The organism is Hyphomonas sp. ske169 (genome assembly GCF_056850855.1).
The window spans coordinates 395,750-626,435 of sequence record NZ_CP096146.1 but is presented as its reverse complement, the minus strand read 5'-3'; the positions used below and the strand labels follow the sequence as shown (position 1 = coordinate 626,435).

Sequence of the window (230,686 nt, the reverse complement as noted above, 5' to 3'; positions counted from 1 at the left end):
TGTACGGTTGGACGGATATGATCTTTACGCACATTTCCCACCGTGTGCCGGGCCCCGATCATCACTTTCTGATCAATCCTTATGGGATGTTCTTTGAAGAGATCACCGCCTCGTCTCTGGTGAAAGTCGATCTCGAGGGCAATGTCGTTCAAGAGTCGCCTTATTTCATCAATCCAGCAGGCTTTACCATTCACTCAGCGATCCACGCGGCCCGTGATGATGCCCATGTTGTGATGCATTTGCACACTGATGATGGCGTTGCGGTGTCGTGCAATAAGGAAGGCCTGCTGCCACTGTCTCAAACCGCCATGCTGGCTCGCCACGACCTGGCTTATCACGATTATGAAGGTGTTGCGCTGGACCATGGTGAGCGCGAGCGCCTGGTCGCCGATATGGGCACCAAGAACAATATGATGCTCTACAATCACGGCACACTGACGGTTGGTGGTACAGCTGCGGAGTGTTTCCTACGTATGTTCTTCCTAGAGCGGGCTTGCTCAATGCAGGTGCGCGCATTGACGGCTGGCCGTGAGAATATGGTTATTCCGTCGCAAGACGTGCAGGACGTGGTGAAGGGCCAGTCAAATCCTGAGGGCACTAAAACCCTCGCCAACATGCTCGCTTGGCCTGGCTTGTTGCGTAAGCTCGATCGTGAATCCCCTGGCTATGATGCCTAGAGATTTTTCTTATAGGGGTTCTTCCCTATAGGGTTTCGCAGTAGTGCGTCCTTTAATCCCGTTTATTCTGTAAGGGATCATCCCTACATGGGGTCAACGAAAAAAGAGCCACATCGCCATGAAGCACCTACAAGCTTTTGAAAATGCCCTCGAGACGATCCATGATGAGGGTCGCTATCGTGTTTTTGTCGATTTGCATCGGCACAAAGGCGAGTTTCCGAAAGCGACGGCGCGCTTTGAGCATGGCGAACGTGAAATCATCGTCTGGTGCTCGAATGACTATCTCGGCATGGGCCAGGATGATGACGTTACGAATGCGATGCACGAAGCGATTGATAGCTTTGGCGCGGGCTCTGGCGGCACTCGGAACATTTCTGGCACCACGCGCTATCATGTAGAGCTTGAAAAAGAGCTGGCCGACTTGCATGGCAAATCCGGCGCCCTTCTGTTCACCTCGGGCTATGTCTCAAACGACGCGACCTTGTCCACGCTTGGCAAGATCCTGCCCAATCTGATCATCTATTCTGATGCGCTAAACCACGCTTCGATGATTGAGGGCATCCGCCGTTCGAAAGCAGACTATCGTGTGTTCCGGCATAATGATGTCGAGCATTTGCGGGCGCTGCTTGAAAACGACGATCCTGACCGTCCTAAAGTCATCGCGTTCGAAAGCGTTTACTCAATGGACGGCGATATTGGTCCGATCGAAGCGATTTGTGATCTCGCCGATGAATTCAATGCGCTGACCTATCTCGACGAAGTGCACGCGGTTGGCATGTATGGCGACGAGGGGGCTGGCGTGGCGCAACGCGATGGCGTCATGGACCGGCTCGATATTGTCGAAGGCACGCTCGGTAAGGCCTATGGCGTCATGGGCGGCTATATTGCCGCGCACGAGACGATTATTGACGCGATCCGCTCAACAGCGTCTGGGTTCATCTTCACGACTTCAACGTGTCCTGTCATGGCCGCTGGCGCCTTGGCGAGCATTCGCAAATTGCGCTCGGATGAGGGGCGCAAGCTTCGGCTCGCGCATCAATCACACGCGGCGCTGCTCAAGCAGAAATTCCGTGATGCCGGCCTGCCTTTGATGGAAAGCAAGACGCACATTGTGCCGCTTTTGGTTGGCGACCCTGAGAAGTGCAAAGCTTTGTCAGATACGCTTTTGTTTGATTTTGGCGTCTATGTTCAGCCGATCAATTATCCAACTGTGCCCAAGGGAACAGAGCGTTTGCGCTTCACGCCGGGCCCAGTTCACACTGAAGAGATGATGGATGACCTGGTTGCTGCAATCTTGGCGGTTTGGAAACAGCTCGGCCTCGACGAGAAAGCGGCATAGCTTTTAGGCGCTGAAACGCCGATAGATGAGAAGATCGAGCGCGCAGAAATGGCGCGCTCTTTTTTTGAACAGGCGAGATTAATCGCCTCGTTTCTTACCCAATCCGATTTCCTTCGCGAAGGCGGAGCGCTTTTTCGCATAGTTCGGCGCGACCATTGGGTAGTCAGCTGGCAAGCCCCACCGCGAGCGATACTCTTGCGGAGTAAGGTCATATCGCGACCGTAAATACCGTTTCAGCATTTTCAGTTTGCGACCATCTTCCAGGCAGATGATGTGGTCGGGCGTGATCGATTTTGAAATCGGCACGGCTGGGTCTGGGCGGGGTGGCTCTTTTGGAGCATCCGAAGCAAGGTCTAGCACAGTCTCGTGCACGGCTTTCATCAGATCAGGCAATCCGCCGGCGGGGACCGGGTTGTTCGCGACAAACGACGAAACAATGTCCGTCGTCATTTCCAACAACTCGGTCGTCGAGTGTTTGGTCATATGTTTAGCTCTTATATATTATCTTATCGCCCATTCTGAAGACGGGCTTATCGCAAGCTAATGCATAGAATCGGGTAAGAATACAAGCTGAACCATAAATAATCGCAGCGCCTACTTGCGGTAGAATCTATGAATTCGCATGACGCAAATGACGCCTTGCAGCAGGCGAGTTGAGAAAGTACATGATCGGGCAGTTTCAGGAATCACGCCATGCCCGACACCAATCACCCATCCCGTTTCGACACTGCTACTTTCTTTTCCGAGGCGCTTGAAGCCAGAGATCGTGAAGTCTTTGCAGCGATTGAAAAAGAGCAGACCCGACAACAGCATCAGATCGAACTGATCGCTTCAGAGAACATCGCTTCGCAGGCCGTACTCGAGGCGCAAGGCACGGTGCTGACCAATAAGTATGCGGAAGGCTATCCTGGCCGGCGTTATTATGGCGGCTGCGAATATGTCGATGTGGTTGAGGATCTTGCCCGCGACCGCGCCAAAGCGCTGTTTGATTGCGGTTTTGCCAATGTCCAGCCAAACTCTGGTTCACAAGCCAATCAAGCCGTGTTCCAGGCGCTGCTGCAGCCGGGTGATACCATTCTCGGTATGAGCCTCGATGCGGGCGGACACCTCACACATGGCGCGCGCCCCAACCAGTCGGGTAAATGGTTCAACGCGATCCAGTATGGCGTTCGCGAAGACGACCACCTGATTGACTTTGATCAAGTCGCAGCGCTCGCCAAAGAGCATCAGCCGAAACTGATCATTGCTGGCGGTTCTGCATATCCGCGGCAAATCGATTTCGCGAAATTCCGCGCGATTGCCGATGAAGTCGGCGCCTTCTTCTTGGTCGACATGGCGCACTTTGCTGGTCTTGTGGCGGGTAAAGCGCACCCGAACCCGCTCGACCATTGCCATGTGGCGACGACGACTACCCACAAGACCTTGCGTGGCCCCCGCGGCGGCATGGTCCTGACCAATGACGCAGACATTTCGAAGAAAGTGAATTCTGCTGTCTTCCCCGGCATTCAAGGTGGACCATTGATGCATGTCATTGCCGGTAAAGCCGTCGCTTTCGGCGAAGCGCTGACTCCTGAGTTTAAGCAGTACGCGGCCGACGTCGTCGAGAATGCCAAAGCCATGGCCGGCGCCGCAAAAGATAGTGGCCTCGATTTGGTTTCTGGCGGCACAGATACGCATGTGGCGCTGATTGACCTACGTCCGAAAGGCGTCACAGGTCGTGACGCCGAGCAGGCGCTCGAGCGGGCTTACATCACCTGTAATAAGAATGGCGTGCCGTTCGATCCTGAGAAGCCTATGGTCACGAGCGGCATCCGAGTGGGCTCGCCTGCAGGGACCACACGCGGCTTTGGCGTCGCTGAGTTCACGCAAGTTGGAAAATGGATCGGCGAAGTCGTCGATGCGGTCGCTAGTGGCGACAGTGCAGCGACTGAAGCGAAAGTTCGCGCAGAAGTTGAGGGAATGACCGCCAAGTTTCCGATTTATAACGGGTTAGGAGCCTAAGCGATTGCGCTGTCCCTTCTGCGGATCTGAAAATACGGCGGTAAAAGACAGCCGTCCCGCAGAGGATAATACGGCTGTGCGTCGTCGGCGTGGTTGTGACAATTGCGGCGCCCGCTTCACCACTTTCGAGCGCGTTCAGCTGCGCGAAATCACAGTCGTGAAGCGAGATGGGAAGCGCGTCCCGTTCATGCGTGAGAAGCTGGCGCGTGTGATTGCCATCGCCTTGCGCAAACGACCCGTCTCAGACGAGCAGATTGAACAAATCGTCTCTGGCATCGCCCGCAAGCTTGAAAGCAGTGGCGAGACTGAAGTTGCCTCTCAAGACATTGGTGAACTGGCCATGGAAAGCCTGCGCGGGGTCGATCCGGTAGGCTATGTCCGCTATGCGAGCGTCTATCGCGACTTTGATGCGCCATCGGATTTTGCGGCCTTTATTGAGCAATCCGAATTGGACGAGGATTAGCTTGTGACGCGCCCCTCTGTGACGCTCAAAATTGCAACCAGCATGGATGGCCGGATCGCCTTAGAAAATGGCGTGAGCCAGTGGATTACAGGCAGTGACAGTCGCGCACGCGTGCACCAAATGCGAGCCGCGCATGACGCGGTTCTGGTCGGGGTCGGCACCGTACTGGCCGACGATCCTCTGCTGACTGCACGGACGGTGCCGCCACCGGCCAAACAACCCGTACGTATCGTTGCCGACAGCAAGTTGCGCACGTCTTCGCAATCGCGATTGCTCGCCTCGCAAGGGCTTGGAAAAGTCGTGCTGGCGAGCGCGCGTTCCGCGTCAGGATACAACTCGGATAGCGTTTCCGACACGCCTGAAATCTGGGTCGTGCCGGGGCCAGATGGTCGAGTCTCGCCGAAAGCCTTGCTCGATCGTTGCGCGGTAGAGGGGCTGAACAAGATCTTCCTCGAAGGGGGCGGCAAACTCGCTGCGAGCTTCATCTCTGCTGGCCTTGTCGACACAATCGAATGGTTCCGCGCGCCGATTTTGATTGGCGGAGACGGTCTACCTGCCGTCGCGGCTTTGGGGCTTTCCGAGATGAAAGATGCGCCGCGTTGGCGCACTGCCGCCACGGCACGGATTGGGGATGACACTTTGGAGACTTATGTTAGGGCGTAAGCTCGACAGGAGGGCTCCATGTTTACAGGTCTCGTGACTGATATTGGCACCATTCGCAAAGCCGAGGACCGCAATGGTCTGCGCCGGTTTGAGGTGGAATGCGGCTATCCGGTCGAGAATATCGAAATGGGCGCCTCGATCATGCATGCAGGCGTCTGCCTCACCGTCGTTGATTTCGGCGAGACGGGCGACGGCAGCTGGTTTGCGGTAGAGGCTGTTCCTGAAACGCTCTCTCTGACCGTGCTTGGTGATTGGGAAGAGGGGAGCGAAGTCAATCTCGAGCAGAGCTTGAAGCTTGGCCAAGAGCTTGGCGGCCATTTTGTCTTCGGTCATATTGATGGCGTCGGTGAAGTCATTTCGGTGGAACCTGAAGGCCAGAGCTATCGCATCACGATCCGGCCGCCCGCCGATATTGCCAAATATTTCGCCAAGAAAGGCTCCGCCGCGATCAATGGCGTTTCGTTGACTGTAGCCGAAGCGCTGCCAAACGGCGATTTCCAAGTCGCGATCATTCCGCACACTTGGGAAGTCACGACATTGCGAGAATTGCAGCCCGGCGCCCGCGTCAACCTTGAGATCGATATGCTCGCGCGCTACGTGGCGCGGATGATCGGTGTCGACGCACCAACACCGCACGACCCGGAAGGACACAAAAATGGCTGAAGACTTTTCCGGGGCGATCTCGAGCATCGATGAGATCATCGAAGATGCCCGTAATGGGAAAATGTACATTCTGGTCGATGCTGAGGATCGCGAGAACGAAGGCGATCTGATCATTCCGGCCAATTTCTCGACCCCTGAGGCGATCAATTTTATGGCCAAATTTGGTCGCGGTCTGATTTGCTTGGCGATGACGAGTGAGCGCGGCCGAGCGCTCAATCTCGACATGATGGCCCGCGAAAACCGCGAAAGCATGGGCACCGCCTTCACCGTCTCTATCGAAGCGAAAGAAGGGGTCACGACCGGCATCTCTGCGCATGATCGTAGCCATACCGTGCAGGTCGCGATCGATCCGATGTGCGATGCGGACGATATCGTCTCTCCTGGTCACGTGTTTCCGCTGATCGCCCGTGATGGCGGGACTTTGGTTCGTGCGGGCCATACGGAAGCAGCTGTCGATATTTCACGCATGGCCGGGCTCTATCCTGCCGGTGTCATCTGCGAGATCATGAATGATGATGGCACGATGGCGCGCTTGCCAGAGCTGGTTTCATTCGCGCAATTGCATGGCCTCAAGATCGGCACCATCGCTGACTTGATTGAATATCGCCGCAAGCATGACCGCTATTTGGAGCGCCGTGTTGAGGCGCCGCTTGAAAGCCAATATGGCGACGGCTTTAAAACGGTCATTTTCCGCAACGCAATCGATAATAGTGAGCACATCGCCATCGTTCACGGCGTGATTGAGCCGGACAGTACGACGATTGTGCGCGTGCACCGCACCGACGTTCTCTCAGATATTCTCGGTGAAAAGGGCCCCCGCGAGGGTCTGGTCGAGCGGGCGATGAAGATAATCGCGAAAGCTGATGAGCCGGGCGTGGTGGTCTTTGTCAACACAATGCGCCCAAATGCGCTGGCGGAGCGGCTGGGCATGAAAACCTCAGAACCGGCAGATGCGCATGCCCCGCTGCGCGAATATGGCGTCGGCGCACAGATTCTGCGGGAGCTGGGCGTCCGCAAAATGACTTATCTTTCTGACACAGAACCAACACGTGTCGCAGGCTTGGATGGCTATGGCCTGACAATCGATGGCTGGCGACCACTTTCTAACAAGGATACTAATTGATGGCCCGGCACCGCATCTTGATCGTGAACTCTCCTTATTACGCGCACATCTCGGAAGAGCTTGAAAAGGGCGCGCGAGAAGCTCTGGAAGCTGCGGATGACGACTGCGATGTCGAGACGATTATGGTTCCTGGCGCGTTTGAAGTACCGGGCGCAATTGCCATGGCGGCCGATAGCGCTCGATTCGACGGTTATATCGCACTTGGCTGCGTGATCCGCGGCGAGACTTCACACTATGATTATGTGTGTGGTGAGAGCGCCCGCGGCTTGATGTATTTGTCGACAGATCGCCGCCTCGCGATTGGTTATGGCATCCTGACCGTTGAGAACGAAGCGCAAGCGCTGGCGCGGGCTGAACGTGACCGCGGCAATAAAGGCAAAGACGCAGCGATCGCGTGTCTGGAAATGCTGAAACTGCGCAAGAAGTTCGTGCGTTAGAGAAACGCAGTCCGAACACGCAAAAGGCGATAGCCTTTTTTGCGCGCAAGTGGCATGGACGCGCGATGAGCGAACAGAAACTCCCATTTGAGGTCATTCGAGCGCGGCGTGCTGGCGCGCGTTTGGCGGCTGTGCAAGCCCTATATCAAATGGAACAGACCGGTCAGAGCGGCAAAGCGGCGATCCGCGATCTAATGGATGACCGGCTCGGCGTCGGCCCGGACGAAGATCCGGTTGAAGAGGCCGATCCGGATCTATTCAAATCAATCGTCAATGCCACGATTGAGCATCAGAAAGCCGTCGACACCGCCATCCTGGCGCGTTTGTCAAAGGGTTGGAAGCTATCGCGGCTTGATTCAACGACCCGGTCGATCTTGCGCGCGGCGGTGGCAGAACTGGTGGCGCATCAAGAATTATCGCGCCGGATTTTGCTCGATGAGTATGTCTCGCTGGCGCATGATTTTTTCGACAAGACTGAAGCGAATTTCGTCAATGCGGTGCTCGACAATGTCTCAAAGGACTTGCGGCCCGAAGAAGCTTAAGTCTACCTCCCATAAGGAGGCGGCATGAACGAGTCCGGCTGGATCCAAACTTATATTGCGCCGCTCGTGCATGCACCGGGCGCCCTAAGCTTGCGCGATGATGTGGCGCTTTTAACGGCCGATGGTCCGACGCTAGTCACGATGGATACATTGGTTGAGGCCATCCACTTTCTGCCTGTAGATCCGCTCGACACAGTCGGGCAAAAACTCGTTCGCGTGAATGTCTCCGATGTGATCGCAAAAGGGGCAGCTCCGGTTGAAGCGCTCTTATCAATCGCCTGGCCAAGACAGCGCCCCGAGCCAGAGTTTCAGGCTTTAATGGCAGGGATTGAGCGCGATCTGGCGGCGTTTGAAATCGCGCTAATTGGCGGCGACTTGGTCGGCACCGACGGGCCGCTCACGCTCACACTGACGTTGACAGGCAGGTGTCTGGCTGGAGCGCCCATTCGGCGGACCACAGCAGAGCCAGGTCATACCCTTTGGATCAGCGGCGAGATTGGCTGGGGCGGGCTCGGGCTGAACGCGGCCAAAGCTGGCGGCGATGATGGAGCGGCGCAGAGATATCGGGTTCCCGAGATTGGCGGCTTGGCAGAGGCCCGGACGGTTGCGACACATGCGAGCGCAAGCATGGATGTCTCGGACGGCCTCCTGCTTGACCTCAAGCGACTGGCCGATGCGTCTGAATGCGGTGCTGTAATTGATCTGGGCGCGATTCCTCTCGCCGTGCCGACAAAACAGCCACATCACATCATCGCCCAATGCACCTCTGGCGATGATTACCAAATCCTCTTGTCTGCGGATCCGGGCGATCTTGTACCTGGTTTCACCAAAATTGGCGCGCTTACCGAATCATTGGGCTTGAGCCTGACCTATCAAGGGCAGGCCGTTAACGCTCCATCAATACTTGGGTTTGAGCATTAGGCCCAATTGTAGAGTTCAGACTCGCGCCTAGCGCGATAATCCTTGCGAATGCGCTATGGCTGTTGCAGTCATAGTCCCACTAACAAAAATACGGGGCGGAGAGTGCCTCGAACTGATTCAGGGAGGATAGGGCAACAATGACCCTTTGGTTTTGGATAGCCTTAGTCGCGGCGGTGCTCGCGATTGGCTTTGGTTGGCTGCAGAGCCAATCGATTATGAAAGCAGATGCGGGCAATGACCGCATGAAAGAGATCGCAGCGGCGATTCAAGAAGGCGCAAATGCATATTTGAGCCGCCAATATCGAACGATTGCCATGGTTGGCGTCGTTGTGGCGGTGATTCTGTTCCCGCTGCTTGGTTGGCAAGCTGCGCTCGGATTCGTCATCGGCGCTGTATTGTCTGGCGCGGCTGGTTTTATCGGCATGAAAGTGTCGGTTCAGGCCAACGTTCGGACCACTCAAGCGGCCAGCGTTTCTTTGCAAGACGGTCTGTCTATGGCGTTTAAATCAGGCGCTGTGACCGGCCTGCTTGTGGTCGGTCTCGCTTTGCTTGGTGTCGTGGCTTATTACGGCCTGCTCGTTGGAGCGCTGGGCTATGATGAAGGCAGCCGGAAAGTCGTTGATGGGCTTGTGGCCCTCGGCTTTGGGGCGTCTCTGATCTCAATCTTTGCCCGTCTCGGTGGCGGTATCTTCACCAAAGGTGCGGATGTTGGCGGCGACATGGTGGGTAAAGTCGAAGCTGGGATCCCTGAAGATGATCCGCGGAACGCGGCCACGATTGCCGACAATGTTGGCGATAATGTTGGCGATTGTGCAGGCATGGCGGCTGACTTGTTCGAAACCTATGCGGTGACAATTGTTGCGACCATGGTTCTGTCGGCGATCTATTTTGCAGGCACTGACTATCTTGGCAGCATCTTGCTCTTCCCACTGGCAATCTGTGCTGTGTGTATTGTGGCCTCTGTGATCGGGACCTTCTTTGTGAAGCTCGGCAAAGGCTCCACCAATATCATGGGCGCGCTCTATAAGGGCCTGATCGTGACCGGTATCCTGACCGTTGGCGGTCTCGCCATTGCGGTTCACTACGCTCTGCCAAACGGCTTTGGCGAGCTGACAGGGGCCGGTGCGGCACTTGGCTTGCTCAATGCTGATGGCACTGGCGCAGCTGTTGTGACCGGTATGGACTTGTTCCTCTGCGGTGTCGCAGGCTTGGTTGTGACCGCACTGATCGTGGTTGTCACAGAATACTATACTGGCGTCGATTATCGTCCGGTGAAGTCTGTGGCCGAAGCCTCAGCCTCTGGTCACGGTACAAACGTGATCCAAGGTCTTGCGGTGTCGCTAGAGTCGACGGCGCTACCAGCGATTACGATTATGGCCGGGATCATCCTGACCTTTAACCTTGCTGGTCTCTTCGGGATCGCGATTGCGACAACCACCATGCTGGCGCTTGCTGGTATGATTGTGGCGCTCGACGCATTTGGTCCTGTGACGGATAATGCCGGCGGTATTGCTGAGATGGCGGAACTGCCAAGCTCTGTTCGCGATACAACAGACGCGCTCGACGCGGTTGGCAACACGACCAAGGCTGTGACCAAAGGCTATGCGATTGGCTCTGCCGGTCTCGGTGCTTTGGTGCTGTTCGCGGCTTATAATGAGGACCTCAAATATTTCGCAGCGAATGCCGCGGAAGGCAGCTTCTTTGACGGGATCGGTGTGGTGAACTTCTCCATCGCCAACCCTTATGTTGTGGTTGGTCTGCTATTCGGTGGTCTTTTGCCATTCCTGTTCGGCGGTATGTCGATGATGGCGGTTGGCCGCGCGGCGCAAGCTGTTGTGGAAGAAGTCCGGAGCCAGTTCAAAAACGATCCGGGCATCATGGAAGGCACCTCGAAGCCGAATTATGGTAAGGCGGTCGACATTCTGACCTCCGCCGCGATCAAAGAGATGATCGTGCCATCGCTTCTTCCGGTTCTGTCTCCGATTGTTCTGTTCTTGCTGATCTGGTGGATCGCTGGTCCATCTGCAGCTCTAGCAGCCGTAGGCGCGATGCTTCTCGGTGTGATTGTGACTGGCCTGTTTGTGGCCATCTCAATGACCTCAGGCGGCGGCGCTTGGGACAATGCCAAGAAATATATCGAAGACGGCAATCATGGCGGCAAGGGCTCTGAAGCCCACAAAGCTGCGGTGACCGGCGATACTGTTGGGGATCCTTATAAGGATACAGCTGGACCAGCTGTGAACCCGATGATCAAAATCACCAATATCGTGGCGCTTTTGATGCTCGCAGTACTGGCTGGCGGGCACTAGCCCGACGCAAATTCACTCAAAACGAGAAACCCGTGCCAATCGGCGCGGGTTTTTTGTATGCTGCGTTTCCAGGGGACGGAGAAATTAAGTGAGCAGGCAAAGGGTTCGTTATGATGCAGAATTTCGCAGGTCTCGCAGCGATCAGCCTATTAGGTCTGAGCGGCTGCACGCAAACGGATAAGCTCTCGCTCGATCCGAACAGTTGTGAGCTGATCCCGGTCTTCTTGGAAGAGTTTGATAAACTCAGCGTATCGCCCAACCGGATCGGCCCAGCGCGTTGGACAGCGCATACGCCTTGGTGGGGCGACTTTGGTGATGCCAAATTTACCAGCCCTCGGGAAGAGGGGCCGTTTTCTGTAGAGGATGGCATTCTGACGATCAAAGCCTGGATCGATGGGGAAGAACGATGGCGGTCTGGGCTTTTGGCCGCTGCAGATCGGTCCGGTGAAGGCTTCGGCACTCAGTATGGCTATTTTGAAACGCGGATGAAATTTCCGCCCGGCAAAGGTACGTGGCCAGCTTTTTGGCTCATGCCACTGACGCCTGCGCGCGCGGTCGATGGCCGCGTGGAAATCGATGTTGTCGAATATTACGGTCACCGGACCGACCGGTTCTCATCAGTGGTCCATGTCCATTTTGATGATAGCTCGCAGAAGCGGTCAAAAGGCGAGAGAACGCCCGTTCCAGACCACTCTTTGGTTGATCAATTCAATACATTTGGGGTCGACATTTCACCGTCAAACATCGTCATGTTTCTGAATGGCGAAGAGTATTGGCGGCAGCCGACGCCGCCGGAATTGCGCTATTCCATGTACCCAATCATCAACCTAGCACTCGGAAGCGGCTGGCCGATTGATGAAACGCCAGATCCGTCATTGATGGAAGTCGACTATGTCCGCGTCTATGCGCGCAGCGCACGTGACGACTGTCGTCCCGGTCTCGTTTCAGAGCCCTAAAGTAACCGCCTCGGCTGGTGTGACGGCGCTAGTTCCGACGCCCGGTTGGATTGTTCGGTGTGATTTCGTCGGTATTCGGCAGGGTTACCGCGCCAACTGTGCCGAAGATTTGCTCTAACAGACCGAGTTCGCGGCCCCGGGTCGGGGTTTCGCGTGAGGCATAGCGGATCACTTGGCCATCGGTCTCGTCATAAGTCAGCAATTCCTCAACCACGTCATCTTCGCCAAAGCGAATCGCAGTGATCGAGCGTTGCTTGGTGCGCGGGGTAAAAAACGCGATCCGTTCGCGGCGGGTGGTGATGTAGAACCACGTGTTCTCGTCAAACACGCTTTCTGTTGAAGCAGAACCGAGCTGCGCTAGCACGCTGGCGCGGGTATCTTCGCCGACTTCGATATTCTCAGGCAGGACTTCATCTGCAGTATAGCCATGATAATCTTCGATCGGGCTGATGCAGGCGGTCGTGAGAGCCGCGAGCGCAATAGAGGCTAGAATGACACGTCGCGCCATGAAGATACTCCTGATACTTGTGCTGGAGATAAAGCGGAAAGGCGTTAATTGGCAACCTTTAGGACACACCATTTAGATGTTAAAAATAGGGCATTCATGTTTGGTTGGTTGAAAAAAAGCACAGTCGACAAGGACGCGGTTCGGCGCTGGCGCGATGCGGTTACAGCGCAGGCACGGCTTCCCGAACCTTATCTAAAAGGCTGGGTGCCTGACACGATTTATGGGCGCTTCAATATGGTTGCTCTGATGGCAACGCTCGCCTTGCGCAGGTTGCGAACGTGCGGCGGCGAAGGGCGCGCCCTGTCAAAAGCCTTAGGCGAAATGCTGTTTTCTGATTTCGATCACGCCTTGCGCGAGAATGGCGTTGGTGATGCGTCGATCGCGCGGCGGATCCGCAAAATGGGCGAAGAGTTCTACGGTCTCGCAAAAGCGATAGACGAGGCACTGGACGCAGGCGCGCCGCAAAAGGGGATCGCCACCGTCCTGCAGCGCAATGTCCAGCCTGATCGCGAACTGGCAATGGCGCTCGCTGACTATATCTTGCCTTTAAGCGAGCGCGTGGATGCTTTGTCGGATTCTGACGCCTTGGCTGGACCGGACGCGATTTGATCTGCAGCGACGCAGAACTGCCTTGCAATCAAAGACATGCGTTGCCTTTCCAGACAGTCCCGCATAGGTTGCGCCGACTTGAGGCGCGGTGCGGAGTTTCAGCCCAATGGCCAGCTTAATCCTATCAATTGATGCCATGGGGGGCGATGCCGCTCCAACGGTTGTCCTTGATGGTCTGAAACTGTTTGCGGCACGCCGCAGCAATGTTCTGTTCGAGGTTCATGGCCGCGCAGAAGATATCACCGCTGGGCTTGAAAGCCGCGGCCTGATGGATCGCTGCACGATCATGCACCATGAAGATGTCGTGGCGATGAGCGAGAAACCCTCCACAGCGCTGCGACGCGCCAAGACCACTAGCATGTGGGGCGCGGTTCAGGCGGTAAAAGCTGGGCGCGCTGGCGCAGCGGTCTCTGCCGGCAATACCGGTGCGCTGATGGCCTTTTCGATGATGTCTCTGCGCAAAATGGAAGGCGTCCACAGACCCGCCATGACGGCGATTTGGCCGACCATTGAAGGGCGGTCCGTGGTTCTTGATGTCGGCGCCAATCTCGATGCAGACTCTGACCAACTCGTAACTTTCGCGATTATGGGCGAGGCTTATGCTCGGGCGGTGACTGGAAAAGCCAAACCGACCATCGGGCTCCTGAATATTGGATCCGAAGAGGATAAGGGCCGCGATACGTTAAAGCTCGCCGCCGAACGCTTGCGCGCGCCGGAACTCGGATTGAATTTCCGTGGTTATGTTGAAGGCAATGACATCGCGATGGGCGCGGTGGATGTCGTCGTCACAGATGGCTTCACTGGAAATGTCGCGCTGAAAACAGCTGAAGGTACGGCCCGCCTCGTCGCGTCTTATGTTCGCGAGGCGCTGACCTCAGGTGTCATCTCCAAAATGGGGGCGGCGCTTGCCAGTTCTGGCCTCAAACGGTTGCGCGAAAAAATGGACCCATCGAACGTAAATGGCGGCGTCCTACTTGGATTGAATGGGGTTGTTGTGAAAAGCCATGGCGGCACCGATGCGGAAGGCTATGCCACTGCGGTTGACCTAGCCGCAGATCTCGCCGCCAGCCAATATATGCAAGAGGTCGCATCGGGCCTACGCCGTGACCATGTCGAAGTCAGCTTAAGTGAGGCCTCAGAATGACCGGAATTCGCAGCGTCATCCGTGGCACAGGCGGCTATTTGCCGGAACGCATCATGAGCAATGAGGAGATGTCTCAAATCGTTGAGACGTCCGACCAATGGATTCAGGAGCGCACTGGCATTAGACAACGCCACATCGCCGCTGACAATGAAACCACATCAGATCTCGCCACCCATGCCGCTCGTCGCATTCTGAAATCGGCAGGGATCAGCGCGGATCAGGTCGATCTGATCGTATTGGCGACCACCACACCCGATAAGACCTTCCCAGCCACCGCAACCGCGGTTCAAGCAAAGCTCGAAATGGGGGCAGGGGCGGCATTTGACGTTCAGGCGGTTTGTTCTGGCTTTCTGTTCGCGCTGGCGACCGCTGATTCCATGCTCAAGACCGGACTGTTCAAAACGGCGCTGGTGATAGGCGCAGAGACCTTCACACGGATCCTAGATTGGTCTGACCGCGGCACATGCGTTCTGTTCGGCGATGGCGCTGGCGGCGTTGTCTTGACCGCGGAGCCTGAAGCTGAGGTTGGGGATCGCGGAATCCTGACCCACCACATTCGCACTGATGGCACCAAGTCTGATTTGCTGCACGTTGATGGCGGGGTGTCGTCGACGGGCACGATCGGGCACGTTCGCATGTTGGGCAATCAAGTGTTCAAACATGCTGTGACGAATATTTCGAGCGCGATTAATGCGGTCTATGAAGAAACCGGGATTACCTCCGATGAGGTCGATTGGTTCGTCCCGCACCAGGCCAATCAGCGCATTCTCAACGGCGTCGCCAAGAAGATGAAACTCGACGAAAGTAAAGTGATTTCAACGGTCGCAGACCACGGAAACACGTCTGCGGCGTCGATTCCACTTGCTTTACACACCGCGGTCAGCGATGGTCGCATTGAGCCTGGGCATTTGGTTCTCAGCGAAGCTATGGGTGGTGGATTTTCTTGGGGCGCGAGCCTCTTCCGCCTCTAATTTTTCGTATTTCGTTAAGAACTGCCCCCTTATTGTTAACCATGAGGAGCTGATACAGTGACAACAACAACGCTCACCCGTGTAGAACTAACCGACGCGATCGTTCGCGAAGTCGGGCTGACACGGCAGGAATCCTCTTACTTGCTCGACCGTATGCTGGAGATGATCAGCGAGAGCTTGGAAGGCGAAGGGGCAGTCAAACTGTCTCGGTTCGGTAATTTCAATGTCCGCCGGAAAGCGGCCCGCGAGGGGCGTAATCCGAAGACAGGGATCCAAGCAACAATATCGGCGCGCAAGGTTGTGACCTTCAAACCTTCTCCGATGCTCAAAGATCGCGTCGGAGGCTAAACGCGAGACCCATATTCATGCCTAGCTCTGCTGCCCGTAAGATTGAAAAATCCGCTGACGCCTATCGATCTATCGGGGAAGCTGCTGAAGAGCTTGGTTTGCAGCCACATGTGCTGCGCTATTGGGAAACCAAATTCACCAAATATGTGAAGCCGCTCAAGCGCCGCGATGGCCGGCGCATGTTCCGACCAGAAGACATGTCGGCGCTGCGTGCGATCCAGACTTTGGTCCATGATCAAGGCATGACCCTAAAGGGCGCCAGCAAATTATTGAGCGAACAAGGCGTTGAATGCGTACTTGGTGGTCAGGCAAGGATTGTCGCGCCGGCAGACTCAGGGGATGTAACACCAACATCAAGCCCCGCGAGAGATATGCAAGAAACCGTCCGCAAAGCCTTCGAAGCCGCTCCAGCCACCTCCGAAGCCACCGGAACAACCGAACGGCTTGAGACCATTCTGTCCGATTTGACCGACATCAAAGCGCGGCTCGATTCAGTTCGCCTGAACAAAGCCGCTTAGACCGGTTCAAACCGCGATTCCCCATTGCCAAAATTGAAGAGGCGCCTATACCTCCGGCCCTGGTTCGGAGCGTAGCGCAGCCAGGTAGCGCACTTGACTGGGGGTCAAGGGGTCGCAGGTTCGAATCCTGCCGTTCCGACCAGCTCTTCGGCCTGTAAGCGAGAATGCGTGCACCGCAACCACTCTAATAAATTCTAGAAAATCGCCCACGCCAATACTGCGCCTAAGCAAAGCGCGACCGGACCATAGCAGGCCAGTGAAACCATGAGGGCACTGTATCGTTTTTGCTGCATTGGATGGGGCATGTCGAAAACCATGCATAGCAGATGCCAGTGCAGATTTGGTGGCGATCTTTGGGTAACTTGCGGTTTCGCCGTTAAAACCTGGTTGGCAGATCGTGCGAGCCCGGTTAGTCAGAGCGCGCGTGCCCTTGTGGTGAAATTGGTAAACACAGCGGACTTAAAATCCGCCGCCCGTTATTGGGCTTGCCGGTTCAAGTCCGGCCGAGGGCACCACTCTTCCTTTTTTCAGCGACTCTCCGCACTATTCTCGTATGGATCGTGCTTCCATCACTGTTGAATTGGCCGATTACCGCACCGTCTGTTTCGGCGATTTCAAGCATTTCAAAGCCCTTATCCATTTCAATGATGTCGGGATTGAAGACCGGATCGCGCGTACGCGGCTGATCAATTACAATGTCTTTGCCGGCGCACTCTATGGGATTGTCCCTATTCTCCGGATCTCAACTGCTTATGCCGCAGGCGCAGGCATGTGTTTGTCCCAGGTTCTTGCGGGGACGGGGGCCGCGCCAATGATCGGGAAAACAGCGATTATTTCTCCGATCGATGCGACGCTTTTGGAGAATGAAAAGCAGATTGCCGCCTCGGCGTTCAAGCTGGCGCGCGTCACGCTCGAAAAATAAGCGGATTGGCTGGTCCATGGTGATTGACGCTGAGACCGCATCTCCGCTATACGCGCCGTTCACCCACTTGCCCAAGTGGCGGAATTGGTAGACGCGCTACGTTCAGGTCGTAGTGATCTTATGGTCGTGGAGGTTCGAGTCCTCTCTTGGGCACCAGGTTTCCCCTGACGCTAGAAAAAGGCGGCACCTGTCGAAATCGACAGTCTTTGTTGGGGATTTCGCCTTATTTTGGACCAGGCCTTGCAGGTGAATGCGGGTAGAAACCAAGAGCGCCTGTGGTGAGAAAAAAACTGGTTCTAATCGTTAGTCTTTGCTTGAGTCTGCAGATGTGGTCTGCGGGCGCTGAGACCGTGCAGGTTTCCAGCGAAACGGCGACGCCTAACTTGCTCGATCAAATCCAGGATGAGCTCGAGGATCAGGCAGCGCCTGAGACCGAATTCGAAGCGCGGCGACAAGCCCGGCGCGCGGCTGAGCGAATAGAATCCTATTTGAACTCACGCGCCTATTTTGCGCCGGAAATTTCTTACGCGATTGAGCCCGGCGAACGCCCCGTGCCCCGCGTCCGGGTCGAACCTGGGCCAAGATTTGTGATCGGCACGCTCAATACGGATCTGCGCGGCGCAGCGGTCAGCGATGAGGCGGCTGAGGCGCTGGTGAAGGTACAAGACTTGAAACCAGGCGATCTGGCCGAACCTAAGGCGGTTATCGCGCAAGAAGCCGGATTGATCGCGGCGTTGCGCAATGCCGGATATGCCGAATCGCGGGCGCTGGAGCGACGAACCCTCGGTGATCGCGAGGCTGGAACGCTGGAGATTACCTATCGGATCAATCCTGGGCCACGGATCGTCCTGGGAGATGTCGTCTATCCGAGCGGCACGCGCACCCGCCGGGATTATCTCGACCGGGTTATTCCGTTTGAAGCTGGCACGGTCTATCGCCCGAGCGTGCTGAGCGCATTTTCGCGGCGGTTGAATGCAACACGCCTCTACCGATTGGCCAGTGTTCAAATTGATGAGACTGCCCAAGAAACGCTCCCGAACGGGGATGAGGTTCGCGATGTCTTGGTTCAGCTGCAAGAGCGGGAGCGGTACACCGTCGCTTCCGGGACAAGCTTTTCGACCAGTGAAGGACCAGGCTTTACCGGCAGTCTTACGCGCCGCAATGCGACCCGCCGCGGCGATACGATCACCGCGACAGCAACCGTCGCGACGTTGGAACGGTCGCTAAATATTGATTGGCGTGTGCCGAACTTTCTCGCTTTTGACCGAACGCTGTTTCTAACCGCCGAAGCGGGACGGGAGGAAACCGACGCGTTTGATCGGGAATCTCTAACGCTTTCTGGCGGCTACGAAATTCGGGCCTCTCGCCAACGAACTTTTACCCTCGGTGCGGCAAGCGAATTTACGCGCGAAGAAGACGCGTTCGAACAGCGCGATCAGCAGATTTTGAGCGCGTCACTCGGCGTCAGGTTCGACTATGCCGACGATCCTTTAGACGCGACAACAGGCTGGCGCGTCGATACGCGGGCCGAGCCCGGCGTAGTCATTGGCGATCGGGAGGCGCAATATTTCTCATTGAACTCACAGCTCAGCGCCTACAGAACACTTGATGATCAAGCGCGGTTTGTGCTCGCTTCTCGGTTGCGCTCCGGCTTTGTTTTTGGCGCCGCACTGGATGAGCTTCCAGTGAGCCGTCGTTTCTTTGCTGGTGGTGGCGGCAGTGCCCGCGGGTTTGGGTATCAGTCAGTGGGGCCACAATCTGCAGATGGCACGCCTACGGGCGGCAAAGGGCTGCTGGAAGTGTCTGGTGAATTGCGCTGGCGCCGCGAAGGGCCGCTCGGCTTTGCCGCCTTTTTGGATGGGGCCAGCGTCACGGCGGATGAGTCCGCGAGTTTCAATGATGTGCGCTATTCGGCAGGGCTCGGGGTTCGATACGATACGCTGGTTGGGCCAATCCGGTTTGATCTTGCGACGCCTCTCGATCCGCGCGATGGCGACGATCCGGTTCAGGTCTATGTCAGCATCGGGCAGGCCTTCTGATGGTTTGGGCGTCTCTTTTCGACCGGCCTTGGAAACGGATCGCGATTGGGGTCGCGGCTGCCGTGGTTTTCATTCTGATTTTCTTGCGCATCTTTCTAATGACGCCAATGGCGCATGCGATTGTCGAGAGTCGCTTAGAGGCGCTCACCGTTCGCGGGCAAAGCGTCGAGGTCGAACACCTGCGTGGCGATCTCTTCTCTGGCGCTAAAGCCGAACATATTCGAGTTCGGGATGAAACGGGCATGTGGATGGAATTAGACCAGGTCGAGGTTTCCTGGTCGCTCATACCCTTGGCTTTTGGCGAGCTCGATCTCCGCAACGTGGGAGCCGAAAGTGTGCGCGTCGAGCGGCGTCCGGTTTTGGCGCCCGCCACAGGCTCATCTGCCAACTCTCCATTCGATCGATATCGTATTGGACAGTTAGAGCTTTTGACCTTGTCGCTCGCGGACGGCGTCGCGGGGCCAGCGCAGGCCTATCATCTCAGCGGTGAACTGGATGCACAAAAATGGACTGGAGCCCTCAAGCTCAACCTGACGCCGATTATGGTGAGCGGGGATAAGATTGAGGCCGATATTGCCTGGGGCGGCGACACGATGCTCGAGGGCGATTTTGACCTGCTTGCCGCGCCAGATGGACTGATCTCGAAACTCCTGGGGGCGCCCGAAGGAGAGCCTCTGTCGGCGACGCTTACCGCCTCAGGTGGATTGCTCGGCGGTGATTTGGAGGCAGATGCGAGGCTCGGAGGCGAAACGGTACTGAGTCTGACGGCAAATGCTCGTCGGCAATCCTACACCGTGTCGGGGCGCGCCGACTTATCCAGGTTTTCCCGGTTTAGCGCGATGGCCAATCGGCTCGGAGGCGCGGCTGAGTTTAGCGCCGAACTCGATCCCGAGCGTCGTCTATCTGCCCGCATGTCTGCACCCAATGGCGCGATTGAGATAGAAGGTGATGTCCAGGATGCGGAATCCGGCCGCATGCTGGAGAACCTGGTCCTGAGGGCGCGTGGTTTGGATATGCCGGGCCTGAGCGGGCTATCACGTTTAGAGATGGTGGACTTCGATGCGTCTGGCCGAGTAAGTCAGGTCGATGGCAAGATCACGTTTGACGGGCGGATCGAAGCGCCGAGCCTTAAATATGGCGACTATCATATGCAGACCGTTTCGAGCGATGGTCAGATCAGTTTTGGCAGCGGGGTTCTTTCCGTCGATAGCCTGCTCACCGGCACGCCTTTGAAGGGCGTTCCGAGCCGCATTCGGTCTGCGCCGGTGCGGGCTGATTTTGTTGGCCATTATGCTTTGGATCGGGGGTTGCTTTCAGTCGAGCAGATGAACGTTCGAGGGGCAGGCATCTCTGCCGGGGCTATCGGAACTTTTCGGCCCGGTGGCGCCGTGGATTTTTCGGGCACATTCGGCGTCGAGAGTGTCTCGATCTTGGAGCAGGTCACAGGCGTGTTCGAACTGAGCGGAGACGATCTTTCGACGGTCGAGTTTTCTCTTGAGGGCCGGGCGCAGGCGAAACCTTCCGCCCCTCAGATCGTCCAGGCTTTGGCACCACAACTCGAGTATTCTGTCAGCGCCAAACGTGTCGAAGACGGCTTGTCCATCGCCCGGGCTGAAATCACAGCGGACACGATCTCCGCGACTTTGAGGGGGGATCTAGATCCAGATCGGGTTGCACTTATGGGGGAAGTTGAGGCGTTACTTGATGATGCCGTCACTGGCTTCGACGGCCCGGTGCGGTCGCAAATCTCGCTCTCGGGAACGCCGACGCGCCCCGCCATCATCCTAAACTTGGATGGCACGTTTCAAGGAGATCCAGTTGTGGCGGGTATGACGGCGCAATTCGATAATGGGCGGCTCTTGGTCTCCGGAGTCGATGCAGAATGGCGGCAGTTAATCGCCCGCGGCCAGGGGCAGTTCGATTTTTCGGCGATTGAAGAGTCCGTTTTCGAAACGGAGATTGAAGGCGCTATTCCGAACGTGTCTGATCTTCAGGTTGATGTTGACTATGGCGGGCGGGAACTGATCGCTCAGATCGCGATGCGGGATGTGCAAACCGATCAGGTGACCCTTGGTGCGATCGATCTGGACCTATCAGGCAATTGGCCGGAATTCAGTGGAACTGCGACCTATGACGGTGAAGTCGGCGTCCTCGACGCGCCAATGTCGATCTCAGGTGCGCATCCATTGGTGCTCAATGCGGAGAATCGCGAGCTTAGCCTAGCGGGAGATGCGAAGATTGGTGACCAGACGCTGGCGATCAGTGCACCTCTTAGTTTTGCATTTACGCCAAACCTGATGGTGCGCGGAGCGCTCTCTGGCTTTGGCGGTGAAATCGCTCTCGACTTTGATAATTCCGGCGCGCGTCCCTCCACACTCGCGGTCAGCGAAATTGCGCTCGAAGATATAGGCGTGTTTCTACAGCGCCCGGGCTTGCTCGGAACAGCGTCAGGTCGCGCAGAACTGCAGATTGGCGATCTCGGGCTTGATGGTGCGGCGTCGCTCTCGATTACTGGTCTCTCACGGGCCGGTGCAGAGTATGAGCGGGCGGCCTTAACGATGGAATCTCGGGTTTTAGATGGCCGGATCGATGTAAGTTTTGACGTCGACTCCGCCAAATCTGACATGACGCTCACAGGTGCGATTAAGACGGATCTGATCCACTCGGGGAGCTTGCTTTCCATACGAGCAGCGCCGAACGCGCCGATGCCGATTTCTTTGGTGGGCGAGGGGGAACTCGCACCGCTTTGGGCGCTGGCAGCGCCACTCGATTTACGGTTTGGCGGCAAATTCGCACTCGCCGTTTCCAATGGCGACGGTCAGTCCTTCCGGTTTTCAGGACCGGCTTCGGTGACAAATGGCGTCTTCGAAGATGGGATCACGGGGATCTTTCTTGAAGACCTGAACGCGGAGCTTCAGCTCGATCCGAGCGCGATTAAAGTTGAACAAGCATCCGCGCGCGGTGCAAAAGGCGGATCGATTACGGCTAGCGGAACCTACAATTTCAATGGCGATAGCAATCTCGAGATCTCGTTGAACCGGCTCCGCGCGTTGCGCCGAAATGATGTCTCGACTACGCTGACGGGCCAGGCGAAGGTCGATCGCCGCAATCGCCGGACACATGTGCAAGGGGATGTGCGGATCGATGAGATGCGCGTCGATCTCACCAAGCTGCCGCAAGCGGGTTACACGGTTCTGGATGTTCAGTTTGATAACAACCAAGACCTTGACGCTGAAACTGAGACTGAGACTGAGACTGGGCCGGGCCGTGAAGCGATTTCGCTTGATCTGAAGGTTGAGGCGGATCGGCGAGTCTTCATCAATGGCCTCAGTTTCGAAAGCGAATGGGGCGTGGATGCGAGGGTGCGTGGATCCCCCGGAGATCCACGTCTATCCGGCTCGGCGTCTTTGGTGCGTGGTGAGACGAACCTGCTTGGCCAGCGTTTCGCCCTCTCGGAGGGAATTGTCCGGTTTGTCGGCCCATTGCAAGACAGCGAGTTGGCACTTCAGGCGGATCGAACACGCGATGGCATCACCACCATTATTGCTTTAACCGGCCCGCTTTCTGATCCTGATATAGAGCTGAGTTCTGATCCGAACCTACCGGAAGATGAGGTCTTAGCGCGGGTCCTGTTCGGTCGCTCGCCGTCCAATCTCAGTCCGCTACAAGCCGCGCAACTCGCAGGCGCAGCGGCTCAGCTTGCGGGCGGTGACGCGTTCAGCCTAACCGGAGAATTGCAAGATGCCACCGGCCTTGATCGGCTGGATTTCGGATTCGATGATGAGGGCCAAGCGACGCTTTCCACAGGCAAATACCTTGCTGATGATGTGTATCTTGAGATCGAGTCAGGCGCGACCGGGGCGCCAGCGGTTGCGCTGGAATGGACGCCGCTGAGCAATGTTGAAGTTGATGCCGAAGTCGATCCTGAGCTCGGGCCGAAAGTCGCGATCCAATGGAAGCGCGACTTTGACCGTCTGCCGGGGGAGCCGCGCCAAGAATAGCGTCCGAAATTCAGCTCTAGGTAGTGTTTTGTTCACCCAAAACGTCGATATTTCAGGCTCTGAATTACCTCGTTGTAGTGGAAACGATCATGCGTTTAGGACTTTGTATTGCGGTCGCGGCCAGCTTGGTTGGACAGGCTGCTGCGAACAGCGAAGTGTTCCAAATCAATCGCGATTATCTCTGCGCGACGCAGGAAGCGTATTATGCCGCCCCGCAGCTCGCCTCTCATGGTGTTTGGACCGAACCTCCCGCCCGATTTCAAGTGCGTATCCAGGCCTGTGAAGTCTATTGCTTGCCGCAGAAAAGTAAGCAGCGCCCGCTCAGTCTGCACATTTTGGATCCTGGACAAGATCAGGCGCAGAAGTTTGAGGGCTATCGCGGGCAGGCGAGTTTTCATTCGCTATCTGGCGGTTCGGTAACGGTTAGCGCGACGGGGCTTTCAATGACGCGGATGATGGTCGGTTCGATGCCAGGCGCTGAAAATCAGGTTTCCTTGGTTTTGGCGGCGACTTGCCACCCCATCGAAACAGGGCCGGCTTATCTCACGCCTCAATAGCCGCGCAGGCGAACTGCAGAGGACACATCAGGTAAGATTAGCTTTTCTCCTGGCTGTTGGTATATAGCAGGCCAACGCTGCCGCAGGCCCTATGTTTGCGCGAGACCGGAGACAATCATTATGCACCTCATCAACCGCGTTTTGGTGACCGGTGGCGCGGGCTTTATTGGTAGCCATCTTTGCGAAAAACTCCTCGAAAAGGAGTATGAAGTTCTGTGCGTCGACAATTTTTTCACTGGCGCACGCTCAAACATCTCGCATTTATTGGATGATAAGCGGTTTGAGCTGCTGCGCCATGACGTAACTTTCCCGCTCTTTGTTGAGGTGGATCAAATCTATAATTTGGCCTGTCCGGCGAGCCCGATCCATTATCAATTTGATCCCGTGCAGACGACCAAGACGTCGGTACATGGCGCGATCAATATGCTCGGTCTAGCCAAACGCACACAGGCGCGCATTCTCCAGGCCTCCACGTCTGAAGTCTATGGTGACCCGAATGTGCATCCGCAGGAAGAGAGCTATTGGGGCAATGTGAACCCGATCGGACCGCGCTCTTGTTACGATGAAGGCAAGCGCTGCGCAGAAACCCTATTCTTCGACTATCACCGCCAGCACGCGCTCGATATCAAAGTCGCGCGGATCTTCAATACTTATGGGCCTCGCATGCATCCTAATGATGGCCGCGTCGTCTCCAATTTTATTGTTCAGGCGCTGAAAGGCGATGACATTACGCTTTATGGCGACGGTCAGCAGACGCGCAGTTTCTGCTATGTCGATGATCTCGTCGATGGCTTGATCCAATTGATGGAGAGCGGCGACGGGGTGACCGGGCCGATCAATCTCGGCAATCCTGGCGAGTTCACCATTCGGGAACTTGCCGAACATGTGGTGGAGCTGACGGGATCGCGTTCAAAGCTCGTCAACAAACCGCTGCCTCAAGACGATCCGCGGCAACGCCAGCCGGATATTACGCGCGCCAAGTCTCAACTGAATTGGGCGCCGAGCGTCGAATTGCGGGACGGGCTGAAGAAGACGATCGCTTACTTTGATGACTTGCTCCAACGCACGAGCTAGACCATTGATTGCGGCAATAGATGATGAGTTGAAATCACGATGAAGCGCGCATTGATTACTGGAACAACGGGGCAAGATGGATCCTATCTTGCGGAGCTCTTGCTGGAAAAGGGCTACGAAGTTCACGGATTGAAGCGGCGTGCGTCTTCTTTCAATACTCAGCGTATCGATCATATCTATGAAGACCCGCACACTGATAATCAGCGCTTTGTGCTCCATTATGGAGACCTGACAGACACATCAAACCTGACGCGCTTGATGCAAGAAGTGCAGCCCGATGAAGTCTATAATCTTGGCGCGCAAAGCCATGTCGCGGTGAGCTTTGAGGCACCTGAGTACACGGCCGATGTGGACGCGATTGGGACATTGCGATTGCTCGAGGCCATCCGGTTCTTAGGACTCGAAGACAAAACCCGGTTCTATCAAGCCTCGACGTCCGAACTCTATGGCCTCGTGAAAGAGACCCCGCAAAGCGAAACAACGCCATTCCATCCGCGCTCGCCTTATGGGGTGGCGAAGCTTTATGCGTATTGGATCACCGTGAATTATCGCGAGGCTTATGGGCTGTATGCGTGCAATGGCATCTTGTTCAATCACGAATCCCCGCGGCGCGGCGAGACCTTTGTGACCCGCAAGATTACCCGTGGTCTGTCGCATATCGCTCAAGGGTTAGAGCGCTGTTTGTATCTAGGGAATTTGGATGCTTTGCGCGATTGGGGGCATGCGAAAGACTATGTCCGCATGCAGTGGATGATGCTCCAGCAGGATGAGGCCGAGGATTTCGTGATCGCCACGGGCCGACAAATTTCCGTCCGCGATTTCGTGAAAATGAGCGCTCAAGAGCTCGGGATCACACTCCGCTTTGAAGGAGAGGGCGTTAAAGAATACGCCATCGTCGAAGAGGTAACATCCGACAAAGCACCATCGGTTTCTGTCGGTGACCGGATTGTTGAAGTCGACTCGCGTTATTTCCGCCCCGCTGAAGTCGAAACGCTGCTCGGGGATCCATCGAAAGCCAAGTCTAAACTCGGCTGGGAGCCCGAAATTTCCGTCGAAGAAATGTGCGCCGAAATGGTCGCGGCTGATTTGAAAGACGCCCAGCGCCACGCCTTTTTGAAGGCGCACGGCTATGACGTGCCAGTAGCGACGGAAACATAGCGAGATGCCTGCTGGTCCCAGAATTTATGTTGCAGGCCATCGCGGCATGGTTGGCTCAGCCTTGGTCCGCAAACTCGAAGCAGATGGCGCCGGCGAGATCATCGTGCGGTCGCGCCAAGACCTGGATTTGACCGACCAGACCGCGGTTCGCGCCTTCTTCGCGTCGGAGAAAATTGATCAAGTCTATCTGGCTGCGGCGAAGGTGGGCGGCATTCACGCCAACAACACTTACCCCGCTGAATTTCTTTATGAAAATCTAATGATAGAGACGAACATCATCCATGCCGCACATGTGTCTGATGTTCAGAATCTTCTCTTCTTGGGGTCATCTTGCATCTACCCGAAACACGCTGAACAACCGATGCGAGAAGACGCGCTTTTGACCGGCAAGCTCGAGCCGACGAATGAACCCTATGCCATTGCAAAGATCACTGGGATCAAATTGTGTGAGAGTTATGCGCGGCAATATGGGCGCGATTATCGATCGGTGATGCCGACCAATCTTTATGGGCCAGGCGATAATTTTCATCCTGAGAACAGTCATGTCGTTCCTGCGCTCATGCGCCGCTTTCACGAAGCTGCAGAGGCGAAAGACCCAGCCGTCACAGTCTGGGGCAGCGGCACGCCGATGCGAGAATTCTTACATGTGGATGATATGGCAGCAGCCAGCATGCATGTAATGGATTTAGATCCGGCGACCTATGCGGAACATTCCGATCCGATGCTGTCGCACATAAATGTTGGCTCCGGCGTGGACTGTACGATCCGTGAACTCGCCGAAACGATGATGGCGGTTACGGGCTATTCAGGTGAACTCGTATTCGACAGCTCCAAGCCCGATGGCACCCCGCGAAAACTGATGGATGTGTCAAAGCTTCAAAAGCTGGGATGGAGCGCGTCCATTCCGCTGAAGCAAGGCCTTGAGCAGACTTATCAATGGTTTCTCGAGCAAAGCGGCAACGTGAAAAGCGTCTAGTTTCGACCCGAGCCTAGAGCGTCATGCCGCCATCGACAAAAATGGTCTGTCCGCAGACATAAGACGCCAGGGGCGAGGCCAAAAATAGCACGCCACCGGCAATCTCTTCCGGCTGTCCAACCCGGCGAAGCGGGATAGTTCGCAAGGCGCCTTTCAACCGATCAGGGTTATCGGTCGTGACTTTTGTGAGCTTTGTATCCACGAGGCCCGGCGCCACGCCATTGACCCGAATTCCGTCCCGCGCATAGGCCTGACCGAGCGATTTTGTCAGGCTGATAGCGCCAGCTTTCGAGGCGGCATAGGCCGGGTTTCCGATATTTGCGCGGACACCAGAGACCGAGCTGATAATGATGATTGAGCCTTGGCGTTCGCTGAGGTCAGGCCGGAACTTTTCGCTGCAATGGATGAGACTATCGAGATTGACGGCCATGACTTTATCCCAGCCTTCGCGCTCAAACTCCGCGCGTTTGTAAGCAACGATGCCCTGCGACAGGACCAAGACATCGAGCGTCCCGATTTGCAAGGTCGCCGCCGTGATCGCATTGGGGGACCCCACATCGACTTGCTGATAGGTCAGGCCTGTCAGATCAGACCCATCTGCGGCACTATAGTCTTCTGCGCGAGCGCGTGTGCCCCAAACTTCGACGGTGGCGCCGCGGTCTCGAAAAGCATGAGCGATGCCGTTGCCGATGCCGCTGGTGCCGCCCACAACCAGGACGTTCTTGCCGTTAAAATCAGTATCGCTCATGAGCCCGCTCCTCAATTTTCTGGAAATTAGGTGTCACGCCCTCCGCATGGTCAAGCAATTCTATTCTTTGAGCAGCAGTGGGATGATTGAAACGGTTTAGGATCCGATCTTGGGACACTGAGCCAGAGCGAAGAGTGCATCTACATCCAAAGCGCTCTCAACCCCGTCTGCGAGTTCGTCCAAAGCGATATCGACCGCGGCTTCGTAATTGAGCTTGCTCGACATATGGGCGTCCAATCGTGACAGCCAGGCTTGGCGGAACGTGTCGTCTGAAAACGCGCCATGGAGATAGGTGCCTTGAATTCTGCCATTTGCGGATGTCGCGCCTTCGGGGCGGTCGCCGATGTGAGAAAACGGACGCGCCGCATCTGGACCGGCGGTGCGCCCCGAATGGATCTCATACCCAGAGATTGGTTCGCCGGTTTGCGCCGATGCCGCGAGCACTTGCGCCACATGTTTAGCGCCCGTCATTTCGGTTTCCACATCGAGCAGGCCCAAGCCCTTGGCAATTCCAGGCGCGCCATCATAACCGTTCGGATCCTTGATCAAGCCGCCAAGCATTTGATACCCGCCGCAAATGCCGAGCACATGCCCACCGGAACGCGCGTGAGCAATAATGTCGTGATGCCATTTCTGGGCTTTAAGGAAAGCGAGATCCCCGATCGTGGATTTGGTGCCGAACAAGATGACCAGGTCTGCGTCCAGCGGAATAGGGTGGCCTGGTGGGATCCATTCAAAGTCGACATTTGGCTCTAGTCGCAGAGGGTCCGCATCATCGAAATTTGCGAGCCTCGAGAACATCGGCGCCACAATCTTGATCCGGCCAGAATGTGCGGTGGTTTGCTTCTCCAATACGACCGCATCTTCTGCGGGAAGCTGCGCTGTTGCGCGCAACCATGGAACGACGCCGAAGCAGGGCCAATCTGTTCGGGCTTGAATGAAATCGACCCCATCATCGAAAAGCCTCGCATCGCCGCGGAACTTGTTGATGATAAAGCCTTTAATCATCGCGGCATCTTCCGGCGACAAGACGTTTTGCGTACCAACTAGGCTCGCAATCACACCGCCTTTATCAATGTCGCCGATCATGCAGACCGGAACATTAGCGCGCCGCGCAAAGCCCATATTCGCAATGTCGCGAGCCCGTAAATTGACCTCAGCCGGGCTGCCGGCGCCTTCAACCAGGACCAAGTCATGCGTGTCGCACAGGCGTGAGAAGCTCTGTATCACAGCGCCCATCAGCGAGGCGCGTTCGGCCATATATTCCATGGCTTCCATCGTCGTCAGCGCTTTGCCTTGAAGCACGACTTGCGCCGCACGATCGGTTTGCGGCTTTAGCAGAACGGGGTTCATGTCTGTGTTTGGTTCGACGCCCGCCGCGCGGGCTTGCAAAGCTTGCGCGCGCCCAATCTCGCCGCCGGTCGCGCAGGCCATGGCATTGTTGGACATGTTTTGCGGCTTGAACGGCGCCACACTTAGCCCGCGTCTCTTCGCCAATCGGCACAGCGCAGCGGTCAAAACCGATTTTCCGACATCGGAACCAGTGCCTTGAAGCATCAGGGCTTTTGCGGACATAGCATACTCTCCATCGGGCAATCCCGAATTAAACGACATCAAGGCCATTGGTGTTGCCGCGCTTCCGGCAACCGGCCCAAACTCAAGTGTCGTTTCAAAGGAGAGGTGCGAAACCTTCCCGACCGCTGAGACTCTTCCCGGCCTCCGGACGAACGACGCGATGGCAGGTCTCCTGGCTCACCGATCTGCGCTTTTGGCCGCCTTCCCAAGATCAAGTCTCTCAGTGGCATTGTGGCCATCAGCTCCTGGCTGACAGTTGCGGGTACAGCGCCGGATTTAAACCGGCTTCCCTCTTAGCCGCCGACTAAGGCAGCACCATCTGTGATGAGTCATGCGCGAGCCCTGAGGCTTTGTCAAACTGAGCAGGGCGCACGGAGCGCGTTAGAAATCGATGCCGCGTTGCGCCTTTATGCCGGCTTTGAATGGGTGTTTGATTTCCCGCATTTCGCTGACCAAGTCGGCATAATCGCAAAGCTCAGGCTTGGCATCTCGGCCGGTTAGAACAACGCTCGTCTTGTCTGACCTCGCGTCCAATCCTTCCAGAACGGCGTCGACGGTAAGATAATCATAGCGCAGCGCGATATTGATCTCGTCCAAGACGATGAGATCATAATCGCCGCTCGCCATCATTTCGCGCGCCTTTGCGAATGCAGCGGTCGCCGCTTCCACGTCTTTGTCTTTGTCTTGGGTATCCCAAGTGAAGCCATCGCCCATTGTGTGCCAATCGACCTCACCGAGGCGTTTGAAGAATTGGCGCTCGCCGGTGATCCATTTGCCCTTGATGAATTGGACAACGCCAACCGATTGCCCCCAACCGAGCGCGCGAATGATAACACCGAAAGCTGAGGATGACTTGCCTTTGCCATGACCGGTATGGACCAAGATCAAACCGCGATCGGGATCTCGCGCCTCATCGGTTTTGCGCTTTTGCTCCGCTTGCAATTTCTGCATTGCGGCTTTGTGCTTTGACGTATCGCTCATGCGGTCAGGGCTCCTGAGATTTGTGTCCCGATAGCAGAGATAGCGGCTTATGTCAGAATGGCGACCGTCGTGTCCGATTGGAAGCCGTTAAAGTCTGTCGCCATCGCTTGCCCATACGCGCCGAGATGACAGATCTCAATCCAATCACCCTCCCGGATATCTGCGGGCAGGGTGAAGGGCCCAGCCATCACGTCCAAGCTGTCGCATGTTGGGCCGAAGAACCGAAACGCGTCCATTGTTTCGCTGGCCTCGCCGTCGCGGTGCAAACGCACTGGATATTTCCAAGCACACTGGGCGGCATCAAACAGCGACCCATACGAGCCTTCATTGAGATACAGATCTTGGCCTTTGCGAAGCTCGACCCGTGCCAAAGTTGAGCCGCCTTCACCGCAAAGCGCACGACCCGGTTCACCAATGATTTCGAGCTCTTCAAAGCCGAAAATATGGAGGCCTTTCTCGATTCGGTCGAAATAATCCTGCATCGGGGGCGGGGTCATGCCTGGATAAGCGACCGGGAACCCGCCGCCGCAATCGAGGCTGTCGATGCGAACTTGGGCCGTCTCGAGCAGGCCATGAACGTAAGACAGCGCTTGGATATAGTCGGCAGGATCCATGCACTGGCTGCCGACATGAAAACAAACGCCCAGTTTTGCTGTGACTGGCCGCGCGCTGCGCAATAGTTCCACGGCCTCGTCGAATGCCGCGCCATATTTGCCATCAAGCGGCATCGAGGCCGAGCCGCCTTTCGGCAGCGCGAGGCGCAAATGCAGATGCAAGTCTTCGGCGTCTTGAGTCTCGACCAGGATCTTCCCGAGCTCTGCGGCGCAATCGAACGCAAAATGTCGTACACCGGCTTCATAAGCGTGGCGAATGGTGCGCCGGGACTTCACCGGATGCATCAAATAGAGCTCAGCGTCCGGGCAAACCTCCCGCACCATATCCACCTCACGGATGGAGGCGACATCGAACCCGCGCAAGCCGCTGGCCCATAGGATTTTCAGAACCGCCGGGTGCGGATTGGCTTTCACGGCATAGAGCGTCTTGCCGGGAAAATGGTTCAAAAACAGATCAGTCGCCGCGGCGATCCGCTGCGGATACAGCGCATAGACGGCGTCATCGCCTTCATAGGCATCCAAGGCCGATTCAACCGAGTTGAAGGCGGGCAGACCGAATGGGCGGTCGAAATCTGGAAGAAGAGCAGGTTGCGCAAGGCGCGAGGAATGTGAACGAAACATAAGGACAGGATTTCCGAAAACGAGGCGAAGATCGCCTGGAAGGATCAGGGACAGATGCTCGTTGACACGACCATCCGGCTCAGTCGGAATGAGGCGGGCAAGTGGCCCGCTACGGCCTTATAAGTTCAGCCACGGCCGCCATATAATCAGCGTCCTTGGCAAAAGTCCTGTGCACAGTGGTGGTGTCAAACGCAACATCAATGCGCTTGATCAGTGGGACTGGAATCGGTGGGCAGGCGCCCTTCAGGGGATGAGTCATCCAAGTATCCTCGCAAAGCAAGATCGGCACGAAACCGACATTGAAAGAGAAGACAGTTGGGCTCCCCCGTACTGACAGCTCCGAAAAGCTCGTCGTGGTTCGCTTACTTGTCAGGGGCGCACATATGAAATCCACAGGCCGGGGTCAAGGGAGTTTTTGTTTTGGAGTGGGGAGGCTGCTTGGCGCGAAGGTCAATTTGTTATCCGGGAAGGCGCGTCGCGCTGGTCCGAGAGCCAGCTGCCGGAGGGGCCCGGCTCTCCGATCTCGGCGTCAAAGCGGTCGCCGACTGAGCCTCAATTGTCACAATAATTTCTAAAATAAGAGATTTACTGGCGATTTGGCAGATCAGTTTTCGCGTCCATCGATTGACCGCGGGTTAAACACCAATCACCTTAACCGATCATCGAGAGTCTCTACGACCCTCGGATGACGCCATGAGTGTTGGGAGAAATAGTGCAAATGAGATTTCGCGCTTATCTGGTCTGGATCGCTGGTCTGTTGCTGATTGGGGCGGGGTATGCCGATACGTCGGCTGAACCACCAGCTCAGCCGTTTCAACTAGCGGATGAATGGAAGTCGACCTGTCACGCTGACTATCAGGCGCGTGTGGATGAATTGGAGCCGCTGTTGCTTGAGACAGCGGAGCCAAAACGCGCAGAAGCCCATATTCGTGAGCTTAAACAACAAGACGGATTAACCGAAACTCCCCTGATTGTTTCGGATGCTCCATTAGACAAAACCTTCATTGAAGGCATGTCAGGCGAGTTCAGCCCGAGAGCTGTGAAGGAACGGGCCGATGTTCGACGCTCAAACAATTATCGGTCGAGTCGGTTGAGATCCGCCGAGCGAGAATTGCATAAATGCCTGAATCGAACACCGTTCTTGAAAGGAAGCGAGCGGTGTCCGCGGGGGTTCTCAGCGGACCTTGATGAAGGTACGGCACTGGAAATTTGTGTACCCGATGAGCCCGGGCAACCCACCGCGCTTTCGACCGAGAGAGCCTATCGCGGGACCTACCTTCGACCCATTCGCGTCGCCTTTAACGGAGGTTCACCAGCAGTCCGGCGGGAGATCATGAGTGTCGCGCAAGATTGGGCCAATCTGACAAATGAGCAGACTGACGCGCACAGGCCTAAACGAGGTTTTTTCGATCCTTATCGAATTAGGGGCGCCCTCAACTTCGATTTCGGAACAGATGAAGCAGACGGATTCGTGTTCCATACCTGGACGCACGAGGACACGACCTATGCTGCGGATATTCGAATCAGTTTCGAACCAGGGTTAGGCTATTGGTCGATGATCGGGACTGATAGCACCAATCCGGTCTTAACTCCTCCGCACGTCGCTTCCATGAACCTTGAAGGTTTTCATGGTTATTCGCCACTACCGGCCGATTGGAAAAAGATAGTTTATCACGAATTTGGGCACGCGCTTGGATTGCGACATGAACATCAGCACCCGACCAGCGACTGCGGTGGCGCTCTCAGGCTTGAGGATGATGTGGGATACGAACTTACGCTTGATGACGCGCAAAAAGCAGTGCGCGATGGTCGCGGCAATCGACCTGGTGTCCTGACACTTTTGGAACACGCCCCCAACTTTTGGTCTCGTGCAGACGCAGAGTTTAATCTGGAGCGAATGGAGCAAAGCAACGATCTTGCTCTAACTGATTTCGACCCAAAGTCTATTATGCGCTATGAATTTGCAACGGAATGGTACCGAGATGATGCGCCTTCCGAATGCCTCCCGACCGAAACGCATATCACCAGACCTTCGCGCGATGACGTCGCTATGGTCGCTCAAGTCTATCAGCGACTCATGGAAGAAGATATAGATGCGTTCCTGTCGAAGTAGATCCCATGTAGAGGACATTTTCATAGCGACGATATGCAGATGCTTCGAAGATTGTGCATGATCTGAATCAGGGCCGTCAACATGACCCTGTCTCGAGGTGACGGTATAACTCCTCAACATCGAAGTTCAATTGGCTGAGGGCCAACTTAAAATTCCGATCGATGATGGGGCACCGCGACGGGGCAATCCGCCCGGAATTGAAGCGTCTAACGCGCCCAATCGATCTTCCCGTTCTTCGATCGTCTCGCCTCCGTCTCAATAGAGCTTCTCTTGTGCAGAAATTACAGCGCTAAGTGTTTACACGGCATTCGGCTCGGTGAGTTGGAAATTAGCGAGAATGATATTGAAGCCTGACCGGAAACAAACAATCGGCATATCCGCTCCAGCCCCAAAGCCAGACCGTCTCAGTCACCACAACGCCCACACCCAACCAAGCGACTCGCGCCTAGCGGGACCACCAGCCGCGTTTTTTCTTTTTTGGTTTCGCGGTGGTTTCCAGGACTGGTTCAGTGGCGATCGGTCCGGTGGGGGCCTCAGATGCCATTTCGGGTTCAGGCGCCGGTTCGCTTGCGGTTGGTTCAGCTTCTGCCTGTGTTTCGGCAGGGGCTGGGTCTTCCACGAGCTTGATTGGCGGCTCTTCCGGGGTAGGTGCTGGCTCGGCCTCTGCGGGTGTTTCCGCAGCGTCTGCGGCCTCCGTGTCTGCGCCTGCTTCAGTCTCTGCCACTGGCGCGGCTTCGTCGCTCTTGCGTTTGCGGCGGCGGCGGCGACGGCGCTTTTTGCCCTCTTTCGGCTCGTCTTCGGCTGTTTCGTCTGCGGCTTTAGTTTCGGTCGCTGGCTCAGCGCTGCGAGCTTCTGGCACCGCGACGGGTTTGGCTTCTAGGCCGCCTTCGCTGGCTTCAGGAAGATCATCGGGCTCTTCGCCTAGCAGATTGGTGAAGGACACCGCCAATCCGTCCAATAGCGCGCCGCCATCTGATGGCGGGGCGCCTGGATCCAGAGCCTCATTATCTTTGCGGCGGCGACGGCCCCCGCGACGGCCGCGGCGGCGACGTTTGCGTTTGCCGCCCGCGTCCTCGCCATCTTCTTCGGATGTGGCTTCAGACTCGATTTGATCTTCGTCTTCATCCTCTTCCGCGTCAGGGAGCAGGTGATCGTCCTCATCCCCTTCAAGGAAGTCGGCGCGATTGAATTTTTGACGGCGACGACGGCCGCTTGAAGACTTGTCAGCATCAATTTCAAAATCGCCAGGGATCATCGTAGCCGATGATTTGATTGCGATTGTGTAGCCGACCTCCTCTTCAATCGCAGAGATCTGATCGCGTTTGGAGTTGAGCAGATAGAGCGCAACATCTGTCGGGGCCGTGACGGTGATGCCGCGCAGACCGCCATTGGCTGCCCGCGCTTCAACCGCGCGCAGCAATTGCAGGGCTGAGGATGGAATGGAGCGGCGACGGCCGGTGCCGTCACAGGATTCGCACTTCTCGGAGGTCGCCTGTAGAACACCAGCTCGGCGGCGCTGGCGAGAGATTTCCATCAGGCCGAACTGCGAGATACGGTTGTTTTGAACACGCGCTCGATCGAGCTTCAGCGCCTCTTTCATCTTCTTCTCGACGGCGCGATTATTCTTGTTCTCGTCCATATCGATGAAGTCGATCACGACGAGACCGGCAAGGTCACGTAGGCGCATTTGGCGGCAAGCTTCTTCGGCGGCTTCCAAATTGGTGTGCAGAGCGGTCTGTTCGATATTGCGCTCTTTGGTGGATTTACCAGAGTTCACATCGATGGCGACCAAGGCTTCGGTTTGGTTGATGACCAAATAGCCGCCAGACTTCATTTGAACCGTCGGTGAGAAGATGGAGTCGAGCTGATCTTCAACGCCTTCTTTGACGAAGAGGGGCGCCGCGGCTGTCCAGCGTTTCACTTTCTTTGCCTGGGTCGGCATCAGCGTTTTCGCGAGATCTTTCGCTTCGCGATAGGCCCGATCACCTTGCACAACGACTTCTTCAATCTCGCGATCGAACATGTCGCGCATGGCGCGGTGCACCAGCCCGCCTTCTTCATGAATGCGTTCAGGCGCCACGGATTCGAGAGTTTTGCTACGGATCTTGGCCCACAGTTTTTGCAGATAATCATAGTCGCGCCGGATTTCGGACTTGGTCCGTTTGGCGCCAGCTGTGCGAACGATGAGGCCCATGCCCTTGGGCACTTGTAGATCGTCCATAACCGCTTTCAAACGCTTGCGATCATTGCCGTTCGGGATTTTCCGAGAGATGCCGCCGCCGCGAGGCGTGTTGGGCATCAGCACCGAATAGCGACCGGCGAGCGAGAGATACGTCGTGAGAGCTGCGCCTTTATTGCCGCGTTCTTCTTTGACAACCTGAACCAGAAGGACCTGGCGCCGCCGGATGACTTCTTGGATTTTGTAGCGACGGGTGATCGAGGTGCCACGCGATTTGCGGGCCCCGCGGCGGCGATGTTCGGCTTTCGCGCGCGGCTTCTTTTTTTCTTTTTCGTCCGAGTCCGCATCCGCATCTGCTTCGGCGTCAGCTGCGTCTTCTGAAGCGTCCTCGTCGGACTCCTCTTCCTTAGATTCTGCGTCGTCTTCGGTTTCTGCGTCTGTCTCTGACTCGCTATCATCCGCGTCATCTGACTCTTCGTCAGTGTCTTCGGCGTCTAGCTCAGTCTCGTCATCATCGGAGTCGTCATCGAGATCGGTATCGTCGTCATCATCGTCGATATCATCATCGGCTGCGGCTTCTGCCTCACGCGCGGCCTCTTCGAGGAGCGCCTCACGATCAGCTTGCGGCAATTGATAATAGTCAGGATGAATCTCGCTAAAAGCGAGGAAGCCATGGCGGTTGCCGCCATATTCGACGAAACAGGCTTGCAAAGAGGGCTCTACGCGCGTGACTTTCGCGAGATAGATATTGCCTCTTAATTGTTCGCTGCCAGTTGTTTCAAAATCAAAATCCTCGACACGTCCTTTGTTGACGAGGGCGACACGGGTCTCTTCCTGGTGGACCGCGTCGATCAGCATAGTTTTGCTCATTGTAAGCTGCCTTGTGGACTGGCGGCGCTAAGGCTCGGTTGTCATGCGAGCGATGGCGATACGCGCCAGTAAAATTGTGATTAGGGACAGGCAGCAAACCAGCCCGGCCAGCTCTATCCATAGAGCGGCTCTCGGTTCTGAATTTTGCGACCTGTAAGCTCATATTATCCGTTCCGTATCGGCGATAGTGCAGGGGGTTAGGCCTGTTCACCCGCCTTTCGGGGATCCTGTTTGGGCTCATTTCTGAGCGTGAATCCTACATGCCCCCTTTGGCACTGAATTAAAAGACCCAAAATGCGGGCATGCGGATGTTTCTTGTTTCGCTTGGGAAACGACCGGGGCTTTTATTTTGTAGAATACACGCGGTGCGCTTTTCTCGCCTGACGTGTTTAAGGGCGATGCCGCTTGTTTAGAGCCTTATCACTCGGGAAGGCGATAGCTTATCTCATAGACGAAGCGCGCCCGATCCTCGACCGGCTTCGAGATCATTGTGCCCGTGGCGCCTTCGAACTCACCCGTTCCTGCGGTGATGGGGTAGTTCGAAGGGGCTGGTTCTGTTTGCTGAACGCCTTGTCCCGCGAAGATGCCGCGCCCATCGATTGCGATCGTGAACGAGCAGAAGAAGTTCTTGTCCGCGTCGAGTTGGGTGCAATGTCCAGAGCCGACACCAATCGCTTCACCCGTCTCCGTTTGCATATCAGAGTGCCAGACGATTTTATCGCCAATGCCATCGGTTTGCCCAAATGAGAGGTAACCATCGTTCGATGCGTCATTGTAAATCGTCATCGCATGCCTGTGATCATCCGCGGCAGCGAGGGGAGCGTATGCGGTCATGAATATGCCAGCAGCGAGACTCATTTTAGCGATTTGGTATGACATTTGTGGTCCCTTCCTAAACACGGAACCAGGTGAAGCATCATCTCGTGTTCATCGCTATGGGATTACACAAAATAGAAACATTGGGATAATAAAGCGCCTAAGAGCGTGGTGGAACAAAGCCTTTTGATGCGATTGCTGACTCTTTTCTACATGGCAATATTAGCCGCCTTTGTACCCCTGTTCGGGGTCGCACAGGTGCAATCTGTCGGCGTTGCAGGTGATGGCGAGTTCACCCGCATCACCATCACTTCCCAAAGCCAAATCCGCCCAGATGTGTTCTTGCGAGAGACCGATGATGGACTGCTCATCGAAATGGTGCCGGAGACTTTCCTACTGGCGCCGACCCCGTTCTTTGCCGAACCGACGGGCGGCGTGTTTGCGTACACATTGGATACGGATCGGATCATTTTCGAGTTAGAGCAACCGATGATGATTATGCGCGAGATCGACCTGCCGCCATCAGGCAGCGAGCAGCTTTATCGATACATTCTCGATCTGTCTGGCGTTTCCCTGGCGCGGTTTCAATCGGCGGCGCGGCGGGATGCAACCCGGTTTGCGCGATTTGAAGCTGATCGGTTCGCTGTGGCCGAAGCTGAAACGCTGGCGCCATCGTCTCAACCGATCACGCTCGCTGAAACACCAAGCTCCTCTGTGCGCCCAGAATCGCCCTCTGCGAAACCAGCCGGATTTGGCGCGCTGATGAAGATGGCTGCGCAGCAGCGGCGGGTGATCGTCATCGATCCAGGTCATGGCGGCAAAGACCCCGGCGCGATTGCTGTGACCGGGGATGAGGAAGCTGACATTGTGCTGAAGACCTCGCTGAAGCTGAAAAACCTGATCGAGCGAGACTCCCGTTATGTCGTGAAACTGACGCGCGAAACCGATGTCTATGTCGAGCACGAAGATCGGGTCACCATGGCGCGCAATTGGGGTGCTGACCTGTTTATCTCAGTCCACGCTGATGCCGCTGGAAAGCCAACGGTCAGCGGGGCCTCTGTTTATACGATTTCGACCCGTGGCGAGGCGCGGATCGACAAGACCGCAAAGCGATTTGGCTGGAATATGCCGTTCGAGGACGGCACCTCTGACGAAGTGTCAGACATTTTGCAGGATCTGACCGTGCGCGAGACCAAATCGAATTCTGAGATTTTCGCCGAATTCCTGGTTCCGGAACTCAAACAAGCTGGGCCGCTTTTGCGCAATACGCATCGCCGCCAGAACTTTTTTGTCTTGCTGGCTCCAGATGTACCTGCTGTCCTGGTGGAGATTGGTTTTCTGACCAATCGCGCCGATGCGAAACGGCTGAAATCAGAGCGCGGGCGGCGGAAATCCGCTGAAGCGATCAAGCGCGCCATCGACGCCTATTTTGATCGCCAAGATTTATTATTCGCAAGCAACTGACGCGGCGCCTTTTCGAAGGTCCAGAACCGCCTTAGTCTCGCCGTGAAAGCGTGGAATCAGCACGCTGTGAGATAATACGTGAGAGAGCGGACTATGTGGGCCACCTTCAAACAGCATGTATTGACCTGGCGGGTTCTGTTTTGGACCGTCGGTACCGGGTTTGTGTTGGGAATCTTGGCGATTATCGCCTTCATGATTTGGATGGCCGCGCTCGGTCGGACCGTTCCCTCGGTTGAGCAGCTCGCGGAATATAACCCGCCGGTCACCTCGCGTGTTCATGCCGGCGATGGCACGCTGATCTATGAGTTTGCCGATGAGCACCGCGTCTTCATTCCGTTCGAAGCAATGCCGGAACACGTCATCCACGCTTTTGTTTCAGCGGAAGATAAGAAATTTTTTGAACATGGCGGCGTCGACTATGTCGGCATGCTGCGAGGGGTGATTAATTCCGCGCGCAACCGCCTGACCGGCAGCGGCGGATTGCAGGGCGGATCAACGATCACCCAGCAAGTCGCGAAAGTGTTCTTGCTGACACGTGATCAAACCATTGTCCGCAAAGCCAAAGAGCTGATCATTGCTCGCCGCATGGAAGCGGCGTTCAGCAAAGAGCACATCCTCGAACTCTATTTGAATGAAATTTACCTCGGCGGCCGCTCTTATGGTGTCGGCTCTGCGGCGCTCAACTATTTCAACAAGTCGCTGCCTGAACTGGATTATTCAGAAGCTGCGGTCTTGGCGTCGCTGCCCAAATTCCCGGGTCGGGTGAACCCATATACCAATCCGGAACGCTTGCTTCAGCGCCGTAACTATGTGCTGAACCGGATGACCGAGAACGGCTATATTACCGAAGAAGAAGCGACCGAAGCAAAAGCGAAACCGCTCAATACAACCCGCCGCCTGTATGGGCCTGAATATGCCGCAGCGACCTATTTCGTCCAAGAGCTGCGCAAACAGCTGATTGATCTTTATGGCGAAGAAGAGCTTGAGCAGGGCGGGCTATCGATCCGCACAACAATTGACACCAAGCTTCAATTGGCGGCTCAAGAAGCGCTGCAAATCGGCCTCGAAACTTATGATCGGCGATACGATTATCGCGGACCGATCACCGCGGTTGATCCACGCTCAGAAGATGTGCTTGAGCAGCTGAATGGCGTGACGCTGCCTGGCGGATACGGCTCTTGGGAGCGCGCGATGGTGATCAGTCTTTCTGATGATGGTGCGGAGCTTTTGCTTGGGGATGGCGCGAAGATCGGCATTCCAGCTGAGGACGTCGAATGGGCAAAAACCTATGTTCGCGGCGGCGATCAAACCGGCTTACGGGCAGGCGATGTGGTACTCGCTGAAGTGAGCCGCCAAGCGCTCAGCCCAGAAGAGAGTATGCCAACCCGCGAAGGCGTTGCCGCTGACGATGATCAGACCACAATCCCAATCGAGCCGATAATGGTCCCGGTGGGGCAGGCGCAGCTGAAACAGGTTCCAGAGCTTGAAGGCGCGATTGTTGCGCTCGACCCGCATACCGGTCGCGTGCTCGCGATGATGGGCGGCTATTCTTTCTTTAAGAGCCCTTTTAACCGTGTCACTCAGGCCCGGCGCCAGCCAGGATCATCGTTCAAGCCCTTCGTTTATGGGGCGGCGCTCGAGCAAGGCTATACGCCATCGGTTCGCATCCTCGACTCGCCTTACGTCTATTATGACGAGAATACAGGCGAGGTCTGGAAGCCGGAAAACTATGCCGAAGGCCTCAGCTATGGCGAAGTGACGATGCGGGTTGCCTTGGAAAAATCCTACAACCAGGTCACCGCCCGCGTCGCCACCGATATCGGCATGGAGGCCGTGTCTGAATTCGCTGAACGGTTTGGGATCTATGACCGCTTACCGCCTTATCCGGCCATGTCGCTGGGATCAGGCGAGACCTCTCCATGGCGTTTGTCCAAAGCGTATGCGGCGCTGGTCAATGGCGGCAAGGAAGTGACGCCAACCCTGTTGGATCGCGTTCAAGACCGCCGCGGCGTGACGCTGTACAAGCATGACCAACGCGAGTGCGAGGGATGTGATGCGACAGATTGGAACGGGTTGGAGCCTCCGACGCTTCCCGACGATCGTGAGCAATTGGTGGACCCGATTGTCGCTTATCAGCTTGTGCATATGCTGGAAGGTGTGGTCGAGCGCGGAACCGGCCGACGGGCCCGCCGCGTTGGCAAGCCGCTGGCAGGAAAAACCGGAACGACCAATGATTATGTCGACGCCTTATTCTTCGGGTTCTCGCCGGATCTCGTGGTTGGCATTTGGACCGGGTTTGATACCCCGCGCACCCTGGGTGAGGGCGAAGGCGGCGGATCTGTTGCTGGTGTGATCTTTACCGAGTTTATGGAGCGCGCGCTCGCCGACGAGGCGCCAATCCCATTCCGGATCCCGCCCGGCGTACGTCTCGTCTCTGTTGACGCCACCACGGGCGGCGTCCCTACGTTTGACAGCCAAGAAATCATCCTCGAAGCCTTCCGTCCAGGAACCGAACCTGGGCGGGCGTTCGCGAGCACATCCAATCTTAGCCTGTCCGGCACTGGCGATGGATCGATCTTTGGACAGACAACAACGCCGGTCGGTCCGCAAATTGATCCAGAGACCGGCGAGGTGATTGAATCGGATGTGATTGTTGATGACATTGACGAGGACATTTATTGACCTGAGCGCAAAACGCCGTCATTTCCTCCGATCGGATAAGCTTCAGGGAAAAGCATGTCAGCAGAAATTCTCGCCCTCGCGGAACAAATCAAGCAGTCGTCTGAGCTGCTGAGGAGGCGTCTTTGACTGGGACGTCGCATCGAAACGGCTCGACGAGCTAAACGCACTCTCCGAGCGCCCTGATTTTTGGGATGACCCCGACGAAGCCCGCAAATTGATGGCGGAGCGGCAAAAGCTTGAAACCGGCATGCAGACGGTCGTCGAGCTTGAGACCGAAGCCTCTGACGGGCTGGAGCTGTTAGAGCTCGCCGATGGCGATCAGGATATGCTGGCCGACGTTGCAACAAGTCTGCGCCGAGCCGCTGAGAAAGCTGAGAAGGCCGAACTTGAGGCGCTGCTATCCGGCGAAGCGGACGGCAATGATTGCTATATGAATATCAATTCTGGCGCTGGCGGCACCGAGAGCCAAGACTGGGCGTCGATGATCCGCCGTATGTATGTGCGCTGGGCCGAGCAATCTGGCTATAAAGTCGAAGAAGTTGAAAGTCATGAGGGCGAAGAAGCCGGGATCAAGTCAGCGACGCTTTTGATCAAAGGCGAGAACGCTTATGGCTGGCTCAAGTCAGAGCAGGGCGTTCACCGCTTGGTTCGGATTTCGCCGTTTGACAGTTCTGCGCGCCGGCATACGAGTTTCGCATCTGTTGCCGTGTCGCCAGTGATCGATGACTCGATCGATGTTGAGATCAATCCATCGGATGTTCGCACCGATACGTATCGCGCGTCAGGCAAAGGCGGTCAGCACGTCAACAAAACGGACTCAGCGGTGCGGCTTACCCATGAGCCGACTGGGATTGCGGTGGCTTGCCAATCTGGGCGCTCGCAGCACCAAAACCGCGCAACGGCCTGGGAAATGCTGCGCTCGCGGCTCTATGAAGTTGAGTTGCAGAAGCGCCAACAAGCGGCGCAAGATAGTCATGACTCGAAGACCGAGATCGGCTGGGGCCATCAAATCAGATCTTATGTCTTGCAGCCCTATCAATTGGTCAAAGACCTCCGCACCAATCACGAGACGTCGGATACGGGCGGCGTGCTGGACGGCGATCTCACGCCATTCCTGAGCGCAGCTCTGTCACACGCCTTGGGCGAGGCGGAGCCGGCTGAATAGAAAAAGCCGGATCCTAAGGACCCGGCTTCTTTCAAACTTGTTTTCGCGCGTGTTAAGCGTTGCCAGCTGTGCCGGTTGTTGGTGTGACAGGCGCGCCTGTCACAAAACCAGTTGTTGGCGCGGCCGCCGCTGGCTGAGGCGCTGCAGCAGGTTGCGGCGCGCTCTCTTTTAGCGGGTTCTCTTCGCGTTTCACTTGGCCTTCGAAATTGGCGTCCGGCTGGATGATCAAAGCCGCATGGAAAATATCGCCTTGGACGGAAGCGCCTGTTTCAAGCTCAACTCGGCGAGACCGAATAGAGCCGATAATCTTGCCTTTGACACGCAGGGTTTCGGCTTTCACTTCACCGAGGATTTCGCCGGTCGATCCGACCGTGATGTCACCGGCTGTGATATCGCCTTCGACCTTGCCGTCGACTTGCAGGGCACCGCCCGTTTTGATGGTGCCTTTGATTTCCACGTCAGAACAAAGGATCGAGGCCCCCACGCGTGATGCCGCTTTTGAAGATGCGCCTCGGACCGCGTCTTGTGCGGGAGTGAAGCCGGGTGGGGTATCGCCTTTAGTCTTCGTGAACATGTTTGCCTGCCTTAATGAACTCTACTGGATTATACTGCTTTCCATGGAACAGCACTTCATAGTGAAGGTGGGGACCTGTGCTGCGCCCGGTCGAACCCATGGTACCGAGCTTATCTCCGATCACGACCTCTTGTCCCTTCGTCGCGATGATCTTGTTCAAGTGCGCATAACGGGACACGAAACCCCCGCCATGATCGACGTCAACAACGCGGCCATAACCAGACTTTCGCCCTGCATATATCACAGTTCCGGGGCCAGCGGCAACGATGGGGGCATTCCACCCCGCGCCCATGTCGATTCCACCATGCCAGCTGGGGCGTTTCCGGAACGGGTCAATCCGCATTCCAAACGGGGAGGTAACCCGAGACGGGATACCAATCGGCGTCGCTAGCGGCAGGTTGTCGACGAGCTGCTCAAAGTATCGTGCTTCTTCCATCCGCGCCGCAACTTGCGCGACACGAACTGCGAAACGCTCTTCTTCTGGCGTATTGAACTGACCCGACATCAAGCTGGAAAAGCTAACTTCTGGGCCGCCCATATTTTCGCCGCTTGAAATTCGTGCCGCACCAACTTTGGTCAGCTGGAGAATGCCGCGGGCAGCTTCAGCGCGTTCAACGGCCATTTCTTCAATATCGTTCAGGAACTCATTTTGCTCGGCTCGAACCCGCGATACATCGCCTCGCAATCCGACTTGCGGCAATGTGCGTTCGACTTCGGCAAAACGTTGCGATTGCCGAGCGTCTGCCTCATCGATCGAGGCCGTCACCAGGAGAGATGCCGAGTTTCCCCTTAGCGCTGAAACCTCTAGCTCGCCGCCGGTTTGAAGCGCTTCAAGCATGGTTGCGAGCGTTTCGTGTCGGCGTTGGAATTCAATCGTTGCGTCCTGGAACGCTTCGGTCCGTTGTTCGAGTTGCGAGGTCGACAGGGCTTCTTTGGCGCGCAAGTCTTGGACCCAACGTTCAAGACGATTGACCTCAGTCGACGCGGTTCCGACCGTCATGGCTTTTTCGCCAAAAATTACAGTCGCGGATGCAAAAAGCGACCACCCTACAAGAGCAGCCGCGGCACACGTCAGAACAATCTGTTGAAGTGGAGAAATGGTGAAATAGCGAACCGTCCCGCCACTGCGGTGGTAAATCTGCCGCTCTGGAAATGCACGGCGTATAAAGTCTGAGACTTTTCCAGTCGATTTCATTCTACGCACCTATCCGCAGGGTAAGACTTGGTCTCGGGGAAAACGTCGTCTTGATTGGTGATGGGTCACAGTAACCTCATTGTGATCCCGTCGAAAAGCCCCCTTTTGCGTATTTCCGGTCGAAAAATACGGTTGGAGTGTAAAAATCGCCTTAAAGTATTTTTATTTGACGAATCAGGTCGACAAAATCTCACGGACTGTCTCAAGAACTGCTTCAGCGTGCCCCTTCACTTTGACCTTGCGCCAGAGCTCTGCGATCGACCCATCGGCGAGGATCAAGAAGGTCGAGCGTTCAATGCCCATATACTTCTTTCCATACATGTTTTTCTCAACCCAGACGCCAAATTGTTCGCACGCATCATCGTTCTCATCGCTGGCAAGGCGCACCGTTAGCTCTTTCTTGGTTTTGAAATTGGCGTGACTTTTGAGGCTGTCTTTCGATACGCCAATGATTTGCACACCTAGAGCCTGAAAATCCGCCAAACGGGCTGAGAAATCGATAGATTCGGTTGTGCAGCCCGGTGTGTTGTCACGTGGGTAGAAATAGACGACATGGGCCTTGTCCTCCGGAGCGCCCAAATTGACGGATTCTTCATCGCTGACTGGAATTGTTACAGTTGGCGCCTTATCGCCTTTTTCTGGTCGGTTTGTCATGGCATGTCTTTCATGTCTGGCGGGACGGAGCCCGGTTGATGTGCCGCGAGGCAGTAGATTGATTACATGGAGCAAATGACTTGGTTCGCCAGACCACGAAAGTCATAATTTTAGAAACGCTCGGCGTCTTTTCACTAGTTGTGATGGCGGCAGTCGGGATTCTGGCCTTCATGTTGGCGAGCGGTCCTGTCGAGCTGGGCGTGTTTCGCGATGATGTTGAACAGGCGATTACGCGCGCTCGCGGCGATCGTGCGGTCACCGTCGATGAGCTCACTTTGCAATGGTCCCCTGCCGAACGGCGCGTCTTCGTTGTCGCCAATGGTTTGTCTTTGAAGGATGATACCGGACGAGAGGCTGGCTTTGCCGAGCGCGCTGAGTTGACCCTCGATGCCGGGAACATTCTATTGGGACGGGTCGAGCTTCTCGACGCTAATCTCCTGTCGGGATGGGTTGAGGTTCAAAATACCGGCCCCTCGAGCTGGACTCTCGCCGGTGATCCGCTTCCCGAAGTGCGCGCCGCTGCGTCGCCAAAGACCCCTGAAGAGTGGCTCGAGCGTTCCAATGCTGTGTTGAGCGATGTTCTGGTTGGGCTGCAATTTTTCGAAGAAGCCTTTGAGCTCGAGGCCTTGGCGTTCAATAATTTCGAATTCCGCGTCATTGATCCCGAGCGAAATCCCATCGGAACGATTGCAGAAGCCTCTGCCGAGTTTCAGCGTTTGGAGCAAGACGTTTCGATCCAATTCTCGGGTGATGGCCAAGGCTTGGGGCTACCAGAGATTTTCAGCGTCTCGCTGGATACGTTCGACAATTACCAAAGACTGAAAGCGGTTTTTGATGTCGGCGTTTTGCCGATCACGGACCTAGTCGAACGCCTCGGATTTTCTGGCTTTGAAGGAAGTGACCTGAGGCTGGGCACGTCCTTCAATGCTGATGTCACGCGTGATGAAGGCTTAACCCAAGTGGGATTGGTCGCGTCGCGCGAAACCGGAACGCTGCAGCTGGATATGATCAATGAGACGATTGATGATCTCGCTGCCGCCTTGTCGTATTTGCCTGCGGAAGATCAGGTCAGAATAGACTTTCTTCAACTCGAATCCGACCGGGTTGCGGGACGATTTGACGGTCAGCTGACCAATGTGCTTGCTAAGAATGCCTTACGCCGCCTGGAGCTCGACTCTGAAGCGCTGAGCATCGACATAACTGAACTGTTCGAAGCCCCTTGGGATATCGGTAATGTCAGCTTTGCGGCTGATATTGCCGACGACTTCACCATTTTCTCGATCGATAGGCTGGAAGCGGATTTGGGTTCAGCTCGCCTCCGCGCGAGCGGGGAAGTTGATTTCAATGTCGCCCATGAAGAGGGCGAGATTCCACTGACGCTCGACGTCACCGCCGAGCTGGTTGGCGATATTAGTAAAGAGACCATCCTGGCTTATTGGCCAGTTCGGCTCGGACGCGGCGCACGAAACTATGTCATCGAACGGCTGGAATCGGGTATGGCCACCGAGGCAAATGCGACGCTGACGCTGAAACCCGACAGTATGGCAGAGGGCTATTTGCGGGATGAAGATCTGGCAGTGGAGTTTGCCTTTAGAGATGGCGCCTTACGCTTCCTCAAAGATATGCCGCCGGTCGAGAACGTCATTGGAACTGGCCGAGTTGGCGGCAATAGCCTCCACATCGATGTGATCAGCGGTTCTTATGATGATTGGGCCGTGCAATCCGGCGCGGTGGATTTCCCCGCCTTCAATCCGCGTGGCCAAACCTTTACAGTGACAGGATTTGGATCCGGGCCGGCAGTGTCGATCTTGCGTCACCTTTCGGCGTCGAGTTTGCGCTTGGAAGAACGGACGGGCTTCGACCCCGAGCGAGTCACCGGCGACGCAACAGCCACTTTTTCATTAGAACGCCCCGCCTTGAGCGATGTTCCACTCGAAGACCATATCCTAGAGGTTCGCGGCGAGATCCGAGACGGGGGCCTCAAAGACGCAGCCGGTCCATTCGATATCACTGAAGCGAACGTCAATGTCGATTTGACGCTCGAGAGGATGATCCTGACGGGCTTTGGCAATATGGGTAGCTCGCCGGTTCAATTCACATGGCGCGATGCGTTCAATGATGGTGGCAACCCAGCGGATCTCTCGGCTACCGCGGTTCTGACCTCGGATATTCTCAACGTCTTCGGTCTGGTTGGGCGCGCCTTCATCACCGGCGAAGTGCCGGCAGAGATGCAAGGCAAAGTCGGGTCCGACGGTCTTCAGACCGGGACGTTTGCCTTCGACCTTAGCGATGCACGGCTGGATATTGCTGAAATCGATTGGGTGAAACCTTCGGGTCAAACCGCCCGCGCGACACTCAATTATGCAGGCGATTTGCGGGAACAGGCTGCGGCGCTGCGGTTCAATGCCGATGACGCCGCGATTGATGGCGATTTGAGGTTGCAAAATGATGGCCGCTTGGAATCGCTGATTTTGCGACGTTTCTTTATCGAAGACTCGGTCGATGTGGCGGGCGGCATTTCGCGCACAGAAGACGGCTTCAAGATCGAAGTGGATGGCCGATACCTCGATATTTCGGGTCTTTTGACCGAGATTGGATCTGTCGGCGATGTCGGCGGCGAAAGCGAAGGCCTCGGCCGAGATCTCACGGCCACAGTTGAGCGGCTGCGCCTGCGGCGAAACTTGGATTTGATTGGTTCTTCGCTGGCGTTGAACCTCTCGGCCACTGACGGATTTCAGTCCCTACGGGCGAGTGGAAACACGGACAATGGTGCGACGTTCATTGCGCGGCTTGATAATGAAGGCGCGGGGCAACCTCTCGCACTGGAACTCAAGACGAGCGATGCGGGCTATCTTGCCAGCGCCTTCTTTGGCGTCGATTTCATCGAGGGCGGTATCTTGGATCTGCGCGGCGCGCTGGCGACGGAAAATACGCCGGCACGCTTGATGGCTACGATTGAGGATACACGCCTCATCAACGCGCCATTCTTTACTCAAATCCTGTCTCTCGCATCTTTGCGCGGCCTCACGGATACGCTCTCAGGGGACGGTGTCTTATTTTCTCGGATCGAAGCGCCGATCACGATTGGCGGCGGGCGGTACGTGATAGATGGCGGCCGCGCGAGCGGCCCGGCACTTGGTCTGACGGTCAATGGATGGGTGGGAACAGATGGGCGCGGGATTGATTTGAACGGGGTTCTAGTTCCGAGTTTCGGCGTCAATTCCGTCCTGGGCGGGGTTCCGATCATTGGCGACCTAATCGTTGGCCGCGAAGGCGAAGGCATATTCTCGATCACTTATTCTGTCGCCGGGACTTTGGAAAAAGCGCAAGTTGCGGTGAACCCGCTTTCAGCGGTAACGCCTGGTATTCTAAGACGAATTTTTGAGAATCCATCCGATACCTCGATCCCAGAAGCGATCCCGGTGGATCCAAATCTGAAGCCGCCGACGGAGAAACTGCCGGACTTGCCGGATGAGGAAATCCTCTCACCGACGCCGGGTAGTGATGGCTAGACGACTTTCGGACCTAAGATTTTGCCCGTGTCCGGAGATCCCTGCGCAGGCAGGGATCCATAGACTTGAAAGCTCGCTCAGATCTTGGTTCAATTATTTCTCCCTAGACCCCAGCCTTCGCTGGGGTCGGCGGTGAAAATAGGGAACAATAGGTGCGCCTAAACGGGCTTGACCAAAGCGATCCGCTTCTTGCCGACTTGCACTTTGAACGCATCGACATCTGACAGGACGTCGTCCCAAGCATGGGCCTGGTCCGCCGCGATCTTTTCATCATTCACCCGCACGGCGCCTTCATTCATTTTCCGGCGCGCTTCGCCATTCGAGGCTACGAGTTCACCCGCGCGGAGCAGGGCGGTTGTCGTCGGCCCATCAGCATGTTCGGATTTGGCGATCTCGAAGGTCGGCAAGTCGGCCGAGACGCCGCCGCCGGTGAAGGCTTTGCTGGCCGCGGCCTCAGCCTCTTTCGCCGCTTGTTCGCCATGCAACATCGTCGTCGCCGCGTTTGCGAGCGCGATCTTGGCCTGGTTGATGTCGGCGCCTTCCAAGGCGTCCAGTTTGGCAATCTCATCCAGCGGCAAATCGGTAAACAGTTTCAGGAACCGGCCGACATCCGCGTCTTCAGTGTTGCGCCAGAATTGCCAATATTCGTAAGGGCTCCGTTTCTCAGCGTTCAGCCATACCGCACCATCGGCGGTCTTGCCCATCTTGCCGCCGGACGCCGTCGTGATCAGCGGGCAGGTGAGGCCGAAACCCTGATTGCCATCGGCTTTGTGGATGAGGTCCGTGCCGCCAACGATATTGCCCCACTGGTCCGAGCCGCCCATTTGCAAGAAACAGCCATGGCGGCGCGACAGCTCTAAGAAGTCGTAGGACTGGAGCAGCAAATAGTTGAACTCCAAGAACGTGTACGGCTGCTCATTGGTCAGGCGACGCGCAACTGTGTCCTGTTTCACCATCGTGTTGATGGTAAAGTATTTTCCGATATCGCGCAGGAATTCGATATAGCCGATTTTGCTCAGCCAATCATCATTATTGACCATGATCGCATCAGTCGGGCCGTCGCCAAAGGTCAGAAAGGGTTCAAACGCTTTCTTGATGCCGGAAATGTTCGAGGAGATTTGTTCGTCGGTCAGGATTGGACGAGACTTTTCTTTATCCGTCGGGTCGCCAACTTTGGTCGTGCCGCCGCCCATCAGGACGACAGGCTTACCGCCCGCTTGTTGCAAGCGGCGTAGCATCATGATCCCGACAAGCGAGCCGACATGAAGGCTGTCCGCGGTCGCATCAAATCCGATATAAGCCACCGGTACACCGTTCGAACAATAGGCGTCGAGTTCCGCTGTGTGGGTGGCTTGCTTAATGTAGCCGCGTTCCTCTAGCGTGTGCAGAAAGTCGGATTTGTAGTCGCTCATCACATTTGTCCTTGGTGAAGCGGCGCGGTTAGCATGGGATGGCAGGGGTTTGAATACGCCCACGGAAAAATTTGAGCCGATTTGGGTCGCTGGATTCATGTCAGGCACCTCAATTGATGCCGTGGATGGCGCTCTAATCCTCACGGACGGCGAGCGCGTTTTGGATTTTGGCCCGACTGTTGAGCGTAAATATACGCGCGAAGAACGCGAGGTTTTGCAGATTGCGACCCGCGCCGCGCTCGATTGGAATTGGACCGGCCCTCAGCCCGAGGCCGCCTTTCAAGCGGCGCGCGAGGTGGTGGTCTCAACCCATGCGGCGGCATGGGAGGCTCTACGCGAGAAAGCCGACGGCTTTGAGGTCGCGCTGGTCGGTGTGCACGGGCAAACTGTCTTGCACCGCCCGCCAACCGATTTGGTTCCCGGCGCAACCTTGCAATTGATCGATGCGCCGGCTTTGCAAGCAAAGCTGGGCTCGCCGCTCGCCTATGATTTTAGAAGCGACGATGTCGCTGCAGGCGGTCAAGGTGCCCCGCTGGCACCGGTCTATCATAGAGCGTTGCTTGAGCGGGAGAGTGCAGCCGCGGGCGCGGTGCTTAATCTCGGCGGCGTCGCGAATGTGACCGCGTGCTTGGCCGGCGGCGAAATGCTCGCCTTTGATACCGGACCCGCCAATGGACCGATTGATGAATGGGTCGAAGGCCATGAAGCGGGCACCCATGATGCGGGCGGACGACTTGCCGCGCGCGGGCGTGTGCATGAGGGCTTATTGGCGCAGCTCTTAGAGCATCCGTGGTTTCAAACCCCGCCGCCCAAATCGCTCGACCGGTATGATTTTAATGCCAGCATGGCGCGCGGGCTTTCTTTAGAGGACGGCGCCGCGACTCTCACAGCATTTTCTGCGCATGCGGTAGCGCAGTCGCTCAGCCAATTGCCTGAAATGCCAGAGCGTTTGATCGCGTGCGGTGGTGGTCGGCACAATCCAACACTGATGCGGATGTTGGCAGAGGTGGTGCCGTGCCAGGTCCTGACCGCCGAACAAGTCTGCTGGCGCGGCGATTCCATAGAAGCGGAAGCATTCGCGTTTCTCGCTGCACGGACGCTTCGCGGATTGCCCATCTCTTGGCCGAAAACGACAGGGGCGCCTGAGCCGATGAGCGGCGGACGGATCGAACGCTAGGGCTTTGGTAAGGCGCTCTTTTCAAACTCATCCTGAGTTCAATGCGAATATGCGGATATCTGCGTCTTCCTCGACCGCGAAGCGGTCTGAGGATCCATCACGCGAATTTTCCACCCGCGGAAACACCCCGAGATGAGCCCTCAGACAGCCTATGGCTGTCGAGGGTGACGCGCGCGGCGGCGATGTCCCCTTTAAGCCTCATCCTGAGCGAAGTCGAAATTACCTTCGTCTATTTTGGAGCGCGTACAGGACGCAATGCTCGATGTCAGAGTGGCTCAAACTTCAAATAAACATTGAAAGATTGAGGCAGTTTGGGGTTGCCCGGAATTGTATATGTCTCGATGAATTTTTGTTTCGCTGCTTCGGCTTCTTGAATGGTTCTTGCGCCGCCTGGATCGAACCAGCGATGATGGTTCACCAATTCGTCGAGTCGATAGGACGCGCCCCAAAACCCCGGCTCACCGGGGACGGCGCCCACGACTTTTACCTCCGAAATCCTGAACCCCAATTGCTCTGCGGTGTTTTGGGCATAACGATAGGAAAGCGTATAGCGGAACAGTTCGTCCACGGACTTGGTTGGATAAGTGTGCCGCAGCCAGGACAGTTCCCCAATTGTATTCGCGCTAAGCACGTTTTTCAGCATGATTCCCGCAGCTTGCGGATCGGCATAGCTAAACCCGAGCGCTTTATAGGTGTGCATATTGCCCCACATCACGAACGGCACGCCGGGCCCTCCGTCTCGCAACGGCACTTGGACATCTGGGACCCAGCGCGGTCCGGCTCGGTACCGACTGCCCGGCGCGCTGAGGACTTGTTCGCGCAATTGCGGCATATCCAGTCGCGGACTACCGGGCACAAATTTTCCAGGCGTGGCTAAGAGTTCATCCGGCAATGCCATCCGATTGGCCTGCGCCATGTCGAAAACGAAGAAGTCCTTCCCGGTATCGAAGACAGTATCGCTGGTGCGTGCGCGAACAAATTGGCCATAGACGACACCGCTTTCAGCGTGCCCAGCATAAACGTGTGAAACGACGGTTGTTTCGCCATCTTCAAGCGCTGTTTGGGTTCTAAAATAGAGGCCTTCGGGATTGCCATTCGCAGGCGCGGCTTGATCAACGAAAGCGGGCCCCCGCGACGGTGCACGGTTTCGGTGGCGGGCTACGGCGCGTTCGAGATTTTGCAAACTGTCTTGCGGCAGACGGATAATGTCTAAGACATCATCATCCATTAAAAGCCGGTTCATCACGCGTGGGTTTTCGCTTACCAGCCGCTGGATATCGGGGCGCGTTACCATGTCGTCCAAGCGCAATATCGCGTCGGATGTCAGGCCCTGTGCCCACGCAGGACGCACCGGTCCGATAGCACCGGCGACCAATTCTTCCCGATAGATTATGCGTTCGAAGTTTAATGCCCGGAGCTCATCCGCGTTTAGGAATCTACGCCCCAGATCCATTTCTTTATGCATGGCTGAAATGATGGTGCGATGCACATCTTTCTGCGCCCTGGGAGAAAGCTTATTGAATTCTTCCAAGTTCGATGTGCCGCGGTTGGCGAAAATCCGCTTTGTAGTGCGATTGCCGCGTATAATCGAGCGTTGCATTTCCGCCGCTGACCCGATCGATTTTACCGCAAAACCAACCTGAATGAACGACGCCGCCGTTTTGATATACGAGACCAACGCCGAACTATCGTCTCGCATCGCTTGGTGGAGTCTTGCATCGCCGATCGCGACGCGTGCACCGCGGGCAAATTCGAGTTCAACAGATTCAGCATATTGCTTGGAGGATTCTTGCACAATGTTCAGCGCAAGATCGGTGAAATCGAGAACTGCGGTCGCATAGACCACGCTTTCAATGGCGAGAAGTTCTGCGCCAATACCGATCGGAATCGACATCAGGCTCAACGTGAGAAGATAATTGTCCCACTCATCATCGCTCACGCGCTCTTGTTCTTTGAGCGTCTGAGCGTAGAGGGCAACATTTGAGACATGCGCTCGAGCTTGTCGGTTCGCCACCCATTGCGTGCGAGATGTTGGGATCACGGCGCCGCCCGCATCGATCCGATCTTCGGTTATGGTTTTGAGCTTCATCAAGGACGCGTAGGTGCGGCGCCTCAGGACATCTGTTCCGAACCCGGTCAGATAGAGCATGTCTTTTACATCGCACTCATCGGTCTCATCGATCTTTTCGATAGAGCCTTTGATCTCAGCTAGGAGTTTTCGCCGCGCCTCACGCATCGCAGTGATTTGGTATTTGAGCGCTTTGTCTCCCCTGAGGTCATACTTCTCCTCCAAATAGTCATCGTAAAATGTGAGCGACAAAAACAGTTCCTCACCACGAGGATCTTTCACCACTATCTTAGAGAGCGGATGATCCCCTTTGATCACCGCCTGTCGCAGGTTGCTGCGCAAACCGGCTGTCGCTTCATCGCCGAGATCTTCGGCATAAACAGCTTCCGCAGATTTCAACATCGACCGGAATACAGGGCGCAGGGCGATCGTGCCTGCATGTTCCCCAACTTTAATGCGAGTATTGAGGATGGTTTCGACGTCGCGCCAGATATTGCTGATGACCACATCGCTGTAATCGTCGGCTTCTTTGCGCGCGAGTTCGAGATCGGAATATCGTTCCGGATTATCAATTCCGGCACAATTCGCGGACTTGAGCAGCGCGCCGCGCCAGGAAATCATTTCCGGCGCTGCTCCGCCCTCAATGATCTTCAGTAGATTTGATGGTTTATCGAGAACTTTGACATTTGTCAGAGCACTTGAAAGATCTAGAATTGGCGCACCGCCCAGTCTTGCATGCAAGGTGTCACCGTTTACCGCCGGAACCATGAGCGTCCCTGTCGGGTACAGCGCCTCAGTTCCAGGTGTAATCAGGTGAATAGGGGGGGAGCGATAGACCCTGGAATTGCTACGTTCAGTATCTTTCTTGACGGTGATGCCGAGTTGGTCACCGAACTTAAGTTGCTTCCCATTCTTGCCAATCAGAATCTGAAACTCATCAAACGGAAGGTCCGTTTCCGCGTATAGTTCGACAATGATTTCTTCAGGCGTGTACACGAGGTCTGTGAGCTCAGTCTCAAAAATCGCATTGGCGCGAAGCTGCGGCTCCAAATCGATGGTCAAGTCTCGCGCAAAGGCAATGGTTGCGCGATGGTCGCCAAACCGTAACGTCCAAGCCGTGTCGACATCATTGATCGCGAGCCCCTTATAGCCAGGCAAAACGCCCGGCTTGAGCGTCGCTTCAAGGATCATGAAATCGTCACCCGGTTCGCGCTCATATCGCGGCTTCTCTTGTTGGGTTGTGAGATCGACGCGTTCCAGAGCTCGATCAAGCAATTCTCGATCAGCCAGAGCACCATCGCGCTCATACGTGCTCTTTAGCGCATAGACATAGTACTCGACTTTATCGTCTTCACTGGTGATTTCGATGCGCTCTCCACGCCGGTGCGGCAAGTTTTTCCCATACACGAATACATAGCGTTTGGTGTCGTAGACATCGACTTCGCTGCCGGTATTGAACGGGTAAGGATAGGCGGGGCCCAGCAAACCCATGGCAAACTGCTCGCGGATGACAAAAGCATCTTTGATTTCCGGAACAGGCCGCGACCATGCCTCACTTCCAGTCATCATCGCGCCACCAACATTGAACGCGCCAAATTCGAAAAAACCAACTCTATTCGCGCCACCACTCTGAGCGGTCAGTGCATCAACCGATTGCGACCACGTGCCCGCCAGACTGTTATTGGCTGCGTTGTAAACGAGGTCAGATGTAATCGTCTGGTCAAGACCAGGCGGCGTCCCGAGACGGGCTTCATGTGTGCTCTCGCCGAGTTTTAGGGTGAACGTACTACCGGCCGCATTTACGGGCTGACCCACCGGATGAAAGTTTGGATTTACCCCCTCTGTATCGGCAGTCCAAACCACGCGAAAGGCATCGCCTTGAAGACTTACTGATTGCGCGCGAAGGGTTTGAGCGGTTCCATCCGGCAGCTGAAACGTGACTGTGCCGTAATCAATATCCACATCAAAATAGGCGCGGCCTTGAATCAAGCCAGCCTGGTGATCGTTATACGAAATGACCCAACCGCCATTCAGCGTCGAAAATTCCGGCTGAGAGACAGCATTCGGTTGAGCGTATAAAGGCGCCGCTAAGACGCAAAAACTGAGGAAAGCAAACAGCGCGGAAAAACAGGCTTTCATCATGGCTGAGCTCCCGGATCAAACGTAATCATTTCACTGCGGAAGAGTGCATCATCTTTTTTTGTTCGCTTGATCAAGACCGTTCCGCGACCACTTACCTCAACCCGATAAGCTTCCTCCGGAGGTGCCTCTTCAAACTCTGCTTCAATGAAATAAGGATGCCCCGGCCACATCTGATCGACGGGTCGAAACTCGGTGCTAAATGTTCCGTCTGTTTGGGTCGCCCACATTTGCACCAGACGAAGTTCAGGCGCTTCATCCAAGACCGGCCCAGGACAATATGCGTCGGGCAACCGTGCGCTCGCCGGTTTAACCTCCAATTCGATCTCAACGTTTTGGGTGCCGCGATCGATATTGCCCATTTCTGGGTCTGACAGTTCTCTTGAGTATCGCAGTGCCAATTTAGCCGAAACCGTTCCCGATTCGGTCTGAGATTTCAAAAGGTGCATTTTCGGCGCGCGGTAATAGTCAGACAGATTGCCTTGAGACGTGTCCCGAAGATCAGCCTGTTTGAAGACACGCGGGGTTCGAGGTTGTTCCCAGTTGTATCCGATCATACCTGCATCGGTTTGCATCGTGTGGGAATAGGCACCGCCTCTCCAAGCCGGCTCAATCTCAGAGATCTCGTACGTGTTGATCCTGCGATCCCCGTATCTTACGATTTCATATTCCGCGCGGCCTTCTTGAGAATTTCCATATTCCCATGTGAGGATGTCGTGTTTTGTGCCGGGGCTCATCGTCTTTTGCAGAGATACTTGGTTGAACCCTTTATACGTGTACAGATTCCAAAGATCGGCGGGGGAGCGCCCGCCCGCCTCAGCAACATAAACGCGCAAATGCCGACCGTTTAGATCTGTGGGCAGGCGTAGATTTGCCCCATCTTTGATGATCGGAACACCATTATAATCGACCCAAAGCTCTTTGGATGCAGGGCTTTCATATGGGGAATGCCAGATATATTTCTGCTGATCGAACTCCCTCGCGCTTAGCTGCATGTCTGCTGGCATCTCGGCATCCGAAAATGCCCACGCATAGCGCACAGCTTCATAAACGGCTTGGCGATACGTCTCGCGAAATATCCGGGTTAGGATCGGCCGGGTGGTTTCTTCGTACCATTCAGTTTCTTTAGAATCGAAGTCAAACGCCGACACCGGCTTGGGGGTTAGATCGGTGAATCGTTTGTCTAAGCTTAAGAGTAGAATTTCCAATTGATCGCTTTGACATCTACTCACATCGAATACTGACAATGACACATTCGGCACAAACTCAAACTTTGGCGGTGGGCCATCAAAATGCGCAAGCGGCGCGATCTCGGGAATGCCAGGGACGGTCTCAAACTCGGACGAAAGGATCGTACGCTCTACGGTTTGGTCCTGAACGCCGTCGAACTGGCCGAAATAGGTTTTCCCACCTTGGAAGTGTTGACGTACCTGAGCGCCCGCAAAACTAATTTGCGCGGTGAGCGGCGACCGCTCATCGATTGGGCCGTATCGCTCTGTGCCAAGATCATAAGTCCGCTGACCTTCCATGAGGGCTGCTAAGAACGCGACATCATTAGCGAGCAATCGGGCAGCTTCGACGATGCGCCGAATTTCTGCATCAAGCTTCGCATAGTAAGCTTTTCGTTCAGGATCGACGCCGCTATAAGTGCGTGCCTGCGCATAGCTCTCAAGAATATTCAGATAGTGATCGCGATGCTCGCCCCATTGCCGCAAAAACCTCAAAATGGTTTGGCGGCCATCTACCTCGGAGTGATCGGTATTTGCGTATAGACGCGCCTCGAGCGCATAGGGTCCATAGGTCCAGTGTGTCTCTTCATTCGTTCGCCAATATTGTTGGCCCTCATAAAAAAACGTATCTACTTTAAGATCAGCATCGCCACTTCGCGTGACCTTTAGATTTAGCAAAATATCCGCATCAGACGCGTCGGGAATTGGATCCTTGTCGCCTGGTAACAACACATCAAATTCGGCAATTTCTGGGGCCTCAAGTTCGGGAAAGTCAGGCATCTCAAATTCGAATTCTGGAGGTATGGGACCATTTGGTTCATTTTGCGCCGCAGCGACGCCGCCTTGAAGCAGCAACAGCGCTGTACAGCTCCGCCATAACCCCAGCTTACATTGATAACCATTCAGCTGGGCTGGATCTGCCTTGCGTTTATGTTTCCCCACCAATCGTCCTCCAATCGAAGCGATCTTTCCGCGAATTATGCGCCGGAAGGGCAAAAAAGTGAAGTATGGGCCGTTTCCCAACAGCGCTATCGTCTCTGTCCAACAGATTTTTTAGCCGTCAGAACATTCCAATCGCACTGGTGACATTCAGCCTGTTAAAGTATCAACGCACCCAACACTCATCCTTCCGTAATCGCTGAGCGAACGATTCCTTTTTGCGCCACTCGGAAACAGCGAGCGACTTTAGGGCCTGTTCAAAGTTGAATCACATCTACATTTGGTGCGTCACAATCAGGTTCGACATTGTTCAGCACATTAACCGCGTGGTTGATCCGCTTCTTAGTCGCCTTGAGCTGGTTGATGTGTTCGTCAATCGAGCGAACCTTTTCGTGCAGAGCTTCGATGATCGCCGGCCGGGACAATGAGGCATCGAGCTGTTCGGGCAGCAAATTGCGGAGTTCCGCCAAAGAGAACCCCAGCGACTTGCCGAGGTCGAGTATGCGCAGGCGTTCAGCGGTGTTTTTGTCGAACTCTCGATAGCCATTCAATCCGCGTCCAGGCGACGGGATGAGGCCTTCTTTCTCATAGTAACGAATGCGCGAGGCTGAGAGCCCAGTATCGCGTGCCAGTTGACCAATTTTCATAGCGCTTGACCTTAAAGTATACTTCAAGGTTGATAAGGGTTGTCGAACCAACGCAAATGGAATCGACATGACCCCACCAAATCTGTTCTCGCCGCTCATGCTGCCCAATGGGGCCGAGTTGCCAAACCGGCTCTGCAAGGCCGCTATGGAAGAAAATCTGGCCGAGCCCGGCCAAGTCCCAGGTAATCGACTGACAACCCTATATCAGCGCTGGGCGGATGGCGGCGTTGGTCTGATCCTGACCGGCAATGTGATGATTGATCCTGGCGCGGTGACCGGACCTGGCGGCGTCGTGCTCGAACACGGCAGCGACCTCGCGCCGTTTCGAAAATGGGCAGAGGCGGGACGCTCAGGCGGCGGACACATCTGGATGCAAATCAATCACCCGGGGCGCCAACTCTACGCGGCGCTGGGGGAACAGGCCGTTGCTGCCTCTCCGATTGGTGTGGATCTTGGAAAATATTCCAAGATGATGGCGGTACCGCGCGCGCTAGAGGATGCAGAGATTTTGGAGATCATTGATCGATTTGCTACTACCGCCGCATTGGCAGAACAAGCTGGCTTTACGGGTGTCCAGGTTCACGCCGCGCATGGCTATTTGATCAACCAATTCCTGTCTCCCCTCACAAACACGCGAACTGACCGGTGGGGCGGAACTCCAGAAAATCGCGCGCGCTTTCTCTATGAAACCGTCAAAGCCGTCCGGGCCCGGGTCTCTCCTGAGTTCTGTGTTTCTGTGAAGCTGAATTCCGCCGATTTCCAGAAAGGCGGGTTTCAACTCGAGGACGCTAAAGAGGTGACGAAAGTGCTCAACACCCTTGGCCTCGATCTCCTCGAATTGTCTGGCGGCAGCTATGAAAGCCCGGCCATGTATGGGCAGACCGACGACAGCTCGACATCGCGACGCGAAGCGTTTTTCGTGGACTTCGCACGCGATATTGCGACGGTTGCCGAAATGCCAATCATGGTCACCGGTGGCATCTATCGAAAGTCGACCGCGGTTGATGCCCTGGCCAAGGATGAGGCTGGATTCGGCGTCGATGTATTGGGGATCGCCAAAGCCCTGGCGCAGGTTCCAGATTTGCCAAACCAGTGGCGCCAGGAAGGATCGCTCGAGGTTGAAGCTCCAAGAGTCGAATGGAAGAACAAAACCATGGCCGGGGTCGCGATATCGGCAATTGCGCGTCGCCACCTTGTGCGAATGGCAAACGGCAAAAAAGCAGGCGCACGCCTGTCTCCAATGATCAGCTTAGCCTGGGACCGGATGCGCGCTAAACGACTGACCAAGCGCTACAAAGCCTGGCGGGCGAAGCGATGATAACGACCGCCTTGTTTGCCCTTCTCATAGCCCCCGTTCTGAGTTGGATTAGGGGCAAGAGAAAGTGACCTGCTGGTTCTCCGCGAGTGCGGTTTTCCATGGAGGACGCCTTATGTCTCTTAAGGAGTATCCAACAGGGTTGCTGCATCTACCCCTGGTGCGAGCAGGCCGCTATCGATACCGCATTTGATGATGGTGGCGAAGTAAGCATCAATGTCCTTTCCTGTGCCATCGAGCTGGACGAAATAGTCACCTAGCAACACACCGCGCCCATGAAACCCTGGGGGAGTTTTGCGGACCGGATAGTTATATGGCCCGGGCTCTAACATTAACGGCGCAAGTTGTTCGTTTGAATACATGTCTTTTAACGCGTCTACGTCCGGTGTGCCTGAGCTGATACAGATCCCAATATTTTGCTTCGAGGCTCCATGTTCAGGTGTGCCCGGCATCAGGCTTTCATCGACTGAGCTGTAAGTGATCCGCGCAAAATCCGCGTTTTGAGGCCACTCGCCGCGTGGTAGACCAAACAGGCGCCAGCTCTCTTTCGGCGGCGGAATCAACGAGGCGGCATCCGTGCAATTGACGTATGGCCAGCTTACTTCAATCAGCAGTTCGTCGATATTCTGGCCGCTCTGCCCGGCGAGCATGCGACGCGCTTCATCACGCTCATTGATTTGCTCAATTGCTTCGAAGGCATTCGCGGCGTTGATCGGGCTGGTATCGATCGAAACAGGGGATGCGGATGGCGTTTCGGCTTTGTTCGGTGCGGCGCTCGACGCTTCCACCGCCCCAGCCTGGGTAGAGGCTCCGGCGATTTCATTTGGAGCTCCATCAGCGTCAGAACTGCTGCCACATGCCGACAATACGACGGCGGCGACCATTGCCACGATAGGTGACCGGCGTGGTTTTATAGGCATAATTCAGTCTCCTCATCCTTACCGCGCGCGCATTCAAAACGTTCGCCAATTCCAGTCAGTTGCCAGCCGGGAAACTCATCTTCGGGGTTCCAGGAATAAATGGTGCGATAGGCAATACCGATCAGTGCATCATCGTTTATGACAGGATGGTGATAGTCGATCACCATGTCTGTGATCCCGATCTGGCAAAAAGACTTCGTCAGTGGCGCAGGTGTTTCTTCGCGTGACAAACGCCCCGCGAGCCAATGCTCGACCGGAGCTGTGGCGCGAACGGGTTCAGCATCTGGTGCATCGATGAAAACCATCCGGTCCTTTGCTTTGAAGCCCGCCATCGGATTGTTCGGATCAATCTCGCATAGCGGCTGCGGCGCGGGTGGGGCGGGTGTTTCGATGACGGCGGGTGCGTCCGGCGTCGATACATCGACGCCATGATTGTCTTGTTCTTCTGCGAGTGCGGGCAGTGCCGCACCTGCCAAAATGGCGATGGCGAAGGGTGTTGCGTATCGCACTTGAAATCTCCTTTTCAGGTCGAGGCTCGGCGCGCTCTATGGCGTGCACTGTTTCCATTTTTTGCCGCAGCTCAGGCGACACGAGCTCTCCTGCGGGGCGAGTGTTCCTCTGGACTGTTTGCTTTCAAGGCATACTTTCGCCGAACAAGAACAATCGCACGCGCCGGAAGTGGTACGCACGCTACATGTCCCGGGCGGCTGGGTGCCGCCTGTAATCACTGTATCGTCGCGTCCATCGCTCGGCGCTGGTCCATTCTGGCCGGGAATTGGGGGGGTACTGATTGGTGACAGTGCGCCGCCAAATCGCGAATTGATCGCCGCCATACGCAACTTGACGAGCCCGTGATAGGTTTCGGTTTCTTGCGGCTCCAAAGCGGTGTCGCTGCGGCGCGTTGGCGGAAATGCCAGCGTGCCTTGGCCTTTTGCGGTGACCCGTTCACCGTATTCGCAAATATCATCGATATTCTTCGCGATCATCTGTGGAAGGTCCGCTGCGGGGACCATGCAGAAGCCCTCGTCGGCGGTGAAATAGAGCGTGTCGCGCGTATTCTCGATAATCTCGATTGCGCCATTATAGTCGTCGTCCGGGATGCCGATGTAACCGTCCTTCGAAACGAAGGGGATGACCGCATCGGTCTCGCCGGTGAAGCCCGGTTTCAGCACCGTCGGATCGGTCACGATGTAGCCGAACCCGTCGCCCACATCGTCAACGATGGAAAGCATCATATCCAACGTCGCGCCTGCGCCTTGCATGATCTCATCCGATACCGGGGAGGCCATGCCTTCGAAGATATTGGTCCAGCTAAAGTCCGGCGTTTTTCCGGACGTGCTAATTGGTGCGAGGCCAACTTTAGAGCCGTGATCGACAGTCGCCGTCGACATGTCCATCAGGTCAAACTCACCCGGTGAACCATCACCCATATCGGCAAGATCGCCTGGCTCGCCAATGACGGCATCGAGGGACCATGTCAGCTCAACATTCACCCCTGGTCGACTTTCAACTCCGCCAGGACGGACATCGGTCGGCACGTAGGAAACGAGAACAACGGTCCAGCGCTTATCGTCGGGCGACTTCCGCTCTAGCGGCTGGTTGTAGAACGTCTGCAACACACCTGTCTCATCTCGGCTCGGAGGCGTAGAGGGGATATAGATGCAGCGAGTTTCGTGGCCGCTATCGATCGAACTTTTGCAATCGCGCAGAGATTTTACGATATTGTTTTCGCCGTTCGCAGCGCCCGAAAAGAAGACGTCGTCGATGCGATCATCACCTGCCTGTCCATTGGCGATTTGCGCTCGAACTTGCATGTCGCCTTTCCAGCCAGCGTGCTTAGCCTCGTAGCGGATTGTGAAACACCGGGCGGCAAATGGTAGGATTTCGACTGTCCGGCTTTGGCTTCGCTCGACTTCATTGATAATCACTTCTGGGCAATCGCCGAACGCGTCCGATAACCATTTCGAGGGGTTCACCCTGCCTTTGAATTCACTGAAGCCGCGGCTTCCATGATAAGCAACAAAGGACGGGAAAGCGTGCTCCAGCCCGCGATAAAGATCTCCGTCTTGTTCGTCGATATATTGATGAATCGCAGAGACCGGATTGTCGGTATCTGTCGCGGCTTCCAAAATTTTCGGCAGATGGCTCCAATCGTCTTCCAGGTGCACCTCAATCAGATAGCGGATCAGTGCGCCTTTGGTTTCTTCTTCGTTTTGGTCCTGCGCCAAAGGAAGTGGTCCAGCGCTGCCACCAGGTGTGATCGCCATGCCTGTGGTCGCTGGAAGCGGCATCGAAACGGGCGCGACCGTGGAGAATTCTCCTTTCCAGTCCGTCAATCGCCGTGAATAATTCCCTTGAAGGTAAGGAAAGCGCTGCTCCATGTCCTCATAATCACCGAGCAAATATTCTTCGGCATCTTCAAGCGCCGCAACAGCAATTGCATCAATGGCTGCGGCAGTTAGAAACTCTGGAGCAGGACCCGACCCAGTCGCAGCCTGTCTTGAGAAATCCCACAATCGCGCAGTATTCCACGATGCACCGAGAAGCACGCGCGCCCGCCAATTGAAACCCACTGACTTTTCAAGACCGTTATAAACCACGTCCACAACGGCTTTCATGACCGCGTGTCGGTTTGTCGGATCGACCTCAAAATCAAAAAAGACGGGGCGTAGTCGGCCCGACATATCAACGACTTCGCTGAATGGACTTAGCGCGCAAAAGATCGGATAACCGGAAGGGGCGCGCTTGTCGGCAACCTTTAAAGTGGTTCCGGCCTGAGGCTCCAGTCCTTTGTCTTCCATCCAATTCAGACCAATCGCAGAACCACGAACAGCGAGCTCCATATAGTCTGACGTGAAATTGAGCCGCGCGCCCGCAGGAATGCTTTTCGAGCTAAGATTTTCGCAAAGACCGCTCGAACCGATGAGTGGTTCTATTCTCTGCCAAAAAGCAACATTTGTTTCGACGACCAGGCTGTCACCATTTGCGCTCACATGCCGGTCTGCCTGTGCTGGATCAGCACGCACCGCGTAGAAATTGCTTTGGCTGTTAGCGGTTTGAAGCGATCCGGCCCCGATGGCTATTGCGAGCGCGGCGATGAGACATTTCGCGTGCCTCATTGTCCATTCCCTATGTTTGGCATGCCGGGGATACCTTGCATATTGGGGATGCCGCCGACGCACTGCATCATCGCCGCGCCCATACTCATGCTAGCACCGATGATGGCAGGATTATTCATGAGCGCCTGTTCGGCTTCTTCGCGGGTTAGGCCACGCTCCTCTGCAACTTCAGCGAAAGCGTCCTCGGCGCCTCGATGTTCGGCTTCGCGAATATCGACCATGAGCTCGAAATCATCCGGCGTGAATTGTGATTGCATCTTGGTGACCATGCAGTCGCAAAGAGCCTCGTCTTCATTTTCGGCAATGCAGACTTTCAGCATCCGTTCGCGCGGTGTGCCGGTAAGTTTCGGGGCGGCTGCGACTGGGCCTTGGTTGCAATTCTCGCCCATGTCCATGGTTTCCACGAACATCATCGCCGCCGCCTGATTATCGGCCTGCGGGATCGACTGCATCAGTGTGACCTGCTCGCTGCCGGCCATGCCCGACCCGCCACTTGCCATTACCGCCCAAGCCAGCGCAATCCGAGGTGACGCGGCCTTAGCGACGACTTTGGTTTCGAACTCGGCTTTATAGCAGGCGCAGTATTGTTCGCTATTGCCATCACTTGTGCATGCATTGGCGACGATGGCGCGGGCTTTGTTGAGAGGCTCCGCGGCAGCATCTGAGGCAATGGAGCTATTCAGCGATTGCGGTGTCAGGCGGCCAACGAGGCCGGGCTCGAATCCTGCTTCCAGGCGTGTTTCAGCGTCTACTCCAGGCTCTTCGTCGGCCCAAGTTACGACTGCACAATAGGCATCATCTTCATTTTGATGTTCACGCATCTTGTCGCGAGCGCTCGATTGCAAACTGTCGAATCGCGTGGGGCTAATACCCATATTCTTAGCGCGCGCTGCGGTAATCTCCTCATCCGTTGTAGCATCGCTGTCGCTATAATCGGTGAATGACCGGAAATACGCCTCGAACTCGAGATCAGAAACGCGTGATGCCTTGCGCGCAGCATCGCAGGTGCAGAACCGCGAATCGCCCGTCGATGCTGTGCAAGCAGTGATGTATTCGTCGACTGCTGCAGGTTCAGATGGCGCTGATAGCGCTAATGGCGATGCGCCGGCGATCACGCAACCTTCTTCATAATCGTTGATATTCTCCGGGCGCCCCCCAACTTGATCGTACATTTCGATCGCAGCCATAGCCGTCAGAGGATCGCTCATCATGGCCTCCATTGAGGCCTCGTAGGAATTGTCCAACCCAAGCGCGTAGAGATAGCCTTCTGCGATTAGCGGCCGGGTTTGTGCTGTGGAAACACGCTCGTAAACAGCCGCGCGGCTCGCGACGCAGGCGCAATCTATGTTCGGTCGCTCAAAAGAACTGCACGCTTCAGCGACAGTTGGCTGAGCTGAGCTGAAAGGGCTGAGACTTACAAATACAAGGCCGGCAAGAGCTACGAGAATGGCTGCGCGCATGAATTCCCTCCTAAAAAAGTAGATTCCCGAAGAGGGTAGAGAGGCCGCTCTTGAGGCGCATACGTCAAATGACGCATGCGCCTAAAATTATGCCGGGATACCGAGGCGGATGGAGTTCCAACGGAGACGAACATGCGTTTAGAAACAGCCTTAGTATCGGCAGTTGCAACAATAGCGCTCGGGGCGTGCGGAGGCGGCAATGCACCGGGTGTCTCAGGCTCGAAGACGTCCGCAGCAACTGATTGCCCACCGGAGCAGAAAGGCAACGGAGTCATGGTCAGCTCACGGTATGACTATGAGGACCTTATCGAGGCGAACAAATGGCGGACCGAAATGTTCCCAGCGGCGTGTGCAGGATCCTTGGCTGCGCTCGTGCCGGACCTGCCGAGCGGGTTCGGCGTGAAACCGACGCACAAACCATACGTCATGAACGATGAGCAAGTCTATGTGGCTTATGCGCGTCTCGTCGAGCCCCTGTATCTGGATGAAGAGACAGCGAACGTTCCAATTGATGTAGAAACCATTGAATATGAGATCGTCCGATTCACAGATGAAGAAAGAACGACGCTCGCAGATTGGATGACGGCAAATCCCGACAGCTATCTCAGCGGCAGTGTCGCGGGTCACGACGTCTATTTGATCGGCGGTTTTGGCAGTGGTCGCCCGGGTAAAGGCGATCGTTTAGCGACATCCCTACATGCGCTTCTGGATGACAATATCGTTGTCCGAATTAGTCACAAAGACTTGTTTTCACAGCGCGCAGGACTTGACGTCCCGCCATTGGTCGAAACTGTGTTGAAAGATATCATCGCAGGGTCCGGCGCTGGCTGAGACCCGCTACGTTTGGGGGGCGAATGCCGGATCGAGATATGTTGGCGAAGCAGGCAGCGACGCAAGTCTTGAGCGGCCTTTACGAGGCGATCGCCGACCATTCGCAAATTGACTCAATTTTGACCGCCATGGATGATTTCCTTGATGCGAACCCTGACGGTTTGGAAGCAGGTGACGCCGATTGGAAACAGATGTTCCGAGATCATTTTGGGCGGGTTGGGCAATTCCTGGATGTTGGGGCGATAACGACTGAAGAGAGCCCGATTGTCCACGTCGATAAACAAGTTGTTCCGGCAGCTGTCATCGACCGAAATTACCGGGTTCTGGCGCGCAATGAGATGTTCGACAGGATCTATCCGATCGATGAAGACAGTTTGTCCGGACTGTTCACTATGCCCAGTGATCGAAGGCGGTTTGATCAACTTTTGAAAGCCAATGGAGATGCTGAGCCTGTTCTTGTTTCTTTGACGCTGCCAAGGTCGGACACTCCGATTTTTGCGGTCGCGTCCAAGTCTGAGCTCTTGGACCTAGGCGGCAGCGTCAGCGTATTTGTGACCCTTCAAGTCGCAAAGGCGACGTGGAATGCGGATTTAATTCCGCTCTTAGAGTCGGCTTATGGATTGACCGCGGCTGAGATCGAAATTTTAGAAGGCTTGGTAGAGACTGGATCAATTGGCCAGGTGGCTGAGATCCGCGGCCGCTCGGTTCGGACTGTACGCACTCAGCTCACCCAAGTGTTCAGCAAACTTGGGCTGTCCAGTCAAACAGAATTGGCTCTATTCCTGGCGACGCTGACGCAGCTGATGACGAAGACAAGTAAGCCGTCCGATGTTGGGAAATCGTGGATTGACCCGCTCTCGAAAGAACTCACCCAACACACCCTTTCCGTTGGAGATCGCAAGCTCGCTTACGTAAAGTATGGCGCTCCAAAGGGAACGCCAGTTTTGCTCATTCACTCAACCACCCCTCCGGAAATGACGCCGGAATTTCGAAACGCATGCGTGCAAGCGAATATTCGTGTGATCGGCGTGCATAAGCCCGGGTCCGGCGGCGCCAGTCCCCGCTCTGCCAAGGATGGACCGGCGGAACTCAGCAGCGATTATGAGGCGATATTGCAGGCGGAGGATTGGGATCGCGCGCATATCGCCGGGCATTGTTCCGGAGGACTTTATGCTTTGCAGTTCGCGCAAGACTTTCCAGCCCGCACCGCTGGCATTATCTTGATCGATACAGGGGTTCCATTCACCGGTCGCCGTGAGCTTATGGCTCTGCCAAAATCACTCCGCAGAACCTTCTTACCCGCTCGCTACATCCCAGAAGTTCTAATTGTCCCACATCGCATTTTTGCTGCGAACTTCAAGCGGTCGCAAGCTGGTGAAGCGCGAGTTGTCGACTATTTTTTTCAAGATTGCCCAGTCGATCAGAAGCTGACCAGGACGGATCGAACTTTTTATGAGATTACCCGTCAGATCATTGAGTATTCATTCGAAGACGTCGAGCGACTGGTCGCCGATGTGTGTCGCTGGGCACGAGATTGGTCGCCGCTCTTAGAGCAGACTTGCGCGCCAATCGTGTTCTGTCATGGGGATGAAAACCACATGTTCAATGTGCAGAGAATTGAGGCCTTCGCGAAGGAGCGTGAAAACGTTGACATCGTGATTTCTGAAGGCAGCGGACAGTTGCAAGTCTATCGCGACGCAGAATCGTTTCCGCGAGCAGTGCGGGCGAGTCTCGTTCACGCGTAATCTAGGACCTATCGCCCCGCGGGTTGTTCCCATTCAATTGGTGCTGTCAATTGAATGGGAACCATTGTTCGCCATTGTGCGTGGCAGGGGCTTTTCCTCACACATCTCCCGACAATTCGTGCGCGTGTGCGCAGTTGAAACATCGAAGGGGCCGTGATTTCGCGCGATGTGTTGCGCTCCTATTTGCAAAATCCCAGTACGACGCCCATACCGCAGCTCGTAGGTGGGGTCTTTCCCACACCCGTCGTTCCACCTGATTTTGCCTTCAAGACGAAATTCCAATCAACAGGCGCCGAAAACCCAGATCCCGTCGACGGTGACATTTTGACATCGCATGATCTCGCCGTTGCGATGTCGGCCTTTTTGTCGCCCGTGAAGTCTTCTGCGAACGTGTACGCGCCGTCCCCCCACCAATTATTGATTGTTTGTCGATCGACAACAAATCCGGATAATACGCCCTTCTGGCCAACCGGCTGAGCGATCGCGACCGACATCGTGCCGCCACTAGCAGATGCGATATCCGCCTTGCCGTCCCCGTTAAAGTCAGCTGCCCACGTATAGCTTCCGCTGCCCCAAGGCATAGGTACCGAATAATTTTCGCTCTCAAACCCGCCGGATCGACCACCCTTCGAGCGGTGCACAAGAATATTGCTGCCGCTTGCGGTCGCAATGTCCGCGTCCCCGTCGCCATCAAAGTCTGCAGCCCATGAATAATCGGCTGCTCCCCAGCCCCCAGCAACGGTCCATGTGTTGCTGGAGAACGATCCATAATCGTCAGCAATCGTGGAGCACCGCGGATCAGCAGCCTCACGTTCGTAGACCGCTGGGCTCTGATCAAGATCATACAGCCATCGCGTCGCGGGCGTTGTGTAGCCTGTGAAGTCATAGAAATGAAGCCGAACCTGATTTCCTGACGCGGTGGCGATGTCCGCTCGACCATCGCCATCAAAATCGCCTGTCCAGGTATAGCCCGCAGCGCCCCAGAATCCCGAAATCGACAAGGTATCCCGTTGGAAGCCAGAGAGCCCATGCGACTTCATTTCAATGGTCTTTTCACCCCCTCGCGCGATGATCGTTTTGCACTCGTTCACGCGGAAATTGTTCGTCTGCAAACGCATCTGAATGTTGTTTCCATTCGCCGACACGATGTCGTCGTAACCATCGCCGGTGAAATCATCCACCCAATTGTATCCTGAGTTGCTCCAAAAGTTTCCGACTGGTCTTACGCGACCTGGCATTAATTTGCTTGGCGGATAAAGAACCACATCATCGCCAATACCTGTAGCGATACGCGTGCCGTTCGGGGTTTTCATTGCCCATGAGTATCCGGCGGATCCCCACTGACAATCTGTGATGCCTTGCGCCGCCGCAGGACCGATAAAGCCGAGCGTTAAAGCGGTCGCGAGAATGGGAGTGATTTTTGATGAACTAGACATGATTATAACTCTGCTCCCGGGGTCACGATTTGCCGACAATGTCATAAAGATCGAACGGTTCAGCGTCGGCATTGGGCGCATATTCAACTTTGTTGCGCGTCAGATTGAGGATAATCATCACGCCGCGATTAACGTCGATGAGAAATACACAATCGTCGTCGCGATCTAGAACTTCGAACGTAAAGCGAGCGTCCCCGGTCTCTGATAGCTCATTCCAGTAACCATCATCGTTCGATTGAAAAACCGCGCCGCTCGATGTTGTTACCGTAGTGACTGTGTAAGGCGTCACCTCCGTCGGCGTGTTCGTTGCAGGCGGTGTGGAGGCGGTTTGTGTTGAGCCCTGCGGCGTTTCGATGACTGGTTGATCTGTATCGCAGTCAATCGCGATTTGCTCCGTATCTACAGCAGCCACTCGAACGCCTGTATACACACCACTATAGGGCTGCTTCGACACGATGCGGTTCTTCCTGCCTTGTTTGTAGTGAATCAAATCGTAGGTAAATGGGACCGACACATCGGCTTTTTTCATCGTTGTGACGATGGCCTTCTTCTGACCGCCTTCGGCGCGACCTTGTAGCTCGACCTGATAGCCGTAGTCCTTCTCGATTGCGTTTGTCTCTTCAAACGATACTGAGAACTCTGCTTTGGTTCGAGCCGTCGCTGAGGCTATGTCGGGAACCCCGGCCATGACCTCCGTTTCCAGGCCAATCGTCGCTGATCCACCAAACGAGAAGCTATGTGTCTCTTTTTCGTTTACGCTAACCGTCACGGTCTGTTGGGCGAAGGATCCCGGATTATCGCGACAGGCGCTCACGACCTGATAATCAACGCGTTCTGGAGGGCGAGGTTTTATGAACTCTTCAAACTTGCTGGTATCGCTCAGCAGAGGATACTGAAAATTCTCGATATAGTAAGGGTATGTGAACCCAAGCTTCAGGCCATTTATGAAATCGCCGTATTTACCATCAATCTTACGAAGCGATCCGCCTTCAGGATCTTCCCACACTTTCCGATTGCCGCCGGCGCCTCCGAAAGTCTTTTCTTGAAGTTTGTTGGTTCGGAACGTAATCTTGTTCATCCATGCACCGGACCACACTTCTACAGCTTGGATGTATTGATCGGCTGGAACCGGCCAACGCTCACAATCCCCGCCGGCACCGCCAAATGTTGTTCCGCGCATGCCGTTATAATAGGGTGTGATACTGTTGACATATGCGCCAGCGCAGACCTCGATCGCTGTGATGATGCCGCGTTTCCAGTGCACATCCTTTTCGTTGACCCACGCGCCGCCACCGGTTGTGTCACCAGCGGTCAGTGTGGAACTAAAGACGAGTTCATCACCCTCAGAAATCTCCGGCGGTGACTGTTGACTGATGGCTGGCGCTGCGCACAGCCCGATGGCTCCCAAGGCCAGGGTTGCAGGACGATGTGCGGTAAAGAATGAGGCTAATAATTTCATCTTGATTGTGTCTCCCTTGGTCACATCGCGGATCACAGCGTGGGAGACCGAGCACATCTCTGTCGATTACTCGACAACGAGAATTATCGGTCTGATTTCAACGCTCCAGCACGTGATTGCGATGGCTGAGAACAGTTAAACGGCGGCCAAATCAAAAATCCTGATGGAAATATGATGGCGCTGCATCTTCTCGCTGTCGGCATATTGAGGATTTTGCCCAGGTCGCTAACTTGGAAGTGCGTTAAGCGTCGGACATCATTGCGGAAATTAACTCGTTGAACAAACCTCGACTTCTATTTGATCGATTGTCCATCGGTTCGTGTTCGATTGAACCATCAACGTTGACGATCGATGGTCCGTCCGGGAGCTCAACGGTTGAACCCAAGGTCATGGCGTTATTGCAAGTCCTGGCCGAGCGGCCGCGCACAACCGCGAAGCGCGAAGAGCTGATGGATCGTATTTGGCCAGATGGCGACGGCAGCGATGAAAGCTTGACCCGCTTGGTTTACATGCTGCGCAAGTCGTTCGCTGAAGATCACGACTTGAAAGACATAATCAAAACGGTCTCCAAACAGGGGTATCGGTTGGTCGCCGACGTCAAGCGCGAGCCGCTATCAAACTCGAGAGCGAACGCAATCGATCCTGAAACGAACGGTATTGAATCATCTCAGTTCGCTTATTCTATCGCCGTCATTCCTGTCAGTGACGTAGATGATTCTGCCAATACATCCGTTTTGCGCGCTGGCTTAACGCATGATTTGACGACGCTGTTATCGCGCTCCACTCGGCTAAATGTTGCGCCTGCAAGTTCCACAGCCTATTTCGTCAAAAATCTTGCGCCGCACACGGAAATCGCGCGAGCCTTAAACGTACGCTATCTGGTGAATGCGTCGTTACAAATGGCCCGTCAGGAAGTTTCGGTTCGAGTTGAATTGATCGAAGCTGAGAACCAGAAACTGATCTGGTCCGATCGCATAAATGTAAGCTTAGAGGACTTCCCAAGTCTTGGAGATGAAGTCGCTCTTCGCATTGCAACAGCGGTATCAACTTCTGTAAAAGTGCCGATCCGGTATGGTGAGATTGATCGGGAGATCTATTCTCAAGACATCTTCGAAAGAGTGCACTTGTCGCGAAGTTTAAGGGCGAACTACGGACCTGACACCGCAAAGCGCATCGAACAGCTTCTCACGGAAGCCTCTGAATTATCACCAGACAGCGCATTGGTGAAAGCGGAGCTCGCGGTTCAGCTGAGCCAAAACGTGGTGAGCAAATGGACACAAGACGAAGCGGCCACTCGACAGCGCGCCAATCGTCTCATTGAGGACGCTTTAAGTATACGTCCCGCAGATCCGGATGTTTTAACCAGCGCGGGTATCGTTTGTACGATGTTTCATAATCCAGTGAACGCGATCGGGTATTTGAAACGTGCCCTCGAGCTAGACCCCAGCAACGCTCACGCGTTAGCCGTCTTGGGGTGGCAAAAGTGCCTGAAATACTCAGATAGATCAGGCCTGAAGGATATAGAAACCGCCGAACAACGAGCCCCTCACCATCCTAGATTTGGATTATGGGCAACTTATAAATGTACGGCGCATCTCTTCATGCTGGATTTTGAAACCGGCGAATCTGCCTGCCGTGACGCGATTGTTCGAACGCCAAACTATTATCAGCCACATTGTTCTTTGGCTTGGGCTCAAACGGGGCTGGGGCTGCATGACCAAGCAAAATCTGCGATTGTTCAAGCTAGGAATTTTGGCGACGAAAATATCATTGGCCGATTTGTTGAGGAGATGCACGCCTGGATATCAAACTCACCTAATCACTTGCAATCGAAGGAAATTCTCGATCAGTTATTGGAAATATCGGCAGCGACATAAGGGGTGTCGGAAGTTGGCGAGTTTCAAACGATTGATTCAGGCAAGCGCAATTGCAGCATTTGCTGTATGGGCCTGGCCGCAATTGGGAATCGGCTTGGCGATCGCACAAGAGAGGGTTGCGAGCGACGATCTTGAAAAGGCGCTGGAACCGATAATCGTTACGGCTCAGCGGCGGTCGGAAAATCTACAAAGTGTACCCGCCTCCATATCTTCGCTCGACGGAAGCTTTTTGGTCGATTCGGACATCAGAACACTCGAGGATCTTACCGCAACGGTACCCGGATTTGTCGCCACCAACTCAGTTAGCTACGGCGCTGCGCCCTTAAGCATTCGCGGTGTCGGCGGCATCAATGGCGGCGCGAATTTTTTCGCCGACGAGCCGGTCGCGGTCTATGTCGACGACGTCTACGTGGCTCGGCTGAGTTTCACGACAGCGGAACTACTGGATATCGAACAGCTTCAAGTGCTGCGTGGGCCGCAAGGGACCCTGTTTGGCCGAAATGCAACCGCAGGTGCGGTGCTCGTAACAACCGGCGAGCCCACGGATAGGTTCGAGCGCAAATTCTCCGCATCGTATACCGACTTACCAGAATACCGCCTAAGCGCAGTCGTTTCGGGACCGCTTATTGGAGATCGCATACTTGGTCGCCTGGCTGTCGCTTATTCAGACCGCCAAGGTTTCGGAACAAACCTCGCGACTGGAGATAAAATCGGCGGTGCCGAAGATTTCACCATTCGGGGCAAGTTGAATTTCCGCGCATCGGATCGACTGCAGATCAAAACCAGTCTTGAGCATCAAGCCCGCTCAGAAACTCCAGCCACGCTTCAATTGGCCGATTTGTTCAATGGTCCCACCAATCCGTTGCGCCAACGCAGCGACTTAACGCGCTTGATCGATGACAGCGTGTTCAACCTCGATGGCGAGAACCATTTGGACTCAGACGCCACCACCGCTAGCGTCGCGCTGAACTATGATTTGGATTGGGCGTTGCTCGAGTCGATCACAGCCTATCGATCTTACGACTTTCGCGGCGCGCAAGACTCCGATGGCACACAAGCTGATCTGTTTCGCAATCGCGGACGTTTTGACAGCGAGCAATTCACCCAAGAGATTAAGCTGTCATCAAACACCACCGGCGCTTTGTCTTGGATCGGAGGCGCATTCTTAATCGTCGAGGAGTCTGCGCTGAACCCGTTTGTGGTAGATAATGTATCCGGATTGTTCGGCTTGGGTACGCGCGCCGAGTTCCGCTCATTTAACCGGCTGGAGTCATGGTCCGCCTTTTTGGATTCGACTTATCAATTCAATGACAAATTATCGATCACGGCGGGATTGAGATATACCGCCGAACGCAAAGATTTTGAGACGGGTTTCGCGCTTTCAATCTTGAACGGAGGGTCAATTCCATCCATTCCGCAAGCGGGTGCGCTAGGTGGTTTGACGCTTCCAGCCGGCGCGCCATTCCCGCCAGGCTCCGGACCCGTCATCGCGTTTGCTGACGACGAAACATTCACCGACGTGTCACCTCGGTTTGTTGTGGACTATGCGCTCAACGACGATGTCATGCTCTACGCAAGTTATTCGCAAGGGTTCAAATCGGGTGGATTCAATTCCTTCGGTTTGACCCCTGCATTCGATCCTGAACGCATAGAAGCTGTGGAGGCTGGGGTAAAAGCGGAATGGATGAGACGTACGCTGCGCACCAACCTGTCAGTGTTTCACTATGATTACAGCGATTTGCAGGTTCGTATTGGCGTGCCGACCGGGGGCGTTGATATCCAAAATGCTGCCGCCGCCGAAATCTCTGGGGGTGAATTTGAAGTGACAGCGAGACCATTTCCCAAACTGGCACTGTCAGCGAGCGTCGCTTATTTGGACGCCGAGTTTACCGACGGCACGCTGCCAGGGGTCCATGTAGATCAGCTTTATTTGATCGGCGCGCCTGTGAGCCTGGTAGAGCAGAATATCGTCGGCAATCAACTTAGCCGAGCCCCTGAATGGCAAACCTATCTGTCGGCTGATTTGGAGTTACCAAAAACGTCCTTTGGCACGCCTCGGCTTCGGGTCGACATGAAGTCGCAAACAGAGGTGTTCTTTCTCGAGGTGAGCCAAGGCGACAATACGTTCAAGGCTGACCGGTTCACCGAGATTGGCGCAAGCCTAACTCTCACAAGCAACGATGGCCGAACTGAAGTCTCGATCTTCGGACAGAATCTTTCCGACGATCGATACGTCACACAAGTCACGCAGCTCGGCTCATTTCCCAATGGGAGTCTCAACGAGCCAATGAAATTCGGCATCAAGACCCGTATCGCATTCTAGATGCGAGGTAGCGGTATCCGACTAATACCAACCAACGGCCAGCGTCCCACTTCTAGTGGGTGCGTTGGCGCATGAAGTGCGCTCGCCTTATCCAAATCGCGCCAGCTAATATCGGTTCGAAACGATCAACCCACAGACGAGCTGTAGGATCGCGTCACGCTACCCTTGCGGCGTGTTGTCTTCCGGCTTGAGAGGCAGGGCGCGCGGGATTGGCGGCTTGCGGCTACCAGCTTTTGCAGCGGCGGCTTCAGCTTCGCGGCGGAGCTTTTCTTCGTCCTCGATCAGACGGCGATCGACATAGGCGGAGCAGAGATCGATCAGCTCGTCATGCTTGTCTTGGAAGAAGTGATTGGCGCCCGCAATGCTGGCGCGTTCAATTTCTTCGCCTTTTTGAATGCGGACTTTGGTCAGCGCGCGCTCAACATCAGACGGTTTTGAGATCGCGTCATTTTCCCCTGAAATGATCAGGCCAGACGCCGGACAAGGCGCGAGGAAGCTGAGATCATAATGATTGGCGGGTGGCGCGATGGCCAGGAAGCCATCAATCTCTGGGCGACGCATTAGCAGTTGTAGTGTGATCCAAGCGCCGAATGAGTAACCGGCACACCAAACATAGCGCGGGCTCTCGGTCAGGTTTTCCATATAGTCGAGGACGAAAGCGGCATCTTCGAGTTCGCCAACGCCTTGATCATAAACGCCTTGCGAGCGGCCAACACCGCGGGTGTTGAAGCGCAGAACGCCAAAGCCTTTTTGCTCAAACATCTGATACAGGCGGATCGTGATCGGATCCTGCATCGTGCCGCCCGCCCGCGGGTGCGGGTGAAGGATGAGGGCAATTGAAGCGCCTTCATATGGCGGTGGAGTGTAGCGGGCTTCGATCCGGCCCTGCGGGCCTTGAATGAGCATTTCTGCCATGACGGTATGTCTCGCTTATCGGCGGTAAATCTGGGGTCGAGCGGGGGCTATAGCGAATCTCTTTGGGCAAATGCAAATTTTTCTGCAGGCAGCGCCGCACAGTGATATATGCGCGTCTATGATCTATGCCGATTACAACGCAACGGCGCCGGTTCGGCCGGAAGCCAAAGCCGCGATGCTGACCGCGCTCGAGGTCGGCGCAAACCCGTCCAGCGTGCACGGCCCGGGACGGGCGGCCCGCAAACTGCTCGAGCAAGCGCGTGCGCAAGTTGGGCTTGCGATTGGGGCGCGAACCCAGGACGTCATATTCACCAGCGGCGGCACAGAAGCCAGTGCGCTGGCGCTCAATGGCGTTGTCGCGCAATTGGAGCATAAGTGCACTTTGCTCGTCTCTGCGATTGAGCATGAGGCGGTGATCAAGAATGCGGGCTATGCCGGTGTTGCGGTCGAGACTGCTTATGTCACGGCGAGTGGCACGCTTGATTTAGATTGGCTCCGCGACCGGTTGTCAAAATGGGATCAGGCCCGTGATGGCCTGCCGGTGCTCGCCATTATGCTGGCGAACAATGAAACCGGTGTGATTCAGCCAGTGGCAGAGGCGGCTGCGATGGTACGCGAAGCGGGTGGGCTGACCCATTGCGATGCGGTCCAGGGGCTCGGCAAGGTCATGGTCAATGTCGGCTTGCTCGGTGTCGATTATCTCGCTTTGTCCGCGCATAAAGTCGGCGGGCCGCAAGGCGTTGGCGCCCTTTGGGTGCGATCTGGCGCGCCACTGAAACCGGTTCTGTTTGGCGGAGGCCAAGAACGCTCGCTGCGGTCTGGCACCGAAAATCTGAGCGGCATCGCTGGATTTGGCGCTGCGGCCGAAGCGGCCATTCGCGAAATGCCTGCGTTGCAAGCCTTAGCTGGACCACGCGATGCGATGGAGAAGAAACTGGTCGCGGAAGCTGGCGTCACGGTCTTTGGTGCAGACACTGATCGGCTTTCGCAAACCTCAATTTTTGCCATCCCGGGTTTTGGGGCTGAGACACAAGTGATGGCGATGGACTTAGCCGGAGTTGCGGTCTCGTCTGGATCTGCCTGTTCGAGCGGCAAAGTTAAGCGTTCACTGGTGCTTGCCGCCATGGGGGTGGACGATGATCTGGCCGAGAGTGCGATCCGCGTGAGTTTCGGTTGGAACACGCGGGCCAGTGATTTCGATGCGGCAGCTGAAGCTTGGCTTCAAGCCGCGCGGCGCACGGTCCTGAAAACGGCTTAGAGCGATATGGCCGAACCCGATCGTCAATTCTCAGATCAACGGCTGGCGGATTTGTATGATCTCGGAAACGCGGGCTCGGATGATCGCGACTATTACCTGAGTCTAGCAGGAGACCCGCCTCAGAAGGTCTTAGATCTCGGCTGCGGGACAGGGCTCTTATCGCTCGCCTATGCGGCGTTGGGGCACCGCGTGACCGGCGTCGACCCTGCCGCTGCCATGCTTAATGTCGCCCGAAGGCACCTGCTCGGCGACAAGGTGACATGGGTTGAGAGCGCGGCCGAAGACTTCCAGAGCGACCAAAAGTTCGACTTGATCATCATGACCGGGCATGCGTTTCAAGTGCTGCTGACAGATGCGCAAGTTGAAGCGACCATGGTGACGATGGCGCAACATCTGAGCCCCGGCGGCACAGTCGCCTTTGAGTCGCGAAACCCGGTTCTCGATTGGGACGGGATTTGGGCGCCCGCCTATGGCATGGAGACCGAGCATGGCGCCGTTCGTGCCGTCCGACGCTTAACAGACGCGTCCCGTGCGCCGGAATATTTGAGTTTCGCGTGGGACTATCACTTTTCAGATCAAGTGCTCACGTCAGACAGCACGCTACGGTTTTTAACCGCCGACGCGATCTCAAAGTTCGCAGCAAATGCCGGCCTGAACATAGAGCAGATACTTGGAGATTGGGCGGGCGGAGCATTCGATCCCGATCTTTCTCGCGAGATGATCTTTCAATTGCGCCATAAGAGTGCTGAATAGGCGCAGAAACAGGAGATTAGACGATGTATTCCCATATGATGGTGGGGTCAGACGACCTCGACAAAGCTAAAGCTTTTTATGATGCGACTTTCGCGGCTATGGGCGGAAACCCCGGGATCGTCGATCCCAAAGGGCGCCTTGTTTATCTGCACAATGGCGGCGTTTTCCTGGTCACCAAGCCGATTGATGGTGCGCCCTGCAGCAACGGCAATGGTATGACGATCGGCCTGGCCATGGACAGCCCAGAGCAAGCCGACGCCTGGCACGCTGCCGGTGCTGCCGCTGGTGGCAAGCCGATCGAAGACCCTCCAGGCTGGCGCGAAGGCAATGGTCAGCGCATGTATCTCGCTTACCTCCGCGACCCAGACGGCAACAAACTCTGCGCCCTACACCGCGGGTAGATTGAACCCGAAACAATAGCGGCGATGAGCTTGCGAAACAAAGGCATGGACCAATAGGTTTTGCCTCCCGTTTCGGTTCGCTCATCGCCATTTTCTTGCGTTGCCGTCGTCGGCAAAACACTGCGCATCCCGCCAGCCGCGACATTCGTGCGTTTTGATGTCGATTAGGGGTGAAAATTTCGGACAACTGCTCCATATAGAGCTCAACGAGTTAGGAGCACGGCATGGATTGCTGCGGCGGCATCGAAGATCACGACGACGATTGCGTAGAAGTCAAAGTCAAAGACAGCATTGACGAGGGCACAGTTGCGGCCGCGAAAGCGCTCGAGTCTGAGAATTATTCCGCTGGCTTCGAAACTGAAATCGAGACCGAATACGCGCCAAAAGGCCTTAATCCGGATATCGTCAAATTCATCTCCGACAAAAAAGGTGAGCCTGAATGGCTGCTCGAGTGGCGGATGAAAGCCTATGAGCGCTGGCTCACCATGGAAGAGCCCGATTGGGCCATGGTGCGCTATGAGCCGATCGATTATCAGGACATCTATTATTACGCAGCGCCGAAAGCGGGCGCCAAATATGAGTCGATTGACGACGTTCCAAAAGAAATTTTGGAGACTTATGAGAAGCTCGGCATTCCACTTCGCGAAGCTGAGGTTCTGCTCGGCGTTGAAGGTGCAGCCGATACGGCGATCGAGGCCCGCACAGAAGGCGACCGCCCAAGAGTTGCCGTCGATGCTGTGTTCGATTCTGTGTCTGTCGCGACCACATTCCGCGAAGAGCTGAAAAAAGCCGGCGTGATTTTCATGTCGATTTCGGAAGCCGTGCATGAGCATCCGGAATTGGTGAAAAAATATCTCGGCACCGTGGTGCCGCAGTCGGACAATTATTTTGCGACATTGAACAGCGCCGTCTTCTCGGATGGTACATTTGTTTATGTTCCCCCAGGCGTGCGCTGCCCGATGGAGCTCAGCACCTATTTCCGGATGAATGCGGAGAATACGGGTCAGTTTGAGAGGACACTGATTGTCGCCGATAAAGGTTCCTACGTCTCCTACCTAGAAGGCTGTACGGCGCCGATGCGCGATGAAAACCAATTGCATGCGGCAGTTGTTGAATTGGTGGCGCTTGAGGATGCCGAGATCAAATACTCAACGGTCCAGAATTGGTGGCCGGGCGATGAGAATGGCAATGGCGGTATTTTCAATTTCGTGACCAAGCGCGGCGATTGCCGCGGTGCGCGCTCGAAGATTAGCTGGACGCAAGTCGAGACAGGGTCTGCCGTCACATGGAAATATCCTAGCTGCGTCTTACGCGGCGATGACAGTGTCGGCGAGTTCTATTCGATCGCGGTGACCAATGGCCGGCAAATGGCCGATACCGGCACAAAGATGATCCATCTTGGCAAACGCACACGCTCGCGGATCATTTCCAAAGGGATCAGCGCTGGAAAGTCAGACAATACCTATCGCGGCTTGGTGTCTGTGAACAAAAAGGCCGAGCAGGCGCGTAACTTTACCCAGTGCGACAGCCTGTTAATTGGTGATCGCTGCGGGGCGCACACTGTGCCTTATGTGGAAAACCGCCGGGCCGATGCGCAGCTAGAGCACGAGGCCACGACGACAAAATTGGCCGATGATCAGCTCTTCTATGTCCGCCAGCGCGGGATTGGCGAGGAAGAAGCGGTCGCTTTGTTGGTCAATGGGTTTGTGCGGGAAGTGCTGCAGGAGCTGCCGATGGAATTTGCCGTCGAAGCGCAAAGCCTGCTGAAGGTGAGCCTAGAAGGCAGTGTTGGCTAACAGCCCGACGACCGATCAATTCTAGAGCACGGCGGATTTTGCCGCGTGGGTCTCTAACAGCTCAATCAGTGTTTTTGGCGACGCGTATGCGACGAATAAATCACCTGCATTGGCGAACGAAATGGGCAGCTCCAACCGTTTGGCTTCGGCCGCGATCGACGCTTTCCAGGGCGTGGTCGTTTCATGGCCTGATAAGATCACGGCATTGGTGGTGCCTAAGCTGTCGGGGGTCCATTCGGTATCTTCAATCAAAGCCGAACGAAGCTCGGAGAAGTACACATCTGGCGCTAAGTCTTGAAGGAATTGGGCGGCAACTCTGAAGTCAGCCTCATTGGCTTTTATGTAAGCGAGGTCGCCAGCGCTTTTTTGGGCGAATTGGTGATAGAACCATATCGGGTCGCGGCGCAGGACCGCTCGCAAACCGCGAACAGCGATCTTAAGCCCGCTCTTGGATAGGACCGTTTGCCGGATCATGCGCTTTAACCAAGCCGGACGAATCACGTCCCAAATCTCTGGATTGAAGAGCGGATTTGAGAAGACGCAGACGTCGATCTCATCGCCCATTTGGATGAGCCGACGACAAATCGAATTTGATGTTCCCAATCCCAGCAGCCGGATATTATTCAAACCCATTGTGTCGATGAGGCGTTTGATCAGCGCCGCTTCCGTCACGATCGGGGCATGGCGCTTCGTCTCTTGTTTGCTCAAAAGGGCCGCTGGCAAGGATTGCGTATATCCAAACCCAGGCCGCCTAACAAAAATGACCTGGTATCCAGCGTCTTGCATCAAGTCGCAGAATTCGGGTGATGGCGGCATCGGAAATTCTATGGAGTTCATGATCAGCAGGGGCGGCAACTCAGATCGCTCGCCCCCATGGATCATAACCTCAAGTTCGATTGAGCTATTGTCCAAACGGACTCGTTTCAAACCGCGCTCATCGCAAACTTGCTCCGCCCGAGCCGGCTCAACAGGTTTGTGATGTCCCCACGTCATGCGCGCCAGATGTAGCCGTCAGCGCCCCGAATGTCTAATCTCCACTGCATTCGTTCGGATCGGCACGTGTCTTGCTCTGACCTTAGGCATGACTTCGCCTAAGACACGAAAATTAACGAACTTGTGCCGTTTTTGCGTGCTGGTCCCGCTATTTGCGGTGGCCAACTGTATGTCTGGGGCAGGGCCTGCTCGCACTGTGCATGTTGGCGCGTACCAAGAAGCGTCGGCGGTTGAAGTTGCGAATATTGGCGAGGCGCTCGCCACTTTTATGAGTGCAGATGGCGATCGACTGATCCTTTTACCTAATCGTTTGGATCGTTCGAAGCTCGACTATTCTATGGACAGCCTTCTGGTCATCGACCGATGGCTTGCGGATATTCACACGATCAATCGATTGCAGTCAGAAATTGGCGGTGTTGGTGAAACCTTGGTCTTGGATGGCCGCGGCGATAATTCCGTGATGTTCGCGGGCCTCTATTTAGGTCAGGTCATTCGCGCTAACTCTGAGCTCAATTGGCAATGGGAACGCTTCGATACGTTCCTTGCCGCTAATCCGGTATTCGCCGAACATTATGGTCGAGACCCTGGGCTCGACACGTTTGTTCTGGTTGGGCCACAAGGTGCGGCGACGCCGATCAATACCGCACTAAAGCGGGTCATCTATGGCAAAGAGGAAAGTGTGCACTTCATCGCGCAATGGCTCTCAACCGAAGTCGATTTAGAAAAAGCCATGTCGAGCCGAGATTTAATGGGCATGGATCGCCGCGACTGGGCCGGGTGAACCCAGTCTAATTGTCTTTGACCGAACGGCTGAACGTGAACGAGAAAGCCAGCGATAGAATCAAAGGCACCCAAATTGGCAGCTCGCCCAAACCAGGTGTGCTCAGGGCTTCGGCGAGATGATCATCCACGCACCACCATAGCAAAAACAGCCACATATCTTTTTATCCTTCTTGTTTCTTATTGATAAACAATAAGGATTGAAATGCTCCGATTCAAGAGTTCGGGCGATTTTTGGCCCGATAAATCGTCGAAATCGCTCTCGAAAAGAGAGACGCACCTCGATTGGACTGAAATCGCGATCGGTTGCGGCATTTCACCCTTTGAATTTAGCCCATTCGGTTCTACATGCGGCTCATGTTAAGTTTGGATCATCTCACCGCCACCGTTGGCGAAGAAGACGAGGCAAAGACCATTCTAAATGGCCTTTCCTTAGACGTGCCATCTGGCGAAGTTCATGCGATCATGGGACCGAATGGAGCCGGGAAATCCACCCTGTCTTATGTCCTTACGGGGCGCGATGGTTATGAAGTCACAGGCGGCACTGCCACGCTAGAAGGCGTTGACCTGCTTGATATGGATCCAGAAGAACGCGCCGCAAAAGGTCTGTTTCTGTCTTTCCAATACCCCGTGGAAATCCCGGGCGTGCCGGTCATGACCTTTGTTCGTACGGCGATGAATGAGCAGCGCAAACTGCGCGGCGAGGAAGAGATCTCTGCGCCAGACTTTATCAAAAAATCACGGGAACTCGGCGCCAAACTGAACCTGACATCTGACATGCTAAAACGCCCACTCAATGTCGGCTTCTCTGGTGGCGAGAAGAAGCGTTTGGAAATCTTCCAAATGATGATGCTCGAGCCGCGCTTTGCGATCCTGGATGAAACAGATTCAGGGCTCGATATCGATGCCCTGCGCACGGTGGCAGACGGCGTCAACGCCCTGCGCAGTCCCGACCGGGGCATGCTGGTTATCACCCACTATCAGCGCCTTCTCGATCACATCAAACCCGACAAAGTGCATGTCTTGGCGAATGGAAAGATCATCAAGACCGGCGGTCCAGAACTAGCGCTGCGCCTTGAAGAAGAAGGTTATGATGGCGTGCTAGGAGAAGCCGCTTAGTGACCGTCTCTATCGATGCCTTGAAAGACAAGTTCCGCAATCCTGGCCCGGCTGAGCTGGAATTGATTGCGCGTTATGCGATGCTGCCTGAAAGCGGACAGCGTGAGCGCGCCTTCGAAGCCTTTGCTCAGACAGGGCTGCCGCATCGGCGGATGGAAGCTTGGAAATGGACAGATTTCAAAGCGGCGTTGAAACAAGTCGAGGCCCCAGAACAGGATGCGCAACCCGGCGCGCTTGCAAACACAGGCGATGCGGTGATTGAGTTTACACCTACCGGCGTCACGCTTCCCAAAAACGTGCCTGGTGGGATCAAGCTTCACGAGCGCGCGGATGCGCAAGCGCTTGGCGATGCTGAGGAAGTTCCACTCGGCGCGATGACCGCGGCACTTTCAGGGCGCGTTGGCGGGCTCGATACGCTGATCATCGAAGTCACCGAACAGGCATCCGCGCCGTTGCACATCGTAACAAAAGGCGATCGAGGCGAAACCAATTTCTCTCGGATTGTTGTCGTTGTCCGACCTGGAGCAAGCGCGGAGCTCATCGAGAGTCATTTGGGCGGGGCAGGGTTTTCGTCCTTCCTGATTGAAATCAGCATGCAAGAGGGTGGATCTGTCCGCCGGACGGTTTTGCAGCGTGGCAACAAGGATGAGGCGCAAGCGATTACGGCCGTTGTTTCGCTCGGCGATAAATCTGAATACACCCAAACCGCGCTGGCATTCGGCGCCAAAGTGGCGCGACTTGAGACCCGTTTGCGGCATCAGGAAAGCGGTTCTCACGCGACGCTGAACGGCGCTTATTTGTGCGCGAAGGGCTTTCACGCTGACTTTACCAGCCATGTCCGCCATGGCGCCCCGTCTTCCGTCACTCGGCAAGTTACCAAGGGCGCGGTCTTGGACGGTGGAACGGGCGTCTTCCAAGGTAAGTTCCATGTGCCGCGGACGATTGGTCAGTACACCGATGCCGATATGCAGCATCAGGCTCTTTTGCTCGAAGACGGTGCCGAAGTGTTCGCAAAACCGGAGCTCGAGATCTATGCCGATGATGTCGAATGCGCCCACGGGAATACGTCTGGCGCGCTAGACCCGAACCAATTGTTTTACATGCGCCAACGCGGCATTCCCGAAGCGCAAGCTCGCGCATTACTCACTGAAGCTTTTGTGGCTGAAGCGTTGGAAGAAGCGAATGAAGGGGTTCAAGACACGTTGTTGGCGGCGGCACGGGCATTCCTTGCGGATACCGTCCGATGAGCCGGCCTTTTGATGTCGCGGCCCTCCGCGCCGAGTTTCCGATCCTATCGCGCGAGGTGAATGGCAAGCCGCTTGTCTATCTCGACAATGCGGCCAGCGCCCAGAAACCGAATGCGGTACTCGATGCGATGTCAGAGCAGGGTCGAACCGCTTACGCCAATGTGCATCGCGGAATCCATACGCTCGCGAATGAAACGACCGAAGCCTATGAGGGTGCGCGTGAGAAGATCCGGGCATTCTTGAATGCGAAATCGGTGAATGAAATCATTTTCACCAAAGGCGGCACAGAAGCGATCAATCTCGTTGCCAATGGGATCGCGGACAGGATCCAACCCGGTGATGAAATTGTCCTGTCGGTGATGGAACATCACTCCAATATTGTGCCCTGGCATTTCTTGCGAGAGCGCTATGGCGCCGTCCTCAAATGGATCGATGTCGATGAGACTGGCGCACTCGACATGTCGGCTTTTGAAGCGGCACTTTCAGACAAAACCAAACTGGTCGCGGTCACGCATATGTCCAATGTGCTTGGAACCGTCACGGATGCGGCTGAGATTACGCGCCTCGCCCATGCCGTTGGCGCTGAAGTCTTGTTCGATGGCTGCCAAGCTGGCGTGCACTTGGACATAGATGTTCAGGCGCTAGATTGCGACTATTACGTGCTGACGGGACACAAAATTTACGGCCCAACTGGCATCGGCGCGCTTTATGGCAAGTCTGAAGCGCTGGCGCGCCTTCGGCCCTTCCAAGGCGGCGGCGAAATGATTGAAATCGTTGAGCGCGAGCGTGTCACTTACAATGAAGCGCCGCACAAGTTTGAAGCCGGGACGCCACCCATCTTGCAAGCCATCGGCTTCGGCGCGGCGCTGGATTGGCTGGGCCAATTCGATGGCGACGACATTTTAGCCCATGAGCAGGCGCTATATGAACGGGCTTACGAAGCGGTGCGCGGCGTCAATGGATTGACGGTCCACGGAACGGCGAAAGGGAAGGGCGCTGTATTGTCTTTCTCAATTGATGGCGCACACCCGCATGATTTGGCGCAGATACTGGATCGTTACGGCGTTGCCGTGCGCGCAGGCCATCATTGTGCACAGCCTTTGATGGAGCATCTTGGTGTTTCTGCAACGGCGCGGGCGAGTTTCGGCATCTATAACACGCTGGAAGAGGTCGATGCCTTCATTGAAGCGCTACACAAAGCGCGTGGGATGCTTATATAGGCTTTGATATGGCAGACGATATGACCCCTCGCGACGTAATCGACATTGCGCCTTCTGAGCCGGCGCCAGAGCCTGGCTCTGCGATTCCGCAAGCTGAGCTCAATCGAATCACGGATGATTTGATCGCGGCCTTCAAAACCGTCTATGATCCTGAAATCCCAGTCGATATTTATGAACTCGGTTTGATCTACAAGGTTGATATTGACGATGATCGCAAAGTCGACATCGATATGACTCTGACCGCGCCAGGCTGTCCTGTGGCCGGTGATATGCCGGGTTGGATCGAGAATGCAGCGCGCACCGTCGAAGGCATTTCCGATGTTGAGGTTCGTTTGACCTTCGATCCACCGTGGGATCCATCGCGGATGTCTGACGAAGCGCGTTTGGCGCTAAATATGCTTTAATTGAAGCGCAAGCGTTTCGACCTTATGTACTGATCATGGCTAGACGACCCAGACCCAAACTCGTGACTCTTACCGACGCTGCTGCGGCGCGCGTCTCAGAGATCATGTCGGAAAAAGACACCGGCTTCCTGCGCGTTGGCGTGACCAATGGCGGCTGCGCTGGCATGGAATATGTCATGGATTATGTCGACGCGCCTGAGCCGCTCGATGAAATCGTCGAAGACAAGGGCGTCAAAATCGTGGTCGATGCCAAAGCGGTCTTGTTCTTACTCGGGTCTGTCGTCGATTATGAAACGACGCTGCTGCATGAGAAATTCACTTTCTCTAACCCAAATCAAACCGATGCATGTGGCTGCGGCGAAAGCGTTACAATCGTTCCCGCTGCTGCTGAATAGTAGAAACCCGGCACGTGATTCACGCACCGGGTTCGCTGGAAGTTGCAATTTGGATTGAGTTTAGCTCGTTGCAGCGCAAGATCCTGCAAAGCTCTTGAAATGATCATCCACACCGGGAAGGCTGAAAGTCATTTCGCCAAGACGGCTAACCGACATTGTTACTGGGCTGCCTGTGACCGCCGCGTTGTAAATTCTCTTGCCTTGCCAGCCTTTGGTCGAGATCAGAGTTTTAGCCGGGCGAATATAGAGCCAAGTTCCGTCTCTTTCTTCAGTCGTCTCGGTCTCGAGTGAGCCTTTGCGCGCGCGAAGTCCCGAAGTGCTTTTAATTTGCGTTTCGTCGACCGAGTTGCCGTTCAGGTAAACCGTTGCCTGAATCCCGACTTTTTCGGAACAGGTTAGCGCAACACTCGGACCAGCATCGGTCACAGTGTGAAGAAACGCCTTTCCGTTATTGTCCCCAAGAGTCCAAGTGCTCTCGGCATCGGCGGCGCTGGCGGTGAAAGAAATGGTGGTCGCAGCTAGGGCGAGTGCAGCACCGGTCTTGAGAAGATGTTTCATATCGTTCCTCTTGCATTGATTATTGATAAACAATAACAGCTTATCGAATAAAGGCAAGGTTACAATTGTGATAAATTTGCGATTTTTCGGTGCCTGGGCAGATAAACCTTTGTCAGAGCAGCCGAAATTTTGTTTGTAGGGACGAAGCTGGAGGCATGTCATGACAATTTATCTTGCTGGTTTAGCGCTGTTTTTCGGGGTGCACCTGTATTCAGCATTGCGGTCTCGTGAGACGGATAAGGATCTCAGGGAGCGAATGGGCTATGGGCCTTTTATGGGCGTTTACAGCCTGGTGTCGCTATTGGGTTTTGGTCTCATTATCTATGGTTTTGGAGCGACGCGTGGGGCAGGTGTGCTGTACACACCGCCATCTTGGCTCGCGCACATCAATTTGCTGCTCACTGTCCCGGCGCTTATTCTCCTGGTCGCATCGCAAGTGCCCGCCGGTTACATCAAAAAGGTGACGAAGCATCCGATGTTGCTCGCGGTGAAGCTTTGGGCGTTTGGACATTTGCTGGCAAATGGCGAACTCAACTCAGTGCTCTTGTTCGGAAGCTTTCTCGCATATGCGATTTTTGACCGCATCATGGTCAAGCGCCGCGGCGACAATGGCCCGGGCCCCGAAACGACGCTCAAACCGATGATGGACGTGCTAGCGGTCGGTATTGGTCTCGCCGTTTGGGCGGCATTTGCTTTGTGGTTGCACCCGATATTGTTCGGCGTCCACGCGATCCCGCAATAGAAGCTGCTGACAGATCTCTTGTCGTCACACTCTGGTCTGCTAAAGCGCAGATTGAAGTGAGTGTAGGGTGATATCATGTCAGCTCAGACAAAGATCCGGCGGAAAACCGTTAAAGACATCGCCAAAGCGAAAGGCGGAGAACCGCTGGTCTGCTTGACCGCTTATGATGCGCAAGTTGCCAGCATTCTCGACCCACTCTGCGATGTTCTTCTGGTTGGCGACAGTTTGGGAATGGTCGTCCACGGCATGGAATCGACCGTGGGCGTGACCTTGGAGATGATGATCCTGCATGGGCAGGCGGTGATGCGTGGATCATCCGAAGCCTTCGTCGTCGTCGACATGCCGTTCGGATCTTATGAGACCAATTCGGACCAGGCCTTTCTCAATGCCGCACGAATCATGCAGGAAACGGGCTGTCAGGCGGTCAAAATTGAGAGCGGAACCTATGCCGCCACACAGATTGCGCACATGGTCGAGCGCGGCATACCGGTCATGGGGCATGTCGGATTGCGCCCGCAAGCGATCAATGTCGATGGCGGCTTTCGCGCCAAAGGCCGAACCTCGAGCGAATGGGATCAAGCGATCGAAGAAGCGGTTGCGGCCGATCAGGCAGGCGCTTTTGCGATTGTCGTGGAAGGCGTGGCGCCTGAGCTTGCAAATGAGATTACAGCGGCGGTGTCGTGTCCAACGATCGGCATAGGCGCCTCTGCAGGCTGCGATGGTCAGATCCTAGTGACCAATGATCTATTGGGCATGACGGACTGGGTTCCGAAATTTGTGAAGAAAAATGCGGACCTAAAAACTGTGATCGGTGAAGCCGCAAAAACCTATGCCGACGAGGTGCGGTCGCGGGCTTTTCCTGGAGTAGCCCAGACCTACAAAGTGCGGAAAGCTGCAGACAGCTAACCTTGTCCGTTGCGGGCGCGGGCGGGCGCCGCTAGGGTGCGCTCGATTAAAGTAATTCAAAAGACTGGAGACCATTTTTGGCCGACATTTTTGAAGAAGTCGAAGAAGGTTTACGTCAGGATCGACTGACGGGCCTTTGGAAGAAATATGGGATCTTCGCCTATATCGCTGCCGCGCTGCTGATCGGCGGTGTGGCATTGAATGAGTATCTCCAAATCCAGGCGAAAAATACGGTCCAAGAGAACGCTCTGCGCCTCGAAGCGGCCCTCAATGAGGTCGATGCCCGAAACTACGAATCAGCCGCGACACAGCTGTCGGAACTGATTGCCGATGACATCACGCCCGCAACCGTGGCGGCGCACTATCTCGCCGGTGTGAGATTGGATGGAAATGGCGACGCGATAGCGGCGGCAGACGTATTGTCTTCCTCAGTGACCGATCTCGAAGACCCAACGGAAAAACTCGCCTTGATCAAATCAGCTTATCTAAAAGCCGATACAGTCAGCCGGAGTGAACTCGAGGGCATTCTGGCGCCGTTGACGAGTGGTGACGGACCATTTGCGGCGCTGGCAACAGAGCTGATTGCGGCGAAAGCTCTGCAAGATGGGGACGTGGATTTTGCCCGCCGCGAATTCGGTTTTTTGCGGCTTGCCCAAAATGCGCCACCTGGAGTGGTTACACGAGCTCAACAAGCGCTCGCCGCTCTGCCGCCTATCAGCGTCGACGTCGAGCCGACACCGAGCGAAGACCTAGAAACCCCTGCTGCGCCATCCGAAACGGAAAGCAGCACCGAGGAGACGCCTGAATGAACGCGCAATCATTACTCCGACTGACACTGGTATCGGTCTCTGTCCTCGGCCTCTCAGCCTGCTCGATCTTGGATCGCGGTAGCGCTCAAAGAAAAGCCGAAGAAGCCCTCGAAAAAGAGGGGCGGATCACCATGGTCCTGGGGGATGAAAGCCTGCAACCCGACCCGGAATTGGTGTCTGAAATCGTCACCTTGCCGCCGGCGCGCGATTTATCCGATGGTTGGCCACAAGCCGGTAGCCGCGCGAGCAAAGCCATCGGCCATATCAATGCTGCAAACGATTTGAAGGTGGCGTGGCGGTCGAATGTTGGCGCGGGCTCCAGCCGCTCATCAGCTTTGACAACGCCGCCTGTCGCGTCCGCGGATACGATTTATACAATTGACTCCAAGCAAGTGGTCACGGCGACCAATGCTACGAATGGCAATCGCCGGTGGAGCCAAAAATTAGATTCAGGCAGCCGTAGAGACAATGCGGGCATTGGCTCGGGCATCGGCCTTGAAGGCAATACATTGGTGATCGCGAGCGCTTACGGCTTCGTTGCTGCGTTGGATGCCAGCAATGGTAGCGAGATTTGGCGTACATCAACAGAAGCACCAATGACCGGATCGCCGACCATCAAGGATGGCCGGATTTTTGTCTCTTCAAACAATAATGAAGTTCTGGCTCTGAGCCTTGAAACTGGCGCCGTCCTGTGGAGCGATCAGGCGATAGCTGAATCTGCGCGCGTGCTCGGGTCTCCAAGCCCAGCGGCGGTCGAAGATATTGTTGTCGCGCCATATTCTTCTGGTGAAGTCATCGCTTATCTGGCTAGCAATGGTCGTCGGTTATGGGCGGAAGCATTGGCCAGCGTCGGGCAATTCACACCGATTTCTTCGATCAATGATATTGGTGGCCGTCCCATTCTCGGTGGCGGGCTTGTTTTTGCTGCCAGCCAATCGGGTGTCTTCGCTGCGATTGATGGACGGACAGGCAACCGAGTTTGGCAACAGCCGATTGGCACGACCCAAGCCCCTGCGCTTGCTGGTGAGTACTTGTTTATCATGGGCGTCGATGCCGAGCTTGCTTGTATCAAAGCAGGGACGGGCCAAGTCGTTTGGGTCAAAGACCTTGAAAAGTTCAGCAATGAGAAGAAACAAAAAGGTCGTTTGACCTATGCTGGACCGGTGATTGCGTCCGGCCGTGTGCTTGTTGCGTCCTCAAAAGGGGAGCTGATCGCCTTCGATCCGCAGACCGGTGATGAGACTGACCGCTTGAAAATTGGCGATCCTGTCTATATCGAGCCGATTGCTGTTCAGGACAAACTGATTGTCCTGACCGATGATGCGCGTTTGGTTGCTATTCGCTAAAGCGACTCCGGCGCGCAATCTGTTTTTCTGAGGCGCGCGCTATGCCGTTAAAAATTGCAATTGTTGGACGCCCCAATGTGGGCAAGTCGACCCTATTCAACCGCCTTGCGGGTAAACAATTGGCATTGGTCGATGACCAGCCAGGGGTCACCCGTGACCGGAAGGAAGCGGAAGGGCGACTAGCAGACCTGCCACTTATTCTGATCGACACGGCTGGTTTTGAAGACGTGAATGATGGCTCGCTGGAATCGCGTATGCGGGAACAGACTGAGATTGCCATTCGAGAAGCGGAACTGGCGCTCTTTCTGATCGACGCCCGCGTCGGCGTGACGGCAATGGATGAACGGTTTGCGCAACTCCTGCGCCGGGCCGACATGCCGATTGTCTTGGCCGCGAACAAAGCCGAAGGCCACGCCGGAGATGATGGTCTGTTGGAGGCTTGGAATCTCGGCCTTGGTGAGCCTGTTGGCCTGTCTGGGGCGCATGGCGAGGGCTTGTCTGATCTCTATGCCGGCATTCGTGAAGCGCTTGGCGAAGAAGCCTTTGAAGAAGCGCTGAAAGAAGAAGAGGCCGAAGAACAAGACACGTTCAATCACGGCATCCTGGACCAACTGGAAGGCTTGGACATGGATGACCCTTTCTTGAATGAGGCGAAACTCGAAGCCGCGTTTGAGAAAGCGGGCATTGATGATGAGGCTGAAGGCGAAGCGATCGCGGACGCTAAAGCCGAAACGAAAACCCGACCCATCCGGCTCGCCATCGTGGGCCGCCCAAATGCGGGTAAGTCGACCCTGATCAACCAATTGGTTGGAGAGCAGCGCATGCTAACCGGCCCTGAGGCCGGAATTACGCGCGATTCGGTTACCTTGCGTTGGGAATGGGAGGGACGCGAAGTCCGCCTCGTCGACACCGCTGGATTGCGCCGGAAGTCGAAAGTCCAAGAGCGGCTTGAAAAAATGTCGACTGGCGAGACGGTTCGCTCGCTGAAATATGCTGACGTCGTCGCCTTGGTTATGGACCCCGAAGACTCGTTCGAGAAACAAGATTTACAGATCGCCGATCTCGCTATTCGTGAAGGCCGGGCCGTGGTGTTCGTCGTCTCCAAATGGGATACGATCAAGAACCACGGAATGGCGATGAAAGAGCTGGAGCGGCGTCTGAAAGAGCACCTCCCGCAAGCTCGAGGTGCGGCATTGGTGATCCTGTCAGGGCTGACCGGAAAACGTGTCGAACGTCTGATGCCAGCGGTTGCAAAAGCCTATGATGATTGGTGCGCGCGGGTCAAAACGGGCGACCTAAATCGCTGGCTGCGCTACATGATCGAGCGTAACCCGCCGCCAAGCGTACAAGGCAAGCGAATCAAACCGCGTTACATGGCGCAAATCAAAGCGCGTCCGCCGACCTTTGTCTTGATTGCCTCGCGCGGCGACCAAATGCCGGAACAATATAAACGCTATCTCGTCAACGGATTGCGGGAAGCCTTTGAATTACCTGGCATTCCGCTCCGATTGATCGTGAAGCAAGGGGCCAATCCTTACGCCGACAAGGCGCGACGGAAGCACTAAAAGCTTGGTTTCACGGCGTAAACGCCACTTTAAGTAGTTTTGACGATATTGGGTCGAGAGAATCGACATGACCCATACTGCGGCCCAGACGATATTTGATGCGGTCGAACCCTCTGGTTCGAGCGATACACGTATGACTCAATTCTATGCGCAGCTGATTGCGGAGCATAGTACGGATGCGATTGCGATTCTGGATGCGGCGGCGCGGGTCGAATGGGTCAATCAGGCTTATGAAAACGCGACCGGGTATTCGTTCGAAGAAACAGTCGGTCGTATGCCGGGCGAAACGCTAACCGGCCCGAAAACCGATCGCGGGATCCTGCGGGAATTGATGCGGGCGGGGCCCGAACGTCGCTCTATCCGGCGCGAAGTGATCCAGTATCGAAAATCTGGTGAAGAATACTGTGCGGAAATCCTGCTGACGCCCATTGTGGGCGACGATGATGAAATCTCGCACTATTTGGTGGTCGCTCGCGATGTATCCGATCGCAAAGCGCTCGAACGAGACCGCGAGCTGGCGCGCCAGACCGAGCTGCTCAGACAGGCTGAGCGTCGTGTTTTGGCGAAAACGACGGAATGGCTGTACGCAGCGCGATCCCTGGAAGATCTATATGAAGTGGTTGAATGCTGTGCGCCAAAGCTGATGCCAATGAGCAGCGGCGCCCTCTACATTTACTCAAATTCTCGCGACATTCTAGAACTTGCCGTGTCTTGGGGAGAGATGCCGCCGCCTAACTATATCGAACCTGATGATTGCTGGGCGCTGCGCCGCGGCCGAGCCTATCATTTTGGGACCGAGGAAATCGAATTCCCATGCGGGCACTTTCACGAGGAGGTCGATTCTTCGTTTTGTTTGCCGCTGCTCGCTCATGGCGAAACCATCGGTATGTTGTGGTGCCATGCGAGTCAGGAGGATTCTGAACAAGTCCTCGATCATGCGCGATTTTGGGACGTCGCCTTGATGTTGGGCGAGCAGGTCAGTCTGACGATTGCGAATGTTCGCCTGCGTCAAGAATTGCAGGACCGCTCGATCAAGGACCCGCTTACCGGACTTTGGAATCGCCGATATTTCCTTGATAGTTTGCGCCGCGAAAAAGCCCGAGCTGATAGTAATGAGCTTGGGTTTGCAATGATCTCAATCGATATCGATCATTTCAAACGGTTCAATGATCACCATGGTCATGATGCTGGAGACCTTGTGCTGCGGCGCGTCTCGACGGAACTTGTTGAAGCTGCGGGCGTGGCGGGGATTGTCTGCCGGGTTGGCGGCGAAGAGCTTGCCGTGATTTGTCCTGACTTGGACGAACAGGCAGCGATGGTGCTCGCGAATAAACTGCACAATTCGATCAAACGCTTAGAGATTGTCTATCAGGGGGAAATCCTGCCTTGCGTGACCTTTTCGGCGGGCGTCGCAACCTATCCGTCCGACCACAGTTCGATTGATGATCTGATGCGAAACGCAGACAACGCGCTGTATCAAGCCAAGCGTGCTGGGCGTGATCGCATTATCGCTTACAAAAATGATGACGCGCAGCGTTGGGTCCTTGCGAAAGAGACGCGCCGCTAGAGCTGTTAGAGCAATTCTCTGACATCGATGCGCGCATTGTGGCGGTTCTCGGAGGCTTCCAAAAGCGGCACCATATGCGCGGCGACAGCGTCAGGTGCAGGCAAGGTCATAGGATCTTCGCCCGGCATGGCGTCAGCGCGCATCTGGGTTCGGGTCGCGCCGGGATCGAAGAGATTTACCCGCAGCGATGTTTGCTCATTCTCTTCCGCCCAAGCGTGAACCAGTGCTTCAAGCCCGGCTTTAGAGGCTTGATAAGGCCCCCAAAACGCGCGTGGGCGCGGCACGACGCCTGAAGTCACGAACAGTGCGCGCGGGGTGTCCGACCGCCGCAAAAGCGGATCCATCACGCGGATCAATCGCCAGTTAGCGTTGAGGTTCACATCGATGGTCTCATTGAATTGACGCTCGCCGCCAGCTTGCAGTGGCCCAATCGTGCCGAGCACGCCGGCATTTGCCAGAAGGCCATCCAACCGGCCGAACTTTTCAGCGATCGCGTGACCAAGTGGCTCGAACGCGCTGGCGTCTTTTAGATCAAATGGGATCAGCGTCATCGATCCGCCTTGGCTGCGGATCTCATCGTCTAAAGCTTCGAGGGCCTTTTTTGATCGCGCCAGTCCAATGACATGATGGCCAGCTTTGGCGAGTGCGAGACTGGCGGCATGGCCAATGCCCTGCGACGCGCCAGTAACGAGAGTGATGCGTTTATCCATGCGCGCGCCGTAGCGAAGCTTCGGGGACTAGTCCAGCAGCGAAAGCTGTCTTTCTTTGCTGCTTTCATTCTGATCATGGTCGATCAAACGGGTTGGGTAATCGCCGGTGAAACAATGGTCGGCAAATGCCGGTGTTTCAGCATCATAATCGACACCGATGGCGCGATACAGCCCGGGCACAGAGAGGAAGCCAAGGCTTTCGACGTTCAGGTATTCCCGCATCTCTTCCAGCGAGTGATTGGCGGCGATTAATTCTGTTCGGTCGGCCATGTCGATGCCGTAGAAATCTTGATGCGTGATCGGCGGGCTGGCTGAACGGAAATGAATCTCTTTTGCGCCCGCATCGCGAACCATTTGAACGATCTTGCGAGACGTGTTGCCGCGGACGATTGAATCATCGACGAGCAAAACCCGTTTGCCTTCCAGGACCGCGCGGTTCGGTGAGTGCTTTCGTGAGACCGCTTTTTGGCGGCCCGTTTGGGTCGGTTGAATGAAGGTTCGCCCGACATAGTGCGAGCGAATGATGCCGAGCTGGAACGGGATTCCAGAATGCTCTGAAAACCCAATCGCTGCCGGAACACCAGAATCGGGAACCGGTACGACAACATCAATCTCGGCCGGGTGTTCGACTGCCAGCTGATGCCCCATCTTCCGCCGAACTTCATAGACCGAACGGCCCTGCACGATACTGTCGGGGCGCGCGAAATAAACATATTCAAACAAGCACGGCCGGACCGGACGTGATGGGAATGGATTATAAGACTGAATACCTTCGCTGGTGATGATCACCACTTCGCCAGGATCAATCTCACGCACCAATTCAGCGCCCATCAGATCGAGTGCACAGGTTTCAGAGGCGAGAACAAAGGCGCCATTGATCTGGCCCAAGACCAAGGGGCGAAGGCCAGATGGATCGCGGGCCCCGATCAGCTTTTTATTGGTCATGCCGACAAAAGAAAATCCGCCTTCGATTTGGCGGATTGCATCTAGGAAACGGTCTGAAACGGTGTCTTGGTCACTGCGAGCGAGAAGATGTAAAATCACCTCTGTGTCCATGGTCGATTGGAAAATCGAGCCGCGGCTCACGAGTTTCTTTCGCAGGGCTCGGGCATTGGTGAGATTGCCATTGTGCGCAATTGCAAACCCGCCAGTGTCGAGATCCGCATAGATCGGCTGAATGTTCCGTACGGCCGGCTTGCCTTGCGTCGAATAGCGATTGTGTCCGATGCCAACATGACCCGGGAGACGCTCGGAAACATCGCCGCCAAAATTCTCACCAACCAGACCCATATGGCGCTCGCCATGGAATCGCTCGCCGTCAAATGTTGTGATGCCGCAAGCTTCTTGGCCGCGATGCTGAAGTGCATGCAATCCGAGGGCAACGAGAAGAGAGGCTTGGGGGTGGCCGAATACGCCGACTACGCCGCATTCCTCGCGGGGCTTGTCGTCATCATGGTCAAAGAGCATTCGACTAAACCTCGCGATCTATTCGTGGGCGGATTATTCTGCCCTGTCTTCCCCGTCAAGGTTCGATGTCTGTGCGGTCCGTTCGGCGAGCTCTGGCGCGCGTTCGCCGAGATAGTTCGCCCCCGCCGCAATCAGAGGATAAGTCCTTGCTTGGGTTACGAATTCTGGAATTTGATCTCGGTCCATCGCGAGGTTGAGAAGATAGACGAAGAAAATCAAGACGACCCCGCCGCGGGCAAATCCGAACAGGCCGCCAGCGACGCGGTCAAGCAAACCGATTCCATCGACACCTTGGATTGTTCTTGAGAGGTTCGCGCCAAACCAGGCGACAGCAACATAGACCAATAAGAATACGACAACGAAAATTATCGCGTCAGGTAACCAAGCCGGAGAATCAGCGGGCAGCAATGCATCGAGCTGAGTAACGAAAAACTTGCGAGCAAAGAAGGCGGCGGCGATGGCAGCGATAAATGCGCCCAAAGTCGCCAGTTCTCGCATGAATCCGCGAGCAAGTGCCATGAGCGTGGAGATGATGACGATCACGATCGCCACGGCATCAAAGGCTGTAAGGGCTTCCATCATTGGCCAGCTTCCGGCGCGATCAACTCTACTAAGTCAGATAGGCGCTTGATCGGGCTAATCGTCAAGCCTTCAATCGCGGTTGGACTGCCTTCAGGAACATATGCTCGCTCAAATCCGAGCCGCGCCGCTTCTTTCAGGCGTTGCTCCATTCTCGCAACCGGACGCACCGCACCGGACAGTGCGACTTCGCCAAAGTAGATCGATTTTGACGGGCCCGGGTTTCCAGATGCCGAAGTCAGAAGCGCCGCCGCTGCCGCAAGATCACCAGCAGGTTCCGCAATCCGGTAGCCGCCCGCCACAGAAAGATAAACATCCCGGCCGCCTAGAGAAACGCCGCATCGCGCTTCCAAAACCGCGAGCAACATGGCGAGCCGATTGCTGTCCCAGCCGACAATGGAGCGCCTCGGCGTCCCATAGGCAGACGGCGCGACCAGCGCTTGCACTTCTGCCAACACAGGGCGAGAGCCCTCCATCGCCGCAAATACAGCTGCGCCACCGGCATCATCATGTTCAGACGATAAAAAGAGGGCCGAAGGCTCGCGCGCGGGGGCGAGCCCATATTGATGCATCTCGAAGATGCCGATCTCGTCGGTTGGGCCAAACCGGTTCTTGACCGCGCGCAGGATCCGAAACTGGTGGCCGCGCTCGCCTTCAAAATAAAACACAGTATCGACCATATGTTCGACTACGCGGGGACCAGCGATTTGACCTTCTTTAGTGACATGGCCGACTAGGATCAGCGCAGCGCCTGAGGTTTTCGCCCATCGGGTCAGTTCCTGGCCGCAGGCGCGGACTTGGCTGACACTGCCGGGTGCGGCTTCTAAACTGTCAGACCACATGGTTTGGATCGAATCGATGACGACGAAATCGGGTTTGGCGGATTTCAGCGCGGCGAGCACCTTGCGTAGATCGGTTTCAGTCGCGAGTTGCACAGGGCTATCTGCGACTTTTAAGCGTCGTGCGCGATCTTGGATTTGCGCTGTGGCTTCCTCGCCCGACACGTAAACTGAAGTCAGGCCATTACGGGCAAGGCGCGCAGCGACTTGCAAGAGCAGCGTCGACTTGCCGATCCCTGGGTCCCCGCCAATGAGCGTGGCGCTTGAGGGCACAATCCCGCCGCCGAACACGCGATCAAGTTCATCGACGCCCAGCACGATCCGCTCTGGCGGCGCGTCATCGCCATCCAATGCCGTGAACTTGGCCTTGCTTGTTCGCTTCGCGCCAGACTTTGGCGCCTTCAGCCCGCCGGGTGGTCCAGAGCCTGCCTCCTCGGTCAGTGTGTTCCATTCGCCGCACGCATCGCAGCGCCCAGACCATTTGGAATGGACGGCGCCGCAAGATTGGCAAACGAAGACAGACTTAGCCATGCTTAAAGTGGTTAGCGAGGTCCGCCCAAGAGTGGAAGGGGAGAGTTACTGTTTTGAATAGTTGCAGATGTTACAGTTGTAGTAACAAAAAGTTCATATTGTTTTTCGATAAAGTGTGTTATGACCTGAGTCACAGGGAAGAGAGGAAACAGCGACAACCCTCAATAGGAGGAAATAGAATTATGTTTTCCAAAACTCTGACCACCGCCCTCGTTGCAGTTTCAGCAAGTGCGCTTCTTCCGGCCCTCGCCGCCACGAAAACCGCAACTCAAGAAAAGCAGATGGAAATCTCGCTTAGCGGCTATGATCTCGCAAATGCTGCGGATGCTTCAAAAGTGTTTGAGATGATTAATGCCGCCTCTAAGCGCGTTTGCCGTGATGCCGGGACGCGTGAAACCCTACGCGGGCGCCTGGATGAAAGGAGATGTCGCGTCGATGCCGTTATCAAAGCGGTGGCTTCGATCAATGCGCCTCAACTCACCGAAATCATGCACGATAAAATGGACAATTAAGTCGCCTGATCCTCGTCACTTGAAGAGGGCGCGCTTTATTTTGAGCGCCCTCTCGATTTTCTGCCAGGTCTGTCGCACTGTGTCGGCTGAGACAGGAGATCTGCGATGAGAATGCAAGAGCGGGGGCGTCCGTGGGAGGACATTCAGCAAGACATGCAGGCGCGCGGCGCGTCTGATGCGAAATGGCGCGACGGCCGCACAGCCGTTTACGTCTTCAATGCGGGCGAAGAGATCGCAGCGATCCAAAAAGAGGCCTATGCAGCCTTCATGTCTGAAAACGGCTTAGGGCCGCTGGCCTTTCCGTCGCTTGCGCAAATGGAAAAAGACGTCGTATCGATGGGGCTTGGCCTTTTGCACGGGCCCGAAGGCAGCACAGGTGCGATGACGTCAGGCGGCACAGATTCCATCACCATGGCGATTAAAACAGCCCGCGATTATGCCCGCTCAAACGGCCGGGCGCGCGAGAGGTGCAATATCGTCCTGCCATTCTCGGCGCATCTTGCCTTTGATAAAGCGGCCCACTTGATGGACATCGAAGTGCGCCGGATCCCGATCAAAACCGATGGCACTTTTGAAGCCGATGTCGAGGCGATGTCTGAGGCCTGCGATACCGATACGGTTATGATCGTTGGTTCGGCTCCAAATTTTCCGCATGGCATCATCGATCCGATTGAAGCGCTGAGTGAAGTCGCTATTGCGAAAGGGCTTTGGTTACATGTGGACGCCTGTGTTGGCGGCTATTTCGCGCCCTTTGCGCGCATGAATGGGGTGCCGGTTCCGCCCTTCGATTTTGAGGTTGATGGGGTCCACTCAATGAGTGCGGACCTGCACAAATATGGCTATGCAGCCAAAGGCGCGTCGACGGTCCTATTTCGGTCTGAGGCGCTGTTTGCCCATATGCCCTTTGATATGAACGAATGGTCTGGGGCGCCGATGAAAACACCGACGCTGGCGGGCACTCGGCCCGGCGGCGCCATCTCAGCGGCCTGGGCGGTGATGAACCATCTCGGGATTGAGGGCTATAAGCGCCTGCAAGGCCAAGTCTGCGCGACTCGGGAACGCGTTGAGGACGGCGTCAAACGGCTGGGGTTTGAGGTTTTGGGCAATCCGATGCTCGGTCTGATCGCGTTCCGGCATCCTGATCATCATGCCTTTGCGATTTATGGCGAAATATACCGCCGCGGCTGGTTCACCTCTGTGACCAAGTCCCCGCCGAGTCTGCATTTAATGTTATCCCCCAAACACGCCGATTTCATTGATGAATATCTGGCGGATTTGGAGGCAAGCCTTGCTGCCGTTGCGGCTGCAGATGACGCAGAAAAACTGAAAGTCGACGCGCGTTACAGCTGATCTGCAAAAAATCGATTTCTGCATTGGACAAGCGCGGGCAGGGGAGCTAATAGACCGCTTCCCTGTTTGGCCTGCCCGGGTAGCTCAGGGGTAGAGCAGCGGATTGAAAATCCGCGTGTCGGTGGTTCAAATCCGCCCCCGGGCACCAGAACATTTGTGAAAATCAATAAAATCAATGTGTTGCAGGACAAAAGTGTCCCACTTTTCGAGACGCTTTAAAAAAGTGGGACACTTTTGTTCTAGATGAGTTCTGGGGGCCATGTGATGCCAAGTGACGTTCGGTGTTGGTCGGAGATGCTTGGCTTTGTACAACATTCGTGAAAACTGGTTTTGGCTGAGACGCGAGCATCTGTGGACGGCGCCCCCTTGGCAAGAGTTTTTAGTTGGTCATATGCAGGTTGGCCGTTAGCGGGCATCTGTTCGGCCTGTTAGAGCGGCTTTCAGACGCCGCTGGCCATCATGCGTTCCGCAAGATGAGGTTCCTTACAAAAGCACGCACTCCAAGGTGCTGGCTCGCGAGTGGATTGTCCTCACTTGTCAGAAACTCCGGTTCTGCATGACCTCCTTTATGCTCTCACCAATCTCGTTTGCGCCTGATCAGCGCGGCGACTTTATGCCGGCATTAGTTTTGCCGGGTTGAACTTCTCTCCTTTGACCATGAGGGCCCAGATCATTCGGCCCATCTTGTTGGCCATAGCGATCGCGACCACCATCATCGGTTTACGCTCCAGCAAACGGCTGAGCCATGGATGCCGGGTGAAGCCGAGCTGTTTGGCTCGGATGATCATCGACATCGCGCCAGCGACTAGTAAGCGCCTGAGCTCCGGGTTGCCCTTCTTGGTGATCTTCCCGAGCCGCTCTCGCCCACCACTGGAATGCTGTTTAGGCACAAGCCCGACCCAGGCGGAGAAGGCGCGACCGGATTTGAAGATCCCCGGATCGGGTACTTCAGCAACCACGCGTGTTGCGATGACCGGTCCGACGCCGGGTATCGTTTCCAGCCGCTGGCAGATGGAGTTGGCTCTGTGGGCTTTGAGGATCTTGCGATCAGTTTCCAGGATTTGCCGCTTCACGTGTCGGAGCTCATTGGCGAGTGGCATCAGACACTCCCGCGCCAGATCGGGGATGCGACCATCCTGATCGTCAGCCAGCGTGTCGAGGATGGCTTCAACACCCATCCGACCCCTGGCAGCGACGATCCCGAACTCAGCCAAGTAACCCCGCAATGTGTTGATCAGCCGGGTCGATAAGCGCACCCAATGATCACGAACACCATGCAGAGCAAGCAGTGCTTGTTGATCTGGTGTTTTGATCGGCACGAACCGCATGGTTGGCCGGGTGACTGCTTCGCAAATCGCTTCCGCATCACGCATATCGTTCTTCTGGCTCTTGAGATACGGCTTCACAAACTGGGGCGCCATCAGCTTCACTTCATGCCCAAGAGCCTTCAGTTCACGACCCCAATAATGCGCCGTTGCGCAGGCTTCCATGCCAATCAGGCACGGCTCCAACTGATTGAAATAGGCGAGGACTCGCGACCGGCTGAGTTTGCGTCGGACAACAACTTCACCCTCCGCGTTGATCCCGTGAACCTGAAAAACCGACTTGGCTAAATCTAAGCCGATAACTGTGATACTCTTATCCATAGGCGTGCTCCTAATGTTGGCGGTGTGGATACCTTCACATTACCAGCTCAACAGAGCTGGGTGGGGCACGCCGTCCACAGCATCAAAAGCAGACATTAGATGAGCGGCTTGATACGCCCGATACTGTTGAAAAACTCCGAGTCAAAATGGCCGAATTCTGATTCAGTGATTTTCGTGCAGATCGAGGAGATGCGCGATGATGGGACGATTGGAAGAAGACGCTGCAAAGCTCTTCTATGAGTTCTCACTGGATAAGATGGTTCCGGCGGATCACTTGCTTAGAAAGATTGACCGGTTCCTCGACTTCGATGACATCCGAGCGCACTTGAAGCCGTTCTACAGTCACACCGGTCGACCCTCGGTTGACCCTGAACTGATGTGCCGGATACTGATTGTTGGATACTGCTATGGTATCAGATCAGAACGCCGGTTGTGCGAAGAGGTCCATTTGAACCTCGCCTATCGATGGTTCTGCAGGCTTGGGATCGAAGATCCGATCCCAAACCATTCCACGTTTTCCAAAGCGCGCCACGGCCGCTTCCGTGAGAGCGATCTCTTTCGGAAATTGTTCGAGCAAGTGGTGTTCAGCTGTATGTCCGAAGGCCTGGTCAAAGGCGAAGGCTTTGCAGTTGATGCCAGCATGATCCGCGCCGATGCGAGTGAGGACAATGCCGTTGAGGCCGGAGAACTGATTGACTGGTCTGATCCGAAGATCGCGTCTCGTCCAGTCACAGAATATCTCGACGCGATTGATCAAGACGGCACGCCGCGTAAGAAGATCTCGCTGACTGATCCAACCGCGCGTTGGACGGCTGCGATCGGCGGACAGGCCCGATTTACCTGGGCGACCAACTACCTTCTGGATGTCGAGACATCCGTTATCGTCGATGTCGAACCAACACCGGCCTATCGCAAAGCCGAGGTTGAAGCGGCGAAGACGATGATCGACCGAACCGAGGATCGGTTTGGATTAAAACCGAAGCGCCTGATGGGAGACGGCGCATATGGCGCTGCTGAAATCGTCGCCTGGATGGTCGATGAGAAGCATATCGAACCCCATGTTGCGCTGCTCGAGCCACCAGGTGCGCCGACGACAAACTTCACGATCAAAGACTTCGTCTACGACAAGGAGGAAGACGTCTTCACCTGTCCGAACGGTAAAGAGCTTCGTCATCAGAGACGCAACTATAAGGTCCCTCGATCCGGTGTGACCAAAGATAAGAAGCGGATGTACAGATCGAGCAGCTCAGACTGCGCCGTCTGTCCGCTTAAACAAAAGTGCTGCCCGAACGCGCGCAACAAACGCGTTGGTCGATCGATCTATGAACATGCCAGAGACGAAGTGAAACGACTGCGGGAAACTCCCGAATACGAACAATCCAGGCGGGATCGAAAGAAGGTCGAGATGAGCTTCGCGCATCTGAAACGCCTGCACGGCCTGCGCCGATTACGGTTGCGAGGCCCCACTGGGGCCAATGACGAATTTCTCCTCGCCGCAACAACTCAAAACCTCAGAAAACTCGCTAAATACGCCCCAAAACCGTCTACCAAACTCGCAAACGCCGCTTAGAGCCGGCAACGGCAGCGAACACCCTGCAGATAAAGACCGCCACAGGAAATCGGATCGGAGGGTGACCAAAATCGGCACCGACTTTTTCAACGGAATTGTCCTAAACCGGACGCTCAGGCGTTCTTCGAAGCAACTAGAGCGTATCTGCGTTTGCTGATGGAATGATGAGGACATTGAGTATTAGGATCGTCTCTGTCGTTCAACCTCACGTAGCTTTTCTATTAGAGATGCGAGCCTGTCGGGGACTGGCATGGCAGAAATCTTTAAACCCATAGTGTCTTCAAGCCTGGAATGGCGTCCACCGCTTTCGTGGAATTTCGGTTGGCTCGAAGGTTTTGAGCTTGCTTCGCGTTTGTCGTCTTCCACACTTTATCTCTTTTTGGATTCAGGCCTCTCAGTCGGAGAAGCGGCGAGTAGCGTTGTCCGATAGGAAAATGGGGAGCGACCCGTCCACCTCTTAAAAGCACGCCGGAACGCTCGCTCATCTGCATAACCCAGAGATGACGCAATCGCGCCGATACCAATCTCTGCATTCTCAAGTAACTCTTTTGCTCGACGTTCTCGCACTTGATCCATAATGTGTTGTATCGTGGTTCCACGTGCTGCAACCAAGCGCTGGGCCGTGCGCAAACTCATGTTGGCCGCTATGGCAGCTGCCCGAGCGCTAAAGATGCCAATTAGTGCATTCTCTTGCACAGCATCTCTGAACTTCGAAAACTCATCGCGATCGGTGGTTTGCTCGTTCTCGCGCTTTGTGAGTGCAATATGTGTCTCAGCAAATCGAAACAGCTTTAGATTAGCTTGCCGCACTGGCGCGTCTAAAAACGTTGAATCGAATACGAGCCCTGTTTGCTCGTCAAGAAACTCGACTGAACCGCCGAAGAATTCTTCATAATGGCCCAGGTCACAGAACGGAGCGTGTGCAAATTCTGCCCCAATGATACATGATTTTAAGCCGAGTATGTCTGTGAATAATCTTGCCGCCAAAGCCGCTCCACATTCGGCTGAACGTCCTCCATCGATACTGTCCAACGGATGACGCGAGACCAAGTAAGATTTCTCTTTACCTTCGATAAATTCAAGCTGAAGTCGGCTGGTTATGGTTGTGCTATGGCGCGAGAACAGCTTCAAAGCCTGACGCAGGTTTTCAGCGAACTGGACCGCGTGAGCGAGCCCTCCAAAGAAAGAGAAGGGGGCGCCGCGCGCCATTTCAAGCACGGTAGGCTCGTTTGGAAATTTTTCCCCTATGAGGTTCCATAGTTTTGGCAAGAAGTCTTCGCTGACGGAGGCCGAGGGGTTCATAGCCTCATGGCAAGTTACTCCCGTCGCAGCCAGGATTTCATCCTCACTTATGTCTCGTGACAGCGCGAATGCCACGATCGTCGCTGCTGCCCCAGGATTTAGCATTGGTGCGCCGCTATTCGTGAGGGAGGTGCGGTGTCGATTAATTGACAAGCTCTTTCAGCAAGGTCGCACAGTGGGGGCATAAGGCCAGCACCGATGAGCTTGTTTACGCCTTCGATTTCAAAAAATAGCGATACCCACGGCTTAATCATTGCGCGTTTAAACAAGAGCTTGCCTGCCTCAAACAGGACAGCTCACGCCAAATACAGGTCCATTCCCGCCAATCTGAAGGGCGCGCGTTTTTTCGCCCAACGGCTGCCCTCATTCAAAAGGAAGTCACGCTAACTCGCGCGATAAGACCGTCGAGCGAGTGCATTATACTCAGGAGTCCAATATGAATTTTAAGATCACCCAGTTCCTATTATTGTCCTTCTTTGCGTGTGGATGCAGCGCTTCGGAAAGCCCTACTCGTGAAAGCAAGAGCGGCGCTGTAAGCCCGACCGGCTATGTCGACCTTATTCCGCCAACCAACTACTCCCCCATTCGAGGCGTAATATGTGAGTCTCTCAACACTGTTGACGGTGAAGGAGCGGGCGCGTGCTTTGATCTCGATGGCCCATCAGAGCGCTGGACCAGAGAATACATATCGGAACGCGCGGCGACGGATTTGGTCCAAAACTATGAAATCATGTTCGATCGTGAAACGGGAATCTTCCAACTCAAGACCAGGATTGCGTGTAGCTTAGACGACCAAGAATGCAGATCGACAGAAAACGCTGATTATGAAAGCGGCGTGTTGATGGAGGCGCATACTGCCGCCTTGTTTGGTTTCAAACCAGAATACTAGACCTTAGCACCGACTACCTTTCTCCAAAAAGCAGTTTGGCGCAAATTGTCCTCATATTGGCGCGATCGGTCCTCGCTATGGCGGAAAATGTCCTGCTATCTCGGGGCGATCGCAAACGCGAGGGCGATAAAAAATGTCTACTATTAGTTCTGGAGGATCACTGGCGGTTGTCTCGTTTGCACTTTCGCGAGGCTTAACTGTTGCGGAAATTGAAGATGCCTCAGGAGCCTCTTGCAGAGCGCTCCTGGACCCCAATTCGAGGGCTCCAGAAGACATGATGCCCAGAATTCTCAATAAGCTTGGCGACAAGTATCCAGATGAACCCTTCGCCCTAGAAATGGCACGGGCCGCACCGTTTTCTTACTTGGGCGGGCTCGCGGAGGGGGCAAAGTTTGCCGATGACCTTCGCACCGCGATAGGCGTGCTAACAAAGAACAGCGCGGTAATCGCAGACCATCTCGAACTGATTTTTGATGACAGCGCAGACGAAGGTGCCCGGTTGATCTCCCGCCACCCAATGGACGCTATTGACAATGGTCGTTCTCATGAAGTGGGCATTGGACTGGTCGCGCGCCTCTTCACCGACTTTTTAGGCATCAGAGATTGCCTGGATAGCGTGACGTTTACTCATGCCCCGAACTGTTCGGTCGTCTATTATTACGACCATTTTGGCGTGCCAGTAGAATTCGAAGCGCCCGAAATGGCGCTGCACTTCAAGCAGGAGAAACTGCCAGCTAAGATTAAGTGCGCAAATCTTGATCTCTTCAACTATGTCATGACGCATCTATCGGTGCTTCAGAAACAGTCTGAGACGTTTGACGAACCGCGCGAGATGTCCATGCTTCGCAAGGCGGCGGCAGATAATGCCCACGCTGGGGTCTTCTCGGCCTCCAGCGCTGCAGCTGCCGCCAATATGAGCCTAAGGTCAGCGCAGCGGCTGACCTCAGAGCATGGCACCAGCCTGTTAGAGCTTATCGAGACTGCGCGAAAAACGCGGGCCAAGCAGCTCCTCACCGAACCGCGCAACGATATCAGCGCGATCGCATTTTTACTCGGATATTCAGATGACCGAGCGTTTCGGCGCGCCTTCCATAGATGGACCGGCAAGTCTCCCTCTGAATTCAAAAACGACATGAAGAAATAGGAATCAAAGGAGATTCTCATGAACACTTATACTCAGATTTCATCGGTTCTTTTCGCGCTTCTCTCAGGTGGAATGTTCCTCATTGCGCTTGGTCTTGTGCCCTACTGGCAATCCATTGAGCCGGCGCAGTTTACTGAAGTGTTCAATACCAGCTTGCCATTTGTCGGAGGCACGATGGCAGGCCTAACCGTCGTTGCAAGTCTGGCGATGATCATCGCAGCTGGCCTCTCCTTCTGGCAGAAAACACCTGGTCGAACTTGGCTCATCGCGGCAGCTGCTTGCGCGATCGCCATGTTCATTATGGTGCCAATCTACTTTAGCGGCGCCAACCCAACGCTTGCAGGTGGCGCGGGCACCCCAGCTGAAGTGACTGCCGAGCTTGGCCGATGGGGCCAGATGCACTGGGTCCGAACCATTCTCAGCATCATTGGAATGTTCTGCGCGGTCCGCGCTGGATACGCGAAATCTTAGACACGACTTTAGGAGGAAAACGTCATGTTACGTCTTCAAGGGATCAACGCAATCTTAGCAATCGTGGCAGTCTTTATGGTGCTGCACCTGGGCTTTGCTCCGGAACACCACACAACCCGGACCACCCTAACAACCATGCTTGGCGGCGTCGCATTCTTGCTGATGACGGCATCGGTCATCCTATCGACGCGATTGGGCTTTTTGGAAGAGCTCTTCGGCGGCTTAGACCGAATGTATCAAGTCCACCGGATCGCTGGAACGATGGTCGGCATTTTCGTTATCGTACATTTTGTCGGTGTGCCCAAAGTGTTGCCTGAAGGTGTTGATCCGGTTGCCAATCCGCTCAACCCTTCATCGCCGTTAGGCAAAGTCGCAATGGTACTATTGGTCATCGGCATTTTCGTCGCGCTCAATCGCAAGATCAGCTATTCAAAGTGGCGCAATCCTCACAAGATCATGGCGCTCGTTTATGTCCTGACCATTGGGCACTTCATGAACGCGCCGGGCGTCTTTTTCGAACGCTTCAGCGTCTCGGGTTACTATCTGATCGCAACCGCGCTTATCGGAACGATCGCCCTCATTTACACGATGGCGGGCATGAATAAGCGTACGGCAACGGCCTTCACGATTGAAAAAGTGAACCCGCTAGAACGCGCAACAGAGATTGTTCTCAAACCGAAATCCAGCATGTTTGATTTTAAGCCTGGGCAGTTCGCTTTCCTGGAAGTGCAAGGCAAGGGCTGGAACGAACCTCACCCATTCACAATCTCGAGTCCGCCGAGCGAAGACCGTTTGCGGTTCACGCTCAAAGTTCTGGGCGATTGGACGCGCAAAGTTCGCGAGGAACTAAAACCGGGCGGCGATGTAATTGTCCGCGGCCCTTACGGACGCTTCGATGCAGCAACCTCTAAGAGTAAGAAGCAAGTCTGGATTGCAGGTGGCATAGGCCTAACGCCATTCCTCTCAAAAATCCGCGCCATGAAGCCGGGTGACGAACGCGATATCCACTTCGTGTACGCCGCACGCAACAAAGAAGAAGCGATTTTCCTTGATGAGCTTAAAGAGCGCACGGCTGAGCTGAGCAATGTGACGCTCTATCCACTGTTCTCAGACGAAGGTGAGTTCGCTCGTATCGATGTCGCAAAGGACCGGCTGCCGGGTCAGTTGGGCGACTACGAATATTTCATCTGCGGGCCCAAGCCCATGGTTGATGGGCTGATGAAGGACCTTCGCAAAGAAGGTGTTGAACGTCGCAAGATCCATACCGAAGCTTTCGAGTTTCGATGATCCAAAACGTGGCGGAGCTTCACGAAACCTACGGCCCCGTCGTCTCCATCCATCTAAATCTAAAGGAGTTCTCAAAATGAAGACCGCACCATTCAGTTACACCATTCCCACTATGATTATGCTGTTCACATCAATTCTGCTCGGCGCGCTGCTCGGCGGCATCTTTGGAAACATGAGCATCAATCAAACCCTAGGCGCCTTCTTGGTTGGCTTCCTGCCACTGCCGGTAATTTCGTTCCTTAGAATGGCCGTTGGTCAATTGATGGCCAATGCTGTTGGACACAAAGGTGAAGCACCTCAAGCCTTCTCGTTCTGGGGGCGCTATTTGATCGGTGCGATGGTCGCGAGCATCATCGCCTTCGTGGCCATCAATGTGAGCGGGAACACTCTTACTATCTACTCAGGCCTCCTCATCGCCGTACTGTCTGCAAGCATAGTGTCAGTGATCATGGCGCTGAGGATCGCACTGAGCTGAGGCAATCAGTGTTCTAACCAACGAAGCAGATGCTCCTAAGCAATCTCGGCTCTTTTACCTTCACCACCGAAAGGAGAAATCCAATGCGTAAGATCATAATTTCAGCGGCTGCAGCAGCCCTCATCTCTGGCCTATCATGTGCAGACGAAACGGCACAATCTGGCTTCCAAGAATTGACGGATACCGTCTTCGGTTCGGCAGAAGCCAACCCCAACGAGCTGGTTGATATCGCCGAGTTCGCAAATTTCGGAAATCTCATATTTGGTTCGATGGACTATGATGGCGATACTGCGATCACCTTCGAAGAGTTCACGACATTTGATTTTGGCTATAAGTTCCTGGCATCGGAAGCTGGCCAATCGGCCGCCTATCTTGCCGCACAACGTGTTGTCTTTTCCTTTTGGGATAGGAACGCCAACGATGAAATCAGCGCAACCGAGTGGCGCAGCGCAATGAATGCTGATTTTCAGCGCGCTGACCGAGACAGTAATGCGTTGCTGTCACGTGATGAATTCTCGAAATTCTACGTGGTAAATCAGGCATACACTGCCGCGCTAAGCGGAAATACCTCCGCTCCGGAGCCCTGTAGTGCTGACATGGAAGCTCAGAATAAAGCGGTCATCGAAAGCTTTATTCGGGATGGTCAAAGCGCGCGTGACCTAGACGTTGTCGCTCAATATCTCGGCGACAAATTTCAGGACCACAGCGCACCAGTTGGAGCCACTTCTGGTTCTGCGCGCGAGCAATCCCTAGCCTTCCACGAAGCTCTATTTACGGCGTTTCCAGACTTCAGGGTGGAGATACATCAACAAATCGCAGAGTGCGACAAAGTTGTTACATATAAGTCATTCCATGGAACTCACAGAGAAGCGCTATTTGGATTTACCGCCACAAACGAGCCGATCAAAATCGATGTCATCGATATTCTGCGAGTCGAGAATGGCGAAGTGACAGACCATTGGGTCGTCAATAATCTACAAAGAGCGCTGACGCAAACGAACTAGCATTAGCGAAAAGAAATAAGCGGACTCTTGGAGATAGCTACTTTGACTGCTTAAACAGCGTTTGGTCGAATTTCTCCACGATCCGCTTATCATAGCGAGTGACTTAAACTCGCCCCAAGAAGGCCGCTGAGGTTCCATCCACATAGTTAGCATTCGACGTAAATGTGCGTGATCCGGGCTAGGTCGACAGGCTTAAACCCCATGCCTTCCCAAAAAGGAGCAGCAGCGGCACTTGCCTGCGCATTACATGTTAAGGTGCCCGCTGACTTGAGTCCCCAGCTCATGCACTCACGCGCAATCATTCCCGCAACGCCTCTTCGCCTCCAAATAGGGGACACGAACAATCGACGCATTCTCATAGCAGGCGCTGAATAGCCTAGCTCTTTGGTCGTTCCGCCTACTCCAATCAGTTTGTTTTTGGAGAACGCGCCAAAAAGAGCTGCCCCATTCTGATTGAATCGCTCGACTCCAGAGTGCCAATTCTCGCTGAGCATCGACATGTTTCTGATGCCTTCATCCTGACTTAGTTTCAACAGTTCGTGAAAACCGTCTGGCAACTCGTCTTCGATGCGCTTCAGGATGATCGGCTTTCCGATACGATGAACCATTCGCACATACTACGCGCGCAGCGAGAATTGTCATTCCCGCAATCAGTTTCGAGTGGCTTTCTCTCGCCCCATCAAAGACGCTCGTTGTTTCTGAAACGCGAGCAAAAGACATTAGAGAACTTCAATCAAAGCCCCATTTGCCGGATTTCCTCCACAACGTGTTGAATTGAAAAATCGTTCTTTGCAGAGACTCGTACAACTGGTGCGGCGCAAACTGGGTAACAGCCTGCCAGATCATGCATCCAAGCGAGAATAGCTTCTTCGGACTTCGTTGTGTCGAGGTGACCCGGGTGCCGCGTTCGGCTGACAAACCGGCGCGTTGCTAGCTCTGGGTCACACGCGCAATATACTTCAACGGTATTTTGGAAATGCCGATTGACCCAATCCACGGGCGTACCGGTATCCGTTCTGCCGCGTGGACGCCAGTGAGAGACGAGCACTGTATTGGATTGTTCAAGTGCTGTGATTTCAAACTGTTTGTCTGCCTCGATGCTCAGGCGTCGGCGCCATTGCTCGTCGCCCAAACCTTGCGAATCGAACAATGCCTCTAGAAAGTCGTCCTTATCCAAAATTGGCCAACCTAGCTCTGCTGCTAAGCGACGCCCGAGCGTGGATTTGCCTGACCCAGGCAGTCCAGTCACAAATATCGCGCATTCGTTCATTGATATGATCGCTGGGTTGTGGATCTCATTCATTCTGTCATTGCGAGCTTGAAGCAATGAAGTCAAACTGACCCAGTGGATGAGTTTATAATCGACCTGCTGAAGGGAGACCCAGTTCGATGGCACGCCCTCGGACTTGTGGCACGGCTAAACATTGAAACAGCCTGCATCGGAGCCGGGTTCGTACGAAATATGGTCTGGGACGACCTGCACGGTTTGGAAAGCGATTGCCGTGATGGCGATATCGACGTGCTTTGGTTTGATGCCGAGAGAGGCTCCCCACAAGTCGATCTGGAAATTGAGCAAAGCCTGAAGCGCCTCGACCCTAGCTTCGATTGGTCCGTCAAAAACCAGGCGAGGATGCACGTCAGAAACAGTGATCGACCTTATACAGATGTGGCAGATGCCATGACGTTCTGGCCTGAAACCGCGACTGCGATTGCGGCGAAAAGGATTCAGAATGAGTGCGAGTTGATTGCGCCGTTCGGATTGGATGATCTTCAAAACATGGTCCTGCGCCCAACCTCTGAAGAGAAACACAAGCGCCAAGCATTTCAAAACCGCATTCGGACCAAGAATTGGCTCGACCGTTGGCCCGGTGTCCGTGTTGAGCTCTGAGTGTTGCGGGGCAATCCGAAACATTATTTGTAATCAGTCTGAGTCGACGGGTCGCAAAAACTGCCCCAGTCAGACAGAGTGTCTATTCTCGTCGTTTCGCTTCTAATCGCATCCGCGATCGTCCATGCCGGTTGGAACGCTGTCGTAAAAGGAAGTGATGACCGCCTGTGGTCGATCTCTATCATTACGCTCATTGGAGCATGCGCCGCGATACCGTTCGCCCTGGCTCTGAGGCCGCCATCGCCAGAAAGCTGGCCCTTCATCGTCTTTTCGTCGGTGCTTCAAGTCGCCTACTGTTTGTTTTTAATACGGGCTTATCGCGATGGAGACCTCGCAAATGTTTATCCAATCGCTCGCGGCTCAGCGCCACTTTTAGTTACGATAGGCGCAGGTTTGTTCGCACGAGAGGTTCCGGGTGTCGGAACACTGATTGGCATTCTCCTCATCTCCCTTGGCATTTTGGTCCTTACGACAGGATCTAAACGTGCCGATGCGAAAACCACCATAGCGGCATTAATGGCCGGTGGGTTCATCGCCTCATACATGGTGGTCGATGGTATTGGTGTTCGGGTTGGAGAAAACGCACTTGGATATGCTGCTTGGCAGGCGGTCGTGGCCGGTATTTTGATCCCGCTCACTTACGTGTTCATTCGCCGAAAAGCTCTACCCATTCCTCGCGGTCGTGATGGACTGACCGTCCTCGTCGCAGGAGTTCTCAGCACGCTGGGCTATTGCATCGCGGTTTGGGCTATGAGCCTAAACACTATGGGAGGAGTTTCAGCGCTAAGAGAAACAAGCATCTTGTTTGCTGCCCTTATCGGAGTGATTTTCCTCAAAGAAGAATTGTCCGTGCAGAAAATCCTCTGCGCCGTCGCCGTAACGGCGGGTGTCATCGTCATATCTATCGGCTAAGCTGAGCGTCTTTGCGAGCAAAAGGAGACATAAGTTCAGCGGTCTTAGTTGTTCAAAAAGGCCGCCTAGCTATGTCAACTATAGACGTGAAACTCCAATCGCCTAACAACAAAACAGATTAGTACTGCCACCCGATCGAAATTGACCCATAGTCTAAGTCTGCATCGGTGTCGTCGAATGGCGTGGCGCCTCTGCTGAGTCCGAAGCTAGCAACGAACCTTCCATACCTAAGGGTCGCGCCTGCGCTCAGAAAGGCAGCGACAGGATCATAGTCGACCGAACGGCTGTCTCGGAATGCTGTGCCATCCAAGGGTAAGAAGTGTGAGATCGCATTAACCCCCACGCCGCCATAAAATGTATACTTTACTCGATCAGTCGGCTGTGTCCCGACGCCGAGCACAGATCCAAAACCTTGGCCTAAACTGGTGGTCGAAACCGTATCCTCGAGATCGTTCCCGAGTTCAAAGATCGCACCGCCGCCGACGGAGGTTTGGTAATTGCCAAGTGAGGCGTTGCCCAGACCAACGGTGCGCCATTCAAGGCCATTTTCCAGACTGTTCCTCGCCAGTGTTTTGCCTGCCAAATAGCCGATGTTAAAAATCGCTTCATTTGGCAATTGGCTGTCCCACCCAAGCGGTTCTTCAGCCCCAATAAGGTCGTGAAATTCGATTTGGATATGATCTGTTTGTGTGACCGGCCCAACCGCTCCTATCTTTATATCCCAGGCATGCGTCCAATCGTCTTGACGGGCGTAAAGCCCTGTCGATAGGAGCATAATCCCTGAATAAGGCTGATCGTTTGGGTCAGGTTCAATTTGATCTATGCGCGACGGCGTGTTCATCTCGCTGATCAGAGAGAACGAAATATAATTATCGGCGCTTTCATTGCCAAAGCCTGGGAATATTTTCAGCGCCTTGGACGCACCAGCCACGAAACTTGCTTCGGGATATTTCGCAATTTCATCACTCGACCATGTGATCGAAAGACCATTCGTGTAATTATTATCGGAGCCTGTGAATAGGTCATTCTCTACATTTAAAACGATGGTTTCGGTCGTTTCTGCAACGCTCATAGACGTTGAGGCGCATACCGCCGCGCCGATCAGCAGCGCGCGACGGAGACATGCGCGGTAAGGTTTAAAACTGCGCATTAGCGAGTGTCCTTCTTGTTGAAGAGCAAGTGATAGAGCCGTGCGCTCATTTCTTCGGATAGTATCCGGGGTTCCGGGTCGAAAAACCATGAAACGGGCTGATTGTAGACTGTGGCTAGTTTGGCCACCGTTTCTGACTCAATTTTGATTTCTCCAGACTCGATCAGCATCAATTCCGCTTCTGTTATTTGGAGCTGTGAGGCCGCCGCGGCTGCCGAAAGCTGCAATTCTAGCCGTGCAATGCGCGCGCGCATTCCAGTAACCCGGTCCTCCTCATGGTCATTCACGGTAGGTCTTCCTCTTAGTTCGGATGGAATGGGAACGCGCATGCCCTAAAATGACCCATAGGTCAATATATGACCTCATGGTCAATCCCATAACGGGAACATGTCTGGTGCAAATCGTGCATAACGGCTAAAGACTGAACGGTGCCAAGGTATTTCGCCATCGGCGAAACCGGTTAATTGGGTCTGCCACAAGGGTGTCCTGCAGACCGGATGACCTCGTGTGAAGGAGCGCGACATTGCCGAGCGATACCCCAAAACCATCGGAGCTGTCGCGAACGCAAGAGATCCGCAGAGAACACATCGTACAAGCCGCGCTCTTGGTGTTTGAAAGAGACGGGTTTGAAGCGGCACGCATGATCGATATCGCCGACGAAGCCGGCGTCGCAAAGGGAACCTTGTATCTCTATTTCGAAAACAAAGCAGCCTTGCTCGAAGGTGTCATCCAAACTGAAGTTCTGCCAACGATCCAAGCCGTCGGGGATGCTATTGAAGATTTTTCCGGGTCTGCCCGCGACGTTCTGAAGAACCAAATCCGCACTACGGCTGAGCGGATGGCATCTCCTGGAATGAAAATTCTGTTGAAACTTATGATTTCATCGGGTGGTCAGAATCCGCATATCCCTAAATTCTATTATGAGAACGTCCTGGAGCCTGGTGTCCAACTATTCAGACGAACATTAGAGCTTGGCGTCGAGACCGGAGAATTCAAAGAAGACGTTCTAGACCTAGACCCAGTGACTCTGGTGGGCGCGCATGTCTATACGGGGGTGTGGAACATATTGTTCAGTGAATATGCACCATTAGACATTGATGCGGTGATTGACGGTTTCACAGGCACGGTAATGAATGGCCTGCTCGTTACGCCAGATCTTAAAGCTAACAGCTAAGCGGTTTGTCCGAGGAGGCCGGACGTTAATAGTTTGAATTGCGCATCTAGAATGGCTTCACGCTTAACGGGCTCAATCTCATCGAATAGCATGGTCCAGATCGCGGTCATAAATGTAGGCCCCGCGAATACAATCGGATGACACTCGGCGGCCTGAGAGGTGAATTCTCCTGTTTCGACCCCGCGTTCAATCGTTTTTTTGATCATTTGAGCGCCGCGGCCAACAACCTCTTTGAAGTAGAATGACCGGACGGTTGGGTACTTCAGGCCCTCAGTGACAATCAACCTCAATGCGGTGTTCATATCACCGACGCTCAATCGCTCTGACATCAATTTGAGCTGGGTTCTAAGCTGCTCCAATGCGCTGTCGGAGGCCGAGTCTGTTGTTTGTGCTACGTGAGCGACCGCGGGCAAAAGCGTATTGCCAATAACGCCTTCAAATAGGGCATCTTTGGTCGGAAAGTGGAGGTAAAGTGTGCCTTTGCCAATGCCGGCACGATTCGCAATGTCGATCATTCGAGTTGCCTCGACACCATGCTCTCCGAACAAGTCTAAGGCGGCGCGCACGATATCGTCTCGCCTTTGTAATTGCACTTTGTTCGGCGACTTTATGACGGTCAAACCTACCTCCGAATACTCTCGCCTTAGGCTACGACCGAGGACGACGAGAGCGTCACCAAAGCTAACCAAATTGCATCGCCCCTAGATAGCCGCTCTTGGCTCCGACTTGCAAGAAATACAGATATTCACTTGCGTTTGACCACTGGGTCATATAACGACCCGCGGGTCAATTTATGAATTAAAGGTCAAACCGAAACCACTTGGGCTGCTGAGATGAGCCCCAAGGTACAGGCGAAGTTTGAGCCTTCAATTATCGACGTCACGAGCCGCGGTTGGTGACATAAACATGGGGATTTGCATGGCCAGATCGATATCGGCGCTAATCGCAGCCGGTCTAATTACAAGTTGTAGTCCGGAAGCTCCTACGGAACTTCCCAATCCTCGCACTGTGATTGTCGAACCCGTGTCCGCCTTCTACGGCAATCTTGGATTTGCGTTTCCGGGAACAGTACAAACCACCGAGCGCAGTGAAATTGCGTTCGAAGTCGGCGGGCGTGTGATCAGCCTGGACGTTGATCTTGGTGACACGTTTCAGCGCGGAGATGCGCTCGGCCGAGTAGAGGATACGACTCAACGCCTGGATATTCGCGCGCGTGAAGCAGATCTAGCGAGTGCGCGCTCCACCTTAAACGAGGCCCAGCTAGACTATCAAAGGCTGGCCGGTCTCGATGGAACCGGCGCCGTTTCAGGCACTGCGATTGATCAAGCAAAAGTCCGTCTCGATAGCGCTCAGGCCGCGGTCCAAGTGCTGCAGAGCCAAGTTGCGACGGCGCGCCAACGTCTTGCTTTCACAGTACTGCGGGCCCCATTCGATGGGGAAGTAGCGTTTCGACATGTTGAACCATCGCAAGTGGTGGCGGCCGGGCAACCCATATTCAGTGTTGATGGCGCAGATTCAGGATTTGAAGCGCAGATTGCCTTGCCCGACCGAAATTTGTCGCAAGTCTCTGTTGGCGACGCGGTAGAGCTCACGACCTCGGCAAATGGTGAAATTCTGTCAGGGCAAGTTTCCGAGATTGGTGTTCGCTCAAACCAAGCCGGCCTTTATCCGGTCACGATCGACATCACTGCTGATGATAGCGTTCGACTAACCGCGGGCATGTCTGTCGAAGCCACTTTTGTGCAAGCCGCAAACGTAGAAAGCGCCCTTCGGATACCTCTGGGGGGCTACGCGATCGATCCAGATGGCAGCACCTATGTCTTCCTCATCTCTCCGGACAATCAGTCGGTTGTGAAACGCCCAGTCGAGCTTGGCACGCCAAACGGTCGTAGTGTCGAGGTGCTTTCCGGTCTCTCGCCCGACGATTTGATCGTAGTGCGCGGAGCAGATCTCCTGAATGACGGTGAAGCGGTTATCCCCGCTGGCGTCGAGAACGTCCGTTACGACGATTAGAGGCGCTTTTCATGAACCTGTCCAACATTGCTTATCAATACAAACCGGTCGTCCTCCTAGCTGTGCTTGCCAGCATGGTTTTCGGTGCGATTTCATTTTTCACGCTACCTGCGCAAGAAGACCCGAGTATCACTATTCGCGAAGCCATCGTCACCGCGAACTTGCCTGGTCTGCCCGCAGACCGGGTTGAAGATCTCATCACGAAACCATTGGAAGAGGCCATTCTCACCGTCGCGGGAGTCGAAGAAATCCGCTCAACATCGGCTGACGGCTATACAATCATCAAGGCAAGAGCCTATCAGGATACAACTGATCTGGATCGAATCTGGGATGAACTACAAGAAGCCGTCGAGACGGCTCATCCGCGGCTTCCCTCTGGAACGAGTGTGCCGCAAGTGAATGATAATTTCGGCGATGTTGCCGTTGCGACGCTCGCTCTGCATGGCGAAGACTATTCCAACCAGGAACTTTTCGATTTTGCGGAATTTGCCCGCGAACAGCTCAATGCGGTCGATGGAACAAAGAAAATCGAAATCATTGGCGCGCTTGAAGAGCGTGTTTTTATCGAAACAACAAACGCTCGATTGGCCGGTGCGGGATTAAATCCTCAAGATGTTCGCGCAGCTTTGAGAGAGCAAAACATAATTGCATCGGGAGGGGTCCTCGATACAGGCGACCGCGCTTTCACGCTCATTCCATCCGGTGAATTCAAATCGGTTGATGAGATTAGAAACCTCCTGGTTCGCGTGCCTTCGGATGGGACTTTGCTCCGTTTAAATGATATCGCGGATGTGTCTCACGGATATGCAGATCCTGCGCGTCAAAGCGCATATTTCAACGGCCAACCGGCGATCATTCTATCTGTGGTTATGCGCGATGGGCAAAGTGCGCTTGGGTACGCTGACCGATTAGATATCGGCATCCAATCGCTGCGGTCCAATTTACCTGTAGGGTTAGAGCTCGACATCGTCACATGGCAAGCGGAACAAGTTGCTGGCGCTGTTTATGGCGTCACTTCGAACGTGCTCCAAACGCTCGGCATAGTCCTTGCCGTTGTCATCCTCTTTTTAGGATTGCGAACGGGCTTAGTTGTTGGCTCAATTGTACCGGCCGTTGTTCTCGTCACGCTTGCCGTTATGGGCTTTTTCGACATGACGTTAGAGCGCATGAGTTTGGCAACCATTGTCATTGCGCTCGGGCTGCTCGTCGATAATGGCGTTGTGATCGCGGAAGATTTTAAAAGGCGCTTAGCTGAAACCGGAGACCGCGATCGAGCCTTGAAAGAGACGGGAAAAGAGCTTTCGATTCCGCTTCTTTCGTCCTCGCTCACCACCATTTTGGTGTTCATGCCGCTAATGCTCGCGCAGCACGAGTCTGGCGAGTACACGCGCAATATTTCGCTTGTTATCCTGATTACCTTGCTCGCATCCTGGGTGCTCGCCATGACGGTGACCCCAACACTGTGTCACATGTTCTTAAAGGCACCCAAGCCAGGCGAAGCCGCAGACGCCAGTCGATCGGGTGGCATCTTCGGTGCTGTCGAGTTCGCTTATGATCGCATATTGCGCGGAATTCTTCGGATACGGTTCGTGTTCGTGATCGCCATGTTTGCGCTTTTGCCTTTGGGCGGCATGTTGGTGCGCGCAACGCCAGCAAAGTTCTTCCCGGACTCTGACCGCGCGCAAGTTCTGATCTACGTGAACCTGCCAGCCGGCGTCACCACCAGAACCACACAAGCACGATTGAACGACATGATGGACATCATGCTCGATGAAGAACGCTATCCCGAACTCGGTGACATGGCGGGCTATGTCGGTTTTGGTGGCCCGCGCTTTGTGCTTTCACTCGCACCGCTCGATCAAGCGCCGCATGTCGGCTTTATCGTCGTCAACGCAGAAGATCGGGCCGCACTAGATTCCGTCATCCCAAAATTACGAAATGATTTCAGGGCGCAAGTGACCGATGTTGAGGCTAGGGTTTCCGCCATGTTCTTGGGACCGTCCGATCCCAATGTCATCCAGGTGCAAATCAAAGGACCGGATAAGGACTACATCTTTGAGACCTCCAAACAGCTGGAACAAATCCTAAATTCTGTGCCAGGCACAATAGACGTTTGGAGTGACTGGTATAATCCCGTCACCCGCTACGATATTGAAATTGATCAGCAGCTCGCGCGAACGGCAGGCATCAGCTCCACTGACATTGCCAGCACGCTGTCGAACTATGTATCGAGCGCATCCGATTCCCTCTATCGCGATGGTGACGACGTCTACCCGATCGTTTCTCGAGCGATCGCTGATGAGCGAAGTGACCCCGGCCGGATTGGCGCACTCTCTATTTTTAAACGAGGTTCAACCGAAAGCATCCCGCTTGGGCAAGTTGCTCAAATCGAACAGCGTGTTGGTTTTCCTTTCATCCAGCGCGAGGATTTGACCCCGACAGTTACGGTGGAAGCACGTAATTTGCGGCTATCCCCTGAGGACATGGCGCCGATGTTGAAAGGTCCGCTGGCGGAACTGGAGAGAACACTCCCACCGGGGCACACAATTGAGTTCGATGGGATCATTACCGATGCCGCGATTGGTCGCGCCGCGCTCTTCGCGAATTTTCCGCTTTGTATCGGTCTGGCTGTCTTGCTTCTCGTTGCTCAGTTCAACGGATATCGACGGCCGCTCATCGTCATGATGACGATCCCACTGGTTGTCATTGGCGTCGGACTTGGTTTGCGCGCCATGCAAGCAGACTTTGGATTCCTCGTTATCCTAGGATTGTTCGCCTTGGCGGGGATCATCGTCAATAATGCGATTGTCCTAATCGACCGCATCGACATCGAACGTGCCAGTGGAGAGCACTCAGATTGGGATGCCGTCGTAACCGCCTGTGTGCGACGCCTGCGCGCGATTATCATTACGACGATCACGACGATTATTGGCCTTCTGCCGCTCATTATTGGGCGCGATGTTTTGTTCTTTGGAATGGCCTCAATCATGGCCTTCGGCTTAGCGGTCGGCACAGTGCTGACCCTCGGTGTCGTGCCGGCATTGTATTGCCTGTTCTTTGGTATCCGACCGAACAAAAACCCGCAAACTCCACCGATGGATATGGACCTGATTGAGGAACCAGCATCATGACTAAATCCGCTTCTCTCATCGCGCTTCTATTTGCGACACCCGCGGCAAGCTGTGTGATGGGGCCTGACTATGCGCCGCTAACACCGTTGCAGGTTGATGCGTTCAGCTCATTGACTGGGAGTCATCCGGACCTGGTTGCAGAAGGCTTAGAGCTTAAGCCCGATTGGTGGCAATCATTTGGTGATGAAGAGCTCTCTCGCCTGGTTGAAACGGCACTTGTACAAAACCCAGACCTGCGAGTGGCGACAGCGCGCGTTCAACAATCAAAAGCCAATCGGAAGATCGCGTCGGCAGCTCTGTATCCAAGCGTGAATGTCTCTGGGAGCGCGCAAACCTTTGAAAACAGCGAAGTGGCGTTGACGCCTGCGCAAGGGGTATTGAACTCTGAACTGTTTGATGTGAGCGCTGATGCAGCCTGGCAAGTCGATTTATTCGGCAAGGTCCAGCGCAGCGTTGAAGCGTCCGAGGCCTCTTATGCCGCGAGTATTGAAGACCGCCGCGGCGTGATGCTGGTCGTGATTAGCGAAGTGGTCCTGAATTATGCGAACCTCCGCTCATCGCAAAACCAGTTTCGCGTTGCGCAAGAAAATGAGCGGATCGCCCGCAAAACGGTTGAGCTCACTGAACTTCTATCCGCGCAAGAACTCGGCAGTGAATTTGATATCGTTCGCGCCCGGGCGGACCTAAAAGAAACCTTGGCCGTGCAATCGGATCTGCTAGCAGCCCAGCGTATATTTGCCGCCAATATCGCGGCTCTAATGGGGGAGGCTCCATTCGGTTTGGTGGAAGACTTAATCGAGCCCACTGAGACCGAATTGGTTACACCTTCTGTTCCACTTGGATTGCCAAGTGACTTAATTCGCCGCCGACCGGATGTTCGGGCCGCTGAACGACGCTATGCGCAGTCAGTCGCGACCATCGGGCTTGAAGTGGCAGACCTTTATCCTAGCTTCGTGTTGACCGGCAGTGTTGGCACAAACGCACTAGATTTGAGCGACTTGTTTACGTCCCCAAGCCAAGTCTTGTCGTTAGCTGGGATACTTGATTGGCCGGTTTTCGATTATGGTCGCCGGAAAGCCGAGATAGCGATCGCCGAAGCCGGCGCGGAAGCGGCCCTCGCGAGCTATGATGCGAGCGTCATCAATGCCTATCGAGACGTCGAGCAAGCCTTGTCGACCTATGTCTTTGCAGATCAAAAACTCGATCAACTCCAGTCGGCTCGAACCGAACGATTGCGCGCTTTGGAACTCGCTGAGTTGAGATATCAAAGTGGTGTCGATGACTTATTCGTCGTGTTGGAAGCGCAGCGACGGCTCACGGGCTTACAGAGCAGCATTGCAGAAACCGAAGCTGACAAAATTGAAGCCGTTGTCCGCGTCTATCAATCCTTAGGCGGGGGTTGGGACACTGCGGAGCAAACCCTCGCTCAAACAAAAGATGGATAGTGCGCTGTAAATCCCCGCCCGATCAGAGCAGTTCATGAGGATGGCATGATTACACAATTTGCAATCGGCGTATCACTCGTAGCGTTGACCAAGATCGTCGGCGCCTTCTTCATTGTTATCGCTGCTGAAAGGCTGATGGGACATCGCGCGTGGCTTCAGACGGGGAACCTCTTGGTCAGACATGTGCTGACGCTCACCTTTATGACGATCTGGTTGGTGTTTGGACTGATCTTGATAATGATTTTGTGGGCGCTCACACTCTTCGCTTTGGGGATTTTTGGGGCGTTTGAAGCGGCGCTCTATTTCGCCATGATTTCATTCACCACGCTGGGCTTTGGCGATATTATCTTACCGAATGAATGGCGGCTCCTGTCTGGTTTTATCGCGATCGATGGCTTTATCCTGTTTGGACTTAACACCGCTTTCCTGTTCGAAGTGCTGCGTCGCCTTCGCCAAAATGATCTGCCGGTCGAAATGCAAGTCAACACTGATGCTACCCAGAAACGCCGACCCTTTTGACGTAATGCCAAGATGACGAGCAAGGAAAAAAAGCCATCAGAGCGGAACGCGCAGGGAGAAACCACTCTCCAATCGCCCTCCATTCGTCGTCTTCGAGAGGAGTACGAGTCTGTTTTGAAGCAGCCTGTCCCCCAAAGGCTTGTGGATTTGGTGAAGCGCCTAAAGGATTTGGAATGATAGCGCCGGGCTCAATAACGATGGCTCACGCTTTGGTTTGAAGCCTTCAAAGCGAGTAGCGGAATTGACCCTCTTTCGCCAAAGAGTGGCCAGTGTTGCAGCGACATTCAGCTTTGGAAGGCTCGCGAACATCCCAACGCAGGCTCACAGACAAGGAGCAAAGAATGATGAAAATTTTCGCCTATGCAGTATTGGTTTCAATGGCATTGAGCGGGTGTGGAGGCGAGGCCACGCCACCTCTAGAGCGAAAAAGCGGTACAGTCACACCGACAGGGTATGTCGATCTCATCCCGCCAACAAATTACTCTCCAATTCGAGGCGTGATTTGCGAATCCCTCAATTCGACCGATGGTCATCTGGCGGGGGCCTGTTTTGATCTCGAGGGTCCTTCTGAGAAATGGACCCGAAAATACATATCGGATCAAGCAGCGGATGATCTGATGGAAAACTATGGGAGACTGTTTGACCCGGAGCGTGGGTATTTCGAGATGAAGACGAAAATCGGTTGCAATCTGGTTATTCGAGAATGCAGGTCGATAGACGGCACCCGTTTTGAACGCGGAGTGACATTGATCGCGCATACAGCAGCGCTATTCGGGTTTTCCCCGGAATACTAGCATTCTTTACTTTTGAAGATTGAAACCTAGAGGACTCATTGGACTGCCCGGTTTCTGCGATGCGAGCAAATGGAGACGTTAGGATTCGACGACAATTGTTGTTCTAAAGCGAATTAGAGCTTCAAACTGTTAGGGATCAAGGAGGTACATAACCCGATATTGCGATAAGAGAGGTTAGCTCAGAAGTGTCTCTCTCGCTTATGGACGATCTGCACTCCCCGTGGTCGAAGTTTGCAATTTCCTGGAGTTGATTTCTTCACACTTAGAAGTCCATCTCTCAAGTCGTCGAGCGTAGTCAGACGCCGCTGATTCAGCTTTCGGCGCGTTTCTGTTCACGTCCTTGAAGAGCGCAAGCGGACGAAGGAAAGATGACTTTCTCCATGCATCGGGTTTTTCTGGTGTGACCGAGGTTTTTATGGCGGCCCATAAGTCGCGCGCGGATGTAACGAGCTCGGTGTGCAAGTTTTCTAGCTCGTCAGATTGGTCATAAGCCGGAAGTTGTTTTACGGCTGATTTTTGTTTCTCTATCAGCTCCAGGTTTTGCTCGAAGGTGCTCTCAATAGCGGACAAAATCTGTTGGTACTTGTTGCGTTGAGTTTCCGTTTGTAGCTCCTTCAGCTTATCTGAGAACCCTGACTCAAGTCTAATCAATCGATCATTGTAAGTTGTGTATGCACACCATCCCAAAAACCCAACTAACAGTGTAGAAGCGACGCCTGCGCCAAATCTATCGTTCAGCAACTCGAAGGTTTGCTGCCACGAAGACGCGGCTGACGAATAGAGACAATAATACGTAATTGAGAACCCAATCACGAAAATTAGAGTTAGAACCAAGACAGAAAAGTCGATGGACGTGACACTCAGTTTGCCCCGTTGAAAAAGGTATTTTCGAGGAACTAATTCACCCGAATGGCCTCTTACTTTCGCGTTGTGCCTTGAGCCAATGCTCACCAACCAACCGAGGAACATCATAACAATCAGCGCAGCCAGATAGTTCAGCGCAACCAGCGTAACGGAATAGTCGTTTTCTACCCCCGATCCGCTCGTCGATATATCAACATCGAAAGCAAATCGTTTGGTTTCATTGCTTTCTGCAGGCTCGAGTGATGAAAGCAAACACTGAAACAATTCCGTTTGTGCCGCCACATCTCCTACGGGTTCGAATTCAAAATTTATGTTGGGAAAAAGTTCTCGATATCCATAGACAGCCATGCACGCGCTTTGCGTCGCACCGCAAACAGCATCGAAGTCCGACACTACGATCACGCGGGCTGCGTCAGAGGAATGACGGCTACTGATCTCGTCGAGCGCGGCCAGCAGCGGATTGTCTCCATCGGCTAAGAACTGAGGATTGGACAATTGGATTTGCGACTTCAAGACAGGACTAGGAACGGTGACGTCGCTCCGGCAGTCTCCTCCATTGCTTCCGCCAAAGTAGGCAACGGAGATCTCGTCTGAGTCGTTTAAATTGCTCACAAAGTGCTGAAGATCTATCCGGGCTTCCTCTTGTGCACCTTCGTTTGCCATAGACGCTGAATGATCGATCAGGATGTATGTTTTTTCGGCGTGCGCTTGCAACCAAGAAAGCGCAACAAAAGCGAAAATAAAAATTGAGCGTAACATCATGAACCAATCGTGGCTTAGCTGCTAGTTCTTGTTCAATTACATGCAATTCAAGTAGTGCGCAAAAACAAGAATCATGCTCTTAATATAGTCTTTGACTCGATTCTTTTGGTCGGCTCAATTTGATGGCTCCGACCTATGCATGCGAAGGTAGATACTTTGTCGGAAAACCAGAAACACTTCTTCGATCGATATTCAGCGCAAGTCAGGTCGCGTCTCCTTTTCCAGCGCGAGGTCGATTTAGCGAGCGCAGGCGAGAACAAATACTACTCCAAAGAGACTTATGATGGAATCGTTCAGCAACGTGCCGCGATTGAGAAGCAAAGAAACACATTCTTGAGAAATGTCTTCTTTTGCATTTTTGCGATGATCTTGGTCTCAAATGGGCAAGACATTTCGCTGCCGATATTGAATGTTAGCTTAGCCTCGATACCGGGCCTAAACCCTTTGTTGTCGATCTATGCGGCGATCACGATCTTTTTTAGCTGCGTCTATGGGATATCTGTCGGTGCCTACACCGGCTTAATGGATCAGTTCTCAATCAAAATGACGGGGAATTCTAGTGTAGATCCGGATATTCTCAGCGCTTCAAAAGCCCCCCAACAACTGTTCCTCAAAATCTTTCGGGTGCGTTTCAATACTTTCCATCCCGTCCATATTGAACCAACTCCTTTCAGCAGGATCGTTTATTATTCGGCGACATTGCTAGCGTTGCTGCCGATAATGCTAATCTTCGTCTTCATGTACATCTACGTCGTGTATTTCTGTTTGAATCACGTCGGAGACGATTGGATAGGTACTTCGTCAAAGGTGATTACGATCTCCACGCTCGTCATATCCCTTTACCTACACATGATCGCTGATTGGCCATTGAAACAAAAGGTACACCTCATAGAGCCAACGACCACCGCTCAAGCCGCGGCGAACCAAAGCTCGAGCGACGGTAACTAGTCCATTCGACATCGGCAATTACCAGCATCCGTTTGTCGCCACTGAGAACTCGCTGCTAACGTCCGCTAATAGGAATGACGAGCCCTATCTTGGCAAGGTCCGTTGGGAAGCCTATCGCACTGAAAAAATTGCAGTATTGTGAAGCGTGTCGTAGCCCCTCGTAGCTTAACGTAGTAGTTTATAGCCGATTGAAGCGCTCTGTCGTGGCCAGTTCGTAGCCAGGTTGTGCCGATCCATTCAGATAAACCTGGGTGTCTGAGCCTTGTACGCTCGGTACTCATCGCCGTACTGCTGTTCGAGCCATGGCTCTTCGAAGCTTGGGGCGATCCAATACAACACCGCCCAGAGAATGAGTAGAATGACGATACGACTGTCACTCGCGACCAAGCCCCAGCCTATGAGAGCAATCCACGTTGCGACGTAAACCGGGTTTCGACTCCGTGCGAACCAACCAGTCTTCAAAAGGCCGCGTTTTTCCCCGAATGCGTTTCTCCACCCCATCTGAAGCGTAATCCGGAAGGCGAGTCCGAATCCGATCAACATGAGCAACCCTCCAATTGTGTAAATAAGAAATACATCGGGCCCGCTGACCGGTTTGAAAGTGAGGAGAGATAACGCGAGAAGCGGATAAAGGAACAACCGAAATAGAGTTAGAAACGTTAGGTGTTGCCAGCTTTGCTTGCCGGGAGGCGGGAAGAACTGAAAGTCTCGTTTGAGCATGGAAAGAGCGGAAAGAGCGAAGATGCTCAATACTCCAATTAGCGAGAGACCAAACGTGACCCAAGTGATCCATGGCGGTAAAATATTCATACCTCGTTTCTCCTAAATCCAACGCCGCGTCCGTTGGCAATAGTTCCGATATTCATCGCCAAAATTTTCTTCGAGCGCGCGTTCTTCGGGCTGTATTTGGAATCGGGTCATCACCACGACAAAAAGCGCGGTCGTTGCAAATGACGCAATATTTCCAACGAGAAATGCACCTCCAAAAAGGATGATCGCTAGCGCCAGGTACATGGGATTCCGACTAAATCGATAAAGTCCTTTGGTGACCAAGGCTTCTGCATCGTTTGGGCGAATTGGGTTAATCGTGGTTTCGGCACGCGTGAACATCCCTACCGCGAGCAAGAGGAGAATTACTCCAGAGGAAACTAGAAACCACCCTAGAATGCCTTTCATTTTCCATGCAAAATCAAGCTGAGGTAAAAGGATCGAAAGTCCCCATCCAAGGATTGCGAAGATCGCCAAATAAATGACAGGCGGAACACGAAATGTCATGGCGTTGCCTCCGCACCGGGTCGTGAGCTGACGGCGTCGACCTTCAACTCGTGTAACGCTTGAGCCGAAATGGCAGCTGCGGATTTGAGAAACAATCCTGCAAGTAGTGTGGCGACGACAAGATCGGGCCAAGCCGCACCCGTAAATGCCACCAGTCCACCAGCTACTATGACGCCGACGTTTCCGATTGCATCATTGCGCGAGCATAACCAAACGGATCTTACGTTGCTGTCTCCATCCCTCCAGTGCAATAAAATGAACACGCTGGTCAGGTTGGCCGCTAACGCAAGTAACCCAACAATACCCATCGTTCCAGCTTCTGGCGGAGCGCCGTTTAACACGCGCAAACCGGTCATAGCCAAAATGGTGACAGCTATTAGAGCCAACGATACTCCCTTCACGAGTGAGGCGCGTGCCCGTGTTTTGACGGATGCCCCAATAACCATCAGACTCAGGCCATACGTCGCTGTGTCGCTGGCAAAATCTAATGCGTCTGCTTTGAGAGACTGGGATCCAGAAGTTATGCCCGCCGTCATTTCTACGACAAACATGACGGCATTAACGGCAATAACCGCGATAAGAGCTCGCTTGTACCCATCGCTCATCCCATCGAACACTTTGTCATCACAGCAACCGGACATTGGGTCATCCTTCTTTTCGTTTGACCAGAATTTATTAAACCCTACAGTCTACAGTCGCTGTAGATGCAAGCCTTTGAGTGATTTTTGATGAAACCAATGACTATTGGCCGTTTGTCCACGGCGGCAGGTGTGAAAGTCACCACTATTCGCTACTATGAGTCTATTGATCTCATGGGTGAACCCGATCGAAGTGAAAGCGGACAGCGCCTCTATGGCGATGATTCAGTTCATAGATTGTCGTTCATTCGCCATGCACGTGACCTTGGGTTCCCCATGGAGGCGGTGCGTGACTTAATCCAATTACAGGCTGAGCCAGGTGAAGACTGCGCTGCAGTGGACGCCATCGCGAGACGACAGCTCTCCGACGTCCGAAAGCGCCTCAATCAGCTTGAAGCGTTGGAAGCTGAACTTAAACGAATGATTTCCAGTTGCGAAGGCGGCAAGGTTGGAACGTGTCGGGTGATGGCTGCCTTGAATGATCACGACGAATGCTTGGAGCAAGTGCATGAACGATTGCAGCCAATGTAAATTCGCGCTTGACCCTCCAGCCACTGTAGAGGGTAAAATCATCTCATGAGACATTCCATTACGACGATCTTGACCATCATGGCTGGCGCATGCGCTAGCGCGGTTGCATCCGCTGAAACGGTCAGCACACAAATCACGGGGGCCTGGGCGAGCGGGAATACACTCGAGGAATGTCACACCGCTCCGATCACACACTTTATGTCCGACGGCGTTGTCGCGGTGTTCCTGAAAAAGGACGGCGACCTACACAGCGTCGGGGCGTGGTCGGCGAATGAGTCTGAACTGACCATGACGCATAATGATTTTCCATTGAGTGGCGATGGCCGCTCCAAGACACCTGTTGTGCTGGAAATTGTAAAACTGGATGAGACCCAATTTATTACAAAGAACGCAGACGGTCGAGAACGCGCGCGTATACGTTGTTCCGATATTGAGATCACCATGGGGCATGATCATGATGCGCATTAAATCGTCGCACCACCTTAACGGTTCCGTGAATAGGATTTAGTAGTTCCAAAATGATGTTGTCGTTGTTTATTTCCTCCACTCGGCTCGTGGCCGCTGCGCTTATTGCGTGTGCGTTCCTAATCGCGCCTATGGCTGAGGCTGAACACGCCCAAATAGAGACCGCCAATACATGCGACTTGGAGCATTTCGCTGAAACGCATGGCGATGGCGACTCCGATCACGACGAACATGAACATCACGCCCACAATTGCGGGCCGTGCCTTATCCACCTTCTTCGAAGAGACACGACTTCAGAGTGCATCTTCCATGCGGGCATCCAATCCATCCGCCCGCCGATTAGTGAGAGCTTGATATCTCTTCCACCTGGAAGCCTCTACCGACCTCCCCGAGCCTGATCTTCGAAATGTCGCGTTGTCTTAAGCAGCGCGCGAATTCTGAATCAGCTTGAGGATTTTTACCAATGTCACTTATCTTGAAGGGCTCAATAGCGGCCCTCGCGCTTTCCGCCATCTCCATGGGCGCCAACGCTTCACCTTGCGATGGTGGATTGTCCGCACCATCGCAGATTATTGCTGGAGAGCCGTTGACGCTTCGAGCTGTCTTGACCGAAGTGCGTCAGGTCTCACCGGCAGTTCGCGCCGCTGGTCTAGAGACGCGCGCGCTTAACGCTGAAGCTGATCAGGCAAGCCGTTGGCTTAATCCCAGCCTGTCAGTTGAGCTGGAGAATTTTTCAGGAAGTGGTGCACTGTCTCGTTTTGATCAAACTGAAACGACGTTTGCGATTGAACAGACCTTCCGTCTCGGCGGCAAACGTTTCTTAACCGAACGCGCAGCTCGTGCGCGTCAAGCGCTCGCTAGCGCCGAATGCACTCTCATTCTAAGAGAATCCGAGATGGAGGCGGCGATTTCATTTGCCGAACTCGTTGCAGCCTTGGACCTTGTGGAGCTGGCTGAGGATAGCGCCGTTCTTGCCGATCAGCTCGCAGACACAGTGGACCGGCGCGTGGGCGCCGGTGCTGCAGCCCCGCCAGAACTTGCCCGAGCACGGGCAGACGCTGCAATCCTGCGCGCGTCAGTGGTAACAGCCAAAGCCAATGTTGAGCAGAAGAAATACGCGCTTGCTTTGTTGTGGGGTAGCGCGGAGCCGGTTTTTTCTGACCCCAAGAATACCGCGGTAACAGGCCCCGACATCGAGGTTGAGCAGGTCAGGAAGCACCCAGCCCTTGAGGTGGCCGAAGCAAAGCTTCGCAGACAAGATGCTGAACGCAATCTGGCACGTTCTACAGCGATGCCGGATGTTACGGTTTCGGCGGGCATCAGACGCTTTGAACAGACCGGCGACCAGGCTTTGGTGGCTGGTGTCAGTGTTCCTCTGCCCCTGTTTGACAGAGGGCGAGATCAGGTGCGCGCTTCAACATATCGCGGTGAGGCGGCTGCATTAGGACGCGCTGCCACCGAGCAACGTCTTCTGGCCGCGCAGCGCAGCGCAGTTGCAACGCTCAACGCTGCTCAGAACCGGTTGGATATCTTGAACGCCGACGCTCTTCCGGCCGCGCAGGAGGCCTACGATGCTGCTTTGCGCGGTTACGAGGCGGGTCGTTTTGATCTGACCACGACCCTAAACGCCCGTTCAGCACTGCTCGATACAAGACTGGCGGTAATCGAAGCTGGGCTTGCATTGCGAAGCGAAGACTTGCGCCTGCGAGCGCTTGTCGGTGCAGCGCCCTTCGATGGAGATAATAGATGACCACGAGACTTTACGTTCTTGCAGCCTTTGCCGCTGCACTCACCTTGACCGCTTGTGGGAACGAGCAACCCAGCCCTCAAACAGCGATAGACGCCGCAGATGCTCAACACGATGATCATGACGACCACGACGACCACGAAGATCACGAGGGCGATGATAATGAAGACGGTGATCATGACGAACACGGCCATGGAGACGAAGGCGAACACAGCGATCATGTTGAACTTTCTCGAGACGCTGCTGCTGAAGCTGGTATTCGCGTATCGCGCGCTGCACGAGCACCGCTTCAACAGTCCCTTTCGCTGCCAGCAGAACTTCGCTTCGATGCGGACCGAATTGCCGCTGTTTCTCCTCAGATAAGCGGGCGCATTATTAGGCTAACCGCCAAAGAGGGGGACACCGTTAAAAGCGGCGCGACCTTAGCCGTCCTGTCGAGTCGAGAACTTGCAGACCTCAAGGCAGAGTATCTGACCGCCAACACAGCGGAAGAACTCGCACGTCAGGCGTTGGAGCGCGAAGAGACGCTGTTTTCTGATCGCATCACATCAGAGGCAGACCTTCAGGCAGCGCGCGCAGCGGTAGCTGCGGCCAGTGCCAATCGCGAAGGGGTCGAGAACAAACTGCACGCCGTTGGCGTTTCTCATGGAGAGCTTGAGCGTCTAAGCGATGCACCGGACGGAACACTCGCCAATGTTCGCTTGAGCGCGCCGATTGGTGGCGTGATTGCACGGCGGACCGCAACACTCGGCGCATCCGTTTCAGCAGACGATCCAGCTGCACCGGCATTATTCACCATCGTAGATGATCGTGTCCTGTGGGCGGATATCGCGGTGTACAAACAAAGTACCGGATCTGTTCAGGTCGGCTCCATGGTTGTTCTAAAATCGGAGTCGGGCACAGCTCTGTTAAAGGGCGAAATCGCGACTGTGCTACCCGCGATTGATGAAACCTCCAGAACAGCAACGGCGCGAATGATCGTTGAAAACCCGGAAGGCCGTCTACGCCCAGGTCAGTTCGTAACAGCTGACATCTCTGTCGGCGACGGAGAAAGCCGATTGCAGGTTCCTTCAAGCGCAATCGTCGATGTCGAGGGCCGCACAAGCGTGTTCGTGCCCACGAAAGATGGCTTCGAACCAAGCGTTGTTGTTCCTGGCGCTGAGGTCGATGGACAAACCGTCATTCTGTCTGGCTTGAGCGAAGGCGATGAGTTCGTGGCCGATGGGGCATTCACACTCAAAGCTCAGCTCGAAAAAGACGCCTTTGGCGACGATCACGACCACTAGGAGGGGATAAATGCTAAACCTTATGCACCGCCTCGCTGGAGGCCGACTACTTGCGGCAATCGCTGCTCTCGCACTGACGATTGGAGGCTTATTCGCGTTCCGCGCTCTACCCGTTGATGCGTTTCCTGATCCATCGCCATCACTGGTTCAAGTCTTTACTGAGACAGAAGGCCTTTCGCCGGAAGAAGTTGAGCGTTATGTGACCTTTCCGGTCGAGACCGCGATGTCTGGCCTGCCCAATGTCGAGGAAATCAGGTCCGTTTCCAATTTCGGCTTGTCTATCGTGAACATTTATTTCGAGGACGGCACTGATGTGTATTTTGCACGCCAGGTTGTTGGCGAGCGTTTGCCTGAAGCGAACGAGGGAATCCCGGAAGGCTTCGGCACGCCGAAGATGGGACCGATTTCAAGCGGTCTGGGTATTATTATGTATTTTCGGCTGGTCGATGTGACAGGCGATTACAACCTGACCGAACTTCGTGAAATCGCAGACTGGATGATAAAGTATCCGCTTCAGTCGGTTGAAGGCGTCACAGAAGTGTTGGCGCTTGGCGGGTTCGAAAAACAGTATCAAGTTCGTCTCAATCCGGATCTGCTCATCTCCTACGACCTGCAGGTTGCGGACGTTATCGGCGCGCTAGAAAGCGCCAATCGCACAACAGGCGCTCAATTTATTGAAGTGGGCGCTGAGCAATACACGGTGCGCGGAGTTGGCCTCGCACGTTCGATAGCCGATCTGGAAGAAACGCCTGTCAAAACCGTGGATGGTCGGACCGTCCGCGTGAGTGATCTTGGGTCGGTTGAAATCGGCGGCGCGGCGCGTCAGGGCCTCGCCACGGCTAATGGAGAGGGCGAAACCGTCGCTGGGCTCGTGCTTAAACTTTACGGCACAAACACGTCTGATGTCATTGAACGTGCGCATGCTCGTTTTGACGAGATCAATGCTGCGCTGCCGGATGGTGTGCGCGCAGTGCCTTACTATGATCAAGGCACACTGGTTAAACGAGCCGCGTCGACAGTGACAACAGCGCTCTGGCAAGGCGCCTTGTTGGTCGCTGTCGTGGTCTTCATTTTCCTGGGCGGTTGGCGACCGAGTCTGGTCGTTGTGCTGTCGATCCCGTTTTCGGTTGGTTTTGCATTTATCGCTATGGGCGTGCTTGGGATCAGCGCCAATCTCATGTCGCTCGGAGGGGTAGCCATTGCAATCGGCATGATGGTCGATGGGGCGATTGTCATCGCGGAGAACGTCGATCGTAGATTCCGCGAGCGTCGCGATGGCGAAACAGACCGAGATGCGGTTGCGAGCGCAACCGCTGAGGTGATCGCGCCATTGATCGCGGCTGTCGCGGTGGTAATCATTGTTTTCTTGCCGCTCTTTTCGTTGCAGGGCGTCGAAGGCAAAACCTTCCGGCCACTGGCCGCATCTGCTGCGCTCGCCATGACGGGCTCGCTTATCTACGCAGCTTTGGTCGCTCCAGCCATGGCGTTTGGATTGATCAAGCCTCCAAAGCGCGATGTTAGCGCAGGCGACGGAAAGATCGCAGGTCTCGTTAAACCCCTCGCAGGCTTTTTCGTGCGCATGCGCCTTGCAGCGATTGCGCTCGCCATCGGCTTGTTGCTGATCGGCGGATTGGCGGGGTCGCGACTTGGGTCGGAATTCACGCCTGCATTGGAGGAAGGTGATATTCTATTGCGGGTCTCGATGGCCCCGTCAATTTCACTGACGGAAGGCCGAGAAACGTCTACGCGCGTCGAAAGACGCCTCCTTAACACGTTTCCTGAAATCGAATCCGTTGTGAGCCGTATCGGGCGCGGCGAGGTCGGTGCCCATGCTGACCCAGTCAACAGCATTGAGGCCTTTGTCGCCCTCAAGCCTCGATCTGAATGGAGATCAGGCTTAACGCCCGATGATCTGCGAGCCGAAATATCTGAGAACCTGGAAGCGTTCCCCGGCATCCTCGTGAACATTGGCCAGCCCATTGCGATGTCGGTGGATGAGTTGCTGACTGGCACAAAGGCGCAGCTTGCCGTCAAAATTTTCGGGCCAGACGCGAACGTTCTTCTTGAAGGATCGCAAAACCTACAATCGATCCTGCAAGGCGTGCCCGGCGCAAGCGATGTGCAGGCAGACCAGATCACCGGAGCGCCGCAACTTGTCATATCCGTAGATCGCACTGCGCTCGGACGTTATGGTCTTACCGTCGAAGATGCCCTGGACACACTCAGCGCGGCCGTCGGCGGCGCAGAAGCCGGAGCCCTATTCGAAGGCGTGCGCCAGTTTCCCGTCGTGGTCCGATTTGAAGAAAGCCGTCGTGACAGCTCTGAGATGATCGGACGTCTGATATTGGAGAGCGAAAGCGGAGCGCAGGTGCCTTTGTCCAGTGTCGCGACAATTCGGGAAGTCATTGGCCCACGTCAGATAACGCGCGAAAATGGAGAGCGGTTTATTACCGTGCAGTTGAATGTTCGAGGACGCGACATCGGGTCTTTCGTTGCCGATGCGCAAAAAGATACTGACGCAAATCTCGATCTGCCACCCGGCTACCGTGTCGAATGGGGCGGTCAGTTTGAATTGCAACAGCAAGCCAATGCCCGGTTCGCCGTGGTAATTCCGATAACACTAGGCATCGTATTGCTGATACTACTGTTGGCATTTGGTCGACTAAAATCGGCGGTCCTCATCCTGTTGAATATTCCGCTTGCATTGACTGGCGGCGCATTGGCGCTCTGGCTGACCGGCTTGCCTGTATCTGTGCCCGCGACGGTTGGGTTCATTGCCTTGTTTGGAATAGCTCTTGGCAACGGCATGGTACTGGTCAGCTTCATGGACGACTTTGCCCGGGAGGGCCGAGACCGCGATGAACTCGCTATCGAAGCAGCAGGAATGAGGGCTAGGCCGGTTTTGATGACTGCCATCACAACTGCGCTTGGACTGGCGCCGCTCCTCTTCGCAACAGGCGTCGGAGCCGAAGTTCAGAGACCACTCGCAACAGTGGTTATGGGAGGATTAGTTTCGTCGACGGTCCTGACCTTGCTTGTGCTTCCGGCGCTGCATCGCTGGTTCGCTCCCAAGCCGGAAAGCCATCATTCGCTCTTGGAGACTGTGCATGTAGAAGCGTAGAAATTACGAACGGTATTAGACTTTATGAGACGCTGCATTGGGCGTTTCAGACCATCCGATGATGGCGATTGAGCCGGTGCGATGAAGGCAGCAATTGGAATCCAAACCTCTCCTGGGCCGAGGGCGCAAAAAGAGTCGAAACCGTGCCAGGGATTGGGGACGTGGCAGTTTTCTAATGTCCGGTATTAGGAACTAGCAGACCTAGAGGTTTTTCAAGGCGCGCTCTGCACCAACTTTGCGATCAGCTTCCCGTGTATATCCATGCAATTGCTTTACGGTGGTATGGCCGGTCACAGCCATAATATCATGATCCGACGCTCCGCTATTCGCTAGCCGCGTTGCGCCCGCCTTCCGTAAACCGTGAACGCTACAGCGTTCAGGTAAGCCCGCGTCCTGACACCACTTCTTGAACCTGTTCCCGAAACCGTTCGATGTGAACGGCTTGCCGAAGGCAGTTTCAATAAGCGTCAGACCGTTCGTGGGTGTTGCATCAATGATGCGTTGCAGCTCCGGATGTATCCATATCTGCAAATGCACGGGTTTCCGGTTTCGGTTCTTATGCTGCGTTAAGTAGAAGTATCCATCCTTCATGTGCTGTCGGCCAAGCTTCACAAGGTCCGCGCGCCGCTGCGTCGTATAAAGGCCAAGCGCTAGTGCTAACCTGGCTTGTGAACCAATGGGGTGAACCGCCTCAAACTGAGCGATCTCTTCCTCGGTCCAGCAATGAATGCCCTTCGCGTGCTTGTTGATGTTCTTCACGCTCGCTGCTGGATTACGGTCGTGCAGATCGTTTTCGATAGCGAAACTATAGAGAACGCGGATGGCCTTCACGAGGTTGTCCGCTTCTGCAGGTGTCTCCTGTTTCTCATCTCGCCATCTGCGGACATGCCTTGGCTCAAGGAGTGCGTAGGGTTTGTCGCCATCTTTCCGGCCTTTCGTATCAAGCCGATCACAAACACGCTCCAGAAAGCGCCGCCTGATAGTCCGTGTTCGTGGTGCGAGGCGTTTGAATTCGGGCGAGCGGTAATATTCGACGCATAGCCAACGTAAGCTTTTCGGTTTTATCCGCGGAAGTCCTGGGTTCTCGATTGCTTGCTGCACACCTGTCTGCGCGGCCCGATATGCGGCAAGAAATTCTGGTGATCCTATCGGCCCTCGTAAACGGACCTTGGGCTGCCCTTTTCGGCGATAATATAAGCGGACGTTGCCATGCCGATCCACGTCTTCGACAACATACTTAAGTTTTATACGCATCGGCTGTTACCCTTTAATCGTCGAACGGATTGTTTTCTATCTCATCTCCGCTGGGTAGGGCATCAATAGCGGTGTCCAGCGCGCGTATGTCCCAAGCCCTTCGCCTGTCGATTCTTTTCGGTTTGGGCATCCGTCCGTCACCCACCAGCTCATCAAACTTACTCGCTGACAACCCAACGTAAGCAGCAGATGCTCTTCTGTCGAGAAGTCGGGGGGCAAGATTCGTAGGTAGGAACGAAGTGTCCGGCATTCTCACTCCGCGGCCACCGGCGTTCCTTCGATCACCCCGAAATCATCCTCCCTGAAGACTTCGTCCGCGAGCGCCTCTCCGAGTAGTTTTCGACCTGGGGCGAGCCTTTTCGCGAGTTGCATTCGGAAGTGTTCCAGCCCCGACTTCGCCCGAACTTTTGCCGCTTGCTTTTGTTCCGCGGTCATCGGCGGTGCAAAGGCGAGATGATACCAAGCGAGCATGTCCGCCATTTCGATCACGGCATTCTGTTCACGCTCGATCCGCGCGAGCTGTCTCAACGTTTCATCCTGTCTCTGGATTAAAGCCGCGTCTCGCTCATGATGGACGGAAACAGAGAAATACACCGCCAGGGCATCCTCTATCACGGAGGATTGTGTCATGCCTTGCTTCTTTGAAAGCGCGACAACTTTCGCATGAATATGCTTTGGCACATATGCAATAAGACGAGGTTTCATCGGCCGACCTCATTGATTACTGTGGTATAAATTCTACTCATGAGGGGAAGTCTGCGGGCCGAAAAAAGCCCCCGTCAAGCCCTAAACCGCCCAAGTCTTGTAAGCTTTTGCCGCGATTTGTGAGGCTTTGCCGCCAGTTATGAAAATCGCTGATTTTTTCTTGAAATGTTGCTCGCGTTGATCGCCGAGCAGGGCGCTCAAATCAGATTTTTCAAAAACCCAGGCGAATTCTCAATCCAAAATTCGCGTGTCTTATCGGGTCTGGCGGGTCAAGGCCGATCCGCCGCAATGCGGTGGCCAAACGGCCAGCCTTGACGCGCCAGAGCCGATGAATGGAAACTCGTTATGGTCAAATGGCAGATCTTGCCTTTTGACCTGTAGGCCACCCTCTTACCGGCTTAATCCCAGAGAGCGCCCGCGTGTCCAAGTGATCCCACCGCCTGGAGACACGGAGAGCTGGATTTGGCGATTGCGCATCCGCTCCAGGCTCGGCTTCCAGGGAACAAGTGAAAACTCATGACCGCGCTCGATAATCGCGAACTTCGCATTCTGAGTTTGGTAGACCTGCTTGAATGTGCCCTCAATCTCTTGTCCTGGTTTCAAGGGGCGATGTGAGAGACCAGTTTGTTTCTCCACCTCTGAGGCTGCTTGTTTAAGACTGAGCTCCTGAAGTGTTCTGAGCTGCGCGCGCGTGAGCGATGTTGCGCCCGGATCTAAGACGAGCCCACGATCTTTATGAATGGTCATACGCTGTGCCATGGCGCTGCGAACCTCACCGCCAAGCCCGGCCTCACTGAGTGGTTCCTTTGCCGTGCCCGCGAGCTGGCGATCAAGCCAGGTTTCACCTTCCGCCTCAATCTGTTGTTCGAAGGCATGCCCCTCAAGCTTACGAATAATTGTCGGGGAGCGCTTTACCGCTTTGCCGAAGTGATCGTTTACACGATCGATGAAGCCATCGGTGACCAGTACGTCGCCGTCCGAGAAGCGCTCTACGAGTCCGGCCCGTTCCAGCGCTTCAATTCGATTGTTGACCGCTTCCAAGTGGGGCGAACGGATTTTGGGATCAAGCGCGCGGTGGTTTTCTTCTGAATAGACCCCATCGTGCTCAGCCGCGACACGCTCAATCTCGTGGTCCATGTCTATGGCTCCGGGCGAGCGCGGTTTTACCTCAATCATTTGTCCGGGCCGCAAGTCACTTGGGAAATGCGTACCAAGATCAAAGTGATGGACGCGGCCATCCAGACCATCCACGATTGCATAACGCTGATCCTGCAGCTCATCAGCATAACCGATTTTGAGCAAGCGACCTTGCACAGACTGACGGGCATCGTAACCGCCTTGTTCGTGCGCACCAATCCGATCCAGGCCGGAGGTTTGAATGGCGTGTTCTATACGACGTGCGATTGCGTCGGATCTCTCCACGGCTGCGAGCGTAGAATTAAGCTCCTTATCGACGGTCCAGATCGAACCAGACTGATGCTGTGCAAGGCCAAGATCACGCAATAGGTGTAACCGGGCTTGATAGTGCGGACGGTGCCGCTTGAGATTTGAGAGATCGATCATGCCGTTTCGATCCATCTCGCCGCTTAGAATCCGGTCGATACGGGTGACTCTGCGCGCACTGATGTCGCGCTCCAGTTTGGCGGAGACCTCTTGCTCAGTCTGCAGTCCAAGCTCTCGGGTTAGAAGCGCGCTGGCGCGTTCACGCATTCCATTTGAGAGATAGGCGCGGGGGATAACGAGATCCTTGCCGTCATCTCGTTTGCCGCTCATCACGATATGGGTGTGGGGATGCTGCGTGTTGTAATGATCGACCGCGATCCAATCGAGTTTGGTTTCAAGATCGATTTCCATGTTAGAGACAAGCTCACGCACAAAGGGCTTCAGATCCTGCAGCTTCTCGCCATCTTCCGGTGAGACAATGAACCGAAAATGATGGCGCTCATTCGTATGCTCTTTGAGCCAGGCCTGACCGTCGAGCGCTTCTTCGACATCATTATAGAATTTGGCAGGATCGCGGTCCTTCCCAGCGCCATCTCGTTCGAGGTAGGAAACATGCGCGCGTTGCGCGCCGCCGCCACCGCCGCTCAGCCGGTGAACCCGGGCCTTGATCATGACCCGCCGTGCGCCGGCAAAAGCAAAAGCTCGGGCGCTCCCGCCACTCATTTTGCCGGATCGCTTTCTGGCCGACTTCAAATAAGCCTTGATGCTGGAGGGATTGGCGCCGCCCTTTGAACCGATACGCCCAAGTCTCGGTCGGAACTTGAACTCATCTTGCCCGCTCATTGTATGCACCAATTTTTGCGGTGTAATCGCCCGTCAGCATTGACCCACACGAAGCCCATGCACCAGGAAACGGGTAATACATGCACAAATCCGAGTCGGACGTATACGTAGCAATGGCGGGCGATCTCGCAAAATCTGCGACTCGCTGGGCTCGTGTTCATGACTCGCCTGAAAACCCCATCCCCATTGGCAATCTGTGTCTGTCGGACACAGTTGCTTTTATCTTGCGTTACTTCGCTGCTTTGACGTCGAACCGCTGAGCTTGCCTCGAACCATCTGGCCATTATGTGACCGCCTTGGCGCGCGCGAGCGCAGCAAACGCGTCTGGATCATAAGGTTCGAGCTCAAGGTTTCTTGAAATTTGCAGGTGAACATGGCGCCAATAGGCTGGCGCGATCTCATGCAAAACGTGCGCTTCGGAGAGCAAATCAATCACACGAAGCGCTCGTTTTGCACGCGCTTTTCCGAAGGCATGGAGCAATAAGTGCGCGCCAGGTTGGATGCCAGGAATGCGGGTCAATCGCTCTCTTGGAGACCCTGCTTGGGCGACAATCACACGCCAGGTTTGGGTGCCATATTCATCGCCTCGCCAACGGACAAACCCGAACATCTGATCGGGTTCCAAGCTGTGCAAGGTATTCTTAGAACTCAGTTTGATCGTCTTCACCGGTCGACCAAACAGCAGTCGATCGTTCGCATGACGGCCCAAATGCGTCAGTGAAAGTTGCGAAAGCGTCCGAGATTCGGTCGTGTGCTCCATGCACAATGAGAAGCAAATTGAGGGCCAAGACACTAAGTCGCTCAGCTTCTTTCACCCTCAGGATTGGTAAACCGTGCGGTTGAGTACAGACCCTTAGCCGCGCTCCGTGCCGCCTGGAGTAGAAGAAAAATTTCTCATTTTTTGTCGCTCCAACAGTATCAATTTTCCATAGCCTGTTTCTAAAAAACCCAACTTGGATAGCTTTTTGATCGATGTGCCGATTGCTACTCGCGAAACGCCCATCTGGTCAGCGAGTTGTTGTTGGCTGAGCCGAACACAATCATCATCACCGGCGAAATCATCGAGCCGTCGAGCCAAACGTTTTGGGAGTGGAAGATGACGTTCTTCATCGATTACATCGTAAGCCATCGAAAGTCGATCACAGAGATAGGTGACAATTCTTTGTCTTACATCGGCGTCGTTTTCAATGAGACGCCAAATTTCTTTGAAGCCAACGTGGGCTATCTGGCTGTCCTCTACAGCTTCACAATTATGGGACCTCGGCCTCTTCGCTAGCAGCGGAAACAAACCGAACGCGGATCCCGCTCCGACGATGTAAGCCGCTCCAGATTTACCGTGTTCATCAAGCCGATAGCCAGAGATTCTTCCCAACGTCACGATACATAGCGAGTCGGTTGGATCTCCTGCTTGGTGGATAAGCGTCCCTCTCTTGTAGTTCACCCGCCTGCTGACAGATGTAAGCTTTGCGACGATCCCATCAGGAAGCGTGATCCGATCTAGCGATCGTTTGGAATTTACCTGTTTCATCACCAAAACCTAATTGTAAACTTCTTTGCAGTCTATGCCTTCCGGTTTGTCTAACCAAGCAGGACCGGGAGGAATAAAAAATGCGAAAAACCATAAGTGCAGTGGTGCTATCAGGAACGCTCCTCATCAGTTCTTGCGGTCAGAATGCGAATGATGCGGTGGCTGCAGAGGATAAAACCACAGGTATTGATTACGCGGTGAGTGCCTCCAATAGTAGCGCGATTCCAGGGCCGAGAACCTGTTTCTGGGCGCGTGGGCCACACAGCGCCGACCCTTACATCAATATCGCATATCCGGATGCCAATGTTTTTTACTGGGCAGCGGTCTTCACAATGCCTGAGGGGGCTACGCTGAACCTCAACGGAGAGTACCCGTATTCGCGTTACATGTCGCTGATCTCGTATGATGAGCGTGGTCGACCAATCGAGTCGCTGGCAGATTATTTGATCGAGCCGGGGCCGTCACGGAACGACGAAACACAGTCTTCGCTTCCTTCTAAAGAAGATACAAATCGCTTTGCCTCACTTTTTGGTGTCGCTCATGCTCAGCAAGTTGAAGCGAGCGGCGAGCCCGAAAAGTCCATCAATCCATTCATTCCAGGCAATCTTCGCAATTCGCCGCATCGCGGATACTCTGTGCAAATTCTCAATAAAACGCCGGAGGTGGAGCGCGTTATTGGCGAACGCGCGGTTTTGGGGAGCGGGAATATTCTGCATACGCCGGGATATGGGCGCATGAACCAGCAGGTAATTCTCTACAGAATTTATCTTCCAGACGAGGGCACGGCGCCCGCTGGTGGTGTATCGCTACCTGAGCCAGAACTCACGCTAGCAGACGGGACTGTCCTTACCGGTGATGAGGCATGCCAAAGCCTCAGAACGAGGCAACCGCTCGCTATCACGTTGGATGCGGTGGGAGTGCCTCCAAATGAATACCGAGAGCTAATCACCCAGCCTGACAAGCCCGACACCTGGCCGTCAAAAATACCCGCTGAGTGGTTCATTCAACTCGACCGTGAGAGCCTGCTTGGCATTTATACCGGCTTCATTAATCCCGAAGCCCGACGCTCTGAAGGTGGCTTCTACCCAAATCTCGACAACCATTACATACGCACGATTATCAATCGCAAGCATGGCAAAGTGTTCATGGTGCGAGGCAAGGCGCCAACGACACCTAAGACACATGGCGGGGATACCATCATGGGCGATGGTGACCTCCGCTATTGGTCGATTTGTTCAAACCAGGGCCTGTCAAATACACGCGTCAATGACTGCCTCTTCGATGAAGAAATCCCACTCGATCCAAGAGGCTATTACACCGTGATTGTGAGTCGCGAGGAAGACCGGCCACGCAATGCGACACCCGAATGCGGTCTAGGTTGGCTTCCAATGGCTGAGGATGGCGACGGCATTTTCGATCCAGATGTTACCGTCGTTCAAATCCGCCACATGCTGACCGCGCCAGACTTTGAACACTCGGTGCAGAAGGTCTTTCGCCAAGAGGATCTGAGCGAAGTGATGGCGGAGTACATGCCCGTCACTCGCTACGGTCTTCCCAATCAGATCGAAGCCTTCTTCCCGTGTTTGTAGGCCGCCGCTTCCTCGAAGGAGAAGTAAAATGAAAAAAGTAACAAAGCTTTCGTCACAAATTTGCATATTCGCTTTGGCCTCTGTGACTTTTCTTGCAGGCTGTGCGTCGCAAGAGGAGAGGACACCTGCTGCCATCTCTGATGAGGCAGCATCGCAGGATTTATCCGATGAGGACGGTCTAGAGGCACTCGCCTACAGCTACGCCTTGCAGGCGTACCTCTATACCTTCCCGCTGACGATCGTTGATCGTGAAATAAAGCGCCGCGAACAAATCACCGCGCCGATTGGTACGGCGCCGATCGCGCCGATCAATCGCCTTGGTCATATGAGTATACTGGCTGATGCACAGAGTGACATGCCTTACAGCCCGAATAACGACACCGTTTACACGGGTGTGGCCCTCGATTTAACGGCTGAACCCATCATTCTGGAAATGCCGGAGATCAAAGACCGTTACGCGGTCGTGCAGGTCACCAACGCCTATGTGGAGAACATACCTTATGCCTATTCGCCGACGGCGAACGGAAATGATGCGGCTTACCTTGCTTTCGTGGGGCCAGACTGGACCGGAGAATTACCCCCAGAATTAACCCGCGTCGACATCGATACGAACATGTCTTTTCTGGCCATTCGTATAGCTCTCTCCGGGCCCGAAGAATTACCAATCGTGCAGTCTTATCAGGCGCAAATGTCCCTGACCGCTCTTTCAGACTGGGATGGCAGTCCTTCAGACACTCCTCCGACGATCCCACCGAAACGCGAACGCACCTCGTATTCCGGTCCGTTTGCCTATTTTGAGACGGCTGCTGACCTTATGGCAGTTTATCCGCCGCCAAACCGCCACCGCGCCATGAACGCATCGCTTTGGCGCATCGGGCTTGAGCCAGGAAAGCCTTTCGATCCGGACAGTTTGGATCCGGCGACGCGGCGCGGTGTGGAACGTGCCCTTAGAGATGGTCCAGTCGCGATCCAATATTTGCGCCGCAACCGTGGCAAGCGTTTTCCAACCGGTTGGGACGCAGGTCGTTATGCGGACAACATCGTCTTTGATTATGCGGCTCGCGCCGCCATGTCTTTGGTTGGATTGATGGGGAATGACCCAGAAGAAGCGATCTATTTCTACACCTACTTTGATGCCGACGGGGAAGCCCTCAATGGATCAAACACCTACCGAATGCGGTTTGAGCCGGGCACGCTACCAAAATTGAATCCGCTCGGTTTCTGGTCAGCCACAATGTATGACGGAGAAACGTTTCGGTTCATCGACAATCCGATTGATCGCTACAGGCTCGGCAGCTCGAGTAATATCAGCTGGAATGATGACGGCTCGCTAGAGCTCTGGATCCAACCAGATGCTCCATCCGAAGACAAAATGAAAAACTGGCTTCCATCACCGGAAGGCCGTCCGTTTCGCGTGACGTTTCGGATCTATTCGCCAACGCCGGACGTTGTCGAAGAGTTCTACGCCATCGACCTGGCATTACCCCCACTCGAAAAAACACCAAACTAAACAAACCAACGCATCTGGGAGGATGAACTGTGTATAAGCGTATTCTAATGACAGGTGTCTGCTTTGCGATGACACCACAAATCTCACTGGCTCAGGATACGGCTGAGCCCGAAGTGCAGGACCAACGCAGGCTCACAACCGTTACTGTGACCGCGCAAAAACGCGCCCAAGATATTCAGGACGTTCCGATTTCGATTTCGGCCTATGGCGCTGAGTTTATTGAAGAGTCCGGCGTTGAAACGCTTACGGACATCGCCTTGTATTCTCCGAACTTCAGCATCTCTCAATCTTCGCAGAAAACCAATCAACGTATCATTATCAGGGGCGTTGGCTCTGTTGGAAACAACGCGATCGAACCTTCGGTCGGCGTGTTCATTGATGGGGTTTACTACCCACGATCTGGCTCGGTCGTCGGCAATTTGATCGACCTGGAAGCTGTCGAAGTGCTTCGCGGACCGCAGGGTACGCTATTTGGTCGGAATACACCAATGGGCGCGTTGAACATCCGAACAAAATCCGCGTCGCGTGATGGCTTGGAAAGCTCACTCGATCTTGGGTTTGGGTCGTATGATGCATTCACTGTGGGTGGCAGCGTTTCTGCGCCGATAAATGATGCCGTCGCTTTCCGGCTTAGCGGCAAGTATAATGAGCGAGGCGGGTTTGGAGATAACCTCTTCACTGGTGAAGAGTTCGGTGCGCAAGACGACTTTAATCTGCGCGGCAAACTCGATTTCGACTTCGCGCCGAACTTCAATGTTGTGGTCAGCGCGGATTATGGTGAAGTCAACTCCGACGGCACGACGATTGAATTCTTGAATGGAACCGAGTCTCCTCAATTCCTGGGAACGATCAGCGCTTTGTTTGGTCCAGATGCGACGAACCTTGTAACGGCTGATCCGTTTGATCACGACATTTATCAGGATCACCGCGACACGCTGGCCGATGAGCAATGGGGTTTATCCGTAGATGCCGAATACGAACTTGGGTCAGGCCATACGATCAAGTCGATTACATCCTATCGTGAATGGGACGCGGATGTATTTGAAAGCGCGCTAAGACTTCCGGCCCAACTCTTTCCGCGCAAAACGACTTATGCCACCGAAACATTCAGTCAGGAGTTCCAACTCTTGTCTCCGGAAGGCGAAACATTCGAATACGTCGCCGGTCTCTTCTTCTATGACGAGTCCTACTACATTGATCAGGATTTCGACTTCGGTGCACAATTCTGTATTCCGGTCGTGGCAGGACTGGCAGGGTTGCCGGCCGCTCAGGGCTGTGCAGCCGCCCCGCAAATCGATGTCAGTGACAGTGAGTTCAATCAAGATCTGCAAAGCGTCGCGGCCTACGGTCAAGGCACTTGGCACGTAAACGATGCGTGGTCGCTGACCCTCGGCGGGCGTTACACAACCGACGATAAAACCGGTGACTTCACCAACGCAATCAACAATCCGTTTGTTGTTGCCCTCAGCATCAGAGCGCCTGATTCACAACTAGGGCTGGACGCAGGCGACTATGGAGACACGGACGCATTCACCTTCTTCGCGAATGCGAGCCATTTCCCTGCCGATGACATCATGCTCTTCGGAACCGTATCTTCGGGCTTTAAATCAGGGGGCTTCAATTCTGAAGGAGTCTTCCCGGCGCTGACGCGGGAGCAACGTGGCTTCGGTCCGGAAACGACAACCAACTATGAACTTGGCATCAAATCCCAACTGTTTGACAACACGCTACAGCTGAACGCAACGTTGTTCAGAATGGATATTGAAGATTTCCAGGATCGTGCCTTTGACGGCATTTCATTTATTACGCGCAATGCTGGTGAGCTTCGCCAGCAAGGTCTCGAAACTGATTTTGTCTGGGCGCCGTTGGATCAGCTTACCTTCACAGGTGGTCTCTCTTATCTGGATTCCGAGTTTCAGGATTATCAGAATGCTTCGCCGCTTCCGGGTGGATTACCGCAAGACCTCACAGGGCAGTCAGCTCATTTTTCGCCTGAGTGGCAAGGATCGCTTGTTGCCGATTGGAGTGATGACTTAACCTTCTGGAACGGCACCGAATACTTCTTGAGAGGTGAGACCCAATATATGGGCGAGCACAATGCGGGCGGAAACACCAATCAAAATCCGCAAACCATTCAGGAGGCCTACCAGCTCTTCAATGCACGTGTCGGTGTTCGTGCATACGACGGTGCGTGGGAAGTCAGCGCGTTCGGGCGCAACCTTGGCGATGAAGGCTATTGTCGTGCGATATTTGCGCAACCTTTCGGCGGACAGCTCGGCGCGACGAACGCCAACAACAATACCACAGCAATGCGCTGTGCCGTCGGCGACCCTCTAACCTGGGGTTTGCAATTGAAACTCAAGCGATAGCGACATCCAAATGCCGCTGGCCGAAAAGTATCGGCCAGCGGTGGCTATCGAGTGCGGCGCTGGATACGTGCGTCAGCGCACAGTTAAGGTACTGATGATCATCTACGATTTTTCGTGAGCTGCATTTGTTCGTTCTTCGCTCGCAATCGAATAGTTTCAAAGGTTCAACTCATCTTCAACGATGCCGGGACGCTTTTCTATCAGCGCAAGCAGCACGCGCGCGGGGCCATCAGGCCTGCGCCGCCCTTGCTCCCAGCCGCGCAAGGTGCCAACGGCAACACCAATACTCCGCGCGAATTCTGCTTGAGAGAGACCAGCGCGGGCGCGTATCGCAGCGACGTCAGGTTCCGGCACTTCGACTTGGTGAACGCGCGCGCCGACATCTTTGCCGTTTGCGTGGGAGAGGGCGTCTTCAAGACCCTTTTTGATGCTTTTGTAGGCGTCAGTCATTTTTGCGCTCCATAAGTTTTGGCAATCAAGTCGCATAGCTTGATCAAGTCGGCCCGTTCAGCTCGGGTGATGTTGGCCTTCTCGTTCTTGGCAAACACTGACAGTAGAAAGATCGGCATGTCTGGCTCCCGGTAGAAGTGGAGTACACGATAGCCTCCGCTCTTTCCGCCCCCGCGCCTTGCAACGCGCACCTTGCGCAGACCGCCGCCAAGCGAAATGCCTGCTTCCGGATTAGCAGCGAGCTGGTCTATAACGTCCATACGATCTTCATCTGACATACCCACGGCGCTGGCCCGTTTTATAAACTCCGGCGTCTCAACAACCGATTGTTTTGCCAATCTTGATCTCCTCATATATGCGTCAATGACGTATAAGTCAATGACGTATCTTGGCATATGAATATCGCGCTTGGATAGACCCAATGACAGCAATTGAAAATGGAGTGTCCCACTTTCCCCAAGGCGCGATCACCCTCCATGAAGCCGACCCAAACCGGTGGGACACTTTTCCGAGAAAACCCAATAAATGCTGGTAGAAATAAGTGTCCCACTTTCCTGCAAATGGTTGAAATAATACGGATTATTGGTCCCGCCCCCGGGCACCATTTTTTCTTGCATTCACCAGAGATTGATGGCGGCGTTGAGCCCATCTATTTTAACTGGATCAAACGATCATCGACAAAACCAGTGCGACCAAGAATCCTGTGCCGCCGACAATGGTTGAGATCAACGTCCAGGACTTCAGCGTCTCTGCCACCGATTGGTTCATATAGCGATTGACCAGCCAAAAGCCGGAATCATTGACGTGCGAGAGGACGCTGGCGCCGCCGGCAATGGCGATGACTGTGAGCGCGCGATCGAACTCAGAAATCTCTGCGACAGCGAGCAGAGGCGCGGTGAATCCTGCGGCGGTGATCATCGCCACCGTGGCGGAGCCTTGAACGACCCGAACCAAGGCCGCGATCAGAAATGCGAAGACTAAGACCGAAAGATCCATCGCTGAGGCGAGTTCCGCAATCCGTGCGCCTGCTTCAGAATCGATCAGAACCTGTTTGAACGCGCCGCCTGCGCCGGTCACCAGAACGACGATGCCAGCAGGCTCAAGTGCTTTCATTGAAGCGGTGTTGAGGTCAGACGCGCTGAGTTTGAGCGCGCGATTGGCGTAGATGTAATAAAGGCCAACGCTGAGCAGGAGCGCGACGAAAGGGTGGGAGGCGAATTGCACTGCGGCGGGCACGCTGTCCGCGCCAGCTATCATCTTCCAAATCGTGCCGCTCGCGACCAGGACGATGGGTAGCGCCAGTGCGGCAATGGCGGCAAAAGCGCCAACCTGGGGCGCGTCGGCGGGCGGCTCAAAGGCATCCGGATCGTCATCAATGGGAGGCAAAGCCTTAAGCCGCGTCTCTGCGAACACCGCACCGCCTAGCGCCACTGCGGGGACGGCTGCGATCAAGCCGGCAATGATGACCAAGCCGAGATCTGCTTCGACCAGCACCGCCACGGCGATCGGCCCAGGGGTCGGCGGAATGAAGGCATGGGCGGCGGCGAGACCGGCCAATAGTGGACCCGCGACATAAATCGAAGCGCGCTTGAGAGATCTCGCGATGCGCAGCACCATCGGCATCAAAATCACCAATGCGACATCAAAGAAGACCGGGATGGCGACGAGCAATCCTAGCAAACTCATTTTCCAAGGGACCGTTCGATCAGAGTTTGCGACCAAGCGGTCGGCGAGTGTTTGGACTCCACCCGAGCGTTCGAGGATGGCGCCAAGAATGGCCCCGAGCCCGACCACAACGGCAATAAAACCAAGCACGCCGCCCATGCCGCTTTCAATCGCCGAAATTACGTCTTGCGGCGACATGCCCAAGGCGAGACCGGCCAGGAGCGATATCAAGATCAGTGCGAAGAATGGCGGCATCTTCGCTTTAAGGACCAAGACTAAGAGCCCCAGCGTGGCGGCAGCGAGGGTGAGAAGAATGAAGACCGGATCCGATTGCGTCATCGGCTTAGTTCAGCTCAACGGCGACACGCGCCAAGACCGAGGATGATGTCATATAGAGATATTCCTCGGCATCATCCAAGGTGCAGTTCGAGATCGGCATGCCGGTAGAAATCACGCTCAACAGCTTACCCTCTGGCGAAAGTACGTAAACGCCATCTGGTCCCGTCGCGAATATCGTTCCATTGGCGGCAACTGTCATGCCGTCTGGCAGACCGCCGCCATCTTTCAGTTTTGCATTGGCGTCAAAGAATATTCGCCCTCCACCAACTGTGCCGTCCGGTTTTGTATCATAGGCCATGATCACGGCGTTCTCAGGATCTGACACGGCGACATAGAGTGTTTGCTCATCAGGTGAGAGCGCGATTCCGTTTGGAAAGCTGAGCTCATCGATGACGAGGGTCAGGGTGCCATCGCTGCCGCGGAAGTAAACGCCATTGAAGGCGAGCTCCTTTTCAGGCGCGTCATTCAATCCGCGAAGACCATAAGGCGGGTCAGTAAAGTAGAGGCCGCCGTCGCTGCGTTCGACAATGTCGTTCGGGCTGTTGAGCGACTTGCCGTCGAAGCCTGAAGTGATTGTGGTGCGCTCGAAAGTGGTTGGATCTAAGACTGAAAGACCGCGCGCCCCGTGATCTGCGAGGAGGAGTTTTCCGGGCGCGCCAGTCCATATAATGATACCGTTCGCGCCGGGTTCCCGCATGGTTTGGGTGGTCTCGGGTGTTCCGCCGCCCGACGGGGTTAGGAATAGCTTGGCGCCGGTGGCTGCTGTCCAGCGATACATTTTATTTTCGGGCACATCGTTGAAATAGAGAGCGCCCTCCGCCTCGACCCAGACAGGACCTTCGGGCCAAACAAAGCCCTCGGCGAGCACGTCTATGTCGGTACGCTCTAGCGCCGCCACGTCGATCAGAGGTGCGGGCGAAGCGGCTGGCGCCGATTGTGTGGCGGCACAGGCAGCGAAAAGTGCGCAAACGCCAATCGCTAAAATAGTGCTTGTTTTTGAACGCATTAGAGTGTTTCCTCCCGAAAGGTCTCGCAGGTGAATTTGCGTGCTAGCTCGCGTGACTCGGATTTGACTTACGGCTCGCATTATAATCTGTCCAGAAATATTGACAACGTTATCAATCATGCCTACCCGTATTAAATGAAGCGACTGACATATGCATGAATAGCGGGACGCATAACCGGACAAACCAGGCGCAGGGAGGGTTGCCGTGACGAGAAATCTACTCCGAATGGGCATGGTCGGCGGTGGTCAGGGCGCCTTTATAGGCGACGTCCATCGCTTGGCAGCGCGCCTGGATGGACAGATTGAACTGGTCTGCGGTGCTTTTTCGAGAGATCCAGAGAATTGCATAGCAACCGGGCAGCAATTGGGGCTCGATCCCGCGCGTTGCTATGCGGACTATGATGAGATGATGCGAGCGGAAGCGGCGCTCCCAGAAGGCGAGCGCATGGATTTTGTTGCCATCGTGACGCCAAACCATGTTCATTTCCCGGTGGCAAAGGCGGCGCTGGAAGCGGGGTTCCACGTTCTGTCAGACAAGCCTGCAACGCTCAATTTGGAGGAAGCCAAAGCGCTCGCGAAGATCGTTCTTGCTAATGGTACTTTGGCTTACGGTTTGACCCACACCTATCTCGGCTATCCGTTGGTCAGTGCGGCGCGTTCGATCGTCGCCGAGGGCGGCATTGGGAAGGTTCGCAAGGTCTTCGTCGAATATATCCAAGGCTGGCTCGCCGCAGAGGTTGAGAATAAGCAAGCCGATTGGCGCACCGATCCGACGCGATCAGGCATCTCTGGTTGTATGGGCGATATCGGCACCCACGCGCATAACCTGGCTGAGTATGTCACTGGCAAAATCATGACCCATGTCGCGGCAGACCTCTCAGTCTTCGTTGAGGGCCGCCGGTTAGATGATGATGGCTCAGCACTATTTAGGATGCAGGATGGCGTCAAAGGTGTGCTCAGCGCCAGCCAAATCTGCGTCGGCAAAGAGAACAGTCTGTCGATCCGAGTCTATGGTGAGACGGGCGGCCTGGAATGGAATCAAGAAGAGCCGAACACATTGGTGCGAACCTATGCCGATCGCCCGACTGAAATCCTGCGTGCCGGTCAAGGCTATTTGCCAGAACACGTTCAAGCCGGTTTCCGGGTCCCTCCTGGACATCCCGAAGGTTATATTGAAGCTTTTGCCAACATCTATCTGGAATTTGCGGAAGCGCTGCAAACTCAAGGCGGCGTGAAAGCCGGTATCGAAGCTGCTGTGCGCGGCATGGCGTTCGTCGAGGCGCTGGTTGAGAGCAGCAATAACGATTCAAATTGGACGGAGATCACAGCATGAAGACCATGCAAGGCCCAGCCATTTTCTTAGCCCAATTTATGGGCGATGCGCCGTTTGATACAATGGAAAATGCCTGCCGCTGGATGGCTGACGCAGGCTATAAGGGTGTGCAGATCCCGTCGGACAATCCGGCCTGCATCGATCTCAAACAGGCAGCGGAAAGCAAAACCTATTGCGACGAGTTTAAAGGCCAATGCCGCGAATGGGGTGTCGAGATTACCGAGCTCTCTACCCATATCCAAGGTCAGCTTGTGGCGGTGCACCCAGCCTATGACACCGCCTTTGACGCGTTTGCGCCTGCGGAATTGCACGGCAATCCAAAAGCCCGCCAGGAGTGGGCGGTTCAGCAAGTGAAGTATGCCGCCAAGGCGTCGCAGAATTTGGGGCTCGACCGGTCTGTATCCTTCCCAGGTGCATTGGTCTGGCCATTCATGTATCCATGGCCGCAGCGTCCCGCGGGTCTGGTCGAAGAGGGATTTAAAGAGCTCGCCAAACGCTGGCGTCCAATCCTCGACTATTATGACGAGTGCGGCGTCGACATCTGTTACGAGATTCATCCGGGCGAAGACTTGCATGACGGCGTGACGTTCGAGCGTTTCCTGGAAGAAGTCGACGGGCATGCCCGCTGCAACATCCTCTACGATCCGAGCCACTTCATCCTGCAGCAGCTCGATTATCTGTCTTTTATTGATCACTATCATGACCGCATTCGCATGTTCCATGTGAAGGATGCCGAGTTTCGTCCGAACGGCAAGAGTGGTGTCTATGGCGGGTATCAAGGCTGGGTTGAGCGACCAGGCCGGTTCCGGTCGCCCGGCGATGGCCAAATCGATTTCGGCGCGATTTTCAGCAAGCTTGCCGGGTATGACTTTGACGGCTGGGCCGTGGTCGAATGGGAATGCGCCTTGAAGCATCCAGAAGACGGCGCGCGCGAAGGCGCCAAGTTCGTCGCTGATCACATTATCCGCGTCACCGATAAAGCCTTTGACGATTTCGCGGGCGGCGAAGTCAGCACCGAGGCGAACAGAAAAATGCTCGGACTGGCATAAGACCAGCCGCGCGTGGGAGGAAGTATGAGCACCATGACAGAAGCAGCGCCGTCGAGCGCCGGTATTAATCGGAACCAATTGTTTTGGCTCAGTTGCTTGTCACTGATCGTCACGGCAATGACGTTCGCGATCCGCGCCGGAATCCTGACCCAGCTCTCAGAGGAGTTTCAGCTGAGTGATACGGAACTGGGCTGGGTCAACTCCATGGCCTTCTTAGGCTTCCCGCTCGCCATGGTTGTTTTCGGCTTTCTCTATAATAAGCTCGGGCCGCGCCTGATTATGATCTTGGCCTTTGCCGGTCATGTGCTGGGGCTCGTGCTCACCATCACCGCTGGTGGTTTCCTCGGGCTGTTGATCTCGACCTTCTTTATCGGCTTCGCCAATGGTTCGGTTGAGGCGGCTTGTAATCCGTTGGTCGCGGATCTGTATAAAGACGACAAAACCAAGTGGCTGAACCGGTTCCATGTCTGGTTCCCGGGCGGCATCGTCATCGGCGCGGTCGTCTCATACTTGATGACCAATGCCGGGATTGGCTGGCAGCCGCAAATTGCGATCATGCTGATCCCGACCGCCATCTATGGCTATATGGTTTTCACCACTAAATTTCCTGACGTTCCTGAGATCGAAAAGATCGTGGATCTCGACGCCAAGGGCCTATTGCTGATGACAGCAATATTTGGCCTCTTGGTCCTGATCGGGACCCCCAATGATCTGGTCGCAGGACTGCCCGGCACTTTCATCCTCCCCTTGTTGTTGGTGCTGGGCCTCACTTTCTTGCTGATGCTGTTCCGCGCCGGACGGGCCCGCGATGCGGCGCTGCTCATCGTCTTGATGGGGATTATGAGCGTGACCGCCACCTCCGAACTCGGCACTCAGCAATGGGTTGACCGGATCCTCGGCGCGCAGCTGGGCGGTATTCCGGGCCAGGCGATGATTGTGCTCGGCATGGTCACCGGGATCATGGCGGTTGGGCGGTATTTTGCTGGACCCTTGATCCATGCTCTCAACCCCATTGGTGTGCTGCTTTTGAGTGCGATCCTGACCACACTCGGCCTGTTTCTAATGTCGTCGGCATCTGGCGCGATGGTCTATGTCTCGGCCATCATCTTCGCCATCGGCGTCTGTTATTTCTGGCCGACCATGATCGGAGTGACCGCGCAATATGTGCCGCGCTCCGGTGCGCTCGGGATGAGCCTGGTCGGTGCGGCCGGAATGTTCGCCCTGACTATCTGGAACCCAATCATTGGTGGCTGGATCGACAGCGCCCGCGCCGCAGCTGAATCTGAAGGCCTCACGGGCAACGCGGTTGAAGTTGCTGCGGGCCAAGGCGCGCTTTCGCAACTGGTCTATTTCCCCGTCGCCCTCATCGTGGTCTTCGCGGCGCTCTTCATGGCGCGGAACTGGATCAAAGCCACGTCCGGCGAAGACGTTGAGCAAGCGCATTAAAGGAGACCGCAGAGAATGACGGATATCAATTTTGATCGCAGAGACATGTTCAAAGGCTTGCTCGCGATCTCGGCTGCCGGGGCTCTAGCGGCGTGCGGCGGCGCGCAGGGGACTGGGTCGAGCCAAGACACAGTTAGTAATGAGGCAGGGTCTGGCTTTTTCAACGAATCGGAACTCGCACTGATTTCGGCACTTGCCGATACGATCATTCCAACCAAAGAAACCCCGGGCGCAGTGGCCGCAGGTGTCCCTGACACATTGCAAGCGCTGGCAACCGAATGGGGAGATGATGGGTTTCGAACCTATTGGCGCGATGGCCTCAGCACAATGAAGGCTGCGCTGGCGGAACAATCGGGCTCAGAGTTTGAAGCGCTTTCCACAAACCAACGCGAAGCGGAATTGTCGGCATATGATGCGCGCGTCTTTGATGGCGAAACTGAAGACGATTTCTATCGCGATTTCAAATCGACTTTGGTTCAGGCCTATTACATGTCCGAACCGGGCGCGACTGAAGAGCTGGCCTATGAGCCGGTTCCGGGTGAGTGGATCGGATGTGTCCCGCTCGCTGATTTTCCAAAAACATGGGCGACTTAAGGCATGACTGATTTTGATGTAATTGTTGTTGGCTCTGGTATGTCAGGCGGCTGGGTCGCCAAGGAAATGTCTGAGCAGGGCTTTAAGGTCGCCGTAATCGAACGCGGTCGCAAAATCACTGCCGATAAAGACTATTCTGATTTTATCGATCCATGGGATGTCGAGCATCTCAATCGCGACTCCCAGGAGGTTCTTGAAGATTATCCGATCCAATCCACGGTTTATGCGTTCCAATCCTTCACCAAACAGTTTTGGGTGAAAGACAAAGAGCATCCTTATGAGACCGCTGATGGGACCGATTTCACATGGCTCCGCGGGTATCATGAAGGCGGCAAGTCCATCATGTGGGCGCGGCAATGCTATCGCATGTCGGAGATCGATTTTGAGGCCAATGCCCGCGATGGTCACGGCGTGGATTGGCCCGTTCGTTATGCCGATCTCAAGCCTTGGTATGATTATGTTGAGCGCTTTGCTGGTATTTCTGGGTCCATGGAAGGCTTGGACATCCTTCCCGACGGTGTATTTCAACCCCCGCACGACCTGACCTGCGCCGAACTGGACTTTCGCGACAAAGTTGAGGCCGCGTTTCCTGGTCGACGTGTCATACCTGGCCGGGCCGCCAACTTAACCGAACCCACACAAGAGCAAATGGACCTCGGACGCGGCAAATGCCAGGCGCGGAACCATTGTTATCAAGGCTGTAGCTTTGGCGCTTATTTCAGCTCTAATTCGGCCACTCTGCCCGCCGCACGCCGGACCGGGAATATGACACTGATCCCAGACACGGCCGTACATAAAGTCATCGTCGATGAGACCACAGGTCGGGCCACCGGCGTGGAGACGGTCGACACGGCAACGGGCGAGCGTAAAGAAATAACGGCGCGGGTGGTGTTTCTGAACGCAGGCACGATCCCCTCCACAATGATCCTGATGAACTCAGCCTCAAGCGCGGCGCCGAACGGTCTGGCTAATAGTTCGGGCCAGCTCGGAAAAAACATGATGGATCACCATTCTGGCGCGCGGGGGTCAGCGATCTTGCCTGGCAATCTCGACAAACACACATTTGGACGTCGCCCGAATGGCTTCTATATTCCGCGCTTCCGCAACCATACGGAAGAGGCGGAAGGCTTTGTTCGCGGCTTTGGCTATCAAGGCGGCGCTATGCGCGATCGCTGGTGGCGCGCCATGGGGCAGAAAGGCGTCGGCGAGGATTTGAAAGCGGCAGCGCGTTCGCCCGGGCCGTGGCGGATTGGCATGGTAGCCTTCGGTGAAGTGCTTCCGAATGAACGAAACCATATTCGACTACATCCCAACAAGACCGATAAATGGGGTTTCCCAATTCCGGTCATGGATGTGCGCTGGGGTGATAATGAGCGCAATATGGTCCGCCAAGCCATCCGCGATACACGCGCCATGCTCGAAGCCGCTGGCGGGATCGATATCCAAACCGATGATCCCGATACAGCTGAACCGGCACCACCTGGGATTGGTATTCATGAAATGGGCACTGCCCGGATGGGACGTGATCCATCGACATCTGTATTGAACAAATGGAACCAATCTTGGGATATCCCAAATCTGTTTGTCACGGACGGCTCATTCATGGCGTCTGGCGGCTGTCAGAACCCATCACTTAGCTATATGGCGTTCTCAGCGCGCGCCGCGCACCACGCGGCAGAATTGATGAAAGAAGGGGCTCTATAGAAGATGAAACTCAATCGTAGACAATTCGTTGGAGCGTCAGGTGCCAGCCTAATCTTAGGAGCTTGCGCAGGCAAAATTGCACAGTCCCCAATCGCTGCCGCGCCAACCGGGCAGATCGATAAGATTGGAATCCAGACCTATACGTTGCGAGAAGCTATGGCGGAGGATTTTGTCGGCACGCTGCAAATGATCAAAGATGTCGGCTATGATTATGTCGAGCTGAATGGTCGCAACTTTGCTGACAGATCGCCTGCAGATCTGAAACTAATCCTGAATGATATCGGACTTCCATCGCCGATTACGCATGTCGATTATGATAGCCTCGCCAATCGCCCGTCCGAAGTCGCGGATGCGGCGTCTGTGCTCGGCTGTAGCCACGTCATCTTGCCATGGATTTCAGATGAGCAACGCGGGCGCGATCAATATAAGGTCCATGCGGAAATGCTAAACCGCGCCGGCGAGGTGCTCAGCGCGTCAAACATCACCGTTGGTTATCACAATCATCAATTTGAATTTTTTGACCTTGGTGATGGCGAAACGGGAATGAATATTTTGCTGTCTGAAACCGATCCGAACCTGGTCGCGTTTGAGCTTGATCTTTTCTGGGCGGCGCTGACGGGCGCTGATATTGTCGAGCTGTTCAGACAACACCCCGGGCGCTTTAAAATGTGCCACATCAAAGACCTATCGGGTGATGCGAGCCCATACCGAGACAGTCTGGATTTCCCTGCGATTGTGCAAGCTGTGATGGCAAATGTTGGCGAGGGTGATCTGCCGTTCGAACAGTATTTCGCCGCTAATGATGTTTCCGGCATGGTGTATTTCATCGTTGAGCACGACAATCCGCCCAGACCCTTCCGGCAATCGGTGGAGACCAGCTTAGCCGCCGTTCGGGCTATGCGATTCTAGCCGCGCCAATATCGCGCAGTCACAATTGCGCCATTCATGCTCAAATACGCCTTCCGAACTGAACGGAGCGGTAGAGTCATGTTTGAGCATCCAATTCGATCTGGCATTTTCGAGCGTTGCGGGCGATGCGGAAAAGGGCGGCTGTTTCGCGGCTACCTAAAGTTCCAAGAAGAGTGCGATGTCTGCGGCCTCGACTTCCGCAAAGCCGACACGGCGGACGGGCCAGCTTTCTTCGTGGGCAGCCTGACCATGATCCTGTTTGCGCCTTTCTATTTCATCTTGCCAATCGTTGATCTTCCGGTGTTCGCGTTGATCGGCTTGTGGATCCTGCTCATCGGGGGGATGGCGGGGTTTGCTTTGGTGCTGTTGCCGAAATTCAAAGGCGTGCTGTTCAATCTTCAGGTGCGACACAAAGCCGAGGAAGCGAGCTTTGAGAGCACGGGGCAGCACGGGCAACCGCCGCGGAACTGGAAACACTAGGTCATCGCGCGCAAAGAAAAAGCGGCCCACAAGTGAGCCGCTTTTCGAGGTTGAGGTGTTTGACCGCGCTAGCGAATGCGCTGGGCCAAGTCACGCAGCGTGGTTTTCAATTCTGTCATCCGCATCGCCGCAATGCTGTCGGCATTAGATGGCTTCAAGCTCGACGCCAAAGACCGCAGCTTGTTCGAAACGCGGCGGTTCTTTTCGTCCGCTGCAAGCGCTTGTGCGGCCGCTGAAACAGTCTCCGCATATTCGGACGCATCATCCGCCGTCATATCATTGCTTCGCACGAGTTGATCGACAAAAGCGAGGGCGACGGACGGGTCGCCTTCCGGCCAGGTCACCTTGAATTGCTGCTGCGGATTGAACAGCTCACCTTGGTCAGCGACGGCGGCTGCCGCGAGTTCGTTCTCGCTAATCAAGCCGCTGGCGTTCAGTTCGAACACATCCAATCCGCGCACAATTTCGGTGCCGTAGATTTTGCCGTCATACCAGTAAGTCGACCAATAACCGCCGAGGATCAGGCGTTCATCATGGACTGGGCCACGGTCAAAGTAAGCGATTTCTTGTGGGTTCGCGCTATCGGTAAAATCAATCACGGACATGCCGCCTTGATACCAAGCTTGGACGAAAATATCGCGGCCTGGCACCGGCACAACAGAGCCATTATGAGCAACGCAATTCTCTTGTTCGGTTTGCGGGGCTGGTAGTTTGAAATAGCTGCGGAATTCTAACTTGCCGTCGACAATGTCATAGATCGCATTGGCGCCCCAATCCATAGGGTCAGACGCGCGACAGCGCGGACGACTGCCGCCGCCCCATTCATCAGTGAACAGCACTTTAGTGCCATCATTGTTGAACGTGGCAGAATGCCAATAGGCGAATTTTTGATCGAGGACAGCGTCAATCCGAGTTGGACTGTAAGGATCGGAAATGTCGAAGATCACGCCGTTGCCAGAGCACGCGCCCGCAGCGATGTTTTTCTCGGGGAAGACAGTGATGTCATGACAGTGATCTGTCCGGCTGCTGTCTTGCGTGTCTTCGCCATGATCACCGCCTTGCCATAGGCCTGCAATCTGTCCTGAGTCCGCATCTGCGAACACCGCAGGGCTATCGACGATGCGCGCTTTGGAGGGATCATCGACTGGGATCTCAACTACATCAATTCTGAACAGGGCTGTGCGGTCATCACCAGGCACTTCTCCAACGCAACCTTCGAGCTCTTCGCCCTCGCGGATAGACGCGGTGCCAGAATTACAGACGACAATCTTGCCGTCCTCATCTGGACCAGAAACGACGGAATGGGTGTGCGAACCGCGGCAGGTTTGGACAAGACCAACTTGTGTTGGCCGTTTCGGATCAGAGATATCGAAGATACGAAGGCCGCGGAACCGGTCTTCACTAATGTCTTCAGAGATCCCTTGCAGACCACAATCAACCCGGCCTCGCGTCTGCTCGACAGACATAATCAACAAGTCGCCAACGATCGAAACATCGCCTTGGCCGCCGGGGCAGACGACAGAGCTGATCAATTGCGGCGCCGCGTCTTCCACTAGCGTGTAAATGTTGAAGCCGTGATAGTTGCCAACGACGAGCATATCGCCCGCGAAGGCCATGTCGGTGTTTGAGAAACTGAGAAGCGGCGACCGCTCGCCCCATTCTGTTTCTTCATTTGTTTGATCCTCTTCCCGATTAGCCTCATCTTCCGCCGCAGCCATTTCCATGTCGCCATGGTCAGCATGATCATGATGACCGTCATGCGCGGCCATGTATTCACCGTCATCTTCGCTGTCATCTGCTTCAATCACAGGCGGAATACCTGCGGGGTTCTGAGGGTCGAAGAAGCCTGGAGGCTTGGGTAAGGAGGCCGTTTTGGTGAGATTAGAAATCGCTTCGCCAGCATCTCTGAATCCGGCAGACAGGGCTGCTCTCGGATCACTCGATAGGCCTGAGAGCATGTCATTCATACGCTCAATCTCGGCGCTTTGATCGTTTTGAATGTCGGTGATGAAGTCGAACAGGACGGGATCGTATGCCGAGCCGGGCTGCTCGAGCAGATCCTCAACCATGGTCAGCGCCCCTTCATGATGACGGATCATCAAAGTCAAAAAGAGCTCGTCAAATGCCACGCCTTCTGATGCGGCAAGGTCTGCCATTTGCTCCGGCGTCGCCATGCCCATCATCTCATGTGACATGTGCGTGGCGTGATGCGCGTGCGCGCCCGGAAGGCCTTCCCCGCGATCGGCCAGCCAGTCTTTCATGAATTGGATTTCGTCCGCTTGAGACGCATCGATGCGTCCGGCAATACCGACGAGCGTTTCACTATTGGTGCGCTCGGAGACGAGCGCTGCCATTTCGACCGCTTGGGCATGATGCGGGATCATGTCCTGCATGAATTTCACATCATCGTTTGAATAGCTCGTGTCCGCGATGGCGGAGGCTTCTTCAGCGCTCAACTCTTTCGCGGGTTCGCCAGGCGCGCCCGGTTGAATGATGGCAACGTCTTGCGCAGCAGCTGCGGTACATGCCAGCGATAAAGCAAACAGGCTGGTTGCCGCTTTCAAGATCCAACGATCCGAAACGGTTTTGGTGAATGAAGTCATGATCTACCCAACTTAGCTCTTTTGTAATGAGACATAGTGATAATCTTGCGCAGCAAGACTTGGCAATTGGAAACGCCAAATATTTCAAATTCAATCCGCGCCATGAGCTCGATCGAGAAATTTTTGCCTGAAAAGCATCAAGGCGCGCAAGAATGTTGTTCGCGGGTGTTGGTCAGTTTTTCCTGCGTGTTTGAGAAATTCTTCTCAGTCGAATCCTCATCAGCGCTTAGGATTTCAAACAGACTTGTCGCTTCCGCAACGGTTCCACATACGGTGTCATCGGTTTCTGACGCGGCGGCGAAAATGAGAAGGGAGTTCATCAGGATGCGTTGATAGTACGGATCATCTGGGAACTGCTCATCGAGTTGCCGAGCGAGTGATAGCGCTTCCGTGGCGGTGATAAGTGATTCTTCCGCTTGGCCCGCATTGAACAGGAAAGAAGCGTGGTTTAGCAGAGTGGAATTGAGCCCTTCGATGCCGCCTGCATCTTCTGGGTCTTGGGCCTTAATGTTGCGCGCAAGATCGATCGCTTTGTTGCTCTCTAATACCGCTTGAGGAAAGTCTTTGGCTTTTTCATAGGCCCTGGCCAATTCCATATAGGTGACCATAAGCTGGGTCTGGTAATAATAATTGTCGGGCGCGTTTTCGAGTTGGGTCACGCGATGACCTTCAGACACTCGCAAGGGCGCGATGGCTTCTTCAGGCCGGTCGAGCTGGTTTAAGAATTCCGCTTCTTGAACCGCCATGTACGCCGCCATTTCTTCGCCGCCGCCGCCAAACCGTTCGTTCAGCTCTGGCGTCAGTTCGGTCTGCCACTCCCGCACTTCGGCCAAGCCCGTTTCGTACTCTTTCATGTCGTGCAGGATCTGCAAACGGTCGGTGCGGCCGCTCCAAAAATGGCGCAATAGCGTGCGTTCATTCTCGTCCGCAAGGGCGACGCCGCGCTCTGCCGATTCTAGGACTTTTGCATTATATTCCAGGGCAGTCTCTGGATTGAGCCTGTAAATCAAATTCTGCATAGTAAGCCCGCGTTGCACAAAGATTTGCTCGGCGAGCGCACTTGTATTGTTTGGATCTTTCTCAATCAGGCGTTCGAATGCGGCGTCGGCTGCAGTGAGCAATTCTAGCGACTTGTCCGTATCGCCAAGATTGGACATCCCCAGGCCACCATACATATCGGCGAGGCGGCTATTGAGCTGACCGACATCAAATAAAACATCGTCGGGTGCATGCTCATCCTCAGCAAGTTGCGCCACATATTCTGACAAAAGGTCGGCGAGTTTCTGGCGAGGCTTTAGCGTGCCTGAGACTTCCGCGAATTCATCATAGGCTTCAAACACGAGAGATCGGCTGAGGGTTCGAGCTTGTTCAAACCGCGCATTTGCGCGATCGAGGGCGGCTTCTGCACGTTGGTACTGGAGTAATGTGACGACGAATGCGCCGGTAAGAGCGAGAACGCTGGCGGCAGCAAAAGTCACAAGCAAACGACGGCGACGAAAATACTTTCCAAACCGGTACCCTGCCGATCCGTTCCGAGCCTCGACCGGGTATCCAGTTCGATAGGCATGGATGTCATCATACAGCGCTGAGATCGAGGCGTAGCGATGTTCGGGCGCCGGAGCTGCGGCTTTGGAAATGATCGCCTCTAGATCATTATCAAGACCCGCTTTTTGAAGCATCACTTCGAGCAGTTTGCCAAGCGAATAGACATCCGAAAGCGTATTTGCTGCCGCGCCTTGGCTCCGCTCAGGGGCCGCGAAGCCTGGTGTAAAACTCAGTGAAGCTAGTGAGTTAGATCCAGCAGCGGGATCAACATCTTCACTTGATTGGGGTTTGGCGATGCCGAAGTCGATGAGTTTTACGTCAGCCTCATTCGTTACCAGCACGTTTGACGGAGTCAGGTCACGGTGGATGATCAGGTTTTGGTGCGCATGTGCGACAGCATCGCAGACTTTCTCAAACAGCTCCAAACGCGTGTTTTTATCTTTCGGGGCGGTCTCAATCCATTCGCCAAGCGAGATGCCATCCACCAGTTCCATCACGATATAGGGTGATCCATCTGGCAAGGTGCCGCCGTCAAAAAGCTTGGCAATCCCTGGATGGTTTAAGCTGGCAAGTGTTTGACGTTCGCGTTCAAATCGAGCGGTCAGCGCTTCAGAGAATAATCCCGGGCGGACGATTTTGATCGCCGCGATATGTTCGAAATCACCTGTATCGCGTTCGCCTTTATAGACGGCACCCATGCCGCCTTGGCCAATTAGATCAGTGATTTTGTAATTGCCGGCGCGTTCGGGGATTTCAGGATCTTCTGCATCGGCGCGGGCGCCTCCCGTACGCAAGAGAGAGGAGGCCGATTGATCTTTTGCAAGCAGCTTTAAGACCCGTTCGATCAATTCCGGCTGATCAGCAAATTGGTGCCTGAGCCAGTCTTCGCGTGTGTCCGAGGGTTGATCTAGCGCCGCGGACAGAACACGCATCACTTCTTGTTCGAGATCATCTGAACTCATTGCGGCATACTTTCTAAACTATCGAGCAACCAGAGGCGTGCGACTCGCCAGCTTCGCTTGATCGTGGATTTGGAAAGGTTTTTTACGATCGCGATCTCATCGAGGGAGAGCCCGCCAAAATATCTCAGCTCAACAATATCGGCTTTTTCTTCATCAATGATTTTGAGGCGGATGAGGGCTTTATCCAGCGCATCGAGTTCAATGCGCTCTGCACCGGCGCCCGCAAATTGCGTGATCAGCGTGACCTTTTGATGAGATCTTTTGTCGGTTGATTTCGCGCGTGCGTGATCCACCAAGACCCGGCGCATCGCGCGCGCGGCGAGGGCCAGAAAGTGCGATTTGTCAGCCCAATCAATCTTGCTCATACGCACTATTCGAAGGACCGCCTCATTCACCAAATCACCGGTTGAAAGGGATGAATTTCGTTCGCTTCGGAGCAGCGCGGCTGAGATTTGTCGCAGCTCTGAATAGAGGAGTTCAAACAATTCATTGCGCGCTTGCTCGTCTCCGGCGCGCCAAGCGTCAAGCAATTCATCAATTCTAGAGCCTTGATTTTCCGTCATAAATAACCCCACACGCGCCAATAGTGTCGAATTCTAGCGGGCTCGACAAGGCCTCGTTTGCGAGTTCTGGAAAATTTTCTGATCCCGAGCTGACCCGTTTCCCGCGATTTCCGCGCCTTCAACAATAGACACAAATATTCTCGAGGGGATTGGAATGGACGAGGCGCTTAATCAAATTCCTCCAGAGGCGTGGCCGCTGGTCGAATTGCTTCTGAACACCACGATGGTCAGCGTTGCGATCTGGATTGCGGTGACCATTTTCGTCTGGTGGCGCAGGCATGCTTCTAATCTCACGCCGGTAAATGCGGCGCAGGCGAATGACAACGCCGCGCCCGATTTTTTGTCCGTCGATAAGAAAGCGCGCGACCAAGCTGAAAAGCGCGGCGAAGCTTTTGAAAAGGCACTTGAGGAAGAAGAGCGCGCGGCCGCTATGGCCGCTGCCCGTGGGGGGCGCACGCAACGGACCGTGTCGCAACGGCTCGCCGGGTTGTTGAGTTTCTTTATGTCACTCTTCACCCTGGCGACCATGATCTTCGGAGCGATCTGGCAGGTCTCTCGAATGGGTCAGTTGATGGAAGAGTATTCGACCATCGAACGAATTGCGACCGTTGTCCAAAATCATCCGATTTCATTTTCAGTCGCCGCTTTGGTGATCGGTTTTCACGTCTTTCGGTTCGTCACCGACCGTCAATGGAAGGAGGGCTGATCCATGGCCTCACAACCTCTTGTTCTTTCAGATCCAAACTTGTTGGCGGAATTTGTTCGCGAAGAAGAGCTTAAGTCGTTCTTTGAAAAGCGATTTGCCGCGCCGCCAGATCTTGCTGCGCTCTTGTTCAAAAATGGCGAGCTGATCGACTCCTTCAAAGGGGCTCATTTCTCCGTGGGCGGTATCGCAACCGCCATGAAAAGAGTGATCGGCGGCTCGACGCATGTCGCAATCATGCTGGCAGATCTCAAACCGTTTCCGGCGCAGATCCCGGTCTCGGCTTTGTCGAAAGACAATGTTGAAATTTCTGGCGTCGCGACGCTGGAATTACAGCTCAACCCGGATAAGCCGTCAAACATTCTGGGCCTAATGGGCGGCGTCTCGCGTCAGCAAACCCATGCGGCCGCGAGCGATGGTCCGCCAACGGGCCGCCGCGCGCTTTCGCGGATCGATATTGTCGATCGCATCGCGCCGCATTTTGCAGACCGTGTGATCGAAGCCGTTATTGGCCGCATGGATGCGACCGAGATTCGAGGCGAAACCGGGCTGCAGGATAAGATCCAAGCGGACATGATGCTGGAAGCCGAACGGATCTGCGGCGATATCGGGTTGATTGTCAGAGCTGCGTCGGTCGAATGGGCGATGAATGCGGCGGAGCAAGAGGCGCTCGAGCGCGCAAACATCGCGCGGCAACAAGAGGCGCTCGATTATCAGCTTGAGCTCCTCAAACGCGAAGTCGCGCGCCAATCCGAAGCGACAGAGTTTCAGCTGACCACGAATGTCGATCTCGCAAAACTTGAGACCGCTTCCGAGGATGAGCTCGCGCACATGGTGCTAAACAGCGAAGTCAGCTTCTTGGATGCCCGCGAAGATGCGACGCGCCGCCAAGAGATGCAGGCTTTGGCGCATGAGATCGAAATCCTCCGCACCGAGACTGCGTTCAAGATGCAGAGCCGGCTCGATGAAGCGACGCATCTGACCGATCTCACAAAAGAGAATGCAACGCTCCGTAAAGTCGAGCGTGAAATCGAAATGCTTGATGCCAAGCATACGGCAGAGATGAAAAAGGTCGGGAAATTCACCGATCTTGAAATCAAAGACCGTGAGCAACGCCTGGAGATGGAGCTGGCGCGGATCGCTGGGCGCGACGCAGCAGAACGGCTTAAGACCATCCAAGATATTGAGCATACCGGCAAAGACCGCGACGCTGATCGCGATATCAAATCCGCTGATGCGAAGACCCAAAGAGACATCAACGTTCAAAAGGCGGAAACGGACAGTCGGATCGCGCAGCTTCAAGCCGGCGCGAAAATGACGCCTGAGCAAATCCTCGCGATCAATGCAGGGCTTTCCACTGACGTCGCCGATGTCCTCAAAGAACAGGCCAAAGCCAACTCCAACCAGACGCAAATGGATGCGATGAAAGATCTCATCAAAGGCGCGGCGGAAGAACGCGAAGCCAGCCGAGCGCATGAATTGAACATTCTAAAAGCAGGGATGTCAGGCGCGAGCGGCGTGGCCCATGGCGCGGGCGGCAAATCTGGCGGAGGCGATGAAGCTGATGCGGCGCCGACAACGGTGGATTGCCCGAAATGCGGACGCACGCTGCCGGCCAAAGCAAAGTTCTGCACCGGTTGCGGCCACCGGATGAGAACTTGATCGCATGAGCGAGCCATTGACCCACGCCATTGTTCCTCCTCGCACACAAAAAGTGTGTTGCTATACGTCTGCCATAGAAGATGACGCAACGTATTGCGAGGATTGCGGCAAGCCCCTCATACGGTGCATGGCCGCCGAAGAATGTGGTGGTTTGCTGGACGACCATGGTCTCTGCACTGTCTGTGTGAGTCCTCATTTACAGGTGGATGCCGGGGCCATGGTCGCTGCGCGGGTCGGCGGGGCTGTATCGCTGCCGCTGTCAATTGCCAACCTATCTGTGGTCGGTCGGCCGATCTTTGTCACAAATGTTTGGACGCTCGAGGCCGGCGGTGAATGGCGCGAGCAATCCCTGGGTTGGGAGCGCCTTGCGGCTGGCGAAGTGAGTCCTGTATCGATCATTGCCGACAAGTTTGACCGGGCAGGCGCGCATAGTATTAAAGTGCTCGTCGCGCTTTCGAGCCGCTGGCGCTGGCGAGAGGAGCGGTTTGCCTTTGAAGCCACGCTCCGGCTCAACATCGAAGAAGACAAGTCTGGCAATGGGCCGGTTGTCAATCTGGGCAAAGAGTCGGCAGGGCACGGCAATGTCGTTTACATTTCTGGCCAGGACAAAAACCAAAATGAGGCCTCGACCGCAAAAGAGGCGATCACCCTCGCAATGGTTCGCGCTGAGCTCGAGGAACGCAGTCGCGGGCTTCGCGGCATAAGCAAAAACCTGTGGGTGCCGAAATCCACTCAGTTTCAATGGCGCGGTTTTGATACCCAAAGCGCGCCGCATGACGGCCCGCTTTTAAACGCAGATGGAATGCTCGCTTTTGGCCGTTCGCGCGCAAAGGCTGGCGACGGCCCGAATGATGCGCGCCTGCTTGTTCAAGACACCGACGGCAAGGTCGACGAAGACCTGAGCCGCCTGATCTCGAGACGTCATTTTGAACTCTATATCGAATGCGACCGCCTCATGTTGCGGGTCGAAAGCGAAGCCGGCGTTCGTGTGAATGGCGATGCGTATGGGCGCGGAAAAACCGTAAGCCTCAATGATGGCGACCGCATTTCGCCGCTCGTGAAGCACCCTGATCTGCTTGCCCTAAAACTGGATTTTCAAAGCGAACATGGCGCGGTTCGGACGGTGGCCGTCACCCGCCAACCGAAGACTGCGTAAGGAGATTTAGCCATGGCCAGTTGCCCGAAATGTCAAACCGCAGTCGAAGCCGATGCTCGATTTTGCCCGGAATGCGGACATGATTTGCAGGCCGCCGAACCTGACTTCGAGGCCATGCGGACTTTGGGTGGGCTCGAGACGTTCGACCACACGATCGTGCGCAAAGACAGCAATTTTGTCGTCCTCGAACCCGGCACTGTGTTCGCTGACCGGTATGAAATTCAAGCCGTCATCGGTCGCGGCGGAATGGGCGTCGTTTATAAGGCAGCGGATAAGCTGACCCAGCAGACGGTTGCCTTGAAACTCATCCGACCCGAACGGCTGACTGGGACGAATGCGATTGAAAAACTGATCGCTGAAGGCGTCACCGCGCGAGACATTCGTCATTCCAATATCGTTGCAGTCTATGATGTTGGCCAATCCGATGGCCAGCCTTTTGTCTCGATGGAGTATCTTGAAGGCCAATCCCTACGGGCGTGGCACAGAGAGCAAGTTCAGAATGGGGAAGACATTCCGCTTCGGGTTGCGGCCCGGATCATGGCGGAGATCATGGATGGCCTCAAAGCCGCCCATGCCGCCGGGGTGATCCATAGAGATCTGAAGCCCGAGAATATCGTGCTCGTTTCCGATCCTAATGAAGAGGCGGCGCCGCTGAAGATTCTCGATTTCGGGATTGCGCGGGCGACAGGCGCAGCGCTGGAAAGTGGAACGGGAACAGGTTTAGGCACGCCGCGCTACATGGCACCCGAACAGATCACAAATGCTGACAGTGCGGGGCCGCCCGCTGATATCTACTCCTCCTCGGTGATTTTCTACGAGCTTTTGGTCGGCGTCTTGCCCCAAGGCCATTGGCAGCCGCCTTCCGGTGGGCGCGCTGATGTGCCTACAGGGATCGATGAGTTGATCGAAAAAGGGTTGTCCAATCGCCCGGCCACCCGCACCCAGTCTGCAACGGCCTATCGAAAAGCGATCGTCGATGCGGTCAACATCCCGCAATCGAATGATATGTTCGATTTCAATTTCGACTGGGATCCCAAATATACAAAATGGGGCGGCATCGCAGCGGCGGCGATCATTGGCTTACTGATCATTGATGCAATGTTGCCCGACCCTAGCGATGACCCTTGCGAAGGATTGTCCGGATACGACTATAGAGAATGCCGCGGTGAGGTGTTGATTGGGCCAGGCTCTGAAGGCCCCCGTCCGTTCGAAGAACCGGAAACGATCATTCCGTCACCACCACCGCCTCCGCCTCCGCCACCCCCGCATCCCTACGAAGCACTGAACGGCCGGTGGCTGCATGAGCTTGGCGGATACAGCAACGTCACCGTTAGTCGCTCAGGCGTGATATCTGGGTCCGGAGTTTCGTCGGACGGTTTCAACTCGACCATGCGCGGTCAAATGTCGGGAACCAGCGCGACTTATACGGTGACGGCGCCGCAACTCGGGCTGACGATGAATGGCCGGTTTGTGTGGGATGGTGAATGTCATCTCAACTATCAGACATTTGATCCCAGCGGCTCCTTTATCGCCGACCAGGGGCAATTGCACATCAATCACCAACCAGGCGCGCCGTGCCCATCATGATGATCTGCAATCCTCTTCCGTTCGTCTTCACTTGCTGCCTTGCCAGCGTTCTAGAAAAGGAATTCTCAAATGTCTGATCCCTTAGCTGGTTTCTCGCTCGGCGGCTGTTTGGTAGATCCAAACCAGCCAGCTATGCCAATTGTTGAAGGGCAGGCAGGCAACTTGCCGGAACGGGTTGACCTTCGACAATTTTGTTCGCCCGTAGAAAACCAAGAAAATACGAACTCTTGCGTTGCCAACGCTGTGGTGAGCGCGCTTGAAATGCACCAAATCAAAGCGGGTCAACCGCTGACGGATATGTCCCGCTTGTTTGTATATTACAATTCTCGGGTCGTCGGAAATATGCAAAACCAGGATAAGGGGACGTTCGTGCATCATGCTATGGCGGCCTTGCTTGCCCATGGATGTTGCGAAGCCAAGTTTTGGCCATTCCAAAAATCCATGGTCAACGCCAAACCAAGCCAAGCTTGTTACGTCAATGCCTCATTCAACCAGGCCGTTCAATTTGCGCGTACATCGCATGGACAACAAGCGCTCACGGTGCTTGCGGAAGGCTTACCGATTGTGTTCGCGATGATGGCCCCAATCCAATACTACGCGATTGCGAATGAAACAGGAGTGATGCCTAAACCCGATCAGGTTCAAGTGCCGCCGGTGCCAACGGCGCATGCCATGCTTATGGTCGGATATGATCTAACAGATCGAACTTATTTGGTGCGAAACAGCTTTGGCACGGCATTTGGCGAAAACGGTTATTGCCGGATTCCATTTGAGACCATGGATGTTTGGGGAATGCCGACTCAATATTGGACGATCGGCGCGATCGCACAGGCCAATTCACTGACGGTAACAGGCCCGTCTATGAGCAGCGCTGCCGAGGGTCTTGGAGTTTCAGTATCCGCATCTGTGTCAGAACCTGAAGCGGGAAATTTGGATCAGCTTCGGTCTGATATCCGCTCTCGAATGTCATCAGACCTGGAGACCTCCAAAAGAGATTTCCGCAGCCGCTTGCGGGGCAAATAGGCACCCGCCGATTTACCCAAACGCCCAAGGAAAGGATTTCTCTCATGAACCGTTGGCTTACGATTACGCCATTCATGGCGATCCCAGTGGTTATCTATCTGCTGATTGCGCTCTTTTCGTCTGGGTCCGATGCGGCGGGTGTGCCGAACATTGTCGGCAAGCTCGACGCCGCTCTGTTCAATATGCCGATGATCTCTGGCATTAAGTGGCAGTTCCGTCTCGGTGATTTCATTATGCTGATTGGTCTGGTGACGCTGTCGATTGAAATCGTGAAATCAACCAGCACCAAATCAACCGCAATCGCCAATCATGCCACCTCGATCGGCATCATGGTCGTGAGCTTGATCCTGTTTCTGGCGGTGGGGAATTTTTCCACGTCGGTGTTCTTCTTCATCACCATGATGTGCGTGCTGGACGTTCTCGCCGGTGTGATGGTGTCAATTGTAGCCGCTCGCCGCGACTTTGGTGTGGGCGACGGATTCGTGGGGTAGGGGATTATGGACCGCATTATTGCACTACTGGCGGTATTGATCGGACAGTCGATTTTGACGGCCTGCGTCGCGCCGCGCGGTGCGGCGACGGTTAGTCCATCGGGCTACGCCTATAATGAAGCGATTGCGCAAACCAAAAGCGAGCAACTCTTGCTCAATTTGGTCCGATTGAAATATCGCGACGCGATTGTGTTTATGGATATTGATGGTGTCACCACGCAGCATCAATATGGCGCAACCCTCTCCGCCGAAGCGTTTCTGCCGTTTCAGAACGCGACCAGAGGGACAGGCCTCCTCGTTCCCGGCATTGGAACCAGTGAGACGCCAACGATTGTGTATAAGCCGCTCGATGGTAGCCAATTTGCGCAGGACATGCTGGCACCGATAACGCCTGAAACGATTGTGCTTTTGGCGAACTCTGGGTGGAGCATAGAGCGTTTAATGGCCTGCTGCATGGAACGGTTGGGGCAATTGTCAAACGCGCCAAGCGCCTCTGGCCCAACCCCGGATACGATCCCCAATAATGCCCGCTTCCGTGAAGCCACGCGCCTCATGCGTGACCTGCAGCGAACCGAAAAAGTACATGTTGAGCGCCTTCCGGGCAGCGAGGATGAGCCAGTCGAAACCGTGTTGCACATCAATGCGATCGATACGCCCGCCTGCGCCCGGCTGCAGACGCTACTTGGCAGCCGGGATTGTGAGATGCGCTACCAACTTGTCGCAAAAGGCGGCGGGTTAGATCAGGAGGAGTTGTTCGCGCAGACCCGAACTGTGCTTGGCGCGCGATATGCGCTTTCACATGTGGTCGAAGTACCGAGCGCGCATAAAAGCGGCGGATTGACCACAGCCAGCCGCGTTACGAGCCCAGAGACGCCAGATTGGTTGAGCTTTACCAGCGAATTGTTTCGCGTCGACTCCGGGATCGCGCCGCCAGCGGATGCGGCCGTAAAAGTGTTCTATCGCGATCACTGGTTCTGGATCAGTGATGATGACCTGGAGTCAAAAACTACATTCAATCTCTTGCTGTTCCTGCTTGCTTTGCAATCAGCCGCGAGTGATGGCGCGTCTCCGCTGTTGACGATTGATGCGGGGGGATAAGCGGCGACCGCTTGGGAGCCACGCTAGTCGAGGCTCTTTGGCGAGATAACATCCAAAGCGCCATCCCCATGTCGCTTCAGAAAGCCCCGTTTTTGCAACAAAGACAGCGCCCTGGAGGTCGATTCACGGGCCGCGTGTATTCGGACAGCCAATTCAGACACGCTCGGCGGGCTGGTAATCGTTGCCCGCTCATCATCCTGACTATCCTGTACGCCGAGCCGGTAGAGTTCCGAGTGTAAACGCGCAGAAGTTTGAAGCGTCGCGAGCTCTTCAAGATGCGTTGACGTATTGCGAACCCGTTCGGCCAATAGACGCGAAAGTTTCAACCCAAATGCCGGATTAGAAAGTACAGCTTGCTCAAAATCAGCAAACTCAACCGCCAGAACGGTGGATGGTTGCACGCAAATAACCGTCGAAGAGCGCGGCGTGCCGGTTAGGCCGGACATCTCGCCGATCAGGGCGTGGGGAGCAAAAGAAGACAACCAAATTTCATGCCCATTTTGGGAGTAGCGAACCGCTTTTAGCCCACCATCAACCAATAAGAACACCGTTTGCGAGGTATCGCCTTGGCTGACCAGATAATCGCCCGGTTGGAGATGAATGGCGCGGCTCGCTTGGGCAATATCATCAAATAAAGGACTCGCTTCCGTGCCGCCGATAAAGGCTGCCCAATGTTGTTTGAGTTCTAGCACCTGATCCATTTGCTCATCGGCATCCCATCGCAGACTTCAAGTCTTATTCGCTATGTTGCAGTATTCAAAGCGATTTTCTGGCTCAGCACGCAATAATCGCCGGTCATGATTGGGATTGTTCAGTGACACGCGCGAACTCGAACACTTCTTCGGCGAAGAGAGCTGGTTGTTCTAAGGCGGCGAAATGTCCGCCATCTTGGGGCTCGTTCCAATAGATCAGATTGGTCAGCCGTTTCTCCGTCAGCCGACGTGAGACCGAAAGGATTTCACCTGGAAACCGGCTGAAGCCGGCAGGCGTTTCCACGATTGAATAATCCAACGGCGTATAGTTTTTCCAGTAAAACCGCGCAGAAGAGGCGCCAGCATTGGGGATCCAATACATCATCACTGCATCAATCAATTTGTCGAAGGGGACCTGGGCCTCAAGCGCGCCATCATGGGCGACACCGGTCCAATAAATGTCCATAATCCACGCAGCAAGGGCGATGGGGGAGTCTGCGAGCGCATACCCTATCTTCTGCGGCTTATGGGTTTGCAATTGGGCGTAACTCGTTTGGGTCGACGTGAAGTTTTGCAGCTTTGTGAGGTCACTGATCTCAGCTTCGGTAAGTTCACCTGGCACAAAATTGACCGGATCAATCCACAAAGCGTTCAAGTGGATGGCCTTGCAATGATCCGGATCTTGTTGCGCCAGGGCGATCGTAATGGCGGAGCCCCAGTCGCCGCCTTGCGCATAGTATTCGCTATATCCCAAAGCCTCCATCAGGGCGGCCCATGCTTTTGCGGTTTGTTGAATGCTCCAATCCGTTTTTGGCGCAGACGAAAATCCAAAGCCTGGCGGCGCTGGGATAACAACGTCGAACGCTTCATCCCGGCTTCGCCCGTATTGGCAGGGGTTTGATAGACGCTCCGCAGTGTCCAAAAATTCCAAGATCGATCCTGGCCAGCCATGGGTCATAATGATCGCGCGTCTGGCTTTCTCGGGCGCACGGATATGCAGGAAGTGGACTTCCTCATCGCCGATCGTCGCGGCAAAACTACCCGCTTGCTTCAACGCCTCTTCAGTCCGGCGCCAGTCATATTGGTTGAGCCAATAATCGTGAAGCCTCTGCATCCATTCTAATGGCGGGCCTTGGTCCCACCCTTGGGCGGTCTCTCCACTCGGGAATCGGGTATCGCCTAGTCGTTTATACAGCTTGCTCAATTCACTGTCGCAGGTGATGATGGGTTTGGGTCGAATGTGGTTTATCACGTGCCAGCGCCTTGTTTTTGGGCAATAAGTCTAGAGCCAAGTCTAGTTTTGGAGGTTTCGCAGAATAGATCAATGTCTGAGCATGATCGTACAATTGCGGCGCGTGAACCGATGAGAAAAACAGATCAATCCGCAATCCTCTGTGCCGACATTGTTGATTCAAGTCTTCTGATCGCCGCCGATGAGGCATTTGGCGTTGAAACGGTTATCTATTGTCGAGACACGATCACGGCGCTTTCTAAGGCGCATGACGGGCACTTATTCAATATGGCTGGTGATGGATTCATGCTGTCTTTTGAACAGCCTGATCGGGCTGTCGAGTTTGCCCTCGATTTGCAATCAGAGCTGCGGAAGCGCAACGAAAACCTGGCAGATCAGCGCCAAGCGTGGATGCGGATCGGCATCGCATATGGCGGTTATGTCAGAAATGACGATCAATTATATGGCGATACCGTCAATGTTGCGGCGCGTCTGCAAGAGGCTTGCTCGCCTGGTGCTGTGGTTTTCACAGATCAAATCCTGGAACGATTGCAGTCCCCAATTGAACAACCATTGAGCGCGCTGGGTGACCTGCTTTTGAAAAATATCAGCCATGATGTCCGGGCGTTCGAAATTGTTACCACACGGCCCAGCACCAATCCGCTCGATTTCAATCCGGCTGCACTGAATGGTCATCCAAGCGGACCCTTTGCCGATCGATCCGCGATTGCAGTCCTTCCGTTTGAAGTAAACTCATCGGAACCCGAACTCTCTTATTTGGCGGATGGGATGTGCGAAGATTTGATCACGTCGCTCTCGCACGTCCGACATTTCCCGGTGATCAGCAAAGCGTCGAGTTTTGCAGTCGCGGCGAAAGAGCAAGACCCCCGCCGGGTCGCCGATCTGCTTGGGGTCCGATATCTTGTCTCGGGAAGCCTGCGGGGGTTTGATCAAACCGTCCGTCAAACCATTCAGCTGATTGACGCTAGCACGAACCGGATCCTCTGGAATGAGAAATACGCGCTTAAGACGCCGGAACTCCTTGATCGATTGGATGACCAAATCGCGGAAATCGTCGGCACGCTGACCACGCGCTTGGAAGGCGCTGAAGCGGTGAAAGCGCGCGGGAAAAGGCGCAGCCAGGCGAGTGTACATGATTTAGTTTGGCGCGCTCGCTGGCATTTCAATCGCCTTGGCGGCGATGATGCGGCGGAAGGGAAACGCCTATTAGACGAAGCCTTGAGACTCGAACCCGACAATGCGGAAGCTCTGATACAACGAGCGTTTTGGCACCATTTAGATGCCTGGAAAGCGCAAAAGTCGCGGGACATCATTGCCAATAATTTGCGTCTGGCGCACCGCGCGATTGCGGCCGATGAGTTTGATAGTCGCGGACACCTGGCGGCAGCGCTCGCTGAAATCCTGTTGCGCAACTTTGATCGGGCTTTGACCCATTGCGAGCGGGCGATTGAGCTTAATCCGAGTTATGCACATGCATATGCGGAGGTAGGGACGTGTAAGCTTTATACCGGCAAGCCAGAAGAAGCGCTGGCGCCGTTCGAAACTTCGTTACGGTTCAATCCGCAAGACTATTATGTTTTCAATATTTTGGCCCAGGTTGCTCAGACCCATTGCCAACTTGGCAATTGGGAAGAAAGCCTAAAATATGCGCGGCGTTCGTCGAGTCTGAAACCAAATTTCTGGCTCGCCCATTTATGCGAAGTGACCAGCCTTGTCCGCAGCGGAGAGCTACGCGCCGCCGCGCATGCGTGCGCAACGCTTCTGAAAACGTCCCCGTCCTTTAGCCGACACACCATCGCTTGGTTGCCGTTCAAAACTGATCCCGAGATCGACTATTTTTATGAGAGCTTTGAAGCGGCCCGGCTCGAGGCTCAGAGCGCTGGTTTAATTGGCGAAATCCGACCGAACTCTACAGGCTCGAATGTGACGCGCATCACTTCGCGATGACAGGTGTGGTGCTAGCATCGCACCAGCGGAGGGCATGGATCGAGATCGGGTGAGGGCGAAGATGGGCACTAAGTGGTACAAAAAGGTCGAGGAAAATATTGCGGAGATCAAACCGGACACGAGTCCGTTTAGCCTCGGCAAAGAAAGCGGTTTCTGGTTGCGAATGGCGTCGCGACTGACGCAAAGTCGGCGTGTGCACGCCTTTTTTCGGCGTTTCTATCCGATCGGCAAAATCCCTTTCACGGGCATGTATTGGGCGTTTCGCTATCAGCATGTCCGCGAAATCCGCGACAATAGCGGCAAACATTTCAAGGATATCGAGGTTTTCGAAACACCTTATGGGCGGGAGATGCGGGCGCTGCTGGGCGGCAATGTTGAAGCCGCGCTCGGGATGCGGGACGGCCCGGACTACCGCTTCTTTCTGAACACGATGCGGGCGATCATTCATCCGAACGACATTGAAGAGACAATCAAACCAAACGCCAAACGCATTGCAGAAGCTTTGGTCGAATACAGTTCAGGCGAGATTGATGCGATCAAGGATCTTCAGACCCGTGTGTCTGTCGAAACCTGCGCGGACTATTTTGGCCTGACCATCAATCATCCAGATGAGTTCGCTCAGTGGATGATGTCGATGAGTGCGGTCTTGTTCTCTGACCCATTTGGCGATGCGCAAATGTGGCGGACGGCGCTGAAAGGTGCGAAGAATGTCACTGACATCATCGATGCCGCGTTTGATCGCACACTTTCTGTCTATCTCGCCCAGCACGGCCATCGTGGAGACTGGCCAGATACGCTGATGTGGCGCTTGGTCAAACTTCAACAGGAATCGAACCAAGACCCGGCTCTGCAGCGCCCGACCAAAGAAGAAATTCGTTCGATAATGGTGGTGTTGGCGACGGGATGGGTGCCAACGGGGGCGGCCGCTGGTGGTAATATTCTTGAAGTCTTGCTAACCAACCAAACCGCGTTGAAGCTGGCGCAGCGTGCGGCCAAATCGAACAATGATGAACAGCTCGCCCAATGCCTGCTGGAGGCTATGCGGTTCCGCCCGCCAATCAATCCAGGCCTGCCGCGCTATGCGAGCGAAGATGTGGTGCTTGAGCGCTGGACGCTGTTAGGAAAACGAAAAACGCGGATCAAAAAGGGCGAGGTGGTCATGGCGGCGGCGGCGTCTGCTATGTTTGATGGTCGAGCCAAGGGGCTCAAGAACCCCGGCCGTTTCGACCCATCCAGACATACCCCGGAATTCTCAAAAGAGGTCGACCTACAATTCGGCGGGTTTGGCATTCTGCACTATTGCATCGGGGAAGAGATCGCCAAGACGATGCTGACCCAAAGCTTCAAGCCACTACTCAAACAGGAGCGGTTAAAGCGGGCTCATGGCAAACGCGGTAAGATGCGGAACATCGGCGCGTTTCCGCAAAACCTTTTCGTGACGTTTGAGCCTAAGCACACACGGCAACAGCATTCAATTGTAACCATCACCATCCCACTGCCGGGCGCGCCTGATCCCAATCGCATCGACGATATTGATCGGGCGTTGGACGGGTTTGGAAATCCTGCAAATCCCGACCTAGAGGCGGCTCTACGCGCCACGGAGATCATTCATTTCACGCATGTCTCTACCATTCCTGGCACGCCAAGAGATGACACCCGCAAGGCGCATCAGGACATCTTGCTGATCGAGATCAGTGTGGATGGCGATGTCGAACTCGGCGTTGATGCCTTTGTCGATGCTTGCGGCGAGCACTTAGAGACCGTGCTGAAGCGCGCAGGCCTGCCGCACGAATATGATGGCGTGCGGGCCTCCTTATTGAAGCGTAGCATCACCAAAATTGACGCATCGCCTTTTCCTCTGGGCGATAAGAAAGCGTCAGGTCTCGAATTCTATGGCACGCCAGATTTGACCGTCCGCGCGATTGAACGAGACAAAGCGATCGTTTCGAAAGCGCGCGAACACCTGGACGCGTTTCTTGAACCCAATGCTCATCGCAATCCGGCGGGATCTGAAGCCTTGGCCTATGTGCGGGAAGCGCTCAACCGAGATGGCACTCATCGCGCAGATTTGGTGCGTCCCAGCAATTCCGTTTTGGCAATCAATCGCCAAGACGATAGCGCGTTCTCGACGCTTTGGGGGTCTCTAGCGACGGACCGAGATGTGATCGGGATGGGCGTGATCTTGCTTGGCGTCGGTGCCGTGCTTGGCTTGATGCCCATGCTGACCCAGATATTCAGCAAGAGCCTCGGCACCGGGTCGGGTGGGAGCCTGATCCTCGGTTCAATCGGATTCTCACTCATAGCCACATGGCTCGGCGCGATCTCGCTTTCGCGCGGGGCCAAAACACTGCCGGGGCATGAGCATAAGCGCTATTGGAAATTTCTCGCGCAGCACAAATTCGCGCTCCTGACGTCGTTCTTGGCCCTCTCGGCCATTGTGATCGGGGGCGCAACAAAGTTCGGCGCGGTCGATTGGGGAAGTCTAAGCTGGCTCGGTAAAGCTGAGAGCATGATGGCGCTGTTCGGCGGAATTGCTGGGCCCATCCTTATCGGGGTGATCGTTGTGGCCGCTTTCTTAGCAGCTTGGCTTGCCTATGCAGCGGTTTTGCTGAGGCGCAGCGAGACAGCGGATAAAGGGCGAGACATCGATCCAGACTTGGAACATGTGCGCGAGGTTACCGAACTCGAAAACCCAGACGGTTTTGTGCAAAACCACATTGTCGCGGTGACGGAATTGAAAACCGATCCGCGATGGCTGCGCCGGTTGACGCTTGGGTTCGGCTTCTTCTGGGTCGAGAAATTGGTGACTTATCTTTATCGTCCTGGGTTGATCATCGATATGGGCACGATCCATTTTGCCCGCTGGTTCCGCATGCCCGGCACCGACAAGCTGATCTTTAGTGCCAGCTATGATGGCAGCTGGGAGAGCTATCTCGAAGACTTTATCACCAAAGCGCAATGGGGTCAGACAGCGGTTTGGGGCAATGGGGTCGGCTTCCCAGAAGTTGAGTGGCTGTTTTATAAAGGCGCCGGTGACGGGGCGCGGTTCAAACGCTGGGTCCGGCGGCAACAAAGGCGCACACGGTTCTGGTTTAGCCGGTTTCCAGATCTTTCCACCGATCAGATCCGCAATAATTCGCTGATCTGCGAAGGGCTCGCCAAGGCTAGCACGGAAGCGCAAGCAAAGGCTTGGGTGGACCTATTCGGCTCGCGTCCACGGCCGGCTGAGACGCTCGAATATTCTGAGATCCAATCCTTGATATTGAAGGGGCTTGCAAAATACCCCTCTGCCGAACTGCTCCCCATTCGTTTGCCAGACGATGACAGCACATCCTGGATGTCTTGGCTGAACGAAGTGTCAGGCGGCGATACGCAGAATGGGTTGGTGCCGGTCTCTTTCGGTGAAGACCCAGCCGAGAAGACGGTGATGACTTTGGCGCTGTCGGCGGAAGGGCTGAAGCGTATGGGGCTGGAAGAACAGCGCTACACGTCTCAAGGGCATGAGAGCAACACGCTCGCCTCATTCCCCGAGGCGTTTGTCAGCGGCATGGCCAATGAGGCGCGATCACGTATTCTTGGCGATCGCGGGGATAGTCATCCCGAAAATTGGCGGTGGCGATCGACCGATCCTGATACGCCGGACTGGCAAGTCTCTGAAAAGCCTGCGCATGCGATCCTGATCTATTATGGCAAGGAGCGTAAAGCGCTTGAGCAGACGGTCAAAGCTGAGAAAAGTAAGCTGAATACGCAATTCGGGTTTGAAATTGGCCCGAGCATTGTGATGCAAGACATCCCCGAGGACCTGAACAAGTTCCGCGAACCATTTGGGTTCCGCGATGGGATTTCTCAGCCGGTTATTGAGGGTACGAAGCGCGCCCGCCGCGAGACGAATGATTTGCATCTCGTCAAACCGGGCGAGTTCATTCTTGGCTATCCAGACAATCGGGGTGATTTCCCGCACTCGCCGGTTATCGTGCAATCGCCGGCGAACATGGGCGATCTCGAGAAGCGCCCACAGAATACGCCGAACCGTTTTCCAGATTTCAATCACAGTGGCGCGGGCCAGCTCCTCGATTTCGGGCGAAACGGATCCTTTTTGGTGATGCGCCAGCTGCGGCAATATTCCAAAGAAATGGACGCCTATTTGAAGGCGAAAGCAGAACGCTTCAAAGCCGATTATCCGGGCTTGTCGATCTCATCGGAATGGCTCGCCGCGAAAATGGTGGGGCGGCAAAAGAATGGCGTGTCTTTGCTCGTGGATCCCGCAGGAACGAGTAAGGAGGATGCGCAACCTGATAATGATTTCCTCTTTGGGACGGAAGATCCGCAAGGTATGAAATGCCCTTATGGCGCGCACATTCGGCGGGCCAATCCGCGCGACAGTCTGTCCCCGAAAAGCGAGTATCAAGTTGAGATTTCCAACCGGCACCGATTGTTACGACGCGGCCGGACCTATGTCTCGGATCCAGCGCGAGCGACGCCGAATGATGACCCGGCAGATCCAGACAATGTTGCTGATGGTCTGGTATTCATGTGTTTCAACACGGATCTGGAACGGCAATTTGAGTTCGTGCAACAAACGTGGATGTCAGCCCGCATTTTCCATGGTTTAGAGGACGAGCGCGATCCGATTGTCTCCGCGACTAGCGCGGCGGATGAGGTTGGGACGTTCACAATCCCCACAGAGTTCGGAGCGATCCAATTGCGCGACTTGCCGTCATTTGTGTCGGTGATGAATGGCGGATATTTCTTCGTGCCGAGCCGCGCAGCCCTGCGGTTCCTAAGTAAGATGGACCCTTCTTGAGGGGGCTTCGGTGAGCCCTAGCGCGAGAGGGCTGTTTCGAGCCCGCCAAGAAACGTCTCAGGCTGATCGAGCATGACAAAGTGAAGCGCATCGTCGATTGCGATCAAAGCGCCGTTTGGCAGCGGCGCGTAGAGGTCTTGATAAAAGGCTTCGACATTGTCCATGTTCGAAATAGCGGGGTCGCGGGCATAGATGACCGTGGTGGGGATTGTGATTGCGGATATATCCTCTCGCAAATCGGTGACTAAGACTTCCGACATAGCTTGCGCCATCACAGCGCGATCACTGGTGAGGGACCATTCTAAAGCAGATTGCAGATCTGTTTCGCTCTTCACCAAAGCGCTGAGGGCTTCTGCTTGCCGGGCGGCAAAGATCTCATCCGACTGGCCCAGAAGCGACGCTTTCATGAACGCGGCGATGGGGGTCATTGTCTCAGCCGTTGCCGCATCATCCATCAGCACCGAGAAGAAGGGAAGGACATCGATCACGACGATCCGTTCGAAATCTGCGCTAGAGTTGAGCGCAGCCTTCAAGGTCACCAAGCCGCCCAATGAATGCCCAACCAGCGCAGGCGGCTGTTCGAGTTCATTGGCATAAGCAACCAGATCAGCCGCTAGGTCATCAAGGATGGTTTCGTTATCGGCATTGCCACGCGGCGCTGCCCCCGCGAAGCCGCCGACTTGGATCGCATGTAGCGTGTAGGTGTCCGACAGCGCGGCGACAGTCGCATCCCAAACCGCCGCGCTTGACGCCAGGCCTGGGACCAAAATCACATCTGGTCCGGAGCCGGTCACAGAAACGGTGAAATGAGCGCTCTCAATCCGGGCATCTGCGGCCGGTTCCGTCGGCTCAATTGGTGTCTCCGTGCACGCACTTAAACCGCTCAATGCGAGCGCGAGCCCCGCGATGAAAAAGTGCCGCATCTAGTTCACTTGCGCAGCGCGTGCTGCGTCCTTTTCATAAGTTCTCGCTGACATCACTAATGCAAATACGCTTATCAGGTTCAGCGCAAGCATGATCTCCAAAGCTGATTTGAGCGGCATCGGGTCACCACTGTTAGCGAAAGTATCACTTAGCCATCCGACAATGGTTGGGCCACCGCCAATTCCGATGAGCGTGAGGCAGAATAACATAAAAGCCGATGCGAAGGCGCGCATCCTGAGACCGACCAATTCTTGCGAAGCGGTATAGGCGATGCTGGCATAGATCAGGCCTATAAAGCTTGGAACCACGTTCCATGCATAGGCCCCATTGATCGTTTCGGCTTGCAAGAACATCCAAGCGAAAGGGAGCGCGAGGGCGGCGCAGATCGCGATCATCAAAGGCCGCCAAGCCAAGTTCCGGCTGGACATGTGATCGCAGACCCGGCCGAGCAGGATTGCGCCAACACTGCCGACGCCGCCAATTAGCAATCCCAACGGCACAGCGATGTCAGCAGGCCCAACATCATAGGTTCTTTGCAAATGACTAGGGGTCCAAGCGAGGAAGGCATTTGCCGAAACGCAAATCAAACAACACCCTGCCAGCAGCCACAGAAATGAGCTTTGCTTGGCGATAAAGGCCATGGTTTCCCCAAAGCTTGAAGCCGCCTCATTGCTTTCGCGCTGTTCTACGGCGCCGCGTTTGGGCTCCTTGATGGTTAGCCAAACGAGCAGGGCTAAAATTAGGCCTGGCACACCGGCGACGAAAAAGGCGACCCGCCAACCAAAGGCTTGATAGACATAACCGCCGATCACGAACCCAGCCAGGATGCCAAGGCCAATTCCTGACGTGTAGATGCCGAGCGCGAAGGCGCGTTCTTTGGGGGCATAGAGATCGGAAATCATGGAGGTTGCGGGCGGCGTACCGCCAGCTTCACCAATGCCGACACCCATGCGGGCGACCAGTAAATGCCAGAAGCTAAGCGCGAACCCAGATAGGGCGGTCATGCCCGACCAGATCGCCAGTGCGAGAGACAGGATGTTCTTGCGATTACCGCGATCGGCCCACATCGCGATCGGAATGCCGAACGTGGCGTAAAAAACCGCAAAGGCAAAGCCGGTCAGCAGGCCAATCGCGCTATCACTAATCTGCAGGTCAGCTTTGATCGGTTCGACCAGGATCAATAAGATTTGCCGGTCAATATGATTGAACGTGTAAACGAGGGTCAGAATGGCGAGCACATAAGCTCGCCCGCCAAACTGACCCCCATTCTGGGAGGAACTCACTGCGGTCATTTCCCGTCTCGTGAGGTTAGAAGTCGACAGACAGTGACGCCGTCACAGTCGTTGGGGCGCCATAGAAAGCCGAATAAGCACTGTCGACGCCAAGCTGGCTCGGCGTGACGAAATTATACGCCGCGACGCGATACTCTTCGTCCGTCAAGTTTCGGCCATGCAGACCCAAGCGATATTTCTCGCTTGGTGAAGTCCACACAATGCTCAAGTCGGCAAGCGTATAAGATTCTGGATCAAGCGCCGGACCCCCATTCGGGAAGAGTGCGTTTTCGCCCGGACCGAATCCTGGGTTTTCAACATTGAACAAGAAATACTCGTCCCGATAAGACAGCGCGCCGGTGACAGAGATCTCGCCATTGTCGCCTAGATCATTTGTATAATTCAGTGAGAGCTGACCCTGAAGCTCTGGCGTGTTTTGCGTCACGAACTGGTCGGCAATATTCACATCCGCAGACAGGATCTCTTGGATCTCAGCATCGATGATGCCGAGATTGCCCGACAGCGTGAACAGGTCGTTGATGAACCATGTGCCTTCAAGCTCGAAGCCGGTATATTCCGACTCGCCCGCATTGAAGACGGATGAAACGAATGTGTCATTGGTGCCGTCTCCGTCTGAATCAGCGCCGCTCTGTACGGTGATTTGCTGATCCGTGTATTCCGCGAAAAAGACAGCGGCATTCAGGGTCAACGCATTTTCGAAGAAGGAGCCTTTGGCGCCGATTTCAAAACTGTCCACGGTTTCCGGCCCGAAGCCTTGCTCAGAGAGCCCCAGCGGATCCAAGTCCGCCCGTGCCCGCGGATCAAAGCCGCCAGCTTTAAAGCCCTGCGCGTATGTCGCGTAGAGGTTCACATTGTCTGTTGGCTTGTAGGACAGCGAGACGCGCGGCGTAAATTCTTCGTCGGACCGGGTCAGGCCTTGGAAGTCGGTCTGGGTGACGAAGAAAGTCGACGCGGTATTGGCGGGGTCGAACGACCCTGAACCAAGCCCTAGCCAAAGCTCACGCAGAACGTCTGCTGTGGTTTCGTCTTCGGTGTAGCGTCCGCCAAGGGTCAGCGCCCACTGGTCGTTGAAGTCATAGGTGAAGTCACCATAGATGGAGAAGTTCTCTTTGGTCTGGTCGCCGCCTTGGAACACGGTCAGACCGAGACCTCCGAGGATAACGTCAAACGCGCCATTGGCATTGCCGTCGAGATAATAGACCCCGGCGACGCCGTTTAGCTTGTCGCCGCTATATAAAAGCTGAAACTCTTGGCTGAACTGGTCATCCGCATAGACCGCTGGAACATCAAAATCGGCCTGGGGCAGGGCGTCGAAATCAATCGGCGTAACCGTTTCGCCTTCACGATAAGCGGTGATCGACTTCAATGTGACCGCGTCATTGACCGTCCATTCTGCGGTTAGCGAGTAGCCTTCTGTTTCAACTGAATTGTCATCGCCGAGGCCAGCGCGCGTGTCGAATACATTGCTGGTGACAGGGATTGAACCATCCGCACTCGGTAGCAGGCGATGGCCGTGCTTAGCATTCGAATCGTCTTCTGACCTGTCATAAGCAAAGCGAACGAAGAAATCGTCATGCGGCATCCACTCGGCGCTTAAGCGATAGGCAAGCACGTCTTTGTCATAATGTTCCGCGCCGGTATTGAGGTTTTCGCCAAACCCGTCGCGGGTATATTTGGCAATCGCGCCGCCGACGGCAAATTGTTCACCAATCGGCGTCGAGCCTGAAACGATGACGTCTGCCTGATTAAACGTGCCGAGATTGACCTTAGCCTTGAGATCCGGCTCATCGCCGAGGCGGCGGGTGACATATTTGATCGCGCCGCCAATCGTGTTGCGACCATAGAGTGTGCCTTGCGGACCGCGCAAAACCTCGATCCGGTCAATGTCAAAAATGTCGAGAATGGCGCCTTGCGGGCGAGCGACATACACATCATCGACATAGAGACCAACGCCCGGCTCAAAGCCCCAGAGCGGGTCTTGCTGACCGACGCCGCGAATGAAAGCGATCAGGGTGGAATTTGAGCCGCGTGCGACTTCGATCGTGGCATTCGGTGTCGCGCGTTGGATGGTTGTGATATCGACAGCGCCGGTCGCCTCCAGATCTTCGCCGCTGAAAGCTGATACAGACAGCGGTACGTCCAAAGCGCTTTGCTCACGGCGTTGAGCGGTTACGGTGACAGTGCCAAATCGGCGCGCATCATCTTCGGCACCATCTGCATCCTGGGCGGTTGCTAGACCATGTCCAAGGCTCAAGGCTAAGGTTGATGCCAGGCTGAGGTTCAACCACGATTTAGGGTTCACGCGCATAGTAATCCTCCCATAGAATTATGTCTTTTTCGACGTTTAGGAGGGCGCACGCCCACGCGACTATGACCCATTAGCTTTTCAGGAGTGAACAGTTTCGCTCAGGCGTCTTCCGCGAGTTGCGATAATCGGCGGGCATATTTGGCGGGCGTTTCGCCTTTCCAGCGCTTGAACGCGCGATTAAACGCGCGAATGTCTGAATAGTCTAAGGCGTCGCTGACTTGCGCGACCGAATAGCCTTTTTGGAGCAAGGATGTCGCCTCATTCATCAAGTGATCATTGATCAAATCCCGAAAGCTTGTGCCTTCGTCTTCGAGGCGGCGTCGCAATGTGGCCACGCTAATCGAGAGACGGTGGGCGACATCATCTTGTTGGGTCATGCCATTGCGGATGAGGTCGAGCGTCCGTGCTTTAAATGAGTGATGCCCGTTGTTCGGCGTTTTTTGTTCGAGATAGGCGATGACGCGGCTAAACACGCCTTCGGAGCTTAGGTCGATGGATCTTGGCGTTGGCATTGGCGACTGGGCAAGATCGCGATCGAAACAGAGCTCATATTGGGCCTGTCCAAACGAGATCGGCGCTGTCCAGAATTCTAGATGGCTGGGGTTATTTGCGGGCAGTGGGCGTTTCAGCGAAACCCGCCGCAAAGCCGCATCGGCGAGGCCTGCACTAAAGCTGTCTAAAAGGCACTGCACTTTGATCAGGACACATTCCCCGACAAAGTGAACCATGTTTGGGTTATCTTTCATCGTGTACGGGAAATCCGCATCATTGATGATCAGTGTGATCGTTCGATCGGTCGTTCTGATCGTATTATAGCGCTCGCCATGCATCATATTGAAATACTGGGCGAGATTGGTGAGCGCGTCGCCCAGCGTGGTCGACTGGTTCATCTGCGCCGTGACGAAGGCACCGGTTTCATAGGTCAGCTTGCGTTCGGATAGATGGGCCGTCAGATCGTCCATTTGCCGCGCAACTTCGCCTTCGATCCGAAAGAAATCGATCAGCGAAAGTGCGGCCGTAACCCGCACATCTTCGTCGTACAATGCCCCATGCCCGAGGTCGCGCAGGACATCACCAACATTGATGCCAGCGCGGGCCGCTTCCTGCAGGATTGGCTCTAATTGCCGCCCGGTTATCTGGGTTTGATGCTGCAACCGTATAAACGCTCCGCGATGATGACACCGATTTGTCGGTATCCATTACCACCTAGCACGGGCATCTAATAGGCGACAGAACGCGCCGCGCGATAAGGGCAGAGACAATTGTCTCAGGCCCGTATGAGCTTTTGTTTCGCGATCGATGCATTTTTGATTGTAATGGCATTCGAATTGTCATTAAATTGATCCATAAGGGAGGAAATCGATGGAAGTCATCAATGAGGTTCGGCCTTCTGACCCGAAGCAAATAGAACAAATGGCCGAGAAGGGACCTGACGGCCCGATCTTCATGGTCAACCTGTTGAAGTTTAAAGACAAAGCCGAATATGCAGATGGGCGCGACACCGATCTGACCGGACGAGAAGCCTATCAAGTCTATGGCGCAGGGGTCTCTGGTTTGATCACCGAATATGGTGGGCGCATTGTTTTCGTGGCGGATGTGACCTTCCTGTCTTTGGGGCAAGTGGAAGAATTGTGGGATGAGGTTGCGATCGCGGCCTATCCTGATCGGAACGCTCTTCTGCGCATGTCCACCTCACAGGAATGGCAAGACCTGTCTGTGCACCGAGCAGCAGGACTGGCCGGACAGCTCAATATCGAGAGCGTGATGCCGAAAGGCGCGTGGGGCTTGCCATGGATGCAAGTTCTCAAAAAGGAGTTTGAAGGATGACCCTATTTCGTTGGATAGCACTTGTATTTGTCGGGCTGATCGCGCTTGCGGTGCTCGGCTTCAATCTGTTCAAGCCGCAGATCGCGTCAGCGGCTTTCAATCGCGTTTTGGACCAACGCGTCGGAGTGGACCCGAGCTTGGAATTGCCAGACGGGCTCCACGTCTATCTGTGCGGGACGGGGTCGCCAATGCCAGACGCGACCCGCGCTGGGCCTTGCATCGGCGTCATGGCCGGTACGCGAGCCTTTGTGTTTGATATCGGATCTGGCGGCGCGAGAAATCTCGGCGCGATGGGCTTTCCGTTGACGCGTTTGGACAGCGTCTTCCTGACCCACTTACACTCTGACCACATTGATGGGCTCGGCGAGGTCCTGACCCTGTCTTGGATCGGCGGCAGCCGGACTGAGCCGACGCCGGTTCGCGGCCCGGCAGGCACGCAAGAAGTGGTTGACGGGTTCAACGCGGCTTACCGGTTAGATAGCACTTATCGCGTGGCCCATCACGGCACCCAAGTCGCGAATCCGAACGGGTTTGGTGGTCTTGCCGACGAGATCACAATCCCAACCGGCCCAAACGGGCAGCAAGTGGTGCTTGATGACGGTGATCTCAAAATCACGGCGATCCGAGTCGACCATACCCCGATTGAGCCGGCCTTTGGGTATCGGATCGATTATAAAGATCGGTCCATTACGATTAGCGGTGATACGATCTATCAGCCGCGTTTCGTCGCCGCCTCACAAGGCGTTGATGTGATGTTCCATGAAGCGCTCGACAAGGAAATGGTCGAGACGATTGGCGCTAAGCTTGGCGAACGGGGGCAGGCCAATCCGGCCAAGATCTTTGAGGATATTCTAGACTATCACACCGATCCCGAAGAAGCGGCGCGCGCGGCTCAAGAAGCCGGCGTCGAGCAGCTGGTCTATTATCACATCGTTCCGCAATTGCCGGTGAAGATGCTTGAATCGATATGGCTCGGCGATTCTAAAAAGCTATTCGATGGCAAGATCACCGTCGGCCAAGACGGCATGGTTTTCAGCCTGCCATCGGGGAGTAATAAGATTGCGATGAACGAGGCGCTCTAAGGGTTGATTTGGCTAGGCTCGGCGGCGGCGATCTCGAACGAAATTGATCGCTCGCCACCCAAGCCCACCAATCAGGATCAGCAGCAAGGCCATCATCAGCCGAACGTGCACGAAGGTGATGGTCGGGCGCGTGATGAAGACTTCGGTATGGTCGAGCGCTAAGAATTTGGCGTCACTGCCTTCGATCATTGAGGGCTCAAGCGTCATGGTCAGAAGGTCCCGCAAGGAGCGATATCGGACAACCACCACGCGATCGACTTGCTCGCCATATTCACCAAGCATCAGCCCTGCGCGCTGTGAGACGAATACGGGATGACTGGCGCGCTTAAATAGGAGCGGCATTACCGTTCTCGCATAGGCGTCGTCGGCAGCGCGCGCCGCGTCTCCAGTTTTGAGCTGCTCCAGGTTCACAGCATAGAATTCTTTGCCATCATCATTGGCAATCATTGATTCCATATTTTCGGCGAACCCGCGTTCATCTGTGTCTGACGGTCCATAGCTCGCACGGAGCTCAGCGATCATTGCGGCGCCGTCTTCAGGAGAGATCGGTTTTCCATTGCCGCCATACCAGGTTGAGAATCCGAAGAAGACGATCGCGAGGAACCCGATCCATCCGAGTTTGAGTGATAAAGACTTACTGGGCATGAAGTGTCTCCTATTTGAGGATTATTCAGCTGGCAGCGATGGCGGTGCATCGCGGACAATTCTGAAGCCGATATGGTTGGACGAGAAATCTGATTCCTGCGGTTGGCGCGCGGCGGGGCGGTAGCGCCGACAGAAATTATTGGCGCAAAGGAATGATCCGCCTTTGATCGTGTGGGTCGCATCGCCATAGGGCGTATCAGTCCATTCCCAGACATTGCCGATCATGTCGTAAAGCCCGAGCTGGTCCGCTTCAAAACAGCCAACGTCGGCAATCCCTCGGAAGCCATCATCACCCGTATCGGCAATGGGGAAGATGCCTTGCCACGTATTGGCGCGAGGGGCTTGTCCATCATATGCGCCGGAGACAGGGTCGTCTGGATCAGGCAGGCCCAGCTGCGCGGCATATTCCCACTCAACCTCGTTCGGCAGGCGCCCACCCGCCCATGCGGCATAGGCTTCAGCATCCCCTTTTGTGATGTGGACGACGGGCGCGTTGGCGCGATCTTGTGCGGATTTCCAAGTCGCTTTCGGATCAAGTGTCCAAGTCGCGGAGTTTGGGTCTGCCTCGTCGGGATGCAGGAAAACGGCAGAGCCTGCGCCGATATCGCCTGCGAGAATGCCTTGCTCAACTTCCGTCACATAGAGTGTGGCGTCGACAAAGGCTTGATACTGTGCATTCGTCACTTCGTGGGTTTGGATCCAGAATGCGTCGACCTGGAGGCGCATGTCAGACACTTCTTCGGGATAAACAGCTCCGCTGCCTTTCACGAAACTGCCCGGCGTGATTTGCACGAATGCGCCAATCTGTTCTGGCGTTAAACCGCACGATGACGCGCTCGCGGATTGCGTTTCGGTTTGGGAGCAGCCGGTCAATAATATGACCGCCGCCGAAAGCAGAAGTCCTGCTCGGAGGTGCGGTTGAGGTTTATTCCGCATCAACATCGGCGATGAGGCCTTCGACCATCAATTGCACCGTCTTTTTAGCCTGTCCGACTGACAACTTTTGGTCTTGTCGCAGTCGCCGCCAAGTCGGGAAACCCAACGTGACTTCGAGGGCCGCAAATAGCGTTCGATCAGCGGCGATACTTTCTGGAATAATCGCTTTCAGGGTCGATCGCTCCATCGCCACGTCTCGCTTATATTGTTCCTGAATGAATTCCGATTGGTAATAGCGCAGGGTCATGCAGACGCGCATCGGGAAAACCTCTTCATAAATTTCTGCGCGCCGGTCGACACATTCGATTAAACGATCCCGCCAAGTCGTAGCCTGAAATGGCGCTTTCACTTTCGGCATGACGGCCGCCAACAGCGCCCCCGTCATCTCATCATAGATGCTGTCCATATCCTCAAAGTGGCGAAATACGGTGCGCAGGCCGACATCGGCGCGTGCGGCAACCATGGCGGCGCTTGGGGACATATTGCCCTCGGAAATCAGATCGAACAAAGCCTCAATGATCCGTCGGCGGCTGCGATCGCTGCGCTGGCGCCTGCCATCTTCGGTGCCGACTTCAAATTTCGGCCAAGGACTTTTCTTTTTCACTGCTGTCGTCAAGGTCGCAAACCTTCTATTCTTAGTTCGGCCACATCACGTACTCATCGTCCGCGGTTGGCAATTGATCCACCGTTTTGTCGATCAAAATCGGGCTGGTGATCTTATGCGGATATAGCGGTTCGACGGCATCTGCATAGTGGTCAGAGATCAGGGCGGTGAGCTCTGCCACTTTATCAGTGCGCGTCTCAGCGAGATTGATTTGCTCGGTCGGATCAGATGCGAGATCAAACAGCCAGGTTTTGCCTTGTTGCGTGTCCACTTGAAGTTTCCAATCACTGGCCCGAACCACGCGATAGCTTCCAGACGACCAGAATATCGCATCATTCGGTCGTGCAATCAGTCCTTCTCCTGTCGCTTCCGGCAAGATGTTCTGACCATCGATAATGCGATCGCTGGGCAGGTTCACATCAGCCGCAGCGGCGAGTGTTGGCAACAGGTCGATATGCGCCACAGGCGTATCGACAACTGTACCCGGCGAAATCTTGCTCGGCCATTTGACGAACATTGGCACGCGGATGCCGCCTTCAAACAGGGTGATTTTCCAACCGCGAAAAGGTGCATTGACCTCGGGCAGGCCGATATAACCTGCGCCGCCATTGTCGCTGCTGAGGACGATGATCGTGTTTTCAGCCAGACCTTCCGCTTCGAGTTTGTCCATGACCCGCCCGACACTGCGATCGAGCGCATGGATCATCGCCGCATAGACGCGTTCGCGATGCGGTTCGATGTCGCCAACGGCTTCATAGTCTTCCTTTGTCGCTTGCAGCGGTGTGTGCGGCGCCCAATGCGCGAGATAGAGAAAGAATGGACGGTGTTTATTGTTCTCGATGACTCGCAGGCTTTCATCGGTCCACCAATCGGTCAGATAGCCGCCCGGTTCAAATGGCTCGCCGCCATTGAATGAGGCCGAAAACTGCATCGACGCCCAAAGGAATTGATCGATCGGATCAAAGTCGAGCTTGGCGTTCACGACATTAGGATCGTCCTCGGCGAGAAACAGCCCGCTATCCATGAGCAGGCTTTCGTCAAACCCTTGCGCGTTTGGCAGGGAGTCGGGTTGTCTCCCCAAATGCCATTTGCCGATATGGACGGTGTGGTAGTCTTGATCTTGCAGCAGTTCCGCAATCGTCACTTCCGAACCGGGTAGGCCCTGCTCTTCATAAGGAAGCGCACCTTCGCTGAGGTCGCGATTAGGGGTGATTTTTGGGATGTGGGGACGATTCTGTCCGTTCGCGATCGTGGCGATGACATTGCTCATGCCATCAGGGGTTGGTGTGAACTCAAATCCGGTGCGCGTGGGATAACGGCCGGTCAGCAACATCGCACGCGAGGGCGCGCAGGTGCCGGTGCCGGAATAGGCCTGCGAATAAATCGCGCCCTCCGCAGCCAACCGGTCAATGTTCGGCGTCGGCACGCGGCCATCCGCAACGCCGCCACCAAATGTGGACAGGTCATTATAGCCAAAATCGTCCAATAGAATGAAGACGATGTTTGGCGGGCGCTCGGACACGGGCGTGCTCGCCTCGCTCGGCCCCATCTGCCAGGTCACAGGCTGATGTGGGGCGACAAAGTCTTTGTTCGCTTCGGCGCGGTTTAAGACAATATGGGTCAAGATCGATGCTCGGTTGAGCCAGACCAGCGCCGCAACGGTCGCAAGGAAGACCAGTGTTCCAATCAGTATTTTCTTGAGCATCGCCGTATCCTTTAATTAAACAAAGCTTCGCAGCCCGTCCCCGATAACAGAGCGTCGACCGCAGCGCGTGCGTCGCCTGGCAAAGCGGCATAATCTTCACGAAGCCAGTGTAGGCATTTTGCTTGGTATTTGAATGTTGGCTGAGTCCAAGGACGGCCATCAATCTCGGTGTCGAATGTGTCTGCGCCACTCATCACCGCTTTTCCGTTCGCGATCATAGAAGGCGTATAGGTGCGCCCGATTTCTGTGAGCAGCGGTTTGAGCGCCTCGCCAGCCGCGTCCGTTGAGAACCAATCCTCTTCTTGCGGCGACACCCCGGAGAGATCTTCCATCAGGTCGACCCAGGCACGGACCCGGTAAGAGGTGCTGGTTGTGATCGCTGCGGATGTGGGTTCAATAATGGCGAGCTGACTGAGCTGACCAAAAATCGCAAAATCGGCAGAAGAGGGGCGCGCACCTAAGACGAACCCTTTGCGTGAGATCAATGCGTCGAGAATTTCGATTAGCCGGGTATAGGAAGACTCAATCGTCTCGGCGGTGACTTCATTTGAGCCAACGACATAGAGGCGGTCGATCTGACGTGTCGCAAAGTTCGCCGCAAATTCTTCAGCGGCCTCTGCAGGCGCTGTGTTCATACCCCAATAGACCAGCAGCGGTGCCGCGTTTTTCGCATCAGCCTCATGCGCCCAGCGAAAATGGAACATGGCTTTGGTGAGCCATTCATCGGCATAATCTTCGATCAAATCATTGATGAACCGGATGACCGGATCTGAGGGAATAACCGATCGTCCGGCATAGTCATTCTCAAGTCGGCGGATAATTGGCGTTGAGTCTGTGACCGGGACGAGTGCGCCATCTTCGCCGTCTGGAAAAAAGAAGGTTGGCAGCAGCCGAACTTTCGGTTCCGGATAGCCTTTTGGGATGTTTCCATTTCCCCAGAAGACCGAATAGGGCAGGTGCCGATATCTGAGAACGCTGAGCATTTTTCGCGTGTACGGCGAGCCTGCTGCGCCGGTGAGTTCGAGCCGCTTCGTCTGTGTCACAATTGGTTTCCTCCGCATAGAAACCGTAATTATGGCAATTTAAATGTCAATACATTTGGTCGCGCGATTAAGCGCCCTAAGCGACTTCATGACCAAGAGCTGCGGTGTAGATCTCAAACCAAGTCTGCCGGTCCATCTCAACCCGGGTCGCATCCGCAAGGGTCGAGATCCGCTCTAGCTTATTCGTGCCGAGCACGGGAACGATCTTTGCGGGATGCGCCAGCAGCCAGGCAATCGCGACCGCCGCGATATCAACGCCCTGATTTGCTGCGATTGTCGCCAATACCTCTTTCACTGCGGAGTGATCTCCCCCGAACAGAGCACCGCCGGCTAGCGGGGACCAAGCCATCGGAGACACGCCTCGTTCTTGCAAGAAAGCCAGATCACCATTGGTGAACGCCTCATGAGCAATGACGCTCATCTCGATTTGATTGGTGGCGAGTTTCGTTGTCATCGCTGATTGGAGGAGCTGCCAATCCCATGGCCGGAAATTCGAAACCCCGACGGCTTTGACTTTGCCGCTGGCGACCAAATCATCCAGCGTCGATCCGGTTTCCACGTGATCCATAAACGGATCCGGGCGGTGGATCAGAAGCAGGTCGATTTGCTCAATCCCCATAAGTCTTAAAGACTGCTCGACAGAGGCTTCGATATGGGAGCGGCTGGTATCATAGTATTTCACCCGCGCGCCGCTATGGCGTCCCATGGGGGCGACGATATCGCATTTGGTGACAATCTCGATTTGATTGCGCAGCTGAGGCGCATCGCGGAGACAATTTCCTAAAATCTCTTCCGCACCATAAGCGCCATAGATATCGGCCTGATCCATGGTGGTGATGTCTTGGGCCAGGCAGGCCTCGATCTTCGCCTGCACATGTTTGGGTGATGTGTCAGCGTCGTCACCTAGGCGCCACATGCCGTAAACGAGCTGCGAAATGCTAATCGATGAACTGAGATCGATCCGTTTCATGGTCAGTTTGCTCCACGGCCAAAACCGCTATCTGGCATGCTTCTCGTGAACCGGCTATCCTGATCTAGCGGTCATTCTGCGGGCTGCACGCACACACGCCGGACTAGTTTAAACCGGTAATTCAGTCGTGTTCTTCAAGCATTCCATCGCGAAGGTGGCGCTTACATCGGCGACTTCGATTTTTGAGATCAGCGCTTTGTAGACCCGGTCATAATCGGCGACTGACTGAACCGCGATCTTCAATAGATAGTCCACGTCTCCGGCCATGCGGTAGAATTCTATCACTTCCGGGATTGCGGTCACGGTCTTTGCGAACTTCTCCAGCCAGGTCGATGAGTGGTCATTCGTCTTGATCGCGACGAAGACGGTTTGGCCTAATCCAAGCATTTCCGGGTCGCAAATAGCAACGCGGGCCTGAATGATGCCATCCTCTTCGAGACGCCGGACACGCCGCCAACATGTGTTGACAGAAACGCTGAGCTTCTCTGCGATTGTCTCCAATGAAACAGTCGAATCGTTCTGAAGAATTTTTAGGATCGACCTATCGGTGTCATCAATATTTTTCATAATGATCGTATATAGCCGAAAAATGTTACTAAATAACCCGGGTATCTCATAATTTTTGCAATGAGTTTCGATATTCATGGGGCTAGGTTGCACGTAAGAGGAGATCACGATGGCTTTTTCGGGTTCGGTGCAGATCGAGTTTTGTGAGCAAAAGCGGTTAGAGTCGCTGGCCGGAATGATCGGCCGCACGCCATTGCTTGCCGTCCATTTGCGATGGAAGGGTGAGCGCCGCGTCATCTTCGCCAAAGCCGAGCACTATAATTTGACTGGCTCGATTAAAGATCGGATGGCGCTGAACATTTTGCGCTGCGCTTATGAGACCGGCGCCTTAAAGCCAGGAGACATTATCGCTGAAGCGACGAGCGGGAATGCTGGGATTGCCATCGCCTCCTTGGGGCGCGCGCTTGGGCATGAAGTGCGGATCTATATGCCGGATTGGATGAGCGATGAACGTAAGTCTTTGTTGCGGTCTTTAGGCGCTGACCTGCATTTGGTCTCACGCGAAGAGGACGGGTTTCTCGGCGCGATCGCGGCAACCGAGAAGCTGGCCGCAACGCGCGATGATGTCTTTCTGCCTTGCCAATTTGCCAATTGCGAAAATTGCAATGCGCATGAAACAACGACCGGTCCCGAAATTCTGAACCAACTCGCATCGATCGGCCGAACGCCTGATGCGTTTATTGCCGGCGTCGGAACCGGCGGGACCGTGATGGGGGTCGGACGGTCGCTTCGCGAGGCCGCGCCACAAGTAAAAATCCATCCGCTCGAACCGGCGGAATCGCCAACGCTTTCAACCGGCTACAAAACCGGTTCGCATCGGATCCAGGGCGTTTCTGACGACTTTATTCCATCCATCGTGAAGTTGGATGAACTCGATTCTGTGGTTTCCGTGAATGATGGTGACGCCATCATCATGGCCCAAAACCTCGCTTCCAAGCTTGGTCTCGCTGTCGGCATATCCTCAGGTGCCAATTTGATTGGTGCACTGGCCGTCCAAGACCAACTTGGAAGCGAGGCAACAGTGGCGACCATATTTTGCGATGATAATAAGAAATACTTATCGACAGACTTGGCGCGTCAGGAACCTGAAAAGCCAGGATATATCTCGCCAAATGTGGAACTGATTGGGTTTGAGAGTGTGCCGTTTTACGCGGCTGAGCCTGCCGCGGCTTCGATCACTGCATAAGCAGCGCGTTCGCTGCACTTCATCGCGATCCGCCGCTTATGTGCATTTGCGATGGCACGGATGAGATGCAGCGCATCATCATTGCCAAACAATTGGTGAAACGGAATCCGATTTAGGTATAAGGACGAGGGCGGGGTGGGGAACCGCCGCTAGGCTTTGACTTCTCTCAGGATGAGGACCGCGATTGTGGCAAACTCAAATCAACGCCCGCTCAAGGGCATTCGCATTCTATCCGTCGAGCAATATGGCGCGGGCCCTTATGGCACCTTGTTGCTGGCGGACCTCGGCGCCGAAGTGATCAAAATCGAAGACCCCTCGCGCAGCGGTGACGTTTCGCGTTCGATAGGGCCTTATATGTTAGGCGAGGGCGATAGCGAGTTTTTTCAAACTTTCTCGCTCGGCAAAAAGTCGGTCACGCTCGACCTGAAATCTGAGACCGGACGAAAGCAGTTTGAGGCTTTGGTCAAAACCGCCGATGCTGTCGCGAACAATCTACGCGGCGATCAACCGGACAAGCTCGGCCTGACTTATGAGGCGCTGAAAGCGGTCAATCCGAAAATCGTCTGCGCGCATCTATCAGCTTATGGCCGCAGGTCAGAGCGTGCGGCTTGGCCGGGCTATGACTATCTGATGCAGGCTGAAGCAGGGTTCATGTCGATGACGGGCGAGCCGGACGGCCCGCCAGTTCGGTTTGGTCTCTCAATGGTCGATTTCCACACCGGCAGCCATATGGCGACGGCTTTGCTCGCGGGGCTGCTTGGCGCGAGCCGCACAGGTGAAGGCTGTGATCTTGATGTTTGCCTGTTCGACACTGCTTTGCACCAGCTCTCTTACCCCGCAACATGGTACCTCAATCAGGGGCATGTTACGGGCCGCTTGCCGCGCGGGGCGCACCCTTCGATTGCGCCGAGCCAATTGGTAAAGACGAGCGATGGTTGGGGCTTATTGATGTGTCAGACGCCGAAATTCTGGCAGCTATGGTGTCAGCTTACCGGGTCTAACCTCGACCAAGATGAGCGCTTTACCAGCATTCCAGCGCGGCGCGAGAATCTAAGCGTGCTGAGCGATGCGGTCGATGATGTGATGAGCGCGAAAACCACAACCGAATGGGTCGAGATACTGGGCGGTTCAGTGCCGTTTGCGCCGGTGCTCGACATCGGACAAGCGCTCGATAGCGACTATGTCCGGCATGTTGAAATGACCGCAAATGTGGCTCATCCCGAGGCGCCATCTGGCGTGCGAACATTGGCCTCGCCGTTCCGCGTAAATGGCAAGCGACCGACCCTCACGCGCGCGCCGAAAATGGGCGAACACAACGGTGAGCTGTTATCAGAGGAGACACCCGCATGAAGCTTGAAGGCGTTAAAGTTCTTGACCTGTCAGCCTTTCTGCCAGGACCTCACATGACCATGATGATGGCGGACCATGGTGCTGACGTGATTATGGTCGAGCCGGCCAATGGAACCGGCGAACCAAGCCGCGCGCTCGGTGAGACAACTGCGGACGGCACGAGCGTTTGGTTCCGCAATATCGCGCGGGGCAAACGTAGCCTGAAAGTGAACTTGAAAGACCCTGATGGCCGAGACCTATTATTGCGATTGGCAGAGACCGCTGATGTGATGGTCGAGGCGTTTAGGCCTGGCGTCGTGAAACGCCTTGGCGTGGACTATGATGCGGTCGCCGCGCGCAATCCTAAAATTGTATATTGTTCTATTTCTGCGTTCGGGCAGATGTCATCTCTGGCGAAGAAGCCGGCCCATGATGTCGCCGTGCAGGCACTTGCGGGATTGATCGACCTCAATCGCGGCAAGACGGATCACCAGCCAACTTTGCCAAATGTTCCCTTTGCCGATGCGAGCGCCTCTCTCATGGCCTTGTCCGCAATCCTGATGGCGCTCTATCGGCGTGAAACGACGGGTGAAGGCGACTATATCGATCTCGCCATGTATGACGCGGCGATCGCTTGGACGCCAAATGTACTGGGTCCGACCTTTGGTGAAAACCGCCCTCCGCGCCCGAAAGAGATGCGCAGCTTTGGCGGCTCTGCGCTGACAAATTTGTATGAAACCTCGGATGGAGAGTTTTTAGCTTTCGCCGGACCCGAGATTAAGTTCGCGACCAATTTGCTCACCGCGCTTGGGCGTCCGGATCTAATCGAAGTCGCGAAAGTGCCACCCGGCCCAGGTCAGGCAGATCTGTGCGCCTATTTCACTGAGACTTTCAAAACCAAAACGCTCGAAGAGTGGAAAGCCTTTTTGGAGCCAATCGATTGCGCCTGGTCGTGGGTGCGGGATTTGAAAGATGCATTCGATGATCCGTATACGGCAGAACGCGGAATGATCTTTAAAGATGACGATGGCCACCGCCATGTCGGACCGCCCATCAAGTTCCTAAACGAACCGCCTCAACCAAACCCGAAAATCCCAAGTTTTGGCGAGCATAGCGAAGCGCTGGCGCAGGAAGCCGGGCTGAGCGTCGAGGCGGCGAAAGCGTTGAAAGAAAAAGGCGTGATATGATGGGTTAAAATTCCCGGCGCATTGGGCCCGCACTTGGCGCCGGTTCAAAAATGGTCGCCTTTGTCCCTGGGCACTGTGCGACGAGGTGCGCGTCGCCTGGCTTATACTTTCCGGTCGTGATTTCCTTCCGGAACTGATCGGCCAGCTGGCGATATCGAGGTTTGGTCTGCGGCATATTAGAGGCTCTTTCTGATCTCGCGCCAATCGGAGGCGAGCTGATCGCGATAACTTGGATCAGCAATACCGATCAAGGCGTCTGCGCGGGCGTCAATGGATTTGTGTTTCAGTTCTGCCACGCCGTGTTCGGTCACCACCATATCGACATCGGCGCGTGAGATAGACGTCGCGTTTTGAGGAAGTCTTGGGATGATCCGGCTGATCGTTCCTTTCCGGGCTGTCGAAGCCAAAGCCAAAACACTGCGTCCGCTTGCTGAGGCAGCCGCCCCGCGCAAGAAGTCGACCAGTCCGCCTGTGCCAGAGATTTGCCGGCCATTGATGAATTCGGCATTGGCCTGACCGAACAGATCAATCTCTATGCAAGAATTTATGGCCTTGAAGTTGGAGAGCTGGGCCATTGTCGAGATGGCGTGCGTATAAGTCACGGGCGCGTATCTGATCCGGTCATCTCGCGCCGCGCGATCATAAAACGCGGTCGTCCCAATCGCCACGCCGGTGGTTACCGCGTCCTCTGTTTCCGCAATCGCGCCTTGGTCCATCAGGTCCGCGAGCGGAGTTGAGATCATGCCAGCATGGATCTTCAGATTGCGGTGATTGCTCAGCGATTTGAGAACCGCTTGTTGGACATTGCCGAGGCCAAATTGAAGCGTGTCGCCGTCGCCGCAAAGCGCAGCAATGCGTGCTCCGATTTGAGTGAACGTTTGCGGCAGGTCATTCTCGCTGACATGAGCCAGAGGGTGCTCAGCTTCGACGACGGTGTGGAAACGATCAATTGGAAACCGCTCGGCATTTGGAGGCGCCTGAAGGCATGCGTTCACGATACCGAATAAGGGGATATCAGGACGCGCCAAAATCAGCTGAGAAAAGTCCGCAGAAACACCGAGCGTAACCATGCCATCCGCATCAGGTGGGCTTATCATAATCACCCCTGCATCAATCTGCGTCTGAGATAGCCAGGTTGTGCTCTGAGTATAGCTGAGCGGATGAAAGCGTGTTCGCCCTGCCTCGAACGAAGGGCGCAAAGCTGGTGAGATAAATATGCTATTGGCGCTTGTGCTTGAGTGCAGGCTGGCCCAGTCGGTTCGGTTGACGCCCGGAATCCAAATCCCGAGAAACTCTAAGCCTTTGGCCAGCTCTGGATCATCGCGAAAGAGATCGACCAGGGGCAAGGGTTCGCCGCTGCATCCCGCGACATAGAGACGAGCATGGTCTGGCAGGGATTGCCGGAAGGCCGCAAATGCACGTGCAAGAGATTTAGAGCTCATTTTTTGACCGGTGACGTAAGTTTCGGGAACACTCAACCACATTCTTTGCGTGGGCAGCAGAATATGTCCGGACAAATTTCGAAAACTCCAATTCTGACGGCACTTTCGGGCATCCATTCGCGACCCGCGAATGAGCAGGCGGAGGTGCGCGGCGGTTGCTGCAGGCCTACGCGATATCGCGCTCGGCGCAGACGCCATGGGAAGCGGCTGCCCATGCTGCCTGGTTTAGAGTGGTAGCTATTTGAACTTAAACACCGGCGCGCGCTTTTCGAGAAAGGCGCGGTAGCCGTCTTGGAAGTCCTCATTGGCGAAGCCTTCTAAGAACAAGTTCGCAGCCGGTTCGGCATCATCGCTCCACCCGGATTGAAGGCCAGCGATCATCTTTTTAATGGCCCGTGTTGACCATTGCGAGATGGTGCCGATTTCTATCGCGAACGCCCGTGCCGCTTCAAGAGCGCCACCCGTATCCACCAAACGATCGATTAGTTTCATTTCCTTAGCTTCGTCAGCCAAGAAGATGCGGCCAGTGAAGAGAATGTCTTTCGTTGCGCCCGGGCCGATGGCTTGCAGAAGGCGCCTCGTATCGCCAGCAGGATAGACGAGACCTAGCTTGCCTGGCGTGACTCCGAACTTCGATTGGGCGCTCGCGACTCTTAGATCACACGCCATCGCCAAGCTGACACCGCCGCCGACACAGGCGCCATCAATCGCTGCCATAGTCGGCTTTGGGCAGGCCTCTACCGCGTTCAGCGCCGCAGCGATTGTGTCGCCCGCAGCTTTGGCGCTGTCTTTGGTGGCATAAGTTTGCTCAAATTCTGAGATATCCGCGCCCGCTGCGAACGCGCCTGCATCGCCGCCATGGATGAGCAGGACTTTGGTCTCCGGATCACGCACAGCCTCGTCGACCAGGTTCGGAATAGCCGCCCACATGTCCACGGATAACGCGTTGCGCTTTTCAGGCTTGTTCAAGACGATTTCCGCAAGCGGAGCGGCGCGGTCTAAGCGAATAGAAGCGGTCAAGGGGCGTCCTCGGCAAAGGCTCCAATTGGAGCGGGTGCGCCTGTATTCGCAATTTAGGCCGTGCGACGCAAGAAGCCTTGAAACCCGGCCGGCCCCATGCGGCGGCCGCCCATGCCGGAGAGCTTGAAACTGTGCTTCTCGGCCTCATGGAACAGCGCGGTGAGGGCGGCGTCATCAATATCGCCTTGCTCCTCAAAAATGACTGGACCGAGATGGCCTTGGCCAATGTCTGGCCAGTTCAAATCTCCGATATCGCGCTGTTAAGCCGCGCTAATTCGCTTGCATCGGCGGGGCAGCTTAAATACATGGGCGCTGAGACTCTCGATGACTGGCGCGACGGTTTCCGCGCGGCCGCATCGTAAACGGACATAAAAATAAAGGACGCCGTATAGATTATGAGCCTGTACACTGAATATTTAGAGCAAATCGAAGCCCGTAAAAAAGACGGATTGCACCCGAAACCGATCGAAGATGCACCACTGGTCGCTGAGCTTATTGCTCAGATTAAAGACACCGGAAACGCGCATCGCGAACAGTCTCTGAATTTCTTTATCTATAATACGCTTCCAGGCACCACCAGTGCCGCTGGCGAGAAGGCCAAGTTCCTCAAAGAGATCATTCTCGGTCAAGAAACGGTAGCTGAAATCAGCCCAAGCTTTGCGTTTGAGCTTCTGTCTCACATGAAGGGCGGCCCTTCGATCGACGTTTTGCTCGATCTCGCACTAGGCGATGATGCGGCGATCGCAACAGAGGCTGCAAAGGTTCTGAAGACCCAAGTCTTCCTGTACGAAGCGGATACCGATCGTCTCGAAGCGGCGCATAAAGTTGGGAATGGTCGCGCGACTGAGATCTTGCAGAGTTACGCCAATGCGGAATTCTTCACCAATCTTCCGGACATTGAAGAAGAGATCAAAGTTGTTACTTTCGTCGTCGCGGTCGGCGATGTTTCAACAGATCTGCTGTCACCGGGCAAAGATGCCCACTCTCGATCAGATCGTGAGCTGCACGGCAAATGCTTGTTCGAGCATGATCAAGAGAAGCAAGCCGCGCTCAAAGCGCTGCAGGCGCAACACCCAGATAAGCGCGTCATGCTGGTCGCCGAAAAAGGCACGATGGGGGTTGGGTCGTCGCGGATGTCAGGTGTGAACAATGTGGCGCTATGGACCGGGGTTCAAGCCAGCCCATATGTGCCGTTCATCAATATTGCACCTGTCGTTGGCGGCACGAATGGCATTTCGCCGATTTTCTACACAACGGTTGGTGTCACCGGCGGGATCGGTGTCGATCTGCAGAACTGGGCGCGGCAGCTCAACCATAATGGCGCGCCAGTTATTGACGAAGATGGTGAGCCGGTTCTTGAGCAGCTTTATTCGGTCGATACAGGCACCGTCCTGACCATCAATACGAAAACCAAGAAGCTCTATAATGATGATGGCGAAGAATTGGTCGACATCGCCAATGCGCTGACCCCGCAAAAGGTCGAGTTCATGAAAGCCGGCGGTTCCTATGCCGTCGTGTTTGGCAAAAAGCTCCAGACCACAGCCGCTGCTATTCTAGGCGTCGAAGCGCCAAGCGTTTACGCGACTTCGAAAGAGGTCACCCAGGAAGGCAAGGGCCTGACCGCGGTTGAGAAAATTTTCAATCGCAACGCCGTCGGCGTCACCCCAGGCAAGAAGCTATATGCTGGCTCAGATGTCCGCGTCAAAGTGAACATTGTTGGCTCGCAAGACACCACCGGCCTGATGACCTCGCAAGAGCTCGAGATGATGGCGGCGACGGTGATTTCTCCAACGGTTGATGGATCGTATCAGTCGGGTTGTCACACCGCGTCTGTTTGGGACATTAAAGCTCAGCGCAATACGCCGAAACTGATGAGCTTTATGAATAAGTTCGGCCTGATTACCGGCCGTGATCCGAAGGGTGTCTATCACCCGATGACGGACGTGATCCACAAAGTTCTGAATGACATTACGGTTGATGATTGGGATGTGATCATTGGCGGAGACTCTCACACACGGATGTCAAAAGGCGTCGCATTCGGCGCTGATTCCGGCACCGTTGCTCTGGCGCTTGCGACTGGTGAGGCGACCATGCCGATCCCGCAATCGGTAAAAGTGACATTCAAAGGAACGCTGAAAGATCACATGGATTTCCGCGATGTGGTGCACGCGACGCAGGCTCAAATGCTTGATGAGTTTGACGGCGACAATGTCTTCCAAGGTCGCATCATTGAGGTGCATATTGGCACCTTGCTCGCCGACCAAGCATTCACGTTCACCGACTGGACGGCTGAGATGAAGGCGAAAGCCTCGATCTGTATTTCAGAGCCTGAAACTCTGATCCAATCGCTTGAGATCGCTAAGAGCCGCATCGGCATCATGATCGAAAAGGGCATGGACAATGAGATTGGCGTTCTGAAAGGACTTGTGGCTAAGGCGGATCAGCGGATTGCTGACATTCGCTCTGGCGAGCGCCCACCGCTAACGCCGGATGCCAACGCTGAGTATGTCGCCGAATTTGTTGTTGATCTGGATAAGATCAACGAGCCGATGATCGCTGATCCAGACGTGAACAATGACGATGTATCGCGTCGCTATACTCACGATACGATCCGCCCAATCTCTTATTATGGCGGCACCAAAGAGGTCGACCTTGGCTTTGTCGGTTCATGTATGATCCACAAAGGCGATATGAAAATCATCTCGCAAATGCTCAAAAACATCGAAGCGCAAAACGGAACGGTTGAATTCAAAGCGCCGCTCGTGGTTGCGCCGCCGACTTACAATATTGTCGATGAGCTCAAAGAAGAGGGTGATTGGGACGTGCTCCAGCGATATTCTGGGTTTGAGTTCAATGATGACTCGCCGAAGAGTACGGCGCGAACTGAATATGAGAACATCATGTATCTCGAGCGTCCTGGTTGTAATCTCTGCATGGGGAACCAAGAGAAAGCTGAGAATGGCGATACGGTGATGGCGACGTCGACCCGCTTGTTCCAAGGCCGGGTTGTCGCCGACAGTGATGAGAAAAAGGGCGAGTCATTGCTAGCGTCGACGCCAGTGGTTGTCCTCTCGACCATTCTGGGCCGGACCCCGACCATTGACGAATATGTTGCCGCCGTGGACGGGATCAACCTCACCAAATACGCGCCGCCGCGCCCTTAAGGCGGTTATAAAAGCGCACAAAAAGAAACCCGGCCCCAATCATGGCGCCGGGTTTTTTGTGTCCTGATCTTGTGAACCTTAACCGCGTTCCACCCTGACGAAAGTCATGGCGAAGGCCGCAAGGCAGAAACTCGCCGCGCCGAACAAGACCGCGAGCAAAGGCACGCCGCCGACAGCTGGCGCGAGACTGCTCTCTAATGAGCGCAAGACTGGGCCCATCGTGCCGCCAACAAGGATCTGTGGCAGGACGATGAAGAAATTGAAGATCCCCATACAGATGCCCATTTTCTTGACCGGCAAAGCATCGGCGAGAATGGCGTAAGGCAAAGCCAAAATTGACCCCCAAGCCATGCCGAGCCCGATCATTGGAATGAGCAAGCCATATTGCGATGCAAACAAATGGTATCCAACAAAGCCCGCTGCACCGGCCAGCAGATTGAAAGCATGAAGGCTGCGCGTGCCGACCTTGCGAGCGATGCCGGCTATGACGAACGCGTAGAGCGCCGCCACGCCATTCTGAACTGCGAACATGATGCCGACCCAGTCGCCCGCATCTTGATAGGCTTTCGAGCTGGCATCGGCGGTTTCCCAGGCCTGTAGGGCGACCGCTGGCGTCGTGTAGATCCACATGATGAAAAGGCCGACCCACGAGAAAAACTGCACGAAGGCCAGACGCTTCATCACACTCGGCATCGTCGTCAAATCCCCAAGCACATCCGACAAGAAGTTCCGGGCATTGCGATCTGTTCTGACGAGCTGGCTGTTCCACAAATAAAGCGCACCAAGAAACAGGAGCCCGCCGCCTAGGATGTAAAATTGTTGGTCGCCTTTTGCGGCATAAACGGCAGCGGTGAAAGCGGCACCGATGGCGGCGATGATGAGGCCCCATTTTGTGAAAAAGCTGGAAGCCGGGCGCTCATCTTTTTCGATCCCGCCTTCTTGTTCAAAAATATTATCCTCGTCTTTACCGAAGGCTTCAAGCTGATCGGGAGAGTATTCTTTGGTTGAGAAAACAGTCCACATCACTGCCATGAACAGCGCCGCGCCACCAATATAGAAAGACCATTTCACATTGTCGGGGATGACGCCGTCTGCGGCTTCATTAGAAACACCAAGCGCGTTGAACACGAACGGTGCGATCGATGCCAGCACAGCCCCCGCGCCGATAAAGATGGTCTGCATGGAATAGCCAAGCGGGCGCTGTTTGCTGGGTAACATATCCCCCACAAAAGCGCGGAATGGCTCCATCGTGATGTTCAAACTCGCGTCTAAGATCCACAGCGTTCCAGCCGCGACCCACAGCCAAGGCGAGTTCGGCATGATGAAGAGCGCGAGCGTTGTCAGAATGGCCCCGACCAGGAAATAGGGGCGGCGACGCCCAAGCGGTCCCCAGGTCTTGTCACTGAAATACCCGATGATTGGCTGCATGATCAGGCCGGTAATCGGGCCAGCGAGCCAGAGCAGCGGCAGCGTGCTCATGTCCGCGCCGAGCGTCTGGAAGATCCGGCTCACATTGCCGTTTTGCAGAGCGAATCCAATCTGAATTCCGAAGAACCCGAATGACATATTCACGATCTGAAACAGATTGAGTTCCGGCTTTCGACCAGAATCTTGCGCGGTGTCGACGCCTCCTGCGACTGCCATGGCGATCCTCCCTTATTCTTGATCGTGGTTTGAGATCAGAACTCTGCCTTGCCAAGCTTTGAGTGTGCGGTTCGATCCCAATTGAAGTGTCTCTTGCGTGTCGGTGAGCGCTTCCGTCCAGGCTCCAGCGACAGGGCCGTCTGTTAGCTCAAAAGAAGCGTCTGTGTCTGACAGGTTGAACAGAACCAATACCCGATTGCCATCTTTCTCACGAGCAAAGCTCAAGACTTGGCTCGGATTATCCGTCGATACCGGAATGATCCGCCCGCCCGCCGCGCCATTATGGAGTGCGCGATTGTTCTTCTTGACCGCAATCAAACGTTTGATCAGCGAACCGTCGGGATGGTCAGCCTGGCTCCAATCGATCGAGTCTCGCTCGAAAAATTCGAGCTGGTTCTGATTGCCGACTTCCTGGCCGTTATGGATCAGCGGAATACCTTCAGTCACAAAAGAGAGGGTCAGCATGGCATGATAGGCGTCGCCATAAATTGCGCCGGTGGAGCCATCCCAAGCGTTTTGGTCATGGTTCTCGGTATACAGCATGCGATAGGCGTCGAGTGGCCAAGTCGAAATCTGTTCGCCGAGAAAGCCTCTAAGGTCGCCCGCATCTGATTGGCCTTTTGCAATCCGCTGCGCGGCCTCCTTCCAGGCCCAGCCATAAGTCGCATCGAACGCGTGTCGATGCAGGTCTCTCTGTTGCCATTCTGCAAGCATGAAGACCGGCTTGATTGTCTCAAGTTCAGCGCGAGCGGTTTCCCAGAAATCGAGCGGTACAAAGCCAGCCACGTCGGCGCGATATCCATCCACGTCGAACTCTTCGACCCAATAGCGCAGCGCGCGTGTCTTGTACTCGCGGAGGGCGGCTTGGTCATAATTCAGATCGATAATGTCGGCCCAGTCCGTCCAGGGTGTGGGATGGAAATCGCCTTTCCAGTCGGTCTCATACCAGTCTGGGTGTTCGGTCACGAGCGGATTGTCCCACGCGGTGTGATTGGCGACCCAATCTAAAATGACTTTGAAACCATGCGCATGGGCGGTGTCTACGAATGCGCGAAAGTCGGCTTTGGTCCCGAACTCGGGGTTTACGCCAAAGTAGTCTTTGACGGCATATGGGCTACCCAAGCTTCCTTTTCGGTTGACCTCTCCAATCGGGTGAATGGGCATGAGCCAAAGAATATCGACGCCGAGCGCCTTCAGGCGGGGGAGGTGGGATTGAGCGGCATTGAAAGTGCCTTCAGGCGTGAATTGCCGTGTGTTGATCTGATAAATCACCGCGTCTTTGGCCCAGTCTGGGTGCTGAATTTGCACATATGGGGTGGGTTTATAGGGTGAGATGTTGCTCAGATTTGCAGGATTTTGCGAAACCACGATGTTTTGAGTGCAAGCCGCGGCACACAGAAATAGGGCGAAAGCAATAATGCGGCTGGTCATTTCCCTAATTCCTCCCGATACGCTTGTTTAAATATGTGAACGTCTTTGAGCTATAAAGCGCAATTCTGTCGGTTTGGCAATTTTGGTTCTCGAAAGAATCCAGTTGACCTCGTGCGAGAGGTTGAGGAGTATGGATAGGAAATTGCAAAAATTTGCGGGAGTGTTATGTGACTCGAACGAAGACCTTTTTGATTGCGGGAGCCGTCGCGCTTTTAGGTGCGTGTTCGGCGGGTGAGCCACCGGCGATACGCTCCGACGCAAGCGCGCCAGGGGCGCCGGGCGCGGCTCCGACTTGGTCGAATGCCGAGAAAATTGCGATCGGCTCATCTTACGAGGCTTATGATGAGACCGGGCAATATTCTGCTGCTAGCCCAACCGCGCCAATCTCCAAAGTCTGGTTCTCGCTTGGCAAGGATCGGATCACCGAGGTGATGTGGGGATTGATCCACGAAGCGCAGTTACGTGAAATCCAATTCCTGCTTGTCGGCCCGGAAGGAATATCGGCGCCCGCGTCTGTCGAAATTGCAATTGAAGGGGGCGATCGCCCGATTTCACCGGCGCCGACTTTGGTATTCGAGTATCCGGATTTAAGTCGCTCGATAAGCATCACGACATTCGCAGATCCCGACCGCGATGTGTTGATCATGAAAGCGAGCACCTCTGAACCACTCCCAGATGGCGTTCAACTGTTCGCCTATCTAGATCCGGCGATGGCGAATACAGGCAACGCCGACCAGGCAAGAGTGATCGATGCCGGTCTTCATGCCTTTGAAGGCGAAGCGCACCTCTTTGCGCGGCTCGCCGATGCGCCATCTGAGCAAGTGTCGGTCGGTTATGTGGGGGAATCGGATGGATTCGCGGATCTCACAGTTGGCGGACTCGATGCGGTCTATCGTGAGGCCGACGAAGCCGGAAACGTTGCTGGGGTCATCGCATTCGATTTTAATGAGATTGAAGGTGCAGCGGCGCCTTTGGAGTCGACCCTCCTGGTCGGGTTTGGGGAAACGTTTGAGCAAGCAAAACAAAGCGCAGACGAAGCTGCGGCTCAGTCTGTTTCCGCGATTCTCCAAAAATACTCAGATGAGTGGCGCGGATATTTGGATTCGCTTGAAGGCTTGCCTGAGATTTCCGAGGCATCGGGCGATGGCGGTGCGCTTGCTCGCATGTCCGCGATCAATCTTAAGATCATGGAAGACAAAACTCATGCCGGGGCATTGATTGCCTCACTGTCGAATCCATGGGGCGAAACGGCGCCAGCTGATCAACCGCAGACCGGTTACAAAGCCGTCTGGCCTAGGGATTTCTTCCAAGTCGCGTCGGCCTTCTTGGCGCTGGGAGATGCAGAAACTGCGCGCGCGGCCTATCGCTATTTACCCGCCGTGCAAGTGACTGAAGATACGCCGGGCAATCGTGGCGTGACCGGCTGGTTCCTTCAAAAAACCCATGTTGATGGCGAGATTGAATGGGTAGCGATCCAGCAAGATCAAACGGCGATGCCCATCATGCTTGGCTGGAAGCTGTGGCAAGCCGGCGTAATTTCTGATGCGGAGATGGGGCAATCCTACCAGGCCATGTTGAAGCCAGCGGCAGATTTCCTCGTGAATGGTGGCCGACCAAATATTCTTTGGAATACGGAGTTTGAGGCCCGGCTCGGCTATACCCAGCAAGAGCGGTGGGAAGAACAAGAGGGCTACTCGCCATCAACGGTTGCCGCGGTCATCTCTGGACTGGTCTCTGCCGCAGATTTGGCAGAGCGCTTCGGTGATCCGGCAGATGCGGAAACCTATCTCGCGGCGGCGGATGAGCTTGAGGCTAATCTTGAGCGCTGGATGTTCACGACCAATGGTGATCTCGGTGACGGGGGCTATTTCATCCGCGTCACGCGAGACCAAGACCCGAATGATAAAACGCGCCTAGGTGACAATAATGGCCGTCCCGGCCTGGCCGAAGATCAGATCGTTGATGGCGGCTTTTTGGAGCTCGTGCGCTATGGTGTGCGGGCGTGGGATGCGCCGAGCATCCAGGCGACGCTGGACGTGCTTGATGCGGCCCACGCTGACAATTTGCGCGTGCGGTATGAGTTTGGTGACGGGCGTCTGGGTTGGCGACGCTATGGGAATGACGGCTATGGCGAAGATGGCGAAGCTGGCACCAATTACCACGAGATTGACGGCGGTAATACGCCCGGGCAGCGAGGGCGCGTCTGGCCCTTCTTCTCGGGCGAGCGCGCGCATTTCGAGCTCGAGGATCTTCGTCATCAAAGAGAGAAATTCTCGCCCAATCATCCAGAAATCCAGCGCGCTCAACACACAATCCGTAATTTGGTATTGAGCATGGAGGCCTTCGCGAATGAGGGGCTAAGCCTGCCAGAGCAAGTTTGGGACGGCATTGGAGAAAATCCGTTTGGCTATGAGCTTGGCGAGGGCACAAATTCTGCGACCCCGCTCGCCTGGACCCACGCGGAATATATCAAGCTTCTAAGATCGATCGCGGATGAAGGCGTATGGGATCGGTATCCGATCGTTGAGGCGCGCTATTCTGACAGCCCGGCCAATCAGTCGGAGGATTGATCTTCCGATAGGAGGAAGGTGAGGATTTGGTCGGCCCGGGCCGCCCAAGCGCCTTCACTATGATCGGTGTCGGGAAAGTCGCGAAACACCGCTTGGGTTTCGGTCCAGCCTTGCGCGCGGAACCAGGTTTCCATCGCTTCTGCATGAGGGGGGTAGGCGGCATCAAGCGTTTCTGTGCCATGGTCGAACCAGATTGTGTGCTTGAGCGGGTCCAGGCCGCTTTCGCTGAGATAGGCTTGCATGGCGGCGTCCGCTTGTTGGGCGATCGCGCCCTCTGGTTCCGTCAGCGGCCAGTGGATCGATACGGCGGCGGCGCGGCTGAACGTATCAGGATACTCGGCCAGGGCATAAAGCGATATCAGCCCACCCATGCTCGAGCCCATTATATAAGTTGTCTCGGCCTCAGGGCGGGTCGCAAAAGTCGCGTCGATATAGGGTTTCAATTCATCGATGATAAAAGTCAGATACGCGTCGGCTTTAAGCTCGGGTAGCGTAGGGCCAAGCCATTCAGATGACGTGTCTCCAGACAGGCTTTCGATGACGTGCTGCGGCGCGTATTCTTGCCAGCGCTCATCGGTGTTCCAAATCCCGACAATGATGGCTGGGGGCACTGTTCCGTCACCTATGAGCTGTGCTGCGGTCTCGTCGAGACCCCACTCAACGCCGCCATAAGAGCGTCCCGGCTCAAACAGGTTTTGGCCGTCATGCGCATAGATGACCGGGTAGCCGGTCTTGCTATCCGGCGCATAATTGGGTGGCAGCCAGATCGAGATGTTCCGCGCTTGAACGTGTTCTGATCCGAAATTAGAAATCTCGACAAGCTGTGCTTCGGCCGGACTCAGTGCGTCTGTGTCCGAAGTGGAGTCCGTGTTGGTGGAGGTGGTTGGTTCGAGGCTGCACGCGCCCAATGCGATGGTGATGGCGGCAATTCTCAAAAAGGGTTTCATTGCTGTCTCCGCGGCTTATTCCGTTGGCGTGAATTCGATCGCCGCTCCGCCGCCGGGTGCGAGATTTAGAGTAAGCTCGCTATTTCTATTCACCGGTTTGGTCATCACATTTAAAGGATAAGGGTTGGTCCGCCAGTCGGCCGATGCGCCATCCCGATAGATCCTGGCCTCGTACGACCCGTCCTCCAAAAATGAGAGCGGGAGCGTGATTTCGCGCGGCGCTTCGTCCGCCACGGCGCCGACATACCACGCTCCGGAATTTCGGTCCTTGCGCGCCATGATCGCAAATTCGCCGGGGTAGCCATCGAGCATGATCGACTCGCTCCAATCGACCGGAACCCGCTTGATAAACTCAAACGCTTCAGGCTGAGCCTCATAATTGCGCGGTAAGTCGGCGGCCATTTGGATTGGGCTGTGTAACAAGACATAGAGGGCGAGTTGTTTTGCAAGCGTGGTTTGAACCCGTGGGTCTTGGTCAACCGGATTGCCGAAACTGAGATCGAAAATGCCCGGCGTGAAATCCATCGGCCCTGAGAGCATGCGCGTGAAGGGCAGGATGGTTGTGTGTGCTGGGTCATTCGGCGGCTGACCCCAGGCATTATACTCTTGGCCGCGCGCGCCTTCTCTCGAAAATGCGTTCGGATAGGTACGGCGCAAGCCGGTATCTTTCACCGGCTCATGCGCATTGATCGTGATCTTGTGCTTCGCCGCAAGTTTAAGGGCGCGCAAATGATGGTTCACGGCATATTGGCCATCATGCCACTCTTTGTAGACTTTGCCATCTTCATCGCGCCGAGTGATCTCGCCGCCATCGGCGACATATCCGGTCTTAATCGCGGGAATGCCAAGCGATTGGTAGAGGGTATAGGCGTCGACGATCTGTTCTTCATAATTGGTGATCGCGCCAGATGTCTCGTGATGACCAATCAAGTAAACCCCGCGGGCGGCGCCATAGGCGGCGAGGGCCGCTAGGTCGAAATCGGGATAGGCAGCGGTGAAGCTGAAAATTTCTCCATTTGAAAACCAGTCGCCGTCCCAGCCAAAATTCCAACCTTCGACGAGCACGCCGTCAAAGCCATGCTCTGCGGCGAAGTCGATATAGGCTTTGGTGCGCTCGGTCGTGGCGCCATGGTTTTCGCCTGATCCCCACGTGCATTCATTGATGTGCATGCACCACCAGATGCCGATATATTTGCTGGGCTTGGCCCACGAAACATCGCCCAAGGCATTGGGTTCGTTGAGATTTAGGATGAGATCTGAATTCGCCAGCCCGGCTGCGGTGTCTGCCACTTGTACAGTGCGCCATGGTGTCTTGAAGGCGCCATCGGTCTTAACTTTGGTGCCATCCGACCAAGGCGCGAGTTCGGCTTCGATCGTGCCGGGGCGTCGCTGGTTGAGCCACATGCCCGCATAGTCGACGAGCGCGGCCTCGTGGATGGAAAGGAATGGGCCTTGGTTCGGCAATTCCATCGTCATTGGCGTATGGGCGCGCGGGACCGCTTGGAGTTCAGTCTCTTGATAGAGTTCTTCGTACCGGTTCCAGCCGGCGGCAGGAATCCACCAAGTTTTGGCGGTCGGGTCGATGCGGAATTCAGTCAGTTCATCGGTTAGCGCGCGGGTGCCAAAATCAGCGACTTCATAGCGAAAGCCCAAACCGTCATCGAAAACGCGAGCGCGGAGCGTGAAGGCGGGTGAGCCATCTTCGAGCGTGATCTTAGCGGCAAGTTCATTGTGATGGTCGCGGATGAATTGCCGCTCGCCCCAGGGCTGTTCCCATGTTTCATCTGCGGCGGCGTAGGTGACCGACGCGATCTTCAAATTATGATTTAGATCCGGTCCGGACGCGAATGCCAGACCAAGCTGCGACGGTGCGATGATCTGCTCGCCAGACCATTCCGCGGACCAGGCGAGTTGGCCATTCTCCGCTTTCAGGGCAAAATTTAGCTTTCCAGATGGGGAGCTTATGTGGGCGCGATTGTGTTCGCCGCCGTCAGGCGCATCAGCGGCGGCGTCCAGTCCAGATGCGCCGTCGATCACGCAGGCGGTCAGGGCTAACGTGATCAAGGCGGCCGCGCCTGTATATATCTTCCGCATCTCTTTCTCCTTGAGCTTGGATCGAGTTTAAGGCGCGCCTGCAAATCAATGCAATAAAAAAATTGGAAGCTGAGAAAAATGCACTCAGAATTAACATATTCGAACGGTGAGCGGCTTGTCAGTGATGCAAAATAATGAAAAAACTAATGAGATTAGTTCAATATCGCGCCTGGAGGATGCAATGAGACGACAAGGTGAAACGCTAGGAAAAAGCGTGCTGGGTATTGCGCTCACCGGCTGCCTCGCAGCGTGCTTCGGGAGTATTAGTCCGGATGCGCCCAATGGTGTCATTCCTACTGCAAATGCTCAAACCCCGCCTGTCGAAGAGCGCCGCATCGAAGACGAGATCATCTATTTCGTGCTGCCTGACCGGTTCGAGAATGGCGATCCATCAAATGATCGCGGCGGCATCGAGGGCGGTCGGTTAAAAGACGGTTATGACCCCGCTGATTTTGGCTTCTATCATGGCGGCGATTTGAAAGGTTTGACCCAGCGGCTCGATTATATTCAAGGCCTGGGCATGACCGCGATTTGGCTGACGCCGATCTTTGAAAACAACCCGGTCCAGGGGCCGGGCGGCAAAGAATCGTCCGGCTATCACGGTTATTGGATTACCGACTTCACCAATGTCGATCCTCACATTGGTACGCGCGAGGATTTCAAAACCTTCGTCGATGCCGCGCACGCGCGGGGCATGAAGGTCTATATGGACATCATCACCAATCACACTGCCGACATTATCAATTATCGCGAGTGCCACGACCCGGAGGTGACAGGTGGGCCAACCTTTAGGTGTGAATATCGCTATATTGGCGACTATCCATGGACCCGGCGGGCGAGCGATGGCGCGGCGATCAATGAGGGATTCTTGGGCGATGATGGTGTGCATCAAACGGTCGAGAATTTTTCCAAACTCACCGAGGCGAGCTGGGCCTATACGCCGTTCGTGCCGGAGCAGTTTGAAGGCGTAAAGGTCCCAGAATGGCTGAACGACCCGATCTATTATCACAATCGCGGTGATACTGACTTCGTCGACGAGGACTCACTCTATGGCGATTTCGCCGGGCTTGATGATCTCAATACCGCGCATCCCCGGGTGCTCGAAGGTATGATTGAGATCTATAAGGATTGGATCAGCGCCTACAATGTCGACGGCTTCCGGATCGATACTGCCAAACATGTTCGCGATGAATTTTGGCAAAGTTTTGCGCCAGCGATCCTGGAGCATGCCGCCGACCTCGGCATCGACCATTTCCACATGTTTGGAGAGGTCTATGTCGACGGCCAGAAACCGCAAGATCTCGCGCGGTTTACGACTAATGCCGGATTGCCGACGGTTCTAGACTTTGCGTTTCAGTCGAGCGCGCACGGCCTGATTGTCGAGGGTAAGCCAGGTCTGCACATGGAAGAGCTTTATCGGGCCGATGTGATCTATGACAAAGGCGAAGAGACCGCGCGCCAATTGCCGACCTTCTTAGGCAATCACGATATGGGCCGGTTCGCGGGGTTCTTGCGCAAGGCCAATCCCGAAATGAGCGATGAGGAATTGTTCGCGCGGGTCCGGCTCGCCAATGCGCTGATGTTCTTCGGCCGAGGTGTGCCGACTGTCTATTATGGCGACGAGCAAGGCTTTGTCTCAGATGGCGGCGACCGGCTGGCGCGCGAGAACATGTTCCCAAGCCAAACAGATCTCTACAATGACAATGACCTGATCGCGACGGAGGCCACAACGGCGGAAAGTAATTTCGATACTCAGCACCCGCTCTATCTTGCGATCAAATCCTTTGCCGATATCCGAACGCGTGAAAGCGCATTGCGGCGGGGTAAGCAATTCACCCGGATCGCCCATCGCGAAGATAGTGTGTTTGCGTTTTCGCGGATTGATTATGAGGCCGGAACTGAGATTGTGGTAGCTATAAATGCCGAAGATCAGCCGCAAAAAATCAATGTCGCCGTAGATGGTCGGGCGTCGACATTTTCCGCTTTGTTAGGTCAATGCCAAGTGAATGTGCGGGCGCCAGGAAGCTATGCGATGTCGATCCCGGCATTGGACGTCGTTGTCTGTAAAACAGAGTTTGGGGCCGAGTAATGGTGGATATCTCAGAGTCACCTGATGCAATCGAGACGAGCGCGATGTCTGATCTGCCTTGGTGGAAAGGTGCGGTCATATACCAAATCTATCCGCGCAGCTTTCGCGATACGAATGGCAACGGGATTGGTGATTTGCGCGGGGTGCTGCGTGGGTTGAATCACATCGCGTCGCTCGGCGTCGACGGGATTTGGATCTCGCCATTCTTCACTTCGCCGATGGCTGACTATGGGTATGACGTTGCTGACTTTTGCGGTGTTGATCCAATTTTCGGAACGCTTGCGGACTTTGATGCGGTCGTCGAAAAGGCGCACGCGCTCGGTCTGAAAGTGATTATCGACCAAGTCTATTCGCACACTTCTGACCATCATGATTGGTTCATTGAAAGTCGATCTAGTCGGCATAATCCGCGCGCGGATTGGTATGTCTGGGCGGATCCGCAAGTCGACGGGTCTCCGCCAAATAATTGGCAATCAGTTTTCGGTGGCGCGAGCTGGGAATGGGATGCGCGCCGGGGTCAATATTACTTCCATAATTTTCTGAAAGAGCAGCCTGATCTCAATCTCTATAATGAGGAAGTTCAAGCTGCTTTGATAGAAGCCGGACGTTTCTGGCTTGATCGCGGCGTCGACGGGTTCCGGCTTGATGCGCTCAATTTTGGCATGCATGACCGCGCGCTGCGAGACAATCCACCATCCGGCGTGCAGGCGCATGAGGCGACCCGACCATTCGATATGCAGCTTCACAAATATAATATGTCTCAGCCGGAAATCGTCGGCTTTATTGAAGCGTTTCGTGAGATGCTAAATGAGTATCCTGGGACGTTTACCGTCGCCGAAGTCGGCGGGCCTGACCCGATCGCTGAAATGAAGGCTTTCACAGAAGGCGAAGCGCGTTTGAACTCAGCCTACAATTTCGATTTCTTATATGCGCCAAAACTAGGTGCGGAGCGCGTGCAGAAATCAGCGAACTTGTGGGATCAGTCGGCGGAGGAGGGGTGGCCGAGCTGGGCCTTCTCCAATCATGATGCGCCCCGTGCCGTGACGCGTTGGGCGCCAAATGATCAGCGCGATGATATGGCGCGTCTCTATATGCTGCTTTTGCTGACCCTGCGCGGTAATCCGATCATCTATCAAGGGGAAGAACTTGGGCTGCCGCAAGCCAATGTTCCATTTTCGCATCTCAAAGATCCGGAGGCGATTATGAACTGGCCGAAGACCTTGGGGCGAGATGGTGCGCGAACCCCGATCCCGTGGCAGGCGTCGAAGCCGCATGCAGGATTTTCATCTCACGAACCATGGTTGCCGGTGGATCCAGAGCACACCAAGCTCGCGGTTGATCAGCAGCAGGGCAATGACAGCATGCTGCGCTTTACAGCGGAGGCCCTTAGTGTGCGCAAACGCCATCAGGCGCTGATAACCGGGCGCATGACGTTCGAAAAAACGGAGCAAGACACGGCTTTAATCCTGCGGCGTGCATCGTCTGAAGGAGAGATTGTTGCCTTGTTCAATTTTGGCGATGCGCCGATTGCGATCCCCGAGGGCGTTGTTTCTTCAGGAAGTTTGGTGTTGTCTTCAAGGCCTCTTAAGGAAGATTTGTTACAGGATCAGGCTGTTCCAGGACGTGTTGGGGTATGGGTTCGCCCGACCTGATAAAGGAGTGAGCCATGGAGACTAAACCGACCACCCGTCTCGAAGATCTGGCGAAGCAGGCTGGGGTGTCGATCTCGACCGCCTCGCGTGCGCTCAATGATAGTCCTGCCGTCAACGTTCGGACTAAGCAGAAGATTTGGAAGCTTGCGCGAGAGCTCGATTATCCCTTTCGCGCCTATATGCCGGCGGGTCCAATTGGTGCCAACGCGACGATTTCGATCGTGGTGCCGCGGCCGCAAAGCCGCGAAGGGCGTATGGCGGATCCGTTCTTTTTTGAACTGCTTGCAGGTATCGGTGATGCCGCCCGAGAGCGCGGATGCGATATCCTTCTCAGCTATATTGCGCCATCGTCTTATGATGAGTTGGCGACTGCAATGTCGACAAGCCGGTCGGACGGCGTGATCTTCCTAGGGCAATCGACATTGCACGAGGCGTTTAACCGGCTTTCTGAAGTGGAAGATCGTTTTGTCGTTTGGGGCGCGTCTTTTCCGGAGCAGTCTTATTGCTCCGTCGGAAGTGACAATATTGCCGGGGGTCGGCGAGCGGCCTCGCATCTCGCGCGCCTTGGGCGTAAGAAGATCGTGTTCCTAGGAGATTCCGATGCCCCCGAAATCGCGCGCCGGATGCGCGGGTATCGCGAGGGATTGGAGTTGTCAGGGCTGACTTATGATGACCGCCTCGTTGTTCCCTCTCATTTCCAAGTTGCGTCGGCGCGAGCGGTTGTCGAAACCTTGATCGCGGAAAAGATGGAATTCGACGCGATTTTCGCCGCGAGTGACTTGATTGCGCTCGGCGCGATGCAGGCGATTCGGCGGGCTGGCTTGTCGGTCCCCGAAGACATCGCAATTGTCGGTTATGATAATGTCCCATTCGGGGTTTATGCTGAAGTGCCGCTTAGCACGATTGATCAGGACACGAGCAAAGCAGGCCGCGTTTTAGTGTCCAAACTGCTTGATTCGTCCGGTCATCGCGGCCCGGATAATGATCGGATTCCCGCCGAATTGATCATTCGCGCGTCATGTGGGGCGCCTTAGCACTCGCTCAGCGAGTGGAATTTCATGAATTTGCGATTATTTTGCAAAATTTTGCATATTCTTGCAAGGGGTCTCAATCGCATCGGTGTCCCAGCAAATTGGCGGGTTTGCTATACGTCATAGCGAATAATACTGGGTGTTGTGATCAAAAATGATGCATTTTCGCCACAGCCGCCTCTCCAAAATGCATAACAATCCAGCAAAAGGGCTTGGCGTTTTCATAAATTTGCAATAGGTAGGCACGGTCAGAAAGTGGCGGAGTGCCATATTTCCTGTGTGCGAATTTAGGGAGGAAGAATTGAAAACGACATTCACGAATAAGAAGAGTTGGTTGCTGGGCACGGCGGCATTGGCGCTTGTTGCAAGCGTACCGGTCTATGCGCAAGACGCCGCCGGCGACGATGCAGAAGATGAGCAAGCAACGCTTGACGTGGTCACCGTCACCGGTATCCGCGGTTCGATCCAAAACTCATTGAACGCAAAGAAAAATGCGACCTCGATTGTCGAAGCTATTTCGGCGGAAGATATCGGGAAGTTGCCGGACCTCTCGATCGCTGACTCGCTCGCACGCTTGCCAGGTGTCACAGCGCAACGTGTGCGCGGCCGCTCACAGCAAATCTCAATCCGCGGCCTCGGCCCTGATTTCTCCTTGGCACTGTGGAATGGCCGCGAAGTTGTTTCCGCCGGTAACAATCGCGGCGTAGAGTTCGACCAGTTTCCATCAGAGTTGGTTGCTCAAGGCGTTGTTTATAAGACTCCGGATGCGTCACTTGCTGCAACCGGTATCGCTGGCGCGGTTGATCTGCGTACCGTGCGTCCGCTGGATTACACAGAACGCAAACTCAACGTTTCCGGCAAGTACGTGTTCAACGACAACGATCAACCAAACCCAGATTTTGATGAGGACGGCTATCGTTTATTTGGATCTTACATTGATCAAAACGAGAATGGCACAATTGGTTGGTCGCTTGCGGCGACGATCCAATCGAATCCGACACAATTCACGTCGCGCGAGCTGAAAACAAATAGCGGTCAAACCTCAATCGATCCAGCAACGGGTTTGGTTTATCCGAGTGACAATCCACGGACCGGCGTCGTGTCTCGCGAATTCGAGCGCACATCAGTCGCGGGTGCTTTGCAGTTTGAGCCTAACGATCGCTGGCAAACAACCATCGACGCGTTCTACACAGATACAGAAGACGCTGGTATTTTCCGCGGTGTCGAAACCCCGATCGCCTCTTGGTCTTCCGCGCAATTCCAAGGCGCTGCTGGTACGAGCGGATTTGCCGATGCGGCGACTTATAACAATGTCACGACGTTCCTGCGGACCGATACCGAGGGCAACACAGCTGAGATCTTCGCGATCGGTTTAAACAGTTCTTACCAGGTTTCGGATCGTTTGAAGGTGACGGGTGACTATGCGCGTTCGACGCTTGACCGGAACGATATCGATTATGAATCCTACGCTGGTACCGGGTTCGCTGGGGCCGGACCGACAGATACACTTGGTTTCGGGTTTGATGAAGATGGCGAATATGGCATTGCGTCCGGTCTAGACTACACAGACCCCGGCGTTGTCGTTTTGACGGATCCAGGCGGCTGGGGCCAAGTCGGCTTCATTAAAGAGCCAAAGATCGAAGACGAGCTCAACCAGCTTCGCCTCGAAGCTGAGTATGAGCTTGATGGCAATATCTTCAGCGGTGTGAAAGCGGGCCTTCTGTTTACAGATCGTGAAAAGACATTTGATTCAAACGAGAACTTCATTCGTGCTGGCTCAAGCTTCGTGAATGGCGAATTAGCCATCCCGGCCAACCGCATTCTTGGGTCAACAAATTCCGGAAACATTGGTTTGGACATCATCGCTTATGATCCATCCAGCTTCCTGACAGACGGCACTTACAACCTCGAGAAAGCGACCTTCGATACCGAATGGGTTGTTGAAGAGGAAATCACCACTTTCTATGCGATGGCAGAAATCGCCAGCGAGTTTAATGGTGTTCCGGTGTTTGGTAATGTCGGGTTCCAGTATCAAGACGTCGATCAATCCTCGACGGCCAAGCTGCAGGGCGGGGGCGAGCGCCAACAAACGCTGGGAACATCTGAAAACTACTTCTTGCCAAGTGCAAACTTGTCATTCGAAGTGTCTCCAGACACCTTCTTGCGGCTCGCTGCAGCGAAGACTGTGACGCGCCCACGCTTGGACAATTTGGCTGCCAATCAGACCGTTAGCATCAATAATCAAGTGTGTGCGGATACGGATGGCGATTTCGTTCCAGATTCTTTGAGCGGCTTCACGCTTCCGACAAATGCTTGTTTCAACATTAGTGGCGGTAACCCGCAGCTGGAACCATACCAGTCGACATCGTTCGATGTGTCGTTCGAGAAATATTTTGGACCTACGACCGCGGTTTCTGTGGCCGTATTCCATAAAGAGCTTTCTGACTGGGTCGAAACGGCATCCGATACGTTAGACATTACGGAACAGCTGACATCGATTGGTATCCCGGCACTGGATGCGTTCGTCGCAGCCAATCCGCAAGTTGCCACGGCTGTGACCAGCTTCCCGGAAAATATTTCTGATGGCTCGATCACCGGGATCGAAGCCACGCTTCGTATGAGTCTTGATGATTACCTGCCCCAGCAGTTTGAAGGCTTCGGCTTTAATGCCAGCTATACCTATGCGGATAGTAGCCTGTCTGGAGCGATCACAGGGAGCGACATTCGCATTCCTGGTTACTCTGACAATGTCTGGTCGGGTGATATCTATTATGAGAACCATGGCTGGCGGTCACGCATCAGTGCGCGTCATCGTTCAGGCTTCCTGTCAGAAGTACCGCAGTTTGACGGTTCATTGACCGGCGCCGAAGCGCGCGACGAAACGATCGTCGATCTTCAAATCGGTTACGAATGGGACAGTGGCCCGCTTGAAGGTTTCGGTGTGAATTTTGAAGTGTTTAACCTCACCAACGAGCCATTCGTGACCGAAGCGGAAACCGCCGACCCAAGCGTCGTCTTCCCAAGTCGTCACGAAGAATACGGCACGACCTACAATATTACGGTCTCTAAGAAATTCTAACCAAGTAAGCGTTAGGATCCTCCCGAAGGGGCCTGCTTTCGAGCGGGCCTCTTCTTTTTTTTGGGGCGCGTGGGCTCTGGGCGGAAAGGATTGGGCGGGCTAAGACGGACGGATGCAAAACCAACATATTGAAAATGTCGTCATTGTTGGCGGAGGAACAGCCGGATGGATTGCCGCGGCTGCGATGGCGCGCCTGTTAGGCAGCGCCGTCAAAATTACGCTGATCGAATCGGAAGCCATTGGAACGGTTGGTGTTGGTGAGGCGACGATCCCTCAAATCCGCCGGTTGAATGGCGCGCTTGGACTGAATGAATATGAGTTTGTCCGTGAAACAAACGGGACGTTCAAGCTCGGCATAGAATTCAATAATTGGGGCCATGTCGGCGAGCGTTATCTACACACGTTTGGAGATGCTGGGATAAATCTCGCAAGCTTGCATTTTCATCATTATTGGCTCCGTGGTCGCGCTGAAGGCGGCTCTGAAAACCTTTGGGACTATTCTCTTCATCACAAAGCCGCTTATTCGAACAAGTTTGGCCGGTTAGACCGCGTCGGAAAGACCTCGATGACGGGCCTCGCTTACGCTTTTCATTTCGATGCTGGGCTCTATGCGCGCTATCTTCGCAAACATGCAGAAGCGAACGGCGTTACGCGCATCGAGGGGAAAGTCGTTGATGTGCTGCTGACGCCTGAAACCGGGTTCATCGAGTCAGTAACGCTAGAACGTGGTGAGACGATTTCGGCCGACCTATTTATCGACTGTTCTGGGTTCCGCGGATTGCTGATCGGTCAGGCCCTTGGCGTTGAGTATCAGGATTGGTCGCGCTGGTTGCCCTGTGATGGCGCGGTTGCCGTCGGCTGCGAGAGCACCCAGCCGCTATTGCCTTACACAAAAGCCACAGCCCATGAGGCGGGTTGGCAATGGCGGATCCCGCTGCAGCATCGTACGGGAAACGGGCATGTCTTTAGCGAGCAGTTTACCAGCGAAGATCGGGCGACTGAGCTCTTGCTCTCAAACCTTGATGGCGCTCCGATGGGCGAGCCGAAACGCTTGCGATTTACAACCGGACGACGCCAGAAGTTTTGGCACAATAACTGTGTGTCGCTGGGGCTAGCGAGTGGATTTTTGGAGCCCTTAGAATCGACCTCCATCCACCTCATTCAATCAAACATCTCGAAACTGATTGAACTGTTCCCGGATAAGGGATTCGATCCGTCGACTGAGCGTGAATATAATCGCCAAGTTGGCCACGAATATGAGCTTATTCGGGATTTCCTGATCCTCCATTATCACCGTACAGATCGTGAGGATTCTGAATTTTGGCGCTATTGTAAAAACATGTCTGTGCCAGATAGTTTGACGGAGAAAATGGCGCTCTTTTCAAACAATGGCTTGCTCTACAAAGACGTTGAAGATTTGTTTCGCGAGTCGAGCTGGGTGCAAGTGATGGTCGGCCAAGGCCTTGTGCCAAAGAGCTTTCACGCAATGGCAAACCGGCTCTCATCTGAACAGCTCATTGCGTTTCTAAAAGACGTCCAAAAACTGATCGCGCGCGCCACAAATGAGCTGCCGCAGCATCAAGACTTTATCGACGCTCACTGCAAAGCAGATTTGCAATAGTCATCTATGAACGCCTCATGGGTGGGCATTGCGTCTACGGCTTGGGTCATCGCTTCGAGGATCGCACGCATCCGATCTTGCACAGGAATCCCCTCTCGATGATGCGTTATTGCCGGCGCGCGTTCAGGGACGATATCTTGGCCAAGATAGACTGCGATCCAGCTCGGATTGTGAAACAGTTCTCGCTCATCGGAGACGACCATCCCGTGCAACCGGAAATGGTCGATTTTATACTGAAGCCGATCCGGAATTGGCATGTTCGCGCAATAGCGCCAAAACTCTGAATCGTCTCGTTTGGTGGCGGTGTAGTGCAGGATCAGGAAGTCGCGAATTCGCTCATATTCTGCGATGGTAAGCGCGTTATATTCTTCAGCCAGCAAAGGCGACATAGATTTGCTCGGAAATAGCGCGAGCAGCCGCATGATGCCATACTGAATGAGGTGTAAACTGGTCGATTCTAGGGGTTCCATAAAGCCCGCAGACAAGCCAATGGCGACGCAGTTTTTATTCCAAAACTTGTTGCGGCGACCTGTTATGAAGCGAAGATGCTTCGGGTCGGCCGTCGGCGTGCCATCTAGAGAAGAGAGCAGGACAGCTTCGGCCTGATCTGCCTCCAAATGCTCACTGCAATAAACATAACCATTGCCGGTGCGATGCTGGAGCGGGATCCGCCATTGCCAGCCCGCGCTTTTGGCGGTGGATTTTGTATATGGAATGGTCGTTGACGTCTTTTCGCAAGGAGCGGCAACGGCGCGGTTGCAGGGCAGCCAATGAGACCAATCTTGATAGCCGGTCTGAAGTGTCTTCTCGATCAAGAGACCGAAGAAGCCTGAGCAGTCCACAAACAGATCCGCTACAAAGCTCCGTCCATCTTCCATGGTTACTGATTTGAGGAAGCCATTTTCGGGGGCCTGTTCTGCAGAGGTTACGCGCCCTTCAATTCGGGTCACGCCGCGGGCCTCCGCATAGGTTCGTAAGTACGCGGCATAGAGCGTTGCGTCGAAGTGATAGGCGTAGTCAAAGCGAGATTGCACATTGCGTCGATCGGCCAGCGGGTGGCTGAATTTTCCAGCCTTCGACGCAGCCCAGGCCATCGAATAATCATCGATTGGCGTCGGATCTCCTTTCAAATGCTCGTGCATCCAATGTTGATAAAATGGGACATTATCGAACTCAGCGCCATAATGTCCGAATGGATGGAAATAGGCGTGGCCGATCCGCGACCAATCTATGAACTCAATGCCGAGCTTGAACGAGCCATGTGTTTCGCGGACAAAGGTCGCTTCATCTATGCCCAGGCGCTGATTGAAATAGCGAATGGGCGGGATCGTTGCCTCGCCCACGCCGACCGTGCCGATGGCTTCAGACTCGATCAATGTGATCTCGCAAGATTGGCCCAAATCGTTGGCTAAAGCGGCGGCCGTCATCCAGCCGGCAGATCCGCCGCCAACAATCACAATTTTTTCGATCGAATTGTTTGAGGCCGTCATCTGTACTTCACCGAGATTTGCAGTTATTCGCAGGTTGCATCTATCCCAAACTGTAGCAGTTTTTTAAGATCGCGAAAGCCGCCAAGGGCCAGTTTTATCTGCCTGTTTTTATTGGGGATTCACTTTGAGCGCGTTTGAGTTGAGCCTCTCCAATTCAAGTCTCGTCCAGATCGGACGAGAAGAGACGAAAATCGTCGAAGTTTCTGAGGTTTTCAAACAGCCAAATGCGGTGATTTCGACAGCTGCCGAGCAGAGATATGCGCACATCAATCCGCACTATCCGGGTCTTCGAGCGCAGGTCGAAAGTGCATTGCTGTCGGCCCTGTGCGAAACGGTTTCTAGACTCGCAGCGGCGAATCTCGGGCGGCCGAAAATGAACTGGGTAGGTCAGGCTTGGTACTCTATCGTGACGACGCCCAAAGAACGTCTCACGCCGATCCAGCGCCTGCCGCACTTTGACGGCTTTGATGAAAACCAGCTCGCGGTGATGATTTACTTGAACCGAACTGCTCATGGCGGGACAGGATTCTATCGCCACCTCGAGACGGGATTTGAATGCGTAACCGAGCCGCGATATCCGACTTACAAGACGGCGCTAGAGCGCGGCGTACAAAAGACAGGGCTACCGCCCGCCCAGTACATCGAAGATGGCGCTCCGCATTTTGAGAAGCTGACTGAGCTTGGCGGCGCCTTTAACAGTCTGATTCTGTATCCAGGCGTGTCGCTCCATAGCGGCGTGATCAACAATGCGGAACCGCTGCCGTCTGACCCATTGCGAGGGCGGCTCACCATTAACGGCTTCTTTCGCCCGGTGCCTTAATTCCAAAATCTAGTAGAGATCGATCTCTAAAGCGTCACGCAGTTTAAGATCCGTTGCCAGCTCCTGCGCTTCGATCTCGATCATATACGGCCCGGTGCCGAGTTTCTTCAATTGTGCGAACGTCGCGTCTGCGTGGTCGGTCCGAATGAGACCTTTTGCGGTGACCTGAAAGGCTGGGGTGAGGCAAGCACTGACACTAATCGGCGGGGCATAGCCGTCGACAAATGTGTGGCGTTTGATCCGCCAGGCAAAGATCTTCAAATTTTCGGTAATTCGAATGGGTTTTCGCTTAGGTCCCACAAACGCCATGGTGAGGAACGGGTCAGACAAATCTAACAGCCCATCCGAGGCTCCGCGAATGCGCAGCTGGTAATCTTCAACACGATAGAGCGCTAAGCCCTGCATTCGGTGGCCCTTCGTTCGCAGCGCAGGATCGCGCCGACGCAGGTGGTTATTTCAAAAACACGTAAACCAAAGTTTCGATCGATTGATCGAACTTCACCGAAGGCTTTAAGGAATGTGGGTGCCTGATCGGCTAGGCGACTGAGGCGTTCTCGTCAGGCGTGCTCATAAGCTCTTCAGGATAAGCCATGACCCGGTTGCGGCCTAAATCCTTGGCCTGGCGCAAACAGAGATCCGCGCGCTGTACCGCTTGCTCGAGCGGTTCATCTTTGCGGCAAACGATCGCTCCGATACTGGCCTGCAATCGGATCGGAACATCATTGAAAGCAAGCTGCAGCGTCTCGATTTGGCGACGCAGGCGTTCTGCGGCGCGCAATGCAGATTGATGGCCTGAATCTGAGAGCAAGACGGCAAACTCTTCGCCGCCCCAACGCGCGACATCGTCTGTTCCATAGCGACAGGTTGTTCGCAAATGGTCTGAGAGTATCTTTAGCGCGGCGTCGCCACCTGCATGGCCGTGCTTGTCATTGATTGTTTTGAAATAATCGAGATCAATCAAGAGAAGCGAGAGCGGCCGGTTGGTTCGGCGATAGCGCGCAGATTCACGATCATATCGATGCGCAAAGGCGCGGCGATTCAGCAAACCGGTAAGTGGATCTGTGGTCGCAAGCTCGAGCAATTGCTCTTGGACTTTGATCAATTTGTGGGAGTAGATCGCCATGATGATTGACGCGGGCGGCGCCAGCACACACGAAGCGATAACGGCCGTATAAGTTACCGTATTAATTCCATACGCCGTCAGATACGGCGCTATGAATGCCGTGAAATGCACAGTCGCGCTAATCAATACGACCGACAGTAGGATCGCATAAACAGCAGTGTGTAAACGTGATGACGTACTCAGCATTACTAAAGTCCCTTGTAGCACCTGTACAAGGAAAGTCCGAAATCACGGTTCATTTGATCTATGAAATTTGATCGATCAGGGCGTTAATTGCCTCTAATCTTCAAAAACAATATTCGGGGCGGGTTTGGTTTGCAGCGCATCGAGGCTGAGCGCGACTTCTCGGGCAACAGATGTGAAGAGCGCGCCGACAGGGCCGTCATCTAAGGCGGCAGGAGTGCCCTGGTCTCCGCCCTCGCGAATGCTCTGGACCATCGGGATCTGGGCGAGCAGCGGTAAGCCAAGCGCGCGTGCCATGTCGTTGCCGCCGCCTTGCCCCATCAAATAGTGTTTCGTCCCAGCAGGGTCTTCAAACCAGCTCATCGTTTCGATGATGCCAAGAACTGGCACGTGGGTCTTAGCAAACATGGCGGCTCCGCGGCGAACATCAGCAAGTGCTACTTCTTGCGGAGTGGTGACGATCACCGCGGCGTCGACAGGCACACGTTGCGCCAGAGTGAGCTGCGCTTCGCCGGTGCCGGGCGGTGTGTCGATGATCAGCAAGTCCAATGGATTCTCGCGCGTGCCCCATGCCGCGTCATTGAGCATTTGCGTGATCGCGGATTGCACGATTGGCCCGCGCCAGATCATAGGCGCATCAGGATCTGTGAGAAAACCGATGGATAGGGTCTCAATGCCATGCGCGGCAACTGGGACGAGCTTCTGGTTCGCGTCGCTGTCAGGGCTGGCGTCAGGTACGCCGAGCATGGTTGGGATGGAGGGGCCATATATGTCCGCGTCTAGCAGCCCCACGCGCAATCCCTGTTTCGCAAAGCTTGCCGCCAGATTCACCGAAACGGTGGATTTACCGACCCCGCCTTTCGCGCTGGCCACGACCAGGATCCGCGAAATCCCTTCAATCGGCGCAATTTGGGAGGTTTGGTCCGGTTGCCCTTGAGACAGCGCCTCATCAGACAGGCGCGCCCCTTTTTTAACGCGCCGTGCGCTGGCATGGATTGGCACGCTTGGCGGACTTGCTGTACCGGGCGCTGCCTCCGTAGTGAGGACGGTTCGGACATCGGTAACGCCATCGATTGTTGCGGTCAGTGCCTCTGCATCGATGCGGATTTTCTCGGCGGATGCGAGATCGTCAGCGCTGGTTTCGATGACGAGAGTTACTTGACCATTCTCACCGATTCGAACCCCTGAGAGCCATTCTGGTGACCCGAGGGCAGTCCTTATTGTCGCATCTGATAGAGGAATACGCTCTTTCTTGTCCCAAAACATGGGCTATGTCCTTGATGAAGGGGCCGATAGAACGCAAATAGGCACCAGAGAGATAAAAAGCCAGAGATCTGGTGTGACCAAAAGGAGGGGCAATGCCCTGGAACGATAATAGTGGAAATGGCGACGAGCCTCCCAAGGCCAATGGCGGGCCGTGGGGCAGTGGCGGTTCTGGCGGCAATGGCGACGGCGGCTCTCCCTGGGGACGACCCGGCGGCGGTGGCGGCGGTCAGGGCGGCGGCTCCGATATTGAAGAGCAAATGCGCAAAATGCAGGAACGTTTCTCACGCCGCGGTCGCGGTGGCGGCGGTGGCGGTCGAGGCGGCCCAAATCTAGGACCAGGCGGTTTCTTGGTTCTCGGCGTCGTGGCCTTAGTGGCTTGGTTGGCCACTGGTGTCGTAATCGTAGACGAAGGCGAGCGGGCCGCAGTGTTCCGGTTTGGAGAGTACCAAAAGAACTTCGCACCAGGCCTGCACGTCCATCTGCCAGCGCCAATCGAAACCCACGAAGTGTTGCCATCTGAGCGTCAACAAGACACGCAGATCGGGATCAATCAGGCTGAAAGCTTGATGCTGACGGGCGATGAGAACATTGTCGACGTCCAGTTCCGCGTGTTCTGGTATTATGATGGTGAAAATCCGCAGGATTTCATTCTCAACATCGATAACGGCACGCCGTTGGTAAAAGCGGCCGCGGAAAGTGTCATGCGTGAAGTGGTTGGTAAGTCGACCCTTGATGCGGTGCTGACCACTGGCCGTGGTGAGATCGCGAGAATTGTCCGGGATCAGCTTCAAGAATTGCTCGCCGATTATGGCGCAGGGGTTCAGATCGAAAACGTTGAGATCCAAGAAGCACTGGCGCCAGCTCCGGTTCGCGCAGACTTTATCGACGTTATCAATGCCGGTCAGGATGCCGAGCGTCTGGTCCAAGAAGCCAATCGCTACGCCAACGATATTGTTCCGCGGGCGCGTGGTGAAGCGCAGCAAATTCTGCAGCAAGCGCAAGCCTATCGAGATCGTGTGATCGCCGATGCGACGGGTGAAGCCGATCGCTTTGTGCAGATCTTGAACGAATATAGAAAAGCGCCGCAAGTCACGCGAGAGCGTATGTATCTTGAGACGATGGAGCGTGTTCTGAACAGAACAGACAAGCTGATCCTCGATAGTGATTCTGGTGCGGTGCCATATTTGCCCCTGGACCGGGTCAACCGAAGCGGCGGAGGGAATTAGTCATGAAACCGTTTGGAGTTATTGGCATTGTTGCTGTGATCGCTGCGCTTGTTGCAGTGCTCAATTCATTCTTCATCGTTGACCAACGCCAGCAATCTTTGGTGCTGCAAGTTGGTGCGGCGGTGGAAGCCTACAATGAACCTGGCACAGACGAGGCGGGGCTCAAGTTTAAGATCCCATTCGTTCAATCTGTTGTCACTTATGATAAGCGAAACCTTGGCTTGGACGTTCCAGACATCGAAGTCTTCGCGTCAAACCAAGAGCAGCTGATTGTTGACGCCTTTGTGCGTTGGCGGATTTCAGAACCCCTAGCGTTCTATCAGCGATTGGGCACGCAGCGCGAAGCGCAAAATCAGCTGCTTCGATTCACCGATACGCAAATCCGAAACGCGCTCGGTAATAAATTACCAGAAGAGATTATCTCTGGTCAGCGTTCTGAGTTGATGGATCAAATTCGTGACGAGCTAAGCACCGCGATTGCGGGACGCGGCATTGATATTATCGACGTTCGGATCAAGCGTGTCGACCTGCCGCCAGATGTATCCCAACGCGTGTTCGACCGGATGGCTGCAACCCGAAACCAGCAGGCCGAGCAAATTCGAGCCGAAGGTGACGAGCGCGCGAAGCTTGTTCGTGCGGAAGCCGAACGTGAACGGACAGTCTTGCTGGCGGAAGCCCGTCGAGAGTCGGAGCAAATTCGAGGTGAGGGCGACGCGCAACGGAACGAAATTTACGCTGAAGCCTATGAGCAAGATCGTGAATTCTTCCGCTTCCAACGCGCCTTGATCGCCTGTGAGCAGGCTTTCACGCAAGGCACGCAATTGGTGGTTGGACCAGATAATCTCGGCATCTGTGACGAGTTTATCGACCAAGCGCGTGTCAACGGCACAGCACGGCGTTAGGTAAAATAGCCATATTCACTGAGCCCCGCCCAGCCTATGCTGCGGCGGGGCTTTTGATTCGGGAGCGGCGAAAATGCTCACAATAATTCTGGCGGGCATTGGCATGTGGTTCCTGCTTGAGGGGGCGATCTATGCAGGCATGCCGGACGCCATGAAACGCTTTGGCGCTTGGCTTTCAGAGATGCCGGAAGCGACGATCCGCCAATCAGGTCTATGGTCGATGGCGATTGGTGGGCTGATCCTTTACGTAATGGTGAGGTTTGGCGGGTGAGAAAGGCTTGCACGCTGCCCAGATAACGCCTTAGTTAGGGATAAGATGTGTTACATCCTTAGGAGAACCGTTTGATGCGTAAGACCGTCTCTGCCCTTGCTCTTGTCATGCTCGCCGCCCATCCCGCGGTTGGACAATCCTTGTCGGATATCCTTGAGCGCACAGACACGCAGGACCATCAAGCGCGTCCTGATAGTTTCACCCAGCTGTCGAAGCAATTAATGCCAGCGGTGGTGAACATCACCACTTCAAAAGTCATCGCCAATGATTTGCCAATGTTTGAAGACGGTGAACCGCTCAGCGAGTTCAATCCGTTTTTTGGTCGTGATCCTGAAGGCTTTAGTCAAGAAGGCGCATTGGGTTCAGGCTTCGTGATTTCAGCCGATGGCCTGATTGTCACGAACGACCATGTGATTACCGGTGCGGATGAGATCAATGCCGTGTTCGCTGATGGCCGCACGCTGCGAGCCGAGCTGATCGGAACCGATGAAGCGACTGATATCGCTGTGCTCAAAGTCGAACGGGACGAACCGTTTCCGTTTGTCGAATGGGCAGATAGTGAAAGCGCCCAAGTCGGCGATTGGGTGATGGCGATTGGTAACCCGTTTGGGTTTGGTGGATCTGTCTCCGTCGGCATCGTGTCGGCGCGAAACCGTGACATTCAATCGGGCAATTACGACAATTATATCCAAACCGATGCCGCGATTAATTCGGGCAATTCGGGTGGGCCGCTGTTTAATCTAAATGGCGAAGTGCTCGGCGTGAACACAGCGATCATTACGCCGACCGGGGGCTCGGTTGGGCTTGGCTTTTCGATTCCTTCCAATCTCGCCCGCCAGATCAGCGAGCAGCTGATTGAATTCGGTAAAGCCCGCCGCGGCTGGTTCGGGGTGAACATTCAAAACGCGGATAGAGATCTCGCCAAAGCCTATGGCTTGGACGAAGGCACGGGCGTCATCATTACCCGCATCACCGATGACGGGCCAGCCTCAAAAGCCAACTTTGAAATCGGCGACCTGATTGTCAATTTCGACGGCCGCCAAGTCAAAGATGAGCGGGCGCTCAGCTTGATCGTTGCGGATACAGAAATCGGTAAGTCGGTCGAAGTTGAAATCATCAGAGATGGTCGAACGATCTTGGTCGAGTTCGAGCTTGGTGAGTTGAATGCAGACGACGACACCGATGAAGAAGAGGTGATCGACACTGAAAGCACACTGACCGACAATCTGCTTGGGGTTGATTTTGTTGAGCTGACGGAAGATGAGCGGCGTCGCTATCGCATTCCAGCTGATATTAGCGGCGTTTTGGTGCGCTCTGTTTCTCCACGCGGACCAAGCTTTGGTAAGCTGCGCAAAGGGGATGTCGTCATGGAAATGGCGTTCGAGGTTGTTGAAACCCCCGAAGACGCTCTTGTGGCGATGGATCAAGCCGCCGGTCGTGAAGGTCAGCCGCTCTTGGTGAGGGTCTACCGGAACCAGCAAACACGGTTCCAAGCCATCGACGTGGATGTACGCGGCTAGACTCTAACTGCGCCAGACGATTTCGCTGTCTGAATAGCCTTGGAAATAAAGCGCCGTCGTCAAATCGGTGACATTGATTGCGGCATCAGCGGCTTCGGCGACGATTGGTTTTGCGTGCACAGCAAGGCCCAGGCCCGCCGCTTCAATCATGGCGAGATCATTCGCCCCATCGCCCATCGCCACGGCATCTTGGCGGTTGAGCCCATTGGCGAAGGCGGCATCGTCTAGCGCATCCAGTTTCGCCTCGCGCCCTAGGATGGGCCTTCCGACTTCGCCGGTCAGCGCGGCGCCATCATCAAGCAAGACATTGCCGCGATCTCCCTGGAAACCTGCGGCTTCGGCAACTCGTTTCGTGAAATAAGTGAACCCGCCGGACACCAAGAGGCAATAAGCGCTGTTCGCTGTCATGGTTGCTGTGAGGGTGGAGCCGCCCGGCATCAGAGTAATCCGCTCGTCATAGCACTGGCCAAGCGCGTCTAAGGATAGGCCTTTCAGCTTTCCCACCCGCTCGGTGAGCGCGCCTTCGAAGTCCAATTCGCCCGCCATGGCGCGCGCTGTGATTGCGGCAATCTCGTCTTTCAGGCCCGCATAGGCCGCTAGCTCATCAAGACACTCTTGCTGGATAATGGTTGAATCCATGTCTGAAATCAGCAGCCGTTTCTTGCGATTGCGGACTGGGAGGAGGGCAACATCCGCGGTCCCAGCAAACGTATCACGCAGTTGCGCGCGAACGGTTTGAATATCTGCGTCACCAATCGAGACCGCGATCTCGACCGCTGCCCATTTCTCTTCCGCCCCCAAAAGCCTGACCTGGCTGGTTTGAGTCAGTTCCGCCTCGTGGCAAGCAGACTCGAGCTTGGCGCCAAGTTTCATAAAGCCGTGACTCACCGGAGCGACAGCTGTCGCGACATGTGAGGAGCGAGGAGAATTGTCGGTCATCGCAGCATTCCTGGCTTTACGCTTAGCGGCCTGCTTCTTACGACTAATCCTATGAAGCCTGCAATCCTAATTCATGGTCCAACCGCGAGTGGCAAGTCAGCGCTCTCTGTCGCGCTGGCCAAGCGTTTGGATGGCGAGGTCATAAACGCCGATTCTATGCAGGTCTATCGCGATTTACGTGTGATATCCGCGCGTCCCGCAGTCGCCGAAATGGAGGGCGTTGAGCATCATCTGTTTGGACATATCGCCGCGAGCGAGCGGTATTCCACTGGAAAATGGCTTGAAGATGTCAAACCGGTCATCACCAAAGTGCAGCGCCGGGGAAAAGTTCCAATCATCATTGGTGGAACGGGATTGTACCACTTGGCCTTGGTCGAAGGCCTGTCTGAGATTCCGCCAGTACCGGAAGATATTCGCAGTGATGTGGCCGAGATTTTTAAAGCGGGCGGTATCCCAGCGCTGCGCGAAAAGCTTGAGCAAGTGGATCGAGAAACCGCCGAGCGCCTGGGCGAAGGGGATAGGCAGCGCTTGTCCCGGGCCTTGGAAGTCTGGTTTGCAACTGGAAAACCCATCTCGAGCTTCCAGGGCAAGAAGGGCCGCCCGATCCTCAGCGAAGGCGAGTGGTTGGGCGTGGCGTTAACACCGACCCGGTCCCGACTTTATTCGCGGATTGATCGGCGCTTTGAAGGCATGCTGATGGAAGGCGCGATGGAAGAAGCGCGCGGGCTGGCTTCACAAGGGTTGGCCGAAGACCTCCCAGCCATGAAAGCCCATGGGATCCCGTGGTTGATCGCTTATTTGCGTGGCGAGATGAGCGCAGAAGGGGCGGCTGAGAACGCCAAGCGCGATACCCGCCGCTACGCGAAGCGGCAATTTACCTGGATTGGTCGCCAGTTTCCGTTTTGGCCGCGAATTCCAAGTCTTTCGATTGAAGATCGATTACGGGTAATTCATGCCCTCTATAAGGAGGTTGACGGGGCATAATCGGTAAGTTATGCCCCAATTAACTTTTGGGAGGAAACGCTTCATGCGTCCAACAGTCGTACTCGTTATTAGGCACCTGCGCTGACGTCATAAACCGTCAGCCGCAGGTGCTTATAACCGGGTCTCTTCACAGAGACCCTTTTTTTTAACCTGAACTAGACCCACCAAAACCTGCCAACCCTTAAGGATCAAGATCATGGAAGCGCAGACCAAGCCTGAGGCCAAGACCGAAACTGACCAGATGACTGGTGCAGAAATCGTCATCACCGCGCTAAAGG

Annotated in this window: 192 protein-coding genes, 4 tRNA genes and 1 riboswitch (2 of these 197 cut by a window edge); of the genes, 118 read left to right on the top strand and 78 right to left on the bottom strand. The window is 54.9% G+C overall.

Features of this window, described 5'->3' with window-relative positions; genetic code table 11:
• Together MY069_RS02950 and hemA are read left to right on the top strand one after the other, a co-directional pair.
• Nucleotides 1-677 carry the 3' portion of a class II aldolase/adducin family protein gene (locus MY069_RS02950; RefSeq protein WP_482795587.1) on the top strand. The gene continues 100 nt to the left of window position 1, outside the view, so only the last 677 of its 777 coding nucleotides appear in the window; its start codon lies off the left edge, out of view; its stop codon occupies nucleotides 675-677.
• 118 nt (nucleotides 678-795) lie between these two features.
• Nucleotides 796-2,016, top strand: a complete 1,221-nt coding sequence (hemA, locus tag MY069_RS02945; RefSeq protein ID WP_482795586.1) for a 5-aminolevulinate synthase — start codon at nucleotides 796-798, stop codon at nucleotides 2,014-2,016.
• Nucleotides 2,017-2,094: 78 nt separating this feature from the next.
• Here hemA and MY069_RS02940 read toward each other — a convergent pair whose 3' ends face one another.
• Complete coding sequence (locus MY069_RS02940) at nucleotides 2,095-2,499, bottom strand: Ros/MucR family transcriptional regulator (RefSeq protein ID WP_482795585.1); 405 nt, start codon at nucleotides 2,497-2,499, stop codon at nucleotides 2,095-2,097.
• A gap of 210 nt (nucleotides 2,500-2,709) precedes the next feature.
• Between MY069_RS02940 and glyA the strand changes: the two genes are divergently transcribed.
• The 10 genes from glyA to MY069_RS02890 all read left to right on the top strand — a co-directional run bounded on the left by glyA (nucleotide 2,710) and on the right by MY069_RS02890 (nucleotide 12,094).
• The gene (gene glyA / locus MY069_RS02935) at nucleotides 2,710-4,017 is read left to right on the top strand and encodes a serine hydroxymethyltransferase (protein ID WP_482795584.1); all 1,308 of its coding nucleotides are present in this window, start codon (nucleotides 2,710-2,712) and stop codon (nucleotides 4,015-4,017) included.
• Nucleotides 4,018-4,021: 4 nt separating this feature from the next.
• Nucleotides 4,022-4,480, top strand: a complete 459-nt coding sequence (nrdR, locus tag MY069_RS02930; protein WP_482795583.1) for a transcriptional regulator NrdR — start codon at nucleotides 4,022-4,024, stop codon at nucleotides 4,478-4,480.
• A gap of 3 nt (nucleotides 4,481-4,483) precedes the next feature.
• Nucleotides 4,484-5,143, top strand: coding sequence for a RibD family protein (locus MY069_RS02925; RefSeq protein WP_482795582.1), 660 nt, complete (start codon nucleotides 4,484-4,486; stop codon nucleotides 5,141-5,143).
• A gap of 18 nt (nucleotides 5,144-5,161) precedes the next feature.
• Entirely contained in the window at nucleotides 5,162-5,806 is a 645-nt protein-coding gene (locus MY069_RS02920; RefSeq protein ID WP_482795581.1) for a riboflavin synthase, read from the top strand.
• Nucleotides 5,799-6,929 carry a 3,4-dihydroxy-2-butanone-4-phosphate synthase gene (ribB, locus tag MY069_RS02915; RefSeq protein WP_482795580.1) on the top strand — a complete coding sequence of 377 codons (1,131 nt, stop codon included), beginning with the start codon at nucleotides 5,799-5,801 and terminating at the stop codon, nucleotides 6,927-6,929. Before MY069_RS02920 ends, ribB begins: the two co-directional genes overlap by 8 nt.
• Nucleotides 6,929-7,366: a 6,7-dimethyl-8-ribityllumazine synthase gene (gene ribH, locus MY069_RS02910; RefSeq protein WP_482795579.1), complete on the top strand. Its 438-nt coding sequence runs from the start codon at nucleotides 6,929-6,931 to the stop codon at nucleotides 7,364-7,366. The genes ribB and ribH overlap by 1 nt, the downstream gene beginning before the upstream one ends.
• Nucleotides 7,367-7,431: 65 nt before the next feature.
• Nucleotides 7,432-7,908, top strand: coding sequence for a transcription antitermination factor NusB (gene nusB, locus MY069_RS02905; protein WP_482795578.1), 477 nt, complete (start codon nucleotides 7,432-7,434; stop codon nucleotides 7,906-7,908).
• Nucleotides 7,909-7,932: 24 nt separating this feature from the next.
• Complete coding sequence (gene thiL, locus MY069_RS02900) at nucleotides 7,933-8,829, top strand: thiamine-phosphate kinase (RefSeq protein WP_482795577.1); 897 nt, start codon at nucleotides 7,933-7,935, stop codon at nucleotides 8,827-8,829.
• Nucleotides 8,830-8,966: 137 nt separating this feature from the next.
• Complete coding sequence (locus MY069_RS02895; RefSeq protein WP_482795576.1) at nucleotides 8,967-11,138, top strand: sodium-translocating pyrophosphatase; 2,172 nt, start codon at nucleotides 8,967-8,969, stop codon at nucleotides 11,136-11,138.
• Nucleotides 11,139-11,248: 110 nt separating this feature from the next.
• Nucleotides 11,249-12,094, top strand: a complete 846-nt coding sequence (locus MY069_RS02890; RefSeq protein WP_482795575.1) for a glycoside hydrolase family 16 protein — start codon at nucleotides 11,249-11,251, stop codon at nucleotides 12,092-12,094.
• A 28-nt stretch (nucleotides 12,095-12,122) separates the two neighbouring features.
• Here MY069_RS02890 and MY069_RS02885 read toward each other — a convergent pair whose 3' ends face one another.
• Nucleotides 12,123-12,602: an outer membrane protein assembly factor BamE gene (locus tag MY069_RS02885; protein WP_482795574.1), complete on the bottom strand. Its 480-nt coding sequence runs from the start codon at nucleotides 12,600-12,602 to the stop codon at nucleotides 12,123-12,125.
• A 96-nt stretch (nucleotides 12,603-12,698) separates the two neighbouring features.
• Between MY069_RS02885 and MY069_RS02880 the strand changes: the two genes are divergently transcribed.
• The 15 genes from MY069_RS02880 to fcl all read left to right on the top strand — a co-directional run bounded on the left by MY069_RS02880 (nucleotide 12,699) and on the right by fcl (nucleotide 26,919).
• A complete protein-coding gene (locus MY069_RS02880; protein ID WP_482795573.1) occupies nucleotides 12,699-13,211 on the top strand; it encodes a ubiquinol-cytochrome C chaperone family protein in 513 nt (170 codons plus the stop codon).
• Between the two features lie 106 nt (nucleotides 13,212-13,317).
• Complete coding sequence (plsX, locus tag MY069_RS02875; protein ID WP_482795572.1) at nucleotides 13,318-14,355, top strand: phosphate acyltransferase PlsX; 1,038 nt, start codon at nucleotides 13,318-13,320, stop codon at nucleotides 14,353-14,355.
• A complete protein-coding gene (locus MY069_RS02870; RefSeq protein ID WP_482795571.1) occupies nucleotides 14,352-15,326 on the top strand; it encodes a beta-ketoacyl-ACP synthase III in 975 nt (324 codons plus the stop codon). Before plsX ends, MY069_RS02870 begins: the two co-directional genes overlap by 4 nt.
• A gap of 57 nt (nucleotides 15,327-15,383) precedes the next feature.
• Complete coding sequence (locus MY069_RS02865) at nucleotides 15,384-15,674, top strand: integration host factor subunit alpha (RefSeq protein ID WP_482795570.1); 291 nt, start codon at nucleotides 15,384-15,386, stop codon at nucleotides 15,672-15,674.
• 17 nt (nucleotides 15,675-15,691) lie between these two features.
• On the top strand, nucleotides 15,692-16,192 hold the full coding sequence (locus MY069_RS02860; protein WP_482795569.1) for a MerR family transcriptional regulator: 501 nt from the start codon (nucleotides 15,692-15,694) through the stop codon (nucleotides 16,190-16,192).
• A 65-nt stretch (nucleotides 16,193-16,257) separates the two neighbouring features.
• Nucleotides 16,258-16,334: transfer RNA gene (locus MY069_RS02855), tRNA-Pro, on the top strand.
• A gap of 284 nt (nucleotides 16,335-16,618) precedes the next feature.
• A tRNA-Leu gene (locus MY069_RS02850) sits at nucleotides 16,619-16,707 on the top strand.
• A gap of 38 nt (nucleotides 16,708-16,745) precedes the next feature.
• Nucleotides 16,746-17,114, top strand: a complete 369-nt coding sequence (locus tag MY069_RS02845) for a hypothetical protein (RefSeq protein WP_482795568.1) — start codon at nucleotides 16,746-16,748, stop codon at nucleotides 17,112-17,114.
• Nucleotides 17,115-17,183: 69 nt separating this feature from the next.
• A tRNA-Leu gene (locus tag MY069_RS02840) sits at nucleotides 17,184-17,270 on the top strand.
• A 170-nt stretch (nucleotides 17,271-17,440) separates the two neighbouring features.
• Nucleotides 17,441-19,153, top strand: a complete 1,713-nt coding sequence (locus tag MY069_RS02835; RefSeq protein WP_482795567.1) for an autotransporter assembly complex protein TamA — start codon at nucleotides 17,441-17,443, stop codon at nucleotides 19,151-19,153.
• Nucleotides 19,153-23,154 carry a translocation/assembly module TamB domain-containing protein gene (locus MY069_RS02830; protein WP_482795566.1) on the top strand — a complete coding sequence of 1,334 codons (4,002 nt, stop codon included), beginning with the start codon at nucleotides 19,153-19,155 and terminating at the stop codon, nucleotides 23,152-23,154. The genes MY069_RS02835 and MY069_RS02830 overlap by 1 nt, the downstream gene beginning before the upstream one ends.
• Nucleotides 23,155-23,243: 89 nt before the next feature.
• Nucleotides 23,244-23,711 (top strand): hypothetical protein, encoded by a 468-nt coding sequence (locus MY069_RS02825; protein WP_482795565.1) that lies wholly within the window; start codon nucleotides 23,244-23,246, stop codon nucleotides 23,709-23,711.
• A 120-nt stretch (nucleotides 23,712-23,831) separates the two neighbouring features.
• Complete coding sequence (locus tag MY069_RS02820) at nucleotides 23,832-24,785, top strand: UDP-glucuronic acid decarboxylase family protein (protein WP_482795564.1); 954 nt, start codon at nucleotides 23,832-23,834, stop codon at nucleotides 24,783-24,785.
• A 39-nt stretch (nucleotides 24,786-24,824) separates the two neighbouring features.
• Nucleotides 24,825-25,943 (top strand): GDP-mannose 4,6-dehydratase, encoded by a 1,119-nt coding sequence (gene gmd / locus MY069_RS02815; RefSeq protein ID WP_482795563.1) that lies wholly within the window; start codon nucleotides 24,825-24,827, stop codon nucleotides 25,941-25,943.
• Between the two features lie 4 nt (nucleotides 25,944-25,947).
• Complete coding sequence (fcl, locus tag MY069_RS02810; protein ID WP_482795562.1) at nucleotides 25,948-26,919, top strand: GDP-L-fucose synthase; 972 nt, start codon at nucleotides 25,948-25,950, stop codon at nucleotides 26,917-26,919.
• A 13-nt stretch (nucleotides 26,920-26,932) separates the two neighbouring features.
• On the opposite strand, the gene MY069_RS02805 is transcribed toward fcl, so the two are convergent.
• The 4 genes from MY069_RS02805 to MY069_RS02790 form a co-directional block, all read right to left on the bottom strand.
• Nucleotides 26,933-27,667, bottom strand: a complete 735-nt coding sequence (locus MY069_RS02805; RefSeq protein WP_482795561.1) for an SDR family NAD(P)-dependent oxidoreductase — start codon at nucleotides 27,665-27,667, stop codon at nucleotides 26,933-26,935.
• 96 nt (nucleotides 27,668-27,763) lie between these two features.
• Nucleotides 27,764-29,242 (bottom strand): cobyric acid synthase, encoded by a 1,479-nt coding sequence (locus tag MY069_RS02800; RefSeq protein ID WP_482795560.1) that lies wholly within the window; start codon nucleotides 29,240-29,242, stop codon nucleotides 27,764-27,766.
• A gap of 146 nt (nucleotides 29,243-29,388) precedes the next feature.
• A riboswitch (cobalamin riboswitch) is annotated at nucleotides 29,389-29,577 on the bottom strand.
• Nucleotides 29,578-29,623: 46 nt separating this feature from the next.
• Nucleotides 29,624-30,223 carry a cob(I)yrinic acid a,c-diamide adenosyltransferase gene (gene cobO / locus MY069_RS02795; RefSeq protein WP_482795559.1) on the bottom strand — a complete coding sequence of 200 codons (600 nt, stop codon included), beginning with the start codon at nucleotides 30,221-30,223 and terminating at the stop codon, nucleotides 29,624-29,626.
• Between the two features lie 47 nt (nucleotides 30,224-30,270).
• Nucleotides 30,271-31,458, bottom strand: a complete 1,188-nt coding sequence (locus tag MY069_RS02790; RefSeq protein ID WP_482795558.1) for a type III PLP-dependent enzyme — start codon at nucleotides 31,456-31,458, stop codon at nucleotides 30,271-30,273.
• A 718-nt stretch (nucleotides 31,459-32,176) separates the two neighbouring features.
• On the opposite strand from MY069_RS02790, the gene MY069_RS02785 reads away from it, so the two are divergent.
• The gene (locus MY069_RS02785) at nucleotides 32,177-33,571 is read left to right on the top strand and encodes a zinc metalloprotease (RefSeq protein ID WP_482795557.1); all 1,395 of its coding nucleotides are present in this window, start codon (nucleotides 32,177-32,179) and stop codon (nucleotides 33,569-33,571) included.
• Nucleotides 33,572-34,016: 445 nt separating this feature from the next.
• Here the strand turns inward: MY069_RS02785 and MY069_RS02780 are convergent, their stop codons facing one another.
• Together MY069_RS02780 and MY069_RS02775 are read right to left on the bottom strand one after the other, a co-directional pair.
• Nucleotides 34,017-36,620, bottom strand: coding sequence for an Rne/Rng family ribonuclease (locus MY069_RS02780; protein WP_482795556.1), 2,604 nt, complete (start codon nucleotides 36,618-36,620; stop codon nucleotides 34,017-34,019).
• A gap of 420 nt (nucleotides 36,621-37,040) precedes the next feature.
• Nucleotides 37,041-37,499 (bottom strand): hypothetical protein, encoded by a 459-nt coding sequence (locus MY069_RS02775; RefSeq protein ID WP_482795555.1) that lies wholly within the window; start codon nucleotides 37,497-37,499, stop codon nucleotides 37,041-37,043.
• A gap of 126 nt (nucleotides 37,500-37,625) precedes the next feature.
• On the opposite strand from MY069_RS02775, the gene MY069_RS02770 reads away from it, so the two are divergent.
• The 3 genes from MY069_RS02770 to prfB all read left to right on the top strand — a co-directional run bounded on the left by MY069_RS02770 (nucleotide 37,626) and on the right by prfB (nucleotide 42,747).
• The gene (locus MY069_RS02770; RefSeq protein WP_482795554.1) at nucleotides 37,626-38,900 is read left to right on the top strand and encodes an N-acetylmuramoyl-L-alanine amidase family protein; all 1,275 of its coding nucleotides are present in this window, start codon (nucleotides 37,626-37,628) and stop codon (nucleotides 38,898-38,900) included.
• A 93-nt stretch (nucleotides 38,901-38,993) separates the two neighbouring features.
• The gene (locus MY069_RS02765) at nucleotides 38,994-41,582 is read left to right on the top strand and encodes a penicillin-binding protein 1A (RefSeq protein WP_482795553.1); all 2,589 of its coding nucleotides are present in this window, start codon (nucleotides 38,994-38,996) and stop codon (nucleotides 41,580-41,582) included.
• A 54-nt stretch (nucleotides 41,583-41,636) separates the two neighbouring features.
• Nucleotides 41,637-42,747, top strand: a protein-coding gene (prfB, locus tag MY069_RS02760; RefSeq protein WP_482795552.1) for a peptide chain release factor 2 whose coding sequence is annotated in 2 segments (ribosomal slippage) — nucleotides 41,637-41,705 and nucleotides 41,707-42,747 — 1,110 coding nt in all. Because the reading frame shifts where the segments join, the coding sequence is not laid out codon by codon here.
• 52 nt (nucleotides 42,748-42,799) lie between these two features.
• Here the strand turns inward: prfB and MY069_RS02755 are convergent.
• From MY069_RS02755 to MY069_RS02745, 3 genes are all read right to left on the bottom strand, one after another.
• Complete coding sequence (locus MY069_RS02755; protein ID WP_482795551.1) at nucleotides 42,800-43,321, bottom strand: bactofilin family protein; 522 nt, start codon at nucleotides 43,319-43,321, stop codon at nucleotides 42,800-42,802.
• Nucleotides 43,305-44,516 (bottom strand): peptidoglycan DD-metalloendopeptidase family protein, encoded by a 1,212-nt coding sequence (locus MY069_RS02750; RefSeq protein ID WP_482795550.1) that lies wholly within the window; start codon nucleotides 44,514-44,516, stop codon nucleotides 43,305-43,307. The genes MY069_RS02755 and MY069_RS02750 overlap by 17 nt, the downstream gene beginning before the upstream one ends.
• A 174-nt stretch (nucleotides 44,517-44,690) precedes the next feature.
• Complete coding sequence (locus MY069_RS02745; protein WP_482795549.1) at nucleotides 44,691-45,170, bottom strand: peroxiredoxin; 480 nt, start codon at nucleotides 45,168-45,170, stop codon at nucleotides 44,691-44,693.
• Between the two features lie 80 nt (nucleotides 45,171-45,250).
• Here MY069_RS02745 and MY069_RS02740 point away from each other — a divergent pair, with 80 nt between their 5' ends.
• Nucleotides 45,251-48,682: a YhdP family protein gene (locus MY069_RS02740; protein ID WP_482795548.1), complete on the top strand. Its 3,432-nt coding sequence runs from the start codon at nucleotides 45,251-45,253 to the stop codon at nucleotides 48,680-48,682.
• A gap of 158 nt (nucleotides 48,683-48,840) precedes the next feature.
• Here the strand turns inward: MY069_RS02740 and tyrS are convergent, their stop codons facing one another.
• Nucleotides 48,841-50,094 (bottom strand): tyrosine--tRNA ligase, encoded by a 1,254-nt coding sequence (gene tyrS, locus MY069_RS02735; protein WP_482795547.1) that lies wholly within the window; start codon nucleotides 50,092-50,094, stop codon nucleotides 48,841-48,843.
• Nucleotides 50,095-50,143: 49 nt separating this feature from the next.
• On the opposite strand from tyrS, the gene MY069_RS02730 reads away from it, so the two are divergent.
• Nucleotides 50,144-51,271, top strand: a complete 1,128-nt coding sequence (locus tag MY069_RS02730) for an anhydro-N-acetylmuramic acid kinase (RefSeq protein ID WP_482795546.1) — start codon at nucleotides 50,144-50,146, stop codon at nucleotides 51,269-51,271.
• Between the two features lie 265 nt (nucleotides 51,272-51,536).
• On the opposite strand, the gene MY069_RS02725 is transcribed toward MY069_RS02730, so the two are convergent.
• The 3 genes from MY069_RS02725 to MY069_RS02715 form a co-directional block, all read right to left on the bottom strand.
• Complete coding sequence (locus MY069_RS02725; protein WP_482795545.1) at nucleotides 51,537-55,481, bottom strand: hypothetical protein; 3,945 nt, start codon at nucleotides 55,479-55,481, stop codon at nucleotides 51,537-51,539.
• Nucleotides 55,478-57,649 carry a hypothetical protein gene (locus MY069_RS02720; RefSeq protein WP_482795544.1) on the bottom strand — a complete coding sequence of 724 codons (2,172 nt, stop codon included), beginning with the start codon at nucleotides 57,647-57,649 and terminating at the stop codon, nucleotides 55,478-55,480. Before MY069_RS02720 ends, MY069_RS02725 begins: the two co-directional genes overlap by 4 nt.
• Before the next feature lie 254 nt (nucleotides 57,650-57,903).
• Nucleotides 57,904-58,293: a MerR family transcriptional regulator gene (locus MY069_RS02715; protein WP_482795543.1), complete on the bottom strand. Its 390-nt coding sequence runs from the start codon at nucleotides 58,291-58,293 to the stop codon at nucleotides 57,904-57,906.
• 67 nt (nucleotides 58,294-58,360) lie between these two features.
• Between MY069_RS02715 and MY069_RS02710 the strand changes: the two genes are divergently transcribed.
• Complete coding sequence (locus MY069_RS02710; protein WP_482795542.1) at nucleotides 58,361-59,611, top strand: NADH:flavin oxidoreductase/NADH oxidase family protein; 1,251 nt, start codon at nucleotides 58,361-58,363, stop codon at nucleotides 59,609-59,611.
• 119 nt (nucleotides 59,612-59,730) lie between these two features.
• On the opposite strand, the gene MY069_RS02705 is transcribed toward MY069_RS02710, so the two are convergent.
• The 4 genes from MY069_RS02705 to MY069_RS02690 are packed head-to-tail and all read right to left on the bottom strand — an operon-like array spanning nucleotide 59,731 to nucleotide 65,107.
• Complete coding sequence (locus MY069_RS02705; RefSeq protein WP_482795541.1) at nucleotides 59,731-60,528, bottom strand: hypothetical protein; 798 nt, start codon at nucleotides 60,526-60,528, stop codon at nucleotides 59,731-59,733.
• On the bottom strand, nucleotides 60,519-61,037 hold the full coding sequence (locus tag MY069_RS02700; RefSeq protein ID WP_482795540.1) for a hypothetical protein: 519 nt from the start codon (nucleotides 61,035-61,037) through the stop codon (nucleotides 60,519-60,521). The genes MY069_RS02705 and MY069_RS02700 overlap by 10 nt, the downstream gene beginning before the upstream one ends.
• Before the next feature lie 36 nt (nucleotides 61,038-61,073).
• Nucleotides 61,074-63,647 carry a hypothetical protein gene (locus tag MY069_RS02695; RefSeq protein WP_482795539.1) on the bottom strand — a complete coding sequence of 858 codons (2,574 nt, stop codon included), beginning with the start codon at nucleotides 63,645-63,647 and terminating at the stop codon, nucleotides 61,074-61,076.
• Nucleotides 63,644-65,107, bottom strand: a complete 1,464-nt coding sequence (locus MY069_RS02690; RefSeq protein WP_482795538.1) for a hypothetical protein — start codon at nucleotides 65,105-65,107, stop codon at nucleotides 63,644-63,646. Before MY069_RS02690 ends, MY069_RS02695 begins: the two co-directional genes overlap by 4 nt.
• Nucleotides 65,108-65,239: 132 nt before the next feature.
• Here MY069_RS02690 and MY069_RS02685 point away from each other — a divergent pair, with 132 nt between their 5' ends.
• Nucleotides 65,240-65,938 carry a hypothetical protein gene (locus tag MY069_RS02685; RefSeq protein ID WP_482795537.1) on the top strand — a complete coding sequence of 233 codons (699 nt, stop codon included), beginning with the start codon at nucleotides 65,240-65,242 and terminating at the stop codon, nucleotides 65,936-65,938.
• A gap of 23 nt (nucleotides 65,939-65,961) precedes the next feature.
• A complete protein-coding gene (locus tag MY069_RS02680) occupies nucleotides 65,962-67,683 on the top strand; it encodes an alpha/beta fold hydrolase (protein WP_482795536.1) in 1,722 nt (573 codons plus the stop codon).
• 179 nt (nucleotides 67,684-67,862) lie between these two features.
• On the opposite strand, the gene MY069_RS02675 is transcribed toward MY069_RS02680, so the two are convergent.
• Together MY069_RS02675 and MY069_RS02670 are read right to left on the bottom strand one after the other, a co-directional pair.
• The gene (locus tag MY069_RS02675; RefSeq protein ID WP_482795535.1) at nucleotides 67,863-69,119 is read right to left on the bottom strand and encodes an FG-GAP repeat domain-containing protein; all 1,257 of its coding nucleotides are present in this window, start codon (nucleotides 69,117-69,119) and stop codon (nucleotides 67,863-67,865) included.
• Between the two features lie 22 nt (nucleotides 69,120-69,141).
• Nucleotides 69,142-70,614, bottom strand: a complete 1,473-nt coding sequence (locus MY069_RS02670) for a jacalin-like lectin (RefSeq protein WP_482795534.1) — start codon at nucleotides 70,612-70,614, stop codon at nucleotides 69,142-69,144.
• Between the two features lie 239 nt (nucleotides 70,615-70,853).
• Here MY069_RS02670 and MY069_RS02665 point away from each other — a divergent pair, with 239 nt between their 5' ends.
• Together MY069_RS02665 and MY069_RS02660 are read left to right on the top strand one after the other, a co-directional pair.
• Nucleotides 70,854-72,455: a winged helix-turn-helix domain-containing protein gene (locus tag MY069_RS02665; RefSeq protein WP_482795533.1), complete on the top strand. Its 1,602-nt coding sequence runs from the start codon at nucleotides 70,854-70,856 to the stop codon at nucleotides 72,453-72,455.
• Between the two features lie 13 nt (nucleotides 72,456-72,468).
• Entirely contained in the window at nucleotides 72,469-74,778 is a 2,310-nt protein-coding gene (locus MY069_RS02660) for a TonB-dependent receptor (RefSeq protein ID WP_482795532.1), read from the top strand.
• A gap of 159 nt (nucleotides 74,779-74,937) precedes the next feature.
• On the opposite strand, the gene MY069_RS02655 is transcribed toward MY069_RS02660, so the two are convergent.
• Nucleotides 74,938-75,693: an alpha/beta hydrolase gene (locus tag MY069_RS02655; protein WP_482795531.1), complete on the bottom strand. Its 756-nt coding sequence runs from the start codon at nucleotides 75,691-75,693 to the stop codon at nucleotides 74,938-74,940.
• A 118-nt stretch (nucleotides 75,694-75,811) separates the two neighbouring features.
• Between MY069_RS02655 and MY069_RS02650 the strand changes: the two genes are divergently transcribed.
• The 4 genes from MY069_RS02650 to sufB all read left to right on the top strand — a co-directional run bounded on the left by MY069_RS02650 (nucleotide 75,812) and on the right by sufB (nucleotide 79,901).
• Complete coding sequence (locus tag MY069_RS02650) at nucleotides 75,812-76,951, top strand: cysteine desulfurase family protein (RefSeq protein ID WP_482795530.1); 1,140 nt, start codon at nucleotides 75,812-75,814, stop codon at nucleotides 76,949-76,951.
• Between the two features lie 6 nt (nucleotides 76,952-76,957).
• The gene (locus tag MY069_RS02645; RefSeq protein WP_482795529.1) at nucleotides 76,958-77,704 is read left to right on the top strand and encodes a class I SAM-dependent methyltransferase; all 747 of its coding nucleotides are present in this window, start codon (nucleotides 76,958-76,960) and stop codon (nucleotides 77,702-77,704) included.
• A 23-nt stretch (nucleotides 77,705-77,727) separates the two neighbouring features.
• Nucleotides 77,728-78,105, top strand: coding sequence for a VOC family protein (locus MY069_RS02640; protein ID WP_482795528.1), 378 nt, complete (start codon nucleotides 77,728-77,730; stop codon nucleotides 78,103-78,105).
• A gap of 224 nt (nucleotides 78,106-78,329) precedes the next feature.
• Nucleotides 78,330-79,901 (top strand): Fe-S cluster assembly protein SufB, encoded by a 1,572-nt coding sequence (gene sufB / locus MY069_RS02635; RefSeq protein ID WP_482795527.1) that lies wholly within the window; start codon nucleotides 78,330-78,332, stop codon nucleotides 79,899-79,901.
• Between the two features lie 21 nt (nucleotides 79,902-79,922).
• Here the strand turns inward: sufB and MY069_RS02630 are convergent, their stop codons facing one another.
• Entirely contained in the window at nucleotides 79,923-80,894 is a 972-nt protein-coding gene (locus tag MY069_RS02630) for a hypothetical protein (protein ID WP_482795526.1), read from the bottom strand.
• Between the two features lie 169 nt (nucleotides 80,895-81,063).
• Here MY069_RS02630 and MY069_RS02625 point away from each other — a divergent pair, with 169 nt between their 5' ends.
• Nucleotides 81,064-81,675, top strand: a complete 612-nt coding sequence (locus MY069_RS02625) for a hypothetical protein (protein WP_482795525.1) — start codon at nucleotides 81,064-81,066, stop codon at nucleotides 81,673-81,675.
• Between the two features lie 7 nt (nucleotides 81,676-81,682).
• Here MY069_RS02625 and MY069_RS02620 read toward each other — a convergent pair whose 3' ends face one another.
• Nucleotides 81,683-81,832, bottom strand: a complete 150-nt coding sequence (locus MY069_RS02620) for a hypothetical protein (RefSeq protein ID WP_482795524.1) — start codon at nucleotides 81,830-81,832, stop codon at nucleotides 81,683-81,685.
• 199 nt (nucleotides 81,833-82,031) lie between these two features.
• On the opposite strand from MY069_RS02620, the gene sufC reads away from it, so the two are divergent.
• The 5 genes from sufC to MY069_RS02595 are packed head-to-tail and all read left to right on the top strand — an operon-like array spanning nucleotide 82,032 to nucleotide 86,059.
• Nucleotides 82,032-82,793, top strand: a complete 762-nt coding sequence (sufC, locus tag MY069_RS02615; protein WP_482796744.1) for a Fe-S cluster assembly ATPase SufC — start codon at nucleotides 82,032-82,034, stop codon at nucleotides 82,791-82,793.
• Entirely contained in the window at nucleotides 82,793-84,040 is a 1,248-nt protein-coding gene (locus tag MY069_RS02610; RefSeq protein ID WP_482795523.1) for a SufB/SufD family protein, read from the top strand. The genes sufC and MY069_RS02610 overlap by 1 nt, the downstream gene beginning before the upstream one ends.
• Nucleotides 84,037-85,260 carry an aminotransferase class V-fold PLP-dependent enzyme gene (locus MY069_RS02605; protein ID WP_482795522.1) on the top strand — a complete coding sequence of 408 codons (1,224 nt, stop codon included), beginning with the start codon at nucleotides 84,037-84,039 and terminating at the stop codon, nucleotides 85,258-85,260. The genes MY069_RS02610 and MY069_RS02605 overlap by 4 nt, the downstream gene beginning before the upstream one ends.
• Nucleotides 85,261-85,280: 20 nt before the next feature.
• Entirely contained in the window at nucleotides 85,281-85,664 is a 384-nt protein-coding gene (locus MY069_RS02600; RefSeq protein ID WP_482796743.1) for an SUF system Fe-S cluster assembly protein, read from the top strand.
• Nucleotides 85,665-85,699: 35 nt separating this feature from the next.
• The gene (locus tag MY069_RS02595; RefSeq protein WP_482795521.1) at nucleotides 85,700-86,059 is read left to right on the top strand and encodes a HesB/IscA family protein; all 360 of its coding nucleotides are present in this window, start codon (nucleotides 85,700-85,702) and stop codon (nucleotides 86,057-86,059) included.
• 60 nt (nucleotides 86,060-86,119) lie between these two features.
• Here MY069_RS02595 and MY069_RS02590 read toward each other — a convergent pair whose 3' ends face one another.
• The gene (locus MY069_RS02590; protein ID WP_482795520.1) at nucleotides 86,120-86,779 is read right to left on the bottom strand and encodes a hypothetical protein; all 660 of its coding nucleotides are present in this window, start codon (nucleotides 86,777-86,779) and stop codon (nucleotides 86,120-86,122) included.
• Between MY069_RS02590 and MY069_RS02585 the strand changes: the two genes are divergently transcribed.
• The 6 genes from MY069_RS02585 to MY069_RS02560 all read left to right on the top strand — a co-directional run bounded on the left by MY069_RS02585 (nucleotide 86,778) and on the right by MY069_RS02560 (nucleotide 93,552).
• Nucleotides 86,778-87,359 carry an NnrU family protein gene (locus MY069_RS02585; RefSeq protein WP_482795519.1) on the top strand — a complete coding sequence of 194 codons (582 nt, stop codon included), beginning with the start codon at nucleotides 86,778-86,780 and terminating at the stop codon, nucleotides 87,357-87,359. The genes MY069_RS02590 and MY069_RS02585 overlap by 2 nt on opposite strands.
• Before the next feature lie 75 nt (nucleotides 87,360-87,434).
• Nucleotides 87,435-88,265 carry a 3-methyl-2-oxobutanoate hydroxymethyltransferase gene (gene panB / locus MY069_RS02580; protein ID WP_482795518.1) on the top strand — a complete coding sequence of 277 codons (831 nt, stop codon included), beginning with the start codon at nucleotides 87,435-87,437 and terminating at the stop codon, nucleotides 88,263-88,265.
• 77 nt (nucleotides 88,266-88,342) lie between these two features.
• Nucleotides 88,343-89,074: a hypothetical protein gene (locus MY069_RS02575; protein ID WP_482795517.1), complete on the top strand. Its 732-nt coding sequence runs from the start codon at nucleotides 88,343-88,345 to the stop codon at nucleotides 89,072-89,074.
• Nucleotides 89,071-90,420, top strand: coding sequence for an outer membrane protein assembly factor BamB family protein (locus MY069_RS02570; RefSeq protein ID WP_482795516.1), 1,350 nt, complete (start codon nucleotides 89,071-89,073; stop codon nucleotides 90,418-90,420). The genes MY069_RS02575 and MY069_RS02570 overlap by 4 nt, the downstream gene beginning before the upstream one ends.
• 41 nt (nucleotides 90,421-90,461) lie before the next feature.
• The gene (gene der / locus MY069_RS02565; protein ID WP_482795515.1) at nucleotides 90,462-91,985 is read left to right on the top strand and encodes a ribosome biogenesis GTPase Der; all 1,524 of its coding nucleotides are present in this window, start codon (nucleotides 90,462-90,464) and stop codon (nucleotides 91,983-91,985) included.
• A 67-nt stretch (nucleotides 91,986-92,052) separates the two neighbouring features.
• Nucleotides 92,053-93,552: a bifunctional diguanylate cyclase/phosphodiesterase gene (locus MY069_RS02560; protein WP_482795514.1), complete on the top strand. Its 1,500-nt coding sequence runs from the start codon at nucleotides 92,053-92,055 to the stop codon at nucleotides 93,550-93,552.
• Nucleotides 93,553-93,557: 5 nt separating this feature from the next.
• On the opposite strand, the gene MY069_RS02555 is transcribed toward MY069_RS02560, so the two are convergent.
• Genes MY069_RS02555 through radA form a run of 4 tightly spaced genes read right to left on the bottom strand, consistent with a single transcriptional unit; the run spans nucleotide 93,558 to nucleotide 97,678 of the window.
• Nucleotides 93,558-94,262 carry an SDR family NAD(P)-dependent oxidoreductase gene (locus MY069_RS02555; protein WP_482795513.1) on the bottom strand — a complete coding sequence of 235 codons (705 nt, stop codon included), beginning with the start codon at nucleotides 94,260-94,262 and terminating at the stop codon, nucleotides 93,558-93,560.
• A gap of 27 nt (nucleotides 94,263-94,289) precedes the next feature.
• Nucleotides 94,290-95,729, bottom strand: coding sequence for an amidophosphoribosyltransferase (gene purF / locus MY069_RS02550; RefSeq protein WP_482795512.1), 1,440 nt, complete (start codon nucleotides 95,727-95,729; stop codon nucleotides 94,290-94,292).
• 33 nt (nucleotides 95,730-95,762) lie between these two features.
• A complete protein-coding gene (locus MY069_RS02545; RefSeq protein ID WP_482795511.1) occupies nucleotides 95,763-96,311 on the bottom strand; it encodes a CvpA family protein in 549 nt (182 codons plus the stop codon).
• Nucleotides 96,308-97,678 carry a DNA repair protein RadA gene (radA, locus tag MY069_RS02540; RefSeq protein WP_482795510.1) on the bottom strand — a complete coding sequence of 457 codons (1,371 nt, stop codon included), beginning with the start codon at nucleotides 97,676-97,678 and terminating at the stop codon, nucleotides 96,308-96,310. The genes MY069_RS02545 and radA overlap by 4 nt, the downstream gene beginning before the upstream one ends.
• Before the next feature lie 182 nt (nucleotides 97,679-97,860).
• Between radA and MY069_RS02535 the strand changes: the two genes are divergently transcribed.
• From MY069_RS02535 to MY069_RS02525, 3 genes are all read left to right on the top strand, one after another.
• Nucleotides 97,861-98,190 (top strand): UrcA family protein, encoded by a 330-nt coding sequence (locus MY069_RS02535; RefSeq protein ID WP_482795509.1) that lies wholly within the window; start codon nucleotides 97,861-97,863, stop codon nucleotides 98,188-98,190.
• 105 nt (nucleotides 98,191-98,295) lie between these two features.
• Nucleotides 98,296-99,540 carry a pyridoxal phosphate-dependent decarboxylase family protein gene (locus MY069_RS02530; RefSeq protein ID WP_482795508.1) on the top strand — a complete coding sequence of 415 codons (1,245 nt, stop codon included), beginning with the start codon at nucleotides 98,296-98,298 and terminating at the stop codon, nucleotides 99,538-99,540.
• Between the two features lie 73 nt (nucleotides 99,541-99,613).
• A tRNA-Phe gene (locus MY069_RS02525) sits at nucleotides 99,614-99,688 on the top strand.
• A gap of 463 nt (nucleotides 99,689-100,151) precedes the next feature.
• Here the strand turns inward: MY069_RS02525 and MY069_RS02520 are convergent.
• Complete coding sequence (locus tag MY069_RS02520; protein WP_482795507.1) at nucleotides 100,152-101,186, bottom strand: IS110 family RNA-guided transposase; 1,035 nt, start codon at nucleotides 101,184-101,186, stop codon at nucleotides 100,152-100,154.
• A gap of 196 nt (nucleotides 101,187-101,382) precedes the next feature.
• Here MY069_RS02520 and MY069_RS02515 point away from each other — a divergent pair, with 196 nt between their 5' ends.
• A complete protein-coding gene (locus MY069_RS02515) occupies nucleotides 101,383-102,756 on the top strand; it encodes a transposase (protein WP_482795506.1) in 1,374 nt (457 codons plus the stop codon).
• Between the two features lie 369 nt (nucleotides 102,757-103,125).
• On the opposite strand, the gene MY069_RS02510 is transcribed toward MY069_RS02515, so the two are convergent.
• The gene (locus tag MY069_RS02510) at nucleotides 103,126-104,163 is read right to left on the bottom strand and encodes a helix-turn-helix transcriptional regulator (RefSeq protein WP_482795505.1); all 1,038 of its coding nucleotides are present in this window, start codon (nucleotides 104,161-104,163) and stop codon (nucleotides 103,126-103,128) included.
• 331 nt (nucleotides 104,164-104,494) lie between these two features.
• Between MY069_RS02510 and MY069_RS02505 the strand changes: the two genes are divergently transcribed.
• The 6 genes from MY069_RS02505 (at nucleotide 104,495) to MY069_RS02480 (ending at nucleotide 109,328) form a co-directional block, all read left to right on the top strand.
• Nucleotides 104,495-104,947 carry a YcgJ family protein gene (locus MY069_RS02505; protein WP_482795504.1) on the top strand — a complete coding sequence of 151 codons (453 nt, stop codon included), beginning with the start codon at nucleotides 104,495-104,497 and terminating at the stop codon, nucleotides 104,945-104,947.
• 133 nt (nucleotides 104,948-105,080) lie between these two features.
• Nucleotides 105,081-106,091, top strand: coding sequence for a helix-turn-helix domain-containing protein (locus MY069_RS02500; protein ID WP_482795503.1), 1,011 nt, complete (start codon nucleotides 105,081-105,083; stop codon nucleotides 106,089-106,091).
• 18 nt (nucleotides 106,092-106,109) lie between these two features.
• Complete coding sequence (locus tag MY069_RS02495; RefSeq protein WP_482795502.1) at nucleotides 106,110-106,562, top strand: anthrone oxygenase family protein; 453 nt, start codon at nucleotides 106,110-106,112, stop codon at nucleotides 106,560-106,562.
• A 24-nt stretch (nucleotides 106,563-106,586) separates the two neighbouring features.
• A complete protein-coding gene (locus MY069_RS02490) occupies nucleotides 106,587-107,849 on the top strand; it encodes a ferredoxin reductase family protein (protein WP_482795501.1) in 1,263 nt (420 codons plus the stop codon).
• Nucleotides 107,850-107,925: 76 nt separating this feature from the next.
• On the top strand, nucleotides 107,926-108,324 hold the full coding sequence (locus MY069_RS02485) for a hypothetical protein (protein WP_482795500.1): 399 nt from the start codon (nucleotides 107,926-107,928) through the stop codon (nucleotides 108,322-108,324).
• A 29-nt stretch (nucleotides 108,325-108,353) separates the two neighbouring features.
• On the top strand, nucleotides 108,354-109,328 hold the full coding sequence (locus MY069_RS02480) for an ester cyclase (RefSeq protein ID WP_482795499.1): 975 nt from the start codon (nucleotides 108,354-108,356) through the stop codon (nucleotides 109,326-109,328).
• Nucleotides 109,329-109,474: 146 nt separating this feature from the next.
• On the opposite strand, the gene MY069_RS02475 is transcribed toward MY069_RS02480, so the two are convergent.
• Entirely contained in the window at nucleotides 109,475-109,936 is a 462-nt protein-coding gene (locus tag MY069_RS02475; protein ID WP_482795498.1) for a GNAT family N-acetyltransferase, read from the bottom strand.
• Nucleotides 109,937-110,061: 125 nt separating this feature from the next.
• Nucleotides 110,062-110,577, bottom strand: a complete 516-nt coding sequence (locus MY069_RS02470) for a P-loop nucleotide/nucleoside kinase family protein (RefSeq protein ID WP_482795497.1) — start codon at nucleotides 110,575-110,577, stop codon at nucleotides 110,062-110,064.
• A gap of 96 nt (nucleotides 110,578-110,673) precedes the next feature.
• Here MY069_RS02470 and MY069_RS02465 point away from each other — a divergent pair, with 96 nt between their 5' ends.
• Both MY069_RS02465 and MY069_RS02460 read left to right on the top strand, forming a co-directional pair.
• Nucleotides 110,674-111,216, top strand: a complete 543-nt coding sequence (locus tag MY069_RS02465; protein ID WP_482795496.1) for a nucleotidyltransferase family protein — start codon at nucleotides 110,674-110,676, stop codon at nucleotides 111,214-111,216.
• Nucleotides 111,217-111,294: 78 nt separating this feature from the next.
• On the top strand, nucleotides 111,295-112,128 hold the full coding sequence (locus MY069_RS02460; protein WP_482795495.1) for an EamA family transporter: 834 nt from the start codon (nucleotides 111,295-111,297) through the stop codon (nucleotides 112,126-112,128).
• Between the two features lie 118 nt (nucleotides 112,129-112,246).
• Here the strand turns inward: MY069_RS02460 and MY069_RS02455 are convergent, their stop codons facing one another.
• Nucleotides 112,247-113,278 carry a lipid A deacylase LpxR family protein gene (locus MY069_RS02455; RefSeq protein ID WP_482795494.1) on the bottom strand — a complete coding sequence of 344 codons (1,032 nt, stop codon included), beginning with the start codon at nucleotides 113,276-113,278 and terminating at the stop codon, nucleotides 112,247-112,249.
• Nucleotides 113,278-113,565: a hypothetical protein gene (locus MY069_RS02450; protein ID WP_482795493.1), complete on the bottom strand. Its 288-nt coding sequence runs from the start codon at nucleotides 113,563-113,565 to the stop codon at nucleotides 113,278-113,280. Before MY069_RS02450 ends, MY069_RS02455 begins: the two co-directional genes overlap by 1 nt.
• Nucleotides 113,566-113,801: 236 nt before the next feature.
• Between MY069_RS02450 and MY069_RS02445 the strand changes: the two genes are divergently transcribed.
• Nucleotides 113,802-114,452: a TetR/AcrR family transcriptional regulator gene (locus tag MY069_RS02445; RefSeq protein ID WP_482795492.1), complete on the top strand. Its 651-nt coding sequence runs from the start codon at nucleotides 113,802-113,804 to the stop codon at nucleotides 114,450-114,452.
• Here the strand turns inward: MY069_RS02445 and MY069_RS02440 are convergent.
• The gene (locus MY069_RS02440; RefSeq protein WP_482795491.1) at nucleotides 114,449-115,072 is read right to left on the bottom strand and encodes a TetR/AcrR family transcriptional regulator; all 624 of its coding nucleotides are present in this window, start codon (nucleotides 115,070-115,072) and stop codon (nucleotides 114,449-114,451) included. The genes MY069_RS02445 and MY069_RS02440 overlap by 4 nt on opposite strands.
• A gap of 298 nt (nucleotides 115,073-115,370) precedes the next feature.
• Here MY069_RS02440 and MY069_RS02435 point away from each other — a divergent pair, with 298 nt between their 5' ends.
• The 6 genes from MY069_RS02435 to MY069_RS02410 all read left to right on the top strand — a co-directional run bounded on the left by MY069_RS02435 (nucleotide 115,371) and on the right by MY069_RS02410 (nucleotide 122,354).
• A complete protein-coding gene (locus tag MY069_RS02435) occupies nucleotides 115,371-116,465 on the top strand; it encodes an efflux RND transporter periplasmic adaptor subunit (RefSeq protein ID WP_482795490.1) in 1,095 nt (364 codons plus the stop codon).
• Nucleotides 116,466-116,476: 11 nt separating this feature from the next.
• Entirely contained in the window at nucleotides 116,477-119,596 is a 3,120-nt protein-coding gene (locus MY069_RS02430) for an efflux RND transporter permease subunit (protein ID WP_482795489.1), read from the top strand.
• Nucleotides 119,593-121,041: an efflux transporter outer membrane subunit gene (locus MY069_RS02425; protein ID WP_482795488.1), complete on the top strand. Its 1,449-nt coding sequence runs from the start codon at nucleotides 119,593-119,595 to the stop codon at nucleotides 121,039-121,041. The genes MY069_RS02430 and MY069_RS02425 overlap by 4 nt, the downstream gene beginning before the upstream one ends.
• 45 nt (nucleotides 121,042-121,086) lie before the next feature.
• Entirely contained in the window at nucleotides 121,087-121,560 is a 474-nt protein-coding gene (locus MY069_RS02420) for an ion channel (protein WP_482795487.1), read from the top strand.
• A 12-nt stretch (nucleotides 121,561-121,572) separates the two neighbouring features.
• The gene (locus MY069_RS02415) at nucleotides 121,573-121,737 is read left to right on the top strand and encodes a NepR family anti-sigma factor (RefSeq protein ID WP_482795486.1); all 165 of its coding nucleotides are present in this window, start codon (nucleotides 121,573-121,575) and stop codon (nucleotides 121,735-121,737) included.
• Between the two features lie 164 nt (nucleotides 121,738-121,901).
• Nucleotides 121,902-122,354: a YcgJ family protein gene (locus tag MY069_RS02410; RefSeq protein WP_482795485.1), complete on the top strand. Its 453-nt coding sequence runs from the start codon at nucleotides 121,902-121,904 to the stop codon at nucleotides 122,352-122,354.
• A gap of 198 nt (nucleotides 122,355-122,552) precedes the next feature.
• Here MY069_RS02410 and MY069_RS02405 read toward each other — a convergent pair whose 3' ends face one another.
• The gene (locus tag MY069_RS02405) at nucleotides 122,553-123,980 is read right to left on the bottom strand and encodes a vWA domain-containing protein (RefSeq protein ID WP_482795484.1); all 1,428 of its coding nucleotides are present in this window, start codon (nucleotides 123,978-123,980) and stop codon (nucleotides 122,553-122,555) included.
• 135 nt (nucleotides 123,981-124,115) lie between these two features.
• Here MY069_RS02405 and MY069_RS02400 point away from each other — a divergent pair, with 135 nt between their 5' ends.
• Nucleotides 124,116-124,928, top strand: a complete 813-nt coding sequence (locus MY069_RS02400) for a hypothetical protein (protein WP_482795483.1) — start codon at nucleotides 124,116-124,118, stop codon at nucleotides 124,926-124,928.
• A 237-nt stretch (nucleotides 124,929-125,165) separates the two neighbouring features.
• Here MY069_RS02400 and MY069_RS02395 read toward each other — a convergent pair whose 3' ends face one another.
• The 3 genes from MY069_RS02395 to MY069_RS02385 are packed head-to-tail and all read right to left on the bottom strand — an operon-like array spanning nucleotide 125,166 to nucleotide 126,844.
• Nucleotides 125,166-125,738 carry a methyltransferase family protein gene (locus MY069_RS02395; protein ID WP_482795482.1) on the bottom strand — a complete coding sequence of 191 codons (573 nt, stop codon included), beginning with the start codon at nucleotides 125,736-125,738 and terminating at the stop codon, nucleotides 125,166-125,168.
• A 12-nt stretch (nucleotides 125,739-125,750) separates the two neighbouring features.
• On the bottom strand, nucleotides 125,751-126,203 hold the full coding sequence (locus MY069_RS02390) for a methyltransferase family protein (protein WP_482795481.1): 453 nt from the start codon (nucleotides 126,201-126,203) through the stop codon (nucleotides 125,751-125,753).
• On the bottom strand, nucleotides 126,200-126,844 hold the full coding sequence (locus MY069_RS02385) for a cation efflux transmembrane domain-containing protein (RefSeq protein WP_482795480.1): 645 nt from the start codon (nucleotides 126,842-126,844) through the stop codon (nucleotides 126,200-126,202). Before MY069_RS02385 ends, MY069_RS02390 begins: the two co-directional genes overlap by 4 nt.
• A gap of 87 nt (nucleotides 126,845-126,931) precedes the next feature.
• On the opposite strand from MY069_RS02385, the gene MY069_RS02380 reads away from it, so the two are divergent.
• Together MY069_RS02380 and MY069_RS02375 are read left to right on the top strand one after the other, a co-directional pair.
• The gene (locus MY069_RS02380) at nucleotides 126,932-127,372 is read left to right on the top strand and encodes a MerR family transcriptional regulator (RefSeq protein WP_482795479.1); all 441 of its coding nucleotides are present in this window, start codon (nucleotides 126,932-126,934) and stop codon (nucleotides 127,370-127,372) included.
• A 45-nt stretch (nucleotides 127,373-127,417) separates the two neighbouring features.
• The gene (locus MY069_RS02375; protein ID WP_482795478.1) at nucleotides 127,418-127,840 is read left to right on the top strand and encodes a hypothetical protein; all 423 of its coding nucleotides are present in this window, start codon (nucleotides 127,418-127,420) and stop codon (nucleotides 127,838-127,840) included.
• Between the two features lie 116 nt (nucleotides 127,841-127,956).
• On the opposite strand, the gene MY069_RS02370 is transcribed toward MY069_RS02375, so the two are convergent.
• Nucleotides 127,957-128,109 carry a hypothetical protein gene (locus tag MY069_RS02370; protein WP_482795477.1) on the bottom strand — a complete coding sequence of 51 codons (153 nt, stop codon included), beginning with the start codon at nucleotides 128,107-128,109 and terminating at the stop codon, nucleotides 127,957-127,959.
• A gap of 191 nt (nucleotides 128,110-128,300) precedes the next feature.
• Between MY069_RS02370 and MY069_RS02365 the strand changes: the two genes are divergently transcribed.
• The 3 genes from MY069_RS02365 to MY069_RS02355 are packed head-to-tail and all read left to right on the top strand — an operon-like array spanning nucleotide 128,301 to nucleotide 133,991.
• Nucleotides 128,301-129,587: a TolC family protein gene (locus MY069_RS02365; protein WP_482795476.1), complete on the top strand. Its 1,287-nt coding sequence runs from the start codon at nucleotides 128,301-128,303 to the stop codon at nucleotides 129,585-129,587.
• Nucleotides 129,584-130,870, top strand: a complete 1,287-nt coding sequence (locus MY069_RS02360; RefSeq protein ID WP_482795475.1) for an efflux RND transporter periplasmic adaptor subunit — start codon at nucleotides 129,584-129,586, stop codon at nucleotides 130,868-130,870. Before MY069_RS02365 ends, MY069_RS02360 begins: the two co-directional genes overlap by 4 nt.
• Before the next feature lie 10 nt (nucleotides 130,871-130,880).
• The gene (locus tag MY069_RS02355; protein ID WP_482795474.1) at nucleotides 130,881-133,991 is read left to right on the top strand and encodes an efflux RND transporter permease subunit; all 3,111 of its coding nucleotides are present in this window, start codon (nucleotides 130,881-130,883) and stop codon (nucleotides 133,989-133,991) included.
• Between the two features lie 201 nt (nucleotides 133,992-134,192).
• Here the strand turns inward: MY069_RS02355 and MY069_RS02350 are convergent, their stop codons facing one another.
• From MY069_RS02350 to MY069_RS02330, 5 genes are all read right to left on the bottom strand, one after another.
• Nucleotides 134,193-135,092, bottom strand: a complete 900-nt coding sequence (locus MY069_RS02350) for a site-specific integrase (protein ID WP_482795473.1) — start codon at nucleotides 135,090-135,092, stop codon at nucleotides 134,193-134,195.
• 405 nt (nucleotides 135,093-135,497) lie between these two features.
• On the bottom strand, nucleotides 135,498-135,950 hold the full coding sequence (locus MY069_RS02345) for a hypothetical protein (protein ID WP_482795472.1): 453 nt from the start codon (nucleotides 135,948-135,950) through the stop codon (nucleotides 135,498-135,500).
• A gap of 390 nt (nucleotides 135,951-136,340) precedes the next feature.
• Nucleotides 136,341-138,236, bottom strand: a complete 1,896-nt coding sequence (locus MY069_RS02340; protein WP_482795471.1) for a DUF3363 domain-containing protein — start codon at nucleotides 138,234-138,236, stop codon at nucleotides 136,341-136,343.
• A 283-nt stretch (nucleotides 138,237-138,519) separates the two neighbouring features.
• Entirely contained in the window at nucleotides 138,520-139,029 is a 510-nt protein-coding gene (locus tag MY069_RS02335) for a DUF2840 domain-containing protein (protein WP_482795470.1), read from the bottom strand.
• Between the two features lie 60 nt (nucleotides 139,030-139,089).
• On the bottom strand, nucleotides 139,090-139,764 hold the full coding sequence (locus MY069_RS02330) for a Crp/Fnr family transcriptional regulator (protein WP_482795469.1): 675 nt from the start codon (nucleotides 139,762-139,764) through the stop codon (nucleotides 139,090-139,092).
• 80 nt (nucleotides 139,765-139,844) lie between these two features.
• On the opposite strand from MY069_RS02330, the gene MY069_RS02325 reads away from it, so the two are divergent.
• The 3 genes from MY069_RS02325 to MY069_RS02315 are packed head-to-tail and all read left to right on the top strand — an operon-like array spanning nucleotide 139,845 to nucleotide 145,232.
• Complete coding sequence (locus tag MY069_RS02325; RefSeq protein ID WP_482795468.1) at nucleotides 139,845-141,353, top strand: hypothetical protein; 1,509 nt, start codon at nucleotides 139,845-139,847, stop codon at nucleotides 141,351-141,353.
• 28 nt (nucleotides 141,354-141,381) lie between these two features.
• Nucleotides 141,382-142,863 (top strand): DUF1254 domain-containing protein, encoded by a 1,482-nt coding sequence (locus MY069_RS02320; protein WP_482795467.1) that lies wholly within the window; start codon nucleotides 141,382-141,384, stop codon nucleotides 142,861-142,863.
• A gap of 29 nt (nucleotides 142,864-142,892) precedes the next feature.
• A complete protein-coding gene (locus tag MY069_RS02315) occupies nucleotides 142,893-145,232 on the top strand; it encodes a TonB-dependent receptor (RefSeq protein ID WP_482795466.1) in 2,340 nt (779 codons plus the stop codon).
• Between the two features lie 156 nt (nucleotides 145,233-145,388).
• Here the strand turns inward: MY069_RS02315 and MY069_RS02310 are convergent, their stop codons facing one another.
• From MY069_RS02310 to MY069_RS02295, 4 genes are all read right to left on the bottom strand, one after another.
• On the bottom strand, nucleotides 145,389-145,682 hold the full coding sequence (locus MY069_RS02310; protein ID WP_482795465.1) for a helix-turn-helix domain-containing protein: 294 nt from the start codon (nucleotides 145,680-145,682) through the stop codon (nucleotides 145,389-145,391).
• Nucleotides 145,679-146,035, bottom strand: a complete 357-nt coding sequence (locus MY069_RS02305) for a type II toxin-antitoxin system RelE/ParE family toxin (RefSeq protein ID WP_482795464.1) — start codon at nucleotides 146,033-146,035, stop codon at nucleotides 145,679-145,681. The genes MY069_RS02310 and MY069_RS02305 overlap by 4 nt, the downstream gene beginning before the upstream one ends.
• 310 nt (nucleotides 146,036-146,345) lie before the next feature.
• A complete protein-coding gene (locus MY069_RS02300; protein WP_482795463.1) occupies nucleotides 146,346-147,686 on the bottom strand; it encodes a GntP family permease in 1,341 nt (446 codons plus the stop codon).
• Between the two features lie 4 nt (nucleotides 147,687-147,690).
• Complete coding sequence (locus MY069_RS02295) at nucleotides 147,691-148,692, bottom strand: SMP-30/gluconolactonase/LRE family protein (RefSeq protein WP_482795462.1); 1,002 nt, start codon at nucleotides 148,690-148,692, stop codon at nucleotides 147,691-147,693.
• Nucleotides 148,693-148,918: 226 nt separating this feature from the next.
• On the opposite strand from MY069_RS02295, the gene MY069_RS02290 reads away from it, so the two are divergent.
• The 7 genes from MY069_RS02290 to MY069_RS02260 all read left to right on the top strand — a co-directional run bounded on the left by MY069_RS02290 (nucleotide 148,919) and on the right by MY069_RS02260 (nucleotide 156,207).
• Complete coding sequence (locus tag MY069_RS02290) at nucleotides 148,919-150,025, top strand: Gfo/Idh/MocA family protein (protein ID WP_482796742.1); 1,107 nt, start codon at nucleotides 148,919-148,921, stop codon at nucleotides 150,023-150,025.
• Nucleotides 150,022-151,074: a sugar phosphate isomerase/epimerase family protein gene (locus MY069_RS02285; RefSeq protein ID WP_482795461.1), complete on the top strand. Its 1,053-nt coding sequence runs from the start codon at nucleotides 150,022-150,024 to the stop codon at nucleotides 151,072-151,074. Before MY069_RS02290 ends, MY069_RS02285 begins: the two co-directional genes overlap by 4 nt.
• A gap of 24 nt (nucleotides 151,075-151,098) precedes the next feature.
• A complete protein-coding gene (locus tag MY069_RS02280) occupies nucleotides 151,099-152,520 on the top strand; it encodes an MFS transporter (RefSeq protein WP_482795460.1) in 1,422 nt (473 codons plus the stop codon).
• A gap of 15 nt (nucleotides 152,521-152,535) precedes the next feature.
• Complete coding sequence (locus MY069_RS02275) at nucleotides 152,536-153,114, top strand: gluconate 2-dehydrogenase subunit 3 family protein (protein WP_482795459.1); 579 nt, start codon at nucleotides 152,536-152,538, stop codon at nucleotides 153,112-153,114.
• 3 nt (nucleotides 153,115-153,117) lie between these two features.
• Entirely contained in the window at nucleotides 153,118-154,818 is a 1,701-nt protein-coding gene (locus MY069_RS02270) for a GMC family oxidoreductase (protein ID WP_482795458.1), read from the top strand.
• Between the two features lie 3 nt (nucleotides 154,819-154,821).
• The gene (locus MY069_RS02265) at nucleotides 154,822-155,727 is read left to right on the top strand and encodes a sugar phosphate isomerase/epimerase family protein (RefSeq protein ID WP_482795457.1); all 906 of its coding nucleotides are present in this window, start codon (nucleotides 154,822-154,824) and stop codon (nucleotides 155,725-155,727) included.
• A 78-nt stretch (nucleotides 155,728-155,805) separates the two neighbouring features.
• Nucleotides 155,806-156,207, top strand: a complete 402-nt coding sequence (locus MY069_RS02260; protein WP_482795456.1) for a DUF983 domain-containing protein — start codon at nucleotides 155,806-155,808, stop codon at nucleotides 156,205-156,207.
• A gap of 68 nt (nucleotides 156,208-156,275) precedes the next feature.
• Here MY069_RS02260 and MY069_RS02255 read toward each other — a convergent pair whose 3' ends face one another.
• The 3 genes from MY069_RS02255 to MY069_RS02245 form a co-directional block, all read right to left on the bottom strand.
• Nucleotides 156,276-158,810 (bottom strand): DUF305 domain-containing protein, encoded by a 2,535-nt coding sequence (locus tag MY069_RS02255; protein ID WP_482795455.1) that lies wholly within the window; start codon nucleotides 158,808-158,810, stop codon nucleotides 156,276-156,278.
• Between the two features lie 137 nt (nucleotides 158,811-158,947).
• Nucleotides 158,948-161,317: a protein kinase domain-containing protein gene (locus tag MY069_RS02250; RefSeq protein WP_482795454.1), complete on the bottom strand. Its 2,370-nt coding sequence runs from the start codon at nucleotides 161,315-161,317 to the stop codon at nucleotides 158,948-158,950.
• Nucleotides 161,314-161,880, bottom strand: coding sequence for an ECF-type sigma factor (locus MY069_RS02245; protein ID WP_482795453.1), 567 nt, complete (start codon nucleotides 161,878-161,880; stop codon nucleotides 161,314-161,316). Before MY069_RS02245 ends, MY069_RS02250 begins: the two co-directional genes overlap by 4 nt.
• Nucleotides 161,881-162,034: 154 nt before the next feature.
• On the opposite strand from MY069_RS02245, the gene MY069_RS02240 reads away from it, so the two are divergent.
• From MY069_RS02240 to MY069_RS02210, 7 genes are all read left to right on the top strand, one after another.
• Nucleotides 162,035-162,586 (top strand): hypothetical protein, encoded by a 552-nt coding sequence (locus tag MY069_RS02240; RefSeq protein ID WP_482795452.1) that lies wholly within the window; start codon nucleotides 162,035-162,037, stop codon nucleotides 162,584-162,586.
• 3 nt (nucleotides 162,587-162,589) lie between these two features.
• Nucleotides 162,590-164,245 carry a zinc ribbon domain-containing protein gene (locus tag MY069_RS02235; protein ID WP_482795451.1) on the top strand — a complete coding sequence of 552 codons (1,656 nt, stop codon included), beginning with the start codon at nucleotides 162,590-162,592 and terminating at the stop codon, nucleotides 164,243-164,245.
• A gap of 4 nt (nucleotides 164,246-164,249) precedes the next feature.
• Nucleotides 164,250-165,401, top strand: coding sequence for an FHA domain-containing protein (locus MY069_RS02230; RefSeq protein ID WP_482795450.1), 1,152 nt, complete (start codon nucleotides 164,250-164,252; stop codon nucleotides 165,399-165,401).
• Between the two features lie 12 nt (nucleotides 165,402-165,413).
• The gene (locus tag MY069_RS02225; protein WP_482795449.1) at nucleotides 165,414-166,988 is read left to right on the top strand and encodes a serine/threonine-protein kinase; all 1,575 of its coding nucleotides are present in this window, start codon (nucleotides 165,414-165,416) and stop codon (nucleotides 166,986-166,988) included.
• Between the two features lie 69 nt (nucleotides 166,989-167,057).
• Complete coding sequence (locus MY069_RS02220; RefSeq protein WP_482795448.1) at nucleotides 167,058-168,011, top strand: C1 family peptidase; 954 nt, start codon at nucleotides 167,058-167,060, stop codon at nucleotides 168,009-168,011.
• A 44-nt stretch (nucleotides 168,012-168,055) separates the two neighbouring features.
• Nucleotides 168,056-168,502, top strand: coding sequence for a hypothetical protein (locus tag MY069_RS02215; RefSeq protein ID WP_482795447.1), 447 nt, complete (start codon nucleotides 168,056-168,058; stop codon nucleotides 168,500-168,502).
• A gap of 6 nt (nucleotides 168,503-168,508) precedes the next feature.
• A complete protein-coding gene (locus MY069_RS02210) occupies nucleotides 168,509-169,600 on the top strand; it encodes a hypothetical protein (protein ID WP_482795446.1) in 1,092 nt (363 codons plus the stop codon).
• Nucleotides 169,601-169,623: 23 nt separating this feature from the next.
• Here the strand turns inward: MY069_RS02210 and MY069_RS02205 are convergent, their stop codons facing one another.
• Nucleotides 169,624-170,301, bottom strand: coding sequence for a Crp/Fnr family transcriptional regulator (locus MY069_RS02205; RefSeq protein WP_482795445.1), 678 nt, complete (start codon nucleotides 170,299-170,301; stop codon nucleotides 169,624-169,626).
• 94 nt (nucleotides 170,302-170,395) lie between these two features.
• A complete protein-coding gene (locus tag MY069_RS02200) occupies nucleotides 170,396-171,544 on the bottom strand; it encodes an epoxide hydrolase family protein (protein WP_482795444.1) in 1,149 nt (382 codons plus the stop codon).
• A 72-nt stretch (nucleotides 171,545-171,616) separates the two neighbouring features.
• On the opposite strand from MY069_RS02200, the gene MY069_RS02195 reads away from it, so the two are divergent.
• Both MY069_RS02195 and MY069_RS02190 read left to right on the top strand, forming a co-directional pair.
• A complete protein-coding gene (locus tag MY069_RS02195; protein WP_482795443.1) occupies nucleotides 171,617-173,491 on the top strand; it encodes an adenylate/guanylate cyclase domain-containing protein in 1,875 nt (624 codons plus the stop codon).
• Between the two features lie 61 nt (nucleotides 173,492-173,552).
• Nucleotides 173,553-178,295, top strand: coding sequence for a cytochrome P450 (locus tag MY069_RS02190; RefSeq protein WP_482795442.1), 4,743 nt, complete (start codon nucleotides 173,553-173,555; stop codon nucleotides 178,293-178,295).
• 17 nt (nucleotides 178,296-178,312) lie between these two features.
• Here MY069_RS02190 and MY069_RS02185 read toward each other — a convergent pair whose 3' ends face one another.
• From MY069_RS02185 to MY069_RS02170, 4 genes are all read right to left on the bottom strand, one after another.
• On the bottom strand, nucleotides 178,313-179,218 hold the full coding sequence (locus MY069_RS02185) for an alpha/beta fold hydrolase (RefSeq protein WP_482795441.1): 906 nt from the start codon (nucleotides 179,216-179,218) through the stop codon (nucleotides 178,313-178,315).
• Nucleotides 179,219-180,511: a spinster family MFS transporter gene (locus tag MY069_RS02180; RefSeq protein ID WP_482795440.1), complete on the bottom strand. Its 1,293-nt coding sequence runs from the start codon at nucleotides 180,509-180,511 to the stop codon at nucleotides 179,219-179,221.
• Between the two features lie 16 nt (nucleotides 180,512-180,527).
• On the bottom strand, nucleotides 180,528-182,819 hold the full coding sequence (locus MY069_RS02175; protein WP_482795439.1) for a TonB-dependent receptor: 2,292 nt from the start codon (nucleotides 182,817-182,819) through the stop codon (nucleotides 180,528-180,530).
• Nucleotides 182,820-182,917: 98 nt separating this feature from the next.
• Entirely contained in the window at nucleotides 182,918-183,973 is a 1,056-nt protein-coding gene (locus MY069_RS02170; RefSeq protein WP_482795438.1) for an AraC family transcriptional regulator, read from the bottom strand.
• A 208-nt stretch (nucleotides 183,974-184,181) separates the two neighbouring features.
• Here MY069_RS02170 and MY069_RS02165 point away from each other — a divergent pair, with 208 nt between their 5' ends.
• On the top strand, nucleotides 184,182-184,646 hold the full coding sequence (locus MY069_RS02165) for a DUF1330 domain-containing protein (protein ID WP_482795437.1): 465 nt from the start codon (nucleotides 184,182-184,184) through the stop codon (nucleotides 184,644-184,646).
• On the top strand, nucleotides 184,643-185,728 hold the full coding sequence (locus MY069_RS02160) for an MBL fold metallo-hydrolase (protein WP_482795436.1): 1,086 nt from the start codon (nucleotides 184,643-184,645) through the stop codon (nucleotides 185,726-185,728). The genes MY069_RS02165 and MY069_RS02160 overlap by 4 nt, the downstream gene beginning before the upstream one ends.
• 12 nt (nucleotides 185,729-185,740) lie before the next feature.
• Here MY069_RS02160 and MY069_RS02155 read toward each other — a convergent pair whose 3' ends face one another.
• The 7 genes from MY069_RS02155 to MY069_RS02125 all read right to left on the bottom strand — a co-directional run bounded on the left by MY069_RS02155 (nucleotide 185,741) and on the right by MY069_RS02125 (nucleotide 192,189).
• On the bottom strand, nucleotides 185,741-186,373 hold the full coding sequence (locus MY069_RS02155) for a hypothetical protein (protein ID WP_482795435.1): 633 nt from the start codon (nucleotides 186,371-186,373) through the stop codon (nucleotides 185,741-185,743).
• A 21-nt stretch (nucleotides 186,374-186,394) separates the two neighbouring features.
• Nucleotides 186,395-187,246, bottom strand: a complete 852-nt coding sequence (locus MY069_RS02150; RefSeq protein ID WP_482795434.1) for an SUMF1/EgtB/PvdO family nonheme iron enzyme — start codon at nucleotides 187,244-187,246, stop codon at nucleotides 186,395-186,397.
• Between the two features lie 52 nt (nucleotides 187,247-187,298).
• Nucleotides 187,299-187,913: a TetR/AcrR family transcriptional regulator gene (locus tag MY069_RS02145; RefSeq protein WP_482795433.1), complete on the bottom strand. Its 615-nt coding sequence runs from the start codon at nucleotides 187,911-187,913 to the stop codon at nucleotides 187,299-187,301.
• Between the two features lie 31 nt (nucleotides 187,914-187,944).
• The gene (locus MY069_RS02140; protein WP_482795432.1) at nucleotides 187,945-189,618 is read right to left on the bottom strand and encodes a sulfatase; all 1,674 of its coding nucleotides are present in this window, start codon (nucleotides 189,616-189,618) and stop codon (nucleotides 187,945-187,947) included.
• A gap of 11 nt (nucleotides 189,619-189,629) precedes the next feature.
• The gene (locus MY069_RS02135) at nucleotides 189,630-190,661 is read right to left on the bottom strand and encodes a glutathione S-transferase N-terminal domain-containing protein (protein ID WP_482795431.1); all 1,032 of its coding nucleotides are present in this window, start codon (nucleotides 190,659-190,661) and stop codon (nucleotides 189,630-189,632) included.
• A gap of 76 nt (nucleotides 190,662-190,737) precedes the next feature.
• Nucleotides 190,738-191,631: an aldo/keto reductase gene (locus tag MY069_RS02130; protein WP_482795430.1), complete on the bottom strand. Its 894-nt coding sequence runs from the start codon at nucleotides 191,629-191,631 to the stop codon at nucleotides 190,738-190,740.
• Between the two features lie 108 nt (nucleotides 191,632-191,739).
• On the bottom strand, nucleotides 191,740-192,189 hold the full coding sequence (locus MY069_RS02125) for an Lrp/AsnC family transcriptional regulator (protein WP_482796741.1): 450 nt from the start codon (nucleotides 192,187-192,189) through the stop codon (nucleotides 191,740-191,742).
• Between the two features lie 118 nt (nucleotides 192,190-192,307).
• Here MY069_RS02125 and MY069_RS02120 point away from each other — a divergent pair, with 118 nt between their 5' ends.
• The 3 genes from MY069_RS02120 (at nucleotide 192,308) to MY069_RS02110 (ending at nucleotide 195,900) form a co-directional block, all read left to right on the top strand.
• Nucleotides 192,308-193,384: a PLP-dependent cysteine synthase family protein gene (locus tag MY069_RS02120; RefSeq protein ID WP_482795429.1), complete on the top strand. Its 1,077-nt coding sequence runs from the start codon at nucleotides 192,308-192,310 to the stop codon at nucleotides 193,382-193,384.
• Nucleotides 193,385-193,570: 186 nt separating this feature from the next.
• The gene (locus tag MY069_RS02115; RefSeq protein WP_482795428.1) at nucleotides 193,571-194,734 is read left to right on the top strand and encodes a CaiB/BaiF CoA transferase family protein; all 1,164 of its coding nucleotides are present in this window, start codon (nucleotides 193,571-193,573) and stop codon (nucleotides 194,732-194,734) included.
• The gene (locus MY069_RS02110; RefSeq protein WP_482795427.1) at nucleotides 194,731-195,900 is read left to right on the top strand and encodes a CaiB/BaiF CoA transferase family protein; all 1,170 of its coding nucleotides are present in this window, start codon (nucleotides 194,731-194,733) and stop codon (nucleotides 195,898-195,900) included. Before MY069_RS02115 ends, MY069_RS02110 begins: the two co-directional genes overlap by 4 nt.
• A 4-nt stretch (nucleotides 195,901-195,904) precedes the next feature.
• Here the strand turns inward: MY069_RS02110 and MY069_RS02105 are convergent, their stop codons facing one another.
• The 3 genes from MY069_RS02105 to MY069_RS02095 form a co-directional block, all read right to left on the bottom strand.
• Nucleotides 195,905-196,075 carry a hypothetical protein gene (locus tag MY069_RS02105; protein WP_482795426.1) on the bottom strand — a complete coding sequence of 57 codons (171 nt, stop codon included), beginning with the start codon at nucleotides 196,073-196,075 and terminating at the stop codon, nucleotides 195,905-195,907.
• A gap of 1 nt (nucleotide 196,076) precedes the next feature.
• A complete protein-coding gene (locus MY069_RS02100; RefSeq protein WP_482795425.1) occupies nucleotides 196,077-197,342 on the bottom strand; it encodes an acetyl-CoA hydrolase/transferase family protein in 1,266 nt (421 codons plus the stop codon).
• Between the two features lie 237 nt (nucleotides 197,343-197,579).
• Entirely contained in the window at nucleotides 197,580-198,362 is a 783-nt protein-coding gene (locus MY069_RS02095) for an enoyl-CoA hydratase/isomerase family protein (RefSeq protein WP_482795424.1), read from the bottom strand.
• A 77-nt stretch (nucleotides 198,363-198,439) separates the two neighbouring features.
• On the opposite strand from MY069_RS02095, the gene MY069_RS02090 reads away from it, so the two are divergent.
• Nucleotides 198,440-198,724, top strand: a complete 285-nt coding sequence (locus MY069_RS02090; RefSeq protein ID WP_482795423.1) for a hypothetical protein — start codon at nucleotides 198,440-198,442, stop codon at nucleotides 198,722-198,724.
• Between the two features lie 33 nt (nucleotides 198,725-198,757).
• Nucleotides 198,758-201,526, top strand: a complete 2,769-nt coding sequence (locus tag MY069_RS02085) for a bifunctional aconitate hydratase 2/2-methylisocitrate dehydratase (RefSeq protein WP_482795422.1) — start codon at nucleotides 198,758-198,760, stop codon at nucleotides 201,524-201,526.
• A gap of 78 nt (nucleotides 201,527-201,604) precedes the next feature.
• On the opposite strand, the gene MY069_RS02080 is transcribed toward MY069_RS02085, so the two are convergent.
• Both MY069_RS02080 and MY069_RS02075 read right to left on the bottom strand, forming a co-directional pair.
• Nucleotides 201,605-203,170 carry an MFS transporter gene (locus MY069_RS02080; RefSeq protein ID WP_482795421.1) on the bottom strand — a complete coding sequence of 522 codons (1,566 nt, stop codon included), beginning with the start codon at nucleotides 203,168-203,170 and terminating at the stop codon, nucleotides 201,605-201,607.
• 12 nt (nucleotides 203,171-203,182) lie between these two features.
• On the bottom strand, nucleotides 203,183-204,601 hold the full coding sequence (locus MY069_RS02075; protein WP_482795420.1) for an alpha-amylase family glycosyl hydrolase: 1,419 nt from the start codon (nucleotides 204,599-204,601) through the stop codon (nucleotides 203,183-203,185).
• A gap of 167 nt (nucleotides 204,602-204,768) precedes the next feature.
• Here MY069_RS02075 and MY069_RS02070 point away from each other — a divergent pair, with 167 nt between their 5' ends.
• Nucleotides 204,769-207,171: a glycoside hydrolase family 15 protein gene (locus tag MY069_RS02070; protein WP_482795419.1), complete on the top strand. Its 2,403-nt coding sequence runs from the start codon at nucleotides 204,769-204,771 to the stop codon at nucleotides 207,169-207,171.
• On the opposite strand, the gene MY069_RS02065 is transcribed toward MY069_RS02070, so the two are convergent.
• Both MY069_RS02065 and MY069_RS02060 read right to left on the bottom strand, forming a co-directional pair.
• Nucleotides 207,156-208,118, bottom strand: a complete 963-nt coding sequence (locus tag MY069_RS02065; RefSeq protein ID WP_482795418.1) for an alpha/beta hydrolase — start codon at nucleotides 208,116-208,118, stop codon at nucleotides 207,156-207,158. The genes MY069_RS02070 and MY069_RS02065 overlap by 16 nt on opposite strands.
• 15 nt (nucleotides 208,119-208,133) lie before the next feature.
• Nucleotides 208,134-210,212: a glycoside hydrolase family 97 protein gene (locus MY069_RS02060; protein WP_482795417.1), complete on the bottom strand. Its 2,079-nt coding sequence runs from the start codon at nucleotides 210,210-210,212 to the stop codon at nucleotides 208,134-208,136.
• A gap of 181 nt (nucleotides 210,213-210,393) precedes the next feature.
• Between MY069_RS02060 and MY069_RS02055 the strand changes: the two genes are divergently transcribed.
• From MY069_RS02055 to MY069_RS02035, 5 genes are all read left to right on the top strand, one after another.
• The gene (locus tag MY069_RS02055) at nucleotides 210,394-212,301 is read left to right on the top strand and encodes an alpha-amylase family glycosyl hydrolase (RefSeq protein WP_482795416.1); all 1,908 of its coding nucleotides are present in this window, start codon (nucleotides 210,394-210,396) and stop codon (nucleotides 212,299-212,301) included.
• Nucleotides 212,301-213,953 (top strand): alpha-amylase family glycosyl hydrolase, encoded by a 1,653-nt coding sequence (locus MY069_RS02050; RefSeq protein WP_482795415.1) that lies wholly within the window; start codon nucleotides 212,301-212,303, stop codon nucleotides 213,951-213,953. Before MY069_RS02055 ends, MY069_RS02050 begins: the two co-directional genes overlap by 1 nt.
• A 14-nt stretch (nucleotides 213,954-213,967) precedes the next feature.
• Entirely contained in the window at nucleotides 213,968-214,987 is a 1,020-nt protein-coding gene (locus MY069_RS02045) for a LacI family DNA-binding transcriptional regulator (RefSeq protein ID WP_482795414.1), read from the top strand.
• A 298-nt stretch (nucleotides 214,988-215,285) separates the two neighbouring features.
• Nucleotides 215,286-218,063: a TonB-dependent receptor gene (locus MY069_RS02040; RefSeq protein WP_482795413.1), complete on the top strand. Its 2,778-nt coding sequence runs from the start codon at nucleotides 215,286-215,288 to the stop codon at nucleotides 218,061-218,063.
• 112 nt (nucleotides 218,064-218,175) lie between these two features.
• Nucleotides 218,176-219,684, top strand: a complete 1,509-nt coding sequence (locus MY069_RS02035; RefSeq protein WP_482795412.1) for a tryptophan halogenase family protein — start codon at nucleotides 218,176-218,178, stop codon at nucleotides 219,682-219,684.
• Here MY069_RS02035 and MY069_RS02030 read toward each other — a convergent pair.
• Nucleotides 219,660-221,174: a tryptophan halogenase family protein gene (locus tag MY069_RS02030; RefSeq protein ID WP_482795411.1), complete on the bottom strand. Its 1,515-nt coding sequence runs from the start codon at nucleotides 221,172-221,174 to the stop codon at nucleotides 219,660-219,662. The two genes, MY069_RS02035 and MY069_RS02030, sit on opposite strands and share 25 nt — an antisense overlap.
• Nucleotides 221,175-221,298: 124 nt before the next feature.
• Here MY069_RS02030 and MY069_RS02025 point away from each other — a divergent pair, with 124 nt between their 5' ends.
• Nucleotides 221,299-221,994 carry a DUF6445 family protein gene (locus MY069_RS02025; protein WP_482795410.1) on the top strand — a complete coding sequence of 232 codons (696 nt, stop codon included), beginning with the start codon at nucleotides 221,299-221,301 and terminating at the stop codon, nucleotides 221,992-221,994.
• 9 nt (nucleotides 221,995-222,003) lie between these two features.
• Here the strand turns inward: MY069_RS02025 and MY069_RS02020 are convergent, their stop codons facing one another.
• The 3 genes from MY069_RS02020 to MY069_RS02010 all read right to left on the bottom strand — a co-directional run bounded on the left by MY069_RS02020 (nucleotide 222,004) and on the right by MY069_RS02010 (nucleotide 224,566).
• Complete coding sequence (locus MY069_RS02020; RefSeq protein WP_482795409.1) at nucleotides 222,004-222,399, bottom strand: hypothetical protein; 396 nt, start codon at nucleotides 222,397-222,399, stop codon at nucleotides 222,004-222,006.
• A 130-nt stretch (nucleotides 222,400-222,529) separates the two neighbouring features.
• Complete coding sequence (locus MY069_RS02015) at nucleotides 222,530-223,303, bottom strand: GGDEF domain-containing protein (protein WP_482795408.1); 774 nt, start codon at nucleotides 223,301-223,303, stop codon at nucleotides 222,530-222,532.
• A 93-nt stretch (nucleotides 223,304-223,396) separates the two neighbouring features.
• Nucleotides 223,397-224,566 (bottom strand): Mrp/NBP35 family ATP-binding protein, encoded by a 1,170-nt coding sequence (locus tag MY069_RS02010; protein ID WP_482795407.1) that lies wholly within the window; start codon nucleotides 224,564-224,566, stop codon nucleotides 223,397-223,399.
• A gap of 92 nt (nucleotides 224,567-224,658) precedes the next feature.
• Between MY069_RS02010 and hflK the strand changes: the two genes are divergently transcribed.
• From hflK to MY069_RS01990, 4 genes are all read left to right on the top strand, one after another.
• The gene (hflK, locus tag MY069_RS02005) at nucleotides 224,659-225,792 is read left to right on the top strand and encodes an FtsH protease activity modulator HflK (RefSeq protein ID WP_482795406.1); all 1,134 of its coding nucleotides are present in this window, start codon (nucleotides 224,659-224,661) and stop codon (nucleotides 225,790-225,792) included.
• A 2-nt stretch (nucleotides 225,793-225,794) separates the two neighbouring features.
• Complete coding sequence (gene hflC / locus MY069_RS02000) at nucleotides 225,795-226,694, top strand: protease modulator HflC (RefSeq protein ID WP_482795405.1); 900 nt, start codon at nucleotides 225,795-225,797, stop codon at nucleotides 226,692-226,694.
• Nucleotides 226,695-226,767: 73 nt separating this feature from the next.
• Nucleotides 226,768-226,965 carry a DUF2065 domain-containing protein gene (locus tag MY069_RS01995; RefSeq protein ID WP_482795404.1) on the top strand — a complete coding sequence of 66 codons (198 nt, stop codon included), beginning with the start codon at nucleotides 226,768-226,770 and terminating at the stop codon, nucleotides 226,963-226,965.
• 74 nt (nucleotides 226,966-227,039) lie between these two features.
• Nucleotides 227,040-228,485 (top strand): Do family serine endopeptidase, encoded by a 1,446-nt coding sequence (locus MY069_RS01990; protein ID WP_482795403.1) that lies wholly within the window; start codon nucleotides 227,040-227,042, stop codon nucleotides 228,483-228,485.
• 3 nt (nucleotides 228,486-228,488) lie between these two features.
• On the opposite strand, the gene serB is transcribed toward MY069_RS01990, so the two are convergent.
• The gene (serB, locus tag MY069_RS01985) at nucleotides 228,489-229,424 is read right to left on the bottom strand and encodes a phosphoserine phosphatase SerB (RefSeq protein ID WP_482795402.1); all 936 of its coding nucleotides are present in this window, start codon (nucleotides 229,422-229,424) and stop codon (nucleotides 228,489-228,491) included.
• 51 nt (nucleotides 229,425-229,475) lie between these two features.
• On the opposite strand from serB, the gene miaA reads away from it, so the two are divergent.
• Both miaA and MY069_RS01975 read left to right on the top strand, forming a co-directional pair.
• A complete protein-coding gene (gene miaA / locus MY069_RS01980) occupies nucleotides 229,476-230,408 on the top strand; it encodes a tRNA (adenosine(37)-N6)-dimethylallyltransferase MiaA (RefSeq protein WP_482795401.1) in 933 nt (310 codons plus the stop codon).
• 196 nt (nucleotides 230,409-230,604) lie between these two features.
• A protein-coding gene (locus MY069_RS01975; protein ID WP_482795400.1) for an acetolactate synthase 3 large subunit crosses the window boundary here: on the top strand, nucleotides 230,605-230,686 show its beginning. Its footprint extends 1,691 nt past the window's final position; the window shows 82 of its 1,773 coding nt (coding positions 1-82); the start codon lies at nucleotides 230,605-230,607; its stop codon lies beyond the right edge, outside the window.

What these genes read in the sequence shown, in the direction of transcription:
- MY069_RS02415 (WP_482795486.1), top strand. Translation starts at nt 121,573, where the DNA reads ATGACGAGCAAGGAAAAAAAGCCATCAGAGCGGAACGCGCAGGGAGAA.
- MY069_RS02105 (WP_482795426.1), bottom strand. Translation starts at nt 196,075, where the DNA reads ATGCCGCAGACCAAACCTCGATATCGCCAGCTGGCCGATCAGTTCCGG.
- MY069_RS02060 (WP_482795417.1), bottom strand. Translation starts at nt 210,212, where the DNA reads ATGCGGAAGATATATACAGGCGCGGCCGCCTTGATCACGTTAGCCCTG.
- MY069_RS02280 (WP_482795460.1), top strand. Translation starts at nt 151,099, where the DNA reads ATGAGCACCATGACAGAAGCAGCGCCGTCGAGCGCCGGTATTAATCGG.
- MY069_RS02860 (WP_482795569.1), top strand. Translation starts at nt 15,692, where the DNA reads ATGCCTAGCTCTGCTGCCCGTAAGATTGAAAAATCCGCTGACGCCTAT.
- MY069_RS02210 (WP_482795446.1), top strand. Translation starts at nt 168,509, where the DNA reads ATGGACCGCATTATTGCACTACTGGCGGTATTGATCGGACAGTCGATT.
- MY069_RS02800 (WP_482795560.1), bottom strand. Translation starts at nt 29,242, where the DNA reads ATGTCCGCAAAAGCCCTGATGCTTCAAGGCACTGGTTCCGATGTCGGA.
- MY069_RS02355 (WP_482795474.1), top strand. Translation starts at nt 130,881, where the DNA reads ATGCTAAACCTTATGCACCGCCTCGCTGGAGGCCGACTACTTGCGGCA.
- MY069_RS02845 (WP_482795568.1), top strand. Translation starts at nt 16,746, where the DNA reads ATGGATCGTGCTTCCATCACTGTTGAATTGGCCGATTACCGCACCGTC.
- MY069_RS02585 (WP_482795519.1), top strand. Translation starts at nt 86,778, where the DNA reads ATGACAATTTATCTTGCTGGTTTAGCGCTGTTTTTCGGGGTGCACCTG.
- MY069_RS02515 (WP_482795506.1), top strand. Translation starts at nt 101,383, where the DNA reads ATGATGGGACGATTGGAAGAAGACGCTGCAAAGCTCTTCTATGAGTTC.
- MY069_RS02270 (WP_482795458.1), top strand. Translation starts at nt 153,118, where the DNA reads ATGACTGATTTTGATGTAATTGTTGTTGGCTCTGGTATGTCAGGCGGC.
- radA (WP_482795510.1), bottom strand. Translation starts at nt 97,678, where the DNA reads ATGGCTAAGTCTGTCTTCGTTTGCCAATCTTGCGGCGCCGTCCATTCC.
- MY069_RS02260 (WP_482795456.1), top strand. Translation starts at nt 155,806, where the DNA reads ATGTTTGAGCATCCAATTCGATCTGGCATTTTCGAGCGTTGCGGGCGA.
- tyrS (WP_482795547.1), bottom strand. Translation starts at nt 50,094, where the DNA reads ATGAGCGACTACAAATCCGACTTTCTGCACACGCTAGAGGAACGCGGC.
- MY069_RS02785 (WP_482795557.1), top strand. Translation starts at nt 32,177, where the DNA reads ATGAGATTTCGCGCTTATCTGGTCTGGATCGCTGGTCTGTTGCTGATT.
- MY069_RS02035 (WP_482795412.1), top strand. Translation starts at nt 218,176, where the DNA reads ATGCAAAACCAACATATTGAAAATGTCGTCATTGTTGGCGGAGGAACA.
- MY069_RS02805 (WP_482795561.1), bottom strand. Translation starts at nt 27,667, where the DNA reads ATGAGCGATACTGATTTTAACGGCAAGAACGTCCTGGTTGTGGGCGGC.
- MY069_RS02085 (WP_482795422.1), top strand. Translation starts at nt 198,758, where the DNA reads ATGAGCCTGTACACTGAATATTTAGAGCAAATCGAAGCCCGTAAAAAA.
- MY069_RS02825 (WP_482795565.1), top strand. Translation starts at nt 23,244, where the DNA reads ATGCGTTTAGGACTTTGTATTGCGGTCGCGGCCAGCTTGGTTGGACAG.
- MY069_RS02790 (WP_482795558.1), bottom strand. Translation starts at nt 31,458, where the DNA reads ATGTTTCGTTCACATTCCTCGCGCCTTGCGCAACCTGCTCTTCTTCCA.
- MY069_RS02705 (WP_482795541.1), bottom strand. Translation starts at nt 60,528, where the DNA reads ATGCCTATAAAACCACGCCGGTCACCTATCGTGGCAATGGTCGCCGCC.
- MY069_RS02305 (WP_482795464.1), bottom strand. Translation starts at nt 146,035, where the DNA reads ATGAGGAGATCAAGATTGGCAAAACAATCGGTTGTTGAGACGCCGGAG.
- thiL (WP_482795577.1), top strand. Translation starts at nt 7,933, where the DNA reads ATGAACGAGTCCGGCTGGATCCAAACTTATATTGCGCCGCTCGTGCAT.
- MY069_RS02690 (WP_482795538.1), bottom strand. Translation starts at nt 65,107, where the DNA reads ATGCGCGCAGCCATTCTCGTAGCTCTTGCCGGCCTTGTATTTGTAAGT.
- MY069_RS02020 (WP_482795409.1), bottom strand. Translation starts at nt 222,399, where the DNA reads ATGCAGGGCTTAGCGCTCTATCGTGTTGAAGATTACCAGCTGCGCATT.
- MY069_RS02780 (WP_482795556.1), bottom strand. Translation starts at nt 36,620, where the DNA reads ATGAGCAAAACTATGCTGATCGACGCGGTCCACCAGGAAGAGACCCGT.
- MY069_RS02225 (WP_482795449.1), top strand. Translation starts at nt 165,414, where the DNA reads ATGGCCAGTTGCCCGAAATGTCAAACCGCAGTCGAAGCCGATGCTCGA.
- MY069_RS02870 (WP_482795571.1), top strand. Translation starts at nt 14,352, where the DNA reads ATGACCGGAATTCGCAGCGTCATCCGTGGCACAGGCGGCTATTTGCCG.
- MY069_RS02175 (WP_482795439.1), bottom strand. Translation starts at nt 182,819, where the DNA reads ATGCGCGTGAACCCTAAATCGTGGTTGAACCTCAGCCTGGCATCAACC.
- MY069_RS02180 (WP_482795440.1), bottom strand. Translation starts at nt 180,511, where the DNA reads ATGACCGCAGTGAGTTCCTCCCAGAATGGGGGTCAGTTTGGCGGGCGA.
- hemA (WP_482795586.1), top strand. Translation starts at nt 796, where the DNA reads ATGAAGCACCTACAAGCTTTTGAAAATGCCCTCGAGACGATCCATGAT.
- MY069_RS02530 (WP_482795508.1), top strand. Translation starts at nt 98,296, where the DNA reads ATGAGAATGCAAGAGCGGGGGCGTCCGTGGGAGGACATTCAGCAAGAC.
- ribH (WP_482795579.1), top strand. Translation starts at nt 6,929, where the DNA reads ATGGCCCGGCACCGCATCTTGATCGTGAACTCTCCTTATTACGCGCAC.
- MY069_RS02245 (WP_482795453.1), bottom strand. Translation starts at nt 161,880, where the DNA reads ATGACGGAAAATCAAGGCTCTAGAATTGATGAATTGCTTGACGCTTGG.
- MY069_RS02745 (WP_482795549.1), bottom strand. Translation starts at nt 45,170, where the DNA reads ATGACAAACCGACCAGAAAAAGGCGATAAGGCGCCAACTGTAACAATT.
- MY069_RS02490 (WP_482795501.1), top strand. Translation starts at nt 106,587, where the DNA reads ATGTTACGTCTTCAAGGGATCAACGCAATCTTAGCAATCGTGGCAGTC.
- MY069_RS02045 (WP_482795414.1), top strand. Translation starts at nt 213,968, where the DNA reads ATGGAGACTAAACCGACCACCCGTCTCGAAGATCTGGCGAAGCAGGCT.
- MY069_RS02100 (WP_482795425.1), bottom strand. Translation starts at nt 197,342, where the DNA reads ATGAGCTCTAAATCTCTTGCACGTGCATTTGCGGCCTTCCGGCAATCC.
- MY069_RS02775 (WP_482795555.1), bottom strand. Translation starts at nt 37,499, where the DNA reads ATGTCATACCAAATCGCTAAAATGAGTCTCGCTGCTGGCATATTCATG.
- MY069_RS02390 (WP_482795481.1), bottom strand. Translation starts at nt 126,203, where the DNA reads ATGACATTTCGTGTTCCGCCTGTCATTTATTTGGCGATCTTCGCAATC.
- MY069_RS02395 (WP_482795482.1), bottom strand. Translation starts at nt 125,738, where the DNA reads ATGAATATTTTACCGCCATGGATCACTTGGGTCACGTTTGGTCTCTCG.
- MY069_RS02365 (WP_482795476.1), top strand. Translation starts at nt 128,301, where the DNA reads ATGTCACTTATCTTGAAGGGCTCAATAGCGGCCCTCGCGCTTTCCGCC.
- MY069_RS02715 (WP_482795543.1), bottom strand. Translation starts at nt 58,293, where the DNA reads ATGAAAATTGGTCAACTGGCACGCGATACTGGGCTCTCAGCCTCGCGC.
- MY069_RS02410 (WP_482795485.1), top strand. Translation starts at nt 121,902, where the DNA reads ATGATGAAAATTTTCGCCTATGCAGTATTGGTTTCAATGGCATTGAGC.
- MY069_RS02380 (WP_482795479.1), top strand. Translation starts at nt 126,932, where the DNA reads ATGAAACCAATGACTATTGGCCGTTTGTCCACGGCGGCAGGTGTGAAA.
- serB (WP_482795402.1), bottom strand. Translation starts at nt 229,424, where the DNA reads ATGACCGACAATTCTCCTCGCTCCTCACATGTCGCGACAGCTGTCGCT.
- MY069_RS02055 (WP_482795416.1), top strand. Translation starts at nt 210,394, where the DNA reads ATGAGACGACAAGGTGAAACGCTAGGAAAAAGCGTGCTGGGTATTGCG.
- MY069_RS02360 (WP_482795475.1), top strand. Translation starts at nt 129,584, where the DNA reads ATGACCACGAGACTTTACGTTCTTGCAGCCTTTGCCGCTGCACTCACC.
- MY069_RS02835 (WP_482795567.1), top strand. Translation starts at nt 17,441, where the DNA reads ATGTGGTCTGCGGGCGCTGAGACCGTGCAGGTTTCCAGCGAAACGGCG.
- MY069_RS02050 (WP_482795415.1), top strand. Translation starts at nt 212,301, where the DNA reads ATGGTGGATATCTCAGAGTCACCTGATGCAATCGAGACGAGCGCGATG.
- MY069_RS02725 (WP_482795545.1), bottom strand. Translation starts at nt 55,481, where the DNA reads ATGATGAAAGCCTGTTTTTCCGCGCTGTTTGCTTTCCTCAGTTTTTGC.
- MY069_RS02015 (WP_482795408.1), bottom strand. Translation starts at nt 223,303, where the DNA reads ATGCTGAGTACGTCATCACGTTTACACACTGCTGTTTATGCGATCCTA.
- hflK (WP_482795406.1), top strand. Translation starts at nt 224,659, where the DNA reads ATGCCCTGGAACGATAATAGTGGAAATGGCGACGAGCCTCCCAAGGCC.
- MY069_RS02675 (WP_482795535.1), bottom strand. Translation starts at nt 69,119, where the DNA reads ATGTCTAGTTCATCAAAAATCACTCCCATTCTCGCGACCGCTTTAACG.
- MY069_RS02140 (WP_482795432.1), bottom strand. Translation starts at nt 189,618, where the DNA reads ATGCTCAAGAAAATACTGATTGGAACACTGGTCTTCCTTGCGACCGTT.
- sufB (WP_482795527.1), top strand. Translation starts at nt 78,330, where the DNA reads ATGGATTGCTGCGGCGGCATCGAAGATCACGACGACGATTGCGTAGAA.
- MY069_RS02750 (WP_482795550.1), bottom strand. Translation starts at nt 44,516, where the DNA reads ATGAAATCGACTGGAAAAGTCTCAGACTTTATACGCCGTGCATTTCCA.
- MY069_RS02130 (WP_482795430.1), bottom strand. Translation starts at nt 191,631, where the DNA reads ATGAAACGGATCGATCTCAGTTCATCGATTAGCATTTCGCAGCTCGTT.
- fcl (WP_482795562.1), top strand. Translation starts at nt 25,948, where the DNA reads ATGCCTGCTGGTCCCAGAATTTATGTTGCAGGCCATCGCGGCATGGTT.
- MY069_RS02220 (WP_482795448.1), top strand. Translation starts at nt 167,058, where the DNA reads ATGTCTGATCCCTTAGCTGGTTTCTCGCTCGGCGGCTGTTTGGTAGAT.
- MY069_RS02065 (WP_482795418.1), bottom strand. Translation starts at nt 208,118, where the DNA reads ATGAAACCCTTTTTGAGAATTGCCGCCATCACCATCGCATTGGGCGCG.
- MY069_RS02285 (WP_482795461.1), top strand. Translation starts at nt 150,022, where the DNA reads ATGAAGACCATGCAAGGCCCAGCCATTTTCTTAGCCCAATTTATGGGC.
- MY069_RS02235 (WP_482795451.1), top strand. Translation starts at nt 162,590, where the DNA reads ATGGCCTCACAACCTCTTGTTCTTTCAGATCCAAACTTGTTGGCGGAA.
- cobO (WP_482795559.1), bottom strand. Translation starts at nt 30,223, where the DNA reads ATGAGCGATACGTCAAAGCACAAAGCCGCAATGCAGAAATTGCAAGCG.
- MY069_RS02630 (WP_482795526.1), bottom strand. Translation starts at nt 80,894, where the DNA reads ATGACGTGGGGACATCACAAACCTGTTGAGCCGGCTCGGGCGGAGCAA.
- MY069_RS02195 (WP_482795443.1), top strand. Translation starts at nt 171,617, where the DNA reads ATGTCTGAGCATGATCGTACAATTGCGGCGCGTGAACCGATGAGAAAA.
- MY069_RS02940 (WP_482795585.1), bottom strand. Translation starts at nt 2,499, where the DNA reads ATGACCAAACACTCGACGACCGAGTTGTTGGAAATGACGACGGACATT.
- MY069_RS01995 (WP_482795404.1), top strand. Translation starts at nt 226,768, where the DNA reads ATGCTCACAATAATTCTGGCGGGCATTGGCATGTGGTTCCTGCTTGAG.
- MY069_RS02330 (WP_482795469.1), bottom strand. Translation starts at nt 139,764, where the DNA reads ATGAAACAGGTAAATTCCAAACGATCGCTAGATCGGATCACGCTTCCT.
- MY069_RS02325 (WP_482795468.1), top strand. Translation starts at nt 139,845, where the DNA reads ATGCGAAAAACCATAAGTGCAGTGGTGCTATCAGGAACGCTCCTCATC.
- MY069_RS02510 (WP_482795505.1), bottom strand. Translation starts at nt 104,163, where the DNA reads ATGCTAAATCCTGGGGCAGCAGCGACGATCGTGGCATTCGCGCTGTCA.
- glyA (WP_482795584.1), top strand. Translation starts at nt 2,710, where the DNA reads ATGCCCGACACCAATCACCCATCCCGTTTCGACACTGCTACTTTCTTT.
- MY069_RS02820 (WP_482795564.1), top strand. Translation starts at nt 23,832, where the DNA reads ATGCACCTCATCAACCGCGTTTTGGTGACCGGTGGCGCGGGCTTTATT.
- MY069_RS02190 (WP_482795442.1), top strand. Translation starts at nt 173,553, where the DNA reads ATGGGCACTAAGTGGTACAAAAAGGTCGAGGAAAATATTGCGGAGATC.
- panB (WP_482795518.1), top strand. Translation starts at nt 87,435, where the DNA reads ATGTCAGCTCAGACAAAGATCCGGCGGAAAACCGTTAAAGACATCGCC.
- MY069_RS02430 (WP_482795489.1), top strand. Translation starts at nt 116,477, where the DNA reads ATGAACCTGTCCAACATTGCTTATCAATACAAACCGGTCGTCCTCCTA.
- ribB (WP_482795580.1), top strand. Translation starts at nt 5,799, where the DNA reads ATGGCTGAAGACTTTTCCGGGGCGATCTCGAGCATCGATGAGATCATC.
- MY069_RS02205 (WP_482795445.1), bottom strand. Translation starts at nt 170,301, where the DNA reads ATGGATCAGGTGCTAGAACTCAAACAACATTGGGCAGCCTTTATCGGC.
- MY069_RS02030 (WP_482795411.1), bottom strand. Translation starts at nt 221,174, where the DNA reads ATGACGGCCTCAAACAATTCGATCGAAAAAATTGTGATTGTTGGCGGC.
- MY069_RS02375 (WP_482795478.1), top strand. Translation starts at nt 127,418, where the DNA reads ATGAGACATTCCATTACGACGATCTTGACCATCATGGCTGGCGCATGC.
- MY069_RS02475 (WP_482795498.1), bottom strand. Translation starts at nt 109,936, where the DNA reads ATGGTTCATCGTATCGGAAAGCCGATCATCCTGAAGCGCATCGAAGAC.
- MY069_RS02405 (WP_482795484.1), bottom strand. Translation starts at nt 123,980, where the DNA reads ATGATGTTACGCTCAATTTTTATTTTCGCTTTTGTTGCGCTTTCTTGG.
- MY069_RS02010 (WP_482795407.1), bottom strand. Translation starts at nt 224,566, where the DNA reads ATGTTTTGGGACAAGAAAGAGCGTATTCCTCTATCAGATGCGACAATA.
- MY069_RS02455 (WP_482795494.1), bottom strand. Translation starts at nt 113,278, where the DNA reads ATGCGCAGTTTTAAACCTTACCGCGCATGTCTCCGTCGCGCGCTGCTG.
- hflC (WP_482795405.1), top strand. Translation starts at nt 225,795, where the DNA reads ATGAAACCGTTTGGAGTTATTGGCATTGTTGCTGTGATCGCTGCGCTT.
- MY069_RS02680 (WP_482795536.1), top strand. Translation starts at nt 65,962, where the DNA reads ATGCCGGATCGAGATATGTTGGCGAAGCAGGCAGCGACGCAAGTCTTG.
- MY069_RS02485 (WP_482795500.1), top strand. Translation starts at nt 107,926, where the DNA reads ATGAAGACCGCACCATTCAGTTACACCATTCCCACTATGATTATGCTG.
- MY069_RS02710 (WP_482795542.1), top strand. Translation starts at nt 58,361, where the DNA reads ATGACCCCACCAAATCTGTTCTCGCCGCTCATGCTGCCCAATGGGGCC.
- MY069_RS02880 (WP_482795573.1), top strand. Translation starts at nt 12,699, where the DNA reads ATGTTTGGTTGGTTGAAAAAAAGCACAGTCGACAAGGACGCGGTTCGG.
- MY069_RS02215 (WP_482795447.1), top strand. Translation starts at nt 168,056, where the DNA reads ATGAACCGTTGGCTTACGATTACGCCATTCATGGCGATCCCAGTGGTT.
- MY069_RS02250 (WP_482795454.1), bottom strand. Translation starts at nt 161,317, where the DNA reads ATGAGTTCAGATGATCTCGAACAAGAAGTGATGCGTGTTCTGTCCGCG.
- MY069_RS02080 (WP_482795421.1), bottom strand. Translation starts at nt 203,170, where the DNA reads ATGGCAGTCGCAGGAGGCGTCGACACCGCGCAAGATTCTGGTCGAAAG.
- miaA (WP_482795401.1), top strand. Translation starts at nt 229,476, where the DNA reads ATGAAGCCTGCAATCCTAATTCATGGTCCAACCGCGAGTGGCAAGTCA.
- nusB (WP_482795578.1), top strand. Translation starts at nt 7,432, where the DNA reads ATGAGCGAACAGAAACTCCCATTTGAGGTCATTCGAGCGCGGCGTGCT.
- gmd (WP_482795563.1), top strand. Translation starts at nt 24,825, where the DNA reads ATGAAGCGCGCATTGATTACTGGAACAACGGGGCAAGATGGATCCTAT.
- MY069_RS02400 (WP_482795483.1), top strand. Translation starts at nt 124,116, where the DNA reads ATGCATGCGAAGGTAGATACTTTGTCGGAAAACCAGAAACACTTCTTC.
- MY069_RS02075 (WP_482795420.1), bottom strand. Translation starts at nt 204,601, where the DNA reads ATGACCAGCCGCATTATTGCTTTCGCCCTATTTCTGTGTGCCGCGGCT.
- MY069_RS02600 (WP_482796743.1), top strand. Translation starts at nt 85,281, where the DNA reads ATGACCCCTCGCGACGTAATCGACATTGCGCCTTCTGAGCCGGCGCCA.
- purF (WP_482795512.1), bottom strand. Translation starts at nt 95,729, where the DNA reads ATGCTCTTTGACCATGATGACGACAAGCCCCGCGAGGAATGCGGCGTA.
- MY069_RS02895 (WP_482795576.1), top strand. Translation starts at nt 8,967, where the DNA reads ATGACCCTTTGGTTTTGGATAGCCTTAGTCGCGGCGGTGCTCGCGATT.
- MY069_RS02560 (WP_482795514.1), top strand. Translation starts at nt 92,053, where the DNA reads ATGACCCATACTGCGGCCCAGACGATATTTGATGCGGTCGAACCCTCT.
- MY069_RS02435 (WP_482795490.1), top strand. Translation starts at nt 115,371, where the DNA reads ATGGCCAGATCGATATCGGCGCTAATCGCAGCCGGTCTAATTACAAGT.
- MY069_RS01990 (WP_482795403.1), top strand. Translation starts at nt 227,040, where the DNA reads ATGCGTAAGACCGTCTCTGCCCTTGCTCTTGTCATGCTCGCCGCCCAT.
- MY069_RS02625 (WP_482795525.1), top strand. Translation starts at nt 81,064, where the DNA reads ATGTCTGGGGCAGGGCCTGCTCGCACTGTGCATGTTGGCGCGTACCAA.
- MY069_RS02255 (WP_482795455.1), bottom strand. Translation starts at nt 158,810, where the DNA reads ATGACTTCATTCACCAAAACCGTTTCGGATCGTTGGATCTTGAAAGCG.
- MY069_RS02295 (WP_482795462.1), bottom strand. Translation starts at nt 148,692, where the DNA reads ATGCGTTCAAAAACAAGCACTATTTTAGCGATTGGCGTTTGCGCACTT.
- MY069_RS02275 (WP_482795459.1), top strand. Translation starts at nt 152,536, where the DNA reads ATGACGGATATCAATTTTGATCGCAGAGACATGTTCAAAGGCTTGCTC.
- MY069_RS02265 (WP_482795457.1), top strand. Translation starts at nt 154,822, where the DNA reads ATGAAACTCAATCGTAGACAATTCGTTGGAGCGTCAGGTGCCAGCCTA.
- MY069_RS02505 (WP_482795504.1), top strand. Translation starts at nt 104,495, where the DNA reads ATGAATTTTAAGATCACCCAGTTCCTATTATTGTCCTTCTTTGCGTGT.
- MY069_RS02590 (WP_482795520.1), bottom strand. Translation starts at nt 86,779, where the DNA reads ATGACATGCCTCCAGCTTCGTCCCTACAAACAAAATTTCGGCTGCTCT.
- MY069_RS02640 (WP_482795528.1), top strand. Translation starts at nt 77,728, where the DNA reads ATGTATTCCCATATGATGGTGGGGTCAGACGACCTCGACAAAGCTAAA.
- MY069_RS02385 (WP_482795480.1), bottom strand. Translation starts at nt 126,844, where the DNA reads ATGTCCGGTTGCTGTGATGACAAAGTGTTCGATGGGATGAGCGATGGG.
- MY069_RS02300 (WP_482795463.1), bottom strand. Translation starts at nt 147,686, where the DNA reads ATGACGCAATCGGATCCGGTCTTCATTCTTCTCACCCTCGCTGCCGCC.
- MY069_RS02645 (WP_482795529.1), top strand. Translation starts at nt 76,958, where the DNA reads ATGGCCGAACCCGATCGTCAATTCTCAGATCAACGGCTGGCGGATTTG.
- MY069_RS02885 (WP_482795574.1), bottom strand. Translation starts at nt 12,602, where the DNA reads ATGGCGCGACGTGTCATTCTAGCCTCTATTGCGCTCGCGGCTCTCACG.
- sufC (WP_482796744.1), top strand. Translation starts at nt 82,032, where the DNA reads ATGTTAAGTTTGGATCATCTCACCGCCACCGTTGGCGAAGAAGACGAG.
- MY069_RS02345 (WP_482795472.1), bottom strand. Translation starts at nt 135,950, where the DNA reads ATGAAACCTCGTCTTATTGCATATGTGCCAAAGCATATTCATGCGAAA.
- MY069_RS02765 (WP_482795553.1), top strand. Translation starts at nt 38,994, where the DNA reads ATGTGGGCCACCTTCAAACAGCATGTATTGACCTGGCGGGTTCTGTTT.
- MY069_RS02830 (WP_482795566.1), top strand. Translation starts at nt 19,153, where the DNA reads ATGGTTTGGGCGTCTCTTTTCGACCGGCCTTGGAAACGGATCGCGATT.
- MY069_RS02155 (WP_482795435.1), bottom strand. Translation starts at nt 186,373, where the DNA reads ATGCCCAGTAAGTCTTTATCACTCAAACTCGGATGGATCGGGTTCCTC.
- MY069_RS02605 (WP_482795522.1), top strand. Translation starts at nt 84,037, where the DNA reads ATGAGCCGGCCTTTTGATGTCGCGGCCCTCCGCGCCGAGTTTCCGATC.
- MY069_RS02770 (WP_482795554.1), top strand. Translation starts at nt 37,626, where the DNA reads ATGCGATTGCTGACTCTTTTCTACATGGCAATATTAGCCGCCTTTGTA.
- MY069_RS02520 (WP_482795507.1), bottom strand. Translation starts at nt 101,186, where the DNA reads ATGGATAAGAGTATCACAGTTATCGGCTTAGATTTAGCCAAGTCGGTT.
- MY069_RS02650 (WP_482795530.1), top strand. Translation starts at nt 75,812, where the DNA reads ATGATCTATGCCGATTACAACGCAACGGCGCCGGTTCGGCCGGAAGCC.
- MY069_RS02535 (WP_482795509.1), top strand. Translation starts at nt 97,861, where the DNA reads ATGTTTTCCAAAACTCTGACCACCGCCCTCGTTGCAGTTTCAGCAAGT.
- MY069_RS02480 (WP_482795499.1), top strand. Translation starts at nt 108,354, where the DNA reads ATGCTCCTAAGCAATCTCGGCTCTTTTACCTTCACCACCGAAAGGAGA.
- MY069_RS02595 (WP_482795521.1), top strand. Translation starts at nt 85,700, where the DNA reads ATGGCTAGACGACCCAGACCCAAACTCGTGACTCTTACCGACGCTGCT.
- MY069_RS02120 (WP_482795429.1), top strand. Translation starts at nt 192,308, where the DNA reads ATGGCTTTTTCGGGTTCGGTGCAGATCGAGTTTTGTGAGCAAAAGCGG.
- MY069_RS02340 (WP_482795471.1), bottom strand. Translation starts at nt 138,236, where the DNA reads ATGAGCGGGCAAGATGAGTTCAAGTTCCGACCGAGACTTGGGCGTATC.
- MY069_RS02500 (WP_482795503.1), top strand. Translation starts at nt 105,081, where the DNA reads ATGTCTACTATTAGTTCTGGAGGATCACTGGCGGTTGTCTCGTTTGCA.
- MY069_RS02290 (WP_482796742.1), top strand. Translation starts at nt 148,919, where the DNA reads ATGGGCATGGTCGGCGGTGGTCAGGGCGCCTTTATAGGCGACGTCCAT.
- MY069_RS02160 (WP_482795436.1), top strand. Translation starts at nt 184,643, where the DNA reads ATGACCCTATTTCGTTGGATAGCACTTGTATTTGTCGGGCTGATCGCG.
- MY069_RS02425 (WP_482795488.1), top strand. Translation starts at nt 119,593, where the DNA reads ATGACTAAATCCGCTTCTCTCATCGCGCTTCTATTTGCGACACCCGCG.
- MY069_RS02310 (WP_482795465.1), bottom strand. Translation starts at nt 145,682, where the DNA reads ATGACTGACGCCTACAAAAGCATCAAAAAGGGTCTTGAAGACGCCCTC.
- MY069_RS02185 (WP_482795441.1), bottom strand. Translation starts at nt 179,218, where the DNA reads ATGCGGCACTTTTTCATCGCGGGGCTCGCGCTCGCATTGAGCGGTTTA.
- MY069_RS02695 (WP_482795539.1), bottom strand. Translation starts at nt 63,647, where the DNA reads ATGAGGCACGCGAAATGTCTCATCGCCGCGCTCGCAATAGCCATCGGG.
- MY069_RS02230 (WP_482795450.1), top strand. Translation starts at nt 164,250, where the DNA reads ATGAGCGAGCCATTGACCCACGCCATTGTTCCTCCTCGCACACAAAAA.
- der (WP_482795515.1), top strand. Translation starts at nt 90,462, where the DNA reads ATGCCGTTAAAAATTGCAATTGTTGGACGCCCCAATGTGGGCAAGTCG.
- MY069_RS02890 (WP_482795575.1), top strand. Translation starts at nt 11,249, where the DNA reads ATGATGCAGAATTTCGCAGGTCTCGCAGCGATCAGCCTATTAGGTCTG.
- MY069_RS02570 (WP_482795516.1), top strand. Translation starts at nt 89,071, where the DNA reads ATGAACGCGCAATCATTACTCCGACTGACACTGGTATCGGTCTCTGTC.
- MY069_RS02920 (WP_482795581.1), top strand. Translation starts at nt 5,162, where the DNA reads ATGTTTACAGGTCTCGTGACTGATATTGGCACCATTCGCAAAGCCGAG.
- MY069_RS02165 (WP_482795437.1), top strand. Translation starts at nt 184,182, where the DNA reads ATGGAAGTCATCAATGAGGTTCGGCCTTCTGACCCGAAGCAAATAGAA.
- MY069_RS02320 (WP_482795467.1), top strand. Translation starts at nt 141,382, where the DNA reads ATGAAAAAAGTAACAAAGCTTTCGTCACAAATTTGCATATTCGCTTTG.
- MY069_RS02685 (WP_482795537.1), top strand. Translation starts at nt 65,240, where the DNA reads ATGCGTTTAGAAACAGCCTTAGTATCGGCAGTTGCAACAATAGCGCTC.
- plsX (WP_482795572.1), top strand. Translation starts at nt 13,318, where the DNA reads ATGGCCAGCTTAATCCTATCAATTGATGCCATGGGGGGCGATGCCGCT.
- MY069_RS02495 (WP_482795502.1), top strand. Translation starts at nt 106,110, where the DNA reads ATGAACACTTATACTCAGATTTCATCGGTTCTTTTCGCGCTTCTCTCA.
- MY069_RS02755 (WP_482795551.1), bottom strand. Translation starts at nt 43,321, where the DNA reads ATGTTCACGAAGACTAAAGGCGATACCCCACCCGGCTTCACTCCCGCA.
- MY069_RS02555 (WP_482795513.1), bottom strand. Translation starts at nt 94,262, where the DNA reads ATGGATAAACGCATCACTCTCGTTACTGGCGCGTCGCAGGGCATTGGC.
- MY069_RS02240 (WP_482795452.1), top strand. Translation starts at nt 162,035, where the DNA reads ATGGACGAGGCGCTTAATCAAATTCCTCCAGAGGCGTGGCCGCTGGTC.
- MY069_RS02655 (WP_482795531.1), bottom strand. Translation starts at nt 75,693, where the DNA reads ATGGCAGAAATGCTCATTCAAGGCCCGCAGGGCCGGATCGAAGCCCGC.
- MY069_RS02110 (WP_482795427.1), top strand. Translation starts at nt 194,731, where the DNA reads ATGAAGCTTGAAGGCGTTAAAGTTCTTGACCTGTCAGCCTTTCTGCCA.
- MY069_RS02620 (WP_482795524.1), bottom strand. Translation starts at nt 81,832, where the DNA reads ATGTGGCTGTTTTTGCTATGGTGGTGCGTGGATGATCATCTCGCCGAA.
- MY069_RS02545 (WP_482795511.1), bottom strand. Translation starts at nt 96,311, where the DNA reads ATGATGGAAGCCCTTACAGCCTTTGATGCCGTGGCGATCGTGATCGTC.
- MY069_RS02420 (WP_482795487.1), top strand. Translation starts at nt 121,087, where the DNA reads ATGATTACACAATTTGCAATCGGCGTATCACTCGTAGCGTTGACCAAG.